Genomic DNA, 223,715 nt, shown 5'->3' on the forward strand with positions numbered 1-223,715 from the left:
CCGTCACCGCGCCGAGTACCGGCGCGAGCGTGCTCGTCGTCCTCGACTACGAGACGACGACCGCCGGCTTCAGCGCGCTCGGCGAACCCGGAACGCCGGCCGAGGTCGTCGGCGAGCGAGCCGCCGCGGACGCCATCGCGTTCCGCGAGCAAGCGCGAACGAGCCCGGACGCAGGTGGGCCTCCCCGACCGCCCGTCGTGGACGCGTACGCCGCGGACCAGCTCGTGCTCGCGCTCGCGCTCGCCGACGGTCGCGTCCGGCCCGCGACCGTCACCGACCACGTGCGGACGAACTGCGCGGTCGCTCGCGAGTTCGGCTACGACGTCCACGTCGAGGACGGCGTCCTCGTCGGCGACTGACCCGACGCGGAACGGTTGGTGGGTTCGCCCCAGCCCGCTCGCCGCTGTCGGCCAGTGGAACGCTTGCGTCGCGGGGGAGACTTATACCGGTGCCTTCCATTGGTAGGGACATGACTGGCGTACGCTCCCCTGGGGTGGTTCGATGAGCGACGACCTCGTGACGTTCGGCGAGACGATGCTCCGGCTCTCGCCACCGAACGACGAACGACTGGAGACCGCTCGCGAGTTCGAGGTGCGCGCCGCCGGCGCGGAATCGAACACCGCGATCGCGGCGGAACGCCTCGGCGCGGTGACGACGTGGATGTCGAAGCTCCCGAACACCGCCCTCGGGCATCGCGTCGACGGCGGCCTCCGACAGTACGGCATCAACACGGACGTCGTGTGGACGGACGACGACGACGTCCGCCAGGGCACGTACTACCTGGAGTCCGCGGGCCGCCCGCGCGGGTCGAACGTCGTGTACGACCGCGAGGACGCCGCGGTGACGACGGCGACGCCCGAGGAACTGGACGTGGACCGCATCCGGAACGCGCAGGCGTTCTACACGACCGGTATCACGCCCGCGCTCAGCCCGCAGTTGCGGGAGACCGCGGCGACCTTGCTGGACGCCGCCCAGCAGGCGGGGACGATGACGGCGTTCGACGTGAACTACCGCTCGAAGCTCTGGTCGCCCGAGGAGGCCAGGAAGACGGTGACGCAGTTCTTCCAGGTCGTGGACGTCCTCATCATCGCGCTGAAGGACGCGAAGGCCATCCTGAACTACGAGGGCGACGCGACCCAGCTCGCGCATCACCTCGCGAGCGAGTTCGACTTCAAGACGGTCGTCGTGACCCGGGGCGACCAGGGCGCGCTCGCGTGGAACGACAACGTCATCCACGAGCAACCGGCGTTCGAGACGGATACCGTGGACGCCGTCGGGACCGGTGACGCGTTCGCTGGCGCGTTCCTCGCACAGCGCCTGTCTGGCGCCGACATCCAGAAGGCGCTGAAGTACGCGGCCGCGACCGCCGCCCTCAAGCGGACGATACCGGGCGACGTCGCGACCGTCACGAAACCCGAGGTCGACGCGGTCGTGAACGAAGGGAACGCCGACATCTCCCGGTAGTCGCCTTCCTCCAGGGATGTCGCAGGGTCGGCCTGTCGAAGGGCGGGCCCGGGGCTGAGTCGGTCGGTCGAAGGGTCGACCCGACGCGGGTTCGGCTGGTCGCGGGTCGACTGGGGTCTGGAGTCGGTGGGCTAGCGAGCAAGTTGCCTGTGGTCGTGTTCGAGAGCGCGTGAACCGATAGCGAGTTTGTTACTGTTTCACGCCCGTATCCCGTGATTTCCAATTCACTTAGGACGTATGGATATTGCGGGTACCCGGAATATCCACGAACTGCGTATGAAAGCAAAGTCGACGCTACTGGCCGCGCTCGTCGTCGTCGCTACGATAGCGACGCCCGCGGCCGCGGCGCTGACGACGAGCAGCACAGACGCGACGAACACGGCGGACGCGAAGGCCTACGCCGGGACGCACGTCTCCTACGACGTCCAGGGCGACGCGGTCGTGAACTACACCGTCGACGGCGAGACGATGGTCGACTCGGTGGCGGTCGAATCCGAGTCCGACTACGAGGAGCGGACCGACGCGAGCGGGAGCGTCGGCCTCGGGACCGTCGTCGAACTCGACGGCCTCGGCCTCGAGATGGGTGCGTCCTCGAAGACGGAAGCGACCGTTCGGACCGAGGGCGCAGCCGAAATCGTGACGCACGACAACGCGGACGGGACGTTCGTCGTGAAGAGCGGTGACGGCGGCCAGTACGTCCACGCGAACGTCGGCGCCGACGCCGACGCCGAAGCGACGGCCGACGATCGCGTCGTCGTCGAGACCGACGACGGGAACACGAGCACGTTCATCGTCGTCGGCGACGGGAACGTCACCGTCAACGAGGAAGGGAACGTCACCGCGAACCTCGGCTCCGACGCCCAGCTCGTCTTCCGTTCGTCCGGCGAGGAACGGAGCGAGGACGACAAGCAGGTCGAGCGCATGATCGCGAACGGTACCGCGACCGCCGAGGTGTACGTGATGGAGGAAGGCGGCGAGACCGTCGAGGACACCGTCACGTACGGCGAGGGGACGACCGTCGAGACCAGTGCCGAGGCCGAGCACACGGTCAACGTGACGGTCGAGCGCTCGAAGAGCCAGGGGAAGGTCGTCGTGACGCACGTCTCCGAGGCCGCGGTCGGCGCGACGGACTCGCTCGACGTGACCGTCGACGGCGACGCCGCGGCGAAGGCCGAGAGCTACAGCGCGCTCCGTGCGGCCGCGAACGGCGGTGACGAGGCGAAGTACCGCGTCGTCCAGGACGCGAGCGCGCAGGCCGAGGGCCAGGCGACGGTCCTCGTCGCGTTCGACCACTTCTCGGAGCGCTCCGCGTCCATCTCGGGGTCGGAGACGACGAACGACGACGGCAGCGATAGCGACGACGGGAGCGACGGCGACGACGGCACCGATGACGGCGACGCCGGGAGCGGGATGCCCGGGTTCGGCGTGACGGCCGCGCTCGGCGCGCTCGTCGCGGCGAGCTTCGTCGCACTCCGCGTCCGCGAGTAACCACCACGTCTCGATAGCGAGTCGACGCCGCGTCGTTCGCAGTCACCCGCGCGATTTCTCGAGGACGTTCGGTACACGGCAGGCGATTCTCCACGTTCGGCACACGGCAGGCGAACGCCTATCACGCTCGCTGCCCGAGTGCCCGCCATGACACACGTCGCTATCGTGGGCGCGTACGGGAGTGCGGGCGCCGCCGTCGCCGGCGCGCTCGCGGACGAACCAGGGGTGGAGTTGACGCTCGTCGACGACGGCGAACCCGGCGGTGGGCTCTGCATCCTCCGCGGCTGCATGCCGTCGAAGGAGGTCATCTCCGCGGGCGCACACCGGTTCCAGGCGCGCCACGACCACCGACTCGAGGGCGACCTCCCCGACGTGGACCTGGACGCGGTCGTCGACACGAAGGACGACCACGTCCTCGGGTTCGCCGAACACCGCCGCGGCGCGATCCACGACCTCGCCGAGCGCGACGACGTGACGTTCCACCACGAGACCGCGCGGTTCGTCGACGACCGCGTCCTCGAAGTCGCCGACGAACGGATCGAACCTGACTACGTCGTCGTCGCCACGGGCTCCGCGCTGAACGTCCCCGACCTTCCCGGCATGGACGACGTCGACTACATGGGGAGCAGGGACGTCCTCGACGCGCGCTCGCTCCCGGATTCGGGGATCGTCATGGGGTTCGGGTACGTCGGCCTCGAGATGGTGCCGTATATCGTCGAAGCCGGCGGCACCGACCTCACGGTCATCGAGCACGACGCGCGCCCGCTCGACGAGGCCGACCCGGCGTTCGGCGACGACCTCCTCGAGGTCTACGAGGACGAGTGGGACGTCGATATCCGCCAGCACACGTACGAGGACCGCGTCGAACCGACCGAGGACGGCGGCGTCCGCCTCCACGTCTCCGACGAGAACGGCGACCCGGACGTCGTCGAGGCCGAGGAGCTGTTCCTGTTCACGGGCCGCCGCCCGAACGTCGACGGCCTCGGCCTCGAACACACGCGTCTCGACCCCGGCCGCGACTGGGTGCGGGACACGATGCAGGCCACCGACGACGACCGCGTGTTCGTCGTCGGCGACGTCAACGGGAAGGAACCCATCCTCCACGTCGCGAAAGAACAGGGATTCCAGGCGGCCGAGAACCTCCTCGCGCACGCTCGCGGCGACCACGACGCCATCGAACCGTACGAGAACGTCCACCATCACGTCGTCTTCTCCGCACTCGGCGTGTATCCCTACGCGCGAGTCGGGCACTCCGAGGCGAGCGCCGAGGAAGCCGACCGCGACGTCGTCCACGTCACGCGGGAGGCGAGCGACGACGGCGTGTTCAAGACGAAGGACGTCCCCGAGGGTCGCGCGAGCCTCGTCGTCGACGCCGACGACGGCACCGTTCTCGGCTACCAGGGCCTGCACTATCACGCCGACGTCATGGCGAAGACGATGCAGCTCGCCGTCGAGATGGGGCTGGACGTCCGCGAGATACCGGACCGCGCGTACCACCCGACGACGCCCGAGATACTCGACGGCCTCGTCCGGGACGCGAGCGACGCCGTCGGCGAATGACGGGGGCTGAACGATGACAGACTGAAACAGCCCTAAAGGTGCGTCTGGCACCGTGCTAACTCGGTTCTCTACGTCTTTATCTCCTCACACGGCGTACGTGGTGGTGATTACAAATGCGAAACTTCGACGAAATGAGCCGGATGTTCGAGGAGATGGACCGAATGTTCGACGGCATGTGGATGGACCGCACGTTCGGCGACCGCACACCCATGCTCGAAGGGCGTTCGACCCCCACCCTCGAGGGTCGCACGACCGACGGCATCGAGCACATGACGAACCTCCACGAGGAGGACGACATGTACGTGTTCGTCATGGACCTCCCCGGGTTCGAGAAGGACGAAATCGACCTCGTCTACCACGACGGCCACCTCAAGATCTCCGCGGTGACCGAGATCAGCGAGGAGTCCGAGACGTCGTACGTCCGGCACTCGCGCAGCACGAACGAGACGGTCGCCATCCCTGGCGAGATCGACGTCGACGGCATCGAGGCATCCTACCACAACGGCGTCCTCGAGGTCACCCTCCCCATGCTCGAGGGCGAACGCGACCTCGGTCACGACATCGACATCCGCTATACGACGTTCACCTCGGCGTCGAGTTGGGACGCTTCGGTACGGTCGCTTCGGACCCCGGGTCGACTCAGGGCCCGCCGAGTCTCGGGGGCGAGACACAGACCCGACGTATTCTATTTCGAGCATCAAATCTTCGACCCGCCTACGGTTTTAATATACGCAATCAATTGGTAAGGAAATATTAGATACCTTTAGGCATCTCGCAGATTACCGTTGATGATATGGGTCGGAAATTCGGCGCCTGTCTCGGCACGATCGGACTGCTCACCACCAGCATCGCCTCGTGGTTCCTGATGAAAGGACCGTTCCTCGGGACCGGCCTCCCGGAGACCGAGTACCTGCTCGGCGCGATCGCACTCCTGCTCGTCGGACTCGTGCTGCTCCGGAGCGGACTCAGTTCGCTCATCCACCACCGCGGGAGCACCGACCGCGTCATCATCAGCAACAAGAAGACCTGACCGGTAACGGCCAGACACAGGAACCGCCCCGACACCCGGCCCCGTCGACCCACCACCCCCACCCGAACCCTCACGCGGACCGGACCCATCCGGGTCCACACCCACACCACTCGGAAACCCACACCTTCCCCCGAATCGTCGTGGACCACCCACGACGACCCCCCATCCTCGACGACGACACCACCCGTTCCTAGGACTCGCTCCACCGTGCATCGGCGAGCGTCCGCTGCACGACCTCGTGCCCGACCGCCTCCGCGAGCGTCTCGAACCCCGCGCGCTCCGACCGGTCGTCCGCGTTCGCCACCAGCCGCGACACGATGAACTCCGGCGTCGACCGCCCGACCTGCCCGAACCGCGGCTGATAATCCACCTCCAGCTCCAACTCCGGCGTCAACCCCTCAGCGAAGATACCGTCCACGCGCGCCGTCCCCGGGAGCGGCTCCAGGTCGTCCGCGAGATGCGTCACGAACGTCCCCAGCGCCGCCTTCTCCACCGTCAACGTCACCAGCCCATGCAGGAGGTCCGCGGCACTCCCCGGTTCCGTGATCGCCTCGAACTCGTCGACGAGCATCAACGTCCGGCCCTCCGCGGTCAACGGCGGGACGACGTTCCGGAGCGTCGACTCGAGGACGCCCGCGTTGAAACTCGCGTGCCGCCGATGGAACACCACCGAGTCGAACTGGCCGACGGCAGCACGGTCCGCGGGCACCGGCAGCCCCATGTGCGCGAGCAGGACGACCTGGCAGAGCGTCTCCAGGAGCGTCGTCTTCCCACCGGAGTTCGCGCCAGTGAGCACGCTCACGCGCTCGCGCCCCGGTGGCGCCGCGAGGGCGTGCTCGCCGAGCGCGTACCGGATCGGCTGCACCGACTCCCCGTCGTTCGCAGCGAGCGTCAGATTCCGTGCCCCCTCGACCGCGACCGCGTCCTCGACGAACTCGGGAGCGGTCAGGTCGAACGCCGCCGCGAACCGCGCGAGCGACAGCTCGAACGCGACGTCGTCGACCGCCGCGACCGCCCGGTCGACGTCCTCGCGCGCGTCCGCGACCGCACCCTGGAGTTCCACGCGAACCTCGCGCTCGCGCTCCTCGACCGCCTCCCGCCGGTTCGCCGAGAGCACTCGCAGCGCCTCGTTCACGAAGTCCGTCGCATCCCGCGCCTCCTCGGGTGCCGCGTCGCGGACCGTCGTCGCCTCCACGCCCGTCTCCGCACAGACGTGGTCGACGAACGCGTCCTGGAACCCGCCAGCAGTTCGGGCGCCGTCCCCGCGGATGGCCTCGACGACCGACCCCGCGTTCGCCTCGAGCGTCTCGACGGCCGCGACCTGCTCGCGGAGGTCGTCCAGGCGGTCGTCCGCACCGGTCGCGACGTGTCCCTCGCGGAGCGCGCCCAGCGCACGCGACGCGTCCACGAGCGCGTCGCGGTTCAACCCCGAGAGTGGCGCGAACACGCCGTCGTCGTCGACGACGTCCGCGTCGAGGAGCGCGATCGCCGCCTCGACGCTCGCCTTCTCCCCGCCATCGGCGTCGTCGTACGCGTCGAACGCCGCCACCACCGCCTCCCGTTCGTCGTCCGACAGCGCCTCCCAGGACGCACGTGCCGCCTCCACGTCCGCGAGTCGGTCCCGCATCGCGTCCCGGTCGGAAAGCGGTGTCAGGACGTGGATGGCGTCCGCCGCCCGCGCCGTCAACGCGAACGACCCGGCGACCGACAGCAGGTCCTTGTACACCTCGCGTGCGTCACTCGTCGCGAGCACGTCCATCCCCGACCCACCCGTCGCTCGGCGGAGGATACGCGTCGCTCGTCCACGCGGCACGCCCGCGTCGACGAGCGCCCTGACGTCCCCGGCTTCGATGGCGTCGATCGCCGCGTCCACGCCCAGTTCCTCGACGAGCAACGCCCGCGTCTTCGGGCCGACCCCCCAGTACTCCTCCAGTCGCATACCACAAGCCTGCGAGCGCGACGTAATCAAAACCCCGCAACCGTCTCACGTCACCGCGACGACCGGGGGACCCGGGACCGAGCCCCGGGGGATTGATTTCGCGAGCGCACCAACCGCTACGCATGACCGAGGACGCGCTGCGGGCTGGCATCGACGAGGACGCGAGTTCGTTCCGGTACTATCGCAACGCCGTCTCCCGGCACTGGGACCCGGTGGACGTCGACCTCGACGTGGACGTCGACCGCGTCGCGGACCTGGACGCGGCGGCGTTCGATTCGCTCCGCCGGACGCTCGCGCTGTTCGGCGCGGGCGAGGAGGCGGTCACGGAGGACCTGTCGCCGCTCGCGGTCGTCCTCGAGGACGTCAACGACCAGTTGTTCCTGACGACACAGCTCTACGAGGAGGCCAAGCACGCGGAGTTCTTCCATCGGTACTGGACGCGCGTCATTCACGAAGCCGAAGACCGCCGCGGCCTGGAGCGCTCGAACCCCCACGATCCGGCGTGGTTCAACGACGCGTACGACGAGCTCTTCGAACGCAACGAGGCGGCGATGACTCGACTGCTCGACGACGATACGCCCGAGAACCGCGCCCGAGCGTACTGTCACTACCACCTGACGGTCGAGGGCATCCTCGCGCAGACGGGGTACTACGGCGTGCAGACGTCGTTCAGTGGCGACGTCGAGGGACTCCCGGAGCTCCCGGGGCTCGTCGAGGGGTTCTCGAAGATACGGAGCGACGAGGGACGCCACGTCGGGTTCGGGATGCGGAAGCTGAAGGACCTGGTCGGTGCGGGCGACGTGTCGCCGTCGCTCCTGCACGAGTTGACCGGCGAGCTCGCGATGCTCGTCCAGGACGCGGTGTCGGCGGCGTCGGACGACGACGCGGTCGCCGTGGGCGCCGAGGACCTCGCGTCGTACGCCGCGCGGAAGCACGCCGAGCGCATGGAGCAGATCGTGGACGCGGCGAAGGACGTGCCGGACGTGGAGACGTTGACCGAACTCGACGGGTGACCGGCGGTCGTCCGGACGACTGACGGGCCCCCTCGTGGCCGACGGCCGTCCTGACGGGACAGCTGGAGCTCTTGGACCGGGTCAGCCGTTCACGGTGCTGCGTCGGCCGCTCACTCGCCGTACGTGGTGTCGAGGTACTCGAGGATGTTCGCGGATTCGTTCATCGTGACGCCGTGGGCGTCGTCGACGAGGACGGGCACGGCGCGCTGGCCGGAGACGCGCTTGACATCGTTGCGCGCGGAGTGCATGGCGTCGACCCAGACGGACTCGTAGTCGAGGTCGAGTTCGTCCATGCGGTCCGCGACCTTCTCGCACCACGGGCAGCCGTCGAGCTGGTAGAGTGTTCGCGTCACGCGCCCTCGTAGGTCCCGGTCGTAGAAGGGTCTGGGGGTCCAGTCGGCGTCGCGCGTGAGTGCCATGCCGGCGTCGCACGTGAGTGCCGTGTCGGCGTCGGTGTGGGGCGAGCAGCCGGGCCGTGGGGCGTGACGCGACGGCGGCCCGGGCTCCCGCCTCGACCGTCGCGTCGCACGCGTCAGGTGACGGTGGCGTTGGCCGCGGCTTCGTACTTGAACGCTCGGGTGGTTGGATGGAGCGTCGACGACGACGTTTTGCCGCTGAGAGCGGTACGTATGGGTGATGATGGCGACGACGCACGCGTTCGTCGGGCTGGCGTTGGCGAGCGCGTACGCCGCGGCGGGTGGGGAGTACGCGACGGCCGCCGCAGCGGGTGCGCTCGCAGGGGGTGTGTTCCCGGACGTCGACCTCCTCGCTGAGCACCGGAAGACCCTGCACTTCCCCGAGTACTACGCGGTGCTCGGGGTCCTGGCGGTCGTGGTCGCCGCTGTCGCGACCGTGCCCGTGACCGTGGGCGTGGCGGGGTTCCTTGTGTCCGCGGCGGTGCACTCGGCGAGCGACGTCTTCGGTGGGGGGACGGAGGCGCGGCCGTGGCTCGCGCAGGACGACCGTGGCGTGTTCCTGCACACGCAGGGGCGGTGGGCTCGACCGCGGCGCTGGGTGCGGTACGACGGGGCGCCGGAGGACCTCGCGGTCGCCGTCGCGTTCGCGGTCCCGGGGTGGGTCGCGTTCGACGGCTGGATTCGAGAGGCCGTGGTCGCGGGTGTCGTGGTGTCGGTGGGGTACGTGCTCGTGCGTAAACGACTGCCAGCGCTCGAGGAACGGTACCTCCAGTAGGGCCGATGTCCGTGGGTTGCTTTCGCACGCAGGGTGTATCTCCAACGAACCGGACCTCAGAAATTAAAACGCGCCAACAGATGAGTGAAATTTATGGTGTTGGGGTGCGATGGTTTCTCCAATGGCACAGCGAGAGGACCGAGCCGAGGAGTTCGTCGAGGTGCGGATTCCCGCGGCACTCGCCGACCGCATCGACAACGTCTACGCGGAGTGTCGAGGGTACGACTCCTCGTCGATGCAGGAGAGCCTGAGCGTGCTCTGCGACATCGCGGCCGGTCGTCTCGACGTCCCGGGAGAGACCGCGCTCGACCGCGTCGACCGTACCAGCGTGCCCGAGGACGACGCTGCGGCGGACCCGACGACGGAACTGGCGTCCCCGACGGGCGTCGTCGCCGAGTTGAGCGACGAACGCCGCGCGAACATCGACGCGGCGTTCCCGACGCGCTGGAGTGCGGATTCGACGGTCGCGGCGCGCCTGACGGCTGTCGTCGACCGGTACGTGCAGAACCCGGAGGGGATGCCGGACGCGGACGCTCGCGAAGCCGATGCGCTACACGTCGTCGGGGAACGCGAAGGACTGTCGCCCGACGAACTCCGCGAGCAACTCGTCACGGCCCTCTACGGGAACACCGGACTTCCGGACGACCTCGCCGGCGAGTTCTTCAGTGAGGCGCTCGCGACCGTCGAGGAGGCGGCGTCAGCGGCCACCGAGACCGACGACGACGCGTCGTCGACCGTCGACGCGGACCTCGACGGCCCGGATTCCCCGATATTCGACGACGACGGGCCACCCGCGCTCACGGACGGGCCGCCGGCGAAGCCCGCGCAGCCGGCGAGCGACCTCGACCCGGAGGCGGCGTTCGACTCGCCGACGGACGAGGTCACGGTGGATTCGCTGCTCGCCGACGAGGCGGCGCCGACGGCGCGCTGCGAGCGCTGCGAGGCGTACCACGAGGTCGACGACCTGGAGACCGTCATCGGGTCGGCGTCGTCGACCATCGAGTTACTATGCGGGTCGTGCGCGGCCGCCGTAGAGGAGAAGGATTAACGGGGCGGCGGGCGGACGGTATCCGCATGGCTATCGTCGAAGTCGTCGTTCGCGCGATCCATCTGGTCGTCGCGGCGATGTGGGTGGGGTCGGTGTCGTTCTTCGCGTTCGGCGTGCTCCCGCTGGCTCGAGAGGGGTCGTTGAACGCTGCGCCACTGGAACGGTTCACGCAGCGACTGCAGGTCGGGTCGCGGCTCGCGTCGGTCCTCTTGCTCCTCTCGGGCGGATACATGATCTCGCTGGCTGGGTACGAGACGTCGTCGTTGGTGTCGTCGACGAGCGGGCATCTCGTCCTCGCGATGGTGGTGCTCTGGCTGGCGTTGACGGGACTCGTCGAGGTCGGTGCGTCGAGGGTGCTCGAGGGTGCGGAGGACCTGAAGGTGCGGACGCCCGCGAAGCGCGCGACAGCGATACTGCGTGCGGCGACGTTCGTGGGCGTCCTGCTGTTGGTCGACGCGGTCCTCATCCGGTTCGCGCCGGCGTTGTTCTGAGGGCGCGAGTTCGACGGCTGATTCTTGGGCCCGGTCTTCTTCAGTCGTGATGCCGTAGGTCGGGGTATGACTGGTGACGACCGCGACCCGTTCGCGGAGCCCTACGACGGCCCGGTACCGGATGGCGTCGACGAGGCGGCGGTCGACCGGATGCGTCTCGTCGCGAAGGTGATGGACGACGCGGTGCGGCTCCCGGGGACGGACTTCCGCGTGGGCGCGGACCCGGTGCTCGGTGTCCTCCCGGGCGTCGGTGACGTCGTCGCGGCGGGCGTGTCGATGTACATCGTGCTGGAGTCCGCGCGCCTCGGGGTGTCGTACGGGACGCTCGTTGAGATGCTCGCGAACGTCGCGATAGACGTCGCGGGTGGTGCGATTCCGTACGTCGGCACGGTCGTGGACGTGATGTTCAAGTCGAACCAGCGGAACCTCGCGCTCGCGCTCGACGACCTCGCCGAGGGCGCGTCGGACACGGTGTTCGCGAGCGTCGAGGACGCGGCGACGGACGCGCTCGAAGGCGCGGCGGACGCGACCGAGGAGGTCGTGGACGCCGCAGCGGACGCCGCGAGCGGGGACGAGACGGTCGGTGCGGGGACGACGGCGGAGCGGGACGGGCCGGTGGAGATACCGATCGAGGTCGAGGACGAGGACGTGGAGTGAGTACCTGAGCGCGCCGGTCAGCGCGCGGTCGCGCGCCGGAGGCGGTCGGCGACGTGCTCGGGTCGGTCGACGTACGCGAGCGTCTGCCGGTAGAACCCGTACGGTCGCTGGTCGACGTCGAGGTCGCTCCGGTCGAGGGTGACCGCGGCCGCGTCCGTGCCGGGTGGCGCCAGCCAGTGCCCGCGTTCGACGGAGACGTCGTGGATCGCGTCGAGGGGTGCGCGCCACTGGACGGCGTCGAGGCGCGTGTCGTACGCGACGAGTTCGTCCTCGTACAGTCGGTACTCCGTCGTCGCGAACGCGAGGTCGAAGTGCGCGACGCCCGCGAGCCCGAACCCGACCGCGGTCACGGCGAGCGCGGTGGCGACGCCGACGACGAACGCCGGCATCAGGTCGAGTCCGAAGGCGCCACCGACGAGGGAGACGCCGGGAGCGAAGAAGATGATCGAGATGACTCGATACTTGATGTTGCCGAAGCCCAATTCGATCCGGGGGAGGATGCCGTCGAGGAGTCCGGCAATCCTGACCGCACGCCGATCAGGACGGAACACCTCACTGGGGCGTCCCGCGGGGGCCGCGAGTTCGAACGAATCAGCGGGCGTGGGCGACGCGTCCCGGCGCCGTTCGTACGCGACCCGTCCCAGTACGACGAGGACTGCGATCGTCGCGAATAACGTGGAGGCGTCGAAGGGCGCGTCGGCATGAAAGGTATCGACGACGACGACCGGGAACGGTATGAGTAACGAACCCATCCAGGAACGGGACGGGCGGGTCCGAGCGGCCGGTGGACGCGGCGAGTGGACGAACCGACGGAACGCCGTTCCGTGTTTCACGACGACCGCCAGTCCCCCGGCGGCGAGGACTGCACTCGTCGGCCACGACAGCACCGAGAACGGCGGGTCGAGGGCTCTCGTCGCGAGAACGACGACGGCGACGGAGGCAAACGCCAGGGCGACGGCGCACACCAACGTTATCTTGAAGTTGTGGACGGCAACCCTCGGTAGCCAGCCGACCGGCTTCAGCGTGCCGAGCTTCGCTGTCAGGAACCTGAACGACCCGGGGTCACCGTTCCGTCGGAGCGCAGGCGGCTCCAGCGGCGAATACGTCTCCCGTGGCGCGGCAAACACCGTCTCGACGCTCTGTCGAAGCAGCCCCACGAACAGGTCGGCCCAGTAGAGCAACAGCACGACGTACAGCGAGAACGGATGCACCGCGACCGCCGCGAGCGCGACCGCATCGACGGCGAACGCGGGGACGCGGCCGAAGCGACCAGAGGACATATTTATCAGTTTGGTCATGGGGTAAAAATCCTGTCGAGGACCGTCCGTCAGGTCAGCAGGGGTCGATCTCCGAGATGACGTCTCCGTTGCAGAGGTCGTCCTTCACGTCACGGTAACCGAAGTACTGCGAAATGAACTGGGTGAGGGCCTCCGCCACAACCGCGCACACGACCGCTGCCGGAAGTGCCGCGATGAAGTAGACGCAGGCCGCCGACGTCACCTCGGAGACGATGATATCACGGAGTACGACGGCGAAGAACACGCAGAACGCACACCCCGCGCCGGTATCGAGCGCCTCAAAGAAACCGTTGCTCGCCAGACTGACCAGGGTCACAGCGGGAGCCATGGCGATCCGCCATATCAGCTTCGGGGCCCACTGTTCTTTCCACGGAAGATCATCCGCGAGGCCCGCAATCAGGTATGGCGACGATATGACGATGTTCTGTGCGGTTACGGCGACCTGGTCCATATGCCCCTTGAACACGCCCCATAGCCGCTTCGCCGCATCGTAGGCGTCTGCGCCGATATCCGTCAGGAGGTCCTTCACGTCATTCAGGAACGAGAGGAAACCCTGCGTTCGAACGTCTTCGGGGGTCAAGCGAGCCTCTAGGTCGCCGAGATCAGATGGCTTCACTTGCTTGTCGGGGTTCGCCGTCTCGGCGAACAGCTCCGCGGTGTACTCCACGTCGGGCGTAGCTGGTTCGGACTCCGAGCGACTGACCGTCATCGTTTCGCTCTCTCGACGAAGCTTGTCGACGGTCGGACCGACGGGGAGGATTACGGCGTCGATCGTCACCTGCTCGTTACGCTCGAAGTGCTTGTATAGAACGCTGGCGTGCTCGATACCGCGAGGCGTCTGTCGGACGGACAGCACGGCACTGTCGCCCTGCCCCGGGTCAGCGAGTTCGTGTTCGACCGACCGGACGGTCGTCGTGTCGCCGGACCTCACTTCCTGGCCCGCAATACCGGCGGCGTCATATCGGACGCGCCCCGACGCGATATCGACGAGCCGCTGGAACGCGTCCGTCCGCTCGACTTTCGCTGCCGCCTGGAGCGTGGTCGACTTCTCGGCCGACGGATACTCGTTCCGCGAGAGCTGGACGGACAGGTCGTCGATCACGATCCGTTCCAAGTCACCGAACGGGACGGCCGTCACCGACTCGCCCGCGGACACCGAGAGGTCGGCCACGTCATACGCCTCGTGATCGACGACCAGCCCGTTCGTCGTCTCGACACTGACCCTCGCTCCGGCATCGCCGGGCGCACGGGCAACGATTTGATTCCGGTCGTCGTCAATCTCGACGCGAACACCGTTCGGGTGCTCAACTGCAGTCACCTGCCCGGCGTACCGTCGGACGGTTCGGCCCGTGAAGCGGGCCGCGCCACTGGTTCCGTGTGGCGCCACACTTTCGTCGACGTTACGCGTCGTTTCGACCGTGTACGCTTCCCGCGACGATCGAGCGGTGGCCTTGAACTCGTGTGGCCGCGTCGACGGTAGCACGTCGCTCGAATCGATGCGCGACCCGTTCCGGCGGATCGTCGCGTCACCGTCCAATTCGAAGTACGTGAGTTCGCCCGCGTACGACACGACATGCGTTTCGCGAGCCCGCCCGGTGGCGGTGCGTGCGTTCGGCCGGTCGATCGTGTCCTTGTCGACCGAGACAGCGCCGCTCGCGGACACGTCGTACTCGACCGTCCCGTTCGGCGAAATCTCAAGCGTGTTGTGCGGGAAAGCGTCGACATCGAACGGTTCGCCGTCGACGCGAACGCGCGCTTTGCCGTCGACCGAGAACGCCGTGAACTCGCCCGTGAAGCGGAACGTCCGCGTTTCGTCGGCGATAGACTCCGAGGCGACGCCATCAGTGAGTGCTGATTCTGGGGCGTCTTCAGCCTTCAAGAGCCCTGTGACGGCAATTTCGTACCGAGCCCGTCCCGCGGCGTGGATCTGGACGGTTCGTTCGGCCGCACTCTCCGTTTGGACGTCGCCGAACTGACGGACGTCATCGGCCGCCGCGAGTTCGCTCGCAGCACCCGTCCCGACGAGTCCAGTTCACCGATTGCACCAACTGATCCGAGAAGGTCTCTCCGAGAGACTTCCGAGTTCTGTTTAGACATCCAAGAAAAAGAGAGAATTAATGACTTTTAAATATTTTTATTTTATAAATTTATACATATACGGAGTGGAGTACATGGGCCAGATTTCCCCCCCCCACATGATAGAATTCATATCATGAATTAATTTTCGCCCAAACTTAGAATATCACTGAGACAGTCTCCGAACCCAAACCGGTCAGCCGTGCGAGAATGCTTTTCCGCCCTGCGGGAGTACCGCCGGTATGTCCCCGAGGAACTTCCTGTTCTGTTCGCTCGATGCGGCACTCTGCGGTGACCTCGCGTGGCAGGTCGGTCGGGAGGGCCACGACGTGAAGTACTACGTCGAGCACGACGCGGACCGCGACATCGCCGACGGGTTCGTCGAGAAGACCGACGACTGGCGCGGCGAGTTGGACTGGGCGAACGTCGTCGTGTTCGACGACATCTGGGTCGGCGACGAGGTCGGCACCGGCGAGCTCGCGGCGGAGCTGCGCGCGGACGGACACGCCGTCGTCGGCGGAACGCCCGCGACCGACCGCCTGGAGGACGACCGCGGGTACGCGATGTCCGTGCTCGAGGAGACCGGTATCGAGACCGTCGAGCACCGCGAGTTCACGGACTTCGACGACGCCATCGAGTACGTCCGGTCGAACCCGGCGCCGTACGTCGTCAAACCCCTCGGCGAGGTCCAGAACGTCAAACGACTCGTGTACGTCGGCCGGGAGCGCGACGGGAGCGACGTCGTGGACGTCCTCGAAGCGTACGAGTCCGCGTGGGGGCACCGCATGAAGGGGTTCCAGCTGCAGCGCCGCATCGACGGCGTCGAGGTCGCCGTCTGCGGGTTCTTCGACGGCAACGAGTTCGTCGACCCGATCAACTTCAACTTCGAGCACAAGAAGCTGTTCCCGGGGAACGTCGGACCCTCCACCGGCGAGATGGGGACGGCGATGTTCTGGGCTGGCCGGAACCGCCTGTTCGAGGAGACCCTCGGGAAGCTCGAGGAGTGGCTCGCCGACGAGGGGTACGTCGGCAGCATCGATCTGAACTGTATCGCGACCGACGACGGCGTCTATCCCCTGGAGTTCACGCCGCGCTTCGGGTATCCGACGATCGCGCTCCAGGAGGAGTCCATCCTCTCGGGGAGCGGCGAGTTCCTCCACGACCTCGCGCACGGCATGAATCCGGAGCCGACGGTGCATCGCGGGTTCCAGATCGCGGTGCGCGTGGTGCTGCCGCCGTTCCCGTTCGACGACGAGAAGACGTACGACGAGAGTTCGCGCAACGCCGCGCTCGTGTTCGACACCGAGGACGGTCGACCGCCCGAGGGCGTCCACATCGAGGACGCGAAGCGCGTGACGCCGGACGGGGAGCCCACTGCGGACCGCGACGGCGAGTGGCGGGTCGCGGGCGGGACCGGGATGCCGCTGGTCGTCACGGGGATGGGCGAGACGATGCAGGCGGCCCGCGAGCAGTGCTACGACCGCGTCGACCAGGTTCTCGTCCCGAACCTGTACTATCGCGACGACATCGGCGAACGGTGGATCGATGGCGAGGGCGACCGCCTGCACGCGTGGGGCTACCTCGGCCCGCAGTAGGCGTCGGCGACTGCGGTCGCTGGCCGGTGGACTCCCGGCGTCAGAACTCGGTTCCCTTGCGGGCGCGAACGCCGTCGTCGAACGGGTGACGCTGTTTCTTGACGTTCGTGACGAGGTCGGCGCGTTCGGTGACGTACGTGGGGTCGTCGTGGCCGCCGGTGAGGACGAGTTCGAGCGCGTCAGGCTTCGACTCGACGAGGTCGGCGACGGCGTCGGGCGCGACGAGGTCGCGGTTCGCGGCGTAACAGAGTTCGTCGAGGACGAGCATGTGGACGCCGTCGTCCGCGGGCGCTTCGAGGTCGAGTGGTTCGGTGAGGTCGGCGTCGTGCGCGGCGTCGATGAGCTCGCGGGCGCGCTCGAGGCCGCCCTGGGCGCGGGCTTCGTGGTCGACGTCGTCGGTGCCGTCGTTCATCGCGTGCCAGCCGTAGTGCCCGGAGTGCTCGTACGTGAACCCCGGGACGGCGTTGATGGCGTTGTACTCGCCGCGGACGTCCTCGACGCTCGCCGCGCCGCCCTTCATGAACTGGAGGAGGTGCACGCGGTAGCCGTGGCCGGCGGCGCGAAAGCCCATGCCGAGCGCGGCGGTCGTCTTCCCCTTCCCGTCACCCCACCAGACCTGCGTCCGCCCGAACTCCGCGGGCGCCGCAGGCTGGATGTCGTGTGCGTCGAGCGCACCAGCGTCGTCGGTTCCGTCGGGCGTATCGGCGTCGCGAGGCATACGTCGACGGTCGACCGCGGGTCGCTTCAGTCCTCGCCTTCTCGACGGCTCTTGTTCGGCGCGTCAGTCCGCGCCGTCGCGTGCGCCGTCGACGATGGCGATGGCGGCGTCGAGTTCGTCCTCGACGACGCCGTGCCCGATACCCTGATAGATTCGTTCGTCGACGTCCGCGCCGAGTCCCTCGAGGACCTCGGTGGTCTCGTGGACGCGCTCGAGTTCGATGTGGGGGTCGTTCTCGTCGCAGCCGACGAAGACCGGGGTGCCCGCGAGGTCGCCGTCGTCGGTCGCGTACCCTTCGATGGAGACCTCGGGCCCGATGAGGCCGCCGCTGAAGACGACGAGGCCACCGTAGCGCGCGGGATGCGTCGCGACGTACTCGCTCGAGAGGCACGCGCCCTGGGAGAACCCGAGGAGGACGACGTGCTCGCGCCCGACCGCGTCGACGGCCTCGGCGACGACGCCGTCGACCTTCGCGAGCCCGGAGTCCAGGCCGGGCTGGTTCGACTCGGTCGGCGCCGTGAACGGGTTCGGGTACCACGTCCGACCCGCAGCCTGTGGCGCGAGGGACGCGACGTCGTCGAACCCGAACTGCTGGGTGAGCTGGAGCATCGACTCCGCGGTCGCGCCGCGGCCGTGCGCGCAGACGACCGCGGCGGTCGCGTCCGCGAGGTCTGCACCAGCGGTCGCAACCGGCTGGTCGCCGTGCGGGTCGTCGCCACTGTGCGGGTTCCGGCCTCTCATCGCGCTCGCCCTCCGCGTCTCGACTTCGGACGTGTCATACCTCGAGTTACGGACGCGAGCGGTTTAGCCGGTTGCCTCCCGGTAGGGGCGATGCACTCGTTCGACGCCGCGTTCAGGCGGCCGTGGGTTCGTCGACGAACTCGAGGACGGCGTCGGCGGACTGGAAGCCGTCGGCGACCCGGCGGACGGGTTCGCCGTCCTCGTAGTACACGAGGAGCGGGACGCTCGTGACGTTCAGGCGCTCGACGAGCGGCGGGTCGTCGCGCGGGTTGACGAGCGCGACCGCGACGTCGGTCGCGCGAGCGACGTTCCCGAGCACCGGCTCCATGGACGCGCAGATACCGCAGCCGTCAGTGTAGGCTTCCAGCAGCACGCGGTCGTGCGATTCGAGGAACGCGTCGAGTTCGGCTTCGTCGGCGAGATACGTCGGTTTCTGGGAGTCACTCATCGGGGCATGATAGGGCGTCGAAGCGTTTCAATCCACGGCGGGGAGACGAGGAGCGAGTCAGTCCGCGGCGCCAGTCGTCCGCTCCGCGCTCAGTCCAGCGGCGACGCCGGCAGTCGATTCAGTCCGCGGCCTGCCCTTGCTGGGCGTTCTGGGCGGTGCGGAGGAGTTCGCGGTAGCGGTCGCGGATGGTGACCTCGCTGACGTCCGCGGCGTCACCGACTTCGCGCTGCGTGAGGTCTGCGTCCTCGAGGAGACCGGCGGCGTAGATGGCGGCGGCGGCGATACCGACGGGAGACTTCCCGGAGTGGACGGCCTCGCGCTTGGCGGTCTCGACGAGTTCGCGGGCGCGGCGTTCGACGGCGTCGGGGGCGTCGAGGTCGCTCGCGAACCGCGGCAGGTAGCTCGCGGGGTCCGCGGGCTGGACCTCCAGGGAGAGTTCGCGGACGATGTAGCGGTACGTGCGCGTGAACTCCTGTTCGTCGACGCGGGAGACGCGCGTCACCTCGTCGACGGTGCGCGGCGACCCGGCCTGGCGGGCGGCGGCGTGCAGGCTCGCGGTCGCGACGCCCTCGATGCTGCGCCCGGGCAGGAGGCCGTCCTCGAGCGCGCGCCGGTAGACGACGCTCGCGGTCTCCCGGACGTTCTTCGGGAGCCCCAGCGCCGACGCCATGCGGTCGATCTCGCCGAGGGCCTGCTTGAGGTTGCGTTCCTGGCTGTCGCGCGTGCGGAAGCGCTCGTCCCACGTCCGCAGGCGCTGCATCTGCTTTCGCTTCTGCGCGGAGAGGCTGTTCCCGTACGCGTCCTTGTTCTGCCAGCCGATGGTGGTCGAGAGCCCGTCGTCGTGCATCATCTTCGTGGTGGGGGCGCCGACGCGGGACTTCTCGTCCTTCTCGCTGGCGTCGAACGCGCGCCACTCCGGGCCGCGGTCGACCTCGTCCTCGCTGACGACGAGCCCGCAGTCCTCGCAGACGGTCTCGCCGCGCTCCTCGTCGACCGCGAGGTGCCCGCTGCACTCGGGGCACGTCGTCACGCTCTCGTCGTGCTCGTGCTCGCGTTCGTCGGCCTCGTCGGCCTCGTCGGCCTCGTTCGCCCGGGCGCGTGTACCTGGTCGCGTCCGCGTCGGGCTCTCGTCCGCTCGCGAGCGTCGAGTGTCGAAGCGTTGGGTCGTCATACACACTCGTTTCTCGGACAGCCCCGAATAGGTTCGTTCGGCATTTGCCAAACGGCCTGGTCGAGTGAGAGGGGGAGCCACCACTCACGTCCCGCGATTATCATCACTTAAATAACCACCGGCGAAACAGTTAGGTTGGCATATGCCAAACGAACGGGCGTGAGAGAGTACGTCTTCACGCTCGAGTACGACCGCGGCGTCGACCCCATCGCGGACGTCTTCATCGACCACCCCGAAGCCATCGCGCGCTCGGTCGCCTGCAACGTCGTCGGCGAGGACATGTGGCGCATCGACCGATTCAGCGGTCCCGAGCACGCCATCGACGCCCTCGAAGAGCTCGTGCTCGACGCGAACCGGTGCAACGAATGCCCCGAAGGCGCCTGCGACTCCTACCGCGAACACGAACTCCTCGAGACCAACGCGACGACCGCCACCGTCTACACGTACCGCCAGGGCATCGACGCCTGCCCCGCCCTGCCCTACCCCGCGAGCGAGCACCTCGGCCCCGGCCTCTTCTTCGAGACGCGGCGCCGCGGGAACGAGTACGTCTGGCGCATCCTCACGCGCGACGACACCGGCGCCGGCGAACTCTTCGACCACGTCCGCGACTCGTTCCCCGACAGCATCGGTATCTCCCTCAGTCAGACCGGCGACCCCACGCACTGGGGCGACGGCGACGACGACCGCGACGAACTCCCCTACGAGCAACGCGCCGCGCTCGAAGCCGCCGTCGACGCCGGATACTACCAGACTCCGCGCGAGAGCACGCTCGCCGAGGTCGCCGAGGACGCCGGCATCCCGCGGTCGACGCTCCAGTACCGCCTCCAGAACGCCGAGACGTGGCTCGCCACCGAGTTCACCGAAGGCTGCCTCGGCGTCGACGACGACGTCCCCGAACGCGCACCCTGACGGATCCAGGGAGAGAGCGCGCTCCTTAACACCGCGCCCACCATAGGACGCCTACGAATGGACGGCGAAGTCGCCCCCGATGACGTCGAAACGCTCCGCGCAGCCGACGACGTCGACCTCTGTATCGTCGACATCAGGAATCCCTCGAGCTACGCCCGCGGCCACATCCCCGGGTCGCGGAACGTGCCACTGCCCGAACTCACGAACGCCGTCGACGCGCTCCCCGACGCCGACCGCGTCGTCACCGTCTGCCCGCACGGCAAATCGAGCGTGCAGGCCGCACGCCTCATCGCGTCCTACGAGGGCGTCGACGCCCCCGTCGAGAGCATGGCCGGCGGCCTCACCGCGTACGACGGCGAACTAGCCACCGGCACGCCCGACGCCGACGGCGACGCCACCGACGGCCCCAGCGCGCCCTTCTAACGCCGTCGCTCGCGGTCGTCCGAACTCGCTTCTGACGCTCTCGCTGCCACCGCAGCACTCCTCGACGCACCGAACGGGACCGGCGGCGCTAGCGCTCGCGAGTGGTGAACGAACCGGAAGGAGAGGGAGGTCAGGCGACGTTGAATCCGCGGTCGCGGAGGAAGTCCTCGATGCGGCCCGAGTGGTTCCCCTGGAGTTCGATGTGGCCGTCCTCGACGGTCCCGCCACAGGCGAACTTGGACTTCAGGTCCGACGAGAGGGAGTCGATGTCGACGTCCTTCGATTCGAACCCTTCGATGACCGTTACCTCTTTCCCGTATCTGCGCTCGTCAATGCGGATGGTTATCTCCGTATCTCCCTTGGCCACGTCCTCGCAGACGCAGAGTTCCTCGGGGAGCCCGCACGTCGAGCAGACTTCCGACATTACGATTCGAAGTTACGGCGTCGTCATATTAAACACTATCGGGACTCCGGGACCCGAATAAAACTCGAACCCGGACGCGTCGGCGCGTTTCCGGGGGGTTCGCCGGGATAAGGCGCCGCGGGACGCATCGACGAGGCGACGCGACGCGAACGCCCGGTCGGAGTAGCGGCGTCGCGGACGCTAGCGGAACCGTCGGAGTAGCGGCGTATGCGCTCGCACGGTGTCGTCGACGAGCGCGACGACCTCGTCCGCCTCCGCCTCGTTGACGCCGTTCCCGTACACGGCGTGCTCGTAGAGCTCGCCGACGCGCGTCACCTCCTCGTCGAGGCCGGCGCGCGTCAACGCCTCGATGTACGCGGGCGGTGACTCGTCGACGTGGCGCGCCCGGTAGTGGCGCTCCAGCAGGAGCTCCAGGCGTTCGACCGCGCGCTTCACGTCGGTCTCCGGGTCGACGCGACCGCCGTGCCAGTGGATCTTCGCCGTGCGGAGCGCGCGGTCGGTCGCTCCGGTCCGGTGCGCGCCCGCGGCGAGTCCGACGAGCGCGACGAACGCGACGAACAGCGTCTCCGGCGGGATCGGCCCGCCACCGCTGCCCTCGTCGCCGCCGTCGCTGGCGTTCGTCGTCTCCCCGCCCGTCTCGAGCGTGAAGTTCCCGCCGCCAGCGACCGTCGTCCCGCCGAGATTCGGGTTCCGGAACGTCTGCTCGGTCCGGTTCACGTCCGTGGCGTTCGTCGCCGGCGTCGTCGACGGCGTCGTCGTCGTCAACGGCGCGTCCTCGCTGTCGTCGACGTCGACGTTCGCGTCACCGTCCTCGCGCGCCTGCTCGATGCGCTCGACCTCAGCGGACTGCCGCGGGCCAGCGGGCGTCGGGTCGAACTTCACCCAGCCGACGTCCTCGAAGTACACCTCGACCCACGCGTGCGAGTCCGACCCGCGGACGAGCCACTCGTTGTCGTCGACCTGCTGGCCGGGCGTGTACCCGACCGCGAACCGCGCCGGGATGCCCTGACTCCGGAGCATCATCACCATCGTCGTCGCGTAGTACGTACAGTACCCCTGCTCCATCTCCAGCAGGAACTTCTCGGCGATGTTCCCGCTCGGGCGGTCCGTGTCGAGCGAGTACCCGCGGTTCCCCTCGAGCCAGTCCTCGATGGCGACCGCGGTCTCGTAGGGGTTCTGGGCGTCCGCCTGGGACACGATGCGTTCGGTCTTCGACGTGAACGCCTCCGAGAGCCCCTGCGCTTCCGTGTAGCGGTTCTCGACGCGCGTCGGGTAGTTGGTCCCGGTCGCGCGCAGCGTCTCCTCGTCCGCAGTCGGGACTGCACTCACGACGCTGTACCGGTCGCCCTCGCGGAACCGGACGTCGGATTGGATGCCGCCGTTGAGCGTCACCTTCGTGAACTCGCGGACGTCACCGCGGACCTCGACGGGCTGGTTCGCCGCCGGCATCACCTTCGCCGGCGCGAGCACCTCGAACGTCTGACTCACGCGCGTCGTCTCCCCGGGCGGTTCGTCGAGCAGACTCGGCGAGTAATCCCTGGACTCGCCGCTACGCAACCACGTCTGTCCCGTGAAGCGGTCGTAGGTCGCCACCCGCCAGTACTGCGCCTGGTCGGCCTCGACCTTGAACCGGACCTCCGGCGACAGCCGGATGGAGCCGACGATGGGCGCCCGCCCGGTCTCCGCGGTCAGACTCCCTTCGACGGTCGCCGCGCCCTCGCCGCCCGCTCGCGGCAACAGGAGCGGACTCCCGGGGAGCACAGGTACGGAGGAGATGACGAGCATCGCTGCGAACAGCAAGATGAGGACGTCCACCTGCTTGAGCGTCCCACCGCGGCGTTCGAGTTCGCCGAACCCGACCGCCGCAATACCCGCGACGGCGCCGAACAGCAGCGGGACGCGCCCCAGCAGGACCGGCGCGTCGCCGGTCATGATGAGGACGGCGAGCGCGAGCCCGGCGACGCCCACCGCGGCGACGTACCGCCGTCGGAGCGCGAGGTACGTCGTGATGAACACCGGCGCGGGCGCGAACCCGAGGATCCACACGGTCGGTTCGACGAGCTTCAGAACCCGCCATCCCGTGAGGAGCGCGAACGCGTCGGTGAGAATCTGGCCGCCGCGCGTCGTCAACGACACGACGCCCAGCGGCGTCGCGAGCAGGTACGCGAGGCCGCCCGCGAACACGAGCACGACCGTGAGGATGGCGGCGACGCGCTCGCCGACGGTCCGCGAGAGCGCGTACCCGCCCGCGACCGACCCGAGGACGACCGCCGCCAATTCGGGCGTCCCACCGACCGACGGCACCGCCGTCAGCTCGAACAGGACCGCGAGGAACGTCGCCGTGATACCGGCGACGCCCGCGAGCGCGAGCACGCGGAAGCGATTCGATTCGGACTCCTCGTCGGACGCGAACCGCGCCCCGAGCCGATCGACGGTGCTCATATCGACACCTCCGCGCGACGAGAACAGTCAGTGATACTCATATCGACACCTCCGCGCGACGAGAACAGTCAGTGATACTCATATCGACACCTCCTCCCGAGCGGGAGCGTCGCGGACGAACGACGAAAACGGGACCTCGCGGTCGGCCATCTCGACGCGTACGCCCGTCGACTCGCTGCCCGTGACGACGACGTTCGCGCGCTCGCGGTGCTCGTCGGGAACCTTCCCCGGGCCGACGGTCGCGAGCAACGACAACAGTGCCTCCCGGTGGTCCGCGCCCGCATCCGTCTCGAGTTCGCCGTTCGGCGCCGACAGGCCGACGCGGATGCCCGAATCGAGGAGGTAGAGCGCGATGCTCGCGGTCGCCTCCGCGACGTGGTCGTCCCAGCCGTCAGCGCTCTCGCACGCGATGTGGACGTCGCCGACGTCCTCCTCGCTCACGAACTGCTTCACGACGAGGTCGTTCGCCGCACGCTTCGCGCTCGACTTCCAGTGCACGTCGCGCAGCGAATCCCCGCGGTCGTACTCGCGGAGACTATCGAACTCCTCGCGGTTGTGCTCGAACCCGCCCTCCGGCAGGAGGTTGAGCTCGTGCCGGGTCGACCCCGTCAGCGCGTACACGCGCGGGTAGACGAGCACGCTGTCGCGATGCCCGTACCGGTGCTCGGCCTCCGCGAGCCCGAGCACGTCCACGATGCGGACCGAGAGCGGCCCGAGGTCGTGCTCGCCGCGGTCCGTGTACGTCACGTCGTACGCGAGGTCGCGCGTCCCGAGCGTCGCCTCGAAGTACGCACCGTCGAGTTCGAGGCCAGGGCTAGCAGTATCCTCGACGGTCGCCGCGACCGGCGACCCGACGTCGAACGACAACGTCACCTGCTTCGTCTCGTCGATGAACCCCGGGTCGGGAACGCGTCGCGTCACCTCCGGGCGGCCCGCACGCCGCACCTGGACGGCCGCGCCGACGACCGCCACCAGCACCGGGATGACGATGACGCCGAGCGCCTGCGCGCCGAACACGAACGACGCGAGCACGCCGAGGACGACCACGCCGAGCGCCGCCTTCCCGCGTCGAGTCAACCGCATCTCACTCGACCGGAACCGTCTCGATGGCGTCCGCCACCACTTGCTCGCCCTGGTCCTGCGGCCCGCTCGCCGACAGCCGGATGCGGTGACTGAGCACGCGCGGCGCCTCCGTCTGCACGTCCTCGGGCGTCACGTACCCGCGACCGCGGACGACCGCTCGCGCCTGCGCCGCCCGCATCAGCGCGATGGTGCCACGAGGCGACACGCCGAGCTTCGCGTTCTCGCGCGTGTACGCCGCGATGCGCGTCCCGTACTCGCGGACCGCTTCCTTCACCGTGACGTTCGCGACGGTCTCGCGCGCCTGCCGGATGGTCGCAGTATCGGTGACCGACGTCAACGACTCGATGGGGTGATGGCCGACCGCACGCGCGACGACCTCCGACTCCTCGGCCTCGTCGGGGTAGCCGAGGTGGAGTTTCTTCATGAAGCGGTCGACCTCCGCGAGCGGCAGCTCGTACGTTCGGTTCGGCTCCACGGAGTTCTGGGTCGCGATGACCGTGAACGGCTGCGGGAGCATCCGCGTCGTCCCGTCGACCGTCACCTGCTGTTCCTCCATCGCCTCAAGGAGCGCGCTCTGGGTCTTCGGCGGCGCACGATTGATCTCGTCGCCGAGGACGACGTTCGCGAACACCGGCCCCTTCTGGAACTCGAACTCGCGGGTCTTCTGGTTGAAGACGTTCACGCCCGTGATGTCCGACGGCAGGAGGTCCGGCGTGAACTGGACGCGTTTGAACGAACACTCGATGGACGCCGCGAGCGCTCTCGCGAGCATCGTCTTCCCGACGCCCGGGACGTCCTCGAGGAGGACGTGCCCGCGTCCGAGCATCGCCGTGACGACGTGCTCGATCTCGTCGTGATGCCCGACGATGACGTCCTCGACGTTCGCGATGACGTCCCGACTGACCTGCGCGGCTTCCTCGACCGGGAGCGATTCCGGGTCTGTTTCTGGGCGACTCGACTGCGGCGTCGCATCTGGAGTGTTAGCGTCCGTCATGTGTTATCGTCTGACAGCGCCGGTGTGTGGACCGGCGACCGACCTGGAGGGCGGTCAATCCCTTCGCAGTGCGTGCGACCCTCGCGGCAGCTGGGCGTCGCCGACGCTACCGACGGTCGAACCCGCGCGCCCCGTGCCCGAGCGTGACACACCACGTACTGTCAGTGTGTAGCGGTCGCTGCCATGTAACGTTGCCGGGGACACAAAATTTCGTTTGTCCGAAGCTGTCCTGCGATTAGAGGCGCGTGAGGTTCTCGGCGCGCGGGCCCTTGTCGGCCTGCACGATGTCGAACTCTACCTCCTGTCCCTCTTCGAGGTCGGGGCCGCCGATGTCCTCCATGTGGAAGAAGACGTCCTCGTCCGCGTCCTCGGTGTCGATGAAGCCGTAACCGCCCGTGTCGTTGAAGAAGTCGACCGTACCTGTTGGCATACGCTTGCATGAAGGACGTTGGCAAGCATAAAGGTTGTCACGAGCAAGATTCCGCGGTTTCCGGGCTCGAAACCCCCGTACTACCAGGGTTTGCACGCTGCGCAGACGTCGCCGCCGTCGTCGTCGGCGACCCACAGCCGCTCGACGACCGCGTCACAGACCGCACACGCCGCACCGGCTGGCTCGTACCGCGACGTCGACACCGCCGGTGACGCCGACGCCACGCGTGCGGCGACGGTCGACTCGGTCGCGTCACTCGGGCCGCTCCCGTCATCCGACAGTTCGTCGGCGCCCTGGGCGTCGTCGCCGCACTCCTCGTCGTCGGTCCCGTCCCCTGCATCGCGCCCGACGAACTCGTCGATGGAAGCGTCCTCGGTCATATCACGTTCGAGGAGCGGCCGGGCCTTGAGCGCAACGGACAAGTACCCGCGCTCGAAGGGTCGAGTATGAGCACCGGAACGTTCTGGCTCGTGTCCGAACTGCAGACCGCCGCGGAGTCGTTCGGGACCGCCGCGAGCGTCGACCCGCTATCGGCCGCACTCGTCCTCATCGGCGGCCTCATCACCGCAGGGGCGTCCCTCGCCTTCGGCGCACTCGCCCTCGGCGGCATCCTCGACGCATTCGGCGACAGTTTCTCGCAGTCCCCGCCCCCTGGTTCGAACTGAACCACGACGAAGCGCGAAGCCAAGGCGAAGTCCAGACGACCGACCGCTGACGGCCACGTCGCCGACACGGGTTACGCTCTCCTCGCACTCACCAAGACCTCAGCAGCCCAGCGAACCCGGAATCCCGTCGATGACGGTCACCGCACGCGGTCGAGCGCGTCGGCACTCAGCTCGATCGCGGCTTCGACGTCCGGGCCGAGTGGCGCCGCGGCGACGATGCCGTCCGCGTGGTCGAGGATACCCTCGAAGCGGTCGGCGACGGTCGCTGGCGTCCCCGCGATACAGAACGCGTCCAGCATCGCGTCCGTCACGGCCGCGCCAGCCTCTCCGAACTCGCCCGCGGAGACCGCGTCGCCGACCGCCCCAGCGCGCTCCCGGTCGATACCGTGGCGGTCGAGCACCGGCGGCGGCGCACCGCCGACGATGAACGCGACCGGAATTCGAGCCGCCTCGCGCGCCGCCGTCTCGTCCTCGGCGACGCTCACGCTCGCGTACGCCAGGAACGACACGTCACCGTACTCGTCGGGGCGCTCCGCGCGGCCTTCGGCGACGCGCTCGGCCGCCCACGCGACGTCCCGCGGATGCGACCCGTTGTAGAGCACGCCGTCGGCGTGCTTCGCCGCCATCCGCGTCATGTGCGGGCCCTGCGCGCCCACGAACACCGGAATCTCGCCCGGCGGCTCGTAGTTCAATCGCGCACCGTCCGCGACGAACGTCCCGTCGTGCTCGACGCGCTCGCCGTCGAACAGGTCCTGGGCGACCTTGAACGACTCCAGGACGCGCCGGAGCGGCCGGTCCTGGTCGACGCCGAGGTTCGCGAGCGTCGACCGGTCGCCTGCACCGAGTCCGTACATCCCCCGGCCGTCGCTCGCCTCCGCGAGCGTCGCCACACGTGACGCCTGCGTCACCGGATGCGTCTCGTACGGATTCACCACACCCGGCCCAAGTCGGACGCGCTCGGTTGCCTCGGCCATCCGGGACAGCGCGACGAACGGGTCGCGGTTGTTGTAGTGACTCGACGCGAACACCCCGTCGAACCCGCACGCCTCCGCGGTCTCCGCGAACCCGACGAGGTCCTCGACGGGATGCTCGGGCGTGATTTCAACGCCGAACTGGACGTCCTCACTCGTCATACTCCCACCCCCGCAAGGCCTGCCGGACGAAGTCACCGTCGACCGACCGATAGAGGTTCTCGCTTCCCTCGAGGTCACCGAAGTCCCAGTCGCGCACGACCGTCACGGGCGTTCCCGCGTCCGCTTCACCGGAGACGAGGTTCGCCGCCGCCGCGAGCTCGTCGACGACGCACTGCACCGTCACCTCGAGTTCGTGCCCGTCGCGGTCCGTCTCCCCGCGGTAGTCGCGACTCGCCGGCATCCCCGCATACCCGATAGCGACCCCGGTCTGGCCGTGCCGGAACGGCCGCCCGCTCGTGTCCGTCACCACCACCGGGTTCTGGTGTTCGAGCCTCTCGCGGATGCGAGCCGCGCTCTCGTCGGGGCGTTTCGGTAACAGGAGGACGTCGCCAGTGGGGACGTTCGACCGGTCGATGCCCGCGTTCACGCCGACGTGCCCGAACCGCGTCTCCGTCAGGAGGAACGGCGCCTCCATCAGGAGCTCCGTGGACTCCTCGAGCACCGCCTGCGCGAACCGCGGGTCCTTCTCCTCGCCAGTGAGGTCCGCGAGCCGGTCCGCGATCTCCCGCGCCCGCGGCCCTGCCGGGTAGTCCGCGAGGTCCGCGACGCGTCCCTCGGCCTTCGACACGACCGTCGACGCCACCACGACCACGTCCTCGGGCGCCAGGTCGAAGCGCGCGTCGACGAGCGCCGCGAGGTCGTCGCCCTCGCGGACCTCCGGGACGTCCGGGACCGACAGCAGTTCCATGCACGAGCGTCCGGGAGCCGCCCTCAAAGACCAACCGGTACCGGACGAGCTAGCCACGCCCGAGCGCACCGTCGTCGTGGCGCGCTCGCTCGTCAGCGCTCGTGGAGCGTCACGTCCACGCTGCCGTCGTCGACGTCGAGCTCGTAGCACGTCGTGCGCGTCGCCGGCGCCGCCCCGGTCGCACTCCCCGGGTTCAGGAGGCGGATACCGTCGACGGTCTCGTCGAGGACCTCGTGCGTGTGCCCCGAGAGGACGACGTCGGCGTCGTGCTCGCGGCCGACGTCGAGGACGCGCTCGCGATAGGATTCGACCGGGCCGGTCCCGTGCGTGACCGCGAACCGGACGCCCTCGCGCTCGAAGACCTCGACGTCCGGAAGATCGAGACTCGCGGGGTCCATGTTCCCCGCGACGACGGTCGCGTCCGGCACCAGTTCGCGGACCGCCTGATACGACGATTCCGCGTCGAAGTCACCCGTGTGGACGACGTGGTCGGCGTCACGGACGACGTCCGCGACCCACTCGGGGATGCTGCTCGCGCGAGACGGCACGTGCGTGTCGCCGAAGACGACGAGTCGCATACGCGGGGGTACGGCGAGTCGGAACTAAGTTCCCCGGGGCGGTCGAACGGGCGCGTATGACCGACGAGGAGACCCACGTCGTCACCGCGTTCGCTCGGCACGACGGCCACGTCCTGCTGTGTCGACGCAGCGAGCACGTCGGGACGTACACCGGACGCTGGGGCGCCATCTCGGGGTACGCCGAGGGCGACCCGGACGAACAGGTACTCGTCGAACTCCACGAGGAAGCCGGGTTCGAGACCGACGCCGTCGACCTGGTGCGCGCCGGGTCGACCGTCGACGTTCGCGACGACGACCTCGACACGCACTGGGTCGTGCACCCGTACCTGTTCGACGTCGACGACCGCGACGTCGCCGTGAGCGAGGAGCACGAGGCCTGCGAGTGGGTGCACGCGACCGAGATGCTCCGCCGGGACTGCGTGCCCGGCCTGTGGGCGGCGTACGAGCGCGTCGCACCGTCGGTGCGGTCGATCACGGCCGACGACGAGCACGGGGCGGCGGCACTGTCGGTGCGTGCACTCGAAATCCTCCGAGACCGCGCGGGCGTCCTGCGTGCCGAAGGCGCGTCCCCGGAGGCGGCAACGGACGAGGTCGCGGACCTGGCACGGCGACTGTGCCGGGCGCGCCCGAGCATGGCGGTCCTCGAGAACCGCGTGAACCGCGCGATGGCGACCGCGGACGCGGACGCGGCGAGCCTGGAGACGGCGGCGATGGACGGTATCAACCGCGCGGTCCGCGTGGACGTCGACGCGGCCGAACGCGCCGCGGCGCTCGTCGGCGACCGGACGGTCCTGACGCTGTCGCGGTCCGGAACCGTCCTTCGCGCGCTCCAGGAGGCGAACCCGACCGCGGTGTTCGTCGCGGAGTCCCGTCCGGGGAACGAGGGCGTCGGCGTCGCGGAGCGATTGCTGGCGGACGCCCCGACGACGCTGCACACGGACGCGGCGGTCGGGCACGTGCTCGCGACGGAGGACGTGGACTGCGTGCTCGTCGGGGCGGACGCGGTGCTCGCGGACGGTCGCGTCGTGAACAAGACCGGGACGCGGTTGGCGGCGGTGGCGGCAGCCCACGAGGAGGTCCCGTTCTTCGTGGCGTGCGCGACGGACAAGGTCCGCACGGACGACACCGTGAACCTCGAGTCCGGGCGGCGGTCAGCGGTCTACGACGGGTCGGCGCCGCTGGACGTGACGAACCCGACGTTCGACGTGACGCCCGCGCACCTCGTGGACGCGGTCGTCACCGAACGCGGCGAGCTGGACCAGAGCGACGTACGCGAGGTCGCGGACGAACTCGCGTCGCTCGCAACGTGGGACGACGACGCCGACCGTGAGGCCGACGACGACGGCGACGCTGCGGAAGGGGCTGACAACGACGACGCGTCGGCGGCGAACCGACGGTAGCGGTCGGCGGCGCTCGCGATCGGCTCGCGGCGGGTTCGTGCGACGGGACGTCGTCGGGTTTCGCGAGGCCGTCGCACGACAGTGGTCAGGGCACGTCGCTCCTCGCCGCGGCATCCGACTTGAACCCCTGCTTCCGGGCGCTCGGTGGACCCGGCGGCGAGTCGAAACGCGCAAGACGCCGCCGGGTGAACGTCCCGGTGGCGGCAGTGACGAAGCGTTACCCCCACCGAGCCCCGTCTGACGAGGGATTTTCATCCGAGCCGCCACTCCGACGTTCGACGAGCGACAGCGACGCCGTCGCGTGGTTCCGGTCGGTGTGACAGGTGTGACAGTCGTGACCTGCAGGACCGCCGCTGGTTCTTGTAGGGGTGTGCTTCGTGTAGGTATGAACGTACGACGCATGACGGACCTGGACCGTGGCGCTGTCGCGAACCTGCATCGGCGGTCGGCGCGCGAACTCGGCGCCGAAGCGTACGACGAGGAGACGGCGAAGGCGTGGGCGGGCGACCGCTGTCACTGCGATTACGACCTCGCGGACGCGGACTCGGCGTTCGTGGTTGCGGTGACGGCGCCGGACGTGACACGCGGGCCGCGCGTGGAACGCTCGCCGGGCGGTGGCGAGGGGGACGTTGCGGGGTTCGCGCACCTCGACCTATCCGCGGGCGAGGTTGTAGCAGTGTACGTCAGTCCGACCTACGCCGGCGAGGGCGTCGGCTCGATGCTCCTCTCGCACCTCGAGGCGCGCGCTCGCGACGACGGGGTCGAATCGCTCTCGGTCGCGTCGTCGCTGAACGCGGTCGGGTTCTACGAGCACCACGACTACGCCGTCACCGAGTCGGCGACGGTCGAGACGCGCGGCAACGGTGTTACCGCGACGCTCGACGTCCGCGTGATGGAGAAGTCCCTCGAAACCGAGGTGTCCAGCGTCCAGTCCGCGGAGGTCCCGGCGGCGTCCCGGTGAGCGCGACGCCAGCCTGGAGACCGCGTCGACGAGACGACCGTCAGAAGAACTTGAAGAGGTCGTCGCGCTTCGCTTCGTGGAGGTGCGTGCGGACCGCGTCGTTCAGCGGCTGTATCTGCCCGCGCTTGGCGGTGATGGGCGCGACGGTGTCCTGCCACTGCTGCCACGGCGGGAACAGCCCGAGGCGGTCGCAGAGGTCGTTCAGGCGTTCCTCGCGGTCGTCGACCTTGTCCATCTTGTTCACCGCGACCACGGTCGGCACGCCGAGGTCCTCGAGGACGTAGAACATCTCGACGACGTACGGGATCTCGTCCTCGCCGCTGTGGCGGTCGATGATGTCGACGACGCTCTTCCCGTCGACGACGATGACCGCGACGAGGAAGTTCGCGGCGTACTCCTCGAGGTACGCGACGATGTCGTCCTTGATCTGCTCGCGGTGGTCCTCGTGGACGCCGGACATGAACCCGAACCCGGGGAGGTCGGTGAGCACGAAGTCGTCGCCCGCCCAATCGTAGTGGTTCGGCTCTCGCGTCACCCCCGGCTTCTGGCCGGTGTCGAACGTGTGGCCCGTTATCTCCCGCATCAGCGTGGACTTCCCGACGTTCGACCGGCCGACGAGAACGATCTCGTCCGAACGGTCGGGACGCGTCTCGAACATACCACTCGTACCCGACCGACGGGGAAAAGCATGACTCGTTGAGCTCGCCAGCCGGCCAACTGCGATTGCGCGCCAGCGAGCGAGCGTTCAAGTGCGAAGCCGCGACCAACGCCGGGGCGTGCCGTGAGTCGACCCCGGTCGCCCGAGGCGGGAGTGTGGCACAGCACCGGGGCGCGTCGCGTGCCACCTGCTCGCCACGACGCCTGCTGTCAGCAGCGCGCTCGGGCAACGCCGCGACGCTCGTCGAACGACGGCGCGAGAAACCGACCAGGGCGCCCGGGTCGGTCGAGGAGGACCCCCGACATATTTCTCCGCGGGTCGCGTCGCGTGACTCGTGCGACTCGTCCAAGTGATGGTGCCGGCCGGGAAACGCGAGACGGTCCTCGGCGCGCTCGACGACGAGGGCATCGATTACGCCGTCACCGACGAGACCAGCGGCCGCGAGTACACCGCGGTCGTCTCGTTCCCGCTCCCACAGGCCGCGGTCGAGCCAGTGCTCGACTCGCTACGGGAAGCCGGCCTGGAGCGCGAATCGTACACGGTCGTCGTCGACGCCGAGACCGTGCTCTCGAAGAAGTTCGAGGCGCTCGAAGCACGGTACGAGGCGGACGAGGACACGACCGGTGACCGCATCGCTCGCGAAGAGCTGGCGGCGCGCGCCCAGGACCTCGCGCCGCGATTCACGACGTACGTCCTGATGACGGTCGTGAGCGTCGTCATCGCGACCGCCGGTATCCTCCTGAACTCGCCGGCGGTCGTCGTCGGGTCGATGGTCATCGCGCCGCTCATCGGGCCGGCGATGGCGACCGCGGTCGGGAGCGTCATCGACGACGAAGCGCTGTTCGGTCGTGGCCTGAAACTCCAGGTGCTCGGGTTCGCGATCGCGATCGCGGCAGCGGCGCTGTTCGCGTGGTTCGTGAAGACCGTGCACTTCGTCCCACCGGGATTGGACCCGACGACGATAGAGCAGGTGTCCTCGCGGCTGACGCCGGACTTCCTGTCGCTCGCGGTCGCACTCGGGGCCGGTATCGCCGGCGCGGTGTCGCTTCGCTCGGGGGTGTCCGCGAGTCTCGTCGGCGTCATGATCGCGGTCGCGCTCGTCCCCCCGACCGCCGTCATCGGCATCGGTATCGCGTGGGGGCTCCCCGTCGTCGTACTCGGCGCGAGCGTGCTCGTCGCCGTGAACGTCCTCTCCATCAACCTCGCGGCGATGTCGACGCTCTGGTACTCGGGGTACCGGCCGGACAACTGGCTGCGTCGCGACCAGGCGCGGACCGCGACGCTGTTCCGCATCGGCGTTCTCGTCTCCGCGATCGTCCTCCTGTCCGTGTTCCTCGGTGGGACGACGTACATCTCGTACGCGACCGCCATCGCCGAACAGGACGTCCGCGACGACGTCGAGGGCGTGCTCGACCAGGACGCCTACGACCGTGTGCGTCTCGTCGACCTGGAGACGACGGAGACCGACCAGCTCTGGGAGCAGCCCACGGACCCGATGCCCGAGCACGTGGTCGTGACGGTGTCTATCCCGCCGGGCGCGACCTATCCTGGACTCGCAGCGGACGTCCGCGCAGCCATCGCGGGCGAATCCAATGGCGTCACGGTCGAGGTCCGGTTCGTGGAGACCCAGCGCGCACCCCGGGTCGCCCCGCCGGAGGTCGCGTCCGTGCCATCACCGGACCACGCCAACGCCATTCGCTCGCTAGAACCACCCGCTCACACGCCTCAGTTAGGTGAAGTCGCGGTTTCACGGTGACGTAGGTTCTTCTCGGTAGCGAGCGTACGGTGGGTATGCATTCACGAGTTCTGCAGGTGCTTGCGGTGGCGTTCGTCGTCGCGACCGCGGGCTGTCTCGGTTCCATCGCCGGGACGTCGAACGCTGCGGCGCCCGCGCTCGCGGGTGGTGACGGCGTGGCGACGAACACCATCGACGTGCGTTCGACCGCGAGCGTCACCGCCGCACCGGACCTCGTCGTCGTCCACGTCGCCGTCGTCGGCGAGGGCGATACCGCCGAGGCGGCCGCCCGTGCGGCGGCGGCGGACGCCGACGGCCTCCGTTCGGCGCTGGACGGCGTCGTCGACCGCGACGGCCAGGCGGTCGACGTCACCGTCGAGAACGCCGGGTATCACCTGTCGCCGCGCTACGATTACTCGCGGGAGTCGCGCGAGATCGTCGGCTATCAGGCGACGCAGTCGTTCCGCGTCGAGACCGCCGCGGTCGACGCTGCCGGTGCGGTCGTCGACGCGGTCGTCGACGGTGGCGCGAGTCGCGTCCACGGCGTCACGTTCACGCTCAGCGACGACGCACGCGCCGACCTCCGGAGTGACGCACTCACCGCCGCGATGGAGAGTGCGCGCGCCGACGCGGACGTCCTCGCCGCAGCAGCCGGTGTCAGCGTCGACGCGCTCGCCGGGGCGAGCACCACGAACGTCGACGCGACGCCGTACTACCGCGGGTACGCCGAGGACGCCGGCGCCGACGGCGCCGCCACCTCGTTCGAACCGGGCGACGTCACCGTCACCGCGACCGTCACCGTCGCCTACACGTACGAGTAGCGGAAAGAGAGGGACGTCAGTTCTCGTCGAAGGGCAGTTCGGGCTCGTAGTCGATGACGTCGACCGCCATGTCGAGGACAGCGTCGACGTTCTCGTCCTCGGTGATGCTCATGTACGCGTCCGCGTCCACGTCCGTCGACCGGTCGCTCTTGTTACAGATCGTGAGGACGGGGACGTCGTCGAATCGCGACTCGACCTCCGCGAGGAGTTCGAGCTGTGACTCGAGCGGGTACCCGCAGTCGCCGCTCGCGTCTATCATGAACAGCACGCAGTCTCCGAGGTGCGTGAGCGCCGACACCGCTTGCGCTTCGATGTCGTTCCGTTCGTCCTCGGGTCGGTCCAGCAGCCCGGGCGTGTCCACGATCTGGTAGCGGAGGTGACCGCGCTTGAAGTGCCCGACGCCGATGCCTTTCGTCGTGAACGGGTAGCTCGCGGTCTCGCCGCGCGCGGCCGTGACGGCGTTCACGAACGAGGACTTCCCGACGTTCGGGTAGCCGGCGACGACGATCGCGGGCTCGTCGGGGTTGATGTCGGGGAGCGTCTTCAGGTCGTCGCGCGCCTCGCCGAGACGGAGGAGGTCGTCCTCGACCTCCTCGACGACGTCGGCCATCCGGGCGAACGCTTGCTTCCGGTGTTTGCGTGCCGTGTCGGTGTCGGTCTTCCGGAGTTTCGACTGGTACTCGTCGCGGATCTCGGCGGTCTTCCGGCTCGCCCACGTCACCTCGTTCAGGCTCTTTCGGACGGCGTCGACGTCGACGATGGCGTCCGCGAGCTCGTAGTAGAACGGGTCGATCGTGGAGAAGTCCGGCCACGCGGTGACGACGTTCTCCAGGTTGTCCGAGAGGATGTTCGACGCGGTCGTCAGCATCGACTGCTGGGCTTCCAGTCCGGACTTCGCGCGTCCGGAGCGCGCCGCCCGCGAGAACGCCTTGTCGATGAGTTCCTCCGACCGTGGTGTCGTGGGGAGGTTCTCGAAAATCATGTGCAATCGTACACGACTGCGACGTAAAAGCGCGTCTATCGGGGCGTGGGCGTGTCACGCCGCGGCGTGGTCGGTGTCGCGCTGTCTCGACGACGGCGTCAGCGACTACCGAGGAATTCGCCGGGGCACCACGCCCAGAGGTCTTCGCCGTCGGTGAAGTGGACGCCCCACCACGTGTAGCCGTCCTCGTCGACGGGCCCGTTCACGATCTGGCCGTCGGTTGAAGCGGGCATGACCTTGATGGCGGTGGCGTCGAGCCCGGGTTGTTCGCGGACGTAGACGTCGGCGGTGGTCTCGACGAGTTCGTCCATGACGAACTTCTGGGGGGCGCCGGCGTCGAGGTACTGTTCGACCGACCAGCCCCAGACGTCCTGGTCCTGCCAGTGGAGCCCCCACCACGTGTAGCCGTCTTCGTCGACGGGCCCGTTCACTATCTCGGCGCGGGAGTCGGCGGGGATGGTGTCGACGAGTGCGGCGTCCGTGCCGGGTTGTTCGCGCGTGTTGAGGTCGGTGGTGTTGTGCACGATGTCGCCGTCGGCGAACGTCGGGTCGCTACCGCCACCGCCGCTGCCGCCGTCGTCGACGAGCGACATGAGGTAGTCCCAGTCGAACGTGCTGCCGGGGTCCTGTTTCCCGCCCGTGACCTGGTCGCAGTCGTAGGGTGAGGGGACCTGTTCGTGCCCGATGACGCCGCCGTCGCCGTCGTACGCGCTACACGGTGCGAGGTCGTACGTCGGGTGTTGGGCGGGGACGTCGTACGCGTCGCAGACGTACTGGATGATGTCGGCGGTCTGCTGGTAGATGGCGTCGTTGAAGTCGGTCTCGTCGGCGTAGCCTTCGAGTTCGATGGAGACGCCGGTGTCGTTGTACGGGCCGTTGCCTTGCGTCCACGCGACGTCGTCGAGGCGCACCATCTTCGTCGTCTGGTCGGGTTGGTTCCCGACGACGTAGTGACTGGAGACGTTCGAGTCGGGGTTCTGGAACCAGCTGATGCAGCCTTCGTAGCTGCCTTCGATGGTGTGGACGACGATCCAGCGGACGTCGCTCGGGCCGCGGGAGGCGTACTCGAAGTTGCTGTCGTCGGCGGGCCGCCAGTCGTCGGTGGGGTCGGTCGCTGCGCTGGTGGTGGTCGCGAGGCCGCCGAGTGCGAGGGCGCCCAGTCCGGTGCCGGTCGCGCGGAGGATGTCTCGTCGAGACCCGTTCATGGGACGCGAACGCATACCGAGGACGGGTTGTTGAAGCTTGTTGAACAGCAAGCAACGCAGAGAGAGTTTCCATTGGCTATTTCCAACGGTTTCGGTCGTTGCGTGTGTTGACGGCGGTCGCTACCGGCGCGACGCCAGCTCCTCCCGGAGCGCCTCCAGGGGGACGTCCTTCATCGCCAACAGCACGAGGAGGTGATAGACGATGTCCGCGCTCTCGTGCGCCATCTCGTCGTGGTCGTCGTCCTTCGCCGCGAGCACGAGCTCCGTCGTCTCCTCGCCGAGCTTCTCCAAGACCGCGTTCTCGCCCTTCTCGTGCGTGAACAACGACGCCGTGTACGAGTCCTCCGGGAGTTCGCGCTTGCGGTCCTCGATGACCGCGAACAGCTCCTCGAGTATCTCGTCCGCGGACTCGCCGGCACGCTCGTCGACCGCCTCACTCGCGTCGCTCCCGTCGGAGTCCGTCATGGGTAGTCGGTCACCTCGCGGACGTCGTCGAACTCGTCGAACTCCGCCGGGTCGCTCCGGCCGCTCTCGAAGACGGCCTCGGTCATCTCGATGGGGACGTTCGTGCGCGCGGCCAGCGCCAGGCAGTCGCTCGGGCGCGCGTCCACCACCGTCTCCCCGCGGGGCGTCTCCAGGTGGAGGTCCGCGATGTACGTCTTGTCCTCCACGCGACTGACGACGACCTTCTCGACGCGCCCGCCGAGTTCCTCCATCACGTCGAGCAGGAGGTCGTGCGTGAGCGGTCGCCCGATGTCGGTCGCGTCCATCCCGCGAGCGATGGCGAGCGCCTCCTCGCCGCCGACGAAGATGGGGACGACGTCGTCCCGGTCGTCGACCGCGAGCAGGACGACTGGTGCCGGCCCGTCGTGGGTAGCTGCCACGCGAACCGAGTCGATCTTCGCATGCATAGGCGTCCGGTCGCCCGCCAGCGGGAAAAACACATCTACTCGGGGAGGGCGCCTCGTCTCGAAGCGCCATGTCGCTGCCGCGAGCGCGCGCTCGCGGTCAGGCGTCGACCGCGACCGAATCGAAGAACGCGAGGTCGTGGACCCGCGAGTCCGTCGTCAGTTCGGGGTGGAAGCTCGTCCCGACGACCGCGCCCTGCTTGACCGCGACCGGGTTGTCGTCCCAGGACGCGAGGACCTCCACGTCGTCGCCGACGTCGTCGATGACGGGTGCGCGGATGAACACCGCGGGGAACGGGTCGTCGAGACCAGCGACGTCCAGTGGCGCTTCGAAGCTGTCCTTCTGGCGGCCGAACGCGTTCCGGTCGACGGACACGTCGAGCACGTCGAGTTCGCGGACGCGGTCGTCCTTCGCGTCCCGGGACGCGACGATGAGGCCCGCACACGTCGCGAGCAGTGGCTTCCCGGCGTCGACGTGCGCGACGATCTCCGGCGCGATACCCTCGTCGTGGAGGAGTCGCGAGATGGCGGTCGACTCGCCGCCCGGGAGGAGGAGGACGTCGCACTCGGGGACGGTCCCGGACTGGCGTATCTCGTGGACGACCACGTCCTCGCCGTGCGCTCGGCCCGCGCGGCGGATAGCGTCGGCGTGCTCGGAGACGTCGCCCTGGACCGCGACGACGCCCGCAATCAGTGTCATGCTCGGCGCTAGGCGATGTGAGAACAAAAACGGACGGCATCCGTCGTCGATGATGACGGACCAATCGGAGAACGGGCGACCGCTTCAGAGTGCCGCCGACAGGACGAGCACGAAGACGCCGAAGAGCGCGCCGACGGCGACGACGGTACGGGGGTCGATGCGGATTGCGTTACGGTCCTCGGCGTCGAAGTACCGGACGAGCCCCGCACTGGACATCAGGCCGCCGGAGTTCTGACCACTGCTCATGAGTGTCCTTCGGCGGCGCGACCCACTAAACCTTTCGACCCGCGGATTCGCCCGTTGCGTCGGGCTCGACCGCGAGCGTGCCACGGAGCGATCGCTCGAACCGGTGTCCGTGGTCGGTCTGGTGACGGGCGCACCCGTCAACCAAACCCTTAACCGGTCCGGTGGGCAAGTTCGCATCGATACGATGACGGTGACACTCAAGGACTTCTACGCCGACTGGTGTGGCCCCTGCAAGACCCAGGACCCCATCCTCGAGGAACTCGAGGAGGACTGGGAGGGCCGCTTCCAGGTGGAGAAGGTGAACGTCGACGAGGAGCAGGACGTCGCGAACGAGTACCAGGTTCGGTCACTGCCGACGCTCGTCGTCGAGAACGACGACGGTATCGTCGAGCGATTCGTCGGTGTCACGCAGCGCGAGGACCTCGAGGACGCCCTCGAGCAGGCCGGCGCCTGAGCCGGAACGCTGCGCGCTTCCTTCGTTCTTCGAGGCTCGTGAGCGACGGCGCTGGGTCGTTCGACCCAGGAGTGGTTGCGGCCGAGTCCCTACTGGAACTTCACGCCGACGTCGTGCATGCCGTCGTTGTGTCGCGCGATGTTGATGACGAGTGGCGTCACGGACTCGACCTCGCTCGCGTTCGCGATGGGGCCGGCGTCGAGCGCGCGGAGCCCCTCGATGGCGGCCGCGAGCTGGGAGACGGTGTCCTTCGCGTCGGGGTCGTCGCCGACGAGGAGCGTGTCGAGGTCGAGTTCGACGTCGAGGTTCGCGAGCCGGTCGGCGCTGAGGTTGTGGAACGCGCCGACGACCGGGACGTCGTCGGGGGCGGCGCGGGCGGCGAGCGCGGTGACGCTTCCCGCGCTCGGTGCGTGATAGTGCATGCCGTCCTCGTCGCCTTTCATCCCGACAGCCGGGGAGACGAGGACCGTCTCGGAGTCGAGCTTGTCCGCGACGGCGTCGACGGTGTCGCCGACGTGATACGGTGGGACAGCGAGCACGACGACGTCCGCGCGGTCGGCCGCCATCGCGTTCTCGAACCCCTTCACGGTGACTTCGCGGCCGCGCGAGTCGAGTTCGGTCTCGTACTCCTCGGCCTTCGTCCGCGCTTTCTCGGGGTCCCGAGAGCCGATGATGACCTCGTGGTCGGTGTCGTACGCCCAGCGGAGCGCGAGCCCCTGGCCGATGTCGCCGGTACCGCCGAGTAGTGCGATTCGCATGCGTCATCGTGCGTGTGGCGTGCGATTAAGCGTTTGGAACACGGTCGTCCTGTCGGACTCCCAGATTACTGCTGGCAGCGAGGCGACGGTATCGACGGTGGTCGCCGGTGTCGGTATCCGGTGACTACTCCCCGGTAGATGGCAACTACAGTACTAGTTTATGCTGGTAGGAGCTGTATGTCTGTCATGGAATCCCCCCGAAGCCCGGCCGTAAGCGTGCTGCACGTCGACGACGACGACCGAATCCTCGAACTCGTGCAGACGCGACTCGAACGCGAGTTCGACCGCCTCCACGTCGACACGACCACGAGCGTCGACGACGCCATCGCCGCCTTGGAGGACGACGTCGACTGCATCGTCACCGACTATCGGATGCCGGGCGACGACGGCCTCGACCTCCTGAAGCGCATCCGCGTCGCCGACCCGCACGTGCCCGTCGTGTTCTTCACCGGCCACGGGAGCGAGGAGATCGCTGCGGAAGCGATCAGCGCGGGCGTCACGGACTACCTCCAGAAGGGCGCGGACGAGAGCACGATAGCGCTCCTCGGGAATCGCGTGCTCTCGCTCGTCGACCGTCGGCGCGCCGACGAGGCGGCTCGCGACGCCGACCGGCGCGTTCGCCAGGTCTACGAGCGCATCAACGAGGCGTTCCTCGGGCTCGGCCGCGAGTGGGAGGTCACGTACGTGAACGACCGCGCGGAGGAACTGCTCGACGTCACCGAGGACGACGTCGTCGGCGAGGAGGCGTGGTTCGTGCTCCCGGCGCTCGACGGCGAGTTCCGCGAGCACGTCGAGGCGGCTCGCGAGGCACAGGAACCGGCGACGTTCGAGTATCCCGCGGAGGACCGCTGGTTCGAGGTCGCCGCGTACCCGAGCGAGGACGGCGTCTCCGTGTTCCTCGCGGACACCACCGACGAACACGCGGCGAAGCGCGCGGTCGCGGCGCTCTCGAAGGAGCTCGACACCGCGAACAGCCAGTTCCGTCAACTCCAGTCGCGGCTCGCACGCCCGCCCCGCAAGTTCTGACGTGCGGACGGCTGGACGACGGGCACCGACCGCGTGACGCGGTCGGTACGTGACGGTCGGCGACGGTGTGGGGAGGGAGTACAGTCGAAGGGAGTCCGGCCGGAGGGGGGTTCGGTCGGTTCGGACGGTCAGTTCTGACGGTAGTACGCGTCGCGGTCGTACCAGTCGAGAGCGTCGGCGACCCTGTCGCCGAGCCAGCGAGTCCCGAGGAGCGAGGACGCGACGATGCCGACGACGAGGAGGTCGCTCGCGACGTCGGCGGCGTCCGCGAGCGCGAGGGCGGCGGTGACGAACGCGAGGGCGGCGAGGAGTTCGACCGCCCAGCGCCGGCCCTCGACCGGTATCAGGAGCCGGTCGTATCCGCCAGCGAACACCAGGACGACGGTGGCCGCAGCGCCGGTGAGGCCGGCGCCGGCGAGCGGTACGGCGAGCGACGTCGCGGTCGCGTCCGGCGCGAGCACGACCGCGAGAACGAACCCGACGACGGCACCGCCGGCGAACGTGACGAGTGCGCCGAGGACGCGGTCGACGCGAGGGACGGCGTTCGTGGAGGAGGGCTGCATGCGCGACCGTGCCGGCGCTCGGCAGTTGAAGCTTCGGCTTCCGCTGGCGGGTCGTCACCGGTGGTCGCTATCGGCCGTCGGTCGCGGTCTCCGGCGCCACGCGTAGGCGTCGCGGTCGTACCAGTCGCGCGCCTCGGCGACGCGCTCGCCGACGTGGACGGTCCCATAGTACACGACAGCGGCACCGAGCGCCACCCAGACGATGGTCAACGTGGGGACGAGGTCGACGAGCGCGGACGCGGCGAGGACGGCGACCGCGACGACCGCGAGTTCTATCGTCCAGCGACGCCCCTCCACGGCGACGCGGAGGTACGCGTACCCGTCGCCGAGGACGAGCAGGAGCGTCCCGAGGACGCCAGCGATGGCGCCGCGAGCGACGCCCGCGGGGCCGGCCGCGGCGGGGAGCGTCGGGTCGACGAACGCGGCACCGAACGACCCGACGCCGGCGGTGACGAAGAACGTGAGCGCCGCCCCGAGCGCGCGGTCGACGGGCGGAACTGGCGCGGCGTCGGACCCGAATTGCACGCGTACAACGCCCCGAGCGCGACACATCAATCTTCCCGTCGCAACGGCGGGCGGTCGCCGCTCGCAATCGCTCGATAGAGTACGGCGGGCGGTCGCCGCTCGCAATCGCTCGATAGAGTGAGGCGAGCGGTCAGTCGTCGAGGAACGCGGGGAGGTCCTCGATGGAGTCGAGAACGGCGCTCGCACCCGCGGTCTCGTACTTCTCGCGGCCCGAATCGCCGGTGAGGCCGCCGGTGAGGACGCCGATACCGTAGTAGTCGCGGTTCGGGTCCGCTTCGCTGGCGTTCACGGCTGTCTCGACGTCGTCGAGCGTGTCCCCGACGAACGCGACGGAATCCGCGGCGAAGCGCTCGGCGAGCGTCGTGAGCGCGTACGGATGCGGCTTCCCCTCCTCCCAGTCGTCCATCGTGAACCGGTGCTTCGCCGGGAGGTCGAGGCCGACGCGGTCGAGCGCGATCCCGGCCTCCGCCGCGGGCCGACCGGTGACGACGCCGACGTCGAACCGCCGCGTCAGCGCGTCGATGGTCGCCGTGCTCGCGAGCACCGGTTCGTCGTGGATGAAGCCCTCGCCCGCGATATCGGGGTCCGGCTCCTGGTCCTCGATGCCGCGGTAGAGGTCCGCGCCGAGATAGAGCTGCTGGAAGACGTCCCGGAGGCGTTCGCGGTCCCAGTCGCGGCGTACGCGCTCGGTCGCGTTCCCGCCGAGTTCCGCGCGCACGACGCGCTCCGCGGCGTCGACGCCACCGCCTTCCTCGGCGATGCGGTCCGTGTACGCGTCCATCGAGAGCCCGAGGCCCTCGCCCTGCGCGAGCACGAACAGCGCCGCGGCGTACGTCAGCTCCCAGTCGTTGTTGAACCCGCCGGCGTCCTTGAACTGCTGGATGTCGTCCTTCCTGATGGTGCGCCCGTACACCGTCTCGATGCTCTCCACGATGGCGCGCCGATAGGAGCCAGCGACGTCCACGAGCACGCCGTCCACGTCCAGTACGACCGCGTCAACGTCCATGCGCGACCCGACGCGGGCCGGGGGCAAGAGCGTCCCGACTCGGCCCGAGCGAACGACGCCAGATGGCCACACCTAAGCGCGGTCACGACGCACCCGCCAGTCGTGGCAATCCAGATACACGAGGGCGTCTGGCAGATCGACTGCCGGACGCGCGACCAGCCGAACGTCTACGTCGTCGACGACGTAGACGTAACGCTCGTCGACGCCGGCTGGCCCGGCGACGCCGACACGGTGCGAGCGGGGGTGCGCGACGCGGGCTTCGAACTCGCAGACGTGGACCGCGTCCTCCTGACGCACTACGACGCGGACCACGTCGGGTCGCTCTCGAGACTGACGCCGGAACTCGACGCGCCCGTCCACGTTCACCGACTGGAGGCGCCCTACGTCGCCGGGGAGCGACTGCCGCCGTGGACCGCCCGTCGCGGAGTGGAAGCCCTCCACCGGCTCTACTACCGGCGGCTCACGCTCCCGGACCTCCCGGTTCGACCGGTCGAGGACGACGACACGATTGGCGGGTTCCGAGCGTACCACACGCCGGGGCACACGCCCGGCCACGTCGCCTACGTCCACGACGCACACTCGGCGGTGTTCCTCGGCGACCTCGCGTACGCCCTCGGCGACTCGCTCCGCGCATCCGGGCGACTCCTGAGCTACGACCACGGCCAGGTCACCGAGAGCGTCCGAGCGCTGCGCGACCGAACAGACGACGTCCGCTACGTCTGCCCTGGACACGGCCCGCACCTCGAAGGCGCCCACGACCGGCTGTCCGAACTGCTCGACTGACCGCGAGCGCGGGACGAACGGAGCGAAACGCATCGCGTTCCAGTCCCCAATGAAGCCGACGACCGAACGGTCGCCGGATGCTCCTCCGGCCACAACACACCAGAACCGACGACCGAGCGGTCGCCGGATGCTCCGCCGGCCAGCGGACTCCGCGTCGCTTTTGCGCGTTCGCGGTCAGTGGTCGAGCATGGAGGTCACGGAGGGCGCGGTGACGGTCGAGGTACCCGAACAGGAGGGGGAGGGGAAGACGGACGCGGTGTTCTTCAATCCCGTCCAGGAGTTGAATCGCGACCTCACCGTCGCCGTCCTGGACGCGTACCGCGAGCGCGAGGAGCGCGCGGAGACGTACCTGGACGCGATGACCGCGACCGGGATCCGCGGCGCTCGCGCAGCGGCGCAGGGCTGGGACGTGACGTGCGCGGACGTCGACCCCGAAGCGGTCGAACTCGCCGAGTCGAACCTCGCGCGGAACGACCTCGACGGCCGCGTCCTCGAACGCGACGTCAACGCCCTGCTGTGGGACGAGTACGTCGACGTCGTCGACATCGACCCGTTCGGGTCGCCGATGCCGTTCGCGGACGCCGCGTTCGCCAACACGAGGGACCTCGTCTGCATCACCGCGACCGACACCGCGCCGCTATGTGGCGCGCACTTCGACTCCGGCGTCCGCTCGTACAGCGCCGTCCCGCGGAACACGGACTTCCACGCCGAGATGGGGTTGCGCATCCTCCTGGGTGCGCTCGCGCGGACCGCCGGCCGGTTCGACGTCGGCGTCGACCCGATATTCACGCACGCCACGAGTCACTACGTCCGCACGTACCTCGACTGCACGCACAAGGCCAGCGCCGCGAACCGGAGCGTCCAGGACGCCCAAGGGTACCTGTATCACTGCGAGGACTGCCTCTACCGCGAGTCCTCGCGCGGACTCGTCGCCGACCCGCCCGAGGCGTGTCCGCGCTGCGAGAGCAACCGCATCTCCGCCGCCGGCCCGCTCTGGCTCGACGCGTACGTCGACCGCGAGTTCACCGCGAGCGTCCGCGAGCGCGTCACCGACGACATGGGGACCGCCGAGAACGCACGCGAACTCTGCACGACGCTCGAACGCGAACTCGACGAACCGAGTCACTACGACCAGCACCGCCTCTGCAAGCAGTGGGGCGTCGGCGCCCCCGCGATGGACGCCTTCCTCGACGCCGTCCGCGACGCCGGCCACGACGCCAGCCCCGCGCACTACGGCGGCACGACGTTCAAGACGACCGCGAGCATCGACGCGATGCGCGACGCCGCGAGCGACCTCGGCCCCTGACCGCTCGAGTGCAGGGTGAAGACCACCAAGCGGTCGACGTGGTACGGAGTCCGGAGACCCCCGTCACGTCGGGCGGACCCTTTTCCGCGTCCTCGTCGAACGATACGGCGTGCTCTCGGGAGGAATCCGTCGAACCGTCGGCGTCGGCCGCGCGACCATCGCGCTCGCTCGCAGCGAGCAGATCACGTTCCTCGCCGCCGCCATCGCGTACTACGCGTTCGCCTCCGTCGTCCCGCTAGTCGTCCTGACCGCGGTCGTCGCGAGCGTCCTCGGCGGCGAAGCGCTCGCAACCGACCTCGTCGCCGTCCTCGGCAGCGTCCTGACGCCCGCCAGCCAGGACGTCCTCCTGTCGACGCTCACGACCACCACCGGCCGAGGCAGTGCAACGTTCGTCGGCGTCGTCGCGCTCCTCTGGAGTTCCCTGAAGGTGTTCCGCGGGCTCGACACCGCGTTCTCGCTCGTCTACGGGAACGACGGCACGCCCGGGTTCCTCGACGCGATCGTCGACGGCGTCGTCGCGCTCGCCGCCGTCGGCGTCGCCATCGGCGCGAGCGTCGCGCTCCTCGCCACGCTCGCGTTCGTCGACCTCCCGTACCTCGACCGTGCCGGGTTCGTCCTCGAGGTGTTCGTGCTCGCCGCCGCGTTCTACCCGCTGTACTACCTGTTCCCGGACGTCGACGTCGAGTACACCGAAGCGGTTCCGGGCGCGCTCCTCGCGGCCGTCGGCTGGACGGCGTTCTCCGGGCTCTTCCGGTTGTACGCCGAGAACGCGGAGAGCTTCGCGGTCTGGGGCGTCCTCGGCGCGGCCCTGGTCGTCGTCACGTGGCTGTACGTCGGCTCGATACTCCTCCTCGTCGGCGCCGCCGTCAACGCCGTGCTCGCGGGCAGGGCGCTCCCCGCCGTCGAATCGGACGTCTCCGCGACCGTCGACCGGCACCTTCAAAGTGCGGGCTTGCGACACACCGAACCAGCAATGGGGGACGACGACCGCGAGGACTCCCGGGACGTCGACGCGACCGACGAGCCACAGGACGACGTCGAGACCGGTGCCACCGACGAACCACGAGACGACGCGGATACCGGTGGGACCGACGAGCCACGGGACGACGCGGCCGCCGCGAGCGCGACGGGCAGCGCCGCGAGCCACGACCACGCCCCGTCGGAGACCTCCGGCGAGACCGACGAACCGGACCCCGAGGCGTTACGCGAGGAGATCGAGGAACTCCGCCAGGAGCTCGAGTCGTTCGAGGACGACGTCGACGACCGCACCCTCCACCGGGACGAGATCGAACGCGACCTGAAGCGGTACGTCCGCCGGCGCGTCCGCCGCGGGAAGGCCCGCGGGTGGGGGCCGTACCTCGTCCTCCTGTACGGGACCGTGATGACGCTCGGCGTGTTCTACACGCCGTACCTCGGCGACGGCTGGGCGATCTTCGCGATGATCGTCATCTGGCTGTCCACGCTCGGCCTCTACGCGCTGATGCTCCTCGTCGGCCTCGGCGTGAACGCCGTCCGCGCGCCGGGACGACTCCGTGACGCCATCGGCGACTGGCGGTCATGAGTCGGAGCGTCGGCGTCGCGGAGTTCCTCGCGGGCCTCGTCCCGCCGTGGGCGCTCCCGGTCGTCCTCGTCGCGACGACGCTCGCGGAGGCACCCATCGTCGTCGCGCTCGTTCTCGGCCGGTACTGGTTCCGGGACCGCGGCGACGGGATGCGCCTCGCTATCGTGGTGGCGACGGCGTTCGCGGCGATGCTCGCGCTCAAGCACCTGTTCGCGCTCCCGCGGCCGCCCGCGGAACTGCGCGCACCCGTCTCGGCGGTCCCGGCGCCGTTCGACGTGATCTACGAGAGCTTGCTCGACACGGACGAGTCCGGGTTCCCGAGCGGGCACACGACCATCGCCGCCGCGGTGTTCGGCGGGGCGGCGCTGGACGCCGAGAACCGTCGGAAGTGGCTCGGCGTCGCTGCGGTCCTCGTCGCGCTCGTCGGCGGGTCGAGGCTGTTCCTCGCCGTGCACTACCTCGCGGACATCGCGGGCGGCATCGCGCTGGCCGCGGTCGTCATCGGTGCGGCGCGGCTCGCTGACGGCTGGCTGGAGGCGCCGAAGGGCGCGCTCGCGGTCGGGAGCGTCGGCGTCCTGCTCTCCGCGGCCGTCCTCCCCGGGTCGCCGGAGGTGCTCGCCGCCGCGGGCGTCGTCGTCGCCGTCGGCCTCATGTGGCTGAGCGTGGACGTCCCCGAGGAACCGTGGACGCTCTCGGTCGGGACCGCCGAGCGCGCGCTCGTCGCCGTCGGTATCGGCGCGCTCGCCGCGACCCCCATCCTCGTGTTCGGGATGACGCCCGTGCTCGCGTTCGTCGTCAGCGTCGTCGGGGTGAGTGCGGCCGTCGCCGTGCCCGCGTTCGACGACCTGGAACGCTGAGTCGGCACTCTCTGACTGGACGCCACCACGCTCGCCGAGCGCGTGGCGTGGTGCCGCTACCCAAACGACGATGCGGCTGGGTGTCGCGAGTGCTGGCATGAGCGCGTACGACGACCTCCTCGACCGGTACCGACGGTACTCGAACCTCGGGAACGCCGCGATGTTGTTGAACTGGGACCAGCAGGTGACGATGCCCGAGGGCGGGACGCCCGCGCGCGCCGAGCAGTCCGCGGCGCTGTCGGCGGTCCGCCACGAGCACTTCACGGCCGACGAGACCGGGCGACTCCTCGACGACGTCGACGAGAGCGACCTGAGCGACGCCGAGCGCGCGGTCGTCCGCGAGATACGCCACGACTACGAGCGGAACGCGGAGGTACCGAGCGACCTCGTCGACGACCTCACCCAGTTGCAGAGCGAGGCCCAGGAGACCTGGCAGGCCGCGAAGCGCGACGACGACTTCGACGCGTTCGCCGACTCCCTGGTCGACCTGAAGGCGCTGCATCGCGAGCGCGCCGCCCACATCGACCCCGACAAACCGGCGTACGCGGTGATGTTCGAGGACGGCGAACCGTACCTCCCCTTAGAGCGCGTCGAATCCGTGTTCGACGAGCTCCGCGAGGGCCTCGTCCCGCTCATCGACGACATCCGCGAGAGCGACACCGAGGTGGCGTGGCCGTTCGACGGCGAGTACGACCACGACGTCCAAGAGGCGCTGTCGCGGGACGTCCTCGACTACCTCGGGTACGACTGGAACAGGGGCCGCCTCGACGAGGCGCCGCACCCGTTCATGTCCGGAACGCAGTACGACGCCCGCATCACCACGCGGTACAGCGACGACGAACCGCTGGACGCGCTCACCGCGACCGTCCACGAGTTCGGGCACGCCACCTACCAGCTCGGGCTGCGCGACGACGCGTACGCGACGCCGCTCGGCGAACCGCGCTCGTCGGGCGTCCACGAGTCCCAGAGCCGGTTCTACGAGAACCACGTCGGGCGCACGAAGGCGTTCTGGGACGCGAACCGCGACCGGTTCGTCGAGCACTTCCCGCGCCACGACGACGTCTCCGCGCGCGAACTCTACGAGGCCGCGAACAAGGTCCGCCCGGACAACCTCGTCCGCGTCGAGGCGGACGAACTCACGTACCACATGCACATCATCCTGCGCTCGGAGATCGACCGCGCGTTCGTCGAGGGCGACCTCGCGGTCGACGAGATACCCCACGCGTGGAACGAGAAGATGGACGACTACCTCGGCGTGGTACCCGAGTCCGACCGCGAGGGCTGCCTGCAGGACATCCACTGGAGCTACGGGTTCGCGGGCTTCCAGAACTACACCGTCGGGAGCGTGCTCGCCGCCCAGATCGACCACGCGATGCGAGAGGACCTCCTCGTGGACGCGCTCGTCCGCGACGGCGACCTCGACCCCATCCACGACTGGCTCACCGAGCACGTCCACCAGCACGGCCGCCGGTACACGACGCCCGAACTCGTCGAGGAAGCCACCGGCGAACCGCTCACCGCAGAGTACTTTCTCGACTACGTCACCGAGAAGTACACCGACCTCTACGACCTCTAACCAGGCGTCAGAGGAGGTGCGCGAGCCCGCCCGCGAGGAGCGCGAGCCCGCACGCACCGACGACGACCGCGACGATCTCCGGGCCGTGCTCGCCGAACGGCGACGACGCCCAGTCGGTGTGCTCGTGGCCCGACGCCACCTGGACGGCGACGACCGCGAGCATCACCGCACCCGACCCCACCGAGACCGCGACGAGGAACGACCCCGTCGGGTCCGCGATCGTCGCGGCCGCGAGCACGAGGTTCGCGACCGCCGCGAGCGCGAGCGCCCCGCCGAGCGCGTCGTAGCGATCCATGGCCGACTCCTCGTACGCTGCCCCGAAAAAGCCACGTCACGGTTCCACGACGCGAGACCGACTAATCGTCGACGACCTGGATCGTGAACACGAGCAGTTCCAGGTCGCCAGCGTCGTCGTACAGCGGCGCGCCGTTCACCGACACCGTCAGTCGCTCTCCATCGTCGCGAACCACCGAATGCAGGAGGTTCTCGACGCGGACGTCGTCGCCCGGCGCCGACCGCTCCGCCTTCGCCTTCAGCGTCTCGAACCCCGTCTCCGCGGGCGGGAGCGGGTCGCCATCGGGCGTCTGGAGCTCCCACTCGTCGTCGTCGTACTGCCTGTCCAGCACCGCCTCCCGGGTCGTCCCGAGGATGTCGAGCGTGCGGTCGTTGATGAGGTGATACGACCCGTCGAGCTCGTTCACCATGATACCGACCGGGCTCGTCTCCAGGAGCTGGCGCGTCAGGTCGCGCTCCCGGCGCAGGTCCTCGCGGAGCTCGCGCTCCTCGGTCACGTCCGTGATGACGCCCTCGAGCGCGACCAACTCGTCGTTCTCGAACACGCCGCGGCCGCGCTCCCACACCCACTTCGACTCGCCGTCGGCCGTCCGGATCTCGTACTCGACCTGGAACGGCTCCCGCGCGTCGATCGCCGTCTGCACGACCTCCCAGATATCGTCGCGTTCGCCCTCGACGATGACCTCCTGCTCCCAGTTCACCGCCTCGGACTCCAGTTCCGACGGCGAGTACCCCGTGAGTGCCTCCGCGCCGTCGCTCACGAACGTCATCGGCCACCCGCGCTCGTTCTCGCAGCGATACACCATCCCCGGGAGGTTCGAGACGAGCGTCCGGAACCGTCGTTCGCTCTCCCGCAGCTGCTTCACGCGCCGCTCCAGCTCTCGCTCCGTCCGGTACCCGTCGACCGCGTTCTCGATGCGGTTCGCGAGCACCTCGTACTGCTCGGTCCCCGTCTCCTTCTGGAGGTAATCCGTGACGCCCTTCGAGATGGCGTCGCTCGCAACCTCCTCGCTCCCCTTCCCAGTGAACAGGATGAACGGGAGGTCCGGATGGTCCTCGCGGACCGCGTCGAGGAACTCGATACCCGTCATCCCCGGCATGTCGTAGTCGCTGACGATGCACTCGAAGTCCTCCGCCGCGAGCCGGTCGAGCGCGGTCGACGCGTCCTCGACGTGCGTCACGCTCAGCTCGCCTTCGCGTTCCAGGAACTCTCCGGCGAGCGCTCCGAGCTGGGCGTCGTCCTCGGCGTGCAACACGCGGACGTCACCACCCCGGTTGCGCTCGGCACCAACGGTCATCGCGGTGTGTTTGACCGAGGAACCGGGTAAGTGTTCTGTCCGCGCGAGTCGCGTCGCCGAACCGGCGACCTAGAGGAACTCGCGGACCTCGGAGTACCACATGTCGTGGTACTCGGTCGCGTCGATGGCGTCGGCGATGACGGCGGCGAGCGCGTGCCAGCAGCGCTCGGTCGGGTCCTCGGGGTCGAGGTTGTACTCGGCGTCCTTGCACGTGCAGCCGTCGCCCTCGACGACGTACTCCTCGCGGTGCCCGACGACGACCACGAAGTCCCGGTACTCCTTGACGCGCCCCTCGCTGACGGCCTCGATGGCGCGCTGGCCGCGGTCGCCGTGCACGTCGACGATGCGGCCGACGACGTCCGGCGTCAACTCGCCGGCGGCCCCGAGGTCGCGTCGCCACTCCTCGAAGGGATTCGTCACGACGACCACCCGACGCGGTCACTCACGCCCGAGTCGTACGGAGGCCACCGCCAAGTACGGTTCGGTCGGCCGACACCTCCGCGCGACGAGGAGTGGATGACAACCAGCGACGTCGCGGTCAATCGCTGGGGTTACAGACCGACATCGCCTCGCGGACGCCGTCGCGCCGCCCGAGGAGCGTTATCGAGTCGCCTCGTTGGAGCGTGAAGTCCGCGCTCGGCACCTCCGTCTTCCCCTCGCGCTCGACGAGCGCGATGAGACAGCCCTCGGGGAGTTCCGGCCCGATCTCGCGGACGGTACGGCCGGCGAGCTGTTCGCTCGTCACCTGGACCTCCTGGACGTCGCCGTTGTCGCCGATGTGCGTCATCCAGTTCGCGAGCGCCGGCCGCTCGATCTGGTTGTCGAGCGCCCACGCGGTCGCCATCGTCGAGGAGATTGTGCGGACGCCGAGGTCCTCGAACGCTTCGACGTTGTCCGGGTTGTTCGCGCGAGCGAGCACCTTCTCGGCGTTGAACTTCGAGTCCGCGAGCTGCGCGACGAGGAGGTTCACGTCGTCGTCGCCGGTCGCGGCGACGACGATCTTCGCGTTCTCCGCGCCCGCGGACCGCAGGACGTCGGTGTCGGTGCCGTCGCCCTTGTGGACGGTGAATCCGGCTTCGCGAGCGGTCTCGATGATTGCTTCGTCGTTCTCGATGAGGACGACGTTCTCTCCACGGTCTTCGAGGCGTTCGGCGAGCGCTCGGCCCACCTTGCCGCCTCCGACGACGAGTACACGCATTGGTATCACATCTAGGTATTCCGCGATCTGTCTGGCGAGCCCTCCTTCGAAGACGACGGTGAGGAGGATGACGAGGAAGACGGTGCCGACGAGGACGTCGGAGCTCGCCACGAGCGCGTCGGCTTCCTGTGCGAGCGCCGCTGCCTCGGCGCCCGAGGCGGCTTCGGCGGCTTCGCGGGTCTCGCTGGCGAGGCTCTCGAGTTCGAGCGCGAACAGCGTCGCGACGGACGCGGGGATGATGCCGCGCGGCCCGACGAGACTCACGAACATCCGTTCGGCGTTCGTGAGGCGGTCGCCGGTCGTCGAGACGAACACGAGTAGCGGCCGGAGGACGAGCGCGACGACGACCACGACCGCGAGTCCCTGCCAGCCGAGGGCGATGAGCTGATCGAAGTCGAGGAGGGCGGCGAGCGCGATGAAGACGAACGAGAGCACGAGCAGCGTCACGTCGCCCTTGAACTCCTCGATCTGCTCCTCGTAGGGGAGGTCGGTGTTCCCGAGGACGAGCCCAGCGGTCGCGACCGCTGCGACGCCCGCTTCGGTGAATATCTGGTTCGCGGCGGCGAACGCGACGATGGCGCCAGCGATGGTGAGCAGGCGCGCGTTCTGCGGGGCGTTGTCCGGCGACAGGTCGACGTACCGGATGAGGTAGTAGAGTACCGCGGCGACGACGAGGCCGACGAGGACGCCGGTGCCGAGGCGTTCGGCGAACAGGCGGACGTAGTCGGTGGCGGTCGGCGCGTCGAGCCGGAGCGTCTCGAAGATGACGACCGCCATGATGGCGGCGCTGACGTCGTTCACGATGCCCTCGGTCTCCAGGGCGGCCGCGACGCGGTCGCGGACCGGGACGACGGCGAGGATGGGCGTGATGACCGTCGGGCCGGTCGCGACGAGTAGCGACCCGATGAGGAAGGAGATAGTCCAGGACGCCCCGAGGAGGTAGTGGACGGCGATGCCGGTGCCGACGAACGCGATGACGGCGCCGACGGTCACCAGTCGGAGCGTCGCGGTCGGTGCCTCCCGGAGTTTCTCTATCTTCAGGTGGAACGCGCCCTCGAAGACGATGATGGCGACCGCGAGCCCGACGATGGTCGAGAGCGGGCCGGCGCCGCCGAACGTCTCAAGCGTGATGATGCCGAGGACGGATGGCCCGACGATGATGCCCGCGGTGATGAGGAAGAGGACGCTCGGAACGCGGAAGCGCGCACCGAGGACCTGGGAGCCGACGCCGAGCGCGACGATGAGGGCGACGAACGTCAGCAGGTTCAAGCCATCCCCACCTGTGGCGAGCACCGGCGCTATCTCGAAGCCGAGCATGTATCGGCCACGAACAGCGCCGACTCCTTAAAGGGGTCGTTTGCGGATGGTGCCATACGGGAAATCACTGGACGTGCGTCCAATTTTACTCTGCGAACGGGTTACGGACGGACGCCCGACCGGTTGACTCGGCAAAATTGACCATGTGGCGAGTTAGCGCCGCATCCGGGCCCGCCCTAGTCGTCCGCCGCGGCCTGCGACCGCTGGTCGGACTCGCCGTATATCTCCTCGACGAGCACGTCGTACCGGTTCTCGATGTTCCGACGCTTCTTCTTCATCGTCGGCGTCAACAGGTCGTTGTCCTCCGTGAACTCCTCGGTGACGAGCCGGAACTCCTTGATCTGCTCGTGCTTCTCGAAGCGCTCGTTCACCTCGTCGACCTCCTCCTGGACGACCTCGATGACGCGCTCGTGGGTCACCATCTCCTCGGGGTCCGCGGGGACGTCGACGCCCTCGCGCTCGGCGGCGTTCCGGAGGAACTCGAAGTTCGGCACGACGAGCGCCCCGATGAACTTCTCGCCGTCGCCCGTCACCATCACCTGCTCGACGACCTGACTCGACGCGAACGCGTCCTCGATCGGCGCCGGCGCCACGTTCTTCCCCGTCGACAACACGAGGATCTGCTTCGCGCGCTCGCGGAACACGAGGTAGTCGTCCGGTCGCTGCTGGACGATGTCCCCGGTACGGAACCAGTCCTCGCCGTCGTCTTCGGCGGGCGTGAACGCCTCCTCGGTCTCCCCCGGCTTGTTCCAGTAGCCCTCGGTGACGTTCTCGCCGCGCACGAGCAACTCCCCGATCTCGCCGAGCGCGTCCACCGACTCGTCCTCCGGGACGACGCTCGTATCGATCCGCGTCTCGACGCCCGGGAGCGCCGGCCCGATCGTCCCGATCTTCGGGTCCTCCGGCGGGTTCGAGGAGACGACCGGCGCCGCCTCCGTCAACCCGTACCCCTCGTAGATCGGGAGCCCCATCCCGTGATAGAGCGTACACAGCTCCTCGCTCAACGTCCCACCGCCCGAGATGAGGTAGTTGATGTTCCCGCCGAGCGCCCCCCGGACGTCACTGAACACGAGTTTGTCCGCGAGCCAGTACCGGAGTTTGAGTCCCGCTCCCGGCCGGTCCGACCGATAGTAGTCCCTGGAGACGTCCGTCGCCCAGTTGAAGATGCGCTCCTTGAACCCGGACTCCTGGGCTTGCTCGCGGATGGCGTCGTAGATCTTCTCGTAGACCCGTGGGACGCTCGTCGCCGTCGTCGGTTCGACCGCCTGGAAGTCCTCCTTCAGGGTGTCGACGCTCTCGGCGTACGCGACGCACGCCCCGGCGCCGAACTGGAGGAAGTGCCCGGTGAGCCGCTCGAAGACGTGCGCCAACGGAAGGTACGAGACGGTCCGCGTCTCGTTGTCGACCACGGGGTACTCGCTTCCCTTGTCCTCGCGGGGCCCGTACCGCTTGTACGTCTGGTTGACGTTCGCGCGGAAGTTCCGGTGCGTGAGCTTCACGCCCTTCGGTTGCCCGGTCGTCCCGCTCGTGTACACGAGACTCGCGAGGTCGTCGACGTCGGTCTCGTCCAGCCACGACTGATACTCCGCCTCGTCGAACCGGCTTCGCCCTTGCTCGTAGACGTCCGCGAGCTCGTAGACGCCGTCCTGGTCGTCGTACTCCGCGGGTAGCTCGTCGAGCGAGACGACGAACCGGACGTCGAGCGAGTCCGAGACCTCGAGCACGCGCTCCACGAGGGCCGCGTTCTCGACGACGACACCGGTCGCGCTCGGGTCGTCGAGCAGGTACCGGACCTGCGCGGACGACGACGACTTGTACACGGTCGTGACGACCGCGCCCGCCGACAGGAGCCCGAAGTCGCACTGCGCCCACTCCATGCGGGTGTCCGCGAACATCCCGACGCGCTGCCCGTTCTCGACGCCGAGCGCGCGGAACCCCGCGGCGAGCGACGTGACGACGTCGTGCATCTCCCCGTACGTTAGCGTCGCGTACTCGTCGTCGGGTGCTGCATCAATCGCGTCCGTGTTCGCGAGCGACCGCTCGTACACCCCGCCCTTGTACCGCTGTGCGGGCCGGTCCGGTTGCCGCGTCGCCGTCTCGTCGAACATCTCCGCGAGCGTGTTCATCCCCACCAGCTCGTCCGTGAACGTTCGCTCTGCCTCCGCCCAACTCATGTTCGGTCGACAATACAACCGAACCCCGATAAATCAAACCCCTCGTTACCAGTCCGCACGGTCGAAAGAAATCGCACGCAGGCGTCGACGGCCACAACACCCATGCGTTCCTTTCGTGAGCAAGGTCGGCGAATCGCACCGTCGACGAACCCGCACCGACCGCGCGCGAAACCGTCGTCACGGACCACCGCTCGCGGACCACGGCACGCACCGGAGCGTCGACCGGTACCACACCACTCGCACGCTCAGACCGCTCGCACAGCGCCGGCTCGCGTCCGCACGTCGCACTCACTCACGCCTCGACGCGCGCCTCCTCGTCCGCGTACATGTCCTCGACGAGGTCCTCGTAGCGCTCGTGGATGTTTCGACGCTTCTTCTTCAACGTCGGCGTCAACAGGTCGTTGTCCTCCGTGAACTCCTCGGCGACGAGCCGGAAGTCCTTGATCGTCTCGTGCTTCTCGAAGCGCTCGTTCACCTCGTCGACCGCGTCCTGCACGAGTCCACGGACCGTCTCGTCCGCGACCATCTCCGCCGGGTCCGAGGGCACGTCGACGCCCTTCCGCGACGCGACCTCACGAACGCCCTCCGGCGCTATCACGAGCAGCGCCGACACGAACTTCCGCTGGTCGCCGACGACCATGCACTGCTCGACGACCTCCGAGGACACGAACGCGTCCTCGATCGGCGCCGGCGCCACGTTCTTCCCCGTCGACAACACCACGAGTTGCTTCGCGCGCTCGCGGAACACGAGGTAATCGTCCGGTCGCTCCGTCACGATGTCGCCGGTGCGGAACCAATCGTCGCCGTCGTCGTCCGCGGGCGTGAACGCCGACTCCGTCGCCTCCGGCTTGTTCCAGTATCCCTCGGTGACGTTCGGCCCACGGATGAGGAGTTCGCCCGTCTGCCCGAGCGCGTCGTCGAACTCGCCCTCCGGCACCACCGACTTGTCTATCTTGTACTCCTGGTCGACGATCGCCGGCCCGATCGTCCCGATCTTCACGTCCTCCGCTGGGTTCGCCGCGACCGCCGGCGCCGCCTCCGTCAACCCGTACGCCTCCAGGATATTGAGGCCCATCCCGTGATAGAGCTGGTTGAGGTCGTCGCTCAACGTCCCACCGCCCGAGAGGAGCGCCTCGATGTTCCCACCGAGCCCCTGCTTTATCTGCTGGAACACGAGCTTGTCCGCGAGCCAGTACTTGAACCGGAGACCGGCACCCGGCCGCTCGGTGCGGTACACCTCGCGGGAGACGTCCGTCGCCCACTCGAAGATGCGTTCCTTCAACGCCGACTCGCGCGCCTGCTCGCGGATGCCGTCGTAGAGCTTCTCGTAGACGCGCGGGACGCTGTTGGCGACCGTCGGCTCGAGTTTCGGGAAGTCCTCCTTGAGGGTGTCCGGGCTCTCCGCGAACCCGACGCACACACCGAGATTGTACATGAAGAAGTGACCGGCGTGCCGTTCGAGAACGTGCGCGAGCGGGAGGAACGAGATGGAGACAGAGTCCGGCCGGACCTGCGGGACCGAATCGGGTTTGTCCGGTCGCGGCCCGTACCGCGTCACCATCTGATTGATGTTCGCGCGGAAGTTCCGATGCGTGAGCTGGACGCCCTTCGGCGGCCCCGTCGTCCCGCTCGTGTACACGAGACTCGCGAGGTCCTCGACGTCGCGGTCGTCCAGCCACGACTGGTACTCCGCCTCGTCGAACCGTTGTCGTCCCTGCTCGTAGACGTCCGCGAGCTCGTAGACGCCGTCCTGGTCGTCGTACTCCGCGGGCAGCTCGTCGAGCGAGACGACGAACCGGACGTCGAGCACGTCGGCCACCTGGAGGACGCGGTCGAGGAGTTCGGCGTTCTCGACGACGACGCCGGACGCCCCCGAGTCCGAGAGCAGGTACCGGACCTGCTCGGGCGACGACGACTTGTACACCGTCGTCACCACGCCGCCGGCAGCCAGAAGCGCGAGGTCGCACTGCGCCCACTCCATGCGGGTGTCCGCGAACATCCCGACGCGCTGGCCCGGTTCCAGGCCGAGCGCGCGGAATCCCGCGGCGAGCGACCGGACGATTTCACGCATCTCCTCGTAAGTCAGCGTCGCGTACTCGCCGTCCGGCGCCGCGTCGACAGCGTCCGTGTTCGCGAGCGACCGCTCGTACACCCCACCCTTGTACTTCTGCGCCGGGTCCGACAGGTTCCGGCCAGCGGACCGTTCGAACATCTCCGCGAGCGTCTCCATCCGAACGTGCTCCCCATCGTGCGCACGCTCGGCCTCTTGCCAATCCATGCCGGCAAAGACGTGGGGGCCCTCAAAAAGACTTGTAGCCGATGAATGACATTAACTCGCACGCCGAGAGCGGTGACCCACCGTCCACGCCGAACCGACCACCACGAACACCGCGACCGCGAGCGGTCGGCGCTTACTCGTCGTATATCGACGCGACCGCGTCCGCGTACCGCTCCAGGATGTTCCGGCGCTTCTTCTTCATCGTCGGCGTCAACATGTCGTTGTCCTCCGTGAACTCCTCGTCGACCACGCGGAACTTCTTGATCTGCTCGTATGACTCGAAGTCCGGGTTCACGCGGTCGACCTCCTCGCTGATACGGTCGTGGACGTACTCGTGCTCTGCCGCCGCCGCGTCCGCCTCGGGCAGCGCCACGTCGTCGTCGACCGCCTGCTCGCGGAGGTACTCGAAGTTCGGCACCATCAGCGCACCGACGAACTTCTCGCCGTCCCCGACGACCATGCACTGCTCGACGACCTGCGACGAGGCGAACGCGTCCTCGATCGGCGCCGGCGCCACGTTCTTCCCCGTCGACAACACGAGGATCTGCTTCGAGCGCTCCCGGAACTCCACGAACCCGTCCTCGCGCCGATGCACGACGTCACCCGTCCGGAACCAGTCGTCGCCACCGTCGTCGGCGGGCGTGAACGCCGCGTCGGTCTCCTCGGGCTTGTTCCAGTACCCCTCGGTGACGTTCGGCCCTCGCGCCAGCAGCTCGCCGACCTCGCCGGGGTCGTCGGCGAACGGCGCCTGCTCGACCGCCGCCTCGTCCACCCGCAGTTCGACGCCCGGGAGCGGATACCCGATCGTCCCGATCTCGGGTTGCTCGGGCGGATTCACCGTCAACACCGGCGCCGTCTCCGTCAACCCGTACCCCTCGAGGATGGGGAGCCCCATCCCGTGATAGAGCGCGCAGAGTTCCGCGGAGAGACTCCCACCGCCCGAGATGAGCATCTCGACGTTCCCACCGAGCGCATCCCGGACCTGCTGGAAGACGAGGCGGTCCGCGACGCTCGCCTTCGCACGCAACGCCAACCCCGGGTCGTCGGTCGTATGGTACTCGACGCCGACGTCCGTCGCCCAGTTGAAGATGCGTTCCTTCACCGACGATTCCGTCGCCTGCTCGCGGATGGCGTCGTAGATCTTCTCGTAGACGCGCGGAACGCTCGTCGCCGCCGTCGGCGACACGAGCGAGAAGTCCTCCTGGAGCGTGTCCGGGCTCTCCGCGTACGCCACGCACGCACCGGACCCGAACATCAGGAAGTGCCCCGCCAGCCGCTCGAAGACGTGCGCGAGCGGCAGGTACGAGACGGCGCGCGTATCCGCGTCGATGCTCGGGAGGCCCTCGCGGTCCGGACGCGGCCCGAACCGCTTCCGGATCATGTTCACGTTCGACCGGAAGTTCCCGTGCGTGAGTTGGACGCCCTTCGGTTGCCCGGTCGTCCCGCTCGTGTAGATGAGGCTCGCCAGGTCGTCGAACTCGCGCGCATCGACCCACTCCAGATACGTGTCCTCGTCGAAGTGCTTCGAGCCGAGGTCGTGGACCTCGTCGAGCGTGTAGATGTCGTCGCGACGCTGATGTCGTCGCTCCTCGAGCGTACTCATCGAGACGATGAACTCGAGGTCGAGGTCGTCCTCGACCGCGATGACGCGCCGGAGCATGTCCTCGTTCTCGACGACGACCGACGTCGCGTCCGGGTCCGACAGCAGGTACCGAACCTGGTTCTTCGACGACCCGGCGTACACGGTCGTGACGACCGCGCCCGCCGACAGGAGCCCGAAGTCGCACTGCGCCCACTCCATGCGGGTGTGCGAGAACAACCCGACGCGGTCGCTCGGCTCGACGCCGAGTTCACGGAATCCGGTCGCGAGATGCGCGACGATCGTCCGCATGTCCTCGTAGCTGATGGCACGGAATTCACCGTCCGGCGCCCCCGGGAGCACCGATTGCGTCATCGCACGGTCGTACACGCCGCCCTTGTACATCTGCGCGGGCCGGTTCGCGTTCCGCTGGGCGCTATCTTCGAACAATCGTGCGAGGTTCGTCTCCCCTGTGACCTCGTCCTCGTACTCCGTCTCCGCGTCCCGCCAGTCCATACCACACGATTATCCACCCAGGTACGATAAAACCCCTGAACCGAACGACCGTTTACGCACCGCGGCTTCAAGTCGGAAGCCGCGGCCAACGCGAGCGTGCCCTGACCCGTCACCGCGCGTCGACCCACCCCCTGCCGCGAGGCGAACGAACGTGACCCTCGACGCCCACCCCGGGCCAGCGCGACGACTCGACGCGCGACCCACATCACCCAATAGTCGCCCGCACGCCCCCAGGGACAGCCACCGCGACCGCTACTCGCCGTCGTCACCAACCTTCCAGCGACCGCTACTCGCCGTCGTCCAACCGCTCCTGCCACGCCTGCACGCGAGACAACAGCTCGACCGGTGCCGTCGCCGCCACGTCCACGTCCGCGAGTTCCGCGAGCACCTCGCGCTCGCGTTCGCTGAGCGCATCGTCGCCCTCGCCAGCGGTGCGCTCGCCGGCCACGTCGTCGTCCCGCGCCTCGACCACGTCGTCGCCACCGGTCGCGTCCGCGGTCGTCGCCCCGCCGTCCGCCGACGCCGACCCTGCACCGTCGTCGCTCGCGCGGAGACTCCCGCTCTCGAGGTCGAACACGACCTGCTGGGTCCCGCCACCCGTCCCGCCGTCGCTCCCGCGCGCCTCGATGGCCTCGTCCTCGCGTAGCCTGTCGAGGACCTCCCGAGAGCGGTCGACGACCGGACTCGGCACTCCAGCCAGGTCCGCGACGTGCACGCCGTACGAACGGTCCGTCGGGCCCTCGCGGACGGTCCGGAGGAACGTGACGTCGCCGTCGCGCTCGTCCGCCGCGACGTGCACGTTCACCACGCGTTCGAGGTGGTCGGCGAGCGTCGTCAGCTCGTGGTAGTGCGTCGCGAACAGCGTCTTCGCGCGCACCTCGTTGTGGAGGTACTCCGTCGCCGCCCACGCGATACTGATGCCGTCGTACGTCGCCGTACCGCGGCCGACCTCGTCGAGGATGACGAGCGATTCCTCGGTGGCGGTGTGGAGGATGTTCGCGAGTTCGGTCATCTCCACCATGAACGTCGACCGGCCCTGCGCGAGCTCGTCGAGTGCGCCGACCCTGGTGAAGACGCCGTCGACGACGCCGACGGTCGCGCCGTCGGCAGGCACGAAGCTCCCGACCTGCGCGAGCAGGACGACGAGCGCGGTCTGGCGCATGTACGTGGACTTCCCGCTCATGTTCGGGCCGGTGACGACCGCGAACCGCCGGTCGTCGTCGAGGTGGAGGTCGTTCGGCACGAACTCCGTGGTCTGCTCGACGACGGGGTGTCGGCCGGCGTCGACGTCGAGGACGTCCTCGTGCGTGAGTTCGGGGCGCGTCCAGTCGTTCGCGACGGCGTGCTCGGCGAAGCTCGCGAACGCGTCGACGCGCGCGAACGCTCGACCGACGTCCTGCAAGAGTGCGGCGTGCTCGGCGACCTCCTCGCGAAGGGTCTCGAAGCGGTCGCGTTCCAGGTCGCTCCGGCGGTCCTCGAGCTGGACGAGGTCGCGCTCGCGTTCCTCGAGTTCGTCGGTGACGAACCGCCGCGAGTTCTTCAAGGTCTTCACCTCGCGGAACCGCTCGGGCATCCGGTCGGCTTCGCTCTTCCCGACCTGGACGTACCAGCCGTCGGTCTTGTTCCGGTCGACGGTGACGTGCGTGAGTCCCGTCTCCTGTTTGACGGTGGCTTCGAGCGTGTCGAAGTACTCCTGGGCGGCTTCGTGGCGGTCGCGGGCGTCGTCGATGGCGTCGTCGTAGCCGCGAGCGAAGATGCCGCCCTGGGTCGTCGTCTGCGGTGGGTCGTCGACGAGTGCGGCGTCGAGTTCGTCGTGGAGGTCGGCGGCGCGCTCGCGGGTATCGGCGTCCAGCACGGTGGCGAGCGGGCTGTCGGCGAGCGTCGGGTCGTCGACGATGCGGTCGTGGACGACGGGGACGAGCGCGAGCGTGTCTCGGGCTCTCGCGAGGTCGCGTGGGTCGGCGCTCCCGCTCGTGGCTTTCGACGCGAGGCGTTCCAGGTCGTAGGCGTCCGCGAGGTGTTCGCGGAGGCCGTCGCGCGCGAGTGCGGCGGTGGCGAGTGCGTCAACGGCGGCCTGGCGGTCGCGGAGCGCGTCGACGTCGCGACGCGGGCGCTGGAGCCACGCGGCGAGCAGGCGACGGCCGGCGCTCGTGACGGTGTGGTCGACGGTCGCGAGCAGCGACCCCTCAGAGCCGCCCTGCATCGTCTCGGTGAGTTCCAGGTTCCGCTGGGTGGTCGCGTCGAGCGTGACGCGGTCGTCGTCGGCGAGCGTCCGCACTCGCGTCATGGAGGCGAGCACGCCGGCGTCTGTCGCGTCGACGTACGCGAGGACGGCGCCGGCGGCGCGGACGGCGGCGTCGGTCGCGCCGACGCTCTCGAACGTCTCCCGCCCGAAGTGCTCGCGGGCGACGTGGGTCGCTCTCCCGGGTGCGAACGCCTCGTCGTCGTGGAGCGTCAGTCGGGCGTCGGTGTGGTCGCGGAGTCGGTCGAGGGCGTCGTCGTCCCTGACGCCGGGGCCGGGGATGATCTCGGCGGGGTCGAACCGGTAGCATTCCGAGAGGGCGGCGTCGACGTCGTCGGTGCTGGTGACGACGAACTGGCCGGTGGTGACGTCCGCGAACGCGAGGCCGTACGCGTCGCCGTCGTCGACGATGGCGGCGAGATAGCGCGCGTCCGCGTCGGTCGTCTCGAGGAGCGTCCCTGGTGTGACGACGCGCGTGATGGCGCGTTCGGGGCCGTCCGCGCCGTCGTGCTGGTCGGCGACCGCGACGCGGTACCCGCGCTCGACGAGGCCCTTCAGGTACGGCGTGAGGTCGGCGACGGGGACGCCAGCCATCGGGTACGACCCGCCCTGGCTGGACTTCTCGCTCGTCTTCAGGTCGAGTTCGTCCGCGACGAGTTCCGCGTCGTCGCCGAAGAACTCGTAGAAGTCACCGACCTGCATCGCGAGCACGTCCGCGTCGGTCTCCTCTTTGAGTGCGAGGAACTCGCCGACGATTCCCGTCGCCGCTGGCATACGCGTTCCTCAGTTCCGCCGGGCGTAAAACCGCTCCGTTCCGCGGAACGTAGTCGTCGGTTCGAGTCGGCGAGGCGTCGAGGGCGTGGGCGAGGGTGAGGTCGTTGGCGAGAGCGAAGGCGAGGGCGAGGGTGAGGTCGTTGGCGAGGCGTCGAGGGCGTGGGCGAGGGTGAGGTCGTTGGCGAGAGCGATGGCGAGGGCGAAAGCGCGAGCGATGGCGAGGGCGAAAGCGCGAGCGATGGCGAGGGGGTCACAAGAGTTAACTCGGGTGCGAGCACCGGTTCGGGGTATGGCTCGCGGTGGGAACGACCACGACCGGAATCGGCTGATTCGCGCTCTCGTGTACTTCCTGGTTGCGTTCGTGGCGACGCCGGTTCTCGGCGTGGTGTTCCGCGTGGAGGTCGGCATCTCGTTCCTGATGGGTGGGGCGCTCGGAATATGTCTGGTCGTGGCCACGTTCGTGCTCGCGTCGACCGGACTCTGAACGCCACCCACCCGCGTTTGTTTATAAACATCTGCCGTATAGTTCATGGTTAGTGGCCCTGTATGTCGGCCGTACATGACTGAGGACGCGTGCGTGCTCGTCGTCGACGACGAAGTCCGGCTGGCCGACATGTTCTCGCGGGTGGTGGGACGCCGACACGAGACACGGACGGCGTACAGTGGCGAGGAAGCCCTGGAAGTCGTCGACGACGACGTCGACGTCGTGCTCTTGGACCGGCGGATGCCCGACAAGACGGGCGACGAGGTGCTCCGCGAGGTGAAGGCGGCTCGCGTGAACTGTCGCGTCGTGATGGTGACGGCGGTCGACCCGGAGATGGACGTCCTGAAGCTCCCGTTCGACGATTACCTCTGCAAGCCCGTCGAGACGGACGTCCTCCTCGACGTGGTCGACCAGCAACTGGAGGCCCAGGCGTACGACGACCGTCTCACGGAGTACATGAGCGTCGTCGCGAAACTCGGCGTCCTGGAGGCGACCGCGGCCGAACGCGACCTCGTCGACCGGGACGCGTACGGCGAGTTGAAGACGCGGGAGGCTGCGCTCCGCGAGGACCTCGAGGACGCCCTGGACGAGTTCGACGACGTCGCGCGGGCGTTCCGAGCGATTCCACGCGCGTGAGTGTGTAGTCGTCGTCCACGCGCGTGAGTCGTCGCTCTTCTCGGCGTGTCAGCGTCGGTCGGCGAGCGTCGTGAGTCGGTCGGCGAGCGTCGTGAGTCGGTCGACGAGCGCGTCGGGCGTCTCGGTCGCGAGTTTCGTCATCGGTTCCTTGCCGTGTGCGCCGCGGTCGACGACGGCGACGGGCCGGTCGTCGTCGCCCCGGTAGGCCTGGTCGGCGCCCCAGTCCATCGTCCCGGGGGCGTCGGCGGGTTCGTCGCGGCGGTCGTACTCGCTGACGGGCCAGTCGAGGGCGTCGAGCGCGTCGGCGACGCGGTCGTCGTAGCGGACGTTGACGGCGTACCGGAGTTCGGGGTGGTGTTCGCGAGCGGCGAGCAGGAATCGAGCGACGTGACTGGAGGCGCCGGGGCGGACGCCACCGGTCGCGCGCACGCCGCTGTGGGTGGTCGCGAGGCGGCCGTCGACGGCGACGGTGTCGGCGACCCGGTCCGCGTGCGGTGGGGCGCCGACGACGTTCGTGCCGACCTCCGGAAGGAGTGCGGCGACGGGAGCGGTCGCGTTCTCGAGCCTGGCGACGACGCGCGAGACGTCGCGAGCGACCCGAGTGAGGTCGGCGCTGGTGCGTGCGTCGACGAGGTGCTGGACGCTCCCGGCGCCGTTGCCGACGTCGTGATGGTAGCGGACGGCGCGCTCCAGGAGGTCGGTCGCGGCGTCGACCGCGTCGACGAGGACTCCGTCGTCGGCGTTCTCGGCGGCGTCGCGTGCGAGGTGGGCGGTGATGGCGGCGGAGAGCGTACAGCCGGAGCCGTGTGTGGCGGCGTCTCGGATGCGCGGATGCTCGAACGTGTGGACGTCGTCGTCGGTGACGAGGACGTCCGTGACGATATTCGAGTCGGTCACGGAGCGGTCGGTCTCCTGTGCGTCCTGGCTGTCGTTGAGGTGGCCGCCGGTGACGAGGACGGCGTCGACGCCGGTGTCGCGGATGGCGAGTGCGGCGTCGCGAGCGTCGGCGACGGTGTCGACGTCGCGGTCGGCGAGCACTGCGGCTTCGTCGACGTTCGGGGTGGCGAGCGTGGCGTCCGCGAGGAGGTCGTGGTACGCGCGTTCGGCGGTGCGGTCGAGGAGGCGGTCGCCGCTGGTCGCGACCATCACGGGGTCGACGACGACGGGCGCGTCGAGTGCGGCGAGCCGGTCGTGGACGGTCTCGACGACGTCGGCGGTGGCGAGCATCCCGGTCTTCGCGGCGGCGACCGCGAAGTCGTCGGTGACGGCGTCGACCTGGGCGGCGACCTCGTCGGTCGGGAGGACGTGCGTCGATTCCACGCCGCGCGTGTGCTGGGCGGTCGCGGCCGTGATAGCGCTCGTGCCGTGGACGTCGTGCGCGGCGAACGTCTGGAGGTCCGCCTGGACGCCAGCGCCGCCACCGGAGTCGCTGCCGGCGACGGTGAGGGCGACCGGACGTGTGACTGGTGCAGGCTCACGCATACGCTAATCACCAAGTGGTACCACCTTGTCGTTGTCGGTCTCGGTGATTGAATCGTCGTCGCCGAAGCCGCCGGTGCCAGGCTCGCACCTACCCGCCCGCCAATTCCGACCGCGTCAACCGTCGCCGTACTCGGCCGAAAGCGCCTCGAACGCCGCCCAGGACGGGTCGACGTCCGGGTGCTCGAGGCGGTCGCCGTCCACGAAGACGCCGTCACCATCGCTGACGCGCCCGATCTCTGCGGCGGTCGCGCCCTCGTCGCGGAGCGCCGCGAGCGCGCCGTCGACGGCTTCCGGCGGGACGGCGGCGACGAGCGTCCCCGCGGACGTACACGCCCACGGGTCGACGTCGAGGTCGCGACACGCCGCCTCGACGCCGGGCATGAACGGGACGCGCTCCCGGTCGACGTCGATGCGGACGCCAGCGCCCGCCGCCACCTCGTTCAGCGCGCCAGCGAGCCCGCCCTCGGTCGCGTCGTGCATCGCGTGCACGTCCGTCGCCGCCGCCAATCGAAGCGCTTCGCGGACGCACGACGCGTCGTCGAGCCGCGACTGTGCGTCCGCAAGCGTCGCATCGTCGAGGTCGAACCCCTCCGGGTAGAGCGTCGTGAGGAGACCCGTCGCTTCGGCCGCCGGCCCGTTCGTCACGAGCACGCGGTCGCCCGGCCGAGCCCCGTCCGGTCGGACGACGTCCTCGTGCTCGCCGACCGCCATCGCGGTCGCAGCCCCCACCCACGGGAACGAACACCCCCCGTACCGCGCAGTATGCCCCGTGAGGACGCTCACGCCGAGGTCTCGGCACTCCGCGTCGACGGTCTCCCAGACCGCCGCGAACGCCTCGTCCGTCATCTCCGGCGGAAGCGAGAACGAGACCGCGAGATGACTCGGTGGGATACCCGAGACCGCGACGTCCGCGAGCACGATGGAGAGCGCGAACTCCGCGGCGCGCTCCCAGCCGAGCGCCGGCAGTATCGAAACGGGGTCCGTCGCTGCGACCAGCGCCGTCCCGTCGACGTCGAGCACGCCGAAATCCACGCCGTGTTTCGGGCCGAGTGCAACGTCGTCGCGCGAAGCACCGAGGTGATCGAGGACGTGCGCGTCGAGGAAATCGCGGTCGACCTTCCCGAGGTCCATGCCCGTACTCGCGTCGGCGCCCCGATAGCCGTGGCGATTCCCACCCCCACGTCACTCGCCAGCGATTCCACCGCTTCACGGCCGCCTCTCGGCCCGTCAGGGGCAATACGTATCACGTCAGAAACCCTCTCTTCAGGAATGAGCGTCATCGCAGAGTTCACCGCCGACGGCGACGACTTCGTCGTCGGCCGGGCGCTCGCCGTCTCGCACGGCTCGACAGTCGACCTGGAGTGCATCGTCCCGATCGACGACGGGCTGTTCCCGTACTGTCGCGTTCGCGGTGAAGCCGACCCCGCGGTGTTCGCCGAGACGCTCGCCGCGAACCCCGCGGTCGACGCCGTCGTGCTCGTCCCCGACGAGGACGACGGCGACCTCTACCGCGTCACCTGGAGCGAGAACGCCGTCGACGACCTCCTCGAACTCCTCATCGAGCACGAGGGACAGGTGCTCGCCGCGAGCGCGCGCGACGGCCGCTGGCGGTTCCGCCTGCGGTTCCCGTCCACCGGGCTGCTCGCCGACTTCCAGCGAACGACCACCGACGCCGGCATCCCGCTCGAGGTCGGTCGCGTCTACACCGCCGCGGAATCGACGGACCCCGACTTCGGGTTGACGACCGCGCAGGTGGACGCGCTCGTCACCGCCGTCGAGACCGGGTACTTCCGCGTGCCACGCGGCATCTCGACCGCGGACCTCGGCGCGTTACTCGGTATCAGCGACCAGGCGGTATCCGAACGCATCCGCCGGGGCGTCGAAACCCTCGCGCGGAACGCGCTGAACGTCCCGGACGGCCAGCGAGACGGGAGTCGCTGAGCACGCGCCGTCGTCGGGGTTCGTCCAGGACTCAGTTCGCGGCCGCGAGCTCGTCGAACAGCGAAGCGACCCGCTCGGCGATCTCGTCGCGAATCGCGACCGCTTCCTGGCGCGTCGCGTCGTCCGGGTCGTCCAGTCCCCAGTCGCGGTTCTCGCCCGCCCACGACGCCGGACAGACGTCCTCGGCCGCACACCCCATCGTGACGACGTAGTCGCACGCCTGTATCTCGTCGAACGTCACCTCGCGCGGGGTGCGGTCCGCGAGGTCGATGCCGACGTCCGCCATGACGTCGACGACGACGTCGTGCACGTGCTCGGCGGGGTCCGTACCGCCAGTGACGATACTGACGTCGCCGTCGAGGTCGCGCTCGGCGAGTTCGCGCTCGGCGAACGCGGTCGCCATCTGACTTCGCCCCGCGTTCTGCACGCACACGAACCCGACAGTCGTCACCGCGTCGGCATCGTCAGTCATCGCACGCCCTCCGCGGTCGCGTCGAGCGCGTCGAGCAGCGCCGTCGCTCGCTCGGTCGTCTCGTAGTACCGCCATCGACCCTCCTTCCGCCGGTCGAGTAGTCCCGCCGTCGTCAGGTCACTGAGCGCGTGACTCACCGCACTCTCGCTCACCGACAGGAACGGCGCGAACTCGCAGACACACAACTCCTCGCCCGCCGCCTCGAGGATGCGGACGATGCGGTAGCGCGTATCGTCCGCGAGCGTCCGGAGCACGTCGAGGTCCCGCGCCCGCGACCGCTCGTCCGCCGTCGCCGCGAACCCCGACAGCTCGCGACGACGCGCCTCGACGTCCGACGGACAACACTCGTCGTCGGTCGCCGCCACGAACCGCTCCAGCCTGCTAGTAGACATACTCGAACACTTGCACACTCGTTCAATCAAGCTACCGGTTCGCCAACGACACCACCAACCCACCACCCTCCACCCCGAACGACACCACCGAGCCAGTGCCACGCAGACTCCCGCAACCCTCAAATCCCAACATCGCCTCCAGGACTCGAAGGAGGTGAAGCAACCAATGACGTGTCTCCGATGCACCCACCCCACAAACCACACGGGCGGGTCCACACACTGCACGCACTGCGGCTGGCGCGAATCCAGCGGCGCAGATTAAGCAACCATCTTTTTACCGACCATCTTTTTACGTCGTCGGGTCGCCTGCGGCGACCGCTCCTCGTAAAAACATGGGTGAAAAACACCCGGGCCTCGCGACGCTCGGCCCGGTGAACCGGCGGCTTCGCCGCCGGACGCTTCTCCGACACCGCACCGCGACCGCAACACCGACCGCCACCGCAACAGCAGCAGCAGCGACCGCCACCGCAACAGCAGCAGCAGCGACCGCCACCGCAACAGCAGCAGCAGCGACCGCCACCGCCACCGCGACCGTGGAGGTTTACGTCTCGTGTAAACCTCATGGTCGGTGACGGTGGCCGTCACCGGGTCGGGCCAGCCGTCGGTCATTCCTCGGGGTCGACGACCTCGGTCGCGCCGTCGAGCGGCGTCCGGCGACCCGTCACGCTCTCCGCGTCGAACCGGTACAGCGCCGCGTCGAGGTCCTGCACGGTCTCGCCGAAGATACGCATCGGCCCGAACCGCTCGTTGATCGTCGTCGCCGACGCTTCTCCCTCACGGACCAGGTCGCCGCGGAGCAGCACGCTCCAGGACTCCGACTCGCCCGCACCGTACACCACCAGCGACGCGGACGTCGTCGCCTCCAGGAACTCGAGCTTCTCGCTGCCCTCGCGCTCCCCGAGCCGCACGAACACGTCATCCCCGTCGTAATGCACGTGCACCGGGACACCGTACGCCTCACCGCCATCCGCGAGCGACAACACCCCCGTCTCCGCTCGCGACAGATACTCGCCGACCTCCGCCTCGTCCATCCCGAGCGTATACACGTACTCGACGTTCCTCATACCGACCACTACGCCCGCCACGACCATAGCACCACCCCACGAACCCACCCCGCGAGAACCACCACCAACAGCACCACTCCAGAACAGAACCAGCCCAAGAACACAGCACCGCTCGGCCAGAAACGGCGACCCCGCAATCAGAAACAGCGACACCTCGGCCAGAAACGGCCGCCTGGCGGCGGCCGTATGCTCGTGCAGTCAGTCAGTCAGTCAGTCAGTTACCGCTCGCCGAGCGCGACGAAGTCCTCGTGTTCGCTGCCGACGTAGCGGGCGCGCGGCCGGATGAGGCGGTTGTCCTCGTACTGTTCGAGGACGTGCGCGATCCAGCCGCCGACGCGACTCATCACGAAGATGGGCGTGTAGATGTCGATGGGGATACCCATCTGGTAGTACGTCGAACTCGAGTAGAAGTCGACGTTCGGCGCGAGGCCCTTCTCGTCCATGATGTACTCCTCGATGCTCGTCGAGTACTCGTACCACTTCAGGTCGCCCGCCGCCTCGCCGAGCTCCTTCGAGCGTTCGCCGAGGATCTTCGCGCGCGGGTCCTTCACGTTGTAGACGCGATGCCCGAACCCGGGGACGCGACGGCCTTCGTCGAGGAGGTGCTCGACCCACTCCACGGGCTCCATGTCCGTATCGTCGAGTTCGAGCAGCGCCTCCATGACGTCCTGGTTCGCGCCGCCGTGCAGGCTCCCGGAGAGCGCGCCGATGGCGCCCGGGATCGACGAGTGGAGGTCCGCGAGCGTCGACGAGATGACCATCGACGTGAACGTCGACGCGTTCAGGCCGTGGTCGGCGTGGAGGACGAGCGCCATGTCGAACGTCTCCGCGAGCACGTCGTTGGGCTCCTCGCCGTTCAGCATGTAGAGGAAGTTCGCGGCGTGAGACAGGTCCTCGCGCGGCTCCACGATCTCTTCGCCGTTCCGCACGCGGTCGTACGCCGCGAGAATCGTCGGGATCTTCGCGGTGATGCGGCGGCCCTTCCGGAGGTTCGCCTCCCGGTCCGTCGGGTCCGCGGCCGCGTCCGGGTCGTACGCGGAGAGCTGCGAGACGCCTGTGCGAAGGGCCGCCATCGGCTCCTCGTCCTGCTCGGCGAGCTCGCGGACGGTGTCGATGACGCCGTCGTCCACGTGGCGCTCCGCCGCCATCGTGTCGCGGAACTCGTCGTACTGCTCCCGATTCGGGAGCTCCCCGTGCCAGAGGAGGTAGAGGACTTCCTCGTAGCTGGCGCCGCGAGCGAGGTCCTCGATCTCGTACCCGCGGTAGATGAGTCGCCCTTCGTCGCCGTCGATGAAGCTCAGCGCCGATTCAGCGACCAGGACGCCCTCCAGCCCCTTCTTCAACTCGTCAGACATACCGTGAACCTTGACGGGGGTGGCCGAAAAGGGTTGTCGTTCACGACGTAAGCCCCGCGAAGTCGGTTGTTCGGCGTTTCACTACGAATCCAGTTCTCGGTCGGTCGCCGCGGTCGTCGCAGCGAGAGCGCGGCGGCGGTGCCCGGTCGGCGTCGACGCGCGGGCGAACGCTTTTTTCGCGGCCCAGCGTTGGTCCGGGTATGACGGGGAGCGTCGAGTACGAGCCGGTGAGCGTGAAGGCGGTGCTCGCGGAGATGAAGGACACCGCGGAGCTCATGATCGACCTGTCGTACTCGGCGGTCCTGTTCGGGAGTCCCGCGGTCGCCGAGGAGGTATTAGCGCTCGAGGACCGCATGGACGTCCTCCAGATGCGAGCGCGGATGAGCCTCCTCGTGGCGGCGCGGAGCCCGGAGGACGCGGAGGCGCTCGCGCCGGTGCTCGCGGTCGTCGGCGCGACCGAGAAGATCAGCGACGCGGCGGGGGACATCGCGAAGGTCGTCCTGGAGGAGATCGGACTGCCGGACGCGCTCCGGTCGGTGCTCCCGGAGGCGGTGGAGACGGTGGCGCGCACGGACCTCGTTTCGGAGTCGCGGTACGCGGGTCGCTCGCTCGCGGACGTGAACCTGGAGACCGAGACGGGCGTCCGCATCATCGCCATCCGGCGTGGTGGGGGGCGCGCGCACGAGAACGACGGCGCGTCGACCCCCCGGGACGACGAGTCAGGGGGTGCGTCCACGACGCGGGAGGCGGCGAAGCGCCCGGCGAGCCGCGGCGACTGGCTCCTGAATCCCGACCGCGATACCGTCCTCCAGGCGGGGGACGTGCTCGTGCTCCGTGGGCCGGACGAGCAGTTGGCGGCGGTCTCGGAGACGGCGTCGGGCGAGCCCTACGAGCCGCCGGCGGACGTCGAGGCCGGTATCGACGACCTGGAGCGCGCGGTGGACGCGATCGTCCTGATGAAGAACGTGAGCGAGGTCGCGGTGGACCTGGCGTACGGCGCGGTCCTCTACGACAGCACGGCGCTCGCGGAGGAGGTCGCGGAGCTGGAGGCGGAGGTCGACGCGCTGGAGTCGCGGTTCGAGGCGTGGACGCTCCGCGCCGCCGCCCGCGTCGACGACCCGGTGTCGCTCCGCGGGCTCGTGCATCTCGCGGGGTCGACGGAGGTCATCAGTGACGCGGCTCTGGAGATCGCGGAGGGCGTGCTGCGCGGCCTCGGCACGCACCCGGTGGTCGCCGAGGCGGTGTTCGAGAGCGACGAGGTCGTCGTCCGCCTGGAGGTGGCGACGGGGAGCGAGCTCGCTGGGTCGACGCTCGGCGAGCACGAGGTGGCGACGGAGACCGGGATGCGCGTCGTCGCGGTCCGGCACACCGCCGCAGACGGCGACGGTGATGGCGACGGTAGCGACGACGGAGACGGTGACGGCGGCGAGTGGGAGCCGTCGCCGGGGCCGACGACGACGCTCCACGCCGGCGACGTGTTCGTCGCGAAGGGCACGCGAGCGGGCGCGGAGCGACTCGCGGCGCTCGCGGGCGACGATTCTCTGGACGTGGACTGACTGACTGACTGACCGTTCGAGCGTACGGCCGCCCCCAGGCGGCCGTTTCTTGTCGATAGCTTGACTGACCGTTCGAGCGTACGGCCGCCCCCAGGCGGCCGTTTCTGTCTGCTGGGCCGCCGATCGGTGTTTCGGGTCTCAGACGGGGCGTTCGGGGTACGTGCCGGGGTCGCGGGCGACGGTGACGCCGAGGAGTATCCAGGCGAGGCCGGGGAGGACGAGCAGCGTTATCGGCGTGAGGAGGGGTTCCGTCGCGACGAGCCCAGCAAGTCCGAGGGACGCGCCAGCGAAGGCGCTTGCGCCGGTCGTGAGGGGCGTATCACGGGTTCTGCGGTGGACGGCGAGCGCGAGGGCGGCGGTTCCGGCGGCGAGCGCGAGCGCTCCGCCGACGAGGAACCCGGCCCCCGTCACGTTCCCGGGAGTCGCGCCGAGGAACGCCTCGGTCTCGAGGAACGTCGCGACGTGAACGAGGGCGATGCCGACGAGCGCGAGGACGGCGCCGGCGTTCGCGACCCGCGGTCGCGCGAGGACGTGGTCGAACACGTCGGTCCCGTCGCTGTCGAGCGAATCGGTTCCGTCCCCGTCGGCGCTGCCGGTGCGGGCGAGCGCGCTCCACGCGCCCACGGCGAGGACGAGCACGGGCAGCGGGAGCGTCGCGAGGACGAGGGGTTCGACGCTCGCGGGCGCGACGTCGACGGTGACGGCGAGCGCGAGCGCGCCGGTGAGCGCCCACCACGCGCCGCCGACGGCGGCGACGACCGCGGCGCGGCGCGTCCACTTCGCGTAATCCATGACGCGGCCGGCGACCGCGCGAACCGCGAGCGCGCTCGCGACGAGGAGCGTCGCCGCGGTCGCGACGACGAACGCGAGCGCGACGTACAGAATCGGGGATTCGGCGCGCGCTGGCGTCCCGGGGTCGACGAGCGGGAGGACGACGAAGAACCCGAACACGACCGCGGCGAGCGAGAGCCCGACGGCGAGCCCGCGCTTGGCGTGGTCGACGACGCCGAGCGCGTCGACGAGGCCTGCGACCGGCGCGCGGTCCGGGCGGTCGTCGACCGCGCCCGTCCCACCGTCCCTCGCGGCGGACTCCTCGGCGTCCGACGACGACGTCGACGAAGCGTCTGGCACGCGCGACCGTAAGGCTGGCGCGCACAAAGCCCCGACGATTCCCGAGGCCGACCGCACCCGCTCGACGCACGCCACCCCGACAGCCCCCGGGCATCCGAACAATAAAGACGCGTCGTGCGTTCCGTTCCGGTAATGACGACGCTGGGCAGCGCGACGGCCGACCCGGGCGAGGTCGACACCGGGCGGTTGACCGTCGGCGAGACGCGAGACGGCAGCCCCATCGGGCTACCGGTCTGCGTCATCAACGGCGCCGACGACGGACGAACGCTCTACATGCAAGCGGCGAGCGACGGCGACGAACTCAACGGCGTCGGCGTCCTCCGCGAGGTCGTCCCCCGAGTGGACCCGAGCGAGCTCGCCGGCGAGATACACATCGTCGGGATCGTGAACTATCACGCGTTCCAGGTCGCGAAACACCGGAACCCCATCGACGACACGAAGATGAATCGCGCGTACCCCGGCGACACCGAGGGGTCCTCGAGCGAGCGCATCGCCGCGGCGACGTTCGACGTCGCTCGCGACGCGGACCTCGTGCTCGACCTCCACCAGGGGTCGACGAGTCGGATGATAAACGAAGCGCGCGTCCGGTGTGGGCGACGGCATCGCCTCCACCAGAAGTGCCTGGAGCTCGCGAAGGTGTTCGGCGCCGGGCACATCCTCGACCAGAAGGGCCCGGACGGCCAGCTGGCGCGCGCCGCGCCCGACGAGGGCGTCCCCACCATCGACCCCGAGCTCGGCGGGAGCGTCGGGTTCGACGAGGAATCGATCCAAATCGGGGTCGACGGCGTGTTCAACGTCCTCCACTACTACGACTTCATAGAGGGCGACGTCGAGCGGGCGACGCAGACGCGCGCGAAGAGCTTCGACCAGTACGGCTCGCCCGCGGGCGGCCTCGTCGACTTCCACGTCGACCTCGGCGCGGACGTCGCCAGGGGCGACCGCTTGTTCACCGTCACCGACCCGTTCGGGACGCGGAAGGCCGAAGTGACCGCCGACTCCGCGGGCGTGTTCTGGCGGACGCGACGCCTTCCGCAGGTCGCGTCCGGCGAGTACGTCTGCTCGGTCGGCACCGACATCGACTCCTACTAACATGGTACGCGACCTCACCTGTCCGAGCTGTAACGAGACGTACGACGCCGGCGCCGAGGAACCCTGGCGGTGCTCGTGCGGGCACGCCCTGAACCTCGTCGACCAGCCGGTCCCCGGCGGCGACCCCCTCCCGGTCTCGCAACTCGACACGCGACGGGGCCTGTGGACGTTCCACGAGTTCCTCCCCGTCGAGCGTCGCGTGAGCTTCGACGAGGGGTTCACGCCGCTCGTCGACGCGCCCGACTGGGGCGCCGACTTCAAACTCGAGTACCTGTTCCCCTCCGGGTCGTTCAAGGACCGCGGCGCGACGACGACGCTGTCGCGCGCGGTCGACCTCGGCGTCGACAAGGTCGTCGAGGACTCCTCCGGGAACGCGGGTGCGGCCATCGCGACGTACGCCGCTCGCGCCGGCATCGAGGCGGACATCTACGTGCCGGCGGACGTCAAGCAGTCGAAGCTGATGGCGATCCAGCGCGCCGGCGCGCGCCCCGTTCGCGTCGAAGGCTCCCGCGAGGACGTCACCGCGGCCGCGATAGACGCGGTCGAGAACGGTGAGGGCTGGTACGCGAGTCACGCGTGGAACCCGGCGTTCTACGCGGGGACGATGACGTTCGCGCTCGAGCTCGTCGCGCAACGCGACTGGGAGGCACCGGACGCGGTCGTCCTCCCCTGCGGGCACGGGACGCTCCTCCTCGGCGCGTACCGCGGGTTCGACGTCCTCGCGAAGGCGGGCATCATCGACGACGTACCGCCGCTGTTCGCCGCACAGGCCGCGGGGTACGCGCCCGTCGTGGAGGCCCGCCACGGCGAACTCGGAACGACCGAAGTGCACGCGGACGACGAACCCGAAGCGCCGAACGAGATCGCGGACGGCATCCAGATCCGCGAACCGGCTCGCATGGACGAGATACAGCACGCCATCGAGTCCTCCGGCGGTGACGCCATCGCACTCGGCGAGAACATCGTCGAGAACACGCTCGACGACCTCCACCGCGACGGCTTCTACGTCGAACCGACGTGCGCCGTCGCACCCGCCGCCCTCCGGAAACTCCAGGACGCGGACGTCCTCCACGCGGAGCACGACGTCGTCGTCCCGCTCACCGGCAGCGGCCTGAAGACGCTCTGAATCGCGGCCGAACTCCTCTCCCCCCATCGATGACCACCTACGAAGCGACGTACTGTCCGCGCTGTGGCACCGAACTCGGAACGACGCACGTCGACGGCCGCGACCGCCAGTACTGCGCGTCCTGCGACCGCGTCGAGTGGCGCAACCCCGTGCCGTGCGCGGGCGTCGCCGTCGTCGACCCCGAGCGCGGCGCACTCCTCACGCGTCGCGACGTGGAACCCGGCGTCGGCAAGTGGACGCTCGCCGGCGGCCACATGGAGGTCGAGGAGTCCCCCGAGCGCGCGGCCGCCCGGGAACTCGCGGAGGAGACGAACGTCCGCGTCGACCCCGAGGACCTCGACCTGCTGGACGCGTACACGCTAACGCGAGGGGACGGGAAGTACGTCGTCTCCATGGGATACGTCGTTCACGCGCGCCACGCGACGGGCACGCCCGAACCCGGCCCCGAAGTACAGACGGTCGGCTGGTTCACGCCGGACGAGTTCGCCGCCAGCGACCACCGATACCTCGAACCGCACGACCAGCGCTTCGAGCGCGCCTGGACGCACGTCACCGAGGACTGACCGAGCACACCCCGTGTCGCGTCCGAGCGTTCAAATAGGATGCCGCGGCGACCGCCCACGATGCACTGACGAGTCGGTCGCGTCGCCCGAGACGGGAGCGTGAACCAGCGACGCGACCCCCCGCCGCGGTTCGCCTGCTCGCCCCACAGGGACGCGAGTGACGACGCCGTCGGGACGCGACCGCACACCTAGCGCTCGGGGTGCGTGGACGCGTCGAATCCGCCCCTGACGAGTGGCTTCGCCAGATGGCGGCGCGCGCACGGCGGCACCTCGTACCAACCGGGTTCGAGGTCGCGTTCGAGGGGCGCCTCGACCTTCCCGGGCGCGCTCGTCACACAGTCCCGACAGCGATAGCCCTGGTCGCGGCCCGCGGACTTCATCGACCGCCCGCAGTCTGGACAGTCGGGCGTCGCCAGTTCCGTCTCCACGCGCTCGCGGAGCGCGAACTTCTCCAGTTTCAGCGTCCCATCGCTGACCTCGCCGCAGACCGTGACGCGGTCCCCAGGGACGAGCGACCGGACGCGGTCCCGGAAGTGCTTCGTCGGCTCGAACGCCGCCGCCTCGCGCACGACCGACTCGTCGTCGGCCGCGTCCACGGCCGGGATCGCGGTCGCGTCACCGCCCGGACCGACGACCGCGTCCCCGCCCGCGAGTCCGACGAAGACGTGCCCGCCGCGGCGCGTCTCCGGGGTGGTCGCGACGACGGCGTCGACGCGGTACGCGCGGTCGTCGCCGAGGTCGGCGAGCGACGCCCCCGTCCGGAGGTGCGCGTCCGTCCCCTGGTTCGTGACGAACGTCTCCCGCGACCGGACGGACTCCGTCCCGTCAGCGCCGACGGTGTCGTCGACCACGCGACGACACGCCTCGGGGTCGTCGCCGCGGACCGCGAGCAGGATGGGACACGGCGTCCGTGGAACGCACACGAGGTCGCCAGTCTCGCGGTCGACGGTATCCCACGCGCCGGGGTACGCGTCGTCTGCCGCGTCGAAGAGGGCGTCTGCGTCCACGTCGCGGTCTGTCCCCCAGCGCTCGCGCTCGCGGTACGCGATGTGTTCAGTCGTCCAGTCCTCGAACGCTCGCCACGCGCCGACCGCCGCGAGCGCGCCGACGACACCGCGCCCGTCGCCCCAGGACTCGACCGCGAACCCGCACTCCGAAGCCAGCTCGCGAGCGTCCGCGAGGTCGTGGAGCTCGTGGACCGCGTCCGCCGCGAACGCCGCGACCGCGTCCGGAATCGCGTCGGGGTCTCCGGGATCACCGGCGGCGACGACGAGTCCCGGGTTCGTCTCCGGCGCGTCGACCTGCGCGCAGTCGTCCACGACCTCGCTCGCGACGCCGCGAACGACCGCGACCGGCGCGTCGGTATGCACCGCGAGCGCCGCGTTCCCTCGCGTCTTGTGTTTGACCGCCGGATTCAGGCGGGCGAGCACGACGCGGTCGACGTCGTGGCCGCGGTCGCGGAGCGCGGTCGCTATCGAGTGCGCGACGAACGTCGTGCACATCCCGGTGACTCGCGAATCCGTGTCGTCGACGCCAACGACCGTCATCGCCAGACCGTACGGCCTCGCGCCGACAAACCCGTTTCGGGCCGCGTGCGTCCCCCGTCGAGCGGCTCGCGTCCCGCACCACGATACTATTTAAGTGGTTCGCCGGGTGAATCGGTGAATCGCCCGACTGGACGCGTCTGGCCGCGTCACAACGCATATATGGCATCGCCAGCTTACGTGTGGGTATGTCCCGGGAGGCACTACTGGGGAACATCACCGCGATGCTCGGCGACGCCGGCTTCGTCGTGAGCGACCGGTGCGCGGTCCGCCCCAAGAGCTTCGACCTGGTCGCCCGCCGCGGCGAGGAGATCCTCCTGGTGAAGGTGCTCGCGAACGTGGACGCGCTGGACGCCGCGACGGGCGCGGAACTGCGTCGCCTCGGCACGTACCTGGACGCGACGCCGATCGTCGTCGGCCTGCGGACGCGCGACGAGGATCTGAAGCCGGACGTGACGTACTTCCGGCACGGCGTCCCCGTCATCTCGCCGGATACCGCCGTCCAGTTGTTCGTCGACGGCATCCCGCCGCTCATCTACGCCGCACCGGGCGGGTTGTACGTGACGCTGGACGGTGACTTGCTCGCGGACGAACGCCAGGAGGCGGAGATGAGTCTCGGACAGCTCGCGAAGGAACTCGGCGTGTCCCGGCGCACCGTCTCGAAGTACGAGGACGGCATGAACGCGAGCGTGGAGATCGCGCAGCGACTGGAGGAGTTGTTCGACGCGCCGTTGACGGCGCCGGTGGACGTGATGGACGGCGCCGAGGAGGTCCGCGAGGCGGACCCGATGCCGGAGGACCCGGAAGCGGACCCCGACGATGCACCGGTCGTCGCGGTCCTGCGTCGCGCCGGATTCAGCGTGCATCCGACGCTCCGTGCACCGTTCAAGGCGGTGAGCGAGGACGAGGAAGGCAGGGGTCGTGGCGACGCGGAGTCGACGGTCCTCACCGGTCACAGCGAGTTCAATCGAACCGCGGAGAAGCGCGCTCGCATCATGGCCTCGATCGGGAACGTGACGCGGACGCGCTCGGTGTACTTCGTCGACCGGTCCAAGCGCGAGAGCGTCGACGGCACCGCCATCATCGAGATGGACGAGGTCGAGGACGTCGACGACGCGGAGACGCTCCGGGACATCATCCGGGAGCGCTCCGACGTCGAAGAACCCGCCTGATTCACGCCGTCTGAAGCGGTTTCGGCGTCTCTCAGAGGCGCCTCCGACGGCTCTCGTTGTTTGATTCAGAAACGCGGTCGAGAGCGGTCGCTCTCGTGCGAATCGGTTCGTGGAGAACGCGGGAATCGACGGGTCAGGCGGCGGCGTCGCCGTAGGTCTTCTCGAGGTACGCGACGATGTCGTCGGATTCCGGCATCCCCTCGACGTCGTGTTCGGTGTCGACGAGCACGGGGACGCCCGTCTGGCCGCTGACGGCTTTCACTTCGTCGCGTCTCGCGTGCGAGCTCGGCACCTCGTGGGATTCGTACTCGAGTCCGAGTTCGTCGAGTTTCGACTTCACCTTCGCGCAGTACGGACAGCCCGGGAGTTCGTAGAGTTCGAGTGTCATCGGTCGAGGGGACGCGTTCCGTGGACAAGAGGACCGTGGTCGCGTGCACGCGTCGTGCAGGAGCGAGCGGTTCGCGGTCAGCTCGTGAGACGCTGCCGGGCGCTGGCGAGGCGCGCGCGCTGCCAGTACGCGAGTTCGCCGACGGTCCACGCGACCGCGAGGATGGCGGCGACGACGAGGCCGACGAACGCCCACGGGTCGAGCCACACCGGTCGTACCCACTCGGAGATGACGTCCCACTGGTCGGCGAACCCGTTCGCGGCGCCGCCGACGACGGGGAGTTCACCGAACGTTCCCGACACCCAGTCCGAGAAGCTCATGGACTCGCCGGTGCCGGGGACGAGGCCCGCGCTCCCCGACAGCCGGTACGACCCGCTCGCACCCATGTCGCGGATGGTGGGGCGCGACGCGTTCATCGCTTCGTCACCGTACACTTCGCGCTCCACGTCGTACGGCGCCCACGGCGCGAGCGTCTCCCAGACGATCTCGCCGGACGGCGTCACCTCGACGACGCGATGGTTCTGCGTGTCGACGACGAGCGTGTTCCCGTTCGGGAGGCGGTCGGCGTCTCGCGGCCAGTCGAACTGGCCGTTCCCGACCTCCCACACCTGATTCCAGTCGCACGTCCCGTTCGCGTACCGGGATTCGCACGCGTACTCGACGACGCGGTCGTTCTCGGAGTCCGCGACGAGGACGGTGGGGGTGCCGTTCTCGCTCTCGAGGTACGTCGGGTTGTGCTGTTCGTCCATGATCTCGTGGTTCCCGTCGGCCCCGAGGCGCATCGTGACGTTCTTCGTCGACTTGTTCACGACGATGACCTGGTCGAAGTTCCGCGGGGAGAGCATGTACTCGCCGGGCGCGATCTTGTCGATGTCGTTGACGTGCGACCAGTCGCCGGTGTTCGAGATTCCCTGGTCGGTGCTCGCGGGGTAGTGGTCGGCGAAGTCCCACTCCCACGTGCGTTCGTCGGTCGTGAGGTTGTAGATGAACGCGCCCTCGTCGCTCGTCGACCCCTCGCTCGCGCGGAGGTGCGCGACGAGGAGCTGGTCGCCGTTGATGAGGTCGACGTCGTGCGTGTCCGTGATGTTCAGGGTCTCGGACCAGACGCGCTCTCTGGTCTGCGGGTCGAGCTCGTAGACGAGCGTCTTCCCGGGTTTGGTGTTGACGGCGAGGAGGTTGCCGTTCGGGAGCGGGTCGACGTCGTAGAACCACGAGACGCTCTCGCCGCCGTCGTACACCCACTTCGTGCTGGCGCGTTCGTCGAACGCGACGAGTCGCGCGGGCTTCTTCTTGTTGCCTTCGCCGTCGAAGTGGAACCCTTGCACGGCGACGTACGTGGTGCCGTTCGCTTCGTTTTCGACGGTTCCGGCCTCGAGTTCGGGGGGCTCGTAGTTCGCGCTCGTGACGCCGGCGCCGACGACGAGCGCGAGGACGACGACGGCGAGGAGCGCCCTGAGCTTGTGGCGGCGTGGCGCGTCCACGAGAGCGGAGCGGGCGGACATTAGGCGTAGGAAACGGTACGGTCGGTATAAGCCTCGTGGTATGCGGTGACTGTGGCGCGAAAAGCGGGTCTTCCGGCGGTGTCTAGGCGAGCGTGTTCGTGCGGACGACGTAGTAGATGACGACCGCAGCGGCGAGTGCCCACTGGCCGACCTGGACGTCCTCGAACTCGCCTTGCGCGGTCTTGACGAGCGGGTAGGACAGCAGGCCGGCGGCGATGCCGGTGGCGATGGAGTGCGTGAGCGGCATGAGCGTGATGGTGAGTGCGCCGGGGATGGCGTGGGCGTTGTCGTCCCACGCGATGTCGGTGACGTTCCGGAGCATGAACACGGCGACGACGAGGAGTGCGACGTACGGCGCGTACGCGGGGAGGAGGCCGAGCAGTGGGATGAACGGGAGCGTGAGGAGGAAGAGGCCGGCGACGACGAGCGTCGTGAACCCGGTGCGGCCGCCTTCCTCGATACCGGTGGAGGATTCGATGAACGTCGTGACCGTCGAGGTGCCGAGGATGCCGCCGACGGTGGTACCGATGGCGTCGGCCATGAGCGGTTCGTCCATGTCGGGGACTTCGCCGTCCTCGTCTGTCATGTCGGCCGCGCGGGAGAGGCCGACGAGCGTGCCGGCGGTGTCGAAGAAGTCGACGAAGAAGAACGTGAACAGGACCATCGCGAACGTGAGGCCGGTGACGTCACCGAAGCCCTCGAGGAACGCGCCGGCGAGCGGCGTGATGTCGTAGGATGCGGCGTCGAACGCGAGCGCGTCGTTCACGATACCGATGACGTCGCTCGGTGCGAGTGCTTGCGGCTGGAGGTCGTAGGTGTCGCCGACTTCGTTGGCTGCGGCTTCGAGGCCGACAGCTGCCGCGATGTAGCCGAGCGCGCTCGTGCCGAGGACGCCGATGACGATGGACCCGCGCGTGCCGCGGGCGTAGAGGACGAACGTGAGGAGGATGCCGAGGATGGAGACGACGGCGACGGGGTCCTGGGCGAGGATTGGGTTGAACGAGAGGATGTCGCTCGTGTCGAACGCGGTGATGCGCATGAACTGGAGGCCGATGATGGCGAGGAACAGCCCGATGCCGGGGCCGACGCCGGCTTTGACGGGTTCGGGGAAGAGGTTGATGACGTACTCGCGGGCGCCGATGGCGGTGAGTGCGATGAAGAGGACGCCTTCGAGGAAGACGGCGGCGAGCGCGGTCTGCCACGTGATGCCGAGTTGTGGGGAGAGGACGACGCTGACGAAGAACGCGTTGAGGCCCATGCCGGAGGCGAGCCCGAACGGGAGGTTCGCGTAGAGCCCCATGACGAGCATCGCGGCGACCGCGGAGAGGATGGTGGTGACGGCGAGGAGCTGGACGGCCATCCCGTCGGCGACGCCGAGTTTCGCGTCGGTGATCGCGATGTTGAGGATGAACGGGTTGACGACGATGATGTAGCTCATCGTGAGGAACGTCGTCAGGCCCGCGAGCAGTTCGGTCGAGTAGTCTGTGCCGTGGTCGTCGAAGCCGAAGAACGCGGCGACGCTATCACCCAGAGCCATGATTCACGTTCGACCAACTCAAGACCACCATCGTAAATACTTTCGATTGGAATGCGGATTTTCTATACACGAATATGGATAGAAAACGGGTTTGGACAGATTACGGTCCGAGACGTGTCTGAGGAATCTGAAGTATCAGCAGCGGTCGCTCGCTCCCCGTTGGGGAGTCGACTCGCGCACCGCTCGCTGTCCGGAGTCAGTCCACGCGCCTGCTTCCGGTGGCGGTGACGTCGACGCCGGGACTGTAGTAGTGCGGGCCCTCGCGGTCGGGGTCGGGGAACCCGTTCGCCTCGAACACCTGGTTCTCGCGGACGTCGACGTCGACGGTCGCGAGCGGCCAGCGCGGGTGCTCGATGCCCGCCGAGCGGAGGTCGCCGCCGGGCGTCTCGGTGTAGTACCGGTAGCGTTCGGTGAGGAACTCCGCGAGCGTCCCGGGCCGTGCGTCCAGCGGGTCGTCGGGGTCGCCGCCGAGGCCCGCTTCGGGCTCGCTCGTCGGCCGGTACGTCGCGTCGAAGTTCGCGGGGCGAGTCCCCGGGTGCGTACGACGTGACGTGAAGTGAACGCCGCCCGCTCCGTCCTCGTCCAGCGAGATGTCCGCGCGGTAGTACGGGAGGTGATGGAAGACCCGTGCGGCGGCGACGCCGAGGTCGCCGTCCGCGTCGAGACTGTAGAAGTAGACGCCGGGCGCACCGCCGCCGTCCGCGTCCGTCCGCCGGACGTACGTCCGCAGGTTCAGTTCGGGGAGCGCGAACCCGAGCCCGCGCGGGAGGCCCTTCGGGCGGACCGCGACGTTCGTGAACGGCACCACCGACAGCCACGCGTCGCCGTCGTACGTGTCCACGGCGAGCGCGTCCGGGAGGCGCTCGTCGACGACGGACGGCTCCACCGGATAGTTCAGGAACGCGAGGTTCAGCCACCCCATCGCGACCGGCAGGTCGGGGAACATACGCGACGATAGGGCCCCCAGGCCCGTAAGGAGGCCGCTCACCGAATCCGACGCGCTCGGGAGTCCATCCCTCGCCCGGACGATTCTTTATACGTGGTCCCGCCGAAATCCCTGCCAGATGGACGTCGCCGACCTTCCACTGGACGACGAGTTCGTCGCGCACTTCGAGTCCCAGGGCGTCGAGGAGCTGTACCCGACGCAGGTCGCGGCCGTCGAAGCGGGCGTCTGCAACGGCGAGCGCGTGCTCGCGGCGATCCCGACGGCGAGCGGGAAGACGCTCGTCGCGGAACTCGCGATGCTGACCGCGGACGGCCCCGCGCTCTACGTGGTGCCGCTACGGGCGCTCGCGAGCGAGAAGTTCGACGAGTTCGACGCGCTCCCCGGGGTGAGCGTCGGGATGGCGACCGGCGACTTCGACGCGACCGACGAGGACCTCGCCGAGCACGACGTCGTCGTGGCGACGAGCGAGAAGGTCGATTCCGCGATCCGGAACGGCGCGAGCTGGGTCGAAGCGCTGTCGTGCGTCGTCGTCGACGAGATACACCTCCTGGACGCCGAGGGCAGGGGGCCGACGCTCGAGGTCACCATCGCGAAGCTCCGCCGGTTGACGCCGGACGTCCAGCTCGTCGGGCTGTCCGCGACCGTGGGGAACGCTCGCGCGATCGCGGACTGGCTGGACGCCGAACTGGTCGCGTCGGACTGGCGGCCCGTGGACCTGAAGACGGGCGTGTACGCCGACGACGCGATGCAGTTCTCCGACGGCGAGGTCCGGCGGGTGCCGGCGGGCGAGCAGGGGGCGGCGCGCGCGCTCGCGTCGGACGTCGTCGAGGGCGAGGACGGCCAGTGCCTCGTGTTCGTGAACTCGCGCCGCGGCGCGCAGGACCTCGCTCTGACGCTCGTCGACGAGTTCTACGCGACGCCCGCGGACGTCGCCGAAGAACTGCAGTCGACGGCGCGGACCGCGACGGGCGTGGAGCTCGCGCGCTGTGCGGCGCACGGCGTCGCGTTCCACCACGCTGGGCTGGCGAGCGAGCAGCGCAGGGTGGTCGAGCGCGCGTTCCGCGACCGCGAGCTGAAGGTCATCGTCGCGACGCCGACCCTGGCGGCGGGCGTGAACGTCCCCGCCCGACGGGTGGTCGTCCGCGACCACGAGCGCTGGAACGGCAGCGAGATGGAGCCGCTGTCGGTGCTGGAGGTCCACCAGATGTTCGGGCGCGCCGGTCGTCCGCACCTCGACCCCTACGGTGAGGCGGTCGTGGTCGCGGAGAGCCACGAGGTCGACGACGTCCGCGAACGGTACGTCGAGGCCGAGCCCGAGCCGGTGCGCTCGAAGCTCCGGAGCCAGCGCGCGCTCCGCACGCACGTCCTCGCGAGCGTCGCCAGCGGGTTCGCGGACTCGCGAGCGGCCATCCTGGAACTCCTCGACGAGACGTTCTACGCGCACCAGCGCCGCGAGGGCGGCGGCGTCGACGGTGAGGACGCCAACGACGACGTGGACGCGACGAGCGACGACGGCGGCGAGGAGGAGACCGCTGACGACGGCGACGATGGCGGTATCGACGACGTCGTCGACGAGGTGTTGACGTACCTGGACGCGGTCGGGATGCTGGCGCGCGACGGCCAGTCGGTGCGTGCGACGCCGCTCGGCGACCTCGTGTCGCGCGTGTACGTCGACCCCGTGACGGGCGCGAGCGTCGTCGAGGCATTGGAGCGCGCGTCGACGCTCCCGCACGTCACCGCGCTCACGGTGCTCGAACTCGTCTGTGATACGCGAGACATGCCGACGGTGTACGTCCGCGACGACGAGGCCGGACAGGTGAGCGACGCGGCGATGCGGCGACGCGACGAACTCGCGCGGGACGTCATGGACTTCGACGGCGACTACCAGGCGTGGCTGGACTCGCTGAAGACCGCACTCCTCCTGGAGGACGTCTCGGAGGGGATGGACGTGGAGCAGCTCAGCGAGCAGTACGGCGTCGAACCCGGTGACGTCCGGCGGTCCGTCGAGCGAGCGGAGTGGCTGCTGACCGCGACGGAGTCCCTCACCGAGCACGTCGACGCCGATCTCTCCGCGGTCGCGGCGGTCATCAGGGAGACGCGCGACGACCTCGTCGCCGTCGACGTCTGAGCGTCGCTCCGGTCGGCTCGCGCGGGCGAGCGCGGTCCTGTCCCGCGACCGCGGTCGCTCAGAACTGCGTGAGTGCGCCGACGGGCGCGTCGGTGTGCTCGCGGGCGCGGTCGACGCCGTCGTCGCCGACGGCGATGAGCGCGAACACGCCGACGACGTCCGCGCCGGCGGTGTGTGCGATGTCCAGCAGGAGTTCCTGGGTCTCGCCGCTCCGGATGAGGTCGTCGACGACGAGTACGCTGTCGCCGTCGTCGAGCGCGCGCTCGGGGAGGTAGTACGTCAGTTCGATGCCGGACTGGAGGCGCTGGCGGGCTTCGACGAACTCCTCGACCGCGGTCTCCTTCGTCTTCTTCGCGTACGCACAGCGGGCGCCGAAGTAGCTCGCCATCGCCGCGGCGAGCGTGATACCGTCCGTGGCGGCCGTGAGGACGACGTCGGGCGCTTCGAAGTCGAACGCGTCGGCGGCGACGGGCGCGGCGAGGTCCAGGAAGGACTGGTCGAAGACGGCTGCGGAGTTGTCGACGTACCCCTCGTCGTCGACGCGCACGCGCTCCTCGAGTTCGGCGGCGAGTTCGTCGCGGCCAACCCCTTCGACGACCTCGCGGGCGCGGTCGGCGCTCGGGAGGACGTGCCCGTTCACGTACCGGTTCAGGTCGCCGGCGGGCAGGTCGGTGAGGGCCGCCAGTTCGTCGTAGGTGCGGGTCTCCTTGAGCATGCGGAGGACGGAGACCGCGCGAAGCTGCAAGGCGGCCTTCTCTGCTCGATTCATGGCGGATATGCGCGGTTGCACAACTATGAATACATCGAATCGGAGAGCGAGGGCTGTGCGCACGTCCGTGCACGCTCGGCGGGTGGTGAGCGACACGGCGACGGCGCGACCCAGTCGAGGACGAGCGCGACGGCGGCGACGATGGCGACGGCGCGACTCAGTCGAGGACGAGCGCGAGGACGAGCGCGACGGCGGCGACGATGGCGACGCCGGCGACGACGGGCGTGCCGCCGGCGCCTGCGAGGAACGCGGCGGCGGCGACCGCGAGCCCGAGCGCGCCGACGAGCGTCGCGTCCCGGACGTGTGCGAGCGCCACCCCGCGGTCCGTCGCCGTGCCGACCTGAGCGTCGACCGCGAGCGCGTACGACGCCCCGTCCCAGGCGACGAGCGCACCCCACGCACCCAGTGCCGTCGCGACCGGCGCCGCCCCGCCGAGTCCGGCGAGCACGGCCCCGGCGGCGAGCGCGACGCTCCCGGCTCGAACCAGCGGTCCCCGTCCCCGGCGCGCGCCAGCGGCCAGCGCCAGCGCGCCGCCGCCCGCCGCCGCCGTCGCGAGCCACGACGCCGGAGCAGTTGCGGCGAACGCAACCACCGCAGCGAGGGCCGCCGCGACGAACCCCGGGTTCGTCGCTCCGAGCCCATCGGACTCGCCCGAGGGCGCGACCGCTCGCCCCTCGGCGCCCCCGGTCGACCCGTCGCGGTCGGTCATCGGCCGTCACCCCAGACGGTCGTCCGCGAGAGCGCGACGCCGAGCGGTTCGTCCCACGCCCAGTCGACGACGCGGACGCCCGACCCGCGGAGGCCAGTGACGCGGAGGCGGCGGCCGACGCGCGCGAGGCGATGACTGGGCGTTCGCGCGAGCGTCGGGTCCGGACTCAGGACGGTCACCGCGCGCCCGCCGGCCTCGAACCGGCGCGCGATGGTCGCGGCGCGGTCGTCACAGAGCGGCGTCAGGAAGAACACCTGCGCGCCGTCCGGGATGCGACGGCGCAGGCGGTCGACGGACTGCGTGACGCGGAGGTTCCGCGCCGCCGGCACCGGAGACAGCGCGGGGTTCGTCGCGAGGAGGTCGCGGACGCGCTCGCGGTGCCCGCGACCCGACCCCGGCGGGAGCCAGCACTCGCTCGTCGACACCGCCGCGACGCCGACGCGGTTCCCGCTCGCGACGAGCGCGTCGTACAGCGACCCCGCCGCGTCCACCGCACGGTCGAGCGCGTGCGGTCCACCCGCGTCCGGGGCGACGTAGCCCGCGGCGCGGCCGTCGACGACGAGGACGATGGACGCGGCGCGTTCCTCGCGGAACTCGACCGTCGAGAGCGCGCCCGTTCGCGCGAACCGGTTCCAGTCCACCCTGGAGAGCGGGTCGCCGCGGCGGTACTCGCGCGTCCCGAAGAACTCCAGGCCCGACCCGCCCTCGTCGGTGTCGACGTTCCCCGCGTACCGCGTCGTGTGCTCGCGAAGCGGCACGTCCCGGGTCGCGTCGCCGAGCGGCGGAACGCATTCGAGTTCGTCGGGCGCATGCACGACGTGGCGCTCCTCGATTGCACCGGCACGGTCGGTGACGACCGCGAGCGCGCCCTCGTACGCGTGCACGCCGCGACGTGCCTCGACGACGTACTCGAAGGAGGTGGCGTCGCCGGACGCGAGCGAGCAGTGCGCGCGCGCCGACCCGTCGACGACCGAGAGCGCCGCCGGGACGCCGTCGACGACCCGGCACTCGCGGAGGGCGTCGTCGCCGACGTTCTCCACGGTCACCGCGACGCGCACGCGCTCGCCGGGGTCGGGGTCGGTCGTCGAGAGCGACCGCGACACCGCGAGGTCGACGCTCGGGGCGCTCGCAGCACCGCCCCAGGCTACGTACGCGGCGGCGACCGCGCCCGCGAACGCCGTCGCCGGCGACCCCGCGAACGTCCCGACGCCGAGCGCGACCAGCGCGAACGCGCCAGCGCCACGGTATCGGCCGGTTCGAGCGCGCTCCCGACGCACCGTCCCCGCGTCTTCGCCCACGGAGGCGTCCTCCCCGCCGTCGCCATCGGACGCCTCACCGCCGCCGTCAGCGGCGCTCGCGGGCAGCGAGACCGTGTGCGGGACTGCACCCAACCCGGCTGCGGGCGGGAACCACGACGACGACGGCGCGTCACCGTCGCCGTGGATGCCGGCGCGTTCGGCCACCGCGTCCGCCGCGGCCCGCGCCGCGACCACCACCGGCCGGTCACCGCCGACGCCGAGCGCGTCCCGGACGCGCTCCGCGACCGACGACTCCGGGAGCGACCACTCGCTCGCGAGGTACCGCGCAGCGACGGCGTCCTCCGTCCACGAGCCGTCGTCGACGCGCTCGCGCGCCACCGACCCCGGGACGCCCTCGCGAACGGAGACGACCGCCGTCGCCGCCCGCCGGAGCGCGTCCCGCACACCGCGCGGCGTCAACTCGACGTGCGCGCGTCCGACCAGCGAACCGAGCGCGACGTTCAGGCGCGCCCCCGGCGGGTCGCTCGCGACCGGCGACTCCACCGCCGGGAGCGGTCCGAGTCGGTCACCGCCACCGGCGTACGCGACCCACGCCGCCGCCACCACCGCCACCGCCGCCGCGACCGGACCGAGCACGCTCCCAGCAGTCGACTCGCCGACGGTCGCCGCGACCGCCCCCGCCAGCGCGAACGCGCCGACGCCGACCGCGACCAGCCACCGCCTCACGGCGCCTCCCCCCGCTCCTCGTTCCCGTCGTCGCGCGCGGCACCGGCAGCATCCATCTCGTCGCGCGCGGCACCGGCGGCGTCCGCCTCGTCGACAGTGGATTCGTCCGCGCCGTACTCGGCCTCGATGCGTTTGAGCGCCGCGATCGCGCGCTCGGCGCGTTCGCCGGTCGGGTCGCGGTCGCCGTAGCGGACCGCCTCGAACAGCGCGGTGAGTTCCCCGACCGCGTCCGGGTCGACGCCCGCGGCCGTCGCCGCCGTCGCGAACTCCCGAGGCGTCGACGTCGCCGGTCGCGAGACCGGGAGCACCGCCGCGAGTTCCCGCCACGCACGTACCACGTCGTTCTGCGGCGACGACCCCGCGTCGTCGAGGTACGCCGCTGCCCGGCCCGCCGCCGACCCCAGCGCCGTCCCGTCGACGACGTCAGTTCCCGCGTCGTCGGGTTCGTCCTCGGCCGACGCGGCCGCTTCGTCCGCCACGCGCTCGCCACCGTCGTCGCCGCGCAGTCGTCGCACCACGAGCCACCCGCCGACGAGGAGCGCGAGCACCACGAGCACCGCCAGGACCACGCCCGGTCCCGGCCCACCCGTCGCAGGCAGGCTCTCGGGCGACCCCTGCACGAGCGGACCACCGACACCGTCCGGGCCACCTGGCCCCTCGCCGTCCTCGAACACGCGCACCGCCACGAGCAGCACGCCCGCCACGACGACCGCCACCGCGAGCACCAGCGCGACGAACCGCCGCCGCAACCGCTCCCCGCCACCGCCGCCCGACCGCAGTCGCTCCACGAGCAACCACGCCCCACCCGCGACCAGCGCCACGAGCACCACCAGCCAGAGCACGCCACCGAGCGCCACCCCACCACCACCGCCCGCACCCGCCCCGAACGTCACACTCCCACCCCCAGCAGGTGCTGTCGACGGCGACACCGCGCCCGCCGCGAGCGCCACCGACGCCACCGCCAACGCACCCACGACCACCCCACGTCGCTCCATCACGCCCCGCTACGCCCGCCGCACACGAAAAGGCTTCAACTCGACACACCCGCGTCCGCCCCCGAACCCATCCCACCAGATGCCGGGCGTCGCACGGCAACCGCTCGTCGACCCCGAAATACACGAGAAACGAACTGCGACGACGCGAGCGCTCAGTCCGCGAGGAAGTCCGGGTTCAAGCGCTTCTCGCCGTTCTCCGCCTGGAGGTGCGCGAGGAACGCGTCGCGCTCCACGTCGTACTCCTGACGCTCCTTCCGGTCGCGCACCGAGATGTTGCCGTCCGCTTCCTCGTCGTCACCGACGATGATCTGGTACGGCACGCGGTCGTCGTGCGCCTGCCGGATCTTCCGCTCCAGCGTCGCGTCGCGCGTCGACACCTCCACGCGGAACTCGTCGAACTGCTCGGCGACCTCGTACGCGTACTCGAGGTTGTCGTCCGAGATCGGGAGAACGCGCACCTGCTCGGGCGCCAGCCAGAACGGGAACTTGCCCTCGAAGTGCTCGATGAGCACCATGAAGAACCGCTCGTAGCTCCCGTAGATACCGCGATGGATGACGACCGGGCGATGCTCCTCGTTGTCCTCACCGACGTACGAGAGGTCGAAGCGCTCGGGCATGTTGAAGTCGAGCTGGACCGTCGGCCCGTCCCACTTTCGCCCGAGCGCATCTTCGAACGCGAAGTCGATCTTCGGCCCGTAGAACGCACCGTCGCCCTCCTCGATGACGTACTCGTCCTCGTGCTCCGAGAGGACGCGCTCGAGGATGGACTCCGCGCGCTCCCATATCTCGTCGCTCCCCATCGACTTCTCCGGGCGCGTCGCCAAGGCGACCTCGTAGTCCAGCTCGAACGTCTCCAGCACCACGTCGATCGCGTCCATGATCTGCTCGACCTCCTGCTCGATCTGGTCCGGCCGCACGAACAGGTGCCCGTCGTCGATCGTGAACGACCACACGCGAGAGAGCCCCGACAGCTCCCCGCGCTGCTCTTTGCGATACACCTTCCCGTCCTCCGCGTACCGCACGGGCAGCTCGCGGTAACTCCACGAGTGGTCCTGGAAGATGGCGGCGTGACCCGGACAGTTCATCGGCTTCAGACCGTACTCGTCGTCGCCGACGTGGAAGAGGAACATGTCGTCCTCGTAGTTGTCGTAGTGCCCGGACTGCTTCCAGAGGTCCGTCTTGAACACGTGCGGCGTCTCCACGTACTCGTAGCCAGCGTCGAGGTTCAGGTCCTCGATGAACGCCGACAGCTCCCGGAGCACCGTCTTCCCCGGCGGATGATACAACGGCAGGCCGGGACCCGTGACCTCCTGGATGGAGAACAGGTTCATGTCGCGCCCGATCTTCCGGTGGTCGCGACGCTCCGCCTCCGCCTTGCGCTCCAGGAACGCCTCGAGCTTGCTCTCCTTCTCGAACGCCGTCCCGTACACGCGCGTCAGCATCTCGTTGTCCTCGTCGCCCCGCCAGTACGCGGCGGCGATCTCGCGGAGGTCGAACGCCTCGACCTCGCCCGTCGACGCGACGTGCGGGCCCGCACAGAGGTCCTCGAACTCGCCCTGCGAGTAGAACGTCACCGTCTCGTCGTTCTCGGCGAGGTCCTCGAGGAGCTCGAGCTTGTACGGCTGGTCAGCCAACCGCTCCTCGGCCTCCGCGACCGAGACCTCCTCGCGCTCGATGTCGTAGTCCGACTCGACGATGGCCTCCATCTCCTCGACGATACCGGCGAGGTCGCCCTCGTCGAGGTCGACGTCGTCGAAGTCGTAGTAGAAGCCCTCGTCCGTCGGCGGCCCGATAGCGAGCTTCGCGTCCGGATACTCGCGGAGCACGGCCTGCGCGAGGACGTGCGCCGCCGAGTGTCGGAGCACCCGTCGGTACTCGTCGCTCCCGTCCGTGACGATCTCGATCTCCGCGCCGTCGTGCACGGGCGCTTCCTTCGCGACGAGGTCGCCGTCGACCTTGCCCGCGACCGTGTCTCGGCCGAGACCCGGCCCGATCTCGTACGCGACGTCCTCGACGGACGCGTCCGCGTCGACCGCAAGCTCCGTGCCGTCCGGGAGGACGACCGTTATCTGTGACTCTGATTCTGATTGTGACATTGTTGTGACTGGGAATCCACGAGCTGGTTGGTATCTGCGAACGCGGAGAACGGTAGGGTGGGGGAGTTAGCGGGCGAAAGCCCGGCGTGTAAAGCAGACACCTACCATCGTGCCTCAACGTATCCGCGGTGCCAGCAAAAGGGTTGCGATGCTTCTCGAAGCGTTCACACGGCCCGTTCACCGCCGAGAGCCCGCGAGACTGCGACGAACCGGCGTTCAGTCGTCGACGTGCGCGAGGAGTTCGTCGGCGGTGACGAGCGATTCCAGTTCGACGCCAGCGTCCGCGAGGTTCTCCGTCCCTCCTTCTTGCCGGTCGACGACGACGAGTGCACGGTTCACTTCGGCGCCCGCGTCCCGGAGCGCCTCCACCGCATCGACGGCGGACTGCCCGGTCGTCGCGATGTCCTCGACGACCACGACCTCCTCGCCGTCGTCGAGCCGGCCCTCGACGAGGTTCGCCGTCCCGTACTCCTTCTGTTTCTTCCGCGCGATGACGTACGGCACGTTCGCCTCGAGTGCGGTCGCCACCACGAGCGGCACCCCGCCGAGTGCGACGCCCGCGGGTGTCTCGCCGTCGAGACGCTCGGCGAACGCCTCGCCGATGAGTCGAAGCGGTTCGGGGTTCGTCTCGAACAGGTACTTGTCGACGTAGTACTCGCTCGTTCCACCGTGCGAGAGCTCGAACTCGCCGAACTGCACCGCGTCAGCCGCCACGAGCGCGTCGATGAGGTCGTCGTTCGTCATTGCGAGAACTCCCGCCACGAACCGGCATAAGCGAACTGGAATCCGCGCGTCCCCGACCAGCGAGCCGTCCCGACCGACGATTCAAGTACGAACCCGCGGCGACGACCTGCGTGACGTAACCACGGCCTCGTCGCGGCCGAGACGGGAGCGCGACCACCCGCACGAGGCACCAGCCTGGTCGCCTGTCAGCCCCACCACCAGACAGCGACGCGACTCGACGGCGGAAACAACGCGAGTCGCTCGGAGCCCGACCCCGAGACGGTTCACCAGGGTTCGTCCTTCAGTCCGAGCTGGTACGCGATCATGTTCGTCCCGACGTGCAGGAGCGGCGTCAGGACGACGACCACGGCGAGCACCGGGAGCGTGAACCACGTCCCGAACCACTCGGGCGCGACGAGCGCCGCGAGCGCGAGCGCCACCACGACGAAGTCCAGTTGGTCGACGAGCGGGAACGCCGCACCGCGCTCGCGACCCGTTCGTCGCTTCAAGAACGACGCCAGAACGTCGCCGAGCATCGCCCCGAACGCGAGCGCGACCGCCGCCGCGAGCGGGAACGTCGGAACTGCGACGTCGAGCGCGTCGCCGACCGTCGGCGCGACCGCCGACAGCACGAGCGCCACCAGCACGCCCGTCACCGTCCCACCGGCCGTCCCGCGCCACGTCTTCCCGTCGCCGAGCACGCGACGCCCACCCCACGTCCGCCCGCCATCGATCGGTGCACCACCACCGAAGAGGACGGCCGCGTTGTTCGGGACGTACGCCGGCAGCATCGCCCAGAACGCCACGACGACCGTCGCAACCAGGTTCATACTCGGGGGGATTCGGCCCGGGTTCTTAACGACCTGTGATTTCGCCGAGACGACCAGGGACGGCCGACGCCGCCGCATCGGTCTCTCCGGCGGCCTCGAGCGCGTCCCAGAGCGTCGCCGCGTTACTGGAGACGACCGGCAGCTCGAACTCTCGTTCGAGCGCCGGCAGGAGGTCGAACGTCGCGTAGTTCGTGCACGAGACGAACACGGCGTCGGCTCTCGGTTCGCGGACGCCACCGGAACCGAGCGCGTTCCGGACCTGTCGCGCGGCGTCCGTCGCCGAGAGCGCACCGATCGCGGCGTTCGACTCGATACCGCGGCCGTCCACGGTCGCGACCGAGATGCCTTCCGCGTCGAGGAACTCGACCTCGCGGTCGTTCAGGTCGTCGGTGTACGGCGTGACGAGCGCGACAGTGCTGGCGTCGAGCGCGGCGAGTGCACGCTTCACCGAGCGTGCGGTCGCGACCGCTGGCGCACCCGTGATGTCCGCGAGTTCGTCCTCGAGTTCCGCGTCGAACCCGGGGCCGTGCAGGAGGCTGCCGGTCGTGCACGCGTACGCGACGACGTCGACGTTCGCGTCCGCCAGGCGGTCGGCGGCGGCGCTCGCGTCGTCGGCCATCGCGTCGAGTTCGTCGACGGTCACGTTCTCGAGCGGCATCCGCGCGACGTGCAGGGAGACGTCGTCGACGTCGCGGAGTACGGTCGCGAACTCGCGTTCGACGGTCGTGTTCGACGACGGAACGACCACGCCGAGCTTCGTTCGGTCTGCCGGCACGGTCACACCTTCTCGTCCGCGCGGTCGGTCTCGCGCGCCTCGTCGTCGCGGTCGGCGGCGTCGCCGTGGCCACCGCCACCTGGCGTGCCGACGGTGACGGTCGTGCCGGCGGAGATATCCCGCGTCGTCTTCGCGGGGACCGACTCGTCGTCGATGCGGTTCTCGCCGGGCTGGCCGTCCTCGCCGCCGGCGACACCCTTGGGTGCGTGCCGCCGTCGTTCAGTGAGGAGGGACACGGTCGCGTCCGCCTCGACGGTCACGGAACGCACGATGCCGAGGCCGCCGCGGTGTTCGCCGTCCCCGCCACTGCCCTCGCGGAGCCCGTACCGTTCGACTCGCAGCGGGTACTCCGCTTCGAGCGCCTCGATGGGCGTGTTGAGCGTGTTCGTCATCCCGACGTGGACGCCGTCGGTGCCGTCGCCGGTCGGACGCCCGCCGGCGCCACCGCCGATGGTCTCGTAGTAACTGAAGCCGTCGGCGTCGCGGCTGCCGACGACGAGGTTGTTCATCGTCCCCTGGCCTTGCGCCGGGACGCGTTCGGGGGCGGCGTCGGCGAACGCGGCGAGGACGACGTCGGTGACGCGTTGACTCGTCTCGACGTTCCCGCCGACGACGGCCGCTGGTGCGTTCGGGTTCAGGAGCGAGCCGTCGGGTGCCTCGACGTGGATGGGGTCGTAGCACCCCTGGTTCGGGGGGATGTCGGGGTCGGTGACGCAGCGGACGACGAAGTACACGGCGCTCGTCGCGACTGCGAGCGGCGCGTTCACGTTCCCGTCGACCTGGTCGGCGGTCCCCGCGAAGTCCACGGTGACGTCGGCGCCGTCGACGGTGACGGTCGCCTCGATGGGGATGTCCTCGTCGGTCTGGCCGTCGCCTTCGAGGACGTCTCGTGCGTGGTACTCGCCGTCGGGGAGTGCGTCGAGTTCGGCGGTGATGCGGTCGCGCGAGTAGTCCATGACGGCGTCGAACGCGCTCTCGATGCAGTCCCGGCCGTGTTCGGCGACGAGGTCGCGGACGCGCTCCTCGGCGCGGTCGTTCGCCGCGAGCTGTGCGCGGACGTCCGCCTTGCGTTCGCTGGCGTTCCGGACGTTCGCGAGGATGACGTCCATGACGTCGTCGTTCACGTCGCCGTCGATCGCGAGCCTGACCGGCGGGAGCCGCAGGCCTTCCTGGTAGATCTCGCGTGCCCCAGCGGGCATGCTCCCGGGGCTCTGTCCGCCGACGTCGGCGTGGTGCGCTCGCGAGACCGCGTACCCGAGGATGTCCGCCGAGTCCGTGGCGGTGACCGGCGACACCATGGTGACGTCGGGGAGGTGCGTGCCGCCCTGGAACGGGTCGTTCAGCACCCAGACGTCGCCCGGGTCGGGGTCCTTCGCGAGGACGGCGTCGACGGCGGCGGGCATCGCGCCGAGGTGCACGGGGATGTGCTCGGCTTGCGCGACGAGGCGGCCGTCGGCGTCGAAGAGCGCGGTCGAGCAGTCCCGGCGTTCCTTGATGTTCGGCGAGTACGCGCTCGTGATGAGTACTTGGCCCATCTCCTCGGCGACGCCCTCGAACTGGTTCCGGAGGATCTCGAGCGTGACGGCGTCGAGTTCCTCGGCGGACTCGGACTCGCTCACGCGTCGTCACCTCCGTTCGTCATGACGAACGTTCCGTCCGGTTGAACGGTCCCGGTCCAGGCGGGTGGGACGACGACCGTGCTCTCGTGCTGTTCGAGGATGGCGGGGCCGTCGACGGTCGCGCCCGCTGGGAGTGCTTCGCGGTCGTAGACGGTCGTGTCGTGGAACGCGTCGTCGAAGAACGCCTGCCGTTGGCCTTTGACTGGGTCGCCGCTGGAGTCGTACTGGACGCTGACGTCGGCGCGGTCGACGACGGCGGTGGTGCGGGCGTTCACGAGTTCGAGCGGGTCGTCCATCCGGTACCCGTACGTCGATTCGTGCGCGTCGTGGAACCGTTCGGCGACCGCGTCGGCGTCGAAGTCGTCGTCGACGGGGACGGTGAGTTCGAAGCTCTGGCCGGCGTACCGGACGTCGGCGGCGCGTTCGACGGTCGCGTCGGTCGTACCGGTGGTGGCGGCGTCGTCTCCGCCCGCGTCGGCGACGTCGGCGCGGACGGTCGCGGCGAGGTCGTCGTACGCGGCTTCGACGCGCTCGCGGTCGAGCGAGTCGAAGGGTTCGCGGAGCGTGCGGACGGCGTCGTGCTTCTCGTCGGCGGTGAGGAGGCCGTACGCGGAGAGGACGCCGCACGCGCGCGGGACGACGACGGTGTCGACGTCGAGTCGGTCGGCGAGCGCGGCGGCGTGCATGGGGCCGGCGCCGCCGAACGCGACGAGCCCGAACTCTCGCGGGTCGTGGCCGCGTTCGACGGTGACGGCGCGGATGGCTCGGGTCATGTTCGCGTTCGCGACGCGGTAGACGCCGCGGGCCGCGTCGAGCGCGTCGTCGAGGCCGGCGGTGTCGGCGAGTGCGGCGAGCGCGTCTTCGGCGGCGGCCTCGTCGAGCGAGAGTTCGCCACCGAGTGCGCTGGAGCCGCCGATGTACCCGAGGACGACGTTCGCGTCCGTCACCGTCGGGTCGGTGCCACCGCGACCGTAGCACGCGGGGCCGGGTTGGGCGCCCGCGGACGCCGGGCCGACGCGGAGCGCGCCGCCCTCGTCCACCCACGCCTTCGACCCGCCGCCGGCGCCGACGGTGTTCACGTCAACCATCGGCACTCGGATGGGGCGACCGTTGATGTCGGCGTCCGTGGTGCGTTCCGCGTCACCGTCGCGGACGAGACTCACGTCGCTGCTCGTGCCGCCCATGTCGAACGTGACGAGGCCGGCGAGGTCGCGGGTCGCGTCGCTCGCCGTCGCGGCGGCGCCGACGACGCCCGCGGCCGGCCCGGACATCGACGTGGTGACGGGGCGGTCGCGGACCGTCCCCGCACTGGCGATACCGCCGTTCGCCTGCATGATCCGCGGGGCGGGCACCTCGAGGTCGGCGGCGCGCTCCTCGAGTCGGCCGAGGTACGCGTCGATGACGGGCTTGACGTACGCGTCCACGACCGTCGTCGACGTGCGCTCGTACTCGCGGAACTCCGCGAGCACCTCGTGGCTCGCCGACACCGGCACGTCGAGTTCCTCGCGGAGCAGTTCGGTGACGCGCCGCTCGTTCTCCGGGTGCTGGTACGCGTGCAAGAACGACACGGCGACGCTCTCCGCGTCGCTCTCGCGGACGCGGTCGGCGACCGCGCGGACGTCTTCCGCCGCGACCGGTTCCTCGACGCCGTCGGTCGTCGTTCGCTCCGCGACCTCGAACCGGCGGCGTCGCGGGACGAGCGGGTCGGGTCGCGTCTCGTCGAAGTCGTAGAGGTCCGGGCGGTCCTGGCGCGCGATCTCGAGGACGTCCCGGAACCCCTCGGTCGTGACGAGCGCCGTCGCCGCACCCGCTTCCTCGAGGAGTGCGTTCACGGAGACCGTCATCGCGTGCGTGAACTCGTCGACGTCACTCGGCTCGACGCCCGCTTCGCGGCAGGCCTTCTCGATGCCGTCGACGACGCCGACGCTCTGGTCGCCCGTCGTCGGCACCTTCGCGGTGACGAGGTCGTCGTCGGCCGTCGACAGCACGACGTCCGTGAACGTGCCGCCGACGTCGACGCCGACGTGCGTTCGGTCGCTCACTTAGAGCACCCCCAGGATGGAGAGGAGCGTGCGGAGGCCGAGCCACGTCGCGACGAGCGTGACGACCGCGCCGAGGACGTTCTGCACTGTCGAGTTCGTGTAGCTCCCGAGGATGTCGCCGTCGTTCATCACGTAGATGAGGAAGATGGCGACGATCGGGAGCAGGAGGCCGTTCGCGACCTGCGCGAACACGATCGCTTGCACGGGACTGTACCCGAGCGCCGAGAACACGACGCCGACGAGGAGGATGCTCCCCCAGACCGCACGGAAGCGCGTGGACTTCAGGTCGGCGTCCCAGCCGAGTGCGCCCGCGGTGGCGTACGCGCCGGCGAGCGGCGCGGTCGTTGCGCTCGTGAACCCGGCGGCGAACAGCCCGATACTGAAGAGGACCTTCGCGTGCGTGCCGACGAGCGGCTCGATCTGCTCGGCCATCGTCCCGACGTTCTCGATCTCGGTGCCGACGGGGAACGCCGCGGCGGCCGTGATGAGGACCGCGCACGTGATCGCGCCGCCGAGGACGATGGAGAGGACGGTGTCGGCCCGGGACTCCGGGAGGTCGCCGGGGCCGTCCCAGCGCTCCTGGACGCTGCTCGCGTGCAGGAAGAGGTTGTACCCGACGACGGTCGTGCCGACGAGGCCCGTGATGAGGAACGCGGAGCCGTCGGGGACCGACGGCACGAACCCGGTTGCTATCTTCCCGACGTCGGGGCCGATGAGGATGGCGTCGAGGACGAACGAGAGCGCCATGATGGCGATGAGGCCGACGAGCGCCTTCTCGATGAGCTTGTAGCGACCCGTCCAGAGGAGCGCGCCCGCGCAGACCCCCATGAGCGGCCCCCAGACGTTCTCGCTGACGCCCGTCATGACGGCGAGCCCGGACGCGCCGCCGATGATGTTCCCGGTCTCGTAGGCGGCCGTCCCGATGCCGATGGCGGAGACGACGAGCGCGATGGCGGTGTAGCGCGCCGCGGGGTTGTCGAAGCGTTCGCGGAGCGCTTCCCCGAGGCCCTCGCGGGAGACGAGGCCGAGGCGCGCGCTCATCTCCTGGAGGACGATGGTCGCGACGACCGAGAACGCGATCGTCCAGAGGAGCGCGTACCCGAACTCGGCGCCAGTCACGCTCGCGGTCGTTACCGTGCCCGGTCCGATGAACGCGGCGGCCACCATCGCGCCGGGGCCGACCGCCTTCAGGCGTTGTACGATGTTCATGGATGACTATGTACGGCACTACGTCACACAGAAACACCCAAATAAGTACTTGAGACCGCCGAATACGCGCACCTCACGGAGTATGAAGCAGTATGAAGTCGTGTGAACGGACGAGGTGTCGGCCGGGTCGCCGCGACGCCCGCTACTCGCGGACTTCGGTGAAGATGACCTTCGAGACGCCCTCGTCGACCTCGACCGCGAACGGCAGTCGCGCCGTCGACTCCTCGACGAACCCCGTCATGAACCACTTCACGGACGCCGTCGGGAACACGACGTGGAACGTCTCCCCGTCGCTCTCCCGGACCGTGAGGAACCCGCAGAACGACAGCCAGTCCAGCAGTTCGCCGAGCGAGTCGAAGCGCTCCTCGTACTCGCGAGCGTGGAACGCCGCGACGCGATCGGCGGCCTCGACGAACTCCGGGTCGGGGTCGCCGTCGGCGTTCTCGACGTAGTCGAGGAAGCAATGCAGGAAGTCGACGTCGAGGAGCACGTGCTCGCCGCTCGACAGCATCCGATGGTACGATTCGAGGTTCGGGCCGGCGTCCGCGGTCGCCGCCTCGAAGTTCGCGGCGTAGAACGAGAGCGCCTGTCGCACCAGCTCGCTCTGCGAGCGCTCCGTCCGGTTCGTGAGCGACTCCAAGGCGGTCACGGCGTCCTCGTCGAGCGAGACCGTGATGCGTTCCATTACACCCCGAAACACGTTGCGCGTAGAAAGGAGTTCCCCAACTCGCACGTACACGGATGGGGCGGGACCCGGAACGCGTCGGGCCGCCGAGTACCCGCAGAGTACGCGAGCGCGGACCATCAATCCATTAATACTCCCAGTTCGGAGTTCCGTGTATGATTCCCCCTATCGCGTCGCGGTTCGTCGCCGGCGAGACGCCAGCGGAGGCCATCGACCACGCGCGAGCGCTCAACGACGACGACGTCTCGGCCATCCTGAACCTGCTCGGCGAGCACTACGACGAGCGCGAACCGGCTGCCGCGGACGCCGACGCGTACGTCGACCTCGTCGCGGACGTCGGACGGAGCGACGTCGACGCGTGCGTCTCCGTGAAACCCAGTCAGATCGGGCTCGACGTCGGCGAGGACGTCTTCCGTGACCTCCTCGAACGCGTCGTCGAGGCGGGCGACGAGCACGACGTCTTCGTGTGGGTGGACATGGAGGACCGCCACACGACGGACGCGACCCTCGATGCGTTCGAGGACTTCGCCCGCAAGTACGAGGGCGACGTCGGGCTCTGCGTGCAGGCGAACCTGAAACGCACTCCTGAAGACCTCGAACGGCTCGCGGACGTCCCCGGGAAGGTCCGACTCGTGAAGGGCGCGTACGACGAACCGAAGGACGTCTCGTACAAGCAGAAGTCGAAGGTGAACGAGCAGTACCGCGACCTCCTCGAGTACATGTTCCAGGAGTTCGAGGACGGCATCGCGGTCGGGAGTCACGACCCCGCGATGATCGAGTACGCGGCGGAACTCCACGACGAGTACGGGACGAGTTACGAGGTCCAGATGCTCATGGGCGTCCGCGAGGACGCCCAGCGTGACCTCGCCGCGGAGGGCGTCGAGGTCTGGCAGTACGCGCCCTACGGCGGGAAGTGGCTCCAGTACTTCTACCGGCGGGTGCGAGAGCGCAAGGAGAACGTCCTGTTCGCGGCGCGCGCCGTCCTCGGCGTCTGAACGAACCGCCCCGAGGGCGCCCCTCGACGCGGACGGAACCGAGCCGACACCGCTCCTCGGCGGCGACGACCGGCGTCGTGACTCGTCACACCCAAGACCCCGCCCCTACATTCCTCGGGCATGTCCTCCTGGAAGCGCGACTTCGCGTCGGGCCTCATCGTCGTCGTGCCCGTCCTCGTCTCCGCGTACGTCATCGCGTACCTCTACCGAATCGTATCGGGGGTAACGCCGAACGAGTTCGTCACGGTGGAACTCCTCAAAGAGCTCGGCGTGCCCAGGGCCGAAGCCGTCCAGCAACCCATCCAGGTCCTGTTGGTCATCATGGTGTTCCTCGTGCTCGTGCTCGCCATCGGGTACCTGATGCGGACGACCGCCGGCGGCCTCTTCGAGGGCGTCATCGACGACCTCGCGAACCGCGTCCCCGGCCTGCGCGTCATCTACAACGCGTCGAAGATGGCAGCCGAAACCGCGCTCGGCGGCACCGACTCCCTCCAGACGCCCGTGAAGATAACGACGTGGAACGGCATGCGGATGACGGCGTTCAAGACCGGGAAGACGACCGACGACGGCCGCGAAGTCCTGTTCCTCCCGACCGCACCGAACATCACAACCGGGTTCGTGCTCGAGGTCGACCCCGCGGACATCACGGAGACCGACGAGAAGGTCGAGGACGCCCTCACGCGCATTCTCTCCGCCGGCTTCGGCGACTCCGACACGATGGGCAACACCGTCGACATCGAGGACCTCACCGGCGGCACCGACCGCGAAGACGACCAGGAACGGTGACGGCGGACGCCAGCGACCGACCGCGAGACCGCGAGCCGTCGCGCTAGCTCGAGACGCTGACGTTTATCACCGTCCCGTCCTGCACGACGCGGACCTCATAGGCACCGTCGTTCGGGGGGAGCAGCCAGATGCGTCCATCCTCGCCCGTCCGACCGACCGTGTGGTCGTTCACGCGCACGAGCGCGTCCAGCGGCGTCGCGGACCCGTTCCCGCTCGCCGTCCGCGAGACGTTCACGAGCACCGGGGCGTCGCCGAGCGTCGGCGTCACGCTGACCGTGACGTTGTCCATCACGGCGACCGTGGACCCGGTCTTCGGGAGCTGGTCGAGGATGAGCTCCTGCTGTTCGCGTGCGACGTCGCTCGTCCCACCGTCTGCGTAGATCGCAATCGACCCCTGCGGGTGCCGGTACGTGATCCGATAGAGGTTCCGCGCGAGGTGCGTGTCGACCTCCGCGTTCCGTCGGAGCGACCCCTGGTACGACCACGGGTACAGCTCCGCGATGCGCGACCGGAACCGGTCGATGTTCCCGTCGAACTGGTCGACGCTATCGGGCGCTCGGTTGTCGAACCGGATCGCGTTCCGGTAGTATCGGCGGTCGTCGAGCATCTCGACGACGACGCCCTCGGTCGCCGCAGCCACGTGAATCTCGTTCACGGCGCCCTTGAGTTCGCCGGTGGCGGCGCCGCTGACGTGTTGCCTGATCGGCGATTGGAACGCTTCGAGCTCCATCCTGATGCTTCGGAGTCGCTGCGGGACCGGTGCGTCGGTGCGCTGGAGGCGGTCGAGCGAGTCCTCCATGGCGCGCGCCCGCCGGTCGACCATCGCAAACCGGAGTAGGAGCGTCCTCACGTCGACCTCGCCGGTCTCGTACTGGCGGACGGCCGCGGTCTCGGCGGCCGAGAGCGACTCGAGTTCGTCCTCGATGCTGTCGAGGTACGCGTCGACGACGGCTTCGCGAGCGCTCTGCGCCTGGAGCTGTTCGAGTTGGATGGCGACGAGCGTCGTCTGGTACTGGCTCTGGACGCGGTCCCCAGAGAACGCCATCGTCGCGGCGAAGTCCAGCTCGACGCTGCTGTAGTTCTCGGTGGCCGGCCCCACGAGCGAGAGGCGTCGGGTCGTGTTGTTCGAAGCGGTGTCGGCCTCGGGAGTCAGTCGGTTCGAAGCGGTGTCGTCCCCGAGACTCGATTCGGTGATGGAGGTGGCGTCGCCGGTAGCTGTGGTCGAGTCCGCAGCTTCAGTGACCGTCGACGCGTCGACGGCAACGGCCGGTGCGACGCCGGCCGTGAGAAGGAGGGCGGCGACGGCGAGAGCGGCAGAGCGACTCATTACCGGATGGTTACGCGTGCCGATACAAAAAGCGGTCGACGTTACGTAGTCGCCCGAGAGCGCCTCCGAGACGCCCCCATATCGTTCATAACGCCCGCTGACGTTTTATCGGGATGGAAAGCGTTTTTTCCTCGGGGGGTGCAAGGTCGGGATATGCGGTTTCGCCCCGCGTTGGTCGGAATCCTCCTCCTGTTGGTCGTGTCAGGGGCCGTGGTCGCCGCTGACGGGGCTCGTAGCGGCGGGTTCGAGTCGGCAGCGGCCGCCGAGTCGACGGCGTTCGAACGCGCAGACCCCGGGCTCGTGGTGACCGTCCAGTTACGGGCGGATGGCGACGCGAGGTGGCACGTCACGCACCGCTTCGTCGTGAACGGGACCAACGAGACGCGGGCGTTCGAGCGGTTCGCGGACGACGTGCGGTCCGGGAACCGAGACCTCGGCGTGGGGCGAGACACGTTCGCGCGGTTCGCGGCCGCGTCGAGCAACACCACCGCCCGCGAGATGGAGATCCGTGACGCGAACTGGACGGAGTCGACCGTCGAGAACGGCACGGGGACGGTGACGTACTCGTTCACGTGGACGAACTTCGGGCGCGTGGAAGGCGAGTCGTTGTTCGTCGGGGACGCGTTCCGGAGTCCGGACGGGACGTGGTTCCCGCGGCTCTACGACGGCCAGCGACTCGTCATCCGGCCGCCCGAGGGCTTGAACATCGTCGGGACGCCGCCGGACAAGGGACTCGACCAGCGAGCGCTCGTGTGGGACGGCTACCGCGAGTTCGAACCGGGGTACCTGTCGGTGGTACTCGAGCGACCGGCGACGACGTCGACGACGACGTCGTCCGTGAACACGTCGACGGAGGGGCCGGTTCAGCCGGACGATTCGTTCCTGCTCGGCGTCGGGTTCGCGCTCCTCCTGGTGTTCGTCGGCGCGGGGAGTTACTTCTTCGCGCGCTGGCAGACTCAGCAAGACGACGGCGACGGCTCGGCGGGCGTCCCGGAGGCATCCGACGGCGGGAGTCCACCTGCGGGGAGCGGTACGACCGATTCCGGGTCGGCGACGACCGCCGGCTCCGATGCGGCGTCGACGCCGCCGGACACCGGTTCGAGCGGCCCGGACGCGTCCGGCGGTGACGCGTCGACCGCGGTCGACGCTGGCGACGCCGCCGGTGGGGCGACTGCGGCAGGTGCCGCTGGTGCTGCGGTCGAGGACGGCGACGAGGACGGCGACGACGAGATCGACGAGGCGTTGCTCTCCGACGAGGAGCGCGTGCTCCGGTTGCTCGAAGGGAACGGCGGCCGGATGAAACAGGCGAACATCGTCACGGAGACCGGGTGGTCGAACGCGAAGGTCTCCCAGCTCCTGTCGGGGATGCACGACGACGACGAGATACAGAAGCTCCGTATCGGCCGGGAGAACCTCATCGCGCTCCCCGAGGAGAACGTCGCGGACTTCGGCGACGACGAGTGACGCCAGGTCTCGGTGTTCGGCTCGGGTGGGGTCGAGGGCGACGTGCTGGCGCGAGTCAACGGTTCTCGCGGGAACGCGGGTTTTCGTAACTATTACCCTGATTCCCGGAGAACCACTCGGACGATGAAGGTTCTCGTCACCGTCAAGGAGGTGGCTGCCGTCGAAGATGAATTCGAGATCGACGGAACAGCCATCGACGAGGCGTACCTCGAGTACGACCTCAACGAGTGGGACGACTACGCCATCGAGGAAGGCGTACAGATCAGTGAAGCCGAGGACGACGTGGAGGTCGTCTCGGTCACGATCGGCCCGGAGCGCTCCGAGGAGACGATCCGGATGGCGCTCGCGAAGGGCGCGGACCGCGCCGTTCGCGTGTGGGACGACTCCCTGGAGGACGCGGAACTGCTCGACGTGGAGGCGAAGACGAAGATGCTCGCGGCGGTCGTCGAGGAGGAGGATCCGGACCTCGTGCTGTCGGGCGTGCAGGCGGACGACGACGGGTTCGGTGCGACCGGTGTCTCGCTCGCGGACGAGGTCGGGTTCGAGTGGGCGGCGGTCGTGAACGACCTCGATCTGGACGTCGAGGACCGCGTCGCGAGCGTGCGCCGCGAACTCGAGGGTGGCGTCGAGGAGCTGACGGACGTGGAGCTTCCCGCGGTCCTCACCATCCAGACGGGTATCAACGAGCCGCGGTACGCGAGCCTGCGTGGCATCCGGCAGGCCCAGCGCAAGGAGATCAAGCCGATGACGCTCGACGACCTCGGCCTGTCGGCTGACGTCGCCGAGTCCGACCTGGAGATCGTGGACATGTACGAGCCCGAGACCGAGAGTGACGCGACGTTGTTCGAGGGAAGTCCGGAGGAGACGGCGGGACAGCTTGCGGAGGTTCTCCGTGACGGAGGTGTCGGCCAATGAGTGACGTGCTCGCGGTCGCCGAGCACCGTCGTGGCGAGCTCCGTGACGTCTCCTACGAGCTGGTGACGGTCGGGAGCGAGGTCGCGGACGCGACGGGCGGTGACCTCCACCTGGCAGTCATCTCGGGTGACGTGGACGCGCACGCTGACGCGCTGAACGTCGAGGGCGTCGACACGATTCACACGGTCGACCACGGCGAGGAGTTCAATCACGACGTGTACGCGCAGGTCGTCGAGCAGCTCTACGACGCGGTCGATCCGCAGGTCCTGTTGACGCCGAACAGCGTGAACGGCCTGGATTACGGGCCGGCGGTCGCGAACGCGCTCGACTTGACGTACGTGAGTGACGCGGTCGGCGTCGAGTTCGACGGGTCGACGTTGACGGCGACGCGCGAGATGTACAGTGGGAAGGTCGAGACGACGACCGAGGTCGAGGCGGAGTCGGTCGCGGTCTCGATCCGGAGCGCGGAGTGGCCGGCGACGGAGGCTGCGGGCGACGCCGGTATCGAGGCGTTCGACGCGGCCGTCGACGAGGACGCGGTGAAGTCGACGGTGAAGGGCTTCGAGGAGGTCGGTGGCGGCGACGTCGACATCACGGAGGCGGACGTCCTCGTCTCCGTGGGTCGTGGTATCGAGGAGGAGGAGAACCTCGACCTCGTGCGCGACCTCGCGGATGCGCTGGACGCGACGCTGTCGTCGTCGCGTCCGATCGTCGACAACGGCTGGCTCCCGAAGAACCGGCAGGTCGGGCAGTCCGGGAAGGTCGTGACGCCGGACTTCTACATCGCTATCGGTATCTCTGGCGCCGTTCAGCACGTCGCTGGCATGAAGGGCGCGGAGAACATCGTTGCGATCAACACGGACCCGAACGCGCCGATCTACGACATCGCGGATTACGGTATCGTGGACGACCTGTTCGAGGTCGTGCCGGCGCTCATCGAGGAGTTCGAGGGATAGCGCGACGCGGGCTTCCGCGGTCGGTTTTTCGCCCACGTTTTCCGACGGCTCCTCGGTGAGCGCAGCGAGTCGAGGCGGCCGTCGAGAGAAGGGGTCGCAGGTGGTGGAGTTGTCTGGTTTGGGATAGCTGTCGTCCCGACGTGAGAGTTGATACGTATCTCGACAGCTTCGCGGGAGTCGCGGCTATCGTTGCCGGTAAGTGCGGCGTGGGAGACATTTCTTTATTTCCGTCTCGAACGGGAAGAGAACAGCGAGACAGTCGCGCTTGCTCGCGGTTTCGTCGTCCCTGTCGTTCGCGGGAAGTTATGCTTGGGAATGTGTCGCAATCAAGCCACTGGCGAGTAACCTTAAGTGATAGACTTGAATAACTAACCTCGTCATGAAGTCGAGACGCGCCGTCCTGACAGGTGCAGGAACTGTCAGCACGGCGGCATTGGCGGGGTGTGCGTCACGGCTACCCGGGGTGGGTGCCGGCGATGGCGACGAGGTATCGACGACGACGACCAAACAGTTCGACGACAGCGACACCTACGTGGGGATGGTGTACGCGACCGGTGGCCTCGGCGACGACTCGTTCAACGACATGGCCAACCGCGGCATCAAGCGCTCGCGCGTCGAGTACGGCGTCGAGTACAAGAACGAAGTCCCGGAGTCACCCGACGACATGCAGGACCTACAGAGCGGGTACGCCGCCTCGTCGAATCCGGACTTCGACCTCGCGGTCTGCGTCGGGTTCCTCCAGACGGACCCACTCAAGCAGACCGCGAAGGCGCACGGCGACCAGCAGTTCATGCTCATCGACTCGGTCGTCGACCGCGACAACGTCGCGAACTACGTGTTCAAGGAGCACGAGGGGTCGTTCCTCGTCGGGCACCTGTCGGCGCTCCTCACGACGCAGGAGTTCGCCGCGGGTGCCGGCAGCACGAACCCGGACGCGACGACCGTCGGGTTCGTCGGCGGTATCGAGTCCGGCCTCATCAAGAAGTTCGAGGCCGGGTTCCGGGCCGGCGTCGACCAGGTCGACGAACCGGTCGACGTGCAGACGGCGTACGTCGGCGCGTTCGACGACGTCGAGGGCGGGAAGGAAGCGGCCGCGAAGATGTACGACGACGGCGCGGACGTCGTCTACCACGCCGCCGGCGGCACCGGCCTCGGCGTGTTCCAGGCCGCGCAGGAACGCGGCCGGTTCGCGATGGGCGTGGACTCCGACCAGTCCGAGAGCGACCCGCGGTACGCGAACGTCATCCCCGCGAGCATGGTCAAGCGCGTCGACACCGCCGTCTTCCAGGCGGTCGGGAACGTCGTCGACGGCGCGTTCCAGGGCGGGAGCGTCAACTCGCTCGGCCTCGCCGAGAACGGCGTCGAACTCGTCTACGGTAGCCCCCTCGGGGACGACATCCCGAGCGACGTCGTCGACGCGGTCGCGGCGTCCCGCGAAGGCATCGTGAACGGCGACATCAGCGTCCCGACGACGCCGGAGGGGAACTGACATGAGCGACGACGGCAGTTCCATCGCGGCGACGCTGACCCCCGGGTTCGTCCGGCGGCGGTACTCGGTGAAGTTCGCGGTTTCGATCCTCCTCGTCGTGCTCGTCATCGGCGCAGCAGGGTTCTACGGCTACCAGCAGACGAAGGAGACCGTGGAGACGAACACGAAGTCCCAGCTCCGCGAGGCGAGCGACCTGCGGGCGGCGGCGCTCTCGGGGTGGACCGAAAGCATCCGCGACCAGACGCGGTCCGTGTCCGCCGGCGACTCGCTGCGGACGACCGGCGACGCGGAGTCGTACCTGCAGACCGAGCAATCGCGGTTGTCCGACGACATCCTCGGCATCCACCTCGTGAACAGCTCCACGAACAGCGTGATGGCGAGCACCGACCCGATATCCGGGTTCGAGCTGTCGAAGCTCGGCGTCCCGTGGGCGAACGCGCAAGTGACCTCGGGGTCCGCGGAGGCGTCCGACCGCGTGTGGATCTCGAGCAGTTCGTACGAGTCGCCGCTGATGCCGTACACGCGCGGCCAGGTGGTTGCGTTCGCGAGCGCGGTCCCGAACACCGACGACCGGTACGTGGTCGTCGTGACGCGCATCCAGTCCCGTCTCGACACCGTCAAGGGCGGTGAGACGGCGGGGGCGACCCAGATCGTGAACGCGAGCGGTGGGACGGTCCTGGATTCGGGGAGTCAGGTCGAGTCGTCGCTGCACGGCGGCTCGCTCTCGGCGGCTCGCGAGTCCGGCGACCCGCAGTTCCAGCAGGCCGACGGCGAGGTGTACGCGTACTCGCGCGTCGACGGCACGGACTGGGTGGCGATGACGAGCGTCGACACCGCGCAGGCGTTCCAGGTCAGGAACGCGGTCGGCCAGTACGTGCTGTTCATCGTGCTGTCGGCGCTCGGGATGCTCGCGGTCGGCGCGGTCGTGCTCGGCCGGCAGACGGTGACGCCGCTGGCGCGCCTCCGGGACCGTGCGAGCGAGATGGAGGACGGCGAGCTGAACGTCGACCTGCAGACGAACCGCGTCGACGAGATCGGCCGGCTGTACGGGGCGTTCGCGTCGATGCGCGACTCGCTCCGCGACCAGATCCAGGAGGCCGAGGCGGCGCGAGAGCGCGCCGAGACGGCTCGCGAGGAGGCCGAGCAGTTGAACCGGCACCTGGAGCGGAAGGCCGACGAGTACAGCGACGTGATGGGTGCGGTGAGTGACGGCGACCTGACGGCGCGGATGGACACGGCCTCGGAGAACGAGGCGATGTCCGAGATCGCGCGCGAGTTCAACGGGATGATCGGAGAGATCGACCGGACGGTCGCGAACCTCCGGACGTTCGCGACGGACGTCGCGAGCGCGAGCGAGGAGGTCACTGCCTCGAGCGAGGAGGTTCAGAGCGCGAGTCGGCAGGTCAGCGAGAGCGTGCAGTCCATCAGTGACGGTGCGGAACGCCAGAACGAGCAGTTCCAGGCGGTCAGTGGCGAGATGGAGTCGCTGTCGACGACGACCGAGGAGATCGCGGCGACGACGAACGAGGTCGCGGACATCGCCGAACGGACCGCCGAGACCGGTCGCGAGGGCCGGGACGCGGCGGAGGACGCCATCGAGGGGATGGCGGCGCTCGAGTCCGGCTCCGAATCGGCGGTCGCGGCTATCGAGGACCTGGAGCGCGAGATGGCGCAGATCGACGAGCTCATCGAGTTCATCGGTGACATCGCGAAGGAGACGAACATGCTGGCGTTGAACGCGAACATCGAGGCGAGTCGCGGTGGGAGCGAGGCGGCGGCCGAGGACGAGGGGTTCGCGGTCGTCGCGCAGGAGGTCAAGGAGCTCGCGAGCGAGACGAAGGACGCGGCGGACGACATCGAGGCGCGCCTCGAGAGTATCCAGGACCAGACCGACGAGACGGTCGCGGAGGTCCAGCAGACGGCGGACCAGGTCGCTGCGAACACGGAGCGCGTCGAGGACGCGGCCGGGGCGCTCGACGAGATCGCGGCGTACGCCCAGAAGACGAACGAGGGCGTGCAGGAGATCTCGGCGACGACCGAGGAGCAGGCCGCGAGCACCGAGGAGGTCGTCGCGATGGTGTCGGAGGCGGCGACGATCAGCGAGGAGACGACGTCGGAGGCGGAGAACGTCGCGGCGGCTGCGGAGGAGCAGACGGCGTCGCTCTCGGAGGTCACGGAGAGCGCGGGGCATCTCGCGCAGCGCGCGTCCCAGTTGAGTCAGGCGCTCGACCGGTTCGACACGCAGTCGTCGGCGTCGGCGGACGACGGGTTCGTCGCGGACGCCGAGGCGGACGTGGACTTCGATGCGGACGCGGTGGCGTTCGAGGCCGAGTCGACGGACGCGAGCGCGGTCGAGGACGGCGCGCCGGCGGACGCGAGCCCGCTGGCGGACGCCGGCGGGGAGTCCGGTTCGGCCGGCAGTGACGCGGCGGACGAGGACGGTGACGGGTCGTCCGACGACGGCGACGGGCTCGGCGACGACGCGTTCGAGTTCGGCGCCGGCGACGACGCCTGAGGACCGCGCTCGGTCGCGCGGTCGGTCCGGTTCGTTCTTTCAGCGTTCGTCTCGGGAGCGACGGCAGTGTCCCTGGGCGCGTTCAGGTCCGGCTGAGTCGTGGGGCGACGAGGAGCTGGACGCGACCGTGGTCGTCGGCGACGTCGTAGCCGAGGGCGACGGGGGCGTCCTCGTCGAGGTGGACGTCGACGGGGGCGTCGCCGGGGAGGACGCGCGTGAGTGCGGCGAGGTAGTCGACGGAGAACAGCGACTCGGCGGGTGCGGGGTCGAAGCGGTGGCAGTCGCCCGCGGGTCGCTGGAAGTCGACGGTGTCGGCGTCGCCGTCGGCGTGCGCGTAGAAGCGGTCGGGGTCGGTGTCGAGGCCGAGTTCGAGGGTGTCGGCGACCATGTCGGCGGCGTCGATGGCGCGGGCGAGGACGTGGCCGTCGACGGTGACGGTGGCGTCGAGGTCGCTGGCGATGGCGACGGTGTCGGGCGGGGCGCGGACGGTGTCGGGGTCCAGCAGCGCGAGCTGGTAGGCGAGTTCGTCGATGCGGACGTGCAGCGTGCGCGTGGTCTCGTCGACGGCGAGTTCGACGGGGTCGTCGCTGGCGGCGAGCGCGAGGACGTCCTGGAGTCTGTCGAGCGCGACGCCGAAGCGCATGCCGTCGGCGTCGTAGCTGTGGAACGCGTCGGCATGGAGGTCGAGGTCGACCATGCCGACGGTCGCGGCGTCGATGGCGGTTATCGCGAGGCCGTCGGGCGAGACGTCGACGATGCACTCGTCGACGACGACGCTCGCCGCGTCGAGGACGGCGGTGAGCGTGCTCGCCGGCGCGATGGCGTGCAGGCCGGTGTCGTCCGGGTCGCGGTCGTCGGTCGGCTGGTCCTTGGTGGCGTCGGTGGTCGAGTGTTCGGTGTCGGTGCGCTGACTCGGGTCGGGTGTGGTGTCGGATTGCATGTGCGTGCTCCGTGGGTCGCGTCGACGCGCGACGGCAGCGCGTGACGGCGGGCGTGGCGGGGGCGGACGGCGAGCCGGTGGCTGCTCTTTGGGTAAGCGATAAGCCGCCGGCTACGGGAGTCACGCACGTGGTGCGGGACTCGGCTCGTGCCACGACGACCGGTCGTGCACTCGCGAGCCTGGCAGGGTAGGCGAGTGCGCGACGACGGTTCGGTGCCGTTCTGATTGCGACGACGGTTCGGTGCCGTTCTGATTGCGACGACGGTTCGGTGCCGTCGGGGTGCGCGTCGACCGCGACCTGTTCGCTCCGAGCGGGAACTACCTGATAAGGATTGCCTAGACGAACCGAGAGGAATCGCCACAGATAATCAGTATCGGGTTATATTTCTGTCTTCTCTCGTAAAGTCGTAATCGTATTCCGATTATGCCTGATTCGTCAGCGCGCGACCGTGGCGTCCTCACGAACGCGGACCGCGCGTACCTCCGCGGCGACCGCACGTACGGGAGCGTCCAGGCCGAACGGAACGCTCGCGCCCGCATCCGTCAGCGAACCCTCGACGCCCTGCTCGACTTCGAGACCCTCGTCGAGGGCCTCGAGGACCGCGACCTCGACCTCGTCTTCGCGTCCTCGCTCGCGGACCGCGACGGCACCGAAGCCTTCGACGCGCTCGTCTCCACCGTCGCCTTCCTCTACCGCGGCGTCGACCGCACCGACCTCGACTTCGAGACCGTCCTCCGCGAAGGCGTGAACCTCGCCGAGGCCGCCGACGACCGCGCCGCCACCGTCTCGCTCGACGTCACGAACCACGACCTCGACGTCGACCACCTCACCGGGAAGCTCGAAGCCGGCGAGTCGCTGTCGCTCACCGAGATCGCGTACCTCTACGAGTCCACCGAGGTCGCCCGCGACGAACTCGCGACGTACTTCGACGACGACGCCGGCGAACTCGACGACGGCCGCGTCCAGTCGAAGGTCACCGACTACTGACCGCGAAGCGGGACCCGCCCGGACGCGATACGGAGGGCGGCCGAGTGCGAGGGGGAAGACACTTTCCGGTGGCCGGCGCGCGTCCGTACGTCGGATGGTCGCCGCCGAGGTCTCCCTCCCGTCGAGCGTCGAGCGAGTGCTCGCTGCGGTCGCGAGCGTCCAGCGGCGCGTCGACGCGGCGCTCGCCGAGCGCTGGCGCGCGCTCGTGCTCGTCCTCGCGACGGTCGCGCAGACGGTGTCGGCGTTCCGCGTCCTCTCGCGTCCGGGTTATCCGCGGCTCCGCGATTCGAAGATCTTCGAGTACGTCGGCTGGCAGCTCGCTCGCGGCACCACGCTGTACGTGGAGACGTTCGAGGTGAAACCGCCGCTGTCCTTCGAGACGACCGCCCTCCTCTCCCTAATCGCGGGCGACGACCAGTTGCTGTACCATCACCTGAACGTCGCCCTGACCTGTGCCGTCGCGGTTCTCGCGGTCGCGCTCGTCGCGGAGTTCGCGCACGCACTCTGCGGCGAGCCCGCCGCGGCGGTCGCCGCCGCCTGTTCGCTGTACGTCCTCCCGCAGTTCGCGCTCCGCTCCGGCTTCGGGTTCAAGGCGAAGTACTTCGTGCTCGCGGCCGGCCTGCTCGCGCTCTGGCTGGCGCGCGACGACGTCGGCGTCCTCGGTCGAGTCGCAGGTGACGGCCGCGCTCGGTCCGCGAGCGACGTGCTCGCGGGCGTGGCGGCAGCGGCCGCGGTCGGCTACTGGCAGCTCGCCGCGGTCGTCCCGGTCGTCGTGCTCGGGATGGCGGCGCGACGCGGTCGGCGTGCGGTCGGGCGCGTCGTCGCCGGTGGCGCGCTCGCCAGCCTCGTCGTGCTCGCGCCGGTGCTCGCCGCGGGGGTCGACGGCGTCGTCGCGATGGTGAACCAGACCGTCCTCGTCTCGCGGTACGCGACCCAGGGCGGGAGCGCGCTCGACCGAGCGGTTCGCGCACCGAACATGCTGTACTGGGGGCGACCGCTGTTCGCCGTCGGGCTCGTCGGGCTCGCGGTCGCCGCGGTCCACGGCCGCGACCGAGGCGGCGCGTGGCCGCTCGCGGCGTGCGGGGCGTGGTTCCTCGGCGTCGTCGTCGCGTTCGACCTGGACGCCGCCCCGGACCTGTTCCCGACGCTCGCGTTCGTCGCGGTCGGCGTCGGCGTCGTCGCCGGGCGTCGCGGTCCCGCGGTCCGCGGCGTCGTCCTCTCGCTCGCGGTGGCGGCCGCGGTCGTGAACGTCGCGTTCCTCGGCGGGTTCGGCGTCGTCGTCGAGCCCTTCGACCTCGCGGAGGGCCCGCCGTCGGTCGCCGAACCCGAGACCGTGGCGGCGCCGTACTCGACCGCCGAACACCACGCGCTCCTCTGGCACGGCATCCCCGCGGAGACGTGTCACGTCTTCTTCGGGCCGACCCAGCGGGCGTGGGTCGCCGCGGTCGACGGCGACCCGCTCGCCGAGCGCTGTCGGACGACGTTCCCCTGAGGCGCCCGAGGTTCGTCGGGTCCGGCGACGGCGATCGCGGGACTGATGCGTGCTGGCCCACGGTCGCCCAATCCGTCACCTACATGGCAGGGACGCGCCTAGGCGCTGGCAATGGAGTTTCTGGAGCGACGTCAGGGGCTCGTGAACGACCGGTTGCGGGAGGTGCTGTCGGCGGTGGAGCCGGCGGCGCTCCGCGAGCAGGTCGAGCACGTGTCGCTCTCGGGCGGGAAGCGCGTGCGACCGGTGGTGACAGTGCTCGCGTGCGAGGCCGCGGGTGGCGACGCCGAGGACGCCGTCGATTACGGCGTCGGCATCGAGCTCGTGCACAACGCGTCGCTCGTCATCGACGACATCATCGACAAGTCCGACCTCCGGCGGGGGACGGCGTCGGCGTGGACGGAGTACGGGCACGGGCCCGCCATCGTGGCGAGCGACGGCCTGCTCGGGGAGGCGTTCGCGCTCTTCAGTCAGGACCCGCAGGCGACGCAGGTCGTCGCGGAGGCGATGGTCGAACTCGGCGAGGGCGAGGCGACGGAGCTGGCGGCGATGCCGACGAACGAGGACGAGTACATGGAGCTCGCGCGCCGGAAGACGGGCGCGTTGTTCCGGGCGGCGGCGGAGCTCGGCGCTATCGCGGCGGACGCGGACCCGTACACGGTCGAGAAGCTCGGCGAGTACGCCGAGCGCGTCGGCGTCGCGTTCCAGATCCGGGACGACGTCTTGGACGAGACGGCGGACGCGGACGACCTCGGGAAGCCGACGGGTATCGACGAGGCGATGGAGCGACCGTCGGTCGTCCAGGTCACGGAGCTGTCGGCCGCGGAGGCGACCGAGCGCGCGGAGGCGGAGTCGGCGGCGGCGCTCGACGCGCTCGCGGCGGTGGACGCTGACGACTCGGAGGCCGGCCAGTACCTCCGGGACCTGGCGCGGTTCGTGGTCGTGCGCGAGCGCTGACGACCACGCTCGATTCTCCTCGTGGGCGCCGGATCCTGTGTTCGTCGACAGCGGCCGCCGTCGGCGTCGAGCGCGGGCACGTCCCTTCGACCGTCGAATTATCGTCTCATTTCTGGAACCCATAACGCGTTTGTGAGCGGCGGGTGGTGGTCGGAGTGCATGTACACCGGCGTCGTCCGCCACACCGGTCGCATCGCTTCGGTCGACGAGTACCACGACGGCGCGGTCCTCGACGTCGAGACGCCCGATCTCGGGGCCGAACCCGGAGACAGCGTTGCGGTCGACGGCGTCTGTCTTACCGTCGAGGCCACGACGGACCAGGGCTTCCGCGCGTTCGCGTCGAGCGAGACCGTCGCGTGCACCGCGCTCGTCGACCGCGCCGGCGACGAGGTGAACCTCGAAGCGCCCATCTCGCTCCGGGACGCGCTCGACGGCCACCTCACGAAAGGCACCGTCGACGCCGTCGCGACGGTCGAGCGCGTCGACCGAGAGGCCGCGGACGGCACGTGGACGTACCACGTTGCGATACCCGAGGGCCACGCCGCTCACGTCGCCGCGAAGGGCGCGGTCGCGCTCGACGGCGTGAGTCTCACCGTCGACCGCGTCGACGACGACCGCGGGACGTTCGCGGTCGCGGTCGTCCCCGAGACCCGCGACCGCACGACGTTGTCCGAACGCGGCGCGGGCGACGGCGTGCACTTCGAGGCGGACGTCCTCGCACGGTACGCGGTCCGCGCCAGCGAGGTCGAGACGTGACGCCCACGGAAGCGGATTCCGCGACCACCGCGGAGGCCGACTCGGTCGCTCGGGTGGCGCTCGTCGTCGCCCGGTTCTACCCGGACCTCGCCGACGAGATAACTGCGGCCGCCGAGGCGCGCGTCGACGCGCGGGACGCGACCGTCGTCGAGCGCGTCCCGGTGCCCGGGGCGTACGACGCGCCGCTCGTCGCGGACCGCCTCGCCCGACGCGACGACGTCGACGCCGTCGCCGTCCTCGGCGTCGTCGTCACCGGCGACACCGACCACGACCAGGTCGTCACGCACGCGACCGCCCGCCTCCTCGGTCGCGTCGCCCTCGACCGCGACACCCCCGTCGGGTTCGGCGTCCTCGGCCCCGACATGAGCGGCGCCGAAGCCCACGACCGCGTCGAGAAGGCCGCGAGCGCCGTCGACGCTGCCATCGACACGCACGCGGCACTACGGAGCGTCACGTCGCCATGACTCGCCGCCGGACGAGCGGTGCCCGCGGTCAGTTCGCGGGGTCGACGCGGTCGGGGTCGTCCTCTGCGTCGCCGCCGAAGTGCGTCTCGGCGACCGCGAACGCGAGCGTGGAGGCGACCCCGAGCAGCGTCCCGCTGAGGAGGGTCGCGGCGAGGAACGGGAGCGAGACGAGTTCGAGGAAGTACGCGCTGACGCCGTAGAGCACCATCCCCATGGCGACGACGTAGAACGGCGCGTTCAGGTACCGCCACTCGAGGCGGCCGGCGATGTACTCGTCGGTTATCTGGCCGAGGCTCGTGGTGACGCCGGCGGCGGCGAACCACTGGACGGCGCCGTAGACGAGCGCGGCGAGCACCTGGAGGACACCGAGTTCGCCCGCGGTGCGCCCGCGGACGGTGTCGAGGGTCTCCACGCCCGTGATGCCGCCGACGCCGAGCAGCGCCGCGGCGACGACGTAACTCAGTATCGTCATCCGGCCGGCGTACAGCGACGACCGCACGCGCTCGACGGTCGCGTCGAGCTTGTCGCCGACGCCGAGGCCGCGGCCGAGCACGTAGAACCCGATCGCGGCCGAGGAGAGTCCCAGGACTTCGCCCGGGAGCTGGAGGAGGTCCGCGAGGATGGCGAGCGGGTAGATCAAGAGCAGGATGCCGAGCGGCACGAGGATGGTCCCGCGGGTCTCGGGGTCGTTCATCACCTGCTTGAGCGTGTAGTACATCGACTCGAGGTCCTGGGCCTGCCGGACGACGACGCGCCTGACGCCGTCGACGGTGACCCGGGAGCGGATGACGGGGATGACGGACTCGTCCTGCGCGCCGTCCGTGACGATGAGCGCCTTCACCTCCTCGCTCGTCGCGAGGCCCGCGAGGACCTCGTCGACCTCGTCGCCGACCGCGCGGTTCGCGCGGACGTCGCCCTTCTCGTTGCCCGTGACCGCCGCCACCTCGACGCGCTGGTCGGTGATGGTGTCGGCGAGGTGCACGCCCTGGAAGAGCACGTTCACGTCGGAGTCCTCGGGGTCCGCGGTCGCGAGCTTGACGGCGGCGTCCTCGACCGCGTCGCGACCGACGACCGGCGTCTCCACGTCGGTCTTCCGGCCGACGTCGTCGTCCAGGTCGACGCACACCACGAGCAGCATCGTCGGTACGTTCGCCGTCGCCGTTTATCTGTTTTTGGTTGGTCGCGGTCGTCCACGGCGCCGCCGCCAGTCCACGCGGTCAGCTCCCGCGCCGGCCGCGGAGGCGGGCGAGGAGCCCGCGGTCGCCGGTCCGCTGCTGCAGGTGTTTCTGTGCGGTTTCGGCGGCCTCGGTGCGGTCGCGGACCGCGTGCGTGTCGACGCGTCGACCGGCGTCCTTCCGCTCGGCGAGCGAGCGGACGCGGCCGCCCGGACTCCCGCGGTGGACGACCCACGCGAGGACCGCGAACGGCGCGACCGCACCGAGAACGACCATCGCCACGATGACGCCCATGTCACCGACTAACACATTTGAAGATAAATTGGTTTCGGCCAACAGGTCTGGTGGGTGGTTGCGGACCGCCAACGGTCGCAGGGGGTCTGATTCCGACGCGTTCATGACGTCGTAGACCCGAGCACTAGCGCATGAGCACCGGCGTCGCGAGCGGACGGGAGGAACTGGTCGGCGGCGACGTGGTCCGGCTCTTCGAGCAGCCCCGCGTGGAGCGTCGCATCGAGAACGGGACGCTGCCCGCGTGGGCGCGACGACAGTACGAAGCGTTCGACGAGAAGCTCCTCGGCGAACGCAACGGCACGGACTTCCCGTGTCACTTCGGCGTCGACGCCCAGCGCAACGGCGGCGCGCTCTACACGTTCGTCCCGCTCGCGGACGGCACGAACGCGGTCGGCGCGGACGCGCTCGACGCGACCGCCCTGGACGCGCTCGCCGACGTCGTCGCGGCGTACCTGGCGACGCGCGAGATGCACGGCCCGCGCACGAGCCTCGTGACGTTCTTCGAACCACCCGCGGACCCCGACGCCTGGACCGAGGCCGACTACCGGGAGGCGTTCTGGCGCGTCCTCCAGTCCCTCCACGACGCCGACACCGCGCCCTGGCCCGCGGACATCGCGACCGACCCCGCGCACCCGCAGTTCGAGTTCTGTTACGCCGGCGAACCGATGTTCGTCACGGGGGCCGCACCGTTCTACGACGAGCGCGCCAGCCGGTACAACGGCGTCGGCCTCGAGGTCACCTTCCAACCGCGGAGCGTCTTCGCGGGCATCACGGGCGACACCGACGCCGGCCAGCGCGCCCGCGAGCAGATACACGACCGCATCGAGGACTACGACGGCACGCACCCCCACGCCCACATCGGGGACTGGGAGGACGACGACAGCCACGAGTGGAAACAGTACCTCCTTCCCGCGGGCGACGAGGCGTTCGCCGACGACGCCTGCCCGCTCGACGTCCACCCCGTCGACGTCGCGAGCTCGAACGACGACGCGGGCCCAGAAGACGACGCGACCGCATCGCCGGGCGACGGTGAGAGCGCGTGACGTCCGACACGACCGAGTCCGGCGAGCGCATCCTGCCGGACCCCGGGACGGCGCTCGTCCTCGTCGACGTCCAGGAGGGGTTCGACGACCCGGCGTGGGGCGACCGGAACAACCCCGACGCGGAGGCGCGCGTCGGCGACCTCCTGTCGTCGTGGCGGCGCCGCGGCTGGCCGGTCGTCCACGTCAAGCACGACTCGACCGAACCGGACTCGCCGCTCCGCCCGGACGCGCCCGGGAACGCGTTCAAGACCGAGGCGGAACCCACAGACGGCGAACCCGTCTTCCACAAGTCCGTCAACGGCGCGTTCGTCGACACCGACCTCCAGCCGTGGCTCGACCACCGCGGCATCGGCCGGCTCGTCCTCTGTGGGCTGACGACCGACCACTGCGTGTCCACGACCGCGCGGATGGCGGAGAACCGCGGGTTCGACGTCACCGTCGTCGCCGACGCGACCGCGACGTTCGACCGCACCACACACGACGGCGAGGTCCTGCCCGCCGAGGCGTCCCATCGCGCCGCGCTCGCGCACCTCGACGGCGAGTTCGCGACCGTCGTCGACGCCGCCGACCTCACCTGACCGCGTAGTGGCCACCCGCTGGCTGCGGGCTACGAGTCGCTGACGGCTTCGCGTTCGACGTAGAGGAGCGCGCCGAGCGAGAGCAAGATGACCGCGTAGGCAGCGGCGGTGAGGAGGGCATCGGTCTTCGTCGCGAACGTGTCGGTGCGGTAGACGATGACCTTCCTGACGATGGCGATGATGCCCGTGTAGAGGACGAGCCGGACGATGCTACGAGTCTCGTCGCGTCGGGTGTACGCGACGACGGTCTGGTAGACCTCGACGATGATGAACAGGAGGAGCGCGGTGTCGATGAACCCGACGACGACCTCGGGGTCGAAGATGTTCGGCGTGAACGCCTGCTCGCCGATCTGGAGCGAGAGGTCGAACACGCCGATCGCGAACAGGACGACGAGGACGTACGCGGCCACGATCTCGATACCACGGATGAGCGACTCCGAGAACTCGACCACGCGCTGGGTGCGCGACTCCGCCTCGTCGTCGCTCCCGTCGGCGAGCTCTTCGGCGGCGTCGTCGACGGTCGCCTCCGAACCCTCATCGACAGTCATTCTCTCACACGACACTGCGGTCGCGGACGGGATAACTGGCGGGGCAGGTACGGCGGACCCGACCCACGCCACCGAAACCGCAGGGACCGCGCCGAGGGGGTCCGTGAGGAGGACTCGCACGTCCGGCGAGCGCCAGCGTCCGCGTTTCGCACGCTTTTTCCCGCTCGACGCGGTTGCTAGGTGCAAGGAATGATATCGAAGGGCTGCGAGCAGTGCGCCAAGGGCGGCAAGATGGTGATGTTCGTCTACGGGTACTGCGACCAGCGCGATTGCTTCTACTGTCCGCTCGGCGAGAACCGGAAGAACGTCACGGACGTGTACGCGAACGAGCGTCTCGTCGAGAGCGACGAGGACGTCATCCAGGAAGCGAAGCGCATGGACGCCCTCGGCACGTCCATCACTGGCGGGGAACCCCAGGAGGCGATGGACCGCACGTGCCACTACCTTTCACTACTGAAGGACGAGTTCGGCGAGGACCACCACACGCACCTCTACACGGGCATCCCCGGCGGTCGCGAGAACATGCGGCGCCTCTCGGAAGCGGGCCTCGACGAGATCAGATTCCATCCGCCCGTCGAACTCTGGGGCGACATGCACGGGACCGAGTGGGAGGACATCCTCTACGTCGCTCGCGAGGAAGGATTGACGCCGGCGTTCGAGATTCCGGGCATCTACGCGGAACCGGAGTTCCTCGAGTTCCTCGACGAGGGCGCGGCGGAGTTCTGTAACATCAACGAGTTCGAGATGAGCGACGGGAACTACCGCCGCATGCAGGAGGAGGGCTTCGAGCTGAAGGACGGCCACATGAGCGCCGTCGAGGGGTCGCGCGAGGACATCCTCGACGTGATGGGCGACCACGAGAAGGTGTACTTCTGCACGTCGGTGTTCAAGGACGCCGCCCAGCACCGCCGGCGCCTGAAGCGGATGGCGCGGAACATCCGCCGGGAGTTCGACGAGGTCACCGACGACGGGACGCTCGTCTACGGGAAGACGACGGTTCCCGCGGAGCGCTTCGAGGCACTGGGCGTGCCCGAGGAGTTCTACACGGTCAAGTCGGAGCACGTCGAGGTCGCGTGGTGGCTCTTAGAGGAGATGATCGAGGAGGGCGACGTCGACGAGGGCGAGATCGTGGAGCAGTACCCGACGGTGAACGGGACCGTCGTCGAGCGTACGCCGCTGGCCTGACTGTTCCAGCATCCGGCGACCGCCAGGTCGCCGGGTCGCGGGAAGTCGACGATTCTCAGTACTTGTATCGGTTCAGACGGGGTAGGAGCGGCGGCGTTGTCGGCGGTCGCGGGTGTGGAACGCGAAGACGATCGCGGCGAAGCCGCTGGCGGCGGTGGCGAGCGCGGCGACGCCGAACTGGGTGAACGGGTCGAAGTAGGTTCGGCGCGCGAACAGGTGGTACTCGCCGGCGTAGCGGACGGCGATGGGGCCGCGTCCGGGGCCGGGGAGGGCGCCGAGGCTGTCGGTGACGTAGCGGTCGCCGGCGATGCCGGCGGTGACGCGGTCGCGGTCGGCAGCGGTGAGGTCCGGGTAGTCGACGACCCAGTCGGCGTCGGCGAGGTCCGTGGTGACGCCGGCGTACGCGAACTCGAAGCGGATGGCACCGACGCCGAGGACGACGCCGGCGACGACGAGGCAGACGCCGAGGACGAACGCGAGCGAGGGTGCCTGCGGCGGGGAACGCATGCGATATGTAGGCATCGGGGAACGATAAGGACTGCGAGCGGGCGGTGGATTCGGTGGCGAGGCGACGTCGAACGGGAGTCCGAGTGATGGTCGCCCCCTCGGCCCGCAGTTTCATGTACGTTTCTCACAAGGAACGCGTATGGCGAAGCGACGTCGATTCTTGGCGGCAGTCACCGGCGGGTTGTCGCTCGCGGGCTGCCTGCGATTGGAGGGGGGCGAGGGGGCGACCGCGGAGGGAACGACGGTACCCGGGACGGACGAGCCGGCGCCGCCGTCGAGCGCGGCGCCGACGACCGAAGCGCCCACCGAGGAACCGACCGACGAGGACCCGGGGTCCGCGACGGCGCTGTCGGGGACGTGGCGGCAGTTCCGCGGTGACGCTGCGAACACCGGCCGCACGACCGCTGCTGGCCCGAGTGCGTCCGTGGAAGCGACCTGGCGGTCGAAACCGTCCGACCCGGTCGCGGCGATCTCGTCGCCCGTGGTCGCGGACGGTCGCGCGTACGTCCTCGCCGACGAGGGCGTGCTCGTCGCGCTCGACGGGACCGACGGGTCGCTGGTGTGGTCCCAGCAACTGCCGGGGGACTCGGACACGGTCGGGTCGCCGGCGGTCGTGGACGGGACCGTGTTCGTGGCGTCGCTCGACGGCGGTACCGCGTACGCGCTGAACGCGTCCTCGGGCGCGTTCGAGTGGCAGGCGTCCATCGACGGCGGTGCGTTCGCGTCGCCGGCCGTCGGTGACGGGGTCGTCTACGTGGCGTCGACGACGGGCGTCGTGCACGCGCTCGACGCTGCGGACGGCTCGGAGCGCTGGCGGTACGAGACCGGCGGCCGGACCGTGCTCGCGTCGCCCGCGCTCGACGACGGGTCGCTCTACGTCGCGAGTACGACGCCGAACGAACTCCCGTCGGGCGTCGACGACCTGTTCGACGTCCTGTACTACGACCAGTTCTACCGCGGTGGCGACGTCGAGACGGAGCCGCACGCGACCGCTGCGAGGCTCGACGCTCGCGCCGGACTGCACGTGCTCGACGCGTCGAACGGGGACGTCCTCGGCACGCAGTCGTTCCCGCACTTCGTCGCGTCGACGCCCGCGGTCGCGGCCGACGCGCTCGTCGTCGGCTGCTGGGACGGGAACGTGTACGCGCTCGAACGCGGGTCCGGCGCGGAGCGATGGGTCGCGTCGACCGGCGCGCCGATCAGTGCGTCGCCGGCGGTCGGCGACGGCGTCGTCTACTGCGGGACGTGGAACGGGAGCCTGCACGCGTTCGACGCGAGCACGGGCAGCCAGGAGTGGTTCCTCCCCGTCGGCGAGAACGTCTCGTCGTCGCCCGCCGTCACCGACGACGCGGTGTACGTCACCGGGCGAGGGGGCGGACTCGTCGCCGCCGGACTCGACGGCGGTGTCCGGTGGCGGTTCGACGGCGCCGCTGGCGGCTTCCATCCGTCCTCGCCGGCGGTCGTCGACGGCGCCGTCGTCGTCTGCGGCGAAGGCGACAACCCGGACGCGGCCGACGGCGTCGTCTTCAGGCTCGACGCCGCCTGAACGCGGCCGCGCTCGGGGCGCGTTCGACGGTCACTCGGGGCCGAGGAACTACCCGGGGCCGAGGAACTACTCGGGACTGAGGAACGCGAGGATGGCGTCCCGGGCGTCCGTGGTCGGTTCGAGCCACGGCGTGTGGCCGTGGTCGTCGAGGACGACCATCTCGCCGTCGGGCATGGCGTCGGCGACCGGACGGCCGACGGCTGGCGGCCAGAAGAAGTCCTCGGTCCCCCAGACGAACCGCGTCGGGACCGTGCTCGTCTCGAGTTCGTCGCGGACGACGAACCGCGCGTGCATTCCGCCGCGGAGCGTGCCCGCGGTCGTGTTCAGCGCGACGAGGCTGTCGGTCTGTCCGGGAACCCGTTCGCCCGCGAGGCCGACCTCGAGGAGCGCGTCGTCGAGCGCGCTGTCGTCCTCGAGGTTGATGAGGTTCCACTGCTCGCGGGCGTCGTCGAGCGAGTCGGCGATCGACCGGCGGAACAACCACGGGCCGACCTTCGGCGCGTACGTCAGGCGGAACACCCACGGGACCTTCCGGGAGAGCCCGCCGGGCGCGCCGACGAGGCACGTCCGGTCGACGCGCTCGGGGTGGTCGACCTGGAGGTGCAGCGCCTGCATCCCGCCCAGGGAGTTCCCGAGGACGCGCGTCGCGTCGACGTCGAGCGCGTCCATGAGGCCCGTGACGTAGTCGACGCCGAACTCGCGGAAGTCCACGGTCGCGTAGTCCACGGCCGTCGACAGCCCGCGGCCGGGGCGGTCCGGCGCGACGACGCGGAACTCGTCGGCGAGCGCGTCGAACAGCGGGAGCCACGTCGCGGCGTTCGTACTGAGGCCGTGCAGGCAGAGCAGCGGCGGGCCGTCGCCCGCTTCGAGGTAGTGAATCCGGTCGCCGGCGACGGACGCGGTCCGCGACGCGACCTCGACGTCCACGTCGTCGACGTACGCCTCCAGCGCGTCCACGTACGCTCGCTCGGCGGGGTCGTTCGCCTGCACCTCCGCGACGGTGAGCGACATGCTCGACCCGAGTGGCGCCGGCAGGAAAGAGGTACCGCCGTGACCGACCGTCACCGGACGAATCCCCGTAATCGCTCAGTCGCGTCCCAGACCGCGAGCGGGGAGCCAGCGCACCGGACGCCCGAAGGGTCGATCACTCGACGCCGCCGCACCCACAGCGAACGCGTCATTCTGGTAGCATAGTTGGTCCAACGGACCAGTGCTTGGTTTTACTCACGGCTGGACGCGTGAACGCGCAATGGGCGTGGGACACCGCCCCAACGCAAGCGTTTTGCCTCGCGGGCCGCAACTGATGGCCATGTCGGACTGTCCACTCGCCGACGACTGCCCGCGATTCACAGAGCGCGTCGCCGGCATGGGGTGTCAATCCTACGGCGACCGGAGCGGCATGGAGTGGTGCAAGGACTACGACCAGCCGATCTCTGACTTGAAGACCCAGCCCGTGAAGCCCGGGGAAGAGATAGTCGTGGAGGTAACGGACATCCACGAGAGCGGCGCTGGCGTCGGCCGCACCGAGGACGGCTTCATCGTGATGGTCGACGGCGTCCTCCCGGAGGCTCGCGCGAGAGTGAAGGTCACGAACGTCCACTCGAATCACGCTCGCGCCGACGAGATCGAGCGCCTCCCGATGGACGAGGACCTCGACGACGGTGACGGCGCCGAACTCGGGTACGACGACCCCGACGAAGCCGACGCCGACGACGACGAGGACGACGATAGCGGCCGGCGCGTCGACCGCGAACGCCTCGGGAGTCGCGAGAACTTCTGGGGGAACTAGCCGGCCGTCGCGGGCAGCCCATCGACCTGGACAGTCCAACCGCCGTCCGTTTCTGCAGACCGCTCTCGACCCGTCGCTTCTGCGAGTCGCGCTCGACGCATCGAGTGGCGACGCGCGTGCGCACCTGTCGCGACGAGCGCTGCCGGCGGCACATGCTATTAGTTCTCTGCGAGCGTCGCCCTTGGCATGGACCTGCATCTTGACGGTGACGTGGCGCTGGTAACGGCGAGTTCGAGCGGGCTCGGATACGCGAGCGCCGAAGCACTGGCTCGTGAGGGCGCACACGTGGCGATCTGTGGTCGGGACGAGGAGCGACTCGCGGCCGCCGAGGCGGACCTCGAAGCCGTCGGAGACGGCCGCGTGCTCGCACAGCCCGCGGACCTGACCGACCCCGCGGACGTGAGCGCGCTCGTCGACGCGACCGCCGACGAGTTCGGCGGCATCGACCACCTCGTGACGTCCGCCGGCGGCCCGCCGTCGGGCGGGTTCCTCGACATGGAGGACCGCGACTGGTACGGCGCGTACGACACGCTCGTGATGAGCGCCGTCTGGACGCTCCGCGAGGCGTACCCCCATCTCGACGCGAGCGAGAAGGGGACGTGGACGGCGATCACGTCCCGGAGCGTCCGCGAGGTCATCGACGACCTCGTCCTCTCGAACGCCGTCCGGCGGGCGGTCATCGGCCTCGTCAAGTCCGTGAGTCACGAGTTCGGCCCGAGCGTCCGCGCGAACGCCGTCCTCCCGGGCGCACACGAGACGAGCCGCATCGAGGAACTCGTCGAGGACGCGGTCGAGCGCGGCGACCACGAGACGTACGCTGACGGGCTGGCGGAGTGGGGCGAGGGCGTCCCGCTCGAACGCATCGGCGACCCACAGGAACTCGGGGACGTCGTCGCGTTCCTCGCCAGCGACCGTGCGAGCTACGTGAACGGCGTGAGCGTCCCCGTCGACGGCGGGAGCCTGCGAAGCTAGCGCTCCGACAGCGAGCACTCAGAAGGCGTCGCGTTCGCGGAGTTCGGCGACGACGTCGCGGACGCGCTGGCTCGCGTCTCGCGGCGCGACGAGCACGCGGTCGTCGAACGCCGCGACGACGATGTCCTCGCAGTCGACCACCGAGACGTGTGCGTCGTCGGTCGCGACGACGCTGTCCGTGGTGTCGACGAGGATGGCGTCGCCGGCCGGGCCGTCGTCCGAACCGAGGACGGCGTTCCCGTCGGTGTCGGCGTCGAGGATGCGCGCGAGGGCGTCCCACGAGCCGAGGTCGTCCCACGCGAACGTCGCGGGGACGACGTACGCGTCGCTGGTGCGTTCGAGGACCGCGTAGTCGACGCTGATCGCGGGCGCGACGGCGAACGCCGACTCCAGGTCGAGCGCGTCCTCCGCGAGCGACGAGAGCGGCGTCTCCTCGCACTCGCGGAGGAACGCGTCGGGCGTCCACGCGAACACCCCCGCGTTCCAGAGACACCCGAGGTCGAGCAGTTGCTCGGCGGTCGCCCGGTCGGGCTTCTCGCGGAACGCCGCGACGGGTGCGTACTCGCCGCCGTCCGCCGTCTGCTGGAACGCGGCGGGTTCGACGTACCCGTACCCCGTCGCCGGTCGCGTCGGTTCGACGCCCATCGTCACGAGTCCGTCCGTGTCGACCGCGACGCGGGCAGCGTGCCGGGCGACCGCAGCGAAGTCGCCGTCGACGTGGTGGTCCGCCGGGACGCAGCACATGACGCACTCGCCGAACTCGTCGCGAACGCGCTGCGCGGCGTACGCGAGCGCCGGCCCCGTGTCCTTCGGTTCCGGTTCGACGAACACCGTAGCGTCGGGTGCGTGCTCGCGGACCGCGGCCGCGTGCCGGTCGCCGGTCAGGACCACCGTCTCGTCTGCGAACGCGACGCGGTCGACCGTCTCCGCGAGCAGCGAGCACTCGCCGTCGAGCGCGAGGAACTGCTTCGGGCGGTCGCTTCGACTCGCCGGATATAGCCGCGTCCCGGTGCCGCCGGCGAGCACGCACGCGACGACCGGGACGTCCACGCCGCCAGCGCCCGCGGACGCCTCGTTCACCACGTCTGCACGCACCCCTCGCGGACGTCCTCCGCGCAGCCCTCGCAGTCCGGGTGGCCCTCCTCGAAGCACGCCGGCCGCCCCTGGTCGTCGACGAACGCCGCGCGCTTCTCGACGTACCGCCGGCAGACGATCTTGTGCCGGCCGTGCTCGTCTTGCGGCAGCTCCGCGGTCGCCCGGCCGGTCCGGTACGCCTTCTGGGCCTCCGCGTACCGCCGCCCCGCCGCGCGCAGCGAATCCCGCAGGCGCTCAGCGATGTCGTCGCCGTCTCCCATACGTCCCCGTCCGGGCGGGCCGCGGAAAGCGTCTTCGCCCACGGACGGGAGACCGTCGAGACCCGAAATCGACCGCCAGCGGGCGTCGACCACCCCCAGCGAAGCGCCCTCTCGACGCCCAGACCGCCCGTCTTCACTTTCACTCCGCATACCACAGTTTAAATACCATCGGGCGCGAAGGTCGATGCGTCTCCCACGAAACACACGCGGAGACAGGAACCCAACATGAGCGATCTGCGAGACCACGCCGAAGACATACACGAACAGTTCTCGGACCACATCGACATCGACGTCGACGACGTCGAGGAACGCCTCAGCACGCTCGTCGACGAGTACAAAGTCCCGCTCGACGAGGCACGGCGCTCTGTCACGAGCCACTACCTCGACGAAGCCGGCATGGAGCGCGACGCGCTCGGTGGCGGCAGCGGCTCGAACGACCACGTCCAGGTCGCGGACGTCGACGAGGACGAACAGTGGATCGACGTCACCGCGAAGGTCGTCGACCTCTGGGACCCTCGGAGCGACGCCGTCGCCCAGGTCGGGCTGCTCGGCGACGAATCGGGCACCATCAAGTTCACCGCGTTCGCGTCCAGCGACCTCCCGAAACTCGAGGAGGACGCCGTGTACGCGCTCGGGAACCTCGTCACCGACGAGTACCAGGGCAACTACTCGGTGAAACTCAACCGGACGACCACGATCGAGCAGCTCGACGAGGACATCGAGGTCGGCGACGACTCGACGACCGTCGAGGGCGCGCTCGTCGCGATGCAGTCCGGCTCCGGACTCATCAAGCGCTGCCCGGAGGAGGACTGCACGCGCGTCCTCCAGAACGGCCGCTGTAGCGAGCACGGCGAGGTCGAAGGCGAGTTCGACCTCCGCATCAAGGGCGTCGTCGACGACGGCGTCGACGCGCACGAGGTCATCTTCGACAAGGAGACGACCGAAGCCATCACCGGCATCAGCCTGGAGGAGGCGAAGGACATGGCGATGGACGCGCTCGACACGACCGTCGTCGCCGACGAGATCCGCGACCTCGTCATCGGCACGTACTATCGCGTGAGCGGCCCGACGTTCGGCCGGTACGTGCTCGCGGACGACGTCGAACAGCTCAGCGAGCCGGTCGATGCGACCGCGGCGCTGGAACGAGCGAGGTCGATGTGACATGAGTCAGGCACCCACTCGCGAAGTCGCGAAACGCGTCTTCGCACGCGAATTCAACGACGCAACGTTCACGTTCAAGGAATCCGACGACGAGCGCGCCCCGAACTTCGCGCTGCTCCCCACGGGGGACCGCGCGAACCGCGTGTTCGTCGTCGGCACCCTGACCGAGACCGAGGACATCGGTGACGAATCCGAGTACTGGCGTGGTCGCGTGGTCGGTCCGACGGGGACCTTCTTCGTGTACGCCGGCCAGTACCAGCCGGACGCGACCGCGTTCCTCCGCGACGCCGAGGCGCCGGAGTACGTCGCGGTCGTCGGGAAGCCGTCGACGTTCGAGACGGACGACGGCACCGTGAACGTCTCGCTGCGGCCGGAGTCCATCTCGGCGAGCGACGAGAACGCGCGCGAGCGCTGGATCGTCGAGACCGCCGAGCGGACGCTCGACCGCATCGAGGCGTTCGAGGACGAGACGAACGAGTACGCGGAGATGGCGCGCGACGAGTACGATACCGCCGTGGAGACGTACCGTCGCGAGGCCGAGGCCGCGCTCGACTCCATCGTCGAGGACGGCGACGCGGCCGAGGAGTCGGAGCCGGAAGCGGCGCCCTGACCGCCGGGGCGCTCGCCGCCCGGCCTCTCGACCGCTGACCGCTGCCGTTTTCTACTGCATCGCGCCCGTCCGTGCGAGCGTCTGACAAATACTTAAGTGCGTGAACGCGATAGTACGCGCCTAGGATGGGGAACAAGAACAAGACGATCTCCTTCCGCGTGAACGAGGACGCGTTCGAGACGCTCCAGGAGATCGCGGAGGAACGAGACATCTCGCTGTCGGCGGTGTTCCGCGACTACGTCGACATGCTGGTCGCGCACGACGGCCAGGTCGCGGTGATGCCCGAGCACGAGATCAGCGAGGAAGACACCGACCAGGAGGAATGGCCACCGAAGGTGAAGGTCCCGAAGAGCTTCGTCCGCGAGCACGAACGCCTCGAACTGGAAGCCGACCACCTCCGCGACCAACTCGACGAGTACAAGCAGTACGTCACGAAGCTCCGCGAGGAGGTGGACGACGACCCCGGCGAGGACGTCATCCACCTCGAGGACCTCGACGGGAGCGAAACCGAAGAGGACGACGAGGACACGCCGTACGTCGGCTGACCGTCTCCTTCTCAGTACGGACGACTCGCTGGCGGCGTTCCCCTGGTTTCGTCGCTCTCGAACCAACCTGTCGTTTCTCGTTCGGTACCGTAGCGCGTACCGGTGCGTCTGGCTCTGTGGGGTTTCGGGGCACGCGGGGTCGGGAACAGTAAACTCGAGCCGACAGGTATCGGTTCCGACAGTTCAAAGCGAGTGGACGTTCGAGGCAGAGTCGTGCGTGAAGTCCTCTATCGGGTCGGCCTCGGGTCGTACGTCCTCTGGCTACTACTGGTGGTGCTGTACGTGCTCGGTCGGTACACGCCCGTTCCGCGGTTCGAGTTGGTGTACTCGGGGGTCGTCTTCGGCGCCGCGGTACTGACCGTGTTCGGTGCCGGTCGGCTACTTCGAAAGGGATATCGTCGGGTGGTCGACTGACACGGAGGCGTCTCACCCGGAGAGGTTGCGTTTCGCGGAGCGCATGCGGTCTCTTGCTTCCTGTCGGTCGTCGACGTCCGCGAGTTCCTCGGCGGCTTCGAGCGTCCGCACGCTCTGATCGAGGAACGAGAGGATGTCGCCCTCGTACGCGTACAGCATGTAGTCGTCGCTCATCACGTCGACGATGGCGCTCGGCCCGAGGCCTTGCGCGCGGAGTTCGAGGAGGTACCGGATGAACTTCCGTTCGGGGTGCCCGCAGTAGGGGTTGTTGTCGCACGAGCAGTCGAGGAAGTCCTTCGCGAAGTCCAGCACGCGGTCTCTGGTCGCCTCGTCGAGCTTCTCCAGGCCACCGCCCTGGAAGAGGATGTCCAGCGTCGCCCCCTTGAACGCTCCTTTCGGGATGTTCGTGTCCAGCTGCGAGGAGAGCTGCCGGTGGTTCTTGACGTAGATCTTGTCCGTGATCGCCACTGTTGCCCACTCGTAACCGACGAACCGCCAAAAGTCGTTCGCGTTCGCGGTACCACGTCGCACGCCACAGCCGCGACCGCAGGCCGCGCGGAGTCGGCTGGGGAGGACGAGGTGCAGTGCGGAGGCGGTCGCGGGTCCTGACACCAACCACCCACCACCAGATGTTTACAAGATACGTAAACCCCTGCGCCGCCGGGAGTGTGCGACCAACCGACGCGGCCGCCCCGAGTCGTAACGTATATCCATCACAGGAATCGTATCTCAAACTGCAACGTGTCCGGGTTGGGGTAGTGGACTATCCTTCAGCCTTGTGGAGGCTGAGACGCGGGTTCAATTCTCGCACCTGGACCTTCTCCGAACGACCACGCGAACAGCCGCCGCCTCGCGCGGCGGCTGTGAGCATCCTGAGAGAGGAGAAGCGCCGATGGAGAGAATTGAATCAGGGAGGTCGCGCGCAGCGAACGGGGGTGAGCGAGCGCGTCCGACCGAGGTTCGATTCTCGCCCCTGGACCTTCTCCGAACGATTACGCGAACAGCCGCCGCGCCAGCGGTGGCTGTGAGTTCCCCGAGTGAGTGTTCTTGTGCTGGTGTTGGGTGTGGGTGCTCGGTGGTGAGAGGGGTGGGTCGTCCCGTAGTTGTTTGTGGGTGCTGTTCGTAGGCGTGTGTATGGCGCTTGACGATAACGACCACGCGGTGTTGCACGACGTGGTGGAGATGGGTGAGGTGGCGGATACGGAGTACGTGGATTCGCCGATCGAGGGGGAGCCGTCGCGGTTGTACGTGTTGTTCGAGTCGGACGTGGACGTGTTGTCGGACGATTTCCAGCAGTGGATGGTGGAGATGGGGGTGGCGGCGATGAACGTGGGGTTCGAGTCGGACGCGGTCCTCGACCAGTTGTTCGTGGAGTTGCAGGACGTGGACGAACTGGTCTGACTGGCGTGCGACGCCCGCTCGGGCGCTGTTTCCGGTCGTCCGTTCTCGACGTCGGCCGGTAGGGCGCGTGGACACCGCGTGTTTTTCCCCGCTGGACGGCGAGGGGGTTGGTATGAGCGATAGCGAGGACGCCGAGGGCGGGCCGATGCAGGTGTCGGACCCGAACTATCATAGCGTGAATCACACGGCGGCGCAGACGTGTGGGTGGACGAAGAACGCGCTGGAGGGCGAGGGGAAGTGCTACAAGTACGCGTTCTACGGGATCGAGAGTCATCGGTGCATGCAGATGACGCCGGTGGTGAAGTGCAACGAGCGCTGCGTGTTCTGTTGGCGCGATCACGCCGGGCACGCGTACGAGCTGGGGGACGTGGAGTGGGACGACCCGGCGGCGGTCGCGGACGCGACCGTGGAACTCCAGCGGAAGCTCCTGTCGGGGTACGGCGGGAACGAGAACGTGCCGCGTGAGGTGTTCGAGCAGGCGATGGAGCCGCGGCACGTCGCCATCAGTCTGGACGGCGAGCCGACGCTGTACCCGTATCTGCCGGAGCTGATCGACGAGTTCCACGAGCGCGATATCACGACGTTCCTCGTGAGTAACGGGACGAAACCCGAGGTGCTCGAGCGCTGCGACCCGACGCAGTTGTACGTGTCGGTGGACGCGCCCGAGCGGGCGACGTTCGATTCGACCGTGAAGGCCGTGGACGACGACGCGTGGGAGCGCCTCGTCGACACGATGGACGTCCTCGCGGGGAAAGACGAGACGCGGACGGTCCTGCGGACGACGCTCGTGAACGGCGAGAACATGCATAGTCCGGACTGGTACGCGGCGTTCTATCGGCGCGCGAACCCGGACTTCGTGGAGCTGAAGGCGTACATGCACGTCGGGCACTCGCGGGGTCGCCTCGACCGCGATGCGATGCCGGCCCACGAGGACGTGCTCGCGTTCACCGAGGACGTCAAGGAGCACATGCCCGAGCACGACCACCTCGCGGACGTCCCGCAGTCCAGGGTCGCACTGCTCGCGCGGGACTCGGATACGTGGGTGCCGGAGCTCCGGAAGGACAGCGAGTTCTGGGCCGACGATCCGCTCGCGGACGTCTGAACGCGGCCTCTCGGAGCGCTGACCCCGGTCAGTCGTGCTCCTGGACGTCGTCCGCCGACGTTTCGTCGACCACGTCGCCCGGGTCGCGGTCGACGGTCACGCGGACCTTCTGGACGCGAGTGTTCTCCACGTCTTCCGCGCGGAGCGTCACGTTCTCGTACTCGAACGCCTCGCCCTGCTCGACGAGACGGCCCGCGCGGTTGAACAGGAACCCGGCGATGGTCTCGAACTCCTCGCCCTCCGGGAGGACGATGTCGAGCGCCTCGTTGACCGCTTCGACGTTCACCGAGCCGTTCGCCACGACGGTGTCGTCGTCGACGAGCTCGATCGGGTGGTCCTCGTCGCCGACGAGTATCTCGCCGACGATCTCCTCGGTCATGTCCTCCATCGTGATGAGGCCCTCGGTGGCGCCGAACTCGTCGATGACGATGACCATGTGCAGTCGGTTCTCGCGCATCTCCGAGAGGAGGTCGTCGACGTTCTTCGACTCGGGGACGTGCAGCGTCGGATTGACGACGTCCGCGACCGTGAGGTCGCCGTAGTCGTCGGCGTCGTCCCCTTCGAGTTCGCGGATGTCGAAGACGCCGACGACGTTGTCGAGACTGCCTTCGTACGCGGGGAGGCGAGCGTGCCCGGACCGGATGCACTCCTCGATGGCGGTGTCGACGCTCGCGTTCGTGGAGATGGCGGCCATGTCGAGGCGCGGCGTCATCACCTCCTTGGCGGTCGCATTCGTGAACCGGAGGGTGCGTTGGAGCATCTCGCGTTCCTCCTCTTCGAGGATACCCTCGCGTTCACCGGTCTTGATCATGTTCCGTATCTCCTCGCGAGTGACGTACGTGGACTCGATGGACGCGTTCCCGCCGGTGACCTTGTTCACGAGCGACGTCAGATAGTAGAACAGCGTGATGAGTGGCCACAGTACCTTCTCGACGACCGTCAGTCCGCGCGCGACGCGGCGTGCGTGCAGTTCGGTGTTCTCGACGGCGTAGGACTTCGGCGCGCTCTCACCGAATATCAGGACCATCGACGTGATGCCGAACGAGGAGACGAGGACCGCCGCGCCCGGGTCGAAGTAGAACTGGACGATGGTCGTCGAGATCGACGACATCGTGATGTTCACCATGTTGTTCCCGACGAGGATGGTGACGAGCAACCGGTGGGGGTCCTCCTTGAGTCGCTGGACCGCGAGCGCGCCGCGTTTCCCCTGTTCGACCATCGCGTCGATCTGGTGGTTCGGGAGGGAGAACAACGCGATCTCGGACGACGAGAAGAACCCCGACCCCATGAGCAACAGGGCGATGAGGAAGCCGCCGACGGCGGTGAGGCCCGGTTCCCCGAGTTCGATACCGACGAACGGCACGGTGTAACTGGTGCTGGCCACGGCCGCTCCTGCGAGCATGGATGTCCCCATCAGTAGGCCGTTTCCGACGTGGAATGGTAATACTTGCGCCCCGAAGCGGACGTTCCGAGACCCAGCCGGACGAATACGGAGAATATCTTGATGAACGTATCAGAATTATCTCGAAAGGCATTCGTTCGTAAGCTTCCCGGTTTGCCGCGGCGCGCCGACCACGCCGAGGGTCGAGGCACGGGCGCGCTGGCGCTTCGGACGGCACGCGCCGGGGCTGCGACCGCGCTCAGTCCTCCGTGGCGTTCGCAGACCCCTCCTCGTCGGTCGCGTTCGCGGACTCGTCGCGTTCGGCGGCGAGCGGCGGGTGGGTGTCGTCGCCGGCGCGCGGGAGGACGGCGACGACGGTGCTGGCGTCGTCCTCGAACCGGAGCTCGCCATCGAACGCGTCCAGGAGCCACGTCGCGATCCAGAGGCCGAGCCCGCTCCCGTGCTCGAGTTGCGTGATGTCGCGGTCGCCGCCGACGAGCTCGCGCTCGAACTCGGGGATGCCGGGACCGTCGTCGCCGACGCGTATCTCGACGGTCGCGTCCGTGGTGGTGACGGAGACCGTGACGTCGCCCGCGCCGTGCTCGAACGCGTTCTCGACGAGGTTCTGGACGACGACCTCGAGCCGGTGGTCGGCGACGGCGGTCGCCGGGTCGGCGTCGAACGCGACGTCGCGCTCGGGGTGGTCGCTCGTCGCGTCCGCGATCCCGTTCTCGACGTGCGTGACGACGTCGACGAGCGCCGGGTCCGGCGTCTCCTCGAGCGCGCGTTCGAGCTCGCGGGCCTTGTCGCTGAGCGCGACGACCTCGTCGACGGCGTCCCGGATGCGGTCCGCGTACTCGCGTTCGTCGCTGCTCGCGGCGAGCTGGTCGACGTACCCGGAGACGAGCGTCATCTCCGTCCGGAGGTTGTGCCGGAGGATGGTGTTGAGGACCTGGAGGCGGCGTTCGCGCTCGTGCTGGGGCGTGATGTCCGTGTAGATGCCGTACCCGCGGTGGACGTCGCCGTCGAGGTACGAGATGCCGCGGAAGAGGAAGTGCCGCGTCCCCTGACTCGTCTGACGGACGATCTCGCGGGTGACGACGGTCGCTCCCTCGGATTCCACGTCGACGGTGCTGGCGTCGAGCCGCCGCGCCTCCTCGCCGCGGTCGTCCGGGACGATGAAGTCGTTGATGGACTCGCCGACGAGCTCGCGCTCGTCGTACCCGAAGACGTCCTCGAACGCGGGGTTGACGCGCTCGATCATCGGTTCACCGTCGACGAACCGGTTCTCGACGACGGGGTCGGGGAGGGACTCGAACAGCTGACGGAAGCGCGCGTTCTCGGTCTCGAGGCGAGCGCGCGTCTCCGTGAGGTCGCTGATGTCGTGGACGACGCCGACGACGGCGTCCTCGTCGTCCGCGGGGAGCGCGGCGACGTCGACGCGCACGGGGAACGGGCGTGGCGCGTTCAGGACGGTCTCGACCGAGGTTTCGGCGGCCGCGCTCTCGCGGATGGCCGCGAGCGCGGCGTCGATGGTGGCGGTTTCGGCGTCGAGGATAGCAGCGAGATGCGTTCCTTCGAGGAGCGTCCGCGGGACGTCGACGGCGGCCGCGAGCGGCGAGCTGAGGAACGCGAACCGACCGTCGTCGTCGAGGACGAACACCATGTCCTGGACGTTCTCGAGCACGGTCTCGTACCGTTCGAGGACGTGCTTTCGTTCGGCGTCGGCGAACGCGGCGGCGGCGTTCGTGACGAGGATCTCGGTGAGTTGCCGTTCGGTCTCGGTGACGGCGCGCTCGTCGTACCGCGAGGCGACGGTGAGGACGGCGTGGTCGTCGATAGGATAGTAGCGGGCGGCGGTCAGCGGCCCGATGGCGTCGTCGCCGTCGACCTCGCGTTCGACGATCTCGCCTCGCGCGAACGCTTCCCCGGGTCCGCCCTCGCCGACGCGGTACGTGGGACGGTCCGGGAGGTCGGCGTCGAGTCGGTCGGTGCTCGCGGCGACCGAGAGCGTGTCCGTCTCCGGGTCGTGAAGCCGGAGGGCGACGTAGTCGTACCCGAGGATGTCCTGCATGGCGTCGACGACGGCGTTCGCGATGGCGTCGCGGTCGGTCTCCGCGAAGAGGTTCCGCGTGGTCTCGAGGAGCCCCGTGAGTTCCGTCTCGCGACGCTTGCGGTCGCTGACGTTCTTGAAGAACACGGACAGTCCGTCCGTGGCGGGGTACGCGGCGACCTCGAACCAGGCGTCGAGGGGCTCGTAGTACTCCTCGAAGACGACCGGCGTCTGTTCGGTCATCGCGCGCTCGTAGCGCTCGCGGAACCGTTCGGCGTGAATGTCGTCGTACTCGTCCCAGATGCGTTCGCCGACGAGCGCGTCCGGGTCGGCGTCGAGGAGGCCTTCGGCGCGCTGGTTGACGTACGTGAACCGCCAGTCGTCGTCGAGCGCGAAGAACGCGTCGTCGATGCGTTCGACGACGCGCTCGTAGCGTTCGCGGGCGTCTTCGAGGTCGGCGTGATGCCGGCGGCGTTCCAGTTCGTGCTCGCAGAGTTCGACGGTGAACTCGACGAACGTCCGGTCGGCTTCGTCGAACGATTCGGTACGGGCGGGGTCGCCGGCGAAGCAGAGGCTCCCGTAGAGTTCGCCGTCGCGTTCGACGGTCCCGCCGACGTAGCAGCCGAGCCCGAAGCGCTCGTAGGGGTCGCTGTCGGGGAGGTCGGTCTCTGCGTCGGCGAGCGCGAGGAAACCGTCGTCGGTCGCGGCGGTGTACTGGCAGTAGGATTCGGGGAGTGGCGCGACCGCGCCCGTCTGGAGGTCAGGGTGGTTGCCGATGGCGGTCGTGACGTGCTGTTCGTCGCCCTCGAACCGCGTGAGGAAGCCGTACGGTAGATCGAGGCGTTCGCAGCCGACGTCGAGGAGCCGTTCGACGATGGTCTCGAAGTCGTCCGCTGGTTCGGTGACGGCGTCGTGCAGTCGCCGATACCAAGCCTGGTCGACGGTCGGTTGCCTGTCGAGGTGCGCGTCGAGGCGGGCGGCGAGGTCGTCGGCGTGCGTGCAGTAGCCGGTGGCGCCGCGTGCGCTGACGGCGGACGCGTACTCGCCGTCTGGCTCGGGCGACCGGGCGATGACGGGGGCGTCGGTCGCGTCGACGACGGCTTCGAGCGCGTCGAGCCGCCAGTCGTCGGCCGTGGCGTCGTGGACGACGCCGTCCACGTCGATGCGGTCGAGGACGTCGAGTGCGGTCGCTGCGTCCGTCGCGTAGTGGACGTCGTACGATGTGCTCTCGAGGGTCGGTTCGTGCTCGCTGGTCGTGACGTGGAGGACGTTCGCTGTCGTCGATTGCACCGGTCTGTTTCCCCCGACTCAGGCGGCATGGTCGGTGCCTGCGTCGTTGCCGCTACTGAGACGCCGACGATAATAAACGCTCTTGCCACCGGTTCGACAGCACCTGCGTGGACCGACGCGTTTAAGCGAGGAGCGCGCAAACTCTCAACTCGAGTCTCGTTCCTGCGGTCGCGTCACGCTCACGGAACGCACCCCATAACAGAATCGGGACGCATACCGTATTCGTTATGCTTATCCGGGGTGGGTTCGAACCTACTCGTATGCAAGAGACCACGTCCGACGTCGGGCACGACGAGGTCGCCGTCGCCAAACGCCTCGCGATGGACGGCGCCCTCACCGGCGAGGTCAAGACGACCTGCACGACCCTCGCCGAGCAGCTCGACGCCTCCACGCAGACCGCCTCCCGACGCCTGCAACGCCTCGAGACGGCGGGCTGGGTGACCCGCGAGACCGTCAGCGACGGCCAGTGGGTCGCGCTCACCGACGCGGGCGAACGCGGCCTCCGCCGCGAGTACGAGGACTACCGCAGCATCTTCGAAGGCCACAGCACCGTCGAACTCGAAGGGCGCGTCACCAGCGGCATGGGCGAAGGCCGTCACTACATCACCCTCCCCGGGTACATGGCGCAGTTCGAGGAGCGCCTCGGGTACGAACCGTTCCCCGGCACGCTGAACGTCGACCTCACCGACGCGAGCGTCCGCCGCCGCCGCGCGCTCGACGCGATGGACCCCGTCCCCATCGACGGGTGGGAAGACGACGACCGCACGTACGGCCCCGCGGTCTGCTATCCCGCGACCGTCGAGACCGCCGACGGCGACGTCCACGAGACCGTCCACACCATCGCCCCCGAACGCACCCACCACGACGACGACCAGCTGGAACTCATCGCGCCCGAGAAGCTCCGGGACGTCCTCGACCTCGAAGACGACGACCACGTCACCGTCACCGTGGAGGGCACGCAATGACCCACACCGACCACGCGACACCGACCGCCGAGGACGCCGGCGACGACGCCGCGACGGGCGACGGGGACGCGACAACGAACGACGAGAGCGCAGGCGGTGCGGTCGACGCGGCCATCGACGCGTTCGCGCGCGGCGACCCGGTCTGCATCCACGACGCCGCCGACCGCGAGGGCGAGACCGACATCGTCTACCCCGCGAGCGGCGTCGACGCCGACGCCGTCCGCCGCATGCGGAACGACGCCGGCGGCCTCGTCTGCGTCGCGCTCGCCGACGACGTCGCCGCCGCCTACGACCTTCCGTTCGCGCAGGACGTCATCGACCACGACCTCGCCGCCGACCACGACCTCCAGTACGACGACCGTTCGTCGTTCTCCCTCACCGTGAACCACGTCGACACCTTCACCGGTATCACGGACGACGACCGCGCACTCACCATCACGCGACTCGCCGACGCCGCCGCCGACGCCCGCGCCGGCGACGCCGCCGCGTTCGACTTCGCGAGCGAGTTCCGCGCACCCGGTCACGTCCACCTGCTGCGCGCCGCCCCCGACCTCACCGCCCAGCGCGAAGGCCACACCGAGCTCGCGCTCGAACTCGCCGACGCCGCCGGCGTCGAACCCGCGGCCGTCGTCTGCGAGATGCTCGACGACCAGACCGGCGGCGCAACCACACCGAGCGACGCCCGCGCGTACGCCGACCGCGAAGGCATCCCCTACGTCGAAGGCAGCGACCTCGTCGCCGCACTCCGCTGACCGACCGCGGAGACGGCCGACGTCGGATACTTTTGCGCGAACCGAAACCGGGTACACTCTTATCCTAGGCACTCAATTCGTCGACTATGGCTGGCTTCGACGAGATGGACGTCGACACGATCTGGATGGACGGCGAGTACGTGGACTGGGACGACGCGCAGATTCACGTCCTCACGCACGGCCTCCACTACGGGAGCGGCGTCTTCGAGGGCGCGCGCTGCTACGATACCGAGAACGGCCCGGCGCTCTTCCGCTGGGAGGAGCACGTCGACCGACTCTACGAGTCCTGCAAGCCGTACGACATGGAGATCGACCACGAGCCCGAGGAGATCACGGAGGCGACGAAGACGCTCATCCGCGAGCAGGATCTCCGGTCGTGCTACGTCCGCCCGATCGCGTTCTACGGCTACAAGAGCCTCGGCGTGTCGCCCGGTGACTGCCCGACGCGCACCGCGATCGCGTGCTGGCCGTGGGGGACGTACCTCGGCGAGGACGCGCTCGAGAACGGCATCGAAGTGATGGTTTCGTCGTGGCGCAAGCACGCGTCGAGCCAGATTCCGACGAACGCGAAGACCACCGGCCTCTACGTGAACAGCATGCTCGCCGGCGAGGAGGCCCGCCGGAACGGCTACCCCGAAGCGATCGTCCTCAACAAGGAGGGGAACGTCGCCGAAGGACCCGGCGAGAACCTCTTCATGGTGAACGACGGCGAGATCTACACGCCCGGCCTCTCTGAGAGCATCCTCGACGGCATCACGCGCGACACCGTCATCACGCTTGCCGAAGAACGCGGGTACGAGGTCCACGACAACGTCTCCGTCTCCCGCGGCGAACTCAACACCGCCGACGAACTGTTCTTCACGGGGTCGGCGGCAGAGGTCACGCCCATCCGGAAGGTCGACAACGTCACCATCGGGAACGGGACCCGCGGACCCGTCACCGAGGAACTCCAGCAGGCGTACTTCGACCTCGTCGAAGGCCGTACGGACGACCACGAGGAGTGGTTCACGTACGTCGATATGGACTGACGGACCGCACAAGCATCCGGCGGCCTCCAGGCCGCCGTTTCCTCCTGCCTGCCTGACTCCACGAGCATCCGGCGGCCTCCAGGCCGCCGTTTCTTCGGGCGGTGACTGACGCTACGGGGAGTGGGTATCGTGCACGTTTGACGTTCGACTCGTTCGTGGCTGGAGTCCGTTTCGGCACCGAGGGTTCAAGTGCGGAGCCGCGGCCACGGTCGGCGTGCCTTCGGTCAGTCCAGCGGACGTTCGCGCGGTCAGTCCCGCGGTCGGCGTCGTCCTCGTCGTCGCGTTGACGGTCGTGCTCGCGAGCGGCGTCGCCGTCGCGTTCGCCGTCGGCGTCGCCCCCCAGGAGCCCGCGCCGAACGCACGCATCGGGCTCGGCGTCGACGCCGCAAGCGACGAACTGGTCCTCGAACACCGCGGCGGTGACGCGCTCGACGTCGCCGACCTGCGTGTCGTCGTGACCATCGACGGCAGTCGCCTCGCGCACCAGCCGCCGGTGCCGTTCTTCGCAGCCGTCGGGTTCGAGCCAGGTCCCACGGGGCCGTTCAACCGCGGGTACGACGGCGCGTGGACCGCCGGTACGACCGCGTCGGTCGCGCTCGCGAGCACGAACGACCCCGCGATTTCGCCCGGGGACCGCGTCGTCGTCGCCGTCTACGCCGCCGACGCGCTCGTCGCGCGCGCCAGCGCAACCGCTCGCCGAGCGAGAATGACCGGGAGAACCACGTTGCGTCCGAACCCTCAGGCGTCCGCCTCGACCTCTGACGTCGCCGTCGCGGACGCGTCAGCGTCCTCGTCGTCCGGGACGCGCGCGACCGTCGTGATGGCGATGTCCGGGTCGTACGACGGCCCCATCAGGCGATGCGTGACGTCCTCGAACCCGGCGTCGTGGAACATCCGGTCCGCCTCGTCCTCGTCGTAGAACAGCATGATGGCGTCCGCGAGCTTCTGGAAGAGGCTCGACTTCGGGTAGTTCGGGCCGACGACGAGCACCTGTCCGCCGGGCTTGCAGACGCGGCGGAACTCCCGGAGCGTCTCGACGGGATTCGGCCAGTACTCGATGCTCCCGCTCGACCACACCACGTCGAACGCGTCGTCCTCGAACGGCAAACGCTCCGCGTCACCGAGATGGAACCGGACGTCGCCGTGCTTCCCGAACTTCGCGTACGCCTTCTCCAACTGGTGAGGACTCTGGTCGAGGCCAACGACCTCGTCGACGACCTCCAGCAAGCCCTCCGTCGCGAACCCCGTCCCACACCCGACGTCCAGCACGCGGTCGTCGCGCTCGATGTCCAGCATCCCGATCGCTTCCGTCCGCATCTCCTCGTTCCAGATGAACGGGTTGATCGTGTCGTACACCTTCGAGAGGTACTTGTAGAACAACCGCGCTCGCGCTTTGTCTTCGAGGACTCCCATTGCTCGCGCTTCGAGCGGCGCGACCAAAGTATTGCTGATTCCGGCCACAGCGCGACCGTGGAAGTCCCGGCGAGACGACCGCTGCGCCGGAATCCCGCGACTGCCTTTCGCAACTACCAAATAGGCGCTGTTGTAACTCTCGAACGTTCATACCATGCCGAGGCCAGAGGTTCTCGAACGCATCAAGACGGCCGAAGGAGAGGCCGACGACATCATCGCGGAGGCCGAGGCCGACCGCGAGGAACGCATCTCCGACGCCCGCGAACGTGCCGAAGACATCCGGCAGGAGGCCGAAGAAGAGGCGCGAGCGCTCGAGGCGGACCGCCTCGAGGACGCCCGCGAAGAGATAGAGACCGAGCGCGAGCGCATCCTCGAGGACGGCGAGGAAGAACGCGAGCGCCTCCGGTCTCGCGCCGAGGGCAGAGTCGACGACGTCGTCGACTTCGTCCTCGAGCGCTTCACGGAGGAGGTACATGCTCAGACCTGAGCGGATGAGTAAGGTCTCGGTGACGGGGTCCAAGGCGGTCATGGACGACGTCATCGAGGCAGTTCACGAACTGAACCTCGTCCACCTCAGCAACTACGACGGCTCCTGGGAGGGCTTCGACAACGGCGACCCGGTCGAGGGCGCCGAGGAGGCCTCCGAGAAGCTCGTGACGGTTCGGTCGCTCGAGAACATCCTCGAGGTCGACGCCGCGGACGCCGGCCCGAGCCGCATCGTCACCGAGGAAGCGCTCGAGGAGGAACTCGAGGAGGTCCGCCAGGAGGCGAACCGGCTCGACGACCGCCGCGACGAACTCGAGGACGAGCTCCGCGACGTCGAGGAGCAGGTCGATTCGATGGCGCCGTTCGCGACGCTCGGGACGCCCCTCCATCTCCTCTCCGGCTACGACAGTCTCGAGGTTCGCGTCGGCGAAGGCGACGCCGACGGCGTCCGCGAGGCGCTCCGCGGTGCCGCGGTCGTCCGCGAGTTCGAGGTCGAGGAGGAAGATGGCGTCGTCGCCGTCTACGTCTACCCCGAGTCGAACGCCCGCGAGGACTTCCTCGACGACCTCCTCGTCGGCGTCGACTTCACGACCATCGACGTCCCCGAGGACGCTGAAGGGAATCCCTCGGAGTACGTAGAGGAGCTCCGGCATCGCAAGCAGCGTCTCGAGTCGAAGCTGAACACGGTCGAGGACGAGCTCGACGACCTCCGCCTGGAGGTCGCGAGCTTCCTGCTCGCCGCCGAGGAACGCCTGAGCATCGACGTGCAGCGCTCGGAGGCGCCGCTACAGTTCGCGACGACCGAGAACGCGTTCATCGCCGAAGGCTGGATTCCGACCGACCGCGTGGATTCGCTGCGCGCGGCCGTCGGTGACGCCGTCGGCGACCGCGCGGACGTCGAGGAGCTGGAGCGCGCTGACTACGACCAGCACGGCGAACCCGAGCACACGGAAGCCGTCACGGACGGCGGCAGTGCGGTGTCGATGGACGAACAGCCGCCGACGGTGATGGAGAACGACGCGCTCTCGAAGCCGTTCGAGCCGCTGACGAAGATGGTCGGCGTCCCGAAGTACTCCGAGATCGACCCGACGATGATCATCATGCTGACGTTCCCGTTCTTCTACGGGTTCATGATCGGGGACCTCGGGTACGGTATCCTCTACACCGCCGCCGGGTACGGTATCTACAGCAAGTTCGAGTCCGAGATCATCAAGGGCATCGGCGCTATCGCGATGTTCGCGGGCGGCTTCACGATGCTGTTCGGCGTGCTGTACGGCGAGATATTCGGGATGCACGTCCTCGGCGAGGTCCTGTTCGGTGACGCCGGGCCGCCGCTGCACAAGGGCCTCCAGCCCGCGTTCGGCTACTACGCGCGGTCGTTCCTCGTGCTGAGCCTCGTCGCCGGTATCGTCCACATGACCGTGGGCTTCTGGTTCGGGTTCTGGAACGACCGGAGTCACGGCCTCGTGGACGCGTTCACGCACAACCTCGCGTGGTGGTTACTGATGGTTGGCGTCTGGGGATGGATGTTCAGTAACACCTTCATCGACCAGAAGCGCGACATCCTGTTCGCGCCGCTCGCAGAGGCGCACATCCTGTCGTCCGCCAGCGGCCTGCCCGCGAGCGTCGGCTGGGCGAGCCTCTTCGGACTCGGGTTCGTCGGCATCGCCGGCATCCTCTACGGCGAGTACCAGGAGTACGGCTTCATCGGACTCATCATCGGGCTGCTGGAGACGCCGAACGCGCTCGTGAACGTCCTGTCGTACATCCGGATGGCGGGCGTGCTGCTCGCGAAGGCCGGGATGGCGCTCGTCGTCAACCTCCTGTTCTGGGGGGCATACCAGTACGAGGGCGAGATCCACTACATGACGAGCTACGGTCCGGAAGGCGTCGAACACGGCGAGATCCTGTTCGGCGGCCTCGTCCACGGCGGCGTGGCGTTCGCCGTCCTCGGCGTCGTCATCTTCGTCGTCGGGCACCTGCTCGTCCTCATCCTCGGCGTGACGAGCGCCGGCCTGCAGGGCGTGCGTCTCGAGTTCGTCGAGTTCTTCAACAAGTTCTACGAGGGTGGCGGTCGCGCGTTCGAGCCGTTCGGGTACGAGCGCGAGCACACGACCGAGGACTGACCTCGCCACCGCTCCTTTCGTTCGCGCAACACGTCCCAGCGGTCTCGCCGGTCGAGACCGAAAACGTCTTTATATCTGCCTCCGGTTTTTCACGGTTATACAGCCGGTACTGCCCGATTTCTTTGGGAAGTTTTATGGGTGCGCTGTGGCCAGTACGACCTGTCTGGTAGACACGGAGGACTACGCAAACTATGATGGAACTCGCAGAACACGTACTCAATCTCGGTGTTGCACTGCAGGAGACAACGGGCAGTTCGTCGCCCGCCCTCGAAAAGCCCGCCGCTGCCGCGATCGGCATCGGCCTCGCCGCACTCGGCTCCGGGTACGCCGAGCGTGGTATCGGCGCAGCCGCCATCGGCGCGCTCGCCGAGGACTCGATCTCCACTGGTATCGCTATCCTGATGACGGTCCTGCCCGAGACGCTCGTCATCCTGGCGCTCGTCCCGCTGTTCGTCGGGTAATCAACCGCTTCGTTTTCCCACAATGAGTCTGGATACAGTCGTTGAGGACATCCGGGACGAAGCCCGCGCGCGTGCGGAAGAGATACGAGCGGACGCTGAAGCGGAGGCTGACGAGATCGTCGAGCAGGCGGAAGCGGACGCCGAGGAGACGATCGAGGAGGCGAAGCGCGCGGCGGAACGAACGGTCGAACAGGAGCGAGAACAGAAGCTCTCCAGCGCGAAGCTCGAAGCGAAGCAGATGCGTCTCGAGGCTCGTCGCGACGTCCTCGAGGACGTCCGCGAGCGCGTCGAGGATGCGCTCGCGTCGATGGAGGGCGAGCGCCGCGAGGAACTCACGGCCGCACTCCTCGACGCTGCGAGCGTCGAGTTCGAGGACGAGGAGAGCGTGAGCGTGTACGGTCGCGAGGACGACCAGGACCTGCTCGCCGACGTGGTCGCGGACTACGACGGCTACGAGGTCGCTGGCGTCCACGACTGCCTCGGTGGCGTCGTCGTCGAAGCCGACGAGAGTCGGGTTCGCGTGAACAACACGTTCGACTCCCTCCTGGAGGACGTCTGGGAGGACAACCTCAGAGACATCAGTAACCGGTTGTTCGACGAGGAAGAATGAGCAGCGCACAGGGAGCCAATCCGGAGTACGTGAACGCGCGCATCCGGGCCCGCCGTGCGAAGCTGTTCGACGACGAGGACTACCGGAAGCTCGTCCGGATGGGACCGAGCGAGATCTCTCGGTACATGGAGGAGTCCGAGTACGAGGCGGAGATGAACGCGCTCGGGTCGCGTCACAGCGGCGTGGACCTCATCGAGTACTCGCTGAACCGGAACCTCGCGGAGAACTTCGAGGACATCCTCGATTGGGCCGGTGGGAGTCTCTACGAGCAGATCGCGTCGTACCTGCGGAAGTTCGACGCGTGGAACGTCAAGACCGTGCTTCGCGGTATCTACTCGGACGCGCCGCGCGACGAGGTCGCGTCCGACCTCATCCGCGCGGGCGAGTTCGACGACCGCTTCCTGGAGCGCTTGCTGGACGCGCAGTCCATCGAGGGCGTCGTCGAGCTGCTCGACGGCACGATCTTCGAGAGCGGCATGGAAGCGGCGTTCCCCGAGTACGAGGAGACGGACGTCCTCGTGCCCCTGGAGAACGCCGCGGACCGTGCGTTCTACGAGAACCTCATCGCGGAGCTCGGCGACTACGAGCCCGACAGTGCACTCGCGCTGTACGCGGGGTTCCTGAAGGCCGAGATCGACTTCCGGAACGCGCGGAACGCGCTCCGGCTCGCGCGAAGCGGCGCGGACCTCGACCCCGCGGAGTACTACATCGAGGGCGGTGACCTGTTCTCGGAAGGACAGCTGTCGTCGCTCGTGTCGAGTTCGAGCGAGCTCGTGTCCGTCATCCGCGACAGCGAGTACGGTGACGAACTCGGGCAGGCGCTCGCGGAGCTCGAGGACGCGGACAGCCTCATCGGGTTCGAGCGTGCGCTGGACGCGGCACTCCAGGAGTACGCCGACCACCTGAGTCACGTGCACCCGCTCTCGATCACGCCCGTGCTCTCCTACGTCATCGCGAAGGAGCGCGAGGTCAACAACATCCGCGCTATCGCGCGCGGACGGGAGGCCGGGTTGAGCGAGGACGAGATCGAGAAGGAGCTGGTCACGATATGAGTCAGGAGATCGCCGTCATCGGGACGCCGGACTTCACGACGGGGTTCCGGCTCGCTGGCGTCCGGAAGTTCCACAACGTCGAGGACGGTGACGACGTGGAGGCGCTGGACGACGCGGTCCGCGAGGTCGCGCGCGATCAGGACGTCGGCATCGTCGTGATGCACGACGAGGACGTCGCGAAGTTGTCCCGGGAGCCGCGGAGTATCGTGGATACGAGTATCGAGCCGACGTTCGTGACGCTCGGCGGTGGTGCGGGCTCGAGCGGGCTGCGCGAGCAGATCAAGCGAGCGATCGGTATCGACCTGATGGACGAGGACTAATATGAGTCAAGCAACAGACACTGACGTCCGCGAGGACGGCCAGATCGAGAGCGTGAGTGGTCCGGTCGTGACCGCCACGGACCTCGGAGCCCGGATGAACGACGTCGTCTACGTGGGCGACGAAGGGCTGATGGGCGAGGTCATCGAGATCGAAGGGAACCTGTACACGATTCAGGTGTACGAGGAGACGTCTGCGGTCGCGCCGGGTGAGCCCGTCGAGAACACGGGCGAGCCGTTGAGCGTCGACCTCGGGCCGGGGATGCTGGACACCATCTACGACGGTGTGCAGCGTCCGCTGGACGTGCTCGAGGAGAAGATGAACTCGGCGTTCCTCGACCGTGGCGTCGACGCGCCGGGTATCGACCTGGAGAAGACCTGGGAGTTCGAGCCGACCGTCGAGGAAGGCGACGAGGTCGAGGCGGGTGACGTGATCGGGGTCGTCGACGAGACGGTCACGATCGAGCACAAGGTCATGGTCCCGCCGGACTACGAGGGTGGCGAGGTCGTCGCCATCGAGGCGGGGAACTTCACGGTCGAGGAGCCGGTTGCGGAGCTCTCCTCGGGCGAGGAGGTCCAGATGCGCCAGGAGTGGCCGGTCCGTGAGGCCCGTCCTGCTGGCGACAAGCAGACGCCGACGACGCCGCTGGTCTCCGGGCAGCGTATCCTGGACGGCTTGTTCCCGCTCGCGAAGGGCGGGACGGCGGCGATTCCGGGACCGTTCGGCTCCGGGAAGACGGTGACCCAGCAGAGTCTGGCGAAGTTCTCTGACGCGGACATCGTCGTCTACATCGGGTGCGGTGAGCGTGGGAACGAGATGACGGAGGTCATCGACGACTTCCCGGAGCTCCCGGACCCGCAGACGGGGAACGCCCTCATGGCGCGCACCTGTCTCATCGCGAACACGTCGAACATGCCGGTTGCGGCCCGGGAGTCCTGCGTGTACACGGGTATCACCATCGCGGAGTTCTACCGCGACATGGGGTACGACGTGGCGCTGATGGCGGACTCGACGAGCCGCTGGGCGGAGGCGATGCGCGAGATCTCCTCGCGTCTCGAGGAGATGCCCGGCGAGGAGGGCTATCCGGCCTACCTCGCGGCGCGCCTCAGCCAGTTCTACGAGCGTGCGGGGTACTTCGAGACCGTGAACGGTCGCGAGGGCTCCATCTCGGTCATCGGCGCGGTGTCGCCGCCGGGTGGGGACTTCTCCGAGCCGGTCACGCAGAACACGCTCCGTATCGTGAAGACGTTCTGGGCGCTGGACGCCGACCTCGCGGAACGGCGTCACTTCCCGGCTATCAACTGGGACGAGTCCTACTCGCTGTACAAGGACCAGCTCGACCCGTGGTACCGCGACAACGTCGCGGAGGACTTCCCGGAGATCCGCCAGTGGGCGGTCGACATCCTCGACGAGGAGGGCGAACTCCAGGAGATCGTCCAGCTCGTCGGGAAGGACGCGCTCCCCGAGGACCAGCGCCTCATCCTGGAGGTCGCGAAGTACCTCCGCGAGGCGTGGCTCCAGCAGAACGCGTTCATCGAGGTGGACCAGTACTGTCCGCCCGAGAAGACCTACCGCATCCTGCAGGCGATCAAGCACTTCAACGACGAGGCCGCCGAGGCGCTCGACGCTGGCGTGCCGGTCGAGGAGATCCAGAACGTGGATGCGGCACCGAAGCTGAACCGTATCGCGTCGACCGAGGACGACGAGGTCCCCGAGTTCGTGGACGACCTCGAGGAGTCCCTGTCGAACCAGCTGCGTGAACTCTACTGACCATGAAGGAATACCAAACAATCACGGAGATCTCCGGTCCGCTCGTGTTCGCGGAGGTCGACGAGGCCATCGGTTACGACGAGATGGTCGAGATCGAGACGCCCGGCGGCGACACGCGCCGCGGGCAGGTGCTGGAGTCCAGCGAGGGCCTGGTCGCGATCCAGGTGTTCGAGGGAACCTCTGGTATCGACATGGATTCGTCCGTTCGGTTCCTGGGCGAGACGATGAAGATGCCCGTGACCGAGGACCTCCTCGGGCGCGTGCTCGACGGGTCCGGGAACCCGATCGACGGTGGCCCGGACATCGTTCCGGAGGAGCGGCGCGACATCGTCGGTGAGGCGATCAATCCGTACGCTCGCGAGTACCCCGAGGAGTTCATCCAGACGGGTGTCTCGGGTATCGACGGCATGAACACGCTCGTTCGCGGCCAGAAGCTCCCGATCTTCTCGGGGTCCGGTCTCCCGCACAACGACCTGGCGCTCCAGATCGCGCGGCAGGCGACGGTCCCGGAGGAGTCCGAGGGCGGCGACGACGACGAGGAGTCGGAGTTCGCGGTGATCTTCGGCGCGATGGGTATCACGCAGGAGGAGGCCAACGAGTTCATGGCTGACTTCGAGCGCACCGGTGCGCTCGAGCGCTCGGTGGTCTTCATGAACCTCGCGGACGACCCCGCAGTCGAGCGGACGGTCACGCCGCGACTCGCGTTGACGACCGCGGAGTACCTCGCGTTCGAGCACGGCTATCACACGCTCGTCATCCTCACGGACATGACGAACTACTGTGAGGCGCTGCGCGAGATCGGTGCGGCGCGCGAGGAGGTCCCGGGCCGTCGTGGCTACCCGGGGTACATGTACACGGACCTGGCGCAGATCTACGAGCGTGCGGGTCGCATCAAGGGCGTCGAGGGGTCGATCACGCAGATCCCGATCCTGACGATGCCCGGCGACGACGACACGCACCCGATCCCGGACCTGACGGGGTACATCACGGAGGGCCAGATCGTGATGGACCGCGACCTGAACAGTCAGGGACTGAAGCCGCCGGTGAACGTCCTGCCGTCGCTGTCGCGCCTGATGGACGACGGTATCGGCGAGGGCTTCACGCGCGCGGACCACGCGGACGTCTCCGACCAGATGTACGCGGCGTACGCGGAAGGTGAGGACCTCCGTGACCTCGTGAACATCGTCGGTCGCGAGGCACTCAGCGAGCGCGACAACAAGTTCCTGGACTTCGCGGACCGCTTCGAGGCGGAGTTCGTCGACCAGGGCTTCCAGACGGACCGGTCGATCGACGAGACGCTCGACATCGGCTGGGAGTTGCTGTCGATGCTCCCGAAGACGGAGCTGAACCGCGTCGACGAGGAACTCATCGAGGAGCACTACGTCGAGGACGTCGGCGAGGAAGTCGCCGCGGACTGACTGCGGTCGCGCGCTCTCTCGGTTTCTCTCGTTCTCTGGTCGTCGACGAGCGACTGCAATCGGTTGGTTCGTGGGTTGTGGTGGGTAACTGGTCGGGGTGTAGGGACTTGGTTGGTCGTGTCGTACGTTGGGTATGCGAGCGCACGAGAGCCGTCGGTCGGGTCGGGTTGTCCTGGCGGATGGTGGGTCGAGCGTGTTCGAGGAGGAGCCGGTGCCGTCCCGGCGCGAGGCGGCGCGTGCGGTCCCGGTGACGGAGGCGGTCAAGCAGCAGGCGATGGACGCGGCGCCGGTCGGCATCACCCTCACCGATCCGTCGCTCCCGGATAACCCGCTGGTGTACGTGAACGACGCGTACGAGCGCATCACGGGGTACAGTCGGGAGGACGTCATCGGGCGGAACTGTCGGCTCCTGCAGGGGCCGGAGACGCGGGAGGCGCCGGTCGCGAAGATGCGGGCGGCGGTCGCCGAGGCGGAGCCGGTGACGGTGACGTTACGGAACTACCGGAAGGACGGCGAGTTGTTCTGGAATCGCGTCGAGCTGGCGCCCTTGTTCGACGACGACGGCGAGGTCGCGTTCTACGTCGGGTTCCAGTTGGACGTGACGCGTCGGAAGCACGCGGAGCGGGCGGCGCGGGAGCGGGCGCGCGCGTACCGCGACGAGCGGATGGCGTTGGAGGCGGTGCTGAGTCGCGTCGACGGGTTGCTCGCTGACGTGTCGGCGACTGTCGTGCAGGCGTCGACGCGCGAGGAGTTGCAGGCGCAGGTGTGTCGGTGCGTGGCGAGTACGCCGGAGTACGCGTTCGCGTGGGTCGGCGAGTACGGGTTGTCCGGTGAGACCGTCGACCCCGTCGTGGGGTTCGGTGGGGAGGCGGGTGCGCCCCGGCGCGTGGACGAGGTGTCGCTGTCGTTCGACGACGACGACCCGGTGGTGGCGGCGGTTGCGTCGAACGCACTCCAGTTGCGGGACGCGAGCGAGTGCGTGGGCGGACGTCTGCACGGCCCGGAGTGGCCGGACCGCTACGGGTCGGTCGCGGTCGTCCCGCTCTCGTACGGTGACGTGACGTACGGCGTGCTCGCGGTGTACGCGGACGAGGAGGGCGCGTTCGACGAGCACGAGCGCGTGGTGCTGGCGTCCGTGGGGCGGACGGTGGCGACGGCGATCAACGCGGTGGAGTCCCACGAGCGCGTGGTGGCGGATGGCGTCGCGGAGGCGCGGTTGGACGTCTCGGGGTCGGAGCTGTTCCCGGTGGTGCTCGCGGCGGGCCGCGAGTGCGAGGTCTCGTTCGCGGGTGCGGAGGTCGCGAACGGCGAGGTGTCGGTGCTGTGGGACGTGTCCGGTGTCGACGCGGCGACCGTGTTGGAGACGGCCGCGGAGTTCCCCGAGTTGTCGACGTCCGTGGTGGTGGACGGCGAGGACGGGTGTCTGGTGTCGATGACGGGGTCGATGGGCGAGCTCGTCGAGGGGCTTGCGGCGCGGGGTGTCGAGGTAACGTCGCTCTCGGCGGACGGCGATGGGGCGTCGCTCGTCCTGTCGATCCCCGCGGGCTGCGATGGGCGTGACGTGGTGTCGACGGTCCAGTCGCGGTTCCCGGGGGCGACGCTTTCGGCGTACCGGTCGGGCGAGCGGTCGGTTCGGACGCGTCGCGAGTTCGTCGCGGCGCTGGACGCGGACCTCACGGACCGGCAGCGGGCGGCGCTCGTTCGAGCGCACGCGGCGGGGTTCTTCGAGACGCCGAGAGCGGTCAGCGGGGAGACGCTCGCGGCGTCGATGGGCGTGTCGACGTCGACGTTCCACGAGCATCTGCGGGCGGCGCTCGGGAAGGTCGTGGGCGAAGTCGTGGACGGCATCGCCCCGACCGACGGTCCCTTATAAAGACTGGTCGGGAGGGTCGGAAATTTCCGGTGGTGGAGTTAGTTCGGTCCCTCGCATACGTGTTGGTGTAGCATGGCATCACCAGGAGGCGAAGCACTGTGGCTGTGGATCGGCACCGCGGGAATGTTCCTCGGGATGGTGTACTTCATCGCCCGGGGTTGGGGCGTAGAGAACGAGAGACGACAGAAGTTCTACATCGCGACGATATTCATCACCGCGATCGCGTTCGCGAACTATCTCGCGATGGCGCTCGGGTACGGGTTGACGACAGTCGTCGTCGGTGGGGAGGAGATCCCCATCTACTGGGCGCGATACACGGACTGGCTGTTCACGACCCCGCTACTCCTGTACGACCTCGGGCTGCTAGCGGGCGCTGACCGGAACACCATCTACACGCTCGTCGGCCTCGACGTCGCGATGATCGGGACCGGCGCGGTCGCGACCCTCACGGGCGACCTCCAGGGTGCCGCGCTCTCCACGGGCGCGCAGCGACTCATCTGGTGGGGCGTCAGCACGGCGTTCCTGCTCGTGCTCCTCGTGTTCCTCTTCCGGAACCTCACCCAGCAGGCTCGGAACCTCTCGGGCGAAGCGCAGTCGAAGTTCCGGCTGTTACGGAACATGCTGACCGTCATCTGGCTCGTCTACCCCGTGTGGTGGCTTATCGGAACGGAGGGCGTCGGCGCGGTCGGACTCGGCATCGAGACGGCCGGGTTCATGGTCCTGGACCTGGTCGCGAAGGTCGGGTTCGGGTTCATCCTCCTGTCGAGCCACGCGATCCTCGACGAGGCCGACACCGCTTCCGAAGCACCGAGCGGCGCGACCACGGCGGACTGACACTACCGCGACGCGGTTTTTTCGTACCCGAAGTCATCATGCACTCGATACACTCGTCCGGCGGACGTTCGCCTCGTGGCGTCCAGGGTCACCCAGGTCACTCGCCTCGCGCCCGTCCCTGGGGTGAGTGCGCGTGACCGACGCGCTCACGTACGTCGTCTTCCACCTGGCGTTCGTGGTGCCGGCGCTCGCGGCAGTCGCCGTCCTCCGGCGGGTGCGCGGCCTGGACGAGTGGACGCGAACGCTGAAGGTCGGGACGCCGGTCGTCGTCGTGCTCGCGGTCGCGTACACGACGCCGTGGGACAACTACCTCGTCGCACGCGGCGTGTGGACGTACGGCGAGGGGACGGTGCTCGCGCGACTGTGGTGGGCGCCCGTCGAGGAGTACGCGTTCTTCGTCCTCCAGTCGATCCTCACGGCGCTGTGGGTGGGGAGTCTCGGGCTCGTCGACGTCTCCGGCGCCAGCATCTCGCGTCGCCAGCGCGTCGCGGGCGCGCTCACCGCCGCCGCCGTCACGGCACTCGGGCTGGCGTGGGTGCTCCAGGGCGGCCAGACGCTGTACCTCGGCGCCATCCTCGCGTGGGCCGGCCCCGTCCTCGGCGTCCAGTGGGCGTTCGGCTGGCCGGCCCTCGTGCGCGCCCGGAAGACGTTCCTCCTCGGCGTGCTCGCGCCGACGCTATACCTCTGCGTCGCCGACCGCGTCGCGATCGACGCGGGCGTCTGGACGCTCTCGGAGACCTACACCACGGGCGTGCTCGTGCTCGGGCTCCCCGTCGAGGAGGGCCTGTTCTTCCTCGTGACGAACGTCTTCGTCGTGCAGAGCCTCGTCCTCCTCCGGTGGGTGTACGCCGCACCCGCCGCCGCCGTCCCCGCACCGCTCCGCCGGTTCGTTCGCCCCCGAACGACCCGTGGCGAGGGCGTGCCACGATGACCGAGAGCGGCTATCGCGCCCGGTCGTCGACGTCCTCGGGCGTCCGCGACCGGCTCGTCGCGCTCGCGCTCCTCCCGTCGTGGGTGGTCGTCGGCGTCCTCGCGGTCGCGTTCGCCGCGGGCGTCGACCGACCACCGCTCGTCGTCCAGCTCGTCCCGCTCGTCGCGAGCGTCGTCCTGTTCGGACTCCCACACGGCGCCGTCGACCACCTCGCGCTCGCACGAACCGGCGGCCGGCCAGCGACGCGCGCCCACCAGCTCCGCGTCGGCGCGCTCTACGCCGTCGTCGGTGGGGCGTACGCCGTCGCGTGGTTCGTCGCCCCGGTCGCGGCCGCGGTCGCGTTCGTCATCCTGACGTGGGCGCACTGGGGCCAGGGCGACATCTACCCGCTCGTCGCGCTCTTCGACGGCCGGCACCCGCACGGGCGCGTCCAGCGCGCGCTCACCGCCGCGGTCCGCGGCGCGCTCCCCATGACGATACCGCTCGTCGCGTTCCCCGGCCAGTACGAGCGCGTCCTCGGGTGGTTCGTCGCCCCGTTCGGCGCGTCGACCGACGCCATCGGGTGGCTGTTCACCGCCGACACCCGCCTCGCCGTCGCCGCCGGCGTCGGCGCACTCTCCGTCCTCGCGCTCGCGAACGGCTACCGCGCCGACGGCGCCACCACCGCGTGGGTCGTCGACGTCGCCGAGACCCTCGTCCTCTGGGCCTTCTTCCTCCTCGTCCCCCCCATCCTCGCCGTCGGCGCGTACTTCTCCGCGTGGCACGCACTCAGGCACGTCGCGCGCCTCGTCGCCGTCGACGACACCGCAAGCGCCGCGCTCGAACGCGGGAACACCACCGGCGCGCTCGCCGCGTTCGCCCGCGACGCCGCCCCCCTCACCGCGGGCGCACTCCTCGTCCTCGCCGCACTCGCCGCACTCGCCCCCGCCACGCCCACCACCCTCCCCGGCCTCGTCGGCGTCTACCTCGTCGGCATCGCCGTCCTCACCCTCCCGCACGTCGTCGTCGTCACCGGGATGGACCGATACCAGGGCATCTGGTAGCACGCTCGCGAACCCCCTCGAAGCCCCCGGGACCCGCGACCGGGCCGCTGGCGAACGTTGCCGCGAGCGGCCCGCTCGCACGCTCACACCCGCTGGAATCGTAAAGGGTTAACAGGCTGGCTACGCAACTGGCGCGTAATGGCCAAGGACGTCAAGCCGACTCGGAAGAACCTCATGGCGATCGAGGACCGCATCGAGCTCTCCGAGCGCGGCCACGACACGCTCGAGCAGAAGCGCGACGGGCTCATCATGGAGTTCATGGACATCCTCGACAAGGCCCAGGACGTCCGCGGCGGCCTGGAGCAGGATTACCAGACCGCCCAGAAGAAGATCAACATGGCGCGCGCCATGGAAGGCGACGTCACCGTCCGCGGCGCCGCCGCCGCACTCAAAGAGCACCCCGAGATCACGACCGAGTCGAACAACATCATGGGCGTCGTCGTCCCCCAGATCGAGTCCTCGAAGGTCAAGAAGAGTCTCGACGAGCGCGGCTACGGCGTCCTCGGCACCTCCGCGCGCATCGACGAGGCCGCGGAAGCGTACGAGGACCTGCTCGAGTCCATCATCCTCGCCGCGGAGGTCGAGACGGCGATGAAGAAGATGCTGAAGGAGATCGAGACGACCAAGCGCCGCGTGAACGCGCTCGAGTTCAAGCTCCTCCCCGAACTCTACGACAACCAGGAGTACATCGAGCAGAAGCTCGAGGAGCAAGAGCGCGAGGAGATCTTCCGCCTGAAGAAGATCAAGGACAAGAAGGAAGCCGAGGAGAAAGCCGAGGAGGAAGCCGCGCGGGAAGCGGAAGCGGCGGAGACCGAGACCGTCGACGCGGACTGAATCGAGAGACCGAGACCGTCGACGCTGACTGACCCAGGGATTCGGGGCGTCTCGCAGACTAGTTTTTAGGCGGTCGGGCGTGTCGGGGTGATTATGCAATGCTCCGAGTGTCGTGGTGACGTGACTGCGTTCGAGGTGCCTGCGGACCTGCGCGAGTTCGCGCCGGGTGACGCGGCGACGATCTGCACGCAGTGCCTGACGGTGTCCGCGGCGAATCCGGCGAACGCACAGTCGGCCGACGAGGTGCGATTCGAGGACATCGTGGAGTCGTTCCCGCCCGGGACGGCGGGCGTGCGGATGGCGCTCGTCGTGGGGATGCTGTCGTCGCTGGCGTTGAACCGCTCGAACATCGAGACGGTCGTCGAGGACCTCGCGGCGGACGGCGTGGACGCGATGCTGATACTGGAGGACCTCGAGAACGAGGGGTCGCTCCAGCCGCGTGTCGCTATCGGCCGTCGCCGCAAGCAACTCGAGCAGCTCATGGAGTAAGTCGGCGACCGCGACGAGGTCGATATCGCCAGCTCACCCCGACCGCACCGGTAGATACAAGTACTGGTTTTCGCGGTGCGTGCATCCGGTCGGTGCGTGACGATTTACCCGTGCTCGACCTACGGGGCCGTGTCGTTCGGCGCGTCGGCGGAGTCCGCCCGCCAACGGGCAACACACTCACCACGGGGGAATCGGCGGTCTTGATTTGACACGGTCCCGTCGTCGACGTCGAACGCGTCGCCAGGTCCGGGAGGCAAACACCTCTCAAGCTGGCGTTCGAGTATGAGGACGGCGAGAACGAGGAGTCAGCCGACCGCTCGACCGTCGTTCGACGCGATCAGACGCCGGTCTCGTACCGGAGCAAGCCAGCGATACCACCGAACGCGTTGAGGAGCTGTTCGCCCTTCTCGAAGTCCGTGGAGATGAACTTCGTCTCGGTGCCGCGCTGGTCGGCGATCGCCATCAGGAACTCGATGACGTCCTCGCGTTCCTCCAACTCGGCAGTCGACCCGTCTTCGCACTCGTGACTCGGCGTCGCCTTCCGCGCGTCGAAGGTCTCGTACTCCTCGGTGTTCCCGCAGTCGAAGACGGCGACGTCCTGCCGGAGGTCCTCGCTGATGAGGAGCGTCTCGACCGACCCCATGACGAGGTTCTGGCGCGTCGGCTCGAACCCGTACGTCGCCTTGTTCCCGTCGTGGAGTTGCTTGAAGAACCGTTCCATGAGGTCCTTGTCCTCCATGATCTCGGCGTCCGCGAGCACTTCGTCCGCGGCGTCGACGAGGTCGTAGAGGCCGGATTCGTCGGTGTACGCGACGTCGAACTTCCCGAGCACCGAATCCTGGAGTTCGTGGTGGAGGTAGTCGCCGTCGAGGAACTCGTCCTTCGTCGGACTGGGGCCGCCGACGAGCACGCCGTCGAGCTCGTGGCGTTCGGGGACGAACAGCTCGTTGGCCATCTCCGCGACCTCCTGGTAGAAGTTGTCGATGGCTTCCAGCCGGAGGCGCGCGAACCGCTGGGCGGACTGGCCACCTTTGCGCTGTTTCCCCGGGACGAGCGAGCTCGCTGACTTGACGGGTTCGACGCGCTTCCCGCGGAGCCACCCGACGTTCGCCTCGCGGCGGTCGAGGACGACGAGCCCGTAGAGGCCCTGGTCGGCGAGCATGTGCTCGAGTGGTTCGGTGAGGAACTCGCTGTCGCAGTGGTACCGGAACGACTCCACGGGTTGCGGTGGCGACTCCAGCACCTCGGTCTTCATGTCGGTCTGGCCGCCGCCGGAGTCGATGGCGCCCGAGAACAGCACCATCCCGTTCTCCGGCGGGTCCTTGTAGTACTTCAGTCGCGCTTTCAGCGACGACAACGCGTCCTGGACGGCGGTCCGCGTCTGTTTGGATTTGATGTTCGACGCTTCGCTGTGCTCCTGGGTGATGTGCGCGACGACGTCCGAGATCCGGCGATCCTCCGGGACGTAGATCGTGACGAGTTGCGTTCCTGATCCCTCGTGGGCCTGCAGGTCCTCGATGACCTTCTGGAACTCGTACTTCTTCCGGTCGGACTGTTCCTCGCCCTCTTGCTGACTCATTGGATATAAATCACCGACGTGCGCGTAAGTAACTGTTCCTTGTCCGCGAAACGGTCGCACGGCCACGCTCGCGGCCGTGTGCGCCACAGCGGGCGCTGTCGGAATCGACCGCAGCCATCGCGCGTAGTGGTGTCAGCAGCCACCACGTCCGTCCCGGTGTGGCTGTCGCTGTCGAGGACGGGGACTCGAAGAAACGAGGTCGATTACAGCGTGGGTCGGGGCCGCGGGGAGGCGTCAGCGGGGGGCGTCAGCCGCGGGGGTCGCACGGCGTCGGTCACGCGTCGGCGTCGTCGCCGGCGAGGAACGAGACGACGGCGTTGACGAGGCCGTTCTCGTTCGCGTTCTCGCTCGCCTGCTCCTGACCGGTCGCGCTCGCGTTCGCACCCGCGTCAGCGTTCGCCTCGGCGTCCGCGTCAGCGTTCGCGCCTGCCTCGGCGTCAGCGTCGACCTTCGCGTCCGCGTCGGCGTCGGTGTCCGCACTCGCGTTCGCCGCCTCGTCGTCGTCGCCGCCGACGACGCTGGAGAGGGCGTCACCGAGCGAGTCGTGCTCGCGCTCGCTCTCGTTCGCGCCGAACCAGTCCGCGATGGTGGACTGGACGGTCTTGGCGGTGTCGCTGGCCTGCTCGGGGAGCGACCGGTCGCTCGCGCCGTTCGCCGGGACGTCGACCGGCGCGTTCGCGCCCGGCTCGGCCTCGCTGTCGCCCTCGTCATCCTCGCGCTCCATCTCGTCCTCGTCGCTCTCGGCCGCGTCGTCGTCGTCAGCGCGGTCCGCGGGCGGCGCGTCGTCGCTCGCGCCCGCGCCGTCGGATTCGTTCGCGGCGTGATCGTCGCCCGGGAGGGCGTCGGCCGCGGTCTGTCCAGACGTCGATGCTGCCGGCGTGGCCGCGACCGCTCCCGCGCCCACGACGAGCACGGCGAGGACGGCCGCGACGAGTTGCGTCGATTTCATGGGTCGTTGCACTCGAAGCCAGTGCTCGGAGTCACTTGAAGGGGGAACGCCGTTCTGGACAGTTCGAGCGTTTCAGGCGCTCTGAACCGAGTTTCGGCGGTTCTGAACGACGTGAACGGGCGTGAACGACGCGAGAACCGCGCGTCGTGAACGCGCCTGAAGCGAGTGAACGACGACCGCGACGAGCGAGCCACGGGGACCCGTGCGAGAGGATGCCGCGCGAACCACCATTTATTACTCCACCAGCACTGTATCGACTCGTAATGAGTACGCAGGAGACGGTGTACGCCATCGCGAGTGGGAAGGGTGGCGTCGGGAAGACGACGACGACGGTGAACCTGGGCACGGCACTGGCTGGCGTCGGCAATCGCGTCGTCATCGTCGACGTGGACCTCGGCATGGCGAACCTCGCCGGGTTCGTGAGTCTCGACGCAGGCGGGACGTCGCTGCACGACGTCCTCGGCGGGTCCGCGACCGTCGACCAGGCGACGTACGAGCTCGCGAACGGGATCTGGGCGATCCCGAGCGGCGTCGACCTCGACGGGTACGCGGACGTCGCGACAGAGGAACTGACGAGCGTCGTCGCGGACCTCCGCGAGCGCTTCGACTTCGTCCTCCTGGACGTCGGCGCGGGCGTGAGTCACGAGACGGTGCTCCCGCTCGGGCTCGCGGACGCGACGCTCCTGGTGTCGACGACGGAGCCGGCGGCGATACAGGACGCGACGAAGACCGTCGACCTCGTCGGGCGCGCCGGCGGCACCGTCGGCGGGATGGTGGTGACGCGAACGCGCCCGAACGAGCCGGTTTCGCCCGAGGACGTCGCGGAGAAGGTCGGGACCGACCTCCTCGTTGCAGTACCCGAGGATCCGAAGGTCCGCGAGAGCGTGCACGCGGGGACGCCGCTGGTCGTGCACGAACCGAAGTCGCCGGCGGCGCAAGCGTACCGGTACCTCGCCGCGCGCCTGCTCGGGCAGGCTGACGACGACGACCGGCCGCAGTTCGGCGCGGAGAACGAGGGGACCGCGGCCGCGAGCGAGTCGGCTGGCACCGAGCGCGACGACGCGACCGACGACGGCGACGTGGCGTCGGCGGACGACGTGTCGAGCGCTATCAGCGAGGTGGACGCGGAGGACGGTGACGGCGACCGCGTCGACATCCCGGACGCGGACGCGGACTACGGCGCGCGGAGCGCGGCCGACGAGCACGTCGAGCGCGCGCTCGCCGACCGCGACGGCGACGCGGAGCGCGCGGGCGAACCCGCGACCGACGGCGGTCGCGACGACGACCGCTGACGTCGGTCGCGCGCCACTGCAGGTCCGGCCGCACGCACCCGACCGGCGACCGGACTGGGTCGTTCCACGGCGCTCTCGAACGGAAACGGCTTTCCCGTCCGACGTTCCAACGACCGTACATGGCTGACGACAACTCGATTCCGCTCTCGTGGATACTGCTCTTCCTGGTGCTCGTTCTCGGCGTCGGCGCCGGCGCCGTCATCTTCGTCGGCGGGAGCATCATGGCCAGCGGCGGCGTCATCGCGCTCCCGCTACTCGGCTAAGCGCTCCCGCGACGTCGGCGTCGATGGACGCAGGTGGGGCGTCGAGAGCGCGTCGTGTCGACATCCGGGAGCGGTCGCCACGCCGGACGGTCGAACGAACGGGGGAGAGAATCGAGAAGGGTCGCGTCGCCAGTTGCTTACATCGAGTCGGGTGCGGCGACGCCGAGGAGCGCGAGTGCGTTCGCGATCGTGTTGCGGGCGGCGGCGACGAGCGCGACGCGTGCCGCGCGCAGCTCGGGGTCGTCCTCGCTGAGGACGGGGCATTCGCGGTAGAAGCCGTTGAACGTCTCCGCGAACTCGCGCGTGTACGTCGCGACGTTGTGCGGTTCCAGTGCGTCCGCCGACGCTTCGACGACCGCGGGGAACCGCGCGATCGTCCGCAGGAGGTCGCGAGCGGCCTCGTGTTCGAGCGCGCTCGCGTCGAACTCGGGTACCTCGTCGACCTCGTCCAGGATGCCGCAGGTGCGAGCGTGGACGTACTGGACGTACGGCGCGCTCTGCGCTTCGAAGTCGAGCGCGCGGTCCCACTCGAACGTGATGGTCTTCGTGAGTTGCTTCGAGATGATGTCGTACCGGACCGCGCCGATACCGACCTGATGGGCGATGCGGTCGACGTCCTCGTCGGTGAGGTCGTCGTCGCGGATGCGGTCCTCCATGCGGTCCTCGACCTCTCCGCGCGCACGGTCGACGGCCTCGTCGAGCAGGTCGTCGAGGTCGACGCCGGTGCCTTCGCGCGTCGACATCCCGAGCCCGCCGGGGAGGTTCACCCACGAGAAGATGACGTTCTCCAGCTGGCTCGTGTCGTTCCCGAGCAGGTCGAGCGTCGTCTGGAGTTGCTCGGCCTGGAGCTTGTGGTCCTCGCCGAGAACGGTGACGGCGCGGTCGTACTCCTCGAACTTCCACTCGTGGTGCGCGAGGTCCCGGGTCGTGTAGAGGCTCGTGTCGTCCGACCGCAGGAACACCATGTTCTTCTCGATGCCGTGCGGCGAGAGGTCGAGCTGCCAGGCGTCCTCCTCGTAGACCGCTTCGTCGAGTTCCTTGAGGCGCGCGACCAGGTCGTCCGTGGAGCCGTCGAACATGAACCGCGACTCCTTGACGAACTCGTCGAACTCCGCGGGCAGGCGCGCGAGGCACTCGCGCATCCCCGACAGCACCTGGTCGACGACCTCGGTGACGCGCTCGTGGACGTCCTCGTCGCCCGCCTCCAGGCCCTGCATGATCGCCTGGATCTCCGCTTCGGCTTCCTCGACCTCGTCGGCGGGACCGTCTTCGAGGAACGCGTTCCCCTTCCGGTAGTACCGGACGAGGTCGTACTCGATGCGGTCGCGCTCGGGCTCGCTGTCGAGATCTTCCTCGTCGAAGTGCTCGTACGCCCACGTGAACACCGCCATCTGGCGGCCGGCGTCGTTCACGTAGTAGTGCCGGTCGACGTCGTACCCCGCGAAGTCGAGGACGTTCGCGACCGCGTCCCCGACGATGGGGTTGCGGGCGCGCCCGACGTGCACGGGCCCGGTCGGGTTCGCGCTCGTGTGCTCGACGACCGCGGACTCGCCGGTGTCCGGCAGGCGCCCGTAGTCGTCGCGCTGGCCGGCGTCGAGCGTCCCCGCGTAGTACGCGTCGCTCGGCAGGAAGTTCACGTACGGCCCCTGGGTCGTGATATCGGCGACGTACTCGATGTCGTCCGCGTCGAGGGCGTCCGCGACCTCCGCGGCGACCTGCGGCGGCGGCGCACCGGCCTCGCTCGCCAGTCGGAACGCGACGCTCGAGGCGAGGACGGCGTCGACGTCTTCCGGCGGTTCCTCGATACCGAGGTCGTCGGTCGGATAGTCGAGGGCGGCGAGCGCGTCCGCGAGCGCGTCCTCGACGGCCGACCGGAGTGTCAGGAACATACCCACCGGTTCCCCGCCGTCGCCTAAAGGGGTTACTGAACGGCTTGCACGCCCGCTCGCGGGAGCCGGGCGTCGGTTCCGCGCATCCGGGTTCGGCGTCTCCCTGTCGGCCCCCTTTCACTCGACGCTCTCCGCCCCGTCGATTCCCGTGCGCCGGACGCTCTCCGCCCCGTCGATTCCCGTGCGCCGGACGCTCTCCGCCCCGTCGATTCCCGTGCACTCGTGATCCACGGTATCTGGATCGGCGGTGTCGTTCGGGCCGGGTGTCGGGGGCGTCGTGTCGTTGATGGGCGCGCTCGTGCATTCGTGGGTTCTCTGCCGCGTCCGACCGACGCCTCCTCGGTTCTCCCTGCGGCGAGCGCGTCGACGTCGGTGGCCGGGAGGGACGTGTGGGCGAACGACCGCCACCGACGTTGTGAGAGGAGTTCGATCGGATAGGTTGGTGAGCTCAACGGGTCGTAATCGCCCGTGTCGGTCCGCATTCGGCCGACAGTAGTACCACGGTTGTTCCGAACAGCGCGACGGTGCGCGCCATCGGCGGTCGCGGACAGTGCCGTCGAGGACGTCGCGTAGACGCCTTTTCGTGGCGGGGTTCGCCCGTCGTCCGACGGTTCCCTGACGGGGATTGGATGGTAATTATCCCATACTCGTCGCGAAGTCTTTTCAGGCAGCACTATCTGGCTGGAATTTTTCGAAACCCGACAGGGCATGTGTGGTAAAGTCACACAATTAAGCAGTGCCGGGGATACTGTGTGTTCGTCCGGGGGGACATCCGATGAGCAAAGCACAATCGAAAGGGGGAGTCGATACCGCCACGTCGTCCGACGGCACGGGAGCGGACGTGGACGGCAGCACGACCGATAGCGCGGGGACACCGACGGACGACGAGGTGTTCGAGTTACTGGCGAACCAGCGTCGACGGTTCGTCCTTCACTACTTGCGGCGACGACCCGACGAGTGCGTGTCGCTGTCGACGCTCTCGGAGGCCGTCGCCGGCTGGGAGCACGGCGTCGACCCGGCGGAGCTCGACTACCGGGAGCGTAAGAGCGTCCGGAACTCGCTCCACCAGTTCCATCTCCCGAAGCTCGACGACGCCGGTATCGTCGCGTACGACGACGACGGCGACGAGATATCGCTCCGCGACCCCGTCGTCGTGGACGCGTACCACGCGGTCGCGGGCGCCGACGACGCGGTCCCGTGGACGGCGTACGTGGTCGGTGCGGGCGCTGGCGCGGTCGGCGTGCTCGTGCTCGCCGCGACCGGCGTCGTCGAAGGGGTCGTCGCCTGGGTGCTCGCGGTGCTCGCGGCGGTCGCGGTCACGGCGGTGCACTATCACGGGCGAAGAACGGGACGGGACGTCGACGGGCCGCCGCCGGAGTGCGGAGAGTAATCGCTCGTCAGTCGATCCGGCTGTCGGGGTCGGTCATCACGCGATCCGGCTGTCGGGGTCGGTCATCACGCGATCCGGCTGTCGGGGTCGTTCGCGGGTTCGGTCGTCGACCCGGTGAGCCGGCCGCTCTCCTGGATGACGTTGAACGCGGTGACCAGGTCGGTTCGGGAGACGAGGCCGACGAGGTCGTCGTCCTCGATGACGAGGAGTCGGCCGACGTTGCTGCCCTGGATCTCCTGGAGGGCGTCCATCGCCGCGGCGTTCGGTTCGATGGTCTTCAGTTCGGTCGTCATGACGTCACCGACGGTGTACGCGTCGCGCTCGACGGGTTTGACGTCCTTCGCGTCCGCGAGCGTGACGACGCCGACGAGCGTGCCGTCGTCGAGAACCGGATAGCCGGTGTGGCGTTCGCGGAACATGCGTTCGACGAGTTCCGCGACGCTCGTCTCCGGCGTCACGGTGTGGAGGTGTTCGCGCGTGGTCATCACGTCCGCGACGGTGACGCCGTTGAATACCGCCTTCATCACGACCTGCTGGCTCTCGCCGCTCGCGCCGATGTAGATGAAGAACGCGATCCCGATCATGAGGAGCTGCGTCGTCAGGAGCCCGAACAGGCCCAGCAGGACGGCGAAGCCCTTCCCGACGCTCGCCGCGATCTGGGTTGCCTTGGCGTACGGGCGGTTCCGCGCGAGGAGTGCGCGGAGGACGCGCCCGCCGTCCATCGGGAACCCGGGGAGCATGTTGAACACGGCGAGCGCGACGTTCATCACGGCGAGGTACGCGACGACGAACGCGACCGCTGCGAGGCTCTCGGGGACGAGGAACGCGACGGCGACGTACGCGAGCGCGCCGAGCGCGACCGAGACCGCTGGGCCGGCGATGGCGACCGCGAGTTCTTGCTTCCAGTCCTCGGGCATCTCCGAGAGCGCGGCGATACCACCGAAGATCCAGAGCGTGATGGAGTCGATGGTGTACCCGTACCGCATCGCGGTCAGCGAGTGCCCGAGTTCGTGGAGGACGACGCTCGCGAACAGCCCGATGGCGGCGGCGCTCCCGACGAGCCAGCGGACGTTCTGGCCCTCCAGCGCGCCGGCGTCGATGGCGACCCGCGGGAGCTGGTTGACGAGTTCGACGGTGCTCGCGACCTGGCCGGCGATGAGGTACGCGAACAGCGGGAGGACGAGGAGGAAGGTCACGTCCAACTTGATCGGGATGCCGAACAGCGACCCGATGCGGTAGCTTCGCATACGCACACGTAGCGGTGGAAGGGGCTTAAATCGCCGGCCACGCTGGCACGGTCGGCGCGCAAGCGCCGTCCTCGACGACGCGGTTTGAAGTACGGTCGTGGCGAACGGTCGACCATGAGCGAGAGCGACGCGGCGACACCGGTGATTCGACGCGGCGAGGACGTCGAGTACGAGGCGGTGGATGCGGCCGATGGCCTGGAGAAGGGCGTGCTCGTGGACGAGAGCGATGGTGCGCCGAACTTCGCGATGCGGCGGTTCACGCTCGCGCCCGGGAGCGAGGTGCCGGAGCACACGAACGCGGTCGAGCACGAGCAGTACGTCCTCGAGGGCGAGTACGTCGTGGGCATCGACGACGAGGAGTACGAGGTCAGCGCTGGGGATTCGCTCCTCATCCCGGCGGGGACCGTGCACTGGTATCGGAACGAGAGCGACGAGCCGGGGGCGTTCATCTGTGTCGTCCCGAACGGCGACGACACCATCGAACTCGTCGAGTAGGAGCGGGTGCGGTCCGGTTGGCGTGGGTTGCGGTTGCGACCGGCACCCTTTTGTTTCTTTAGGCCAGCCTAAATCGTATGGACGAGCGAGACGTTCCCGGCACGACGCGCGCCCGAACCAGCCTCGCGCTCTTCGCGGCAATCTTCGGGTTCGGCGACCGCAGTGGCGACGTGCGAGCGGACGGCGGCGAACGCGACTGACGGCCGCCGTCGGCGGTCGCGGTCAGGGGTCGAGGTAGAGGTTGAACACGTACCAGTCGCCGTCGTAGGACGCGACCGCGCCCCTGAAGTCGACGCGCTCGTCGTACTCGTCGGCCGGCCGCAGGTCGTCGGCGATACCGAGGTCGTCGAGGACCGTCGAGAGCGCGTCCGAGACCGGTGGCTCCTCCTCGTACCGCTGGCCGGATTCCTCGTCGACGGCCGCGTCGAGAACCTCGCGAACGGCGTCCGAGGGGTCCTCGAACCGGGCGTCGGGGACGGTCTCCTCGACGTGGACCTCGAGTTCGCTCCGCGTCGACGCGACGCGCTCGACCGCGAACGTGCGCTCAGGGACCGACACCGTCCGCTGCTCGGCGACGACGCGATAGTAGTCGTCGTAGTAGTCCACGTACTCGAACGGCGGGTCCGGAACCAGGTCGCTCTCCTCGACGGACACGTCCCGATGGTACTGGACGGGGCGGAGGCCGTCGACATCGGGTTCCCCGAGGAACCCGTCGTTGCCGGCGTAGACGGCGTCGAGCGCGGCCTGGAGTATCTCGCGGTCGCGCTCCGATAGCGAGTCGAACGGCTCGCTTCGGACCGTCGCGTCGCTCGGCGGGTCCTCGTCGGTGCGCTCGACCGCGAACAGCCAGCGGTCGCGGTCGACCTGACGCGTCCGCTCGACCGTGACCGCGTGGAACGCGCCCTCGTGCTGGAGGAAGGTCGGTCGCAGCCGGACGTCGTCGCCCCACTCGTCCGGTTCGACGAGCGGCCACTGGACCGCGGTGACGCGCCCGGTCCCGAACAGTTCGTCGAGCCAGTCGCGCTTGGTCGCGGCGTCGTAGTCGAGGCGGGTGCTCGCGCGGACCGCCGTCGGGTCGGCGACCAGGAGGTGGCTCGCGAGCGAGCCGTCGACGTCGTCGGCGTGCAACACGTACCTGTCGCCTGCGCCGATGCTCACGCACCCGGCGCCAGCGGTCGCGCTGGCGCCGGCGAGCGCGCCGGCCGAACGGAGGAGGGCGCGTCGAGAGGACGGCATGAGTCGTCCGGAACGTGCCAGCAAACTGGTATACGTCTTGTGTTCGCTGGCGCGTCGACCCACGGAGACACTGGTGGGCGCTAGCGTGACTCCGAGAACCTGAAATACCCGGGTCAAGTAGAGTCTCGCGTGTCAAAGCAGGTCCAGCGCGTCGACACGCTGTTCCTCCACGAGCGCGGCGACCGGTACGACGTCGTCGTCCAGTCTGGTGGGGAGCGTGCGCTCCGCGGGAAGCTCGAACCGAAGGAGACGTCGGCGGGGCCCCGCCCCGGGAAGTTCCGCGTCGTCGACGGCTCCAGCGAGGACCCACGGTCGCCCGACGAGTTCGTGGACCTGGCGCGTCGCGCCGACCGCATCCGCATCAGCGAACAGACCAGCCAGCCGGCGCGCGACGAACTCCGCGAACTCCTCGACGGCTACCAGCTGTCCGCGAAGGTCGTCCGCACGTGCCGGTACTGCGCGACCGACGGCCGGTACTCGCCGATAACGAGCGACACCGCCATCAAGGCCGGCCGCGACGAGATCTGTCCGGACTGCGCTCGCGCCGAACTCGAGCAGGAGCTCGCGTTCCACGGCGAGTTCACCGCGGACGCGAAGGACCGCCTGGAGGAACTCATGGTCGACGTCCGCGACCTCGGCCGCATCAAGAACCTCCTCGAAGGCCAGCTCGACCCGGACCTGACGAAGTTCGACGAGATATCGGCGACCACCGACGACATCGACCTCGTTGGCGTCGACACCCTCGACCTCCACCCGGGCATCCAGAACCACCTCGAAGGCCGGTTCGATACCCTGTTGCCCGTGCAGAGTCTCGCCGTCGAGAACGGGCTCTTCGAGGGGAAAGACCAACTGGTGGTGTCCGCGACCGCGACCGGGAAGACGCTCGTCGGCGAGTTGACGGGACTCGACCGCGTGCTGAACGGCCAGGGGAAGATGCTCTTCTTGGTGCCGCTGGTCGCGCTCGCGAACCAGAAGCACGAGGACTTCCAGGAGCGCTACGGCGACATGGTCGACGTCACCATCCGCGTCGGCGCGAGCCGCATCAACGACGACGGGAACCAGTTCGACCCCGGCGCGGACGTCATCGTCGGCACGTACGAGGGCATCGACCACGCGCTCCGGACGGGGAAGGACCTCGGGGACATCGGGACGGTCGTCATCGACGAGGTCCACACGCTCAAGGAGGAGGAGCGCGGCCACCGGCTCGACGGCCTCATCTCGCGACTGAAGTACTACTGCGAGAACCGGTCGGCTGCACGACCAAGCTACGGCGGGGCGCAGTGGGTGTACCTGTCCGCGACCGTCGGGAATCCCCGCGAGCTCGCGGTAGGACTGGAGGCGAACCTCGTCGAGTTCGAGGAACGTCCGGTGCCGATCGAGCGTCACGTGACGTTCGCGAGCGGGAAGGAGAAACCCCAGATAGAGAACCGGCTCGTGAAGCGCGAGTTCGACCGGGAGTCCTCGAAGGGGTATCGCGGGCAGACGATCATCTTCACGAACTCGCGACGGCGCTGTCACGAGATAAGCCGGAAGCTCGAGTACTCGTCCGCGCCGTATCACGCCGGGCTCGACTACGGTCGCCGGAAGACCGTCGAGCGGAAGTTCGGGAATCAGGACCTCGCCGCCGTCGTCACGACCGCGGCGCTCGCGGCCGGTGTCGACTTCCCCGCGAACCAGGTCATCTTCGACACGCTCGCGATGGGTATCGAGTGGCTCTCCGTTCAGGAGTTCGAGCAGATGCTCGGGCGCGCCGGCCGCCCGGACTACCACGACCGCGGGAAGGTGTACGTGCTCGTCGAGCCGGATTGCGCGTACCACAACTCGATGGAGATGACGGAGGACGAGGTCGCGTTCAAGCTCCTCAAGGGCGAGATGGAGGACGTCCTCACGAAGTACGACGAGGACGGCGCGGTCGAGGAGACGCTCGCGAACGTCGCCGTCGGTGGGACGGACGCGAAGCGGTTGAACGACCGGATGCTCGGCGACATCCCGACGAAGCACGCCGTCGGGAAGCTCCTGGAGTACGCGTTCATCGACGGGTTCGAGCCGACGCCGATCGGGCGCGTCGTCTGCTCGCACTTCCTCACGCCGGGGGACGCGTTCACGATACTCGACGGGGTCCGGAAGGACGCGCATCCGTACGAGATCGTCGCCGATATCGAACGCAAGGACGCCGACCTCTAGCCGGGGCGCGGTTCGAGACTGCGAAGTCGTAAAATCAGCTCGGCGTTCGGCCTAGAAATAGTCGTTCCTGGCCACCAAAGAGGCCAGAAGTATCAAGTAAAAGCTTCTCAATCTTCTAACAAGCGGAGGCTGGGGTTCATCATGGAAGGCATACATATCGACGATGGCGCGCACAACGTGCTGGTGACGACGGACGACGTGGATACCTGCACGGCGTGCCTGGACGAGGGGAACCCGGACCACCGAGCGGAGTTGACCGTGACGTATCCGAACGAGTCCGCGGAGCAAAGCGGGTTCGGTGACCACAGTCGGATGCAGCCCGCGAAGAAGGGCCTCATCTCCATCGGGGACACGATGCGGTCGGCGACGGCGGCGAGCGGGAGCGGCCCGGATTTCACGGGTGCGGTCGCGCAGGACGCCATCGCCGACCCGACGAACCTCCAGCGGCTCGGGACGTCCATCAGCGAGTTCTGTCAGCGCTGGGACGACAGCGGCTACGACATCTACGTCTGCTTCGATTCGCTCTCGGCGCTCCTCGAGTACACCTCGCCCGAGGTCGTCTTCCAGTTCTGTCACGTCCTCACGAAGCGACTGGAGTCCGTGGACGCGACCGCGCACTTCCACCTGGACCCGGAGAGTCACGCGGACGAGACGGTGGCGACGTTCCAGTCCATCTTCGACCAGGTCGTCGGCGAGGAGACGGAGGCGTCGACGATGGACGTCGACTACGAGGAGGCGAGCGACGACGACATCGCGGCGCTCGCAGAGGACTGGAGCGAGGAGGCGTCGTACTCGATCGTCGGCGGGACGTACGACCGACCGGACGAGGTCACGGAGGCGACGGACGACGACATCGAGCAGACCCTCGCAGAGCGCCTCTGAGAACCCCCGATACCCCACATTCCTCGCGGTGCTTCCGGCCGATTCTCTCGGCCTGGTCGACCCACCAGAGTCGTTCGGTTTTCGTTCGCCCGCGCAAGTCTCGTTCGCCCGCGCAAGTCTCGTTCGCCCGCGCAAGTCTCGTTCGCTCCCGTGCGCTCGGTCCGTCGGTTCGAACGAGCGACCGACACCGGCATGGGTACCCAACGTCCAGCAAGCGAATAACCAACAGAAATCACCGTAGCGGCGCTCTCGGGCCGGAAACCATTTACTTACGGTCTACGTGAAACGTTACGAACCGGCCACCAACCGGGGGTATCTGATGACCGACCGAACCGAACCCGAGAAAGCCGTCCTGCTCGTCGACGAAACCCTCGACGACGAGGACGGCGAACACTGCGACGAACTCATGAACGTCGCCGACGCCAGCGACCGCGCCGAGCTGTTCGTCACGTTCCCCGCGGACGCCACCGACCGCGTCGGGTTCGGAACAATCGGCATGGGGCGCCAGCCCCACAAGCGCGGCATCGTCGTCGTCGGCGAAGTCGTCGGCGCCCACGCCGACGAACCCGACTACGACGACCCCATCGCAGAGGACCACGTCGCCAGCGCCGACGACCTCCGCGCCCTCGGCCAGTCCATCAGTCGCTTCTGTCAAGAATGGCGCGACCGCGGCCACGCGATCGGCGTCTGCTTCGACGGGCTCGGCGACCTCCTCGACGCGAACGACCCGGAAGCCGTCTTCCAGTTCTTCCACGTCCTCACGAACCGCCTCGAGACCGTCGGCGCCACCACGCACGTCCACGTCGACCCCGACCGCGTCCCCGAACGCACGCGCCTGACGTTCGAACAGCTCTTCGACGAAACCGTCCACGAAGAGGTCGAACTCGACGCACTCATCCCGACGAGCACCGGACGCGCGAGCGACGACGACGTCGCCAACGCCATCGGCGGCGACGGCGGCACCAGCACGCACCGCTCCACGAGCGAAGCGAGCGACGACGACATCGCCGACGCCCTCCCCGACTGACCCGCCGCACCAGGCCACAGCCACCAGCGGCAAGCACCCACGTGCGAAGAACCTGCGACCACAACCCTCGTCAGCCCCGCCGACTTCCCTAGGTTTTAGGCAGCGACTCCCGTCGACACTGGCGTGGTCGCACTCACGCCCGAGATACTCGTCGTCTTCCTCGTCATCGCGGGCGCACTCGCGCTGTTCGCAACCGAAGTCGTCCCCGTCGACATCACCGCACTCGGCGTCGTCGTCGCCCTCCTCGTCGTCTCCGAAGGCAGCCAGTACCTCCAATCGGTCGGCGTCATCGCCGACAGCGTCGTCCTCGTCACCCCACAGCAAGGCATCAGTGGGTTCGCGAGCACCGCCACCATCACCGTCCTCGCGATGTTCATCCTCTCCGACGGCGTCCAACGCACCGGCATCGTCGGCATCCTCGGCCGGAAGATGGCCGCGTTCACGAAAGACGACGAGAACCGCCAGCTCGGCGCCACCATGACTCTCGTCGCCCCCATCAGCGGCTTCATCAACAACACCGCCGCCGTCGCCATCCTCCTCCCGATGGTCACCGACCTCGCACACGACGGCAAGACCTCCCCCTCCAAACTCCTCATCCCCCTGAGTTACGCGTCGATGTTCGGCGGCACCCTCACCCTCATCGGCACCAGCACGAACATCCTCGCGAGCGAACTCGCAGCCGGCCTCTACGACCCCACGGACGCCCGGTTCATCGGGCTCGAAGGCGGCTTCAGTATGTTCGAGTTCACCGCACTCGGCGCCATCGTCACCGTCGTCGGGTTCGTCTACCTCTTCACCGTCGGCCGCCTCCTCCTCCCCGAACGCATCAAACCACGCGCCGACCTCACCGAAGAGTTCCAGATGGCGGACTACCTCACCGAAGTCGAAGTCCGCGAAGACTCCCCGATCATCGGGCAGACCGTCCGCGACGCACTCGTCCAGACGGACTTCGACGTCGACCTCGTCCAACTCATCCGCGGCAGCGAGACGTTCCTCGAACCACTCGGCCCCAAAACGATCCAGGCCGGCGACGTCTTCGCGGTGCGCACCGACCGCGACACGCTCGTCGAACTCATGGACGCCGAAGGCCTCGACCTCCTCGCCGACGTCACCGTCGACGAAGCCGAACTCGAAACCGCAGAACGCGCCGAGAACCTCGTCGAAGTCGTCGTCGCCCCCGGCAGCTCGCTCGTCTCCCAATCCCTCCGCACGAGCGCGTTCCGCCAGCGCTACGACGCCACCGTCCTCGCCCTCCGCCGCGGCGACGAACTCTTCCGGAAACGCATGGACAACATCGACCTCCGCGTCGGCGACACCCTCCTCGTCCAAGGCACCGCCGACAGCATCGAACGCATGGACGCCAACCGCGACTTCATCGTCGCCCAAGAGATCGAACGTCACGACTGGCGCGAAGGCAAGATCCCGGTCGCACTCGGTATCGTCGCCGCCGTCGTCGGCGTCGCCGCCGCCGGCATCCTCCCCATCGTCGCCAGCGCACTCGCCGGCGCCCTCGCGATGGTCCTCACCGGCTGCATCAAACCCAGCGAACTCTACGACGCCGTCCAATGGGACGTCATCGTCCTCCTCGCCGGCGTCATCCCCCTCGGCATCGCCATGGAAACCTCAGGGGCCGCCGCACTCGTCGCCGACGCCCTCGTCGACGCCGCGAACGTCCTCCCCGCTATCGTCATCCTCGGCCTCTTCTACGTCCTCACCGCCGCCCTCACGAACGTCATCAGTAACAACGCCAGCGTCGTCCTCATGATACCCGTCGCCGCCGAAGCCGCCGTCACCCTCGACGCCTGGGCGTACCCCTTCATCCTCGCCGTCACCTTCGCCGCCAGCACCGCGTTCATGACGCCCGTCGGCTACCAGACGAACCTCTTCGTGTACGGCCCCGGCGGCTACAAGTTCACCGACTACCTCCGCGTCGGCACCCCCCTCCAGGCCATCTTCGCCGTCGTCACCACCCTCGGCATCTACTTCCTCTGGGGCCTCCAACCGCCCGCCTAGACCGACGGGCTCACCGCGAGGACGCCCCACCCGGAACGAAACCCTTACCACCAAACCAACCGAAGGAGTAAGCGAGGGCTGGTGGGTTAGCCTGGTATACTTCGGGCCCTGGGAGCCTGTGACGCCAGTTCAAATCTGGCCCAGCCCACTCTGAATTAATATTTTTTGGGCGATTAGCTAACAGCTCGGCCGTTCTAAGGCGGTGGTTTGCATGAGCGTCGAGCACTCCAACGAGCCCCAGATCTGCAACTTCTGTGGGCACCGGATCGACGAGCCGCTGAAGCGGTGTCCGGCGCTCGACGAGGGGGTGTGTCGCCCGTGAGACGACACTGTCCGCACTGCGGCACGCGGATGGTCACTGTCACCACCCGCGGCGGCCTCACCCGCCGCGAGTGCCCCGAGGGACCCCACGGCGTCGGAGGTGACTCGGCGTGAGGGTCGACCGCCACGTCGGCCGCGACGGCGTCGAGAAAGCCCGCAACGCGCTCGACAAGCGCCTCGCACCGCCGACGATGACCTTCCCCGACGACTGGACCATGTCCACCGCCTGGGAACGTGCTCAGCGCGCAGCCGCCATCTGCGCGCCCACCGGCCCAGCCGCCTTCCGCGTACTCATGGGGTACATCGACCACGACGGCCACGGTGACGAGCACGAGGTTACGTTCACCATCTACGACGGCGACCTCGTCGCAGACTGTTCCTGCGCCGGGTTCTCGCACCCGCCACACCGCCACTGGTGCGCCCACGTCGCTCGCCTCTGGTGGGAGTGGGTCCGCGACGACCTCGCCGTCACCGACCTCGACACCGGGAGCATCCACACCGCCCCGCCCTGGTGGCTCCGCGTCGACGACCACGACGCACCCACGCCAACCAGCGCGTCGCGGGGCGTCGCGCGCACCGACGGAGGTGAACCCCAGTGGCGCGACTGAACCAACACCGACGACGGTTGGCCACGCGCAGGCGGAAAGTGCGCGCCCGCACACGAAGCCCGGACTCCCCCACCCCAGGGGGTTCTATTAACGGATGCAATCCCCACCGCCGTCCTGCTATTAGCACCCCCCGATTCGCTATTAACGAGGTGGGTACCTGATGGCGCGCCCCACTGACTCCGGCCCCGGCGCCACCGTCTCCGCGTCGTCGGTCCCGCAAGAGCTCGTCGACGAGTTCGACGACTGGGTCGACCGCGGCGACCGCTTCGACTCCCGGAGCGAAGCCATCCGTGGCCTCATGCGCAACGCCGTCGGCAGCACCCCCGAGTACATGACGCCACTGGAGCCACCGCGTAACGAACGCCTCGCACGCGGCTACAAGCGCCTCTGCCAGGCCGCGAACAAGAACGGGGTCGTACGTCGGGACTCCGCTCGAAAGGCGTGCTCAAACGGGCCACAAAACCTCAGCAAGCAGGAGGTCGACGCGCTCGTGCTCAAACCGCTCGACCGGCGCGGCTACATCACGCTCCAGTCGAACGTCTACGGGGACAGCGCCTGGAAGATCGTCGGCTGGGAAACCGACGGGGAGTGCATCAACCGATAATCGATACCCAATCAGATTTCGACAGAGTTGATGAACTCCCTGGCCTCGCGTTCCAGAATAGACTTCTTGATATTCGTTCCCTCGTCATCGTAGGCGGCTCCGATTGCTACACCCTTTCCGGAGGGAAGCTCGCCTGTTACGAGAATTGCTTCGAAGTCTGGGTCTTCTTTGAGCCACTGAGGGCTGTACTTGTAACCCTGTTTTTCTGCGGTAACGTCCGTCAGATTCAGAGAACCGCTGTATGAGAGTCCATACTCTGACCAGTTGTTCCAGAAGCTGAACTGCCCATGCTTGATCCGCTGGGAGCTGAGTGCTTCATTGAAGGCTTTCTTTCCACCCTTTCTGATATCGTCGCCGAATGGGGGATTCCAGCCGAACATCCCTGATTCTCCCGGATCGACTGTAGCAGCGAATAGCGCGAGAATTGGGAACTTTTCGTTATCCTCGGTAGCGACGTAGTTCAGGTTCGAATCATGGGGGAATCCAAACCATCCGTTGTAGAATACGTCTCCTCGGGATTGCTGTACGTTTCTTACACGCCATCCATTTTGCTTCACGCGAACATGCTCTACCGGTCGACTCGGAAGATTTGAGTCACTATCGGCAGCGGCGGCTCCTATTCCACCAAGACTGAGGGCACACACAGTCCCGTGCTTGAGGCACTCCCTTCTGGATTTCATATGATTCGCAACTGCCGCGAAACACAAATGCTTTGGGCTGAAAATTTGGAAAAAGTGGAAACAGAGTGGACTTCCTCTTGGATTTTTCCAAGACCTTTGGAAAATCCAGATTATTTTTCGGGAGAGGGTTAATCGAGAGAGAATTAGAGATCGGGGACCGCGTTGAGATACCTCGTTATTCCCTGCGGTCTCCGTCCTGTGTCCTCTCCGGCGGTTTGTACGGGAGCTTCACCACGAAGTGCCGGCCGAACCCGCGCAGGCGCTCCATCGCGAACTGGAACGGCACGAACAGCCCGAGCACGAACGCCAGCAGGTGCGTCGCCTCGACCATCATCCCGAGAGCGACTCCTCGAACTTCATCAGTCGGTGCGACCCGCCACCGTCGTAGTCCCGAACGAGCAGGTGCGTGTCCGAGACGGCGTGCCCGAAGACGTAGTTCTGGGCCTTGAACGACGGCACGCGGACGCCCATCGGGACGAGATCCGGGAGCGCGGTCGCGTCGAACGCCAGAACCGTCGGCGCTCCTGGCCGTGCGAACGCGTAGATCACGCCGTCCGCAATCATCAGGTGCCGGAGATCGACCCGAAGGTCCGTGTTCGGCGCACCGTTCCAGGCCGCCATCCGCCCCGCGTCCAGCGTGTCACCCGCTTCGAGCGGGTCCGACCGGTCCAGGACGTTGACAGGCGTGTTCCCGCCGAGCGTGACCGCGTAGTTCTCCGTGACGGTGATGTCGTCGTTCACGAACGAGTAGCTCCCCACCGCCCCGAACGTCCCGTCCGAGTTGACGGGGACGACCTTGTAGCCGCCCGAGAAGTAGACGTGCTCGCCACTCGGGGAGACCGCTGGGGTCGCCTGGGCGCTGTTGTCGTCGCCGATGTCCACCGAGTCCGCCAGCAGCGGGTTCGCCGGGTCCGTCATGTCGAACACCCGCGCCGTCGTCCCCTCGTGCTGGTAGAGGTAGTCACCGTCCGGCCCGAACGCCATCTCGCCACCCGTCGGGATGGGCGATCCGTCCGGTATCTTCGCGACGAACTCCACGTCAGGACCCGCCGAGTACCCCGACGACGGCACGGGCTTGCCGAACCCCGTCACGGCCAGGCCTCCACCCACACAGTTGGGTCACTCGTCGCCGAATCAGCCCGCACCACGCCCATCGTCTGGGTCTCCACGGGGATGCCCTCGGCGTGCTTGTCCTGCTTGCGGTACTCGATGACCCGGTTCGCGTTCCCCTGTGGCTTGAACGCCACCTCCACGGAATCCGTGAATCGGAGATCGACGCTCGTCGCCTCGAACCCGAAGTCGAGCCGGCCCTGGTCGTCGGTGACGTCCTCGGGCGGCCCGCTCTGGGTGACGGTGAACTGCTGCGCGTAGTACTGCGTCCCGCTGTCCTCGTCGGTGTACTCGCTCTGAGCGTCGTCCAGCGCCTCGACGAGTTCCTGGCCACGCTGTTCCAGCAGGAGCGCGAGCAGTAACCGGTCGGTGTCGCTCGCGAAGACGTCCGACACCCACGAGTTCACACCGACGCCGTACTCGTCGAGCAGCGCCTCGATGTTCGACCCCGGTCCGGCAGTCGTCCTAACCATCGGTCGACCCCCCGAGTACGGCGACGCGCCGGCGCGTCTCGACCACGCGCTCCTCGAGTTCGTCGACGCGCGCCTCGACGTCCTCCAAGGCCGCGACGAGTCCGTCGCTTTCGACCTCGTCCTCGCCGGCGACGACGCGATGGGCGGTCTCGGCGGTCGACTCGATGCGTTCGAGCTTCCGCGAGTTCCGCGCCGCCAGCACCACCGACGCCGCAATGAGTGCTGCCGTCACCGGGTCGCCGCCCGTCGCGGTCATCACCCACGACACGAGCGTCGCGAACACGCCAACGCTCACGACCCGCCACCTCCGGCGGCCGTGTTCGCGAGTTCCAGCGCGGGACCGGCGGCCGTCAGCGCGTACAGCACGACGATACCGCCGAGCACGTAGCCGGGATGTGCGACGAGCCACCCGAGCGGCCCGCCGAGCTGGGACCCAGCATCCTCGAAGGTCTGGGCTGCGGCACCAGCGTAGCCCTGTTCGCGGGCGTCGTCGGCGGTCTCCCAGGACTGCTGGCCGGGACCGGCGGTGTTCCCGGGTTCGCTATCGACCAGCGAGTGCAGGCCGAGCGCCCCCCGCGTGAGGAAGCTCTGGTCGTCGCCCTGGAACTCCTCACCGAAGCCACCACGAAGGCCGCCGCCAGGGGTATCGTCGAACTGCCGGCCGATCGCCTCGTCGACCGACCCGCTCAGATGGTCGAGCGTCCCCGCCGCGCCGTCGACCAGCCCACCACCGGCCTCGTCGTCGGTCGCCCTCGCGACGGACTCGTCGACGCTCCCGGCCGCGTGGTCGGCCACGCCCGCCGCCGTCTGGTAGGCGCCACCGGCAGCGTTGGCGAGCCCGCCCAGGAATCCACCAGGCATCTCAGTTCACCACCACGTACAGGAACCCGAGTGCGCCCACGCCGATCGCGGCCGCCGCAGCGGGCGACACCGGCAGTTCATTCATCGCATCAGGGACGTTCGGGGTGGTTGCCTGTGCCTGGGACGACGACCCGCCGTTCTCGCTGGTGGTGTCGACGTTCGAGACGCCCTCGCCACTCCCGATGTCATCGACGTCGCTATCGCCGAACGCGAGCCCGTTCGTCGCCTCCTCGACGGCCTGCTCGGTCTCCTGAATCGTCTCCGTCGACGTCGACCCGCCGAAGGTCGTCACCGTCACGTCGTCCTCGGTCTCCGCGCTCCCCGTCGTGTTGCCGGGCGTGGAGCCGCCGCCGACGGACCCGAGCGTCTCGGTCGCCCGGCCGGTGTCCGTGTCGACGCCGAGGTTGAGCGTGGCGTTGGCGCCGACGGCGTGCCGGAGCGCGTCACCCGACGACGCCGGCCCATTCGATTCGTCCTCGTCCTTTTCCTTGAGGCGCGTCCCACCGCCGCCGCTGGTGGGGAACGCGCGTGGAATTGCCATCAGTCGGTCACCTCGACGTAGAGTTCTGCAACCTCCGCGAGCGCCTGCAGCGCCAGCGCCAGCATCACCACGTCCGCCAGCGTCACCTCCATCCCACGGACGGTGACGACGACCTGACGCATGGCTCCCGCGTCGGCGGCGGGCGGCGCGGCCTGCTGGGTGCTCGGCGCCGTCGTCGACGACGTCGACGCCGCGCCCGGGTACGCCGTCACCGAGACAGCGCCCGTCTGCTGGCCGCTACTCAGTCCGCCCTGCATGATTCTAGCTCAGCTCCGCGATGTCGGCCTTCACCGCGTCCTTGAGCCCGGGGATGCGGTTCTCGGTCTGTTCACGCGGGAGCGACAGGAGCGCGTTCGTCGCCTCCGTTCCGCGCGTCGGCTCCTCGAACTTCACGGTGTAGTCGGCCTTCACCTGCATCACGACCTCCCACTTCCGCGGGACGAACGGTTGGAGTTCCGTGCGGTTCAGGTCGAACGAGAGGGGTTCCTCGATCTGGTCGCGAGTGTGCGCGATGGCCGTCGGGATGCTGAACAGGTCCTGGCCGAACGACGCACCCCCGCCGGGTGCGGTCTTCTTGAACTTCACCGTCGCCGGGTCCCGCGGCACGTAGTAGATGTCCAGCGTCGTCCCGGTGTTGGGCGAGGAGTAGTCGAACGAGTCCGCCGCGTAGTCGACGGTGAGCGCACTCCCCGAGACGCGGGTACCGTCGTCGTAGACGACGATGTTGTTCGTCGCCGGCGACTCCAGCAGGTTGTGCGAGAGCTTGAAGGTCTCGCTGTTGTCGGCGGTGTCATCGACGGTCTTGGTCTCGTACGCGGGGACGACGAGCGAGAGTTCGCGGTCCTCGCGGAGCCAGATCGGCCGGGGCGCCTGGAACCGCGCGACGGTGGAGAGTTCGCCAGGCGTGTTCGTGGAGAACTCCCAGGAACTCGTCGGGACGTGGCCCTCGCTCCACGGGAAGTTCCGCGCGAGGCTCCGGCGGGTGAACTGCTGCTGGCCGGTACTCATTCGATGTCGACCTCCTCGACGGCGTCGCTGTCGACGTAGATCTCGCTCTTCGAGTGGTCGATCTGCACGCTCGACTCCACGAGCACGTACGCGGTGTCGATGTCGCGGATCTCCAGGGTCTGGCCAGCCTTCTGCTCGGGCGTGCCCTGAGCTTCGAGTTCGAGCTTCACCGAGTCGACGTTGTCCTTCTTCTGCTGATCGGTGATGCTCTTCTCGTTGAACGAACGGATGTTCGCGAGCGGGACGCTCACGATCTGCCACTGGTTGTCCGTCGGCGACTCATACGCGAGGGCGACCCGCGTGTTGTTCGGGAGCGGGTCACCGTTCGAATCCCGAAGGTCGGCGTAGACGGGGAAACCGACGAGCTTCTGGCCGACCGCGACGGAGTTCCGGAGGATGAGCCCGACGCCGTCGTCGGGCGAGATCTCCAGGACCGGGCTGAAGTTCCCGGTGTCGTTCGTCGCGGTGGTGACGTACTCGCTGGTGTCGCCCTCGGCGGCGAAGAGAGACTGGGTCATCAGGCCCCACCCCCGAGCGACGTGACCGAGTTCTTGAGGCCGAAGCGCTGTGCGAGCGCGTCAACCGTGTAGAGCCCGCTGCCGACGGTCATCATGCGCTCACCGACGACCATCTCGGAGCCGGCGATTCCCGCGACGCCGTACAGTTCGTTCGGCAGGTCCACGCCCATCGTCCCCTCCAGGAGCGACCCGCCGACCGCGGGAACGAGGTAGCCGCCCGCCACGTAGCCGGCATCGACCCAGGTATCGCTTTCAGTCAGTGCATCCATGGCATCGCCGTAGTTGCTCGCCATACGGACACCCATTGAGGCCAAGAGCGCATAATAGCGGTATAGAGCATCTCTACTAGCTGCATAGAACGAAATCGAGACGGTTTAGTTTGAAGCGAATCGATTAATCCAGCATTCTGATGGTAGATTCTACAGGCTATTTACCCTCTCCAAGATTCTATAGTACGAATAGCCCAATCACACCTCTTCATATCAATTGAATCCCATTCTTCTCTTTGAGTTTTAAAAATGTAATGCAGTTCGTGAAGGATCCAGATTATCCAAGAAAGGCCCACGAAAACCGATAGACTGAACGGCATAATTTCCGGAACGGATTTGGCCTTCAGTACTAACACTATAGACAAAAAGAGGAGAAGACCCGCATAGCGGAGCGCGCTGAGCTGCAGTCGAAAGAACAGAATCCGAATTGCGCCAACTAATTCTAAAATAAAGGTAACCATCAACAGGCCTGCTGAGACGGTTAGCGCAATCAGCGTCAGTTCCTCAAAGTGCGTGATGTCTGAACCATCTAAGGTGAACTGGAGGACGACTAAGACAACTGCCAAGATGGAGAGGGCCCGTCCAGCAAATTGATCAACAGCAGATGCAATTTCGTTGCTTGTTGGCGGTTCTGTGAGTGTTGCTGGATTGATTAAAAATATCAGAACAATATCGGCGGTTATCCCGAGTATTATCGAAATTGAGAAAGCTTGAGAAGAAACAACCATGACGCTATCCTCTGTGCTCTACGCAATAATCTCTCTCAATCCCGATCGTCGCTGTGCATCCTTTCTGTTGACAAATGGATTGTAACTCATCTTCTTCTTCTCGGTCAGGGTCAGTCATGATTGATTGTTTCCACAGCTAATTCCTGTGTGCAGGGCAAAAGTCGCGTTCCCTTCCTACCGGAACCTTACAGCCCGAGGCCGCACACAGCTTTTGTTTGTGAATTTCAGGGTCTTCGTCGCCACTTCCGCTCATAACACCCTTTGACTAACTACTTGGATATAAATCACTGCCACTCTGGAGAAAGCCCTCAGCGAAAGCCAACCGGTTCATTTGACCCAAATTTCAAAGACCCTCGACTAACGACTGACCAGAATGGTCCTTGTTAAGATTATAACAGGCCATAACAAGTCCAACCGTCTCTGACTTCGAAGGTTGGTAGCCGAGTTTCTCCGTTAAATCCTCACGTATCCGTCGGAACCGTTCGGCTCGGTCGCTGTGGAGCTTGATTTGTTCTTTAGTCATCGTCGAAGGGGTGACTCACTCGGATGCGGTCGCTGCCGTAGTGGGTGCTCTGCATGGGCCAGTGTTGGGAGTTCTCGCGGCGGAGTGTGGTGTCGTCGCTGTAGATCCATTCGGAGCCGATGGTGTCGCCGTCGTCGTTCGAGAACCGCCGGAGCGTCAGGGGTTCGCCGTCGACGAGCAACTCCTCGGGGAGGGTCCGGCCGTCGACGCGTTCGGCGTCGGCCTTGTGGACTTCCCGGGGGTACTCGACGGCCTGCGCGACCTTGTCCAAATCCGAGTCGCGAAACCCGCCCAGCAGCGTCGCCTGCGCTTGGGTCACGACGTCCTTGTCGAGTTTCGCGAGGCGCTGGGTGACCCACGCGACGATCATCCCCTCCCCGTGCCACGTCGTCGAGAGCGTGTCGTACGCGTCGGGGTACTGCTCGCCCTGCGACGCGAGGCACTCATCGGTTTGGCACGGTCCACTGCCCCGAGTTCATTCCACCTCGACTACGATCGCAGGTTCGTCACCGTCATCGCGTCTTCGAGCACGTCCGTCTGGAAGTCCGCGTCCGCGACCACGAGCTCGTCGCCGGTCGACCGTGCCGTCGCCGCGATGAGCAGGTCCGCCGTCGCCAGTCGACTCCCGTCGGTCACGAGTTCGTCCTGGAGGCGTCCGGCCTCCAGCGCGATCTCCTCGGTCAGGTCGAGCGCGTGGACGCCAGCGAAGTCCTTCCGGACCTCAACCATGTACGTCTCTCCAGCCCCAACGCGACCGTTGATGACCTCGAACACGCAGATGGTCGACGTCAACCACGGCTTCCGGTCCTCGATGTAGTCCTTCACCTCACGGTCGCCCCTGAGGTACTGGATGATGGTGGACGTGTCCAGGAACGTCATGTGTCACCGCGCTCGCGGCCCTCGCGGAGTCGCTCCATCGCCGCTTCGGCCTCGTCGTCGCTCCACGCGCCGAAGGTCATCGCTTCCTCGTCGCTCGCGAGCCGGAGCAGGAACTCGTCCCAGGTCTCGCCCTCGCGCTTGAGTTCTCCCAGCCGGTCCTTGGTCTCGGAATCCAGCGGGATGGACGTGCGACTCATATGAATTCACTATGAATTCAACCCGTTTCAGTCTTTTCCGAGAGCTCGGGGGGCGATTCGGAGGTCGCTACACGTCGACCGGGAGCCAGTTGGTGGCGTGGTCCTCCGTCACTCCGGTGCGCGGTCGAACGCGAGTTCGATTTGGTTCCCGTCGTCGGTGGAGTCGACCGCTATCTCGCCGTGCGAGCGTTCGACGAGCCAGTAGACGAGCCAGAGGCCGAGGCCGCTTGAGTGGTAGACGTCGGTCATGTCGTGGTGGCCGGTGAGGACGTTCGCTTCGACCTGCGGGATAGCGCTGGCAGTGTCGGTGACGGCGACGGTGACGGTGTCGGTGGTTTCGGTGACGGTGACGTGCACGGTCGGTTCGGGGTGGTCGTTGTGGTGGATGGCGTTCTCGAGGAGTTCGGTGATGGCGGCGTCGAGGCCGTCGATGCAGTGTGCACGAGCGGCGTCGGGGCAGTCCGCGTCGACGGTGCTGTTCGGGTAGCGGTCGTCGATGCGTGCGACGCACTCGTCGACGGTGGCGGCGACGTCGACGCGGTGTCTGGACGCGTCGGCGTCCAAGCGTTCGATGAGCGCGCGCCCCTTCTCGGCGCTTTCGAGGAGCGCTTCGGCGGTGTCGCAGATGACGTCGGTGTGCGGGGTAGCGTCGGGGTACGCGTCCGCGATGCGTTGGGCTTCACCGAGGACGACCGTGAGGTCGTTCCGGAGGTTGTGCCGGAGGAGCGTGTCCATGACGTAGAGTTGGCGTTCGCGACGCCGACGGCTGGTGACGTCGCGCGTGAAGCCCGTGATGCGGACGACGTCGCCGTCCTCGACGATCGGTTCGGCCTGCACCCACACCCACGTGCCGTAGCCGTCCGTCGGGTCGACGCGGTACTCGATGCTCTGGGAGTCGCCGCCGGCGAGTGCGGCCATCGCCTCCTCGACGCGCGGGACGTCCTCGGGGTGGACGGTGTCGAGGAACGACGCCGGGTCCGCACGCAGGTCGTCGACGGTTCCGCCGTAGACGTCCTCGTAGGCGGGGTTGACGAAGAGGAGTTCCGTCCAGTCGGCGCTGAACATCCAGAGGACGTCGCCCGTGGTCGCGGCGAGCTCCTGGAGGCGCGAGGTCGTCTCGCGGCGGTCGCGTTCCGCGGTGACGCGGTCCGTGATGTCGCGCGAACTGACGACGTACCCGTCGAGGTCGTCGTCCGTACAGTTCGACAGTCGGGATTCGAACGTCACCCACGAGCCGTCGTCGTGCCGGAAGCGGTACGTGGCGGTGGCTTCGGCGTACGTGTCCGCCTGGACGACGCGTTCGAACGCGGTCCGGATGGCGTCGACGTCATCGGGGTGGATGTACTCGAACGCGTTCGTGCCGATGACGTCCTCGGGGTCGTACCCGAGCGAGCGCCGGATCGCTTCGTTGGCGTACGTGACGTCGCCGTGCTCGTCGACCACGACGATCTTGTCCTGCGCGTGGTCGAGGAGGACGTCGAACGACCCGGACGGTACCATTGACTAGAGTCGTAGTAGCCCGGAGGTGTATAGATGCGTCGGCAAGTTATTAGATGGCCGATACTTCTTCGGGTGGTTACTCGTCGGCGTCGCGTGCGTTCTCGTCGTATGGGTCGACGTAGAGGTTGACGCCGAGGATGGTTATCTCCTGGTCGCTCGCGGGGTCGTCCGCGGGGAACTCCGGTTGCACGTACTGGTAGGAGCGTTCGCGGACGACGTACGCCTGGTCGTCGACGTCGAGGTCGCCTTCGGCGCGGGCGTCGCCGTCGCTCCGGTCGATGGGGAGCGACCCGAACTCGACGACCTCGCCGACCTCGGGGACGGGAAGCTGGGAGGCGAACCGCGTCTCGAGGAGTTCCTCGGTGTCGTCGTCGCGGAAGTAGTGGTACGTCTGGTTGGGTGCGCGCGGGCCGGCGTTCACGTCGATGCTCGGGTCGCTCATGCCCGTTGGTTCTCCGGACCACAGGATAAGGGTTGGGTGCTGGCGAGCGCGCGACGTCGATAATCCAGGGGTCGCGTCCTCGTGGAGAGGTCAGTTTTGTCAAAGAGTCGTTTCACTCTTCCAACTCCTTAACCCCATGTGCATAGCTATCGTGCAACATGCGCCGACTCGTCATCGCAACGACCCTCCTCGCGCTCGTCGTTCTCGCCGGCTGCATCGGTAGCAGTTCGAGCGACAGCGTCGGGTTCGCTGCCGGAGGCGCACAGGACGCGAACGACTTCCGGCACAACGTCAACGCCGGCTACGTGCCACAACCCGCGAGCCTTCCCGCCGAAGGCCTCTACCACGACTACTACTTCGACACCGGCCAGACCCAGCCCTGCAACGCCACGTTCTGCCCGTCGTACAGTCGTGCCGTCACAAAAGACCCCATCTCGGGCAACCGCGAACAGTTCCTCACGGTCGGCCTGAACTCGGGTATCGACGCGAACGAGTTCGAACGAAAACCCCTGAACCTCGTCGTCGTCGTCGACACCTCCGGGTCGATGGAGTCGCCGTTCGGGTCGTACTACTACGACAACGGCACCCGGAAGACGGTCGAGGACGACTCCTCGAAGATGGCGGCCGCCCGTAGCGCGCTCAGGACGCTCACCACGCACCTCACGGCCGACGACCGGTTCGGCGTCGTCGCGTACGACGACGACGCCCGCCGCGTCGTCGACATGGCACGCGTCGGCGACCGCGACATGGACGCCGTCAACCGGAAGATCGGGTCGCTGCGCGCTGGCGGCAGCACGAACCTCGACGCCGGGATGACGGTCGCCGAGGAGATGCTGCGGCCGTATCGCGACGCCGACCGCACCGAGCGCGAGACCCGCGTCGTGTACCTCACGGACGCGATGCCGAACGTCGGGACGACCGACGGCGGCACGCTTGGCGACCGCCTCGCGGCGAACGCCGACGCGGGCGTGTACTCGACGTTCGTCGGCGTCGGCGTCGACTTCAACGCGCGGTTCGTCGACACCGTGAACGACGTCGAGGGCGCGAACCACTACGTCGTCAAGTCACCGAGCGAGTTCGCCGACCGGATGGACGAGGGGTTCGCGTACATGGTGTCGCCGCTCGTGTTCGACCTCTCGGTGTCGGTGAACGCTTCGGACTATCGCGTCGAGCGCGTGTACGGGTCGCCTGACGCGAACGCGACCACGGGCGACGTCATCTCGGTGAACACGCTATTCCCGTCCCGGACGAGCGACGGCAAGACCGAGGGCGGCGTCGTCCTCGTGGAACTGGAGCGAGTCGGGAACGCCACGCCAACCGACGACGGCCCAGGGAGCCCGGCGGCGGTGACGCTCACAGCGCGCTACGAGACGCGCAACGGCGAGCGCCACGCGACCACGCGCACCGTCGCGTTCGCGGACCGCGAGGCGCCGTACTACGAAAGCACTGGCGTCCGCAAGGCCGTCCTCCTCGCGGAGTACGCCACCCTCATGCAGAACTGGATGGCGTACGAGCGCGCGACGGCCGGTAACGGCACCGTCGACGTGGCCGCGGACGACCCCATCGAGGGACGGACGCTCGGCGAGTGGGAGCAACGCTCGGTCGCTCTCCGAGCGTCGCCACCCTACCGCGACCGCATCCGCGCGTTCCGCGAGCACTTCGCGAACGAAGCGAACGCTCTCGACGACGACGCCCTCAACCGCGAACTCGCCATCATGGACGCCATCCTCGCTGCCGCCGAGAACGCCACCGACACCCAAGCGACCTTCGACGCCAGGCCCCTCAGGACCGCAGTCAACCCAGACACCAGGACCACAGCCAACCCAGACACCAGGACCGCATCCAACCCAGACACCACGAGCATCAGCACCGTACCAAGCTTCGGGCTCGATGTCGAGTCCGTCCAAGCGCGCGCCAGGGAAGCCCCAAGACGTACACCGGCCGGCTGAGAAGTCGGCCGTGACTCGATGCACGTCCGCGCCCTCCTGACGGACTCGCGTGCCGTCTCCCCCGTGGTGAAGTTCGCACTCGGCGTCGGCGTCGCGCTCGCCGTCGTCACCGCGGCCGTCGTCGCGTTCGGCGGCGTCTGGTCCGCGTTCGCGTGCCCGCTGGTCGGCGGCTGCGAGGACCCCACCGCTCCCCCGACCCTGGAGGGCACCGTCGACCCAGGGACTGACGGCTGGGGGACCGGCGACGAGACCGTCACCGTCGTTCACCGTGGCGAGGAGACCCTCGCGGTCGCACGACTCTCCCTCCGCGTCGGCGAGGACACCGTCACCGACGTCGCGTGGCCCGACGGGAACCGCTGGAATCGCGGCGAACGCGCGACCTACGAGGGCTCCGTTCCCGCGGGCGCCGACGTGCACGTCGTCTGGACGAGCGCCGACGGCGAGCAGGCGCAGGTTCTCGCCGCCTGGACCGCAGGGAGCGCTCCCACCGCGACCGACGCCGACGAGCGCACGACGAATCATCACTCGTAACGCTACGAAGTCCTTTCAGCGTCCAGCACGAGGACCCAGACGAACATGCAGCACGAACGCGGCGTCTCGTCGGTCGTCGCGGTCGTCCTCATGGTCGCAGTGACCGTCATCATGGCGGCAGCAGTCGGGTCGTTCGTCCTCGACCTCGCGGGCGTCGAACAACAACCCGCGCCGCAGGTCGCGAACGCCGACGCCGAGCTCCAGGCTGACGTCGCGGGCGGCGGCGACCAGACCGTCCGCATCACGCATCGGGGCGGGGACACCGTCACGGTCTCGGACCTCGCGGTCGTCGTGACGTTCTCGGACTCCTCGAAGCACTCGCGACTCACCGGCGTGCCGACGCCGCGTATCGACGCGACCGACTACGACGGAGACGACGTCTGGGACAGCAGCTACGGCGGCATCGGCGGCGCGCTCGCGAGCAACGAACCAGCGGGCAGCGACGGCGAGTGGTCAAGCGGCGAGGCGCTCGTGTTCCGCATCGCGAACGGCGACGTCTCCCTCGACCCCGGCGACCGCGTCACCGTCACCGTCGTCCACGAACCTAGCGGGAAAGTCCTCCTGGAACGAACGCTCACCGCGTCCACGAACGCGCTCGAACCCAGGGCCGGTGCACTCGACCTCGCCATCCCCTCGGCCGGGAACGTCGCGTTCGCCTCATCCGAGCGCACGCAGCGGTCGTACTCGGTGCAGAGCCAGTCCGCGACCGCGGCCGCGAGCCGGTCGTGGGCCGTCGAGTAGCCTATCCTCGCGGACTGCCCGCCCGCTTGCCCGTAGTACCACCCCGCCTGCGAGTGGTTCATCCCGTCGATGCGGACGACGCTCGCGTTCGCCGGGAGGTTCCCGCGGGTCTCCGCGAACCGCTCGCGGTCGAGCACCGCGTCGCGCGACCCCACGACCGAGAGCGCTGGCATCCCGCGCACGGGGCGGTCGCAGTACGCGCCGACGAGCACGAGGCCGTCGACCCGATCTGGGTTCGCGTTCGCGTACCGGCACGCCATCGCCCCGCCCAGCGAGTGCCCGCCGACGACCCACGTCTCCACGCCGTTCTCGCCCGCGAGGACCGCGTTCGCCTTCCCCTGCGAGAGCACCGCGAGATTCGCTCGCATCTTCGGGACGAACACCGTCACGCCAGTCTCCTCGACGACGCGCGCCGCCGACGACAGGTACGCGTCCGGCGCCACGCGCCCACCCGGATAGAACACCACGCCGACGCCCTCGCCCGCACGCCGGGTCTCCGCGTCCAGTTCCTCCGTCGGCCCCAGGACGAACCCGCCGTACGCACGCTCGACGCTCACGTTCCCGTTCGCACGCACCGACTCCGTGACCTCGACCGGCGCGTGGAACCCGAGCACGCCGAAGTACACCCAGAATCCGGCCGCCGCGAGCACGAGCACGCCGAGCACGCCCGCCGCGACCACACCCAGCCACCGGCGACGCGACCACGACGGCACCCGGTCGCGAACGCCATCGACGAACGACGATAACACGCCTTCGAGGACGCACACCACCCTCCTCAAACCACGTGGTCCCAGTGGAGACCGACCGCGGCGTTCACTTCCACCCACCTTTGCGAACCTTCTTGAGTCGGCACGCGTCTAGAAGCGTGTAATGGCTGCAGGGGACAACTCCGAACTCGTCGACGCGTTCCTCGACTTCTACCGCACCTACTACCGCGACGAAATCGGGAAACTCGCACAGAACTACCCCACCGACCAGCGCTCGCTGTACATCGACTACGACGACCTCTACCGCTTCGACCCCGACCTCGCCGACGACTACGAGAACCAGCCCGAACAACTCCAGAAGTACGCCGAAGAAGCCCTCCGCCTCTACGACCTCCCCGTCGACGTCAAACTCGGGCAAGCGCACGTCCGCATGGACCCCCTCCCGGACTCCACGGACATCCGCGAGATACGCGCCCGCCACGTCAACACGCTCGTCACCGTCCGCGGCACCGTCAACAAAGCCACCGACGTCCGCCCGAAGATGCAGGAAGCCGCGTTCGAATGCCAGCGCTGCGGCACCCTCACGCGCATCCCCCAATCCGGCGGCGACTTCCAGGAACCACACGAATGCGGCGGCTGCGAACGCCAAGGCCCGTTCGGGCTGAACTACGACCAATCCGAGTTCGTCGACTCCCAGAAACTCCGCGTCCAGGAATCACCCGAAGGCCTCCGCGGCGGCGAAACGCCGCAAGCGATCGACGTCCAGATCGAGGACGACATCACCGGGAACGTCACGCCCGGCGACCACGTCGCCGCCACCGGCATCCTCCGCCTCGAACAACAAGGCAGCGAGCAAGACAAGTCCGCGGTGTTCGACGTCTACATGGACGGCGTCAGCGTCGTCATCGACGAAGAAGACTTCGAGGACATGGAGATCACGGACGCCGACAAAGAAGCCATCTACGAACTCTCCAACAACCCCGACATCTACGACAAGATGGTCGCGTCCGTCGCCCCCAGCATCTACGGCTACGACGAGGAGAAACTCTCCATGATCCTCCAACTCTTCTCCGGCGTCACCAAACACCTCCCCGACGGCTCACGTATCCGCGGCGACCTCCACATGCTCCTGATAGGGGATCCGGGTACGGGGAAGTGCGTCTCAGGAGACACCACGGTCACACTGGCCGACGGAAGCGAACGCGAGATACGCGGTCTCGTCGAAGCCAACCTCGACAACCCGAAACCCGTCGACGACGGCGTCTGGGACCACGCCGACTTCGACGTCCCATCGCTCCAACCAGATGGAGGCATCGCAACCGAGTCCGCGACGAAGGTCTGGAAGCGCGACGCACCCGAGGAAATGTATCGGATCCGGACGGCGAGCGGTCGCGAAGTCGACGTCACGCCCTCACACCCGCTTTTCGTCCAGGGTGACGCTGGGTTCGAAGCAGTGCAAGCGGACCAGCTTGCGGAGGGAACCGTCATCGCCGCGACGAGTGAAGCCGTCGCAGATGGCGGTGTCGTCGCCGAAACCGGGACGAGCCAGCCCGACGCCCTCGAACTCACGTGGAGCCGAATCGAGTCCATCGAGACGTACGAACCCGAGGCCGAGTGGGTGTACGACCTCGAGGTCGCGGGGACGCATACGTACGTCTCGAACGGTGTCGTCTCGCACAACTCACAGCTACTTTCGTATATCAAAAACGTAGCACCCCGTTCGGTTTATACATCAGGGAAAGGAAGCAGCTCAGCAGGCCTGACTGCCGCTGCTGTACGCGATGACTTTGGAGATGGACAACAGTGGTCGCTCGAAGCCGGGGCGCTCGTGTTGGCTGACCGTGGGATTGCGGCGGTGGACGAGCTGGACAAGATGGCGCCGGACGACCGGTCGGCGATGCATCAGGCCCTGGAGCAGCAGGAGATCTCGGTGTCGAAGGCGGGTATCAACGCGACGTTGAAGTCTCGGTGTTCGCTGTTGGGTGCGGCGAACCCGAAGTACGGGCGGTTCGACCAGTACGAGCCGATCGGCGAGCAGATAGACCTCGAACCCGCGTTGATATCGCGGTTCGACCTGATATTCACGGTGACGGACCAGCCGGACGAGGAGGAGGACCGGAATCTCGCCCAGCACATCCTGAACACGAACTACGCTGGGGAGCTGTCGACGCAGCGCTCGAAGATGACGAACGTGGACGTGTCGGACGAAGAGATCGATTCGGTGACGGCGGACGTCGACCCGGACATCGACCCGGAGTTGATGCGGAAGTACATCGCGTACGCGAAGCAGAACTGTCATCCGCGGATGACGGAGGCGGCGCGACAGGCGATCGAGGACTTCTACGTGGACTTGCGGTCGAAGGGGCAGGACGAGGATTCGCCGGTGCCGGTGACCGCCAGGCAGTTGGAGGCGATCGTGCGGTTGGCGGAGGCGAGTGCGCGGGTGCGGTTGTCGGATACGGTGGACGAGGCTGATTCGGAGCGCGTGATCGAGATCGTGCGGTCGTGCTTGCAGGACATCGGCGTGGACCCGGAGACTGGGGAGTTCGACGCGGACGTGGTGGAGACGGGGCAGTCGAAGACGCAGCGTGACCGTATCAAGAACCTGAAGGCGCTCATCGCGGACATCGAGGAGGAGTACGACGATGGGGCGCCGGTGGACGTGGTGATGGATCGTGCGGACGAGATCGGGATGGATGCGAGCAAGGCCGAGCACGAGATTGACAAGTTGAAGCAGAAGGGCGAGGTGTACGAGCCCAAGCACGAGCACCTGCGGACGACGTAGATGGACCGGATCAGTGCGTTGCGGAACGTGGAGTCGGCGCTCGCGGCGTTCGAGGACGGGGAGTGTTCGTTCGCGGAGTTGGAGGGGCGCGTGCAGGGCGTGTTGCGGACGTACGTGTCGTCGTTCGAGGGTGATGGCGTGGCGCCGTATCGGGTGGTGGAGGGGCCGGAGGCGGCGGTGGGTGTGGTGGTCGTCGCGGCGGACGCGGTGGAGGCGCGCGAGCGCGTTCGCGAGCTCGTTGACGTCGAGGGCGGGGTGTTGTCGGTCGAGCGCGTGACGTAGGGCGGGGTGTTGTCGGTCGAGCGCGTGACGGAGGACTTTTTTCGCGCTGGTGTGGAGCGAATGGTAGTGATACTGGTGGTGACGTACTCGCGGGCGGCGCGGCAGGCGCTCCGGAACGCGTGTCGGGCGCACGAGGACGCGGTCGTCCGCCGGTTCGGGCGGGTGGCGCTCCTGGAGGCGACGGCGTTCGGCGCGTTCCTCGGGTTGCGGCTCCGGGAGCGCCACGGCGGTGACGTGCAGTTGGAGCGGACGACGCCGTTGAACGAGTTCGAGGACGCGTTCGCGGACGCTCGCGAGGCGGCGGTCGCGTACGAGGACCGCGAGTCGCCGTCGACGCCGTACGCGAAGTTCGCGGCGGGTCGGGACCTGCCGTCGAAGGAGCGGCTCCGCGAGCAGGAGCTGTGAGAATCGAGTATGGAGCAGCGTCGTGGTCGGGGCCGGCGGTGGACTGCCGCGAGCTGGCCGTGTCGGTGCGTGCGGTCGTGGCGGCGGTTCGCGCCACGGGACCGGCCGCGGTCGGCGACGGCCGGGCGCTGCGGGTGGACTGTGAGCCACCTGGGAGTGTCTTCGAGCACGTCGGTGTGGTCCGTTCGGATGCGTCGGTGGACGTGCGTGCGGCGCTCGCGGCGGCGGCGCGGTCGCTCGACGTCGACGTCGAGGGCGTCGAGGCGCTCGAGGCGGCGCGCGAGGAGTTGGCTGCGGTCGAGGTCCCCGAGGTGGACGTGTCTGGGGCGCGCGAGCGCGTGGCCGAGGCGCGGGCGGCGGCGGAGGCGGTGACGGCGGACGTGGCGGCGGCGCGTGGTGCGGTGCAGGCGCGCGAGGACCTCGACGCGGACGTCGACGCGGGCCGGGAGCGGTTGCGGGCGGCGGTGGCGGACGCGAGCGAGCGCGAGACCGAGCTGGTCGCGGCCGAGCAGGCGCTCGCGCGGGAACGCGAGCGGGCTCGGGAGGCGCGGGATGCGCGCGAACGGCGGTTGTCGCTCGCGGACCGCGTCGGGCGCCTGGAGCGCGAGGTACGCGCGAATCGCGTCGCGGCGACGTGGTCGGCGTTCCGCGATGCGGTCGCGGCGGTCCCTGGCGGCGACGTCGACGACGTGGGTGCGGAGCCGGGGTCGTTCGCGGGTGCGGACGCGACCGCGGCGCTCGCCGCCGTGCGCGTCGCGGACGTCACCGCGCCGGTCGTCGTGGGCGTCGACCGGTTCGACGACGCCGAGACCGCTCACCGGGTTCTCGACGCACCGGTCGTGCTCGCCGTGGACTGACGCACAGTCGACGCGAGCGCGACCGCCCGAGAGGTTCCCGGCTCCGCGTCCGCGTCGTCGTTTATCAGTGATGGCGCGGCCAGAGCGGGCATGGTCGACGTGAGCGTGCGGGAGTCGCGCCGCGACGGCGTGACGTTCGCGACGGTGGTCGTGGAGAATCCTTCGAGCGAGCGACGGCGCGTGCGATTGGCGGTGTCCTGCGAGGGCGCGCTCTGGCCGCCGCGGCGGCGCGGCGTCCCGGCGGCGGGGTGGGACGCCGACGGCGTTACCCTGACCGTGGCCGCGGGCGGCGTCCGCGGCGTCGGGTTCGCGACGCCGGCGTCGACGGTCGACGTCGAGTGCGTCGCGACCGAGGGCCGAGGTGGCGTGGAATCTGAGGCCGTAGCCGCGGACGGCTCGGAAGAGCCGAACGCGCCGGACGTCGACGGCGTCGTTCGTGCGCTCGGGTCGTTCGCACCGCCGCTCGCCGCGACACCGCGCGAGAACGCGAGCCCGGAGGAGTCGGGCGAGCCGGTCGCGCGCGGCGCGAGCGCCGCGCCCGGGGACGGCGACGGGTGGGACGCGTGATCCTCGCGGTCGCGGGCGGGAAGGGTGGCGTCGGAAAGTCGACGGTGGCGCTGAACGTCGCGGACGCGCTGGCGTCGGTGGTCGTGGACGCGGACCTGGCGATGGCGGACCTCCCGGGCGGGCGCGGCCCGGACCTCCACGACGTCCTCGCGGGGCGAGCGAGCGCGCTCGAGGCGGTGCGGTCGGTCGCAGGCGTCCGCGTGCTCTCGTGCGGTCGGACGCTCGCCGGGGCGCGAGCGAGCGACGTCCGGCGGCTCGAGCCCGCGCTGCGCGCGGTCGAGCGCGAGTTCGGCGCGGTCGTCGTGGACTGTCCGGCGGGGATGGCGGCGGACGCGGGCGTGGCGCTCGCTGTCGCCGACCGCGTCGGCGTCGTCTGCGAGCCGACCGCGTTCGCCGTCCCGGCCGCCGTCCGGACGCGAGCGCTCGCTCGCGAGCTCGACGCCGGCCTCGCCGGCGTCGTCGTGAACCAGGCGCCCGAGAATCTCGACGTCTCGCGGTTCTCGCGCGCGCTCGGTGCACCGGCGGTCGCCGTCCCCGAGAGCGACGCCGTCGCCGACGCGCAGGCGCGAGGACGCCCCGTGGCGCGCGACGCCCCCGACGCGCCAGCCGTGGACGCGTTCGCGGCGGTCGCGCGGACGCTCGCCGACGGCGCGACCGACGGACGGGCGGACGGCGACTCCTGACAGCGACCGCTCAGTCGTCCGCGACCGCTCCAGTCGCGACGTCCTCGCCGCCCGGCGGGTCACGCCGCTCCTCGAGCGCCTGGTACGTGTGGCGGACCGTCACGGGCGAGACGTCCGCGGCGTCGGCGGCGTCGGCCTGCGTGCACTCGACGCCCGCTTCGGTCGCAGCGAGGTAGAGGCAACCGGCGGCGACGCCACTCGGGTTCTTCCCCGTCGCGAGCCCGGACTCGACGGCCGTGGTGGCGAGGTCGGTCGCGCGACCCTCGACGCCCTGCGGGAGGTCGAGTTCGTTCGCGTACCGCGGCAGGTACTCGCGCGGATCGACTGGGCCCGTCGGGAGGCCGAGGTCGCGGTTCAGGGCGTCGTAGGCGACGCGGAGTTCGCGTTCGTCGGCGCGTGCGACCGCCGCTATCTCTTCGACTGTCCGGGAGAGCGACCGGACGCGACACGTGGCGTACACCGCGGCGGCTGCGAACCCTTCCAGTGAGCGGCCCTTGAGGAGGTCCTCGTTCTGTGCGGACTCGAAGAGCGTGCACGCCTGCTCCTGGATGGACTCGGGGAGCGAGAGCGCGCCGACGACCCGGCGCACCTCGGTGAACGCGTACACCTGATTCCGGTCGCGTTTCGTCGCGATGCGCGCTCTGGCGTGCTCGCGACGCATCCGGGCGACGCGACGGCGCTTCCGGCCCGTCAGGCGCGTGTCGTTCCCGTGCCCGATTGTCGTGGAGAGTCCACGGTCGTGCCGGGAGCGCGTCAGCGGCGCGCCGGTGCGTTTGCCGTCGGCGGGGCCGTCGTCGAAGCTCCGCCACTCGGGGCCGCGGTCGACGCGGTCGGCGGCGACCACGAGCCCGCAGTCGGTGCAGACGGACTCGTCGTCGCTCGGTCGAACGGTACCATCGCACTCGGGGCAGACTGTCGTTCCCATACTCGAACGTTCGCCGCGAACCCTTACTTAACTGCAGGTGGTCGCGGGACGAAACGCCCGACTGCGGCCAGTCGAACGTACCGGATTCCGGTACGTTCCTCTCGCGAGAAGGCGTTAGATGCGCCACCGTATGCAGTGATTTAAACCACGGCGGGCGCGTACGTGCTGGCATGGGGTTGGCCGACATCGCGGCGGGACTGTCGACGACGACCGAGCAGGACGAGCGCGGCGTGGCGAGCGTCGACGCCACCGACGCTGGCCTGGCGGACGCGCTCGCGAGGTTCGCCGAGGACCTGCCCTGCGAGCCGGGTGCTGCAGCGGCGGTCGCCGAGGCGTACGTCGGCGGTGCGCCGGTCGACGCAGCCGGCCACGACGCCGACGTCGCGCCGATGACGGCCGCGAAGACGCTGCATCGCCTCGGGTTCGCCGGCCTGTCGCCCGTGAGCGCGACCGGCGAGCGCGTGCTCGAGGACTACCTCGCTGGGCGAGTGTCGCGAGCGGACGCACGCGGCCTGCTGTCGCTGTCCGACGCCGAGTTCGCGCTCGCGGCGTACGTCGCGACGCACGACCCCATCGAGGGTGCGCGTGGCGTCGTCGACGGCGCGCTCGAGGACGAGCGGGAGGCGAGCGTCGAGAAACGGGACGCGCTCGCGGAGACGATGTCGAGCGCCGACGAGTTCTACTGACCGTCGAGGTGACCGCCCGCGTCGCAGTCAGTGGTCGGCGTCGAAGGATCCGTATCCAGACCCGCCAGCCGGGCCACTCGCGAATCGTGATTCGTTGGCGTCAGTCGAGAAGGCGTTCCGTGACGGTCCGCTGCTCGACGTCGACGTCGAGGTCGGCGTCGAACGCGCGCTCGGCGAGTTCGCTGACCGCTCGCGGGAACGCGCCCGTGGCGGTGTCGCAGACCGGTGCAGCCGCGGGGTCGACGACGTCGCTCTCGGGGACGGCGACCGCCGGGTCCGCGACGACGGGTGCGTCTGCGACGCGGTTCGCGACGACGAAATCGCCTGGGGAGGCCGCGTCGAGGTCGCGGAGGCGGTCGCGGAGTCTCGGGAGGGCGTCCGCGCCGCGGCGGCCGTCGCGGGCGACGAGCGCGGCTCGGTCGGTGGCGCTGACCGCGGCGACGTGCTGGTTCGCGGCGACCGGTGGCACGTCGACGAGGACGTGGTCGAACGCGTCGGCGGTCTCGCGGAGGACGGCGTCGAAGCGTTCGGCCGCGGCCGCGGTCTTCGCGTCGGCGAGTTCGGTGAACGACGCGCGGACGGGGCACGCCGCGACGCGACCGGATGCGTCGACGTCGAGGTCGACGAGCGTTTCGCTCGGTGCGACCGCGTCGTCCGTGAGGAGTCGGGTGGCGTCGACGTCGACGCGTTCGGGGACGTACTGGGCGAGTCCTTGCGTGGCGAACGCGGCGTCGAAGACGGCGACGTCGCGGTCGTCGCGCGCGAGGATGCCGGCGGTCTCGACGACGAGTCGTGTCGTGCCCGCGCCGCCGGTGGCGCCGGCGACAGCGACGGAACGTGGCGTACTCATACCTCACGTTCCGTCGGTTTCACTGATAAATCTCGTGAACGAAAGTTCGGGTCAGGCGTCGGCGGCGATGCGCGCGGCGATGTCGTCGAGTTCGTCGTCGCTCAGGTCCGGCGGGGACCCGGCGATAGCGTGGATGGGGCCGCCGCCGTCCCCCTCGAATCGCGGGATGACGTGCCCGTGGACGTGCGGGACCTCCTGACCGGCGGCCTCGCCGTTGTTGAACGCGACGTTCGACGCGTCCGCGTCGACGGCCTCCTCGATGACCGGCGTCAGCCGGTGAAGCGTCTCGAACACGCTCGCGCCGGCGTCCGCGGGGAGGTCGCCGAGCGTCTCGTGGTGGGCTTTCGGGATGACGAGCGTGTGCCCGGGCGCGAGCGGGTTCGCGTCGAGGAACGCGAGCACGTCGTCGTCCTCGTAGACGGTCCTGTTCGGGATGTCGCCCGCGACGATCTGACAGAAGATGCAGTCCTCGCTCATGTGCGGGACGTCGGCCGGCGGCCGTATGAAGATTACCCGTCGTCCACCTGCGCCCGTGCATCCGTCACCGACGTGCCCGAGGACCGGCGCTCGCTCGCGCGGTGGCGGCAAGTCCCTCCGGGAGCGACGCGCCCCGGCGCCGTCCCTTGGATATACAGCCAGAACGCTCCTAACCGTGGTATCTGAAACCCCAGTCAGGGAATGGGTTCGAGCATCTTCGCCGACGAGTCGGGGGACGAGTCGGCACGCGAGGAACGGACAGACGAACGCGAACCGTCCGTGTTCCGGCGACGCGACGACGCCAAGGCCGGGCGGATGGACGACGGCGTCGACGACGAGTCTCACTCGACGGACGACGTCGACCGCAGCGAGAGCGGGTCCGGTGACGGCGGGGCGACGATGCGGGTGTTCAGCGGCGACGAGGTCTTCGAGGTCGCGGTCGACGACGAGCGCTAGTCCTCGGAGCGGCCACGACCGACAGTCCTGGTAGCGGCCACGACCGACCACGACCCCGCGGACGTGATGGTTCGCCTGACTGCCCGGTACGTTTATATTTCGACCGCGGGTCGTGTCGAGGTATGCCAGGGTGGACCTCGGCGACAGACGACGCCGACGACGCGATACGGACGGACGGTGGGACCGAAGACGACGACGCGGACCAGATCAAGCAGTTGCTCTCCGAAGGCGACGACGACGGCAGCCTCGCGGACGCCGTCACCGGCGAGGACGACGAGGACGACGAGTACGAGGGCGGGCCAGCGATGGACTTCGGGCTGAAGCTCGGCGCGCCGTTCGCGCTCGTCGCCGTCGGCCTCCTGTTCGTCGGCCCACAGCCCCTCCTCGAGTTCGACCCGACGGGGAAGTACTTCATCGACACGCTCGACGTCGGCGGCCCCGGGAACATCGTGTACATCTCCGCGTCGACGCTCGCACTCTCCTTCCTCGCCGGCTTGCTGTACCCCTCGCTCGCCGACGACCTCGACGCCGAAGACGACTTCAAGATGGACCTCGGCCTCGGCCTGTCGCTCCCGACGGTCGCCGTCATGGGCCTTGGCGTCCTGTTCTTCATGTTCTGGCCCGCCGTGTTCGCGCTCCTGAACGGCGCGCTCGTCGAAGCGCTCATCACGGTCGTCATCGCGGTCGTCCTCGTCGCGATCGCGGTCGCCGGCTCCATCATCACGCTCGTCGTCGCCGCCATCGCGACGCTGTACTTCGTCGGCCCCGCGCTCATCGGGTCGTACGTCGGCGGGTTCATCGGCGAACGCATCGCGACCTGACCACGGCCGCTCGCGGTCGACACGAGGCTACCGGTCGCGGCGTGAAGCCGTTCGCTCAGCGCAGTACGTGCAGGCCGACGACCATCACGGCGCTCGCGATGACTCCCGAGATGCCCGCGGTCGTGATGCGGGAGACGCCGTCGAGCGTCGTCGCGTTCCACGTCAGGAGGACGACGACCGTCGCGACGAGGAGGACCGCGCTCAGTTCTTCCTCGGTGAACGACGACAGCGTCGTGTTCATGCCCGTCACGTTCGCCCACGACACATATCAAAGTTCGGGGGGATCGTCGAGGGTGCGAGCGCTCACGGCTTTCGGCCCCGGCGACTGCTGGTTCTTCGGTCGTCGCCTGCAGGACCGAACCCCATTTAGTGACGGAGGGAGTTAGCGTCGGATATGGAACGGTTCGAGGAGGTCGCGGACCAGTACGACCCCGACGCGGTCGAGGACCGCGTGTTCGAGCACTGGGACGCGGTCGACGCCTACGAGCAGACACGACGCCACCGCGACGGCGAGGAGACGTTCTTCTTCGTCGACGGCCCGCCGTACACGTCCGGCGCGGCGCACATGGGGACGACGTGGAACAAGACCCTGAAGGACGCGTTCATCCGCTACTACACGATGCAGGGGTTCGACGTCACCGACCGCCCGGGCTACGACATGCACGGGCTCCCCATCGAGACGCGCGTCGAGGAGAAGTTAGGGTTCGAGAACAAGAAGGACATCGAGGAGTTCGGCGTCGAGAACTTCATCGAGGAGTGCAAGGCGTTCGCCGACGACCAGCTGGAGGGCCTCCAGGAGGACTTCCAGAGCTTCGGCGTCTGGATGGACTGGGACAACCCCTATAAAACAGTCAATCCGGAGTACATGGAGGCTGCGTGGTTCGGGTTCGAGAAAGCCCACGAGCGCGGGCTCGTCGAGCAAGGTCAGCGCTCCATCAACCAGTGTCCGCGCTGCGAGACCGCCATCGCGAACAACGAGGTCGAGCGCCACGACGTCCACAAACCCGCGATCTACGTGAAGTTCCCCCTGCTGGGCGAGGAAGGGAATCTCGTCATCTGGACGACGACGCCGTGGACGATCCCCGCGAACACGTTCGTCGCGGTCGACCCCGACGGCGAGTACGCGAAGGTGCGCGCCGAGACCGGCGACGGCGACACCGACGTCCTCTGGGTGTCCGCGAGTCAGGTCGAGACCGTCCTGAAGGCGGGTCGCTACGAGGACTACGAGGTCCTCGAGGAGCGCGACGCCGACGAGCTGGTCGGCCTCGAGTACGAGCACCCGCTCGCCGAGGAGGTCCCCGACCACCCGCAGGGCGAGGGCGCTGGCGAAGTGTACACGGCAGAGTACGCGGACGCCGGCGACAAGTCAGGGATGGTGCACTCCGCGCCCGGGCACGGTGAGGAGGACTTCGAGCGCGGCCGCGAACTCGACCTCGAGATCTTCTGTCCGGTCGAGAGCGACGGGACGTACGGCGAATCCGGCGGGAAGTACGCCGGGACGTTCGTGCGCGACGCGAACGCGGACGTCATCGCGGACCTCGACGCGAAGGGCGCCCTGCTCGCGCACGACGAGAACTACCTCGTCGAGGGCGAGGGGAAGTGCTGGCGCTGCGACACCGACATCGTTCGGCTCGTCACCGACCAGTGGTTCATCACCGTCTCCGACATCAAGGACGAACTCCTCGCGAACATCGAGGACTCCGAGTGGCATCCCAGCGACGCGCGAGACAACCGCTTCAAGGACTTCGTCGAGGGGTCGCCGGACTGGAACGTCTCCCGGCAGCGCTACTGGGGCATCCCCATCCCCATCTGGACGTGCGACGACGACCAGTGCGAGCACCTGAACGTCGTCGACACGCGCGAGACGCTCGCCGACCGCGTCCACCAGGACGTCGACCCCGCGAGCGTCGACCTCCACAAGCCCACCGTGGACGACCTGACGATGGACTGCGCGGGCTGCGGGAGCGAAGCTCGACGCGTCCCGGACGTGTTCGACGTCTGGCTCGACTCGAGCGTGGCATCCTGGGGTACCCTCGACTATCCCGAGGACGACTCGCAGTTCGACGAGCTGTGGCCGGCGGACCTCATCATGGAGGCCCACGACCAGACGCGCGGGTGGTTCTGGAGTCAGCTCGGGATGGGGACGGCGGCGTTCGGCGAGATCCCCTACGAGGAAGTTCTCATGCACGGGTGGGCGCTCATGCCCGATGGCCGAACGATGTCGAAGTCCAAGGGCATCCTCGTCGACCCCCAGGAGGTCATCGACGACTACGGCGTCGACCCGATGCGCGCGTTCCTCCTCAGCCAGAACCCGCAGGGGAGCGACATGAAGTTCTCGTGGGACGGCATGGACAACGTCTCGCGGGACCTGAACATCCTCTGGAACGTCTTCCGGTTCCCGCTGCCGTACATGGAGATGGACGACTTCCAGCCGAGCGACGAGGACCTCGTGAAGCTCGACACGCGCCTCGTCGACGAGTGGGTGCTCGCGCGCCTCCAGTCCGTCAAGCGCGAGATGACCGAGCACTGGGAGGACCGCCGGCCGGACAAGGCCCTGAACGCGCTGCTTTCGTTCGTCACGGACGACGTGTCGCGGTTCTACGTGCAGGCGATCCGCGAGCGCGTCTGGGAGGAAGAGGAGTCCGAGAGCAAGCTCGCCGCCTATGCGACGATCTACGAGGTCATGCACGAGGTCGTCGCGCTCCTCGCGCCGTACGCGCCGTTCGTCGCGGACGAGATGTACGGGACGCTCACGGGCGACAGCGGGTTCGATACCGTCCACATGCGCGACTGGCCCGCGGTCGAGGAGACGTGGGTGGACGACGAACTCGAGGCCGACGTCGAGGTCCTCCGAGCGATGGAAGAGGCGGGGGCGAACGCGCGCCAGCAGGCCGACCGGAAGCTCCGCTGGCCCGTCACGAGGGTCGTCGTCGCGCCGAACGACGAGCGGACGTACGAGGCGGTCGACCGTCACGTGTCGCTGCTCGCCGAGCGTCTGAACGCGCGCGACGTCGAACTCGTCGACCCCGGCGAGCAGTGGGGCGAGCTCGCGTACTCCGCTCGCGCGGACATGAGCGAACTCGGGCCGGCGTTCGGTGACCGCGCGGGCGAGGTCATGCAGGCGCTGAACGACGCGCGCCTCGACGCGAAGGACCTGGACGCGCTCCGCGAGGTCGTCGGTGAACCCGACCTCGAGGAGTCGATGGTGTCGTTCGAGTCGGAGACGCCCGAGAGCGTCGCCGGGTCGACGTTCGAGGTCGACGGCGACACGAAGGGCGTCGTGTACGTCGACACGACGCTCACGGAGGACATCGAGAGCGAAGGGTACGCTCGCGAGGTCATCCGTCGCGTCCAGGAGATGCGCAAGGACCTCGAACTCGACGTCGACGAGCAGGTCCGGTTGACCGTGGACGTCGCGGACGACCGCATCGCGGGGCTCGTCGACCAGCACCGCGACCTCGTCGCCGAGGAGACGCGCGCGACGTTCGTCGACGACGTCGACGGCACCACGCGCGAGTGGGACGTCGAGGGAACGACGGTCACCATCGCGCTCGACCCGGTCGCCGAAGCCGAGGCCTGAACGCGGCGACCCGCTGCGGTGTCCGCGTTCACTCCGAGACGCGAGCGGGGACAAGAGTCTTCTCCGAACCGTCCGAACGACGGGTGTGTTCCGTCGGCTCGCGCTCGTCGTCGTCCTCGTCGTCTCGCTTCCAGCGGTCGCAACTGCTGGTGTCGGTGCGCCCGCGTCGCCACAGTCGGTCGATGCACGCACCGATGCGGTCGTGCAGACAGCTGCCGACCCGCTCGAGTCGACCGCGAGCGCGGCCCCGGGGACCGATTCGGTCAGCGAGTCGACCGCGAGCGCGGCGACGGAGACCATCCGTCGAACCGTCGAGTTGTCGCTGACGCCCGAGGAGCCGGGGTCGGTTCGGGCGGTGGTGCAGTACGAGGTGCCGTCGCCAGTGACGCGCCTCGAGGTGTCGCTGGGCGAGGAGTCGACGGTCGTGGACGCCGACGGGTTCGAGCGACAGGGCGACGGCACGTACGCGTGGACGGAGTCGACGTCGACGCCGACGCTGACGTTGCGCGTGGACGCGAACCAGACATCTGGCGGTCGTCGCGTCGACCTCGACGCCGCCCGCGGAGTGACGCCGACCGCTGACGCCCGGAGTGCCGGTGGCGCGTCGACCGCTGACGCCGGGAGTGTCGGTGCCGCGGCGACCGCGGACGGGTACGTGTTCGTGGACGCGGGCGCGTGGGCGCTCGTGCAGGTGCCGCGCGTCGGGACGCGCTGGGGGTGGACGGGCGCGGCCGACGTCGACCTGGAGAAGGACGCGGTCGTGGACGGTGCGGGCGCGACCGGCGGCGAGATGGCGTACCTCGGGCCCGTCGAGCGATACACCGCCGAGGGCCGCGACGAGCGCTTCGAGCTCGTCGTCCCCGAGCGCGCCGAGTTGAACGCGACGCCGCGAGCGGTCCTCGGGTCGCTCGTCGCGGCGAGCGAGGACCTCCGCGTCGACGCACGCAGCGAGGAGGTGTTCGTCATCGCCGCCCCCGAGGACGTCGACTGGGGGATCGCCGGCCTCCAGTTCGGCGAGGACGACGCGTGGGTGCTCGCCGGGTCGCCCGTCGACTCGCCGGACAGCGTCTGGATCCACGAGTACATCCATACGCGCCAGGCGTTCGACACGACCGAGAGCGGCCGGTGGGTGACGGAGGCGACCGCGGACTACTACGCGGCGTTGCTCGCGTACGAGCAAGGGAACGCGAGCTACGCGGCGTTCCGCAGGCAACTGGAACGCGGCCAGCGCGACCGGTACGACGACGACGTCCTGGCGTTCCCGCAGACGTGGAGCGGCGGCGCGAACTACCTGAAGGGCGCGCTCGCCGTGGGCGCCGTCGACCTCGCCATGCGCGAGTCGACGAACAGTACGGCGTCGTTCCAGACGGCCTACAGGACGCTGAACGCGCACAACGGGACGGTGTCGAACGACGTCGTCCTGGACGCCGTCGGTGACGGCGCTGGCGCGAACGTCCGCGCGTACGCGTCGGCGTTGACCCAGAGCGACCGGACCGCGGAGACGTGGGGCGAAGCCACGCACGAGCGGTACTTCGGCGTGCAACCGCCCGTGTTCGACCTCTCGGTGCCGGTCGGTGGCGTCTCGACTACCGGTCCGTACGGCGAGCGGCGACTCGGGCGGACGCGGCCGACGGTCGTCGCGGGCGAGACGCTCTCGGTGACGGTGGCGGTGACGAACGTCGGCTGGCAGGCTGGCACGTACGCGACCGCGATGACGGTGAACGGACAGCAGGTCGCGACCCGCGAGGGCGAGCTCGCGACCGGCGCGTCGACGACGGTCACGTTCGAGCAGGCGTTCGACGAACCCGGGACGTACCGGGTGCGTGCCGGCGGGCGAACGCTCGCGGTCGAGGTCGTCGAGCCGCCGTCGCCGACCGTCGAGGACGTCTCGGTGCCGACGACGGTCGCGGCCGGCGAGGCGGTGACGCTGTCGTACGCGGTCCGGAACGACGCCCCGGTGCCGGGGCGCGTGGTCGTCCCGGTCGCGCTCGACGGCGAGGTGCTCGCGAACGAGACGGTGCTCGTGCCCGCGGAGTCGAGCGTCCAGCGGACGTACACGGTCTCGTTCGCCGACCCCGGCGAGCACGTCGTCAGCGTCCGCGACACGACGGTGACCGTGCAGGTGACGGGCGCGACGACCACCTCGGCCACGTCGCAGGACGGAGAGACCAGCGAGGAGTCGCTGCCGGTTCCAGGGTTCGGTGCGACCGTCGCACTCGCGGCGCTCGCCGTCGTCGGAATCGGTCGAGCACGCACCTAGCAGTTCGTCACGGTCGGTCGAGCACGCCGCTAGAAACCCCCTCGAATCAGCGTCGCGCCACCGGCGTCACGCGCGTTCGACGTGGAACTCGCAGTGATCCTCGCCGTCGCGCGTACACAGCTCCTGGGTGACCTCGCAGGGGTCGTCGAGTTCCTCGCCGACGCCGACGATGATGCCCTCGCCGAGCGTACAGAGGTCTCGCTCCGAGCGGAACTCGACGACCGCGACGTCCTCGCTCAGGCGTTCGGTGGTGACGTCGGGCGTCGTCGTCTCCGGATTCTGGGCCTCGATCTGCTCGTAGATCCCCGGGAGTCCGTCGAGGAGGTCGAACGTCGACCAGTCGTCGCGGACGTGAGCCTTGAACGTCGAGAGCAGGTCTCCCGCGAGAAACGCACCGAAGTCCCGCTCGATCGCTGACTCGTCGTGCCCGCTCATCTCCGCGATGACCGACAGCGACCGCGTGAGGTCTGTATCCGGGTAGTGCGAGACCGGGAGGTAGAGCTTCGGGTCGATGTCCGCGCGCTCGAGGACGTCGTCCCAGACGTCCTCACCCATGTTCTCAGCGACGTACGTCTTCAGTGACTTGTGGAGGATTCCGTGCATGTTGCGTGCTCGACAGGCTGACTGTCGCCTACGTACGGCGACCATATCTTAAAACATTGGGGTAGATTCCACGATGACGGCAAGAACCCGTGACGCTGCCCGAACTCGCGACCGACGGCGGGCTAGAGGTGCTCCGCAATCACCGGGGCGACGCTAACGACGCTCTGCGGGCGTTCGAGCGTGTCCGTGCCGACGATGCGGGAGACGCCCGCGCGGCGGAGTTTCGTGACGGCGTTCCCCGCGAACAGGGGGTGGACGGTCGCGACCGACACCGACGCGGCGTCGCGGTCGCGCAGCACCGCGATCGACTCGCTCATCGTCGACCCGGTGGCGACGATGTCGTCGACGACGACGACGTCCCGGTCGGCGACCGCGGCGTCGCTCGGCGTCACCTCGACCTCGTCGCCGCTGACGCGATGCTTCACGAAGTGGTCGGTCGCGCCGCGACCGTACGCGTCCCGGACGGTCTCGGCGAGCGCGCACGCACCCTCGTCGGGCGCGAGGAAGAGCGGGTCGTCGAGGTCGTCCGGGAGCGGGTCCGCGAGCACGCCAGCGCCGTCCACGGCGGTCGCGGTCGGCTCGAAGAACTCGCAGATAGCCGTCTCGTGGGGGTTCACCGTGAGGACGCGGTCCGAACCCGTCGAGATGGCGCGAGCGACCGCCCGCGCCGACACCGGGTCGCCCGCCTCGAACGCCTCGTCCTGGCGCGCGTACCCCATGTACGCCAGGACCGTCACGACCTCGGTCGCGCCCGCCTCGCGCGCCGCGTCCTGGAGTTGCAGGCACTCCACGTGCGCGTCACTGCTCGCGGTCGACGCGACCACGATAGCGCGGTCGGGCGCGACGTCGCCGACGTTCACCTTCAGTTCACCGTCCGGGAACCGCTCGTAGTCGACGAGCGCCAACTCGTCGTCGAGGACCTCGGAGAGTGCCGCCGCGAGCGACTGGGTGCTCGACCCACCGAATATCATGTTCGACGCGTCGACGCGGGCGCGTAAATCCGTTTTCTTTGCGCGCGAACGCCGCCTCCGGGCGGACGTCCTCACTCGGTCGTGGTACGCGCGACCGCCGCCGTCACGTCCCGCACGCCGAGTTCCTGATGGCGCCAGCCGTCCGGGCCCTCCGCGGCGAACCGGCCGTCCTCGGAGACCGCGTACACCGTGTCGCCGTACGCCACGTCCACGATCGGGCGGTCGAGCTGCGTGGCCGTCGACCAGTCGCCGTCGTGGTGCGCGTACAGGACGTCGTCGGTGCCGGCGTGCGCGCGCCCGAGCCGTCCGTCTGCAGCGCCCGGGTCGCTCGCGACGAACCGGAAGTCGCCGTCGGCGACGTCCATCCACCCGTTCCCGAGCTGGAACAACCCCTCGCTGGTCGTGGCGAGCGGCACGCCGGCGGCGGCGACGTCCGTCGCGCTCGCCAAGCCCGCGTGCCGGAGCGAGCCCTCGAGCGCGCGGTAGACGCCGTCCGCGGTCGCGAGCAGGTCGCCGTCCATGCGCGCGACCGCCGTGAGCTCGCCGAGGTCGCGCCACTCGCCGTCGCGATACCGCGCGACCGCGCCGTCGTCGGTCGCCGCGAGCACGTCGTCGCCGTGGACCGCGACCGCCGACGCCGCCCCGAACCCGGTCTCGACGAACCGCTCGCCCGAATCGCCGGCAGTCGACCGCGCCCCGTCGCCCGCGTCGAGCAGGACGGCGTCGTCGGTCGCGACCGCCAACCCCGCCGGCCCGGACGCGACGTCCCGTGCCGTACAGCGGACCGCGAGCTCGAACCCGCCGACGCGCTCCTCGACCACCGACACGGCGACCACGCCCGTCGACGCGGCGACGTACACGGTCGTCTCGCGTTCGTCGCCATCGTACACGCGCTTCTCGTCGATTCCGATGTCCTCGTCCGCAGGCATCACCCGGCCATTGGGTGCGTCCACGTATCAAACCCCGGCCGGGCGACCGCTCGACGCGCACCGGGTTCGTGTCAACGCACTCGCAGAGGCGTGCGAGCGCGTCTCGCGGCGATGCGGTAACGGAATCCCTTAGTCGACCCCGCGCAAGGAGATACACGAATGAAGGTATTCGGTTCCAGTGGGACGCGCGGCGTCGCCAACGACGAGTTGACGCCGGGGTTCGTGCTGCGCGTCGCGAAGGCCGCGGGGACGGCCTGGAGCTCGGAGCGCGTCGCCATCGCTCGGGACACGCGAGCGACCGGGCGGATGCTCGCGGACGCCGCCGCAGCGGGCCTGGCGAGCGTCGGCGTGGACGTCGACCGCCTGGACGTCGTCGCGACACCGGGCGCGCAGGCGTACGCCGAACGCGAGGGCGTGCCGGTCGTCATGATCACCGCGAGCCACAACCCGCCGGAGTACAACGGCGTGAAGCTCGTCGGCGCCGACGGCGTCGAACTCGCCGTCGAGGACCTCGAACGCGTCGAGGACGTCCTCGTCGGCGAGACGTTCGCGGACGCCGACTGGGACGAGGTCGGGTCGGAGACGCGGGTCGCGGACGCCCGCGACCGCTACGTCGAGGAACTGCTCGCGAGCGTGGACCGCGAGAAGATCGCGGACGCGGACCTGACGGTCGCGCTCGACCCCGGGCACGGCGCCGGCTGTCTCACGAGCCCGACGTTCTTCCGGCGACTCGGTTGCAGGGTCGTCACCGTGAACGCCCAGCCCGACGGGCACTTCCCGGGCCGCGACCCCGAGCCCGTCCCGAAGAACCTCGCGGACCTCGGGCGGCTCGTCCGGTCGACGGACGCCGACGTCGGCATCGCGCACGACGGCGACGCGGACCGCGCCATCTTCTACGACGAGCACGGCGAGTACGTCGAGGGCGACGCCACCCTCGCCGCGCTCGCCGCCGCGAAACTCGAAGCCGGCGACACGACCGTCTCCGCGGTGAACGTCTCCCAGCGTCTCGTCGACGTCGCGAAGGACGCCGGCGCCGACCTCGAACTCACGCCGATCGGGTCGACGAACATCATCACGCGCATCGAGGAGCTCGAAGCCGACGGCGAGCACGTCCCCGTCGCCGGCGAAGGCAACGGCGGCATCTTCTTCCCGGACTACCGCCTGAGCCGCGACGGCGCGTTCATCGGCGCACGCTTCCTGGAACTCGTCGCCGACCGCCCCGTCAGCGACATCGTCGCGCCGTACGACGACTACCACAACGTCCGCCGGAACCTCGAGTACGACACCGAGGACGAACGGACGGCGATGCTCGACGCCGCCGAAGCCGTCGCCGCCGACGCCGACGCGGACCTCTCCACCATCGACGGCTACCGGCTCGACTACGGCGACGCGTGGGTGCTCGCACGACCGAGCGGGACCGAACCGCTCGTGCGCGTGTACGCCGAAGCCCGGACCGCCGAGCGAGCGAACGAACTCGCGGACTTCGTCGTCGCCCAGCTCGCTGCCGCCCGTGGCGGCGCCTGAGGAAGGAGTTTCTCCGCGTTCGTCGAGGAACGAGATTCTTCGCGTTCGTCACGCCAGGTCGTCGGTGTCGTCGAGCGCCGCCCGAAGGGCCTCGCGTTCGTCCTCGAGCGCCGCGAGTTCCTCGCTGACGGCGCCGGCGGCGAGACGGTCGCGTTCCGCGTCGCCGAGTTCGTCGAGCGCGACCGCGGCCGTTCGCAGGCGCGCGTAGTCGTCGCGCCACGCGAGCTCGCGGACCGACTGGAGCGTCGCCGCGACGTCCTCCTCGGCGAACCCGGGGACGACCGACAGCAACTCGCGCGTGACGTACTGGAGGACCTCCGCTTCCGGCGGCGGCCACCCTATCGTGAACCCGCTGCCGTCGAGCCGGTCGAGGTACGTTCGCCGGGTGCCGACCGCGGTCCGGAGCGCGCCCGGGTCGTCGACGTAGTGCTCGAGCTTCGACTGCGAGTAGTCCGCGTACTCGAGCAACTCGGGGATGGTGTGGTCGTCGCCCGCGGCCGCGACGTACTCGCGGAGCTCTTCGGGGGGCGCGTCGACGTCGACGAGCGGGTACGCCGCGGCGTCCGCGAGCACGTCGAACACCTCGCCCGCAGGCGCGTTCCGGCGGAACGACGCGAACGCGTCCGTGACCGCGTCGTCGTACGTCCCGATGGGGTCCCGGAGGTCGTCGACGGGCGCGTCCAGGTCCGCGTTCCCGAGTTCCAGCAGGCGCTCACGCGCCGCGATACCGTCCTCGACCGCGTCCAGGCGGTCGGTCGCGCGCCGTCGCGCGTCCGCGAACGCCTCGCGCGCCGACGACAGCCGCTCGCGGACCGACGCCAACTCGCGCGCCGGCCCCAGCGCGTCGCGCGCCGCCACGAAGTCCGACTCGCTCAACCGTCGCTTCTCCACGCACTCCAGGGCAGTCTCGAACGCCTCGCGCTCCGGGAGGTCGTCGTCGAGCCCCTCGACGAGCGTCGCGAACGCCTCCTGGAATCGGACGTACGACTCGAAGTCACCGGTCCCCGTCGCCGACTCCTCGTAACTGTTCAGCTTCCGTTCCGCGTCCCTGACCGCCGACGCGACCGTCTCAAGTTGCTCGCGCCCCCCGTGGTCGTCGACCGCGTCCCGGGCCGCCCGCAACTCGCTCGCGGCGTCCCGGAGCGCGTCCGCCGCGCCCGCGTCGGACGGGTCGACCGACCCAGCTCGATCAGTCATCGTAGCCCTCGTCCGAATCGACTGTCTTGCACTCAGTCATCGTAGACCTCGTCCGAATCGACTGTCTTGCACTCAGTCATTGTAGACCTCGTCCGGGTCGAACGCCTCCTCGCCGACGACCTCGCCGTCGACGGTACGATGGAAACAGGACTCGTAGCCCGTGTGGCACGCCCCGCCCTCCTGGTCGACGAGATAGAGGAGAGCGTCCGCGTCACAGTCGACGCGCACCTCCTCGACGCGCTGAACGTGCCCGCTCGACCCGCCCTTCTGCCAGAGTTCGTCCCGCGACCGCGAATGATAGTGCGCGAGCCCCGACTCCAGGGTCGCATCGAGCGCCTCCGCGTCGACGTACGCGAGCATCAACACCTCGCCCGAATCAGCGTCCTGCGCGACCGCCGGCACCAGGCCATCCTCCCCGAAGTCGATATCGACGCCGTCGCTCATGGCAGAATCTCACCGCGGACGCGCCATGGGTCTTTCCCTCGCGACCGCCAGCCACAGCCGACGCTGTTGCTACCCGGTGAGCGAGTCAGAGAGAAGGGAAGAACCCTTTCAGATGACGCGGTTCTGGAGGTAGTCGAGGTGCTTCGCGTTGTAGACGATCTTGACCTCGTCGGCAGCCGGGCTGCCGATACAGGTCAGGCGCACCATCTTCTCTTCGACCTCCTCGTCGCTGAGGATCTGCTGCATGTCCATGTCGATCTCGCCCTCCTTGACGATGGCCGCGCAGTTCGCGCAGGCACCGGCGCGGCACGAGAACGGCCAGTCGTAGCCCTGGGCCTCGGCGGCCTCGAGGATGTATTCGCCCTGGTTGACTTCGAGAGAGCCGTAGTCCTCTCCGTCGAGACCGGCGTCTCCGGCCTTCTCGAAGAGGTCGTCGTCGTCCATGTCCCAGCCGTTGTCGTCGAGCACTTCGTAGTTGAGGTATTCTACCGTGGGCATCAACGCGACAGTTCGCGTTCGCGCCCCTAAGACCTTGCTGTTTGCGAAATCACGAAAGACCATTGAGAACTCGGGGTTCGAACCGTCGAGACGTGCACTCCCGGACGTGTCGGGGACTGGATGGTCGCCGACCGGTCAGAGCAGGTCGACGGTCGAGAACAGCGCGTAGCTCGCGCCCGCGGAGATACTGGGGGTCGCAACCCAGAGCATGATGACGCGCCCGGTCGCTCGCGGGTCGAACAGGTCGCTGGCGTCGAGTTCGTCGGGTTCCTCCTCGCCGATGGGCGCGACCTCCTTCCCCGGTTCGTCCGCGTTGAGCGCGCTCATCGCCACGCCCGCTTCGGCTGGTTCCTCGTCGGGGTCCTCGATACCCTGGCCCTGGACAGCCTTCGTCGCGGCCTCGGAGATGGTGGTGGTGCGCGTCGCGCGCCCCCACCCGAGGCCGACGATGCTCATCGTCGCGGACACCGCGAGGCTCGCGGGGATACCGATGAACGAGAGGAACGTGATGAGGCTCGCGCTCACGACCTCGACGATGAGAGACGCGAGCAGCGGGAGGTCCGTGAGGTCGTTCCCGACGGTGTCGAGCGTCCGGCGTGCGATGGTGAACGCCCCGAGTGCGATGGCGCCGCCCGCGAGGAACACGCCGTTGTTCGCCGACAGTTCGTTCGCGCCGACGAGCGGTGCGACGGCGTTCGCGACGTTGCTCGCCCCCGCCGAGTACGCCATGTAGCAGCCGATGGCGACGACGAGGAACTGCCCGATGCGCTCGGCGACGTCGCTCGACTCGCCAGTGCCGAGCGGGAACGTCGACGCGAGGTAGGGGTAGAGGTACCGCCCGATCATCGCGCACACCCAGAACGCGAGGATGGGGGCGACGAACCACCACGTCACGATCTCGCCCATCTTCTCCAGGTTGAGTTCGCCGATGGCGGCACCCATCCCGGCGATGGCGCCGACCGCGGTCATCGACGTGGACGCGGGGACGCCGAAGAGGTTCGAGACGAGGAGCGCGAACCCGACGAAGAACAGGATGGCGACGCTGGCGGCGAGCGTGAACGAGACGTTCACGATACCGGTTGACATCGTGTCGATGACCTGCCGTCCGGCGGTCCAGCCGCCGATGAGCGCGAACGCACTCATCAGCGCCGCTGCACCAGTTTTCCCGATCGTGTCGCTCCCGACGGCGGGCCCGAACGCGACGCCCGTCGAGGAGCCACCGATGTTGAACCCGACGAAGACCGCGACCGCGATGCCGACGAGTAGCAACAGGGCAACCATTCGTCACCCCGTTCCGACCGACCACCCGTATGGCTTCCGGTCGCTCCCAGCGTCGTGGGACGACGCCGCGGCCGAGTGGCCGAGCGAGGCCGGTCGGGCGCGCGCTGCGGTCGTGGTCGACGGCGTCGATTCCGGTAGGCTCTCCACGGCGTGGATTCCGGTGGGTTCTTGCGCGCTGCCGCCGGTCCCCCGCGTATGCAACCGTTCCCCGAGTTCGAGGTCGTTCCCGCGGTCGACGTCCAGGACGGCGAGGTCGTCCAGCTCGTCCAGGGCGAGCGAGGCACCGAGAAGACGTACGGCGACCCCGTGGACGCCGCCCGTCGGTGGGTGGACGCGGGCGCGGAGACGCTGCATCTCGTCGACCTCGACGGGGCGTTCGAGGGCGAGCGCGCGAACGCCGCGGCGGTCGAGCGCGTCGTGGACGCGGTCGACGTCCCCGTCCAGCTCGGCGGTGGCATCCGGACCGCCGCGGACGCCAGGGACCTCCTCGACCGTGGCGTCGACCGCGTCATCCTCGGGACCGCCGCCGTGCAGGAGCCCGAGATCGTCGCGGAGATCAGCGAGACTCACCCGGGTTCGGTCGTCGTGAGCCTGGACGCGAAGGACGGCGAGGTCGTCGTCGAGGGCTGGACGGAATCGACCGGGCTGGACCCGGCCGAGGCGGCGACGCGGTACGCGGACCTCGGCGCGTGCGCCATCCTGTTCACGGACGTGGACGTCGAGGGACGCCTGGAGGGTGTCGCGACCGAGCCGGTGCGCGAGCTCGCGGCCGCGGTCGACCTCCCGGTCGTCGCGAGCGGTGGCGTCGCCACCGTCGACGACGTCCTCGCGCTCCGCGACGCGGGCGCCGCGGCGACGGTGGTCGGGAGCGCGCTCTACGAGGGCCGGTTCTCGCTCGCCGACGCGCGCGACGCGCTCGCCGACGAGTAGCGAGCAGGCGAGCGTGAGGAGAGGAGGGCGCAGCGGCTGTGTGTTCGTCGGGAAGGTGGAGGAAGGGTCGTCCACGACCACGTGCCGGCCGCCGCGTCGGCGGCGGGTCGCGCGCACCGCGTTGGTGTGGGAGTCCGGTGCGCGCGCGGGTCGTGCGATGCCAGGGTCCGGTTCGTTCGTCGGGTGCCTACTCGCCGGGTTGGTGTCCGTGCCCGGCCGCGAGCGCGAGGACGTGCAGCCCGAGCAGGAGGGCGAACGTGGTGGTCTGCGAGACGGTCTCGAGCCCGGAGACCAGCAGGGGCACGTACGCGAGGGGGAGCGCGAGTGCCGCGTAGAAGCTGGTCGCGCGGACGGGCTTGAGTATCGTCTCGAGGCCGAGACGGGAGCGGAGGTCGGTCGCGGAGGGGTCGGGGGTGGAGGGGGTGGTCGTGGACATGTTGGACACCTTGTCGGCAGTTACCCCTATATTCCATACCATAATAAACTGGGTCGAGGGTTCGGTTGAATTCGCGACGTTTCACCCATGTTTCGCCATTTTACGGATTTTCTCGGACGCTTCGAGAGCTCTTTAGACGTTTTACAGCCGCTTCTAGAACGATACGACAGTAACTGAGAACCAAACGGATAATGTGAACTTTTACTGGTACGTCCAGGGTAAGCTGGGGTTTCCCCGGGCGTCGAGTTGCTCTCGCGCACCGACCTCGGTCCAGCGCGCGCGGCACCGGCGACACCGTCGCGACGCCGCACGCACCAACCACCGTCGGCGCACGCACCGGCGTCGGAGCGAGCAGCGAACTGGCAGCCCCGGGTCGCCGCTCCGCCCCGCCAGTGCTATGAGTCCGCCCACCCAACCGCGAGGTATGACCGACCGAACCGCCGCCGTCACCCGAGCGACGGCGGAGACGGACGTGGAGGTGACCGTCGCCATCGACGGCGACGGCGACAGCGAGGTCGACACCGGCATCGGGTTCCTCGACCACATGCTCGCGTCGTTCGCGAAACACGGCCTGTTCGACGTGACGGTGCGCTGCGACGGCGACCTCGAGGTCGACGACCACCATACCGTCGAGGACGTCGCCATCACGCTCGGGTCGGCGTTCGCGGAGGCGCTCGACGACAAGCGCGGCATCCGTCGGTTCGCGGACCGCAAAGTGCCGCTCGACGAGGCCGTCGCGGGCGTCGTCGTGGACGTCTCCGGCCGGCCGCTGTTCGAGTTCGACGGCGCGTTCAGTCAGGAGCGCGTCGGCGGCCTGACGAGCCACATGGCCGAGCACTTCCTGCGGTCGTTCGCGATGAACGCCGGCCTGACGCTGCACGCGGAGGTCGACGGCGCGAACGCCCACCACGAGATCGAGGCGTTGTTCAAGGCGCTCGCGCGAACGCTCGACGACGCGACCCGGCTCGACGACCGCCGGAGCGACACCCCGAGCACGAAGGGCGAACTCTAGTCCGCCGTCGCGGAACGAACCGGATTCGACCGACGAGAACTGCATAGCTTCTTCGTGTCGGCGCGCTTCCAGCAGCTATGGTGGCGAGACAGCTGGTCGCGGTCGTCCTGATGGTCGTGTTCGGGCTCGTGTTCGCGGGCGTCGGCGGCTACCTCTACGTCGAGGAGCAGCGAGCGATCGAGAACAGCGAGCCCGTGGCCGCGACCGTCGTCAGCGCGGAGGTCGTGGTCGAGACCGACCGCGACAGCGACGGCGACGTCACCCGCAGCTATCGCCCCGAGGTCGTCTACCGGTACGAGGTCGACGGCGAGTCCTACGAGGGCGACAACGTGATACCGGGGCCGGGGAGCGTCTCGAAGGGGCGGTCGTGGGCGACCCGCATCGTCGACGAGCACCCGCCGGGCGCGAACGTCACCGCGTACGTCGACCGCGACGGCGCGTCGAAGGCGTTCCTCGTGAAGGAACGACAGACGCTCTTCCACGCCATCTTCGTCGGCGTCGGCCTCTTCACGTCGCTCGCGGGCGTCGCGTGGCTCGGTCGACTCGCCCTGTTCGCTCGCTGACCGTCCATCCGCTCGCTGCGCGGCGTGGGTTGCCCGCGCGCGAGCGGCGTTCCTTTCAGGTCGTCGAACGAACACAGCCCCGTCCAGTCGTTGATAATTCTCTAAAAATATGAGCGTAATTTGTATTCTGCGGGCGTTTACGGTGGTTAGACGCCCGTTCACACGACCCAGAGCGGGTCGACAACCACAATCATAAATCGTCGGGCGTCGTCGATGCACGTGATGTTCGACGAGATCATGGAGAAGTTCGAGGGGTCGCCGAGCCAGCAGGCGGTCATCCGCCTGCTCCTCGAACGGGGGTTCTCCGTGAACGACGACGGGCGAGTGGTCTCGGGGGGAATCGAGATACCGAACACGGGCATCGCGCGAGAGATCGGCGTCGACCGCCGCGTCGTCGACTCCACGACCGACGCCATCCTCGAGGACGAGGAACTGCGACGCATCTTCCAGAACATCTCCCAGGTGCCGAGTCTGATGGACCTCGCGCCCGTCCTCGACCTCACGGTCCTGTCCATCGCCGTCGACGACGCCGACGACGTCGGCATCGTCGCCACCGTCACCGGCCTGCTCGCCGACCACGACGTCTCCATCCGCCAGACCATCAGCGAGGACCCCGAGTTCACCGACGAGCCCAAGCTCCACATCGTCACCGACCACGACCTCCCCGGCGACCTCATCAACGAACTCCGCAACCTCGCGTTCGTCCGGAAACTCGAGTTCCAGTGACCCCGCGGCAACCCAGTGCGGGTCCCCGCGACCTCGTCCGCGGGCGGACCGACGCGTTGAGGTAGCGCGAACCCCGAGCGTCGGTATGGACGAGAACGTGGATGCGGCGCTGCGCGTGGGCGCGCTCCAGTTGTCGCTCGTCACGGCCGCCATCCACCTCTGGGTCGGCTGGCCGCGGCTGTTCGTCTACGTGCAGGCGGGCACGCCGTTCATCGACCCGCTCCAGATACTGTTCGTGCTGTCGTCGCTCGCCGTGCTGGCGGGCGTCGGCCTCGCTGCGTGGGGACTGCGCCGGGACTACGTGTACGCGCTCGGCGTCGTCCTCATGCTCTGTTACCTGCTCGGGTGGGTGTTCCTCGGCGGGCACCGCACCGGCGGCGCGTTGATCGCGCCGGCGTGGGAGACCACCGGGCACTCGCATGGCACCGCGCTCGCGACGCTGTTCGAGCACCTGGTCGCGGACTGGCTCCTGCTCGTCAGCAAGGTCGTCGAAGCGACCGCGCTCGTCGTCCTCCTCGCGCTGCTGTACGGCGAACGAACGACCGACGACGGCGGCGAGACCCCCGAGAGTCGAACCGACGACCCGACCGGAACGGACCCGTGAGCGACGACGCGTACGACACGGTCGGCGGCCGCGGCGAGGCGGCGTTCGAGGTGCAGGGCTCGGAGTTCATCGGGCACGCCCGGCCCGTCGATACCGTCGACGACGCGGAGGCGTTCGTCGACGAGATACGGAGCGAGTTCCCGGACGCGACGCACAACGTCCCCGCGTACCGCGTGCGCGCCGACCCCCTGCGGGAGTACTCGAGCGACGACGGCGAGCCGACGGGGAGTGCGGGCAAGCCGATGTTGAACGTCCTCCAGATGCGCGAACTGGAGAACGTCGCGGTCGTCGTCACCCGCTACTACGGCGGGACGAACCTCGGCGTCGGCGGGCTCGCGCGCTCGTACTCGCAGGCCGTGAAGGACGCCGTCGACGACGCGGGCGTCGTCGAGGAACGCCCGCACGAGCGCGTCCACGTGGTCGTCGACTACGACGACTCCGGGACCGTCCGTGGTATCGTCGAGAGCGCGGGCGTGGAGTTCGACGCCGACTACGGCGAGCGCGTCCGCATCGACGCGCGCGTCCCCGTCGAGGACGCTCCAGAACTCCGGGATCGCCTCCGGTCGGCGACCAGCGGGCGCGTCGAGTTCGACGACGCCGAGAACTGACCGGTCGCGTCCGCGTCTCGCGCTCGTCGCTGTGCCGGAGCCCGAATCCCCTTGGGGGTGCGTGGCGTTCGCGGAGGCATGAAGACTGTCGACGCCGAGGACTACCTGGAGCTGGCGACGCCGAGCGACCCGCGCGTGTCGCCCGACGGCGACGCCGTCGCGTTCGTCCGACGGACGGCGCGCGTGGACGACCACGAGAGCGATAGCGGCGGGAGCGACGACGAGTCCGGGGAGGACGGAGCGGACGACGATACCGGCGGGGACGCGACGGACGTCCAGGACGTGGAGGCGTCGGTGTACGTCGTCGACCTCGGGGGCGAGGAGCCGCGTCGGTTCACGGCGGCTGCGGGCGTCGATGCCGAGCCGCGGTGGAGTCCGAGCGGGGACCGCATCGCGTTCGCGACCGACCGCGGCGAGGACCGCGCGCCGGACGTCTGGGTGCTCCCGGTCGACGGCGGCGAGGCGCGGCGCGTGACGAGCGTGCCGGGCGGCGTGTCCGCGCTCGCGTGGGGGCCCGACGGGGAGCGGGTGGCGTTCCTGCAGTCGACGACGGCGGGCGAGCGCGAGCGCGGCGACGACCTCGCGGTCGACGACGACTACGAGCGCGAGGACCCGGACCCGCGCGTCGTCGACCGGACCGTCTACCGCGCGGCGCAATCGTACACTGACGGGACGCGCTCGCACGTCTACGTCGCGAACCTCGACCGCGACGACGCGGTGACGCGGGTGACCGACGGCGAGGTCGACCACACCGCGCCGGCGTGGGGGCCGGAGGGCGCGCTCTACTTCGGGGCGCGCGACCCCGCGGACGAGGACGCGGACCCGGACGACACGACCGAGTTCGCGCTCCGACGCCGCGATCCCGACGGCGACGTGGCGACGCTCGTGCGCGACACCTCGTGGGCGCCCCGGGTCGCGGTCGCCGACGACGGCCGGGTCGCGTACGCGTCCACGCCCGAGGAGCGCGGGACGCTCCGGCAGGCCGACGTCCACGTCTACGACCCGGAGACGGGCGACGTCCGCGTGCCGACCGCGGGCCTCGACCGCACGGTCGCTGGCGACGGCCCCGTCCAGTTCGGCCCCGGCGACGAGTCCGTGTACGTGCTGACGCCCGACGCGGGGAGCGTCGTCGTGCGACGCGTCCCGGTCGCGCCCGCGGGTGCCAGCGAACCGCCCGAGGAGGACGCGGCCGTGGTCGTCGGCGAGGACGCCCACTGCAGCGGGTTCGACGCGAGCGCGGACGTCCTCGCGTTCACCGCGAGCGAGTGGGACCACCCCGGCGACGTCTTCGCCGCGACACCGCGCGGCGCCGAGGAGACGCGGCTCTCGACGCTGAACCGCGAGTACCTCGACGAGCGCGCGGTCGTCCAACCCGAGGCGTTGTCGTTCCCAGCGGGCGACGCGAGCGCGCTCCGCGCGGACGACGGCGACGCGGCGACGGCGACCGCTGGTAGCGATTCGGTCGACGTCGACCGCGTCGACGACGCGTCCGTCCAGGGGTGGCTGTTCACGCCACCAGAGCTCGGCCCGGAGGAGTCAGCGCCGCTCGTCGTCGAGGTCCACGGCGGCCCGCACGCGACGTGGACGGGGTCGGGGACGATGTGGCACGAGTTCCAGACGCTCGCGGCCGCCGGGTTCTGCGTGTTCGCGTCCAACCCGCGCGGGTCGACGGGGTACGGCGAGGCGTTCCAGGCCGCCATCGAGCGCGACTGGGGCGCGGTCACCGGCGCGGACGTCCTCGCGGGCGTCGACCACGTCCGCGAGCGCGACGCCGTCGACGACGACGAGCTGTTCCTCGCCGGCGGCTCGTTCGGCGGGTACATGACCGCGTGGCTGCTCGCGCACACCGACCGGTTCGACGCGGGCGTCCCCCAGCGCGGCGTCTACGACCTCGTGTCGTTCTACGGGTCGACCGACGCCGCGTACAAGCTCGTCGAGGACGACTACGGGGAGACGCCGTGGACCGACCCCACGTTCCTCGCCGAGCACTCGCCCGCGATGCACGCCGACGCCATCGACGCGCCGACGCTCCTCCTCCACGCGGAGGCCGACTACCGCGTCCCCATCGGCGGCGCCGAACTCCTCTACCGCGGCCTCCGCAAGCACGGGACGCCGACGCGACTCGTCCGCTATCCGCGGGAGGGCCACGAACTGTCGCGGTCGGGCGAACCCGGGCACGTCGTCGACCGCATCGAGCGCATCCGCGACTGGTTCCGCGGCTACTCGACGGCGTTCGAGGACGTCGACGAACCGCTGTAGAACGAGGGCGAGGAGCGCGCGTCGCCCGGTTGGCGCGCGAGGCTACCGGAGGACGTCGAGGACGACGAGGTTCGCGCCGCCGACCGCGACGAGGACGCCGAGCGTCCCGACGGTGACGGTGAAGCCGCCGACCGCCACGAGTGCGACGCCGCTGCCGGCGGCGAGCACGAACAGGCCGACCGCGAGCGTCCCGTGTCCGAGCGCGCGCAGCCCCTGGCCGCGAGCGCTCGCCTTCCCACCCGCGGCGACCGCGGCGAGTGCGAGCAACAGGAACGTCACCGCGAGCGCCGACACCGACCCGCCGGGGACCGCGACCGCGGTCGATCCGTCGAGCCAGAGCGCGAACGCGACCGACGCGCTCACGAGCGACCCGACCTCCGCCGCCAGCCAGCCCGCGCCAGCGACGTCGCGGTCGTCGTCGCTCGCGGTCGCAGTGTCAGTCATCGTGCGTCCCTCGGGGCGCGCGCTCGGAATACCTGTCGCTTCCGACGCGACCCGGTCGGCCATCGCGACACGGTCGGGCACCCGGACCGGGTCGACCGTCGCGAGGGCCACGGGCCGGACACTCGCCGCCTGGGGAAGCGTCAAGACCCGGGCGTGTGTGCCGTCGCGTATGACAGTCCGCGAGGTCGCCGCGAGCGCGTACCGGGAGGCGCTGCCGGCGCTCGCCGCGAGCGTCGTCGGCGGCCTGTTCGCGGGCGCGGTACTGGGTGGGATGCGAGCGGAACTCGGGGACGTCTCCGGCCTCCTCGTGCTCGTTCCCGCGTTGCTCGCGACGCGCGGGAACGTCTACGGGAGCCTCGGCGCGCGCCTCGCCACCGGCCTCCACCAGGGCTTGCTCGAACCGAAGATCGACCTCGACGACGACCGGCTCCGCGGCGCCATCGCCGCCGCGCTCGCCAACGGCGTGCTCGTGTCCGTGCTCGCCGCCGTCGCGACGTACGCCGCCCTCACCGCGCTCGGCTCGAACCCCGCGAGCCTCCTCGCGCTCGTACTCATCGCCCTCATCGCGGGGGTCCTGTCCGGTATCGCGCTCACCGTCGCCGTCGTCTCCGTCGTCATCGTCGGGTTCCGGCGCGGACTCGACCCGGACACGTTCGTCGGCCCCGTCGTCACCACGACCGGCGACTTCGTCGGGCTCGCCGTCCTCTTGCTCGCCACGCGAATCGTCGCCGCCGCCCTCGGAGGGATCTAGATGCCCGAGCACTGGACGGTGCGCGCCATCACGCGCGCCACCCTCCCGTTGCTCGTCGTCCTCTCGCTCGTCGAACTCGGGAGCGGCCTCGTCCTCGGGAGCGTCGAGGACACCCTGCTGGCGTCGCCGTCCCTGCTCGTGCTCGTGCCCGTCACCATCGGGACCGCCGGGAACCTCGGGAGCGTCCTCGCCGCCCGCCTCTCCACCGCCGTCCACCTCGGCACCGTCTCGTTCGCGGCCGACGACGACGCGCTCGTCGGGAACGCGCTCGCGACGTTCGCGCTCGCCGCGAGCGTCTTCCCCGTCGTCGGCCTCGGCGCGTGGGTCACCGCCGAACTCGTCGCCGGCACCACCAGGCTCTCGCCGCTCCGGGTCGTCCTCGTCGCGACCGTCGCCGGCGTCGCGCTCGCCGTCCTCGCGGTCGCCGTCACGCTCGTCGCCACGTACGTCGCGTACCGCCGCGGCCTCGACCCCGACGACGTCGTCATCCCCGTCGTCACGAACGCGTGCGACGTCCTCGGCGTCCTCGTCCTCGTCGGCGTCGCCGCCGTCTTCGCCCCGTGAGCGACCGATGCGACCGCGACGCCACCGCCCGGATTCGGGCACGTGAACGGTCGTGAACGGTGCGAATAGTCTGAACCTACCGGAACTGCCAACGCGTTCAAGAGGCCGTAGATGCAGGAGACGGTATGGAACGACGAGACATGCTCGGCACGGTCGCGGCGCTCGGCGCGGGCGCCATCGCGGGCTGTTCGAGTTCGCCGACGTCCGGCGGCGACGGCGGCGACGGCGGGAGCGGTGGCGACGGCGGGAGCGGGGACGGTGGGTCGGGCGGCGATGGCTCCGGTGGCGGGTCCGACGACGGGTCCGGGAGCGGGGGCGACGAGAGCGAGGCGACGACGACCGACGAGAACGACGCCGACCTCTACATCGCGCAAGCGGTGAGTACGCTGAACGCGGTCGCACTCCGCCTGAACAAGGTCAAGGACAACCTCGACTCGCCCGACGAGGTCGACCTCGACCAGGAGAAGCTCCTGAACGGTATCGAGGAGGCTCGCGGCCAGCTCGACGCGGCGAGCGAGACCGCGACCGAGACCCAGACCAAGCAGATCGCGACCCTCCGGAACCTCGCGACGGTGCTCGCGGAGATGACGCGCGTCGTCGGTATCCTCCTGACGGTCGACGCGAACGCGCTCGCCGGGGACGCGCAGTCGGCGCTCGACGAGGAGAACTACGACGAGGCGCTGTCGGTCGTCCGGGACGCGAAGGCGAAGGCGGCGACCGCTCAGGAGCGCACGACGACCGCGGAGGAGGCGCTCGACGGCGTGAATCAGGACCGGCTCGCCGCGGTCGACGGCGTGGAGTACGCGAAGGTCGAGGCGGCGGTCACGCAGACCGCGTCGCTCGTCGACACGCTCGACGCGCTCACCAGCGGGTACGAGTCGACCATCCTCGGCGCGAAAGACCTGGAGACGGGGCGCTCGCAGAGCGAGTCCAAGGAGTACGAGGAAGCCGAGGAGTCCTTCGGAGCGGCGAAGGCGCACTTCGAGACGTCCGACGAGACGTTCGCCGACTCGGCGGCTGACGCACCGGACGACGTCGCCGCACGCATCGACGTCGCGGCGTGCCAGACCACGCACCTCCTGAAGGCCGCGACCGCGTTCGAGAAGAGCGCCGCGGCGGCGAGCGACGGGAACCTCGCCGACGCGAAGTCCCACCAGGAGGACGGCGAAGCGCAGATGCAGCAGGTCGACGAGTGCAGTAGCAACTGACGGCACCCCCGACGGGCCACCTCGTCGTCGACGCCGTCCTCGCGTGCGGACATCGAGACGACTTTACTCGCGCCGTCCCGACGTTCACGCGTGAGCGAGGCGTCCATCATCGACGTCGTCCTCGGGCAGGTCCTCCCGCGAGTCGTCACCGTCACCGCGCTCATCGCGGTCGGCGTGACGCTCGCGAACCTCGCCGTCGAGTTCGGCGTCGTCGACCGCGTCCGCGGACTCGCCGAACCACTCACCGAGCAGGCGAACCTCCCCGCCGAAGCCGGGGTCGCGGTCGTCACCACCGCCGCCTCCCCGACCGCGGGCTACGGGATGCTCGCGACGCTCCGCGACTCGGGGACGCTCGACGACCGCGCGACGCTCGTCGCCGTCACCATCAACACGTTCTTCGGGTTCGTCCAGCACATCTTCACGTTCTACGTCCCCGTCCTCATCCCGATACTCGGCCTCGAGGTCGGCCTCATGTACGTCGGCGCGCGCGCCGCCATCAGCCTCGCCATCACCCTCACCGGCGTCCTCGCCGGCGCCCTCTTCCTCTCGCCCGCGAACGTGAATCCCGACGCGACGCCAGCCGACCTCCGCGGCGACGACGCGGACGACGACGTCGCGAGCGACGGCGGCCACGCCGACGCCAACGACGCCGACGCGGACGCCAACGACGCCGACGCGGACGACGCCGACGACCCCGAGTCGCTCCGCGACCGCGCGAGCGAGGCGTTCGAGTCGACGAAGTCGACGCTCCGCCGCGTCGTCCCGCGCCTGCTCGTCGTGTACTCGCTCGTGCTCGTCGCGGTCGAGCGCTACCCCGAGGTGTTCGACGCCGTCACCGGCGTCGCCGACCCCCTCACGAGCCTCCTCGGGTTACCGGGGGCGGCCGCGGGCGTCGTCGCCGTCTTCGCCGTCGACACCACCTCGGGCGCGTTCTTCATCGCCCCCCTCATAGGGCCCGACGGCCCGTTCACGCCCCGGACGGCGGTCGCGACGATGCTCGTCGGCGGCATCGTCTCGTTCGCCGTCTCCACGTTCAAGCGCTCCATCCCCTTCCAGTACGGCATCTGGGGCGCCTCCTTCGGATCGAAGGTCGTCGCGCTCAACACCGCACTCAAGGTAGTGTTCATCGGTATCGCGCTCGCCGTCCTGCTGGTCTGAGTCGACGACGCGCTCGTCGACACGGACGACGCGCTCGTGAACGACCCGCTACGCGGGGATGTCGTCGACGAGCACCGTCGAACCGCCCTCCAGCAGCATCTCGCCGTCGCCGTCCTGCACGGCGACGTCGAGCCGATACTTGTCGTCGCCGAGGGCGTCGACGACCTCGCACGTCGCCATGCAGCGCTCGCCGAGGTCGACCGGGCCGAGGTACGAGCAGTCCTGACTCAGGTAGATGATGGCGCCCGGCATCCGCGCGAGCGCCGCGGAGACGAGGCCGAGCGTGAGGACGCCGTGCGCGATGCGACGACCGAAGCGCGTCCCCGCCGCGAACTCGTCGTCGAGGTGCAGTCGGTTCGTGTCCCCGGTCGCGTGCGCGAACTCCTCGACGTCCGACTCGGTAACCGGCTTCGAGAACCGCGCGACGTTCCCGACCCGGATGCCGTCGCCGCCGTCCCACTCGAACGCCCAGTCGCCCTCCTCGTACGCCGTGTCCACGCGCCCCGGCTTCCGGACGTGCCCGTAGCGGTCGCGGTCGCCAACGCGCACGGCATCGTCGGCCGCGCCCACCGCGTCCTCCCCCACCGGTACGTCGGCCGCGCCCGGGACGGCGTGCCGGCGAGCGATCGCCGGCACGTAATCCACGACCGTCGTCGCCGACAGCACACCCACGACGTCCCCGGCGTCGTCCACGACGACGACCTGCCCGACGTCCGCATCGCCGAGCACCTTCGCCGCGTCCGCGAGGTCGTCGCTGGCGTGCACGGAGAGCGCCGGCGCCGACATCGCATCGCGCACCGACCCCTCGGTGTCGCCGGCGGCGAACGCGCGCACCACGTCGGACTTCGTGATGATACCGACCGCGTCCCCGTTCCCCGCGACGACGAGCGACCCGTACCCCTCGGCGAGCCGCGACGCCGCCGCCGCGAGCGACGAATCGGGCGATATCGTCTCCACGGGCTCGGTCATGACGTCCGCGACCGCGATGTCGACGAGCATACCGGTTCCTGCGACGGGCACGTCCAAAATCCCCCGGGTGGCACACTCATGCACGTCGAGTCCCTACGAGCGAGCGTGTCCCGGCTCTCGACGTGGCTGCCCTCGCGACTCGTCGACGCCGTCCTGCTCGCGGGCGTCGTCGTCGCGGCCATCACGGGGTTCGCGAGCATCCTCGCCGGCACCGAAAGCGACGCGTGGGTGTTCTGGCTGCACGGCGTCGCGGGCGTCGTGCTCGTCGGCGCGCTCGCCGCGAAACTCGCCAGGGTCCGCCACCGGCTCTCGGGCTCCTGGAACTGGACCGTCCGCATCTCGGTGGCGTTGACGGTCGTCGCCGTGCTCGCGCTCGCGACCGGGCTCGCGTGGACGCTCGGCGTCGTCGAGCAGGTCGGGCCGTTCACGGGGCTCGTCCTCCACGCGTACGTCGGCATCGCACTCGTCCCCATCTTCCTCGTCCACCTCTACTCGCGGTTCCGGACGCCCACGCGCCAGGACGCCTCACGGCGGAACGCCCTCAAGCTATCCGCGACGCTCGTCGCCGGCGCCGTCGCGTGGCGACTCACGCGCATCCTCGGCCCCACCAGGCGCTTCACGGGCTCCACCGAGCGCGGGAGCGACGACGGGAACCGGTTCCCCGTCACGTCCTGGGTCGCCGACGACCCCGACCCCATCGACGGCAGCGCGTGGACGCTCTCCGTCACCGGGCGCGTCGACTCCCCGCTCGCCCTCGACGAGCCCGCAACCCTTGGTGAGAAAGAGATACGCGCCAGCGAGCAGCGCGCGCTCCTGGACTGCACGAGCGGCTGGTACAGCGAACACGACTGGCAGGGCGTCCGCGTCGGCGACCTCCTCGACGCCGCCGACGCCGACCCGGACGCCGACTGGGTGCGGTTCACCTCCGTCACCGGCTACCGGTGGAGCCTCCCGCGGGAGGAGGCCGAAC

At 68.9% G+C, this 223,715-nt stretch carries 222 protein-coding genes, 2 tRNA genes and 3 pseudogenes (2 of these 227 running past the window's edge); 117 read left to right on the forward strand and 110 right to left on the reverse strand.

Going from position 1 to position 223,715, the window contains the following annotated elements:
• The 6 genes from rtcA to VYJ16_RS04235 form a co-directional block, all read left to right on the forward strand.
• Nucleotides 1–359, forward strand: the 3' end of a protein-coding gene (gene rtcA / locus VYJ16_RS04210) for an RNA 3'-terminal phosphate cyclase (RefSeq protein WP_336349054.1). Its footprint begins 679 nt before the window's first position; the window shows 359 of its 1,038 coding nt (coding positions 680–1,038); its start codon lies beyond the left edge, outside the window; the stop codon is at nt 357–359.
• Between the two features lie 142 nt (nt 360–501).
• On the forward strand, nt 502–1,464 hold the full coding sequence (gene kdgK1, locus VYJ16_RS04215; RefSeq protein ID WP_336349055.1) for a bifunctional 2-dehydro-3-deoxygluconokinase/2-dehydro-3-deoxygalactonokinase: 963 nt from the start codon (nt 502–504) through the stop codon (nt 1,462–1,464).
• 276 nt (nt 1,465–1,740) lie between these two features.
• A complete protein-coding gene (locus VYJ16_RS04220) occupies nt 1,741–2,952 on the forward strand; it encodes a hypothetical protein (protein ID WP_336349056.1) in 1,212 nt (403 codons plus the stop codon).
• Between the two features lie 147 nt (nt 2,953–3,099).
• A complete protein-coding gene (locus VYJ16_RS04225) occupies nt 3,100–4,512 on the forward strand; it encodes a dihydrolipoyl dehydrogenase family protein (protein ID WP_336349057.1) in 1,413 nt (470 codons plus the stop codon).
• 113 nt (nt 4,513–4,625) lie between these two features.
• Nucleotides 4,626–5,258, forward strand: a complete 633-nt coding sequence (locus VYJ16_RS04230; protein ID WP_336349058.1) for an Hsp20/alpha crystallin family protein — start codon at nt 4,626–4,628, stop codon at nt 5,256–5,258.
• Between the two features lie 47 nt (nt 5,259–5,305).
• Nucleotides 5,306–5,542 (forward strand): DUF8132 family protein, encoded by a 237-nt coding sequence (locus tag VYJ16_RS04235; protein ID WP_227132555.1) that lies wholly within the window; start codon nt 5,306–5,308, stop codon nt 5,540–5,542.
• Nucleotides 5,543–5,732: 190 nt separating this feature from the next.
• Here VYJ16_RS04235 and VYJ16_RS04240 read toward each other — a convergent pair whose 3' ends face one another.
• Nucleotides 5,733–7,481 (reverse strand): MutS-related protein, encoded by a 1,749-nt coding sequence (locus VYJ16_RS04240; protein WP_336349059.1) that lies wholly within the window; start codon nt 7,479–7,481, stop codon nt 5,733–5,735.
• A gap of 122 nt (nt 7,482–7,603) precedes the next feature.
• Between VYJ16_RS04240 and VYJ16_RS04245 the strand changes: the two genes are divergently transcribed.
• Nucleotides 7,604–8,494, forward strand: a complete 891-nt coding sequence (locus tag VYJ16_RS04245) for a ribonucleotide-diphosphate reductase subunit beta (protein WP_336349060.1) — start codon at nt 7,604–7,606, stop codon at nt 8,492–8,494.
• Nucleotides 8,495–8,604: 110 nt separating this feature from the next.
• Here the strand turns inward: VYJ16_RS04245 and VYJ16_RS04250 are convergent, their stop codons facing one another.
• Nucleotides 8,605–8,847, reverse strand: a complete 243-nt coding sequence (locus tag VYJ16_RS04250; RefSeq protein ID WP_336349061.1) for a glutaredoxin family protein — start codon at nt 8,845–8,847, stop codon at nt 8,605–8,607.
• Nucleotides 8,848–9,130: 283 nt separating this feature from the next.
• On the opposite strand from VYJ16_RS04250, the gene VYJ16_RS04255 reads away from it, so the two are divergent.
• From VYJ16_RS04255 to VYJ16_RS04270, 4 genes are all read left to right on the forward strand, one after another.
• On the forward strand, nt 9,131–9,685 hold the full coding sequence (locus VYJ16_RS04255) for a metal-dependent hydrolase (protein WP_336349062.1): 555 nt from the start codon (nt 9,131–9,133) through the stop codon (nt 9,683–9,685).
• A gap of 121 nt (nt 9,686–9,806) precedes the next feature.
• Nucleotides 9,807–10,733 (forward strand): hypothetical protein, encoded by a 927-nt coding sequence (locus VYJ16_RS04260; RefSeq protein ID WP_336349063.1) that lies wholly within the window; start codon nt 9,807–9,809, stop codon nt 10,731–10,733.
• Between the two features lie 26 nt (nt 10,734–10,759).
• Nucleotides 10,760–11,224 carry a transporter gene (locus VYJ16_RS04265; RefSeq protein ID WP_336349064.1) on the forward strand — a complete coding sequence of 155 codons (465 nt, stop codon included), beginning with the start codon at nt 10,760–10,762 and terminating at the stop codon, nt 11,222–11,224.
• Between the two features lie 66 nt (nt 11,225–11,290).
• The gene (locus tag VYJ16_RS04270) at nt 11,291–11,881 is read left to right on the forward strand and encodes a DUF4112 domain-containing protein (protein WP_336349065.1); all 591 of its coding nucleotides are present in this window, start codon (nt 11,291–11,293) and stop codon (nt 11,879–11,881) included.
• Between the two features lie 17 nt (nt 11,882–11,898).
• Here VYJ16_RS04270 and VYJ16_RS04275 read toward each other — a convergent pair whose 3' ends face one another.
• Nucleotides 11,899–13,161 (reverse strand): hypothetical protein, encoded by a 1,263-nt coding sequence (locus VYJ16_RS04275; RefSeq protein ID WP_336349066.1) that lies wholly within the window; start codon nt 13,159–13,161, stop codon nt 11,899–11,901.
• Between the two features lie 52 nt (nt 13,162–13,213).
• Nucleotides 13,214–15,058, reverse strand: a complete 1,845-nt coding sequence (locus VYJ16_RS04280) for a hypothetical protein (RefSeq protein WP_336349067.1) — start codon at nt 15,056–15,058, stop codon at nt 13,214–13,216.
• A 439-nt stretch (nt 15,059–15,497) separates the two neighbouring features.
• Here VYJ16_RS04280 and VYJ16_RS04285 point away from each other — a divergent pair, with 439 nt between their 5' ends.
• Nucleotides 15,498–16,850: a phosphoribosylamine--glycine ligase gene (locus tag VYJ16_RS04285; RefSeq protein ID WP_336349068.1), complete on the forward strand. Its 1,353-nt coding sequence runs from the start codon at nt 15,498–15,500 to the stop codon at nt 16,848–16,850.
• A gap of 40 nt (nt 16,851–16,890) precedes the next feature.
• Here VYJ16_RS04285 and VYJ16_RS04290 read toward each other — a convergent pair whose 3' ends face one another.
• From VYJ16_RS04290 to VYJ16_RS04305, 4 genes are all read right to left on the reverse strand, one after another.
• On the reverse strand, nt 16,891–17,568 hold the full coding sequence (locus VYJ16_RS04290; protein WP_336349069.1) for a cob(I)yrinic acid a,c-diamide adenosyltransferase: 678 nt from the start codon (nt 17,566–17,568) through the stop codon (nt 16,891–16,893).
• A gap of 63 nt (nt 17,569–17,631) precedes the next feature.
• A complete protein-coding gene (locus VYJ16_RS04295; RefSeq protein ID WP_336349070.1) occupies nt 17,632–18,309 on the reverse strand; it encodes an alpha/beta hydrolase in 678 nt (225 codons plus the stop codon).
• 112 nt (nt 18,310–18,421) lie between these two features.
• A complete protein-coding gene (locus VYJ16_RS04300; RefSeq protein WP_336349071.1) occupies nt 18,422–18,757 on the reverse strand; it encodes a thioredoxin family protein in 336 nt (111 codons plus the stop codon).
• Nucleotides 18,758–18,875: 118 nt separating this feature from the next.
• A complete protein-coding gene (locus VYJ16_RS04305; protein WP_336349072.1) occupies nt 18,876–19,928 on the reverse strand; it encodes a transcription initiation factor IIB in 1,053 nt (350 codons plus the stop codon).
• 159 nt (nt 19,929–20,087) lie between these two features.
• Here VYJ16_RS04305 and VYJ16_RS04310 point away from each other — a divergent pair, with 159 nt between their 5' ends.
• Both VYJ16_RS04310 and VYJ16_RS04315 read left to right on the forward strand, forming a co-directional pair.
• Nucleotides 20,088–20,837, forward strand: coding sequence for a helix-turn-helix domain-containing protein (locus VYJ16_RS04310; protein WP_336349073.1), 750 nt, complete (start codon nt 20,088–20,090; stop codon nt 20,835–20,837).
• Between the two features lie 57 nt (nt 20,838–20,894).
• Nucleotides 20,895–21,260, forward strand: a complete 366-nt coding sequence (locus tag VYJ16_RS04315; protein WP_336349074.1) for a rhodanese-like domain-containing protein — start codon at nt 20,895–20,897, stop codon at nt 21,258–21,260.
• 130 nt (nt 21,261–21,390) lie between these two features.
• Here VYJ16_RS04315 and yciH read toward each other — a convergent pair whose 3' ends face one another.
• The 6 genes from yciH to VYJ16_RS04345 all read right to left on the reverse strand — a co-directional run bounded on the left by yciH (nt 21,391) and on the right by VYJ16_RS04345 (nt 27,013).
• On the reverse strand, nt 21,391–21,684 hold the full coding sequence (yciH, locus tag VYJ16_RS04320; RefSeq protein ID WP_166039521.1) for a stress response translation initiation inhibitor YciH: 294 nt from the start codon (nt 21,682–21,684) through the stop codon (nt 21,391–21,393).
• Nucleotides 21,685–21,864: 180 nt separating this feature from the next.
• Nucleotides 21,865–24,126: a transglutaminase TgpA family protein gene (locus VYJ16_RS04325; RefSeq protein WP_336349075.1), complete on the reverse strand. Its 2,262-nt coding sequence runs from the start codon at nt 24,124–24,126 to the stop codon at nt 21,865–21,867.
• Nucleotides 24,127–24,204: 78 nt separating this feature from the next.
• A complete protein-coding gene (locus VYJ16_RS04330; protein WP_336349076.1) occupies nt 24,205–25,209 on the reverse strand; it encodes a DUF58 domain-containing protein in 1,005 nt (334 codons plus the stop codon).
• Between the two features lies 1 nt (nt 25,210).
• Entirely contained in the window at nt 25,211–26,203 is a 993-nt protein-coding gene (locus VYJ16_RS04335) for an AAA family ATPase (protein ID WP_336349077.1), read from the reverse strand.
• A gap of 235 nt (nt 26,204–26,438) precedes the next feature.
• The gene (locus VYJ16_RS04340) at nt 26,439–26,633 is read right to left on the reverse strand and encodes a cold-shock protein (protein WP_227132578.1); all 195 of its coding nucleotides are present in this window, start codon (nt 26,631–26,633) and stop codon (nt 26,439–26,441) included.
• Between the two features lie 80 nt (nt 26,634–26,713).
• Nucleotides 26,714–27,013 carry a DUF7573 domain-containing protein gene (locus tag VYJ16_RS04345; protein ID WP_336349078.1) on the reverse strand — a complete coding sequence of 100 codons (300 nt, stop codon included), beginning with the start codon at nt 27,011–27,013 and terminating at the stop codon, nt 26,714–26,716.
• Between the two features lie 66 nt (nt 27,014–27,079).
• Between VYJ16_RS04345 and VYJ16_RS04350 the strand changes: the two genes are divergently transcribed.
• Complete coding sequence (locus tag VYJ16_RS04350; protein WP_336349079.1) at nt 27,080–27,298, forward strand: DUF8024 family protein; 219 nt, start codon at nt 27,080–27,082, stop codon at nt 27,296–27,298.
• Nucleotides 27,299–27,435: 137 nt separating this feature from the next.
• Here the strand turns inward: VYJ16_RS04350 and VYJ16_RS04355 are convergent, their stop codons facing one another.
• The 3 genes from VYJ16_RS04355 to VYJ16_RS04365 all read right to left on the reverse strand — a co-directional run bounded on the left by VYJ16_RS04355 (nt 27,436) and on the right by VYJ16_RS04365 (nt 29,757).
• Entirely contained in the window at nt 27,436–28,431 is a 996-nt protein-coding gene (locus tag VYJ16_RS04355; protein WP_336349080.1) for a 5,10-methylenetetrahydromethanopterin reductase, read from the reverse strand.
• Nucleotides 28,421–29,179, reverse strand: coding sequence for a coenzyme F420-0:L-glutamate ligase (locus VYJ16_RS04360; protein ID WP_336349081.1), 759 nt, complete (start codon nt 29,177–29,179; stop codon nt 28,421–28,423). Before VYJ16_RS04360 ends, VYJ16_RS04355 begins: the two co-directional genes overlap by 11 nt.
• Before the next feature lie 92 nt (nt 29,180–29,271).
• Complete coding sequence (locus tag VYJ16_RS04365) at nt 29,272–29,757, reverse strand: metallophosphoesterase family protein (RefSeq protein ID WP_336349082.1); 486 nt, start codon at nt 29,755–29,757, stop codon at nt 29,272–29,274.
• Nucleotides 29,758–29,813: 56 nt separating this feature from the next.
• Between VYJ16_RS04365 and VYJ16_RS04370 the strand changes: the two genes are divergently transcribed.
• Nucleotides 29,814–31,157, forward strand: a complete 1,344-nt coding sequence (locus VYJ16_RS04370; protein WP_336349083.1) for an eIF2B alpha/beta/delta subunit family protein — start codon at nt 29,814–29,816, stop codon at nt 31,155–31,157.
• Between the two features lie 385 nt (nt 31,158–31,542).
• The gene (locus VYJ16_RS04375; protein ID WP_336349084.1) at nt 31,543–32,118 is read left to right on the forward strand and encodes a GNAT family N-acetyltransferase; all 576 of its coding nucleotides are present in this window, start codon (nt 31,543–31,545) and stop codon (nt 32,116–32,118) included.
• Nucleotides 32,119–32,158: 40 nt separating this feature from the next.
• Here VYJ16_RS04375 and engB read toward each other — a convergent pair whose 3' ends face one another.
• Nucleotides 32,159–32,776 (reverse strand): GTP-binding protein EngB, encoded by a 618-nt coding sequence (gene engB / locus VYJ16_RS04380; RefSeq protein ID WP_336349085.1) that lies wholly within the window; start codon nt 32,774–32,776, stop codon nt 32,159–32,161.
• Nucleotides 32,777–33,110: 334 nt separating this feature from the next.
• Here engB and VYJ16_RS04385 point away from each other — a divergent pair, with 334 nt between their 5' ends.
• Together VYJ16_RS04385 and VYJ16_RS04390 are read left to right on the forward strand one after the other, a co-directional pair.
• Nucleotides 33,111–34,532 (forward strand): TIGR00341 family protein, encoded by a 1,422-nt coding sequence (locus tag VYJ16_RS04385; protein ID WP_336349086.1) that lies wholly within the window; start codon nt 33,111–33,113, stop codon nt 34,530–34,532.
• Between the two features lie 35 nt (nt 34,533–34,567).
• On the forward strand, nt 34,568–35,332 hold the full coding sequence (locus VYJ16_RS04390) for an SIMPL domain-containing protein (protein WP_336349087.1): 765 nt from the start codon (nt 34,568–34,570) through the stop codon (nt 35,330–35,332).
• Nucleotides 35,333–35,348: 16 nt separating this feature from the next.
• On the opposite strand, the gene VYJ16_RS04395 is transcribed toward VYJ16_RS04390, so the two are convergent.
• The 6 genes from VYJ16_RS04395 to VYJ16_RS04420 all read right to left on the reverse strand — a co-directional run bounded on the left by VYJ16_RS04395 (nt 35,349) and on the right by VYJ16_RS04420 (nt 39,373).
• Nucleotides 35,349–36,314 carry an NOG1 family protein gene (locus VYJ16_RS04395; protein WP_336349088.1) on the reverse strand — a complete coding sequence of 322 codons (966 nt, stop codon included), beginning with the start codon at nt 36,312–36,314 and terminating at the stop codon, nt 35,349–35,351.
• Nucleotides 36,315–36,412: 98 nt separating this feature from the next.
• Nucleotides 36,413–37,519, reverse strand: a complete 1,107-nt coding sequence (locus VYJ16_RS04400; protein WP_336349089.1) for an N-acetylmuramoyl-L-alanine amidase — start codon at nt 37,517–37,519, stop codon at nt 36,413–36,415.
• 120 nt (nt 37,520–37,639) lie between these two features.
• Nucleotides 37,640–37,984 carry a phosphoribosyl-ATP diphosphatase gene (gene hisE / locus VYJ16_RS04405; protein ID WP_336349090.1) on the reverse strand — a complete coding sequence of 115 codons (345 nt, stop codon included), beginning with the start codon at nt 37,982–37,984 and terminating at the stop codon, nt 37,640–37,642.
• A complete protein-coding gene (locus tag VYJ16_RS04410; RefSeq protein ID WP_336349091.1) occupies nt 37,981–38,430 on the reverse strand; it encodes a bifunctional nuclease family protein in 450 nt (149 codons plus the stop codon). Before VYJ16_RS04410 ends, hisE begins: the two co-directional genes overlap by 4 nt.
• Before the next feature lie 97 nt (nt 38,431–38,527).
• Nucleotides 38,528–39,127, reverse strand: a complete 600-nt coding sequence (gene pdxT / locus VYJ16_RS04415; protein ID WP_336349092.1) for a pyridoxal 5'-phosphate synthase glutaminase subunit PdxT — start codon at nt 39,125–39,127, stop codon at nt 38,528–38,530.
• Between the two features lie 84 nt (nt 39,128–39,211).
• Nucleotides 39,212–39,373: a preprotein translocase subunit Sec61beta gene (locus VYJ16_RS04420; RefSeq protein WP_323674512.1), complete on the reverse strand. Its 162-nt coding sequence runs from the start codon at nt 39,371–39,373 to the stop codon at nt 39,212–39,214.
• Between the two features lie 184 nt (nt 39,374–39,557).
• Here VYJ16_RS04420 and VYJ16_RS04425 point away from each other — a divergent pair, with 184 nt between their 5' ends.
• Complete coding sequence (locus VYJ16_RS04425; RefSeq protein WP_336349093.1) at nt 39,558–39,827, forward strand: thioredoxin family protein; 270 nt, start codon at nt 39,558–39,560, stop codon at nt 39,825–39,827.
• 89 nt (nt 39,828–39,916) lie between these two features.
• On the opposite strand, the gene npdG is transcribed toward VYJ16_RS04425, so the two are convergent.
• On the reverse strand, nt 39,917–40,585 hold the full coding sequence (gene npdG / locus VYJ16_RS04430) for an NADPH-dependent F420 reductase (protein WP_336349094.1): 669 nt from the start codon (nt 40,583–40,585) through the stop codon (nt 39,917–39,919).
• A 186-nt stretch (nt 40,586–40,771) separates the two neighbouring features.
• On the opposite strand from npdG, the gene VYJ16_RS04435 reads away from it, so the two are divergent.
• Nucleotides 40,772–41,611, forward strand: a complete 840-nt coding sequence (locus tag VYJ16_RS04435) for a response regulator (RefSeq protein WP_336349095.1) — start codon at nt 40,772–40,774, stop codon at nt 41,609–41,611.
• A gap of 128 nt (nt 41,612–41,739) precedes the next feature.
• On the opposite strand, the gene VYJ16_RS04440 is transcribed toward VYJ16_RS04435, so the two are convergent.
• From VYJ16_RS04440 to VYJ16_RS04450, 3 genes are all read right to left on the reverse strand, one after another.
• On the reverse strand, nt 41,740–42,174 hold the full coding sequence (locus VYJ16_RS04440) for a hypothetical protein (protein WP_336349096.1): 435 nt from the start codon (nt 42,172–42,174) through the stop codon (nt 41,740–41,742).
• 54 nt (nt 42,175–42,228) lie between these two features.
• The gene (locus VYJ16_RS04445) at nt 42,229–42,699 is read right to left on the reverse strand and encodes a hypothetical protein (protein ID WP_336349097.1); all 471 of its coding nucleotides are present in this window, start codon (nt 42,697–42,699) and stop codon (nt 42,229–42,231) included.
• A 130-nt stretch (nt 42,700–42,829) separates the two neighbouring features.
• Nucleotides 42,830–43,705: a TIGR01548 family HAD-type hydrolase gene (locus tag VYJ16_RS04450; protein WP_336349098.1), complete on the reverse strand. Its 876-nt coding sequence runs from the start codon at nt 43,703–43,705 to the stop codon at nt 42,830–42,832.
• Nucleotides 43,706–43,807: 102 nt separating this feature from the next.
• Between VYJ16_RS04450 and VYJ16_RS04455 the strand changes: the two genes are divergently transcribed.
• From VYJ16_RS04455 to VYJ16_RS04475, 5 genes are all read left to right on the forward strand, one after another.
• Complete coding sequence (locus VYJ16_RS04455; RefSeq protein WP_336349099.1) at nt 43,808–44,488, forward strand: MBL fold metallo-hydrolase; 681 nt, start codon at nt 43,808–43,810, stop codon at nt 44,486–44,488.
• 187 nt (nt 44,489–44,675) lie between these two features.
• Complete coding sequence (locus VYJ16_RS04460; protein WP_336349100.1) at nt 44,676–45,794, forward strand: tRNA (guanine(26)-N(2))-dimethyltransferase; 1,119 nt, start codon at nt 44,676–44,678, stop codon at nt 45,792–45,794.
• Nucleotides 45,795–45,903: 109 nt separating this feature from the next.
• Nucleotides 45,904–47,355, forward strand: coding sequence for a YhjD/YihY/BrkB family envelope integrity protein (locus VYJ16_RS04465; protein WP_336349101.1), 1,452 nt, complete (start codon nt 45,904–45,906; stop codon nt 47,353–47,355).
• Nucleotides 47,352–48,212, forward strand: a complete 861-nt coding sequence (locus VYJ16_RS04470) for a phosphatase PAP2 family protein (protein WP_336349102.1) — start codon at nt 47,352–47,354, stop codon at nt 48,210–48,212. Before VYJ16_RS04465 ends, VYJ16_RS04470 begins: the two co-directional genes overlap by 4 nt.
• Before the next feature lie 97 nt (nt 48,213–48,309).
• A complete protein-coding gene (locus VYJ16_RS04475; protein ID WP_336349103.1) occupies nt 48,310–49,788 on the forward strand; it encodes a carboxypeptidase M32 in 1,479 nt (492 codons plus the stop codon).
• Between the two features lie 7 nt (nt 49,789–49,795).
• On the opposite strand, the gene VYJ16_RS04480 is transcribed toward VYJ16_RS04475, so the two are convergent.
• From VYJ16_RS04480 to mutS, 8 genes are all read right to left on the reverse strand, one after another.
• Complete coding sequence (locus VYJ16_RS04480; RefSeq protein ID WP_336349104.1) at nt 49,796–50,083, reverse strand: hypothetical protein; 288 nt, start codon at nt 50,081–50,083, stop codon at nt 49,796–49,798.
• A gap of 61 nt (nt 50,084–50,144) precedes the next feature.
• Nucleotides 50,145–51,380 (reverse strand): PAS domain-containing response regulator, encoded by a 1,236-nt coding sequence (locus VYJ16_RS04485; RefSeq protein WP_336349105.1) that lies wholly within the window; start codon nt 51,378–51,380, stop codon nt 50,145–50,147.
• Nucleotides 51,381–51,449: 69 nt separating this feature from the next.
• A complete protein-coding gene (locus VYJ16_RS04490) occupies nt 51,450–51,800 on the reverse strand; it encodes a hypothetical protein (RefSeq protein ID WP_336349106.1) in 351 nt (116 codons plus the stop codon).
• A gap of 118 nt (nt 51,801–51,918) precedes the next feature.
• A complete protein-coding gene (locus VYJ16_RS04495; protein ID WP_336349107.1) occupies nt 51,919–53,895 on the reverse strand; it encodes a cation:proton antiporter domain-containing protein in 1,977 nt (658 codons plus the stop codon).
• A gap of 176 nt (nt 53,896–54,071) precedes the next feature.
• The gene (locus tag VYJ16_RS04500) at nt 54,072–56,069 is read right to left on the reverse strand and encodes an AMP-dependent synthetase/ligase (RefSeq protein ID WP_336349108.1); all 1,998 of its coding nucleotides are present in this window, start codon (nt 56,067–56,069) and stop codon (nt 54,072–54,074) included.
• A 292-nt stretch (nt 56,070–56,361) separates the two neighbouring features.
• On the reverse strand, nt 56,362–58,347 hold the full coding sequence (locus VYJ16_RS04505; protein ID WP_336349109.1) for an AMP-dependent synthetase/ligase: 1,986 nt from the start codon (nt 58,345–58,347) through the stop codon (nt 56,362–56,364).
• A 133-nt stretch (nt 58,348–58,480) separates the two neighbouring features.
• On the reverse strand, nt 58,481–60,442 hold the full coding sequence (locus VYJ16_RS04510; protein WP_336349110.1) for an AMP-dependent synthetase/ligase: 1,962 nt from the start codon (nt 60,440–60,442) through the stop codon (nt 58,481–58,483).
• Between the two features lie 286 nt (nt 60,443–60,728).
• Nucleotides 60,729–63,458: a DNA mismatch repair protein MutS gene (gene mutS / locus VYJ16_RS04515; RefSeq protein ID WP_336349111.1), complete on the reverse strand. Its 2,730-nt coding sequence runs from the start codon at nt 63,456–63,458 to the stop codon at nt 60,729–60,731.
• A gap of 289 nt (nt 63,459–63,747) precedes the next feature.
• Here mutS and VYJ16_RS04520 point away from each other — a divergent pair, with 289 nt between their 5' ends.
• Both VYJ16_RS04520 and VYJ16_RS04525 read left to right on the forward strand, forming a co-directional pair.
• The gene (locus VYJ16_RS04520) at nt 63,748–63,942 is read left to right on the forward strand and encodes a hypothetical protein (RefSeq protein WP_336349112.1); all 195 of its coding nucleotides are present in this window, start codon (nt 63,748–63,750) and stop codon (nt 63,940–63,942) included.
• Between the two features lie 75 nt (nt 63,943–64,017).
• Entirely contained in the window at nt 64,018–64,578 is a 561-nt protein-coding gene (locus VYJ16_RS04525; RefSeq protein ID WP_336349113.1) for a response regulator, read from the forward strand.
• 48 nt (nt 64,579–64,626) lie between these two features.
• Here VYJ16_RS04525 and thiD read toward each other — a convergent pair whose 3' ends face one another.
• Together thiD and VYJ16_RS04535 are read right to left on the reverse strand one after the other, a co-directional pair.
• Nucleotides 64,627–66,060 (reverse strand): bifunctional hydroxymethylpyrimidine kinase/phosphomethylpyrimidine kinase, encoded by a 1,434-nt coding sequence (gene thiD, locus VYJ16_RS04530; RefSeq protein ID WP_336349114.1) that lies wholly within the window; start codon nt 66,058–66,060, stop codon nt 64,627–64,629.
• Between the two features lie 114 nt (nt 66,061–66,174).
• A complete protein-coding gene (locus VYJ16_RS04535) occupies nt 66,175–67,191 on the reverse strand; it encodes an AIR synthase family protein (protein ID WP_336349115.1) in 1,017 nt (338 codons plus the stop codon).
• Between the two features lie 138 nt (nt 67,192–67,329).
• On the opposite strand from VYJ16_RS04535, the gene VYJ16_RS04540 reads away from it, so the two are divergent.
• A complete protein-coding gene (locus VYJ16_RS04540) occupies nt 67,330–68,001 on the forward strand; it encodes a bacterio-opsin activator domain-containing protein (protein ID WP_336349116.1) in 672 nt (223 codons plus the stop codon).
• A gap of 31 nt (nt 68,002–68,032) precedes the next feature.
• On the opposite strand, the gene VYJ16_RS04545 is transcribed toward VYJ16_RS04540, so the two are convergent.
• The 4 genes from VYJ16_RS04545 to citZ all read right to left on the reverse strand — a co-directional run bounded on the left by VYJ16_RS04545 (nt 68,033) and on the right by citZ (nt 71,284).
• Nucleotides 68,033–68,473, reverse strand: coding sequence for an arsenate-mycothiol transferase ArsC (locus tag VYJ16_RS04545; protein WP_336349117.1), 441 nt, complete (start codon nt 68,471–68,473; stop codon nt 68,033–68,035).
• Nucleotides 68,470–68,865, reverse strand: a complete 396-nt coding sequence (locus VYJ16_RS04550; protein WP_336349118.1) for an ArsR/SmtB family transcription factor — start codon at nt 68,863–68,865, stop codon at nt 68,470–68,472. Before VYJ16_RS04550 ends, VYJ16_RS04545 begins: the two co-directional genes overlap by 4 nt.
• A 605-nt stretch (nt 68,866–69,470) precedes the next feature.
• On the reverse strand, nt 69,471–69,929 hold the full coding sequence (locus VYJ16_RS04555; RefSeq protein ID WP_336349119.1) for a pyridoxamine 5'-phosphate oxidase family protein: 459 nt from the start codon (nt 69,927–69,929) through the stop codon (nt 69,471–69,473).
• Between the two features lie 218 nt (nt 69,930–70,147).
• On the reverse strand, nt 70,148–71,284 hold the full coding sequence (citZ, locus tag VYJ16_RS04560; protein ID WP_336349120.1) for a citrate synthase: 1,137 nt from the start codon (nt 71,282–71,284) through the stop codon (nt 70,148–70,150).
• A gap of 200 nt (nt 71,285–71,484) precedes the next feature.
• On the opposite strand from citZ, the gene VYJ16_RS04565 reads away from it, so the two are divergent.
• Nucleotides 71,485–72,840, forward strand: coding sequence for a potassium channel family protein (locus VYJ16_RS04565; RefSeq protein ID WP_336349121.1), 1,356 nt, complete (start codon nt 71,485–71,487; stop codon nt 72,838–72,840).
• Between the two features lie 138 nt (nt 72,841–72,978).
• Here the strand turns inward: VYJ16_RS04565 and VYJ16_RS04570 are convergent, their stop codons facing one another.
• Nucleotides 72,979–73,971, reverse strand: coding sequence for a DUF7536 family protein (locus VYJ16_RS04570; protein WP_336349122.1), 993 nt, complete (start codon nt 73,969–73,971; stop codon nt 72,979–72,981).
• A 132-nt stretch (nt 73,972–74,103) separates the two neighbouring features.
• Between VYJ16_RS04570 and VYJ16_RS04575 the strand changes: the two genes are divergently transcribed.
• The 3 genes from VYJ16_RS04575 to VYJ16_RS04585 are packed head-to-tail and all read left to right on the forward strand — an operon-like array spanning nt 74,104 to nt 76,749.
• Complete coding sequence (locus VYJ16_RS04575; RefSeq protein WP_336349123.1) at nt 74,104–75,060, forward strand: succinylglutamate desuccinylase/aspartoacylase family protein; 957 nt, start codon at nt 74,104–74,106, stop codon at nt 75,058–75,060.
• 1 nt (nt 75,061) lies between these two features.
• Entirely contained in the window at nt 75,062–76,186 is a 1,125-nt protein-coding gene (locus tag VYJ16_RS04580; RefSeq protein WP_336349124.1) for a pyridoxal-phosphate dependent enzyme, read from the forward strand.
• Between the two features lie 29 nt (nt 76,187–76,215).
• The gene (locus VYJ16_RS04585) at nt 76,216–76,749 is read left to right on the forward strand and encodes an NUDIX hydrolase (RefSeq protein ID WP_336349125.1); all 534 of its coding nucleotides are present in this window, start codon (nt 76,216–76,218) and stop codon (nt 76,747–76,749) included.
• A gap of 188 nt (nt 76,750–76,937) precedes the next feature.
• Here VYJ16_RS04585 and VYJ16_RS04590 read toward each other — a convergent pair whose 3' ends face one another.
• The gene (locus VYJ16_RS04590; RefSeq protein ID WP_336349126.1) at nt 76,938–78,296 is read right to left on the reverse strand and encodes a tRNA(Ile)(2)-agmatinylcytidine synthase; all 1,359 of its coding nucleotides are present in this window, start codon (nt 78,294–78,296) and stop codon (nt 76,938–76,940) included.
• Nucleotides 78,297–78,481: 185 nt separating this feature from the next.
• On the opposite strand from VYJ16_RS04590, the gene VYJ16_RS04595 reads away from it, so the two are divergent.
• Nucleotides 78,482–79,465: a transcriptional regulator gene (locus tag VYJ16_RS04595; protein WP_336349127.1), complete on the forward strand. Its 984-nt coding sequence runs from the start codon at nt 78,482–78,484 to the stop codon at nt 79,463–79,465.
• Between the two features lie 133 nt (nt 79,466–79,598).
• Here VYJ16_RS04595 and VYJ16_RS04600 read toward each other — a convergent pair whose 3' ends face one another.
• From VYJ16_RS04600 to VYJ16_RS04615, 4 genes are all read right to left on the reverse strand, one after another.
• On the reverse strand, nt 79,599–79,853 hold the full coding sequence (locus tag VYJ16_RS04600; protein ID WP_336349128.1) for a glutaredoxin family protein: 255 nt from the start codon (nt 79,851–79,853) through the stop codon (nt 79,599–79,601).
• Between the two features lie 77 nt (nt 79,854–79,930).
• A complete protein-coding gene (locus VYJ16_RS04605) occupies nt 79,931–81,355 on the reverse strand; it encodes an arylsulfotransferase family protein (RefSeq protein WP_336349129.1) in 1,425 nt (474 codons plus the stop codon).
• A gap of 82 nt (nt 81,356–81,437) precedes the next feature.
• Entirely contained in the window at nt 81,438–82,892 is a 1,455-nt protein-coding gene (locus VYJ16_RS04610) for an NCS2 family permease (RefSeq protein ID WP_336349130.1), read from the reverse strand.
• A 196-nt stretch (nt 82,893–83,088) separates the two neighbouring features.
• Nucleotides 83,089–83,838, reverse strand: coding sequence for a YqjF family protein (locus tag VYJ16_RS04615; RefSeq protein WP_336349131.1), 750 nt, complete (start codon nt 83,836–83,838; stop codon nt 83,089–83,091).
• Nucleotides 83,839–83,956: 118 nt separating this feature from the next.
• Here VYJ16_RS04615 and VYJ16_RS04620 point away from each other — a divergent pair, with 118 nt between their 5' ends.
• Nucleotides 83,957–85,966, forward strand: a complete 2,010-nt coding sequence (locus tag VYJ16_RS04620) for a DEAD/DEAH box helicase (protein ID WP_336349132.1) — start codon at nt 83,957–83,959, stop codon at nt 85,964–85,966.
• Nucleotides 85,967–86,024: 58 nt separating this feature from the next.
• On the opposite strand, the gene VYJ16_RS04625 is transcribed toward VYJ16_RS04620, so the two are convergent.
• From VYJ16_RS04625 to VYJ16_RS04680, 12 genes are all read right to left on the reverse strand, one after another.
• A complete protein-coding gene (locus VYJ16_RS04625) occupies nt 86,025–86,735 on the reverse strand; it encodes a phosphoribosyltransferase family protein (protein ID WP_336349133.1) in 711 nt (236 codons plus the stop codon).
• A gap of 157 nt (nt 86,736–86,892) precedes the next feature.
• Nucleotides 86,893–87,444: a DUF7519 family protein gene (locus VYJ16_RS04630; protein ID WP_336349134.1), complete on the reverse strand. Its 552-nt coding sequence runs from the start codon at nt 87,442–87,444 to the stop codon at nt 86,893–86,895.
• A complete protein-coding gene (locus tag VYJ16_RS04635; RefSeq protein WP_336349135.1) occupies nt 87,441–89,429 on the reverse strand; it encodes a DUF58 domain-containing protein in 1,989 nt (662 codons plus the stop codon). The genes VYJ16_RS04630 and VYJ16_RS04635 overlap by 4 nt, the downstream gene beginning before the upstream one ends.
• Nucleotides 89,426–90,424, reverse strand: coding sequence for a DUF4129 domain-containing protein (locus VYJ16_RS04640; protein ID WP_336349136.1), 999 nt, complete (start codon nt 90,422–90,424; stop codon nt 89,426–89,428). The genes VYJ16_RS04635 and VYJ16_RS04640 overlap by 4 nt, the downstream gene beginning before the upstream one ends.
• A 152-nt stretch (nt 90,425–90,576) precedes the next feature.
• A complete protein-coding gene (gene thrS, locus VYJ16_RS04645) occupies nt 90,577–92,520 on the reverse strand; it encodes a threonine--tRNA ligase (protein ID WP_336349137.1) in 1,944 nt (647 codons plus the stop codon).
• A gap of 216 nt (nt 92,521–92,736) precedes the next feature.
• On the reverse strand, nt 92,737–93,264 hold the full coding sequence (gene pyrE / locus VYJ16_RS04650; protein ID WP_336349138.1) for an orotate phosphoribosyltransferase: 528 nt from the start codon (nt 93,262–93,264) through the stop codon (nt 92,737–92,739).
• A gap of 263 nt (nt 93,265–93,527) precedes the next feature.
• Nucleotides 93,528–94,073: a CDP-2,3-bis-(O-geranylgeranyl)-sn-glycerol synthase gene (locus VYJ16_RS04655; RefSeq protein ID WP_336349139.1), complete on the reverse strand. Its 546-nt coding sequence runs from the start codon at nt 94,071–94,073 to the stop codon at nt 93,528–93,530.
• Between the two features lie 25 nt (nt 94,074–94,098).
• Nucleotides 94,099–94,854 (reverse strand): maleate cis-trans isomerase family protein, encoded by a 756-nt coding sequence (locus VYJ16_RS04660; protein WP_336349140.1) that lies wholly within the window; start codon nt 94,852–94,854, stop codon nt 94,099–94,101.
• On the reverse strand, nt 94,851–96,467 hold the full coding sequence (locus VYJ16_RS04665; protein WP_336349141.1) for a hydantoinase B/oxoprolinase family protein: 1,617 nt from the start codon (nt 96,465–96,467) through the stop codon (nt 94,851–94,853). Before VYJ16_RS04665 ends, VYJ16_RS04660 begins: the two co-directional genes overlap by 4 nt.
• Complete coding sequence (locus VYJ16_RS04670) at nt 96,464–98,509, reverse strand: hydantoinase/oxoprolinase family protein (RefSeq protein ID WP_336349142.1); 2,046 nt, start codon at nt 98,507–98,509, stop codon at nt 96,464–96,466. Before VYJ16_RS04670 ends, VYJ16_RS04665 begins: the two co-directional genes overlap by 4 nt.
• Nucleotides 98,510–99,718, reverse strand: coding sequence for an Nramp family divalent metal transporter (locus VYJ16_RS04675; protein ID WP_336349143.1), 1,209 nt, complete (start codon nt 99,716–99,718; stop codon nt 98,510–98,512).
• Nucleotides 99,719–99,860: 142 nt separating this feature from the next.
• Nucleotides 99,861–100,403: a ribbon-helix-helix protein, CopG family gene (locus VYJ16_RS04680; protein WP_336349144.1), complete on the reverse strand. Its 543-nt coding sequence runs from the start codon at nt 100,401–100,403 to the stop codon at nt 99,861–99,863.
• A 155-nt stretch (nt 100,404–100,558) separates the two neighbouring features.
• Between VYJ16_RS04680 and VYJ16_RS04685 the strand changes: the two genes are divergently transcribed.
• Together VYJ16_RS04685 and VYJ16_RS04690 are read left to right on the forward strand one after the other, a co-directional pair.
• Nucleotides 100,559–101,398, forward strand: a complete 840-nt coding sequence (locus VYJ16_RS04685) for a proline dehydrogenase family protein (protein ID WP_336349145.1) — start codon at nt 100,559–100,561, stop codon at nt 101,396–101,398.
• Between the two features lie 120 nt (nt 101,399–101,518).
• On the forward strand, nt 101,519–102,184 hold the full coding sequence (locus VYJ16_RS04690; protein ID WP_336349146.1) for a DUF502 domain-containing protein: 666 nt from the start codon (nt 101,519–101,521) through the stop codon (nt 102,182–102,184).
• A 43-nt stretch (nt 102,185–102,227) separates the two neighbouring features.
• Here the strand turns inward: VYJ16_RS04690 and VYJ16_RS04695 are convergent, their stop codons facing one another.
• Nucleotides 102,228–103,511 carry a DUF7094 domain-containing protein gene (locus VYJ16_RS04695; RefSeq protein WP_336349147.1) on the reverse strand — a complete coding sequence of 428 codons (1,284 nt, stop codon included), beginning with the start codon at nt 103,509–103,511 and terminating at the stop codon, nt 102,228–102,230.
• Nucleotides 103,512–103,664: 153 nt separating this feature from the next.
• Here VYJ16_RS04695 and VYJ16_RS04700 point away from each other — a divergent pair, with 153 nt between their 5' ends.
• The 5 genes from VYJ16_RS04700 to VYJ16_RS04720 all read left to right on the forward strand — a co-directional run bounded on the left by VYJ16_RS04700 (nt 103,665) and on the right by VYJ16_RS04720 (nt 110,850).
• Nucleotides 103,665–104,975, forward strand: a complete 1,311-nt coding sequence (locus VYJ16_RS04700; protein ID WP_336349148.1) for a helix-turn-helix transcriptional regulator — start codon at nt 103,665–103,667, stop codon at nt 104,973–104,975.
• A 123-nt stretch (nt 104,976–105,098) separates the two neighbouring features.
• Nucleotides 105,099–105,890: an electron transfer flavoprotein subunit beta/FixA family protein gene (locus tag VYJ16_RS04705; protein ID WP_336349149.1), complete on the forward strand. Its 792-nt coding sequence runs from the start codon at nt 105,099–105,101 to the stop codon at nt 105,888–105,890.
• Nucleotides 105,887–106,846 (forward strand): electron transfer flavoprotein subunit alpha/FixB family protein, encoded by a 960-nt coding sequence (locus VYJ16_RS04710; protein ID WP_336349150.1) that lies wholly within the window; start codon nt 105,887–105,889, stop codon nt 106,844–106,846. The genes VYJ16_RS04705 and VYJ16_RS04710 overlap by 4 nt, the downstream gene beginning before the upstream one ends.
• Before the next feature lie 379 nt (nt 106,847–107,225).
• On the forward strand, nt 107,226–108,335 hold the full coding sequence (locus tag VYJ16_RS04715) for a BMP family lipoprotein (protein WP_336349151.1): 1,110 nt from the start codon (nt 107,226–107,228) through the stop codon (nt 108,333–108,335).
• 1 nt (nt 108,336) lies between these two features.
• Nucleotides 108,337–110,850 carry a methyl-accepting chemotaxis protein gene (locus VYJ16_RS04720; protein WP_336349152.1) on the forward strand — a complete coding sequence of 838 codons (2,514 nt, stop codon included), beginning with the start codon at nt 108,337–108,339 and terminating at the stop codon, nt 110,848–110,850.
• Nucleotides 110,851–110,932: 82 nt separating this feature from the next.
• Here VYJ16_RS04720 and VYJ16_RS04725 read toward each other — a convergent pair whose 3' ends face one another.
• Complete coding sequence (locus VYJ16_RS04725; protein ID WP_336349153.1) at nt 110,933–111,790, reverse strand: DNA polymerase sliding clamp; 858 nt, start codon at nt 111,788–111,790, stop codon at nt 110,933–110,935.
• 424 nt (nt 111,791–112,214) lie between these two features.
• Between VYJ16_RS04725 and VYJ16_RS04730 the strand changes: the two genes are divergently transcribed.
• From VYJ16_RS04730 to ribH, 5 genes are all read left to right on the forward strand, one after another.
• Complete coding sequence (locus VYJ16_RS04730) at nt 112,215–112,778, forward strand: DUF8102 family protein (protein WP_336349154.1); 564 nt, start codon at nt 112,215–112,217, stop codon at nt 112,776–112,778.
• Nucleotides 112,779–112,872: 94 nt separating this feature from the next.
• A complete protein-coding gene (locus VYJ16_RS04735; protein ID WP_336349155.1) occupies nt 112,873–114,270 on the forward strand; it encodes a DolP-mannose mannosyltransferase in 1,398 nt (465 codons plus the stop codon).
• A 111-nt stretch (nt 114,271–114,381) separates the two neighbouring features.
• Nucleotides 114,382–115,224 (forward strand): polyprenyl synthetase family protein, encoded by an 843-nt coding sequence (locus VYJ16_RS04740; protein ID WP_336349156.1) that lies wholly within the window; start codon nt 114,382–114,384, stop codon nt 115,222–115,224.
• 159 nt (nt 115,225–115,383) lie between these two features.
• Complete coding sequence (locus VYJ16_RS04745) at nt 115,384–115,980, forward strand: riboflavin synthase (protein ID WP_336349157.1); 597 nt, start codon at nt 115,384–115,386, stop codon at nt 115,978–115,980.
• Nucleotides 115,977–116,444, forward strand: a complete 468-nt coding sequence (gene ribH / locus VYJ16_RS04750; protein ID WP_336349158.1) for a 6,7-dimethyl-8-ribityllumazine synthase — start codon at nt 115,977–115,979, stop codon at nt 116,442–116,444. Before VYJ16_RS04745 ends, ribH begins: the two co-directional genes overlap by 4 nt.
• A 28-nt stretch (nt 116,445–116,472) precedes the next feature.
• On the opposite strand, the gene VYJ16_RS04755 is transcribed toward ribH, so the two are convergent.
• The gene (locus VYJ16_RS04755) at nt 116,473–117,582 is read right to left on the reverse strand and encodes a DUF373 family protein (protein ID WP_336349159.1); all 1,110 of its coding nucleotides are present in this window, start codon (nt 117,580–117,582) and stop codon (nt 116,473–116,475) included.
• Nucleotides 117,583–117,661: 79 nt separating this feature from the next.
• Complete coding sequence (locus VYJ16_RS04760; RefSeq protein WP_336349160.1) at nt 117,662–117,913, reverse strand: hypothetical protein; 252 nt, start codon at nt 117,911–117,913, stop codon at nt 117,662–117,664.
• 131 nt (nt 117,914–118,044) lie between these two features.
• Between VYJ16_RS04760 and VYJ16_RS04765 the strand changes: the two genes are divergently transcribed.
• Nucleotides 118,045–118,956, forward strand: a complete 912-nt coding sequence (locus VYJ16_RS04765; RefSeq protein ID WP_336349161.1) for a YqcI/YcgG family protein — start codon at nt 118,045–118,047, stop codon at nt 118,954–118,956.
• A complete protein-coding gene (locus tag VYJ16_RS04770) occupies nt 118,953–119,534 on the forward strand; it encodes a cysteine hydrolase family protein (RefSeq protein ID WP_336349162.1) in 582 nt (193 codons plus the stop codon). The genes VYJ16_RS04765 and VYJ16_RS04770 overlap by 4 nt, the downstream gene beginning before the upstream one ends.
• 29 nt (nt 119,535–119,563) lie before the next feature.
• Here the strand turns inward: VYJ16_RS04770 and VYJ16_RS04775 are convergent, their stop codons facing one another.
• Nucleotides 119,564–120,082 carry a phosphate-starvation-inducible PsiE family protein gene (locus VYJ16_RS04775; protein WP_336349163.1) on the reverse strand — a complete coding sequence of 173 codons (519 nt, stop codon included), beginning with the start codon at nt 120,080–120,082 and terminating at the stop codon, nt 119,564–119,566.
• Between the two features lie 189 nt (nt 120,083–120,271).
• Here VYJ16_RS04775 and VYJ16_RS04780 point away from each other — a divergent pair, with 189 nt between their 5' ends.
• Nucleotides 120,272–121,267: a radical SAM protein gene (locus VYJ16_RS04780; protein ID WP_336349164.1), complete on the forward strand. Its 996-nt coding sequence runs from the start codon at nt 120,272–120,274 to the stop codon at nt 121,265–121,267.
• A 72-nt stretch (nt 121,268–121,339) separates the two neighbouring features.
• Here the strand turns inward: VYJ16_RS04780 and VYJ16_RS04785 are convergent, their stop codons facing one another.
• Nucleotides 121,340–121,774: a DUF7979 domain-containing protein gene (locus tag VYJ16_RS04785; protein WP_336349165.1), complete on the reverse strand. Its 435-nt coding sequence runs from the start codon at nt 121,772–121,774 to the stop codon at nt 121,340–121,342.
• A gap of 139 nt (nt 121,775–121,913) precedes the next feature.
• Here VYJ16_RS04785 and VYJ16_RS04790 point away from each other — a divergent pair, with 139 nt between their 5' ends.
• A complete protein-coding gene (locus VYJ16_RS04790) occupies nt 121,914–123,320 on the forward strand; it encodes an outer membrane protein assembly factor BamB family protein (RefSeq protein ID WP_336349166.1) in 1,407 nt (468 codons plus the stop codon).
• A 66-nt stretch (nt 123,321–123,386) separates the two neighbouring features.
• Here VYJ16_RS04790 and VYJ16_RS04795 read toward each other — a convergent pair whose 3' ends face one another.
• Nucleotides 123,387–124,331 carry an alpha/beta fold hydrolase gene (locus VYJ16_RS04795; RefSeq protein WP_336349167.1) on the reverse strand — a complete coding sequence of 315 codons (945 nt, stop codon included), beginning with the start codon at nt 124,329–124,331 and terminating at the stop codon, nt 123,387–123,389.
• A 298-nt stretch (nt 124,332–124,629) separates the two neighbouring features.
• Here VYJ16_RS04795 and VYJ16_RS04800 point away from each other — a divergent pair, with 298 nt between their 5' ends.
• Both VYJ16_RS04800 and VYJ16_RS04805 read left to right on the forward strand, forming a co-directional pair.
• Nucleotides 124,630–125,109 (forward strand): TRAM domain-containing protein, encoded by a 480-nt coding sequence (locus tag VYJ16_RS04800; protein WP_336349168.1) that lies wholly within the window; start codon nt 124,630–124,632, stop codon nt 125,107–125,109.
• Nucleotides 125,110–125,295: 186 nt separating this feature from the next.
• Nucleotides 125,296–126,081, forward strand: coding sequence for an SDR family oxidoreductase (locus VYJ16_RS04805; protein ID WP_336349169.1), 786 nt, complete (start codon nt 125,296–125,298; stop codon nt 126,079–126,081).
• Nucleotides 126,082–126,099: 18 nt separating this feature from the next.
• Here the strand turns inward: VYJ16_RS04805 and VYJ16_RS04810 are convergent, their stop codons facing one another.
• Together VYJ16_RS04810 and VYJ16_RS04815 are read right to left on the reverse strand one after the other, a co-directional pair.
• Nucleotides 126,100–127,131, reverse strand: a complete 1,032-nt coding sequence (locus VYJ16_RS04810; RefSeq protein WP_336349663.1) for a mannose-1-phosphate guanylyltransferase — start codon at nt 127,129–127,131, stop codon at nt 126,100–126,102.
• 26 nt (nt 127,132–127,157) lie between these two features.
• Complete coding sequence (locus tag VYJ16_RS04815) at nt 127,158–127,436, reverse strand: DUF7091 family protein (RefSeq protein WP_336349170.1); 279 nt, start codon at nt 127,434–127,436, stop codon at nt 127,158–127,160.
• A gap of 225 nt (nt 127,437–127,661) precedes the next feature.
• Between VYJ16_RS04815 and VYJ16_RS04820 the strand changes: the two genes are divergently transcribed.
• The 4 genes from VYJ16_RS04820 (at nt 127,662) to VYJ16_RS04835 (ending at nt 130,166) form a co-directional block, all read left to right on the forward strand.
• Nucleotides 127,662–128,597, forward strand: a complete 936-nt coding sequence (locus VYJ16_RS04820; RefSeq protein WP_336349171.1) for a replication factor A — start codon at nt 127,662–127,664, stop codon at nt 128,595–128,597.
• 1 nt (nt 128,598) lies between these two features.
• Nucleotides 128,599–129,207, forward strand: coding sequence for an RPA family protein (locus VYJ16_RS04825; RefSeq protein ID WP_336349172.1), 609 nt, complete (start codon nt 128,599–128,601; stop codon nt 129,205–129,207).
• Between the two features lie 125 nt (nt 129,208–129,332).
• On the forward strand, nt 129,333–129,752 hold the full coding sequence (locus VYJ16_RS04830) for a DUF8146 domain-containing protein (RefSeq protein WP_336349173.1): 420 nt from the start codon (nt 129,333–129,335) through the stop codon (nt 129,750–129,752).
• A 213-nt stretch (nt 129,753–129,965) separates the two neighbouring features.
• The gene (locus VYJ16_RS04835; protein WP_336349174.1) at nt 129,966–130,166 is read left to right on the forward strand and encodes a hypothetical protein; all 201 of its coding nucleotides are present in this window, start codon (nt 129,966–129,968) and stop codon (nt 130,164–130,166) included.
• Between the two features lie 12 nt (nt 130,167–130,178).
• On the opposite strand, the gene VYJ16_RS04840 is transcribed toward VYJ16_RS04835, so the two are convergent.
• Entirely contained in the window at nt 130,179–130,634 is a 456-nt protein-coding gene (locus tag VYJ16_RS04840; RefSeq protein ID WP_336349175.1) for a DUF5814 domain-containing protein, read from the reverse strand.
• A gap of 276 nt (nt 130,635–130,910) precedes the next feature.
• Between VYJ16_RS04840 and VYJ16_RS04845 the strand changes: the two genes are divergently transcribed.
• From VYJ16_RS04845 to twy1, 3 genes are all read left to right on the forward strand, one after another.
• A tRNA-His gene (locus VYJ16_RS04845) sits at nt 130,911–130,983 on the forward strand.
• 317 nt (nt 130,984–131,300) lie between these two features.
• Nucleotides 131,301–131,567, forward strand: a complete 267-nt coding sequence (locus VYJ16_RS04850; protein WP_336349176.1) for a hypothetical protein — start codon at nt 131,301–131,303, stop codon at nt 131,565–131,567.
• Nucleotides 131,568–131,679: 112 nt separating this feature from the next.
• Nucleotides 131,680–132,669, forward strand: coding sequence for a 4-demethylwyosine synthase TYW1 (gene twy1, locus VYJ16_RS04855; RefSeq protein WP_336349177.1), 990 nt, complete (start codon nt 131,680–131,682; stop codon nt 132,667–132,669).
• Between the two features lie 28 nt (nt 132,670–132,697).
• Here twy1 and VYJ16_RS04860 read toward each other — a convergent pair whose 3' ends face one another.
• Both VYJ16_RS04860 and VYJ16_RS04865 read right to left on the reverse strand, forming a co-directional pair.
• Nucleotides 132,698–134,083 carry a hemolysin family protein gene (locus VYJ16_RS04860; RefSeq protein WP_336349178.1) on the reverse strand — a complete coding sequence of 462 codons (1,386 nt, stop codon included), beginning with the start codon at nt 134,081–134,083 and terminating at the stop codon, nt 132,698–132,700.
• Between the two features lie 226 nt (nt 134,084–134,309).
• Entirely contained in the window at nt 134,310–137,393 is a 3,084-nt protein-coding gene (locus VYJ16_RS04865) for a PAS domain S-box protein (RefSeq protein WP_336349179.1), read from the reverse strand.
• 260 nt (nt 137,394–137,653) lie between these two features.
• On the opposite strand from VYJ16_RS04865, the gene VYJ16_RS04870 reads away from it, so the two are divergent.
• The 4 genes and pseudogenes from VYJ16_RS04870 to VYJ16_RS04885 all read left to right on the forward strand — a co-directional run.
• A complete protein-coding gene (locus tag VYJ16_RS04870; RefSeq protein ID WP_336349180.1) occupies nt 137,654–138,358 on the forward strand; it encodes a DUF120 domain-containing protein in 705 nt (234 codons plus the stop codon).
• Nucleotides 138,355–139,110 (forward strand): 3,4-dihydroxy-2-butanone-4-phosphate synthase, encoded by a 756-nt coding sequence (gene ribB / locus VYJ16_RS04875; RefSeq protein ID WP_336349181.1) that lies wholly within the window; start codon nt 138,355–138,357, stop codon nt 139,108–139,110. Before VYJ16_RS04870 ends, ribB begins: the two co-directional genes overlap by 4 nt.
• 86 nt (nt 139,111–139,196) lie before the next feature.
• Nucleotides 139,197–140,138 (forward strand): branched-chain amino acid transaminase, encoded by a 942-nt coding sequence (locus VYJ16_RS04880; protein ID WP_336349182.1) that lies wholly within the window; start codon nt 139,197–139,199, stop codon nt 140,136–140,138.
• Nucleotides 140,139–140,352: 214 nt separating this feature from the next.
• Nucleotides 140,353–140,595, forward strand: a pseudogene (locus tag VYJ16_RS04885) (type IV pilin domain-containing protein); the annotation flags it as partial.
• Nucleotides 140,596–140,876: 281 nt separating this feature from the next.
• Here the strand turns inward: VYJ16_RS04885 and VYJ16_RS04890 are convergent.
• Complete coding sequence (locus VYJ16_RS04890) at nt 140,877–141,551, reverse strand: methyltransferase domain-containing protein (protein WP_336349183.1); 675 nt, start codon at nt 141,549–141,551, stop codon at nt 140,877–140,879.
• A gap of 154 nt (nt 141,552–141,705) precedes the next feature.
• Here VYJ16_RS04890 and ahaH point away from each other — a divergent pair, with 154 nt between their 5' ends.
• The 14 genes from ahaH (at nt 141,706) to VYJ16_RS04960 (ending at nt 155,796) form a co-directional block, all read left to right on the forward strand.
• Nucleotides 141,706–142,038, forward strand: a complete 333-nt coding sequence (gene ahaH, locus VYJ16_RS04895; RefSeq protein WP_336349184.1) for an ATP synthase archaeal subunit H — start codon at nt 141,706–141,708, stop codon at nt 142,036–142,038.
• Complete coding sequence (locus tag VYJ16_RS04900) at nt 142,025–144,163, forward strand: V-type ATP synthase subunit I (RefSeq protein WP_336349185.1); 2,139 nt, start codon at nt 142,025–142,027, stop codon at nt 144,161–144,163. Before ahaH ends, VYJ16_RS04900 begins: the two co-directional genes overlap by 14 nt.
• Nucleotides 144,164–144,354: 191 nt before the next feature.
• The gene (locus VYJ16_RS04905) at nt 144,355–144,624 is read left to right on the forward strand and encodes a F0F1 ATP synthase subunit C (protein WP_336349186.1); all 270 of its coding nucleotides are present in this window, start codon (nt 144,355–144,357) and stop codon (nt 144,622–144,624) included.
• Nucleotides 144,625–144,646: 22 nt separating this feature from the next.
• Nucleotides 144,647–145,234 carry a V-type ATP synthase subunit E gene (locus tag VYJ16_RS04910; protein ID WP_336349187.1) on the forward strand — a complete coding sequence of 196 codons (588 nt, stop codon included), beginning with the start codon at nt 144,647–144,649 and terminating at the stop codon, nt 145,232–145,234.
• Nucleotides 145,231–146,286 (forward strand): V-type ATP synthase subunit C, encoded by a 1,056-nt coding sequence (locus tag VYJ16_RS04915; protein ID WP_336349188.1) that lies wholly within the window; start codon nt 145,231–145,233, stop codon nt 146,284–146,286. Before VYJ16_RS04910 ends, VYJ16_RS04915 begins: the two co-directional genes overlap by 4 nt.
• Nucleotides 146,283–146,606 (forward strand): V-type ATP synthase subunit F, encoded by a 324-nt coding sequence (locus tag VYJ16_RS04920; protein WP_336349189.1) that lies wholly within the window; start codon nt 146,283–146,285, stop codon nt 146,604–146,606. The genes VYJ16_RS04915 and VYJ16_RS04920 overlap by 4 nt, the downstream gene beginning before the upstream one ends.
• 1 nt (nt 146,607) lies before the next feature.
• The gene (locus VYJ16_RS04925; protein WP_336349190.1) at nt 146,608–148,374 is read left to right on the forward strand and encodes an ATP synthase subunit A; all 1,767 of its coding nucleotides are present in this window, start codon (nt 146,608–146,610) and stop codon (nt 148,372–148,374) included.
• Between the two features lie 2 nt (nt 148,375–148,376).
• A complete protein-coding gene (locus tag VYJ16_RS04930) occupies nt 148,377–149,792 on the forward strand; it encodes an ATP synthase subunit B (protein ID WP_336349191.1) in 1,416 nt (471 codons plus the stop codon).
• A gap of 193 nt (nt 149,793–149,985) precedes the next feature.
• Nucleotides 149,986–151,665: a bacterio-opsin activator domain-containing protein gene (locus VYJ16_RS04935; protein ID WP_336349192.1), complete on the forward strand. Its 1,680-nt coding sequence runs from the start codon at nt 149,986–149,988 to the stop codon at nt 151,663–151,665.
• Between the two features lie 72 nt (nt 151,666–151,737).
• The gene (locus VYJ16_RS04940) at nt 151,738–152,499 is read left to right on the forward strand and encodes a bacteriorhodopsin (RefSeq protein ID WP_336349193.1); all 762 of its coding nucleotides are present in this window, start codon (nt 151,738–151,740) and stop codon (nt 152,497–152,499) included.
• A gap of 133 nt (nt 152,500–152,632) precedes the next feature.
• On the forward strand, nt 152,633–153,430 hold the full coding sequence (locus tag VYJ16_RS04945) for a lycopene cyclase domain-containing protein (protein ID WP_336349194.1): 798 nt from the start codon (nt 152,633–152,635) through the stop codon (nt 153,428–153,430).
• Nucleotides 153,427–154,473 carry a Brp/Blh family beta-carotene 15,15'-dioxygenase gene (locus tag VYJ16_RS04950; protein ID WP_336349195.1) on the forward strand — a complete coding sequence of 349 codons (1,047 nt, stop codon included), beginning with the start codon at nt 153,427–153,429 and terminating at the stop codon, nt 154,471–154,473. Before VYJ16_RS04945 ends, VYJ16_RS04950 begins: the two co-directional genes overlap by 4 nt.
• Before the next feature lie 138 nt (nt 154,474–154,611).
• Nucleotides 154,612–155,307 carry a V-type ATP synthase subunit D gene (locus VYJ16_RS04955; RefSeq protein WP_336349196.1) on the forward strand — a complete coding sequence of 232 codons (696 nt, stop codon included), beginning with the start codon at nt 154,612–154,614 and terminating at the stop codon, nt 155,305–155,307.
• A 93-nt stretch (nt 155,308–155,400) separates the two neighbouring features.
• Nucleotides 155,401–155,796 (forward strand): DUF6276 family protein, encoded by a 396-nt coding sequence (locus VYJ16_RS04960; protein WP_336349197.1) that lies wholly within the window; start codon nt 155,401–155,403, stop codon nt 155,794–155,796.
• Nucleotides 155,797–156,133: 337 nt separating this feature from the next.
• Here the strand turns inward: VYJ16_RS04960 and prf1 are convergent, their stop codons facing one another.
• Complete coding sequence (gene prf1, locus VYJ16_RS04965) at nt 156,134–157,375, reverse strand: peptide chain release factor aRF-1 (RefSeq protein ID WP_336349198.1); 1,242 nt, start codon at nt 157,373–157,375, stop codon at nt 156,134–156,136.
• Between the two features lie 274 nt (nt 157,376–157,649).
• Nucleotides 157,650–158,324 (reverse strand): hypothetical protein, encoded by a 675-nt coding sequence (locus tag VYJ16_RS04970; protein WP_336349199.1) that lies wholly within the window; start codon nt 158,322–158,324, stop codon nt 157,650–157,652.
• Between the two features lie 263 nt (nt 158,325–158,587).
• Between VYJ16_RS04970 and minD the strand changes: the two are divergent.
• Together minD and VYJ16_RS04980 are read left to right on the forward strand one after the other, a co-directional pair.
• Nucleotides 158,588–159,454, forward strand: a pseudogene (minD, locus tag VYJ16_RS04975) (cell division ATPase MinD); the annotation flags it as partial.
• Nucleotides 159,455–159,735: 281 nt separating this feature from the next.
• Nucleotides 159,736–159,879, forward strand: a complete 144-nt coding sequence (locus tag VYJ16_RS04980) for a hypothetical protein (protein ID WP_336349201.1) — start codon at nt 159,736–159,738, stop codon at nt 159,877–159,879.
• A 137-nt stretch (nt 159,880–160,016) separates the two neighbouring features.
• On the opposite strand, the gene argS is transcribed toward VYJ16_RS04980, so the two are convergent.
• Entirely contained in the window at nt 160,017–161,768 is a 1,752-nt protein-coding gene (gene argS / locus VYJ16_RS04985) for an arginine--tRNA ligase (protein ID WP_336349202.1), read from the reverse strand.
• Nucleotides 161,769–162,543: 775 nt separating this feature from the next.
• Here argS and VYJ16_RS04990 point away from each other — a divergent pair.
• Nucleotides 162,544–163,158: a DUF7344 domain-containing protein gene (locus VYJ16_RS04990; RefSeq protein ID WP_336349203.1), complete on the forward strand. Its 615-nt coding sequence runs from the start codon at nt 162,544–162,546 to the stop codon at nt 163,156–163,158.
• Nucleotides 163,159–163,223: 65 nt separating this feature from the next.
• Here the strand turns inward: VYJ16_RS04990 and VYJ16_RS04995 are convergent, their stop codons facing one another.
• On the reverse strand, nt 163,224–164,405 hold the full coding sequence (locus VYJ16_RS04995) for a CBS domain-containing protein (RefSeq protein WP_336349204.1): 1,182 nt from the start codon (nt 164,403–164,405) through the stop codon (nt 163,224–163,226).
• A 114-nt stretch (nt 164,406–164,519) separates the two neighbouring features.
• On the opposite strand from VYJ16_RS04995, the gene VYJ16_RS05000 reads away from it, so the two are divergent.
• Both VYJ16_RS05000 and VYJ16_RS05005 read left to right on the forward strand, forming a co-directional pair.
• Nucleotides 164,520–164,900, forward strand: a complete 381-nt coding sequence (locus VYJ16_RS05000) for a cupin domain-containing protein (RefSeq protein WP_336349205.1) — start codon at nt 164,520–164,522, stop codon at nt 164,898–164,900.
• A gap of 77 nt (nt 164,901–164,977) precedes the next feature.
• The gene (locus VYJ16_RS05005) at nt 164,978–165,100 is read left to right on the forward strand and encodes a hypothetical protein (protein WP_336349206.1); all 123 of its coding nucleotides are present in this window, start codon (nt 164,978–164,980) and stop codon (nt 165,098–165,100) included.
• 22 nt (nt 165,101–165,122) lie between these two features.
• Here VYJ16_RS05005 and VYJ16_RS05010 read toward each other — a convergent pair whose 3' ends face one another.
• Complete coding sequence (locus VYJ16_RS05010; RefSeq protein WP_336349207.1) at nt 165,123–166,136, reverse strand: hypothetical protein; 1,014 nt, start codon at nt 166,134–166,136, stop codon at nt 165,123–165,125.
• A 129-nt stretch (nt 166,137–166,265) separates the two neighbouring features.
• Here VYJ16_RS05010 and VYJ16_RS05015 point away from each other — a divergent pair, with 129 nt between their 5' ends.
• The 7 genes from VYJ16_RS05015 to VYJ16_RS05045 all read left to right on the forward strand — a co-directional run bounded on the left by VYJ16_RS05015 (nt 166,266) and on the right by VYJ16_RS05045 (nt 173,775).
• Entirely contained in the window at nt 166,266–168,320 is a 2,055-nt protein-coding gene (locus VYJ16_RS05015) for a DEAD/DEAH box helicase (protein WP_336349208.1), read from the forward strand.
• A 141-nt stretch (nt 168,321–168,461) separates the two neighbouring features.
• Nucleotides 168,462–169,202 (forward strand): DUF7504 family protein, encoded by a 741-nt coding sequence (locus VYJ16_RS05020; protein WP_336349209.1) that lies wholly within the window; start codon nt 168,462–168,464, stop codon nt 169,200–169,202.
• A 319-nt stretch (nt 169,203–169,521) separates the two neighbouring features.
• Complete coding sequence (locus VYJ16_RS05025) at nt 169,522–170,229, forward strand: DUF7504 family protein (protein ID WP_336349210.1); 708 nt, start codon at nt 169,522–169,524, stop codon at nt 170,227–170,229.
• A 123-nt stretch (nt 170,230–170,352) separates the two neighbouring features.
• Nucleotides 170,353–172,242: an SLC13 family permease gene (locus VYJ16_RS05030; protein ID WP_379761800.1), complete on the forward strand. Its 1,890-nt coding sequence runs from the start codon at nt 170,353–170,355 to the stop codon at nt 172,240–172,242.
• A gap of 75 nt (nt 172,243–172,317) precedes the next feature.
• Nucleotides 172,318–172,390, forward strand: a tRNA-Pro gene (locus VYJ16_RS05035).
• Nucleotides 172,391–172,673: 283 nt separating this feature from the next.
• Nucleotides 172,674–173,171 carry a hypothetical protein gene (locus VYJ16_RS05040; RefSeq protein WP_336349211.1) on the forward strand — a complete coding sequence of 166 codons (498 nt, stop codon included), beginning with the start codon at nt 172,674–172,676 and terminating at the stop codon, nt 173,169–173,171.
• A gap of 160 nt (nt 173,172–173,331) precedes the next feature.
• A complete protein-coding gene (locus VYJ16_RS05045) occupies nt 173,332–173,775 on the forward strand; it encodes a ribbon-helix-helix domain-containing protein (RefSeq protein WP_336349212.1) in 444 nt (147 codons plus the stop codon).
• Between the two features lie 11 nt (nt 173,776–173,786).
• On the opposite strand, the gene VYJ16_RS05050 is transcribed toward VYJ16_RS05045, so the two are convergent.
• From VYJ16_RS05050 to VYJ16_RS05130, 17 genes are all read right to left on the reverse strand, one after another.
• The gene (locus VYJ16_RS05050; protein ID WP_336349213.1) at nt 173,787–174,455 is read right to left on the reverse strand and encodes a hypothetical protein; all 669 of its coding nucleotides are present in this window, start codon (nt 174,453–174,455) and stop codon (nt 173,787–173,789) included.
• Between the two features lie 175 nt (nt 174,456–174,630).
• Nucleotides 174,631–174,789, reverse strand: coding sequence for a hypothetical protein (locus VYJ16_RS05055; RefSeq protein ID WP_336349214.1), 159 nt, complete (start codon nt 174,787–174,789; stop codon nt 174,631–174,633).
• Complete coding sequence (locus VYJ16_RS05060; RefSeq protein WP_336349215.1) at nt 174,786–175,547, reverse strand: LVIVD repeat-containing protein; 762 nt, start codon at nt 175,545–175,547, stop codon at nt 174,786–174,788. Before VYJ16_RS05060 ends, VYJ16_RS05055 begins: the two co-directional genes overlap by 4 nt.
• Nucleotides 175,544–176,038: a hypothetical protein gene (locus tag VYJ16_RS05065; protein WP_336349216.1), complete on the reverse strand. Its 495-nt coding sequence runs from the start codon at nt 176,036–176,038 to the stop codon at nt 175,544–175,546. Before VYJ16_RS05065 ends, VYJ16_RS05060 begins: the two co-directional genes overlap by 4 nt.
• Nucleotides 176,031–176,333: a hypothetical protein gene (locus tag VYJ16_RS05070; RefSeq protein WP_336349217.1), complete on the reverse strand. Its 303-nt coding sequence runs from the start codon at nt 176,331–176,333 to the stop codon at nt 176,031–176,033. Before VYJ16_RS05070 ends, VYJ16_RS05065 begins: the two co-directional genes overlap by 8 nt.
• Entirely contained in the window at nt 176,330–176,899 is a 570-nt protein-coding gene (locus tag VYJ16_RS05075) for a hypothetical protein (RefSeq protein ID WP_336349218.1), read from the reverse strand. Before VYJ16_RS05075 ends, VYJ16_RS05070 begins: the two co-directional genes overlap by 4 nt.
• Before the next feature lies 1 nt (nt 176,900).
• Nucleotides 176,901–177,440, reverse strand: a complete 540-nt coding sequence (locus VYJ16_RS05080) for a hypothetical protein (RefSeq protein ID WP_336349219.1) — start codon at nt 177,438–177,440, stop codon at nt 176,901–176,903.
• The gene (locus VYJ16_RS05085; RefSeq protein WP_336349220.1) at nt 177,440–177,697 is read right to left on the reverse strand and encodes a hypothetical protein; all 258 of its coding nucleotides are present in this window, start codon (nt 177,695–177,697) and stop codon (nt 177,440–177,442) included. The genes VYJ16_RS05080 and VYJ16_RS05085 overlap by 1 nt, the downstream gene beginning before the upstream one ends.
• 4 nt (nt 177,698–177,701) lie before the next feature.
• Complete coding sequence (locus VYJ16_RS05090) at nt 177,702–178,448, reverse strand: hypothetical protein (protein ID WP_336349221.1); 747 nt, start codon at nt 178,446–178,448, stop codon at nt 177,702–177,704.
• A complete protein-coding gene (locus tag VYJ16_RS05095; RefSeq protein ID WP_336349222.1) occupies nt 178,445–178,966 on the reverse strand; it encodes a hypothetical protein in 522 nt (173 codons plus the stop codon). Before VYJ16_RS05095 ends, VYJ16_RS05090 begins: the two co-directional genes overlap by 4 nt.
• Nucleotides 178,966–179,259, reverse strand: a complete 294-nt coding sequence (locus VYJ16_RS05100) for a hypothetical protein (protein ID WP_336349223.1) — start codon at nt 179,257–179,259, stop codon at nt 178,966–178,968. The genes VYJ16_RS05095 and VYJ16_RS05100 overlap by 1 nt, the downstream gene beginning before the upstream one ends.
• A gap of 137 nt (nt 179,260–179,396) precedes the next feature.
• Nucleotides 179,397–179,963: a hypothetical protein gene (locus VYJ16_RS05105; protein WP_336349224.1), complete on the reverse strand. Its 567-nt coding sequence runs from the start codon at nt 179,961–179,963 to the stop codon at nt 179,397–179,399.
• A 515-nt stretch (nt 179,964–180,478) separates the two neighbouring features.
• Entirely contained in the window at nt 180,479–180,856 is a 378-nt protein-coding gene (locus tag VYJ16_RS05110) for a hypothetical protein (protein WP_336349225.1), read from the reverse strand.
• Between the two features lie 119 nt (nt 180,857–180,975).
• Nucleotides 180,976–181,365, reverse strand: a complete 390-nt coding sequence (locus VYJ16_RS05115; protein ID WP_336349226.1) for a PIN domain-containing protein — start codon at nt 181,363–181,365, stop codon at nt 180,976–180,978.
• Nucleotides 181,362–181,562 (reverse strand): DUF7557 family protein, encoded by a 201-nt coding sequence (locus tag VYJ16_RS05120; RefSeq protein ID WP_336349227.1) that lies wholly within the window; start codon nt 181,560–181,562, stop codon nt 181,362–181,364. Before VYJ16_RS05120 ends, VYJ16_RS05115 begins: the two co-directional genes overlap by 4 nt.
• Nucleotides 181,563–181,670: 108 nt before the next feature.
• Complete coding sequence (locus VYJ16_RS05125) at nt 181,671–183,062, reverse strand: PAS domain-containing protein (protein WP_336349228.1); 1,392 nt, start codon at nt 183,060–183,062, stop codon at nt 181,671–181,673.
• 76 nt (nt 183,063–183,138) lie between these two features.
• On the reverse strand, nt 183,139–183,504 hold the full coding sequence (locus VYJ16_RS05130) for a hypothetical protein (protein WP_336349229.1): 366 nt from the start codon (nt 183,502–183,504) through the stop codon (nt 183,139–183,141).
• A gap of 158 nt (nt 183,505–183,662) precedes the next feature.
• Between VYJ16_RS05130 and VYJ16_RS05135 the strand changes: the two genes are divergently transcribed.
• The 3 genes and pseudogenes from VYJ16_RS05135 to VYJ16_RS05145 all read left to right on the forward strand — a co-directional run.
• Entirely contained in the window at nt 183,663–185,453 is a 1,791-nt protein-coding gene (locus tag VYJ16_RS05135; protein WP_336349230.1) for a vWA domain-containing protein, read from the forward strand.
• A gap of 18 nt (nt 185,454–185,471) precedes the next feature.
• Nucleotides 185,472–185,984 (forward strand): hypothetical protein, encoded by a 513-nt coding sequence (locus VYJ16_RS05140; RefSeq protein WP_336349231.1) that lies wholly within the window; start codon nt 185,472–185,474, stop codon nt 185,982–185,984.
• A 90-nt stretch (nt 185,985–186,074) separates the two neighbouring features.
• Nucleotides 186,075–186,227: pseudogene (locus tag VYJ16_RS05145) on the forward strand (type IV pilin domain-containing protein); the annotation flags it as partial.
• A gap of 149 nt (nt 186,228–186,376) precedes the next feature.
• Here VYJ16_RS05145 and VYJ16_RS05150 read toward each other — a convergent pair.
• Nucleotides 186,377–187,492 carry an alpha/beta fold hydrolase gene (locus tag VYJ16_RS05150; protein WP_336349232.1) on the reverse strand — a complete coding sequence of 372 codons (1,116 nt, stop codon included), beginning with the start codon at nt 187,490–187,492 and terminating at the stop codon, nt 186,377–186,379.
• 103 nt (nt 187,493–187,595) lie between these two features.
• On the opposite strand from VYJ16_RS05150, the gene VYJ16_RS05155 reads away from it, so the two are divergent.
• The 6 genes from VYJ16_RS05155 to VYJ16_RS05180 all read left to right on the forward strand — a co-directional run bounded on the left by VYJ16_RS05155 (nt 187,596) and on the right by VYJ16_RS05180 (nt 193,011).
• A complete protein-coding gene (locus VYJ16_RS05155; protein ID WP_336349233.1) occupies nt 187,596–190,217 on the forward strand; it encodes an ATP-binding protein in 2,622 nt (873 codons plus the stop codon).
• The gene (locus VYJ16_RS05160; protein ID WP_336349234.1) at nt 190,218–190,499 is read left to right on the forward strand and encodes a DUF7854 family protein; all 282 of its coding nucleotides are present in this window, start codon (nt 190,218–190,220) and stop codon (nt 190,497–190,499) included.
• A gap of 66 nt (nt 190,500–190,565) precedes the next feature.
• Nucleotides 190,566–190,904, forward strand: coding sequence for a DUF7855 family protein (locus VYJ16_RS05165; protein ID WP_336349665.1), 339 nt, complete (start codon nt 190,566–190,568; stop codon nt 190,902–190,904).
• Complete coding sequence (locus tag VYJ16_RS05170) at nt 190,901–191,761, forward strand: DUF7856 family protein (RefSeq protein ID WP_336349235.1); 861 nt, start codon at nt 190,901–190,903, stop codon at nt 191,759–191,761. The genes VYJ16_RS05165 and VYJ16_RS05170 overlap by 4 nt, the downstream gene beginning before the upstream one ends.
• A 90-nt stretch (nt 191,762–191,851) precedes the next feature.
• Entirely contained in the window at nt 191,852–192,328 is a 477-nt protein-coding gene (locus VYJ16_RS05175) for a DUF7857 domain-containing protein (protein WP_336349236.1), read from the forward strand.
• A complete protein-coding gene (locus VYJ16_RS05180; RefSeq protein ID WP_379762009.1) occupies nt 192,325–193,011 on the forward strand; it encodes a MinD/ParA family ATP-binding protein in 687 nt (228 codons plus the stop codon). Before VYJ16_RS05175 ends, VYJ16_RS05180 begins: the two co-directional genes overlap by 4 nt.
• A 10-nt stretch (nt 193,012–193,021) precedes the next feature.
• Here VYJ16_RS05180 and VYJ16_RS05185 read toward each other — a convergent pair whose 3' ends face one another.
• Nucleotides 193,022–193,936: a transcription initiation factor IIB gene (locus VYJ16_RS05185; protein WP_336349238.1), complete on the reverse strand. Its 915-nt coding sequence runs from the start codon at nt 193,934–193,936 to the stop codon at nt 193,022–193,024.
• Between the two features lie 170 nt (nt 193,937–194,106).
• On the opposite strand from VYJ16_RS05185, the gene VYJ16_RS05190 reads away from it, so the two are divergent.
• Nucleotides 194,107–194,622 (forward strand): DUF7858 family protein, encoded by a 516-nt coding sequence (locus tag VYJ16_RS05190; protein ID WP_336349239.1) that lies wholly within the window; start codon nt 194,107–194,109, stop codon nt 194,620–194,622.
• A gap of 100 nt (nt 194,623–194,722) precedes the next feature.
• On the opposite strand, the gene VYJ16_RS05195 is transcribed toward VYJ16_RS05190, so the two are convergent.
• Nucleotides 194,723–195,472, reverse strand: a complete 750-nt coding sequence (locus tag VYJ16_RS05195) for a P-loop NTPase family protein (protein WP_336349240.1) — start codon at nt 195,470–195,472, stop codon at nt 194,723–194,725.
• 51 nt (nt 195,473–195,523) lie between these two features.
• Nucleotides 195,524–195,949: an HIT family protein gene (locus tag VYJ16_RS05200; RefSeq protein WP_336349241.1), complete on the reverse strand. Its 426-nt coding sequence runs from the start codon at nt 195,947–195,949 to the stop codon at nt 195,524–195,526.
• 201 nt (nt 195,950–196,150) lie between these two features.
• On the opposite strand from VYJ16_RS05200, the gene VYJ16_RS05205 reads away from it, so the two are divergent.
• Together VYJ16_RS05205 and VYJ16_RS05210 are read left to right on the forward strand one after the other, a co-directional pair.
• Nucleotides 196,151–196,405, forward strand: a complete 255-nt coding sequence (locus VYJ16_RS05205) for a hypothetical protein (protein ID WP_336349242.1) — start codon at nt 196,151–196,153, stop codon at nt 196,403–196,405.
• Nucleotides 196,406–196,527: 122 nt separating this feature from the next.
• Nucleotides 196,528–197,226 (forward strand): hypothetical protein, encoded by a 699-nt coding sequence (locus tag VYJ16_RS05210; RefSeq protein WP_336349243.1) that lies wholly within the window; start codon nt 196,528–196,530, stop codon nt 197,224–197,226.
• A gap of 55 nt (nt 197,227–197,281) precedes the next feature.
• Here the strand turns inward: VYJ16_RS05210 and VYJ16_RS05215 are convergent, their stop codons facing one another.
• Nucleotides 197,282–197,467, reverse strand: coding sequence for a hypothetical protein (locus VYJ16_RS05215; RefSeq protein ID WP_336349244.1), 186 nt, complete (start codon nt 197,465–197,467; stop codon nt 197,282–197,284).
• Between the two features lie 153 nt (nt 197,468–197,620).
• Between VYJ16_RS05215 and ileS the strand changes: the two genes are divergently transcribed.
• Nucleotides 197,621–200,806, forward strand: coding sequence for an isoleucine--tRNA ligase (gene ileS / locus VYJ16_RS05220; RefSeq protein ID WP_336349245.1), 3,186 nt, complete (start codon nt 197,621–197,623; stop codon nt 200,804–200,806).
• Nucleotides 200,807–200,891: 85 nt separating this feature from the next.
• Nucleotides 200,892–203,066, forward strand: coding sequence for a CARDB domain-containing protein (locus tag VYJ16_RS05225; RefSeq protein ID WP_336349246.1), 2,175 nt, complete (start codon nt 200,892–200,894; stop codon nt 203,064–203,066).
• 66 nt (nt 203,067–203,132) lie between these two features.
• Here the strand turns inward: VYJ16_RS05225 and VYJ16_RS05230 are convergent, their stop codons facing one another.
• The 3 genes from VYJ16_RS05230 to VYJ16_RS05240 form a co-directional block, all read right to left on the reverse strand.
• Nucleotides 203,133–203,669 (reverse strand): heme NO-binding domain-containing protein, encoded by a 537-nt coding sequence (locus VYJ16_RS05230; RefSeq protein ID WP_336349247.1) that lies wholly within the window; start codon nt 203,667–203,669, stop codon nt 203,133–203,135.
• A gap of 122 nt (nt 203,670–203,791) precedes the next feature.
• Nucleotides 203,792–204,640: a ribose-phosphate diphosphokinase gene (prs, locus tag VYJ16_RS05235; protein ID WP_336349248.1), complete on the reverse strand. Its 849-nt coding sequence runs from the start codon at nt 204,638–204,640 to the stop codon at nt 203,792–203,794.
• Nucleotides 204,641–204,711: 71 nt separating this feature from the next.
• Nucleotides 204,712–205,569 carry an HVO_0234 family beta-propeller protein gene (locus tag VYJ16_RS05240; protein WP_336349249.1) on the reverse strand — a complete coding sequence of 286 codons (858 nt, stop codon included), beginning with the start codon at nt 205,567–205,569 and terminating at the stop codon, nt 204,712–204,714.
• A 159-nt stretch (nt 205,570–205,728) separates the two neighbouring features.
• On the opposite strand from VYJ16_RS05240, the gene glmM reads away from it, so the two are divergent.
• Nucleotides 205,729–207,093, forward strand: coding sequence for a phosphoglucosamine mutase (glmM, locus tag VYJ16_RS05245; RefSeq protein ID WP_336349250.1), 1,365 nt, complete (start codon nt 205,729–205,731; stop codon nt 207,091–207,093).
• 48 nt (nt 207,094–207,141) lie between these two features.
• On the opposite strand, the gene VYJ16_RS05250 is transcribed toward glmM, so the two are convergent.
• The 4 genes from VYJ16_RS05250 to VYJ16_RS05265 form a co-directional block, all read right to left on the reverse strand.
• Nucleotides 207,142–208,290, reverse strand: coding sequence for a DUF7118 family protein (locus VYJ16_RS05250; protein ID WP_336349251.1), 1,149 nt, complete (start codon nt 208,288–208,290; stop codon nt 207,142–207,144).
• A gap of 72 nt (nt 208,291–208,362) precedes the next feature.
• Entirely contained in the window at nt 208,363–208,734 is a 372-nt protein-coding gene (gene hisI, locus VYJ16_RS05255) for a phosphoribosyl-AMP cyclohydrolase (protein ID WP_336349252.1), read from the reverse strand.
• A 108-nt stretch (nt 208,735–208,842) separates the two neighbouring features.
• On the reverse strand, nt 208,843–209,232 hold the full coding sequence (gene fer / locus VYJ16_RS05260; protein WP_227133873.1) for a ferredoxin Fer: 390 nt from the start codon (nt 209,230–209,232) through the stop codon (nt 208,843–208,845).
• Nucleotides 209,233–209,367: 135 nt separating this feature from the next.
• Nucleotides 209,368–210,513 carry an inorganic phosphate transporter gene (locus tag VYJ16_RS05265; RefSeq protein ID WP_336349253.1) on the reverse strand — a complete coding sequence of 382 codons (1,146 nt, stop codon included), beginning with the start codon at nt 210,511–210,513 and terminating at the stop codon, nt 209,368–209,370.
• A gap of 195 nt (nt 210,514–210,708) precedes the next feature.
• Between VYJ16_RS05265 and hisA the strand changes: the two genes are divergently transcribed.
• Entirely contained in the window at nt 210,709–211,443 is a 735-nt protein-coding gene (hisA, locus tag VYJ16_RS05270) for a 1-(5-phosphoribosyl)-5-[(5-phosphoribosylamino)methylideneamino]imidazole-4-carboxamide isomerase (RefSeq protein ID WP_336349254.1), read from the forward strand.
• A gap of 187 nt (nt 211,444–211,630) precedes the next feature.
• On the opposite strand, the gene VYJ16_RS05275 is transcribed toward hisA, so the two are convergent.
• On the reverse strand, nt 211,631–211,879 hold the full coding sequence (locus VYJ16_RS05275; protein ID WP_336349255.1) for a DUF8028 family protein: 249 nt from the start codon (nt 211,877–211,879) through the stop codon (nt 211,631–211,633).
• Nucleotides 211,880–212,303: 424 nt separating this feature from the next.
• Here VYJ16_RS05275 and hisB point away from each other — a divergent pair, with 424 nt between their 5' ends.
• From hisB to VYJ16_RS05305, 6 genes are all read left to right on the forward strand, one after another.
• Nucleotides 212,304–212,891: an imidazoleglycerol-phosphate dehydratase HisB gene (hisB, locus tag VYJ16_RS05280; RefSeq protein ID WP_336349256.1), complete on the forward strand. Its 588-nt coding sequence runs from the start codon at nt 212,304–212,306 to the stop codon at nt 212,889–212,891.
• Nucleotides 212,892–212,968: 77 nt separating this feature from the next.
• Nucleotides 212,969–213,454, forward strand: coding sequence for a DUF3592 domain-containing protein (locus VYJ16_RS05285; RefSeq protein WP_336349257.1), 486 nt, complete (start codon nt 212,969–212,971; stop codon nt 213,452–213,454).
• Between the two features lie 222 nt (nt 213,455–213,676).
• Entirely contained in the window at nt 213,677–214,180 is a 504-nt protein-coding gene (locus VYJ16_RS05290; protein ID WP_336349258.1) for a TrpY family transcription regulator, read from the forward strand.
• Between the two features lie 85 nt (nt 214,181–214,265).
• The gene (locus VYJ16_RS05295) at nt 214,266–214,784 is read left to right on the forward strand and encodes a hypothetical protein (RefSeq protein WP_336349259.1); all 519 of its coding nucleotides are present in this window, start codon (nt 214,266–214,268) and stop codon (nt 214,782–214,784) included.
• The gene (locus tag VYJ16_RS05300; RefSeq protein WP_336349260.1) at nt 214,781–215,392 is read left to right on the forward strand and encodes an IMPACT family protein; all 612 of its coding nucleotides are present in this window, start codon (nt 214,781–214,783) and stop codon (nt 215,390–215,392) included. The genes VYJ16_RS05295 and VYJ16_RS05300 overlap by 4 nt, the downstream gene beginning before the upstream one ends.
• A 78-nt stretch (nt 215,393–215,470) precedes the next feature.
• Entirely contained in the window at nt 215,471–217,651 is a 2,181-nt protein-coding gene (locus VYJ16_RS05305) for a S9 family peptidase (RefSeq protein WP_336349261.1), read from the forward strand.
• A 42-nt stretch (nt 217,652–217,693) separates the two neighbouring features.
• On the opposite strand, the gene VYJ16_RS05310 is transcribed toward VYJ16_RS05305, so the two are convergent.
• Nucleotides 217,694–218,095, reverse strand: a complete 402-nt coding sequence (locus tag VYJ16_RS05310) for a hypothetical protein (protein ID WP_336349262.1) — start codon at nt 218,093–218,095, stop codon at nt 217,694–217,696.
• 169 nt (nt 218,096–218,264) lie between these two features.
• Between VYJ16_RS05310 and VYJ16_RS05315 the strand changes: the two genes are divergently transcribed.
• From VYJ16_RS05315 to VYJ16_RS05330, 4 genes are all read left to right on the forward strand, one after another.
• Nucleotides 218,265–218,846: a magnesium transporter gene (locus VYJ16_RS05315; RefSeq protein WP_336349263.1), complete on the forward strand. Its 582-nt coding sequence runs from the start codon at nt 218,265–218,267 to the stop codon at nt 218,844–218,846.
• Entirely contained in the window at nt 218,847–219,410 is a 564-nt protein-coding gene (locus tag VYJ16_RS05320; protein WP_336349264.1) for a magnesium transporter, read from the forward strand.
• A 125-nt stretch (nt 219,411–219,535) separates the two neighbouring features.
• The gene (locus VYJ16_RS05325) at nt 219,536–220,618 is read left to right on the forward strand and encodes a hypothetical protein (protein WP_336349265.1); all 1,083 of its coding nucleotides are present in this window, start codon (nt 219,536–219,538) and stop codon (nt 220,616–220,618) included.
• 90 nt (nt 220,619–220,708) lie between these two features.
• Nucleotides 220,709–221,776, forward strand: a complete 1,068-nt coding sequence (locus tag VYJ16_RS05330; protein ID WP_336349266.1) for a nucleoside recognition protein — start codon at nt 220,709–220,711, stop codon at nt 221,774–221,776.
• A 48-nt stretch (nt 221,777–221,824) separates the two neighbouring features.
• Here the strand turns inward: VYJ16_RS05330 and VYJ16_RS05335 are convergent, their stop codons facing one another.
• The gene (locus tag VYJ16_RS05335) at nt 221,825–222,775 is read right to left on the reverse strand and encodes a CBS domain-containing protein (protein WP_336349267.1); all 951 of its coding nucleotides are present in this window, start codon (nt 222,773–222,775) and stop codon (nt 221,825–221,827) included.
• A 48-nt stretch (nt 222,776–222,823) separates the two neighbouring features.
• On the opposite strand from VYJ16_RS05335, the gene VYJ16_RS05340 reads away from it, so the two are divergent.
• Nucleotides 222,824–223,715, forward strand: partial view of a molybdopterin-dependent oxidoreductase gene (locus tag VYJ16_RS05340; RefSeq protein ID WP_336349268.1) — the 5' portion only. The gene runs 182 nt beyond the window's last position; only the first 892 of its 1,074 coding nucleotides appear in the window; the start codon lies at nt 222,824–222,826; its stop codon lies off the right edge, out of view.

The sequence above is a fragment of the Halorubellus litoreus genome, assembly GCF_037081675.1.
In the GTDB taxonomy this organism is placed as follows: Archaea; Halobacteriota; Halobacteria; order Halobacteriales; family Natrialbaceae; genus Halorubellus; species Halorubellus litoreus.

Coding starts and splice junctions, on each gene's coding strand:
- VYJ16_RS04270 (WP_336349065.1), top strand. CDS start 11,291: ATGACTGGTGACGACCGCGACCCGTTCGCGGAGCCCTACGACGGCCCG.
- VYJ16_RS04890 (WP_336349183.1), bottom strand. CDS start 141,551: ATGGGAGTCCTCGAAGACAAAGCGCGAGCGCGGTTGTTCTACAAGTAC.
- VYJ16_RS04510 (WP_336349110.1), bottom strand. CDS start 60,442: ATGGACTGGCGGGACGCGGAGACGGAGTACGAGGACGAGGTCACAGGG.
- VYJ16_RS04680 (WP_336349144.1), bottom strand. CDS start 100,403: ATGGAACGCATCACGGTCTCGCTCGACGAGGACGCCGTGACCGCCTTG.
- VYJ16_RS04925 (WP_336349190.1), top strand. CDS start 146,608: ATGAGTCAAGCAACAGACACTGACGTCCGCGAGGACGGCCAGATCGAG.
- VYJ16_RS05125 (WP_336349228.1), bottom strand. CDS start 183,062: ATGGTACCGTCCGGGTCGTTCGACGTCCTCCTCGACCACGCGCAGGAC.
- VYJ16_RS04550 (WP_336349118.1), bottom strand. CDS start 68,865: ATGTCTACTAGCAGGCTGGAGCGGTTCGTGGCGGCGACCGACGACGAG.
- VYJ16_RS04600 (WP_336349128.1), bottom strand. CDS start 79,853: ATGACACTCGAACTCTACGAACTCCCGGGCTGTCCGTACTGCGCGAAG.
- VYJ16_RS04850 (WP_336349176.1), top strand. CDS start 131,301: ATGGCGCTTGACGATAACGACCACGCGGTGTTGCACGACGTGGTGGAG.
- VYJ16_RS04525 (WP_336349113.1), top strand. CDS start 64,018: ATGACTGAGGACGCGTGCGTGCTCGTCGTCGACGACGAAGTCCGGCTG.
- VYJ16_RS05100 (WP_336349223.1), bottom strand. CDS start 179,259: ATGGCGAGCAACTACGGCGATGCCATGGATGCACTGACTGAAAGCGAT.
- VYJ16_RS04340 (WP_227132578.1), bottom strand. CDS start 26,633: ATGCCAACAGGTACGGTCGACTTCTTCAACGACACGGGCGGTTACGGC.
- VYJ16_RS05105 (WP_336349224.1), bottom strand. CDS start 179,963: ATGGTTGTTTCTTCTCAAGCTTTCTCAATTTCGATAATACTCGGGATA.
- VYJ16_RS05190 (WP_336349239.1), top strand. CDS start 194,107: ATGGGGTTGGCCGACATCGCGGCGGGACTGTCGACGACGACCGAGCAG.
- VYJ16_RS05210 (WP_336349243.1), top strand. CDS start 196,528: ATGCCAGGGTGGACCTCGGCGACAGACGACGCCGACGACGCGATACGG.
- VYJ16_RS04780 (WP_336349164.1), top strand. CDS start 120,272: ATGATATCGAAGGGCTGCGAGCAGTGCGCCAAGGGCGGCAAGATGGTG.
- VYJ16_RS04940 (WP_336349193.1), top strand. CDS start 151,738: ATGGCATCACCAGGAGGCGAAGCACTGTGGCTGTGGATCGGCACCGCG.
- VYJ16_RS04390 (WP_336349087.1), top strand. CDS start 34,568: ATGCATTCACGAGTTCTGCAGGTGCTTGCGGTGGCGTTCGTCGTCGCG.
- VYJ16_RS04425 (WP_336349093.1), top strand. CDS start 39,558: ATGACGGTGACACTCAAGGACTTCTACGCCGACTGGTGTGGCCCCTGC.
- VYJ16_RS04370 (WP_336349083.1), top strand. CDS start 29,814: ATGACCGACGAGGAGACCCACGTCGTCACCGCGTTCGCTCGGCACGAC.
- prf1 (WP_336349198.1), bottom strand. CDS start 157,375: ATGAGTCAGCAAGAGGGCGAGGAACAGTCCGACCGGAAGAAGTACGAG.
- VYJ16_RS04820 (WP_336349171.1), top strand. CDS start 127,662: ATGAGCGATCTGCGAGACCACGCCGAAGACATACACGAACAGTTCTCG.
- VYJ16_RS04870 (WP_336349180.1), top strand. CDS start 137,654: ATGCAAGAGACCACGTCCGACGTCGGGCACGACGAGGTCGCCGTCGCC.
- VYJ16_RS04500 (WP_336349108.1), bottom strand. CDS start 56,069: ATGAGTTGGGCGGAGGCAGAGCGAACGTTCACGGACGAGCTGGTGGGG.
- ileS (WP_336349245.1), top strand. CDS start 197,621: ATGGAACGGTTCGAGGAGGTCGCGGACCAGTACGACCCCGACGCGGTC.
- VYJ16_RS04995 (WP_336349204.1), bottom strand. CDS start 164,405: ATGCGAAGCTACCGCATCGGGTCGCTGTTCGGCATCCCGATCAAGTTG.
- VYJ16_RS04545 (WP_336349117.1), bottom strand. CDS start 68,473: ATGACTGACGATGCCGACGCGGTGACGACTGTCGGGTTCGTGTGCGTG.
- VYJ16_RS04325 (WP_336349075.1), bottom strand. CDS start 24,126: ATGAGCACCGTCGATCGGCTCGGGGCGCGGTTCGCGTCCGACGAGGAG.
- VYJ16_RS04860 (WP_336349178.1), bottom strand. CDS start 134,083: ATGGGGACATCCATGCTCGCAGGAGCGGCCGTGGCCAGCACCAGTTAC.
- VYJ16_RS04585 (WP_336349125.1), top strand. CDS start 76,216: ATGACCACCTACGAAGCGACGTACTGTCCGCGCTGTGGCACCGAACTC.
- VYJ16_RS05095 (WP_336349222.1), bottom strand. CDS start 178,966: ATGACCCAGTCTCTCTTCGCCGCCGAGGGCGACACCAGCGAGTACGTC.
- engB (WP_336349085.1), bottom strand. CDS start 32,776: ATGTTCGAGACGCGTCCCGACCGTTCGGACGAGATCGTTCTCGTCGGC.
- VYJ16_RS05080 (WP_336349219.1), bottom strand. CDS start 177,440: ATGGCAATTCCACGCGCGTTCCCCACCAGCGGCGGCGGTGGGACGCGC.
- VYJ16_RS04590 (WP_336349126.1), bottom strand. CDS start 78,296: ATGACGGTCGTTGGCGTCGACGACACGGATTCGCGAGTCACCGGGATG.
- VYJ16_RS04580 (WP_336349124.1), top strand. CDS start 75,062: ATGGTACGCGACCTCACCTGTCCGAGCTGTAACGAGACGTACGACGCC.
- VYJ16_RS04420 (WP_323674512.1), bottom strand. CDS start 39,373: ATGAGCAGTGGTCAGAACTCCGGCGGCCTGATGTCCAGTGCGGGGCTC.
- VYJ16_RS04705 (WP_336349149.1), top strand. CDS start 105,099: ATGAAGGTTCTCGTCACCGTCAAGGAGGTGGCTGCCGTCGAAGATGAA.
- hisI (WP_336349252.1), bottom strand. CDS start 208,734: ATGAGCGACGGCGTCGATATCGACTTCGGGGAGGATGGCCTGGTGCCG.
- VYJ16_RS04880 (WP_336349182.1), top strand. CDS start 139,197: ATGGCTGGCTTCGACGAGATGGACGTCGACACGATCTGGATGGACGGC.
- VYJ16_RS05130 (WP_336349229.1), bottom strand. CDS start 183,504: ATGAGCGACCCGAGCATCGACGTGAACGCCGGCCCGCGCGCACCCAAC.
- prs (WP_336349248.1), bottom strand. CDS start 204,640: ATGATATTCGGTGGGTCGAGCACCCAGTCGCTCGCGGCGGCACTCTCC.
- VYJ16_RS04620 (WP_336349132.1), top strand. CDS start 83,957: ATGGACGTCGCCGACCTTCCACTGGACGACGAGTTCGTCGCGCACTTC.
- thiD (WP_336349114.1), bottom strand. CDS start 66,060: ATGCGTGAGCCTGCACCAGTCACACGTCCGGTCGCCCTCACCGTCGCC.
- pyrE (WP_336349138.1), bottom strand. CDS start 93,264: ATGACGAACGACGACCTCATCGACGCGCTCGTGGCGGCTGACGCGGTG.
- VYJ16_RS04575 (WP_336349123.1), top strand. CDS start 74,104: ATGACGACGCTGGGCAGCGCGACGGCCGACCCGGGCGAGGTCGACACC.
- VYJ16_RS05110 (WP_336349225.1), bottom strand. CDS start 180,856: ATGATCGTCGCGTGGGTCACCCAGCGCCTCGCGAAACTCGACAAGGAC.
- VYJ16_RS05025 (WP_336349210.1), top strand. CDS start 169,522: ATGACCGACCGAACCGAACCCGAGAAAGCCGTCCTGCTCGTCGACGAA.
- VYJ16_RS05135 (WP_336349230.1), top strand. CDS start 183,663: ATGCGCCGACTCGTCATCGCAACGACCCTCCTCGCGCTCGTCGTTCTC.
- VYJ16_RS05065 (WP_336349216.1), bottom strand. CDS start 176,038: ATGGTTAGGACGACTGCCGGACCGGGGTCGAACATCGAGGCGCTGCTC.
- VYJ16_RS04220 (WP_336349056.1), top strand. CDS start 1,741: ATGAAAGCAAAGTCGACGCTACTGGCCGCGCTCGTCGTCGTCGCTACG.
- VYJ16_RS04335 (WP_336349077.1), bottom strand. CDS start 26,203: ATGACGGACGCTAACACTCCAGATGCGACGCCGCAGTCGAGTCGCCCA.
- argS (WP_336349202.1), bottom strand. CDS start 161,768: ATGTTCCTGACACTCCGGTCGGCCGTCGAGGACGCGCTCGCGGACGCG.
- twy1 (WP_336349177.1), top strand. CDS start 131,680: ATGAGCGATAGCGAGGACGCCGAGGGCGGGCCGATGCAGGTGTCGGAC.
- VYJ16_RS04765 (WP_336349161.1), top strand. CDS start 118,045: ATGAGCACCGGCGTCGCGAGCGGACGGGAGGAACTGGTCGGCGGCGAC.
- VYJ16_RS04275 (WP_336349066.1), bottom strand. CDS start 13,161: ATGTCCTCTGGTCGCTTCGGCCGCGTCCCCGCGTTCGCCGTCGATGCG.
- VYJ16_RS05285 (WP_336349257.1), top strand. CDS start 212,969: ATGGTGGCGAGACAGCTGGTCGCGGTCGTCCTGATGGTCGTGTTCGGG.
- VYJ16_RS05250 (WP_336349251.1), bottom strand. CDS start 208,290: ATGACTGATCGAGCTGGGTCGGTCGACCCGTCCGACGCGGGCGCGGCG.
- VYJ16_RS04785 (WP_336349165.1), bottom strand. CDS start 121,774: ATGCGTTCCCCGCCGCAGGCACCCTCGCTCGCGTTCGTCCTCGGCGTC.
- VYJ16_RS04265 (WP_336349064.1), top strand. CDS start 10,760: ATGGCTATCGTCGAAGTCGTCGTTCGCGCGATCCATCTGGTCGTCGCG.
- VYJ16_RS04470 (WP_336349102.1), top strand. CDS start 47,352: ATGAGTCGGAGCGTCGGCGTCGCGGAGTTCCTCGCGGGCCTCGTCCCG.
- VYJ16_RS04915 (WP_336349188.1), top strand. CDS start 145,231: ATGAGCAGCGCACAGGGAGCCAATCCGGAGTACGTGAACGCGCGCATC.
- VYJ16_RS05200 (WP_336349241.1), bottom strand. CDS start 195,949: ATGAGCGAGGACTGCATCTTCTGTCAGATCGTCGCGGGCGACATCCCG.
- VYJ16_RS04540 (WP_336349116.1), top strand. CDS start 67,330: ATGAGCGTCATCGCAGAGTTCACCGCCGACGGCGACGACTTCGTCGTC.
- VYJ16_RS04900 (WP_336349185.1), top strand. CDS start 142,025: ATGCTCAGACCTGAGCGGATGAGTAAGGTCTCGGTGACGGGGTCCAAG.
- VYJ16_RS04745 (WP_336349157.1), top strand. CDS start 115,384: ATGTACACCGGCGTCGTCCGCCACACCGGTCGCATCGCTTCGGTCGAC.
- VYJ16_RS04330 (WP_336349076.1), bottom strand. CDS start 25,209: ATGCGGTTGACTCGACGCGGGAAGGCGGCGCTCGGCGTGGTCGTCCTC.
- VYJ16_RS04395 (WP_336349088.1), bottom strand. CDS start 36,314: ATGATTTTCGAGAACCTCCCCACGACACCACGGTCGGAGGAACTCATC.
- VYJ16_RS04775 (WP_336349163.1), bottom strand. CDS start 120,082: ATGACTGTCGATGAGGGTTCGGAGGCGACCGTCGACGACGCCGCCGAA.
- VYJ16_RS04800 (WP_336349168.1), top strand. CDS start 124,630: ATGTCGGACTGTCCACTCGCCGACGACTGCCCGCGATTCACAGAGCGC.
- VYJ16_RS05140 (WP_336349231.1), top strand. CDS start 185,472: ATGCACGTCCGCGCCCTCCTGACGGACTCGCGTGCCGTCTCCCCCGTG.
- kdgK1 (WP_336349055.1), top strand. CDS start 502: ATGAGCGACGACCTCGTGACGTTCGGCGAGACGATGCTCCGGCTCTCG.
- VYJ16_RS04715 (WP_336349151.1), top strand. CDS start 107,226: ATGAAGTCGAGACGCGCCGTCCTGACAGGTGCAGGAACTGTCAGCACG.
- yciH (WP_166039521.1), bottom strand. CDS start 21,684: ATGTCGGAAGTCTGCTCGACGTGCGGGCTCCCCGAGGAACTCTGCGTC.
- VYJ16_RS04350 (WP_336349079.1), top strand. CDS start 27,080: ATGAGCACCGGAACGTTCTGGCTCGTGTCCGAACTGCAGACCGCCGCG.
- VYJ16_RS04315 (WP_336349074.1), top strand. CDS start 20,895: ATGGACGGCGAAGTCGCCCCCGATGACGTCGAAACGCTCCGCGCAGCC.
- VYJ16_RS04910 (WP_336349187.1), top strand. CDS start 144,647: ATGAGTCTGGATACAGTCGTTGAGGACATCCGGGACGAAGCCCGCGCG.
- VYJ16_RS04685 (WP_336349145.1), top strand. CDS start 100,559: ATGATTCCCCCTATCGCGTCGCGGTTCGTCGCCGGCGAGACGCCAGCG.
- VYJ16_RS04720 (WP_336349152.1), top strand. CDS start 108,337: ATGAGCGACGACGGCAGTTCCATCGCGGCGACGCTGACCCCCGGGTTC.
- npdG (WP_336349094.1), bottom strand. CDS start 40,585: ATGCGAATCGCACTACTCGGCGGTACCGGCGACATCGGCCAGGGGCTC.
- VYJ16_RS05175 (WP_336349236.1), top strand. CDS start 191,852: ATGGTCGACGTGAGCGTGCGGGAGTCGCGCCGCGACGGCGTGACGTTC.
- VYJ16_RS05275 (WP_336349255.1), bottom strand. CDS start 211,879: ATGTCCACGACCACCCCCTCCACCCCCGACCCCTCCGCGACCGACCTC.
- VYJ16_RS04970 (WP_336349199.1), bottom strand. CDS start 158,324: ATGAAATCGACGCAACTCGTCGCGGCCGTCCTCGCCGTGCTCGTCGTG.
- VYJ16_RS04495 (WP_336349107.1), bottom strand. CDS start 53,895: ATGCTCGGCTTCGAGATAGCGCCGGTGCTCGCCACAGGTGGGGATGGC.
- VYJ16_RS04245 (WP_336349060.1), top strand. CDS start 7,604: ATGACCGAGGACGCGCTGCGGGCTGGCATCGACGAGGACGCGAGTTCG.
- VYJ16_RS04520 (WP_336349112.1), top strand. CDS start 63,748: ATGGCTCGCGGTGGGAACGACCACGACCGGAATCGGCTGATTCGCGCT.
- VYJ16_RS04305 (WP_336349072.1), bottom strand. CDS start 19,928: ATGACGACCCAACGCTTCGACACTCGACGCTCGCGAGCGGACGAGAGC.
- VYJ16_RS04440 (WP_336349096.1), bottom strand. CDS start 42,174: ATGCAGCCCTCCTCCACGAACGCCGTCCCTCGCGTCGACCGCGTCCTC.
- VYJ16_RS04655 (WP_336349139.1), bottom strand. CDS start 94,073: ATGAACCTGGTTGCGACGGTCGTCGTGGCGTTCTGGGCGATGCTGCCG.
- VYJ16_RS04375 (WP_336349084.1), top strand. CDS start 31,543: ATGAACGTACGACGCATGACGGACCTGGACCGTGGCGCTGTCGCGAAC.
- hisA (WP_336349254.1), top strand. CDS start 210,709: ATGCAACCGTTCCCCGAGTTCGAGGTCGTTCCCGCGGTCGACGTCCAG.
- pdxT (WP_336349092.1), bottom strand. CDS start 39,127: ATGACACTGATTGCGGGCGTCGTCGCGGTCCAGGGCGACGTCTCCGAG.
- VYJ16_RS05045 (WP_336349212.1), top strand. CDS start 173,332: ATGGCGCGCCCCACTGACTCCGGCCCCGGCGCCACCGTCTCCGCGTCG.
- VYJ16_RS04505 (WP_336349109.1), bottom strand. CDS start 58,347: ATGGATTGGCAAGAGGCCGAGCGTGCGCACGATGGGGAGCACGTTCGG.
- VYJ16_RS04960 (WP_336349197.1), top strand. CDS start 155,401: ATGCAATGCTCCGAGTGTCGTGGTGACGTGACTGCGTTCGAGGTGCCT.
- VYJ16_RS04290 (WP_336349069.1), bottom strand. CDS start 17,568: ATGCCTCGCGACGCCGATACGCCCGACGGAACCGACGACGCTGGTGCG.
- VYJ16_RS05090 (WP_336349221.1), bottom strand. CDS start 178,448: ATGAGTACCGGCCAGCAGCAGTTCACCCGCCGGAGCCTCGCGCGGAAC.
- VYJ16_RS04955 (WP_336349196.1), top strand. CDS start 154,612: ATGGCCAAGGACGTCAAGCCGACTCGGAAGAACCTCATGGCGATCGAG.
- VYJ16_RS05305 (WP_336349261.1), top strand. CDS start 215,471: ATGAAGACTGTCGACGCCGAGGACTACCTGGAGCTGGCGACGCCGAGC.
- VYJ16_RS05325 (WP_336349265.1), top strand. CDS start 219,536: ATGGAACGACGAGACATGCTCGGCACGGTCGCGGCGCTCGGCGCGGGC.
- mutS (WP_336349111.1), bottom strand. CDS start 63,458: ATGCCAGCGGCGACGGGAATCGTCGGCGAGTTCCTCGCACTCAAAGAG.
- VYJ16_RS05230 (WP_336349247.1), bottom strand. CDS start 203,669: ATGCACGGAATCCTCCACAAGTCACTGAAGACGTACGTCGCTGAGAAC.
- VYJ16_RS04795 (WP_336349167.1), bottom strand. CDS start 124,331: ATGTCGCTCACCGTCGCGGAGGTGCAGGCGAACGACCCCGCCGAGCGA.
- VYJ16_RS04300 (WP_336349071.1), bottom strand. CDS start 18,757: ATGAGTGACTCCCAGAAACCGACGTATCTCGCCGACGAAGCCGAACTC.
- VYJ16_RS04345 (WP_336349078.1), bottom strand. CDS start 27,013: ATGACCGAGGACGCTTCCATCGACGAGTTCGTCGGGCGCGATGCAGGG.
- VYJ16_RS05000 (WP_336349205.1), top strand. CDS start 164,520: ATGAGCGAGAGCGACGCGGCGACACCGGTGATTCGACGCGGCGAGGAC.
- VYJ16_RS05310 (WP_336349262.1), bottom strand. CDS start 218,095: ATGACTGACACTGCGACCGCGAGCGACGACGACCGCGACGTCGCTGGC.
- hisE (WP_336349090.1), bottom strand. CDS start 37,984: ATGACGGACTCCGACGGGAGCGACGCGAGTGAGGCGGTCGACGAGCGT.
- VYJ16_RS04990 (WP_336349203.1), top strand. CDS start 162,544: ATGAGCAAAGCACAATCGAAAGGGGGAGTCGATACCGCCACGTCGTCC.
- VYJ16_RS04815 (WP_336349170.1), bottom strand. CDS start 127,436: ATGGGAGACGGCGACGACATCGCTGAGCGCCTGCGGGATTCGCTGCGC.
- VYJ16_RS05205 (WP_336349242.1), top strand. CDS start 196,151: ATGGGTTCGAGCATCTTCGCCGACGAGTCGGGGGACGAGTCGGCACGC.
- VYJ16_RS04725 (WP_336349153.1), bottom strand. CDS start 111,790: ATGCAATCCGACACCACACCCGACCCGAGTCAGCGCACCGACACCGAA.
- VYJ16_RS04980 (WP_336349201.1), top strand. CDS start 159,736: ATGGCTGACGACAACTCGATTCCGCTCTCGTGGATACTGCTCTTCCTG.
- VYJ16_RS04400 (WP_336349089.1), bottom strand. CDS start 37,519: ATGAACGGGTCTCGACGAGACATCCTCCGCGCGACCGGCACCGGACTG.
- VYJ16_RS04450 (WP_336349098.1), bottom strand. CDS start 43,705: ATGGACGTTGACGCGGTCGTACTGGACGTGGACGGCGTGCTCGTGGAC.
- VYJ16_RS04565 (WP_336349121.1), top strand. CDS start 71,485: ATGACGGGGAGCGTCGAGTACGAGCCGGTGAGCGTGAAGGCGGTGCTC.
- VYJ16_RS04595 (WP_336349127.1), top strand. CDS start 78,482: ATGTCCCGGGAGGCACTACTGGGGAACATCACCGCGATGCTCGGCGAC.
- VYJ16_RS05010 (WP_336349207.1), bottom strand. CDS start 166,136: ATGCCGTCCTCTCGACGCGCCCTCCTCCGTTCGGCCGGCGCGCTCGCC.
- VYJ16_RS04905 (WP_336349186.1), top strand. CDS start 144,355: ATGATGGAACTCGCAGAACACGTACTCAATCTCGGTGTTGCACTGCAG.
- VYJ16_RS04740 (WP_336349156.1), top strand. CDS start 114,382: ATGGAGTTTCTGGAGCGACGTCAGGGGCTCGTGAACGACCGGTTGCGG.
- VYJ16_RS04230 (WP_336349058.1), top strand. CDS start 4,626: ATGCGAAACTTCGACGAAATGAGCCGGATGTTCGAGGAGATGGACCGA.
- VYJ16_RS05155 (WP_336349233.1), top strand. CDS start 187,596: ATGGCTGCAGGGGACAACTCCGAACTCGTCGACGCGTTCCTCGACTTC.
- VYJ16_RS05120 (WP_336349227.1), bottom strand. CDS start 181,562: ATGAGTCGCACGTCCATCCCGCTGGATTCCGAGACCAAGGACCGGCTG.
- VYJ16_RS04730 (WP_336349154.1), top strand. CDS start 112,215: ATGCCTGATTCGTCAGCGCGCGACCGTGGCGTCCTCACGAACGCGGAC.
- VYJ16_RS05020 (WP_336349209.1), top strand. CDS start 168,462: ATGGAAGGCATACATATCGACGATGGCGCGCACAACGTGCTGGTGACG.
- VYJ16_RS04255 (WP_336349062.1), top strand. CDS start 9,131: ATGATGGCGACGACGCACGCGTTCGTCGGGCTGGCGTTGGCGAGCGCG.
- VYJ16_RS04950 (WP_336349195.1), top strand. CDS start 153,427: ATGACCGAGAGCGGCTATCGCGCCCGGTCGTCGACGTCCTCGGGCGTC.
- VYJ16_RS04360 (WP_336349081.1), bottom strand. CDS start 29,179: ATGGAACTGCTGTCGGTCCCGGACGTCCCGGAGGTCCGCGAGGGCGAC.
- VYJ16_RS04235 (WP_227132555.1), top strand. CDS start 5,306: ATGGGTCGGAAATTCGGCGCCTGTCTCGGCACGATCGGACTGCTCACC.
- VYJ16_RS04640 (WP_336349136.1), bottom strand. CDS start 90,424: ATGGAGCGACGTGGGGTGGTCGTGGGTGCGTTGGCGGTGGCGTCGGTG.
- VYJ16_RS04295 (WP_336349070.1), bottom strand. CDS start 18,309: ATGAGAGGCCGGAACCCGCACAGTGGCGACGACCCGCACGGCGACCAG.
- VYJ16_RS05265 (WP_336349253.1), bottom strand. CDS start 210,513: ATGGTTGCCCTGTTGCTACTCGTCGGCATCGCGGTCGCGGTCTTCGTC.
- VYJ16_RS05290 (WP_336349258.1), top strand. CDS start 213,677: ATGTTCGACGAGATCATGGAGAAGTTCGAGGGGTCGCCGAGCCAGCAG.
- ribB (WP_336349181.1), top strand. CDS start 138,355: ATGACCCACACCGACCACGCGACACCGACCGCCGAGGACGCCGGCGAC.
- hisB (WP_336349256.1), top strand. CDS start 212,304: ATGACCGACCGAACCGCCGCCGTCACCCGAGCGACGGCGGAGACGGAC.
- VYJ16_RS05320 (WP_336349264.1), top strand. CDS start 218,847: ATGCCCGAGCACTGGACGGTGCGCGCCATCACGCGCGCCACCCTCCCG.
- VYJ16_RS05055 (WP_336349214.1), bottom strand. CDS start 174,789: ATGATGGTCGAGGCGACGCACCTGCTGGCGTTCGTGCTCGGGCTGTTC.
- VYJ16_RS05075 (WP_336349218.1), bottom strand. CDS start 176,899: ATGCCTGGTGGATTCCTGGGCGGGCTCGCCAACGCTGCCGGTGGCGCC.
- VYJ16_RS04825 (WP_336349172.1), top strand. CDS start 128,599: ATGAGTCAGGCACCCACTCGCGAAGTCGCGAAACGCGTCTTCGCACGC.
- glmM (WP_336349250.1), top strand. CDS start 205,729: ATGAAGGTATTCGGTTCCAGTGGGACGCGCGGCGTCGCCAACGACGAG.
- fer (WP_227133873.1), bottom strand. CDS start 209,232: ATGCCCACGGTAGAATACCTCAACTACGAAGTGCTCGACGACAACGGC.
- VYJ16_RS04710 (WP_336349150.1), top strand. CDS start 105,887: ATGAGTGACGTGCTCGCGGTCGCCGAGCACCGTCGTGGCGAGCTCCGT.
- VYJ16_RS04615 (WP_336349131.1), bottom strand. CDS start 83,838: ATGTTCCCCGACCTGCCGGTCGCGATGGGGTGGCTGAACCTCGCGTTC.
- VYJ16_RS04225 (WP_336349057.1), top strand. CDS start 3,100: ATGACACACGTCGCTATCGTGGGCGCGTACGGGAGTGCGGGCGCCGCC.
- VYJ16_RS05160 (WP_336349234.1), top strand. CDS start 190,218: ATGGACCGGATCAGTGCGTTGCGGAACGTGGAGTCGGCGCTCGCGGCG.
- VYJ16_RS04630 (WP_336349134.1), bottom strand. CDS start 87,444: ATGACCGACCGCGACGGGTCGACCGGGGGCGCCGAGGGGCGAGCGGTC.
- VYJ16_RS05050 (WP_336349213.1), bottom strand. CDS start 174,455: ATGAAATCCAGAAGGGAGTGCCTCAAGCACGGGACTGTGTGTGCCCTC.
- VYJ16_RS04755 (WP_336349159.1), bottom strand. CDS start 117,582: ATGCTGCTCGTGGTGTGCGTCGACCTGGACGACGACGTCGGCCGGAAG.
- VYJ16_RS05335 (WP_336349267.1), bottom strand. CDS start 222,775: ATGCTCGTCGACATCGCGGTCGCGGACGTCATGACCGAGCCCGTGGAG.
- VYJ16_RS04920 (WP_336349189.1), top strand. CDS start 146,283: ATGAGTCAGGAGATCGCCGTCATCGGGACGCCGGACTTCACGACGGGG.
- VYJ16_RS04605 (WP_336349129.1), bottom strand. CDS start 81,355: ATGTCCGCCCGCTCCGCTCTCGTGGACGCGCCACGCCGCCACAAGCTC.
- VYJ16_RS04480 (WP_336349104.1), bottom strand. CDS start 50,083: ATGGATCGCTACGACGCGCTCGGCGGGGCGCTCGCGCTCGCGGCGGTC.
- VYJ16_RS04675 (WP_336349143.1), bottom strand. CDS start 99,718: ATGAACATCGTACAACGCCTGAAGGCGGTCGGCCCCGGCGCGATGGTG.
- VYJ16_RS04760 (WP_336349160.1), bottom strand. CDS start 117,913: ATGGGCGTCATCGTGGCGATGGTCGTTCTCGGTGCGGTCGCGCCGTTC.
- VYJ16_RS04240 (WP_336349059.1), bottom strand. CDS start 7,481: ATGCGACTGGAGGAGTACTGGGGGGTCGGCCCGAAGACGCGGGCGTTG.
- VYJ16_RS04830 (WP_336349173.1), top strand. CDS start 129,333: ATGGGGAACAAGAACAAGACGATCTCCTTCCGCGTGAACGAGGACGCG.
- VYJ16_RS04790 (WP_336349166.1), top strand. CDS start 121,914: ATGGCGAAGCGACGTCGATTCTTGGCGGCAGTCACCGGCGGGTTGTCG.
- VYJ16_RS04285 (WP_336349068.1), top strand. CDS start 15,498: ATGTCCCCGAGGAACTTCCTGTTCTGTTCGCTCGATGCGGCACTCTGC.
- VYJ16_RS04610 (WP_336349130.1), bottom strand. CDS start 82,892: ATGGCTCTGGGTGATAGCGTCGCCGCGTTCTTCGGCTTCGACGACCAC.
- VYJ16_RS04930 (WP_336349191.1), top strand. CDS start 148,377: ATGAAGGAATACCAAACAATCACGGAGATCTCCGGTCCGCTCGTGTTC.
- VYJ16_RS04435 (WP_336349095.1), top strand. CDS start 40,772: ATGGAATCCCCCCGAAGCCCGGCCGTAAGCGTGCTGCACGTCGACGAC.
- VYJ16_RS04410 (WP_336349091.1), bottom strand. CDS start 38,430: ATGCATGCGAAGATCGACTCGGTTCGCGTGGCAGCTACCCACGACGGG.
- VYJ16_RS04535 (WP_336349115.1), bottom strand. CDS start 67,191: ATGGACCTCGGGAAGGTCGACCGCGATTTCCTCGACGCGCACGTCCTC.
- VYJ16_RS04475 (WP_336349103.1), top strand. CDS start 48,310: ATGAGCGCGTACGACGACCTCCTCGACCGGTACCGACGGTACTCGAAC.
- ahaH (WP_336349184.1), top strand. CDS start 141,706: ATGCCGAGGCCAGAGGTTCTCGAACGCATCAAGACGGCCGAAGGAGAG.
- VYJ16_RS04695 (WP_336349147.1), bottom strand. CDS start 103,511: ATGAGTCGCTCTGCCGCTCTCGCCGTCGCCGCCCTCCTTCTCACGGCC.
- VYJ16_RS04625 (WP_336349133.1), bottom strand. CDS start 86,735: ATGAATCGAGCAGAGAAGGCCGCCTTGCAGCTTCGCGCGGTCTCCGTC.
- VYJ16_RS05115 (WP_336349226.1), bottom strand. CDS start 181,365: ATGACGTTCCTGGACACGTCCACCATCATCCAGTACCTCAGGGGCGAC.
- VYJ16_RS05215 (WP_336349244.1), bottom strand. CDS start 197,467: ATGAACACGACGCTGTCGTCGTTCACCGAGGAAGAACTGAGCGCGGTC.
- citZ (WP_336349120.1), bottom strand. CDS start 71,284: ATGTCTGACGAGTTGAAGAAGGGGCTGGAGGGCGTCCTGGTCGCTGAA.
- VYJ16_RS04365 (WP_336349082.1), bottom strand. CDS start 29,757: ATGCGACTCGTCGTCTTCGGCGACACGCACGTGCCGTCTCGCGCGAGC.
- VYJ16_RS04555 (WP_336349119.1), bottom strand. CDS start 69,929: ATGAGGAACGTCGAGTACGTGTATACGCTCGGGATGGACGAGGCGGAG.
- VYJ16_RS05195 (WP_336349240.1), bottom strand. CDS start 195,472: ATGAGTACGCCACGTTCCGTCGCTGTCGCCGGCGCCACCGGCGGCGCG.
- VYJ16_RS05185 (WP_336349238.1), bottom strand. CDS start 193,936: ATGGGAACGACAGTCTGCCCCGAGTGCGATGGTACCGTTCGACCGAGC.
- VYJ16_RS04805 (WP_336349169.1), top strand. CDS start 125,296: ATGGACCTGCATCTTGACGGTGACGTGGCGCTGGTAACGGCGAGTTCG.
- thrS (WP_336349137.1), bottom strand. CDS start 92,520: ATGTCACAATCAGAATCAGAGTCACAGATAACGGTCGTCCTCCCGGAC.
- VYJ16_RS04735 (WP_336349155.1), top strand. CDS start 112,873: ATGGTCGCCGCCGAGGTCTCCCTCCCGTCGAGCGTCGAGCGAGTGCTC.
- VYJ16_RS04260 (WP_336349063.1), top strand. CDS start 9,807: ATGGCACAGCGAGAGGACCGAGCCGAGGAGTTCGTCGAGGTGCGGATT.
- VYJ16_RS04355 (WP_336349080.1), bottom strand. CDS start 28,431: ATGACGAGTGAGGACGTCCAGTTCGGCGTTGAAATCACGCCCGAGCAT.
- VYJ16_RS05085 (WP_336349220.1), bottom strand. CDS start 177,697: ATGCAGGGCGGACTGAGTAGCGGCCAGCAGACGGGCGCTGTCTCGGTG.
- VYJ16_RS04700 (WP_336349148.1), top strand. CDS start 103,665: ATGCGGTTTCGCCCCGCGTTGGTCGGAATCCTCCTCCTGTTGGTCGTG.
- VYJ16_RS05315 (WP_336349263.1), top strand. CDS start 218,265: ATGACAGTCCGCGAGGTCGCCGCGAGCGCGTACCGGGAGGCGCTGCCG.
- VYJ16_RS04460 (WP_336349100.1), top strand. CDS start 44,676: ATGGAGGTCACGGAGGGCGCGGTGACGGTCGAGGTACCCGAACAGGAG.
- VYJ16_RS05005 (WP_336349206.1), top strand. CDS start 164,978: ATGGACGAGCGAGACGTTCCCGGCACGACGCGCGCCCGAACCAGCCTC.
- VYJ16_RS05295 (WP_336349259.1), top strand. CDS start 214,266: ATGGACGAGAACGTGGATGCGGCGCTGCGCGTGGGCGCGCTCCAGTTG.
- VYJ16_RS04485 (WP_336349105.1), bottom strand. CDS start 51,380: ATGACCGTTGGTGCCGAGCGCAACCGGGGTGGTGACGTCCGCGTGTTG.
- VYJ16_RS05240 (WP_336349249.1), bottom strand. CDS start 205,569: ATGCCTGCGGACGAGGACATCGGAATCGACGAGAAGCGCGTGTACGAT.
- VYJ16_RS04690 (WP_336349146.1), top strand. CDS start 101,519: ATGTCCTCCTGGAAGCGCGACTTCGCGTCGGGCCTCATCGTCGTCGTG.